This is a genomic window from Xanthomonas sp. 60, assembly GCF_011761925.1.
The window spans coordinates 57,180-243,518 of record NZ_JAASQW010000007.1 but is presented as its reverse complement, the minus strand read 5'-3'; the positions used below and the strand labels follow the sequence as shown (position 1 = coordinate 243,518).

The window sequence follows — 186,339 nt, the reverse complement described above, 5'->3', positions numbered from 1 at the left end:
GGTTGGGTGGGGGCGTTGAGCGCCATGGATGGCGCGAAGCGAGGCCCGCAGGAGCGGCTCTTGCCGTCCCCCACCCAACCCCACCGCCCGGCCCAAACCCAGTAACCGCTCATGCGTCCACCACGGAGGGGCTCAGCCGTTCGCCCAGACCACCCCGCCCGCCGCGCCGCGGCCAGCCTCAAACGAACCCGGCACCCGCATCACCTTCCGGCTCCAGCGATTTCACCAGCACCGCCGCCTGCGTGCGGCTCACGCATTCCAGCTTCTTCAGGATGGCGGTGACATGCACCTTCACCGTGTTCTCCGCCAGACCCAGCGTATGGGCGATCTGCTTGTTGAGCAGGCCATCGGCCAGGCACAGCAGCACCCTGAACTGCTGCGGGGTGAGCTGCGCCAGACGACTGGCCAGCAGCGCATCGGCATCGGAGCGTTCGGCCGCCATCGCCGGGAACCACAGCCCGCCGTCCAGCACCGCATGCACGGCCTCGCCGATGGTCTCCGGCGGCGCCGATTTGGGAATGAACCCCGCCGCGCCGAACTGCTGCGCGCGGCGGATCACCCGCGGGTGATCGTTGGAGGACAGGATCACCACCGGAATGTCCGGATGCGCGCCGCGCACGTGCAGCAGTGCCGAAAATCCATGCGCCCCGGGCATGGTGAGATCGAGCAGCACCAGGTCCACGTCGGCACTGGCCGACAGCGCCTGCTCCAATGCCTCGGCACTGGCGACCTCGCGCACCTGCAGGTGAGGCAGGCTCTGGCGCAGCGACTGCACGACGGCGGCACGCAGCAGGGGGTGGTCGTCGGCGACCAGCAGGTTCACGTCACTCATGGCAGCAAGTGTGGCACGTCACCGCGGCGCCGGGTGCCGCGCCGGCGCGGCGGGGGTCGCGGCCTTGGCCGGCTTGAGGCTGCTGACCCAGGCATCCAGGAACTGGCGCCGCTTCAGGGCATCCAGGTAGACCAGCAGACCCGGCCCCAGCTGGATCGGTCGGCGGTTGCGCCCCGGCCCCTGTGCGCCCGCCTGTCCGCCGCCGGTCGCATCGCCGATGATCGGCATCAGGCGTGCCTCGCGTGCCAGCACCTGCTGGCCACGTGCCGAGAGCAGGTAATCGAGGAAGCGGCGCGCCTGCGCCGGATGCGGGCTGGTGCGCGGAATGACGGCCGTGCGCAGCATGACCAGCGTGTAGTCCTCCGGCTCGATGATGCCCAGCGGGGCGCCATGGTCGATGCGCGCCTGCGCATACGAACCCAGGACGTTGTAGACCAGCGAAAGTTCGCCACTGCTGACTTTGTCGAGCAGCACGCCGGTGCGTTCCTCGCGGACCACCGCATTGGCCCCGAGCGCGCCCAGCAGTGCGCCGGCGATGCTGCCCCGCTGCGCGTCCTGCGTGGCCAGCAGATAGCCGACGCTGCTGCGCTGGATGTCATACGTTCCCACACGTCCGGCCAGCGGTGCGTCACTGGCCTGCAGCAGGTCGAGCAGCTGGCGGCGCGTGCGCGGCACCCGTGCAGCCGGCAGTGCGCGCGTGTTGTAGGCCATCACCACCGGCTCATAGCTGATCCCGAACGCTTCGTCGCGCCAGCGCGCCCACGCCGGTACCGCACGGGTCTGTGGCGACTGGTGTGGCAGTGCATGGCCGTCGTTGACCAGCTTGGTCTGCAGGTCCATGCCGCTGGAGATCAGCAGGTCCGGCGAGGACGGGCCGCCGCGATCACGCAGGTAACGCGCATGCAGATCCTGGGTGATGATGTCCTCGTAGATCACCTCGATACCCGGATTCAGGCGCTGGTAGTCGGCGATGACGACCGCGAAGACTTCGATATCCGTGCTGCCGTGGATGCGCAGCTGGGCGATGCGCTCGCCCTTTGCAGGAAACCGCTGCACGTCGCCGGGGTTGGCGGGGGCCGGCGCAGCAAGCAGCAGGCACAGCAGCAGGCAGATCAGACGGCCCATCAACGCGGACTCCTTGAAGTGTTCGTGGCGGCCGACGGCGTTCCGGTCCCGTCACCCTCCACGTGCGCACGCACCGGCAACCGCACGGTGGCCACCAGGCCGCCCTCGCGGCGGTTGCTCAGGTCGATCTGCCCGCCATGCGCCTCGACCACCCGGCGCACGATGGCAAGCCCGAGCCCGGCGCCGCCCGGTGCCGCGCCGGAACCCCGAGCGAAGCGCTCGAAGACCCGCTCGGCATCGCCCGGTGCGATGCCCGGACCCTGGTCGGCGATGGTCAGCAACGCATGAGCGCCCTCCACGGTGAGTGCGATCTGCAGGCCACCCGCACCGCCATGTTTCAGCGCGTTGTCGACCAGGTTCTTGATCGCCTCGCGCAGCAGCAGGGCATCACCCTGGACCCATGCCGGGGTGGCGCCCATCAACAGCTGGACGCGCGGCGGGGGACCGGCCTGGGGCAGCGCCTCATGCAGTGCCTGGCGCACGGTTCCGGCAAGATCCACCGGCACGAAGCGCGGCACATTGGACCGGTGGATCACGCTTGCATCGCTCAGCAGCTGGTTGAGCAGGCGGCTCATGTGGGTCGCGTTGCGTTCGATGGCCTGCAGGCTGCGCCGCATGTCCTCCGGATCGTCGTCATCGAGCGCCAGCTGCGCCTGGGCCCGCAGCGCGGCCAGCGGCGTACGCATCTGGTGCGCGGCCTCGGCCATGAACGCACGCAGGGTTTCATTGCTGCTGGACAGCCGCGCCATGAAACGGTTCAACGCCGCCACCATCTGGTCCATCTCGCGGGGCACGTGGGCATCCAGCGGACGCAGGTCGGACGGCTCGCGCCGCGACAGCTCGCGCTCCACGCGTACCAGTGGCCGGAACGCGCGGTGTACGCCGAGCGCCACCAGCGCCAGCGACAGCAGCGAGAGCACGCCGATCGCCAACAGCGCGCGGTTGACCACGTCCTGTGCCACCGCTTCGCGTGCACGCCGGGTCTGTCCCACCTGCACCTGCACGTCGCGCTGGGCCGTTTCAGAGGCCAGGCTGCGCGCGACCACGACGAAGCGCACGGTCTCTCCGCTGTAGGGGGCATCGAACAGCTGCGGCCGCGTGCCCGGACGCGCCGGCGCCGCCGGCAGGTCGTCATAGCCGGTGATCAGGCGCCCGCGGCTGTCGGCCACACGGTAGAAGACGCGGTCCTCCGGGGCCATCGACAGCAGATCCAGCGCGGCATAGGGCAGGTCGACCTGCCACTGGCCTTCCACCAGCGCGACCGAATCGGCGATCGACAGCGCGGAGGACACCAGCAGATGGTCGTAGGAGCGGTTGGCGGCACGCTGACCGTAATCGCGGGCAGCGAACAGCAGAGCCACGGCGAATACCGCCAGCAACGCGCCCAGGTACACCAGCAGGGTGCGCCGCAGCGACGGCGGCGACTGCCGTCCTCCTTTCATGGTGCCGGCCCGGAGGGCATCGGCCCTGCATCGGGGCCCTCTCCCTCGCTCCCCTCCAGCAGGTAGCCGGCGCCGCGCACGGTGACGATGCGCAGCGGCGCGGCCGCGAGCTTGCGGCGCAGGCGCCCTACGTAGAGTTCGATGGCGTTCGGGCCGGCTTCGTCATCGAAGCCGAACAGGCCGTTGGCGATCTCGTCCTTGGTCACCACATGCCCCAGGCGCCCGACGAGGATCTCCAGCAGGCGGAACTCGCGGTTCGGCAGATCGATGGCCTCCCCACCCAGGCTGACGCGGTGCGCGGCGGGTTCGAACTGGAAATTCCCGATCTGCACGATGCCGCTGGCCTGGCCGCGCGCGCGCCGCAGCAGCACCCGGCAGCGTGCCTCGAACTCGCGGAAATCGAAGGGCTTGCCAAGGTAGTCGTCGGCGCCCACGTCCAAGGCCTGCACGCGGTCTTCGATGCCATCACGCGCGGTCAGCATCAACACCGGCGTGTCATCGCCGCGCTCGCGCATGCCGGCCAGCACGCGCAGGCCGTCGAGCTTGGGCAGGCCGATATCCAGCACCACCAGGTCGAAGCGCTGGTAGCGCAGCACGCTGGCCGCGGCCAGACCATCGGCCTGCCAGTCCACGGCATGCCCGGTGCGGCGCATGCGGCGGATGATGGCATCGGCCAGGTCCGGATTGTCTTCGACCAGCAGCAGGCGCATCGAACGGGGGAATGGATAGCGGAGCGCAGATGCTAACGCAGGTGCCTGCTCCGGGTCGGCCCGTGAGCGGCTGGAAGCGCCCCGCCACGCCGCCTTTTACGCTGCAGCGCACAAACCCACGACAGGTGAATGACAGCTTGCTGGAACCAGACTGCGGACCTCGCATCCGATTGCACCTGGGAGGGTCCGTGGAAACGTCCGTCGCCTGTCGTCGTACCGCCGTGGCGTGTGCGCTGCTGATCACCGGCCTGCCGGCCCTGCCCGTGCTCGCCGCGCAAGCCGATGGCCCGGTCACCGCCACCCTCGGCGGGCGCCTGCACCTGGATTTCGCCGACTTCCACAACGACCGCCGGGGCACGCCGAACAAGGATGACACCGAAGTGCGACGTGCATGGGTGGACGTATCCGGCCGCTTCTTCGTGGTCGACTACAAGGCCGAAGCCGATTTTTCCGGCGACCGCGTCGAGGCCAAGGACGTGTACATCAGCCGCGGCTTCGGCGACGCCGGCAAGCTGACCGTGGGCCAGTTCAAGCAGTACTTTTCACTTGATGACCGCACCAGTTCCAACTACGGCAGCCTGCTCGAGCGCGGCAACGCCGCCAGCACGCTGGCGCCGCTGTATCGCCTGGGTGCCTCGTGGCAGGCCAACCCGGGCGACGTCACCTGGGCCGTCAGCGTCTACAGCCTGGAGAGCATCGACGCCTGGCAGGTAAAGGGTCGTGCCGCCGGCGGACGCGCCACGTGGGCGCCCTCCCCTGCGGCCGGCGACGTGCTGCATCTGGGCGTCTCGCTGGCCCGCGAACGCTATGACACGCCGGGCCGCGAGGGCGTTTCACCGCTGCGCATCCGTCCCCGGCCGGCGGGTCACCTTTCCGATGCGAGCCGCCTGACCCTCATCGACTTTTCCGCAGGCCGCGACACCGACGTCAGCAAATGGTCGCTGGAATACGCGCAGGTACGCGGCCAACTGTCCTGGCAGGGCGAGTTCAGCGGCGCCAGCTTCGACGACGGCGCGCAGCGCGGCACCGTGACGGCCGGCTATGGCCTGGTGAGCTGGTTCGTCACCGGTGAGTCGCGTGCCTACGATGCGAAGACCGGCCGCTTCGCGCGGATCAGGGACATCCGCCACAGGGCCGGCGCCTTCGAACTGGCGCTGCGGTATGACCAGATGCGCGGCGAGCAGCACCTCGACGGCCTGCCCGACCTGCGCCGCGGCACCACTGAAGCCTGGACGCTGGGCGGCAACTGGTACCTGCGCGACAACCTGCGTTTCATGCTCAACCTGATTCAGAGCCGCAACCGTGACCGCCTGGCCGACCTCACCGTCGACCGCACGCGGGCGGTGACCGGTCGTCTCGCGTTCGATTTCTGATCCCCTTCCTTCCCCGCATTCATCCGAAAGGAGTCCGCAGATGATGCTCAGCATCCTCGGCTTTGGCATGGTCATTACGTTCATGTACTTGATCATGAGCAAACGGCTTTCGCCACTGGTGGCCCTGATCACCATTCCCATCGTCTTCGCGCTGATCGGCGGCTTCGGCGCCGGGCTCGACGGGATGATGCTCGACGGCATCAAGAAGATCGCGCCGACGGGCGTGATGCTGATGTTCGCGATCCTCTACTTCGGCGTGATGATCGATGCAGGCCTGTTCGATCCGCTGGTGCGTACCATCCTGCGCGTGGTCAAGGGCGATCCACTGAAGATCGTCATGGGCACGGCCGTGCTGGCGATGCTCATCTCGCTTGATGGCGATGGCTCCACCACCTACATGATCACGGTCTCGGCAATGCTGCCGCTGTACCGGCGGCTGGGCATGAACGCCCTCAACATGACCTGCGTGACGATCCTCGCCGGCGGCGTGATGAACCTGACGCCCTGGGGCGGTCCCACCGCGCGTGCGGCCACCGCACTGCACGTGGACCCGGCCGATGTGTTCGTACCGCTGGTGCCTTCGATGATCCTGGCCTGCCTGGGCATCCTCGCGCTGGCCTGGTACCTGGGCATGAAGGAGCGCCGCCGGCTGGGCGTGGTGACGCTGCCGCAGGGCGGCTCCTGGATGGATGGCAGTGTCTCCGATGACGGTGATTCGCTGCCGACGGTGGAAGATGCCGAAGACACCAAGCGCCCGAAACTGCTGTGGGTCAACTTCGGCCTGACCGCCGCGCTGATGGTCGCCCTGGTGATGGGTGTGCTGCCGATGCCGGTGCTGTTCATGGTCGGCTTCGCCATCGCGCTGGTGATCAACTATCCCAACCTGGCCGAGCAGCGCCGCCGCGTGGTCAACCACGCGGGCAATGTGCTCTCGGTGGTCTCGCTGATCTTCGCCGCCGGCATCTTCACCGGCATCCTCAACAACACCGGCATGGTCGAAGCGATGTCGCACAGCTTCCTGGCCATCATCCCGGAGAGCTGGGGTCCCTACCTGGCGGTGATCACCGCACTGGCCTCGATGCCGTTCACCTTCTTCATGTCCAACGATGCCTTCTACTTCGGCGTCCTGCCGATTCTTTCCGAGGCCGCCGGCAACTACGGCATCACGCCGGTGGAGATGGCGCGCGCCTCGCTGGCCGGGCAGCCGGTGCATCTGCTCAGTCCGCTGGTGCCCTCCACCTACCTGCTGGTGGGGCTGGCCAAGGTGGAGTTCGCCGACCACCAGAAATTCACCCTGAAATGGGCGGTGATGATCTCCCTGCTGCTGATGTTCGGCAGCCTGCTGTTCGCACTGTACCCGGTGGCCGCCTGAGCCTTCCGCCTTCCTGACTGAACTGGAGAAGACCATGACCCTTCGCATCGCATACGTCACCAGTGGCATGGGCAGCGTCGGCACGGCGGTATGCCAGGCGCTGGCACGCTCGGGCCACACCGTGGTCGCCGGCTGCGCACCGGACTCACCGCGCAGGGCGGGCTGGCTGCGCGAGCAGCGCGCGCTGGGATTTGATTTCATCGCCTCGGAGGGCAATGCCACCGACTGGAACTCCACGGTTGCCGCGTTTGCGAAGGTGCGCTCGGAGGTCGGCCACGTGGACGTGCTGGTCAACAACGCCGGCGGCAGCCGCGATGTGCTGTTCCGGCAGATGACCTCCGACGACTGGAACGCGGTGATCGCCTCCAACCTCAACTCGCTGTTCAACATCAGCAAACAGGTGGTGGAGGGCATGGCCAGCCGGGGCTGGGGTCGCATCATCAACATCGGTTCGGTGAGCGCGCACAAAGGGCAGATCGGGCAGGTGAACTACGCGACGGCCAAGGCGGCCATGCAGGGTTTCAGCCGCGCGCTGGCAGCGGAGGTCGCCGCACGCGGCGTCACCGTCAACACCCTGTCGCCCGGCTACATCGCCAGCCAGTCGATCAGCGGCTTCCCACCGGATGTCCTGGATCGTCTCGCCGCCTCGGTGCCGGTCCGCCGCCTCGGCAGACCCGGGGAGGTGGCCGCGCTGTGCGCCTGGCTGGCGACGGATGAAGCGGCGTACGTGACCGGCGCGGATTTTTCGGTCAACGGTGGCCTTTACATGGGCTGAGAGGGCGCTGTGCTGCCGGGCACCGCTCGGCAGCATGCACCACGTCGCAGTTCGGCACACTGCCTTCGTCGCGTCAAAAAGCCGTCATTTCCAGTCCGCATAGTGGCGACCGTCCTGCACCGCGCAGGCGTTTTCCCCATGCAATGGAACGACATGCAGACCCGATACCTGACCCTTGCCGTGGCTGTCGCACTGAGTGCCGCCACGACCGTCCGCGCTGCGGACACCGCGGACACCGCCCTTGATACCGCGCTGACCGCGCAGACGCTCGACGCGGTGTCGGTCATCGGCCAGGGCGAGACCCGCCAGGTCCAGCGCATCACTGCGGTGGACAAGCAGGTGCTGCCGCCCGGCAGCAGCGGGCAGAAGATCCTCGACCGCCTGCCCGGCGTCTCGGTGCAGTCCAACGATGCCTTCGGCGCCAACGAAGAATCGCAGACCATCAGCCTGCGGGGCTTCGACAAGAGTCGCCTCGGCTACACGCTCGACGGGATCCCGCTCGGCGACAACAGCTATGGCAACTACAACGGCCTGAGCATCGCCCGTGCCCTGATCGCCGAGAACCTCGCCGGCGCTGAACTTTCGCAGGGCATCGGCTCGCTTGGCGTGGCGTCCACCAGCAACCTGGGCGGCGCCATCCAGTATTTCTCGATGGACCCCGCCACCGAAATGGGCGGGCGTGCCAGCGTGACCCTGGGCGATGACAACCAGCGCCGTGGCTACCTGCGCGTGGACACCGGCGACCTGGAGGGGTTCTCTGCGTACGTGTCCGGCGTGCACCAGGATGCCGACATGTGGGCCGCACCGTACCAGAACCAGACCACCCGGCAGTTCAACGCGAAGGCGGTGTGGAATGTCGGCGATCATCGCTTCGGTGCATTCGCCGCGACCTCCCGTGCGAGCCAGGCCAACTACGCCTATCTCTCCAAGGACATGCTGCGTCGCGGCCTGGGCTACGACTGGAACATCTATGCGCCGGACTGGGACCGCGCGCTGGCCGCCGCGTACTGCGCACCGGCCACGCGCGACCCTGCGCGCTGCGCCTTCAGCGGCGGCGTCAACAGCATCGACGATGCGTACTACCAGAGCCGTGCACTGCGCGATGACAACCTCTATGCGCTGGACGCCACCCTGCGCCTGGGCGAGGAATCGGCGCTGAAGCTGCTCGGCTACCACCATGAGAACCGGGGACAGGGCCACTGGTGGGCACCCGGCCAGCCCTCGCATCCCGGCACCGACCGCGCGCTGCCGATCTCGATCCGCAGCACCAACTACACCATCAACCGCCAGGGCATCACCGCCGCGCTGACCTGGAACGTCGGCCTCCATGAGCTGGAAGCCGGTCTGTGGTACGAGCGCAACGACCACAATGTCGAGCGGAATTTCTATTACGTCGACGGCCCGTTCCTCGACGACACCTATCTCAACCATCCCGACCGCCGTCTGTTCGACCAGGACTTCGACATCCGGACGCGGCAGTTCTACGTGCAGGACCGCATGCGTTTCCTCGATGACCGCCTGACCGTGGACGTGGGCCTGAAAAGCCCCGATACGCGCATGACCGCCAAGGCGAAGCCGGGCACGGAAGCCAGCTACGCCTCCGGTACGTTGACCGCCCGGGACTCCGTGCTGCCGCAGGCGGGCCTCGGCTTCAAGGTGACGCCGGACCAGGAACTCTTCGCCTCCTATGCGGAGAATATCGCCGCCTTCGTCGGCGGCGGCAGCGGGGGCCCGCTGCAGGTTTCGCCGGCGTCGTTCGCCGCCAGCGTGGATGACCTGGACCCGGAGAAATCGCGCACGTTCGAGGCTGGCTTCCGCAGCTTCGGCACGCACTACCAGGCATCGCTGGCGGTCTATCACGTGTTGTTCGACAACCGCCTGCTCTCGCTCAATCCGTGCACCAGCATCGAAGTCGGTACACGCCCGGAATGCATCACCCGCTTCATCAACGTGGGCTCGGTGAAAAGCCGCGGTGCGGAGCTGACGTTCATCCTCAAGCCGGTCGATGGCCTGCAGTGGTACAACGCGCTGTCCTGGAACAAGACCACCTACGAGGACGACTACACCTCCGGCGGCGCGGTGGTGCCGGTGGCGGGCCGGATCACGGTGGACACGCCGCAGCGCATGGCGTCCAGCGAGCTGAGCTGGAACCGCGATGGCTTCTTTGCCAGCCTGCGCGCGAAGTACACCGGCAAGCGCTACTACACCTACACCAACGATCAGTCGGTACCCGGCGTGACCACCTTTGATGCGGGACTGGGCTACTCGTTCGGTCCGGGACTCGGCCTGCGCGATGTGAAGGTGTCCCTCAACGCAACTAACCTGACCAACAAGCGCTATGCGGGGCAGTTGAGTTCGTTCGCGCCGACCGACCCGACGGGCACGCGTTATGCGATCCACGCCAGCGCGCCGCGCCAGCTCTTCATGACGCTCGGGGTGGATTTCTGAGCAGGGCGGTGCAGGCGGGGGCGGCGGAATCGCGTGCTGGCGGGCCGCGGCGGGTGGGTGGGGGTGTTGAGCGCCATGGAGGGCACGAAACAAGGCACGCAGGACGCAGCTTCTGCCGTCCCCCACCCAGCCCCAACGCCCGGCCCGTCGCACGGACACCATCGTGCACCAAGCACGGGGGGCGCCGCCGCTTCCCGCCAACTCACTCCGGCGCCAGCTGATCCATCCTGATCCGATTGGCGAACAACGAAAACGCCAGCATCCCCGCCAACCCATTCGCCCGGCTCACCCAATGCGGCAACCAGCGCGGTGGCCGCAGGATGCCCGCCTCGAACAACGGCGCGAACGTGATCGCATCGGTCAGGGTCATCTTCCCCGCGAACAGCCAGCGGCACACCTGCAGCCTGTCGCGCGCCAGCATATGGCGGAAGAACGTATGCACCGACACCAGCCCCCGCAGGTACACCGTGTCCTTGGTGAAGGCCATGCCACCGGTCGGCGGCACACCACGGAACACCCGTTGCGCCGACGCGAAGCTCTCCTCCGGCGTCTGCCCGGTCGAACAGAAATAGCGGAACACCTCGATGAAGTCCGCACCCTCCCGGGCCAGCGCGATGGCCTCGGTGCGCAGGCTGATGCGCTTGAGGCGTTCAATGTCGATGCTGCCGGTGATCTGCTCGGCGAACGTCGCCAGCCCTTCCTGCGTGGCCGTCACCCGCGGCGAGGACAGTGCCAGGCTGGGCAGCACCTGCTGCTCGCGGCCGTTCAACGCGGTGAGCGAATGCACCAGCGCTTCGTGATGGAACAGCTGCGCACGGTCGTACGCACTGAAGCGAGCGCTCGTGCGCAGGCGTATGCGTGTTGCGCCGGCCGCCGCCTTGGAGACCAGGGCCGGATCCAGCTGCACCTGGATGATGCGCGACTCGAAGAACGCATCCAGATCCTGCTGCAGCTGCAGCTGCAGCGCCGTGGAAGACACCGGCACCTGTTCTTCCGGTGCCAGCAGCTCGTGGTCCAGTTCAGTGGCGATCTGGATGAAATGCCGCGCCGCGTCCCGCGTGCTTGGGCCGCTACCTGGCAGCGGCTGCTCCGGCGAACCGAACAGCTGCACCGAACACGCATCCACCTGCGCCGTGCCAAGCGACTCCAGCAGCTGCGCTGCGGTGTCCCAGCTCTGCGCCGACTGCTGGACATAGCGTCCCAGCGGATGGTCGCCATCGCATTGGCGCATGATGCCGGCCAGTGCCCGGCGCTCGGCGGTGAAATCCAGCTGCGGATAATCGACATCCGGCAGCCTGGGCTGGCCGCGCGCCACGCTGGCGAGGAACGGCGCCTGCACGGCCGCAGGCCAGCTGGTCAACGCCAGCAGGCGGATACCACCGACGGCGTCCACCAACCGCGCATCAAGCGCGGCATGGTGGGCAACCTCCTGATCCAGCGTCGTGATCTGGTCCATGCCCGCACTATACCGCGCACCACCCGGCCACCCAGTACACCCCGCTGGCGGGCCCGGCCGTTCGCCGCGCTCACCGCTTGCGCGGCCGTCCCGTCGTCCGTCGCGCCGCCGTCCGCCGCTCCTGCGCCGTCTCCGCCTGCCGCACGGCCAGCTTCGCCGCCGCCGCCGCCACTTCATCCTTCAGCTTGAAGTAGTTCAGCACCCGCGTTTCCTCGATCTCCCCCTCCTCGATGGCCGCACGCACCGCACAACCGGGCTCCTGCTGGTGCAGGCAGTTGCGGAAGCGGCACTGCGCGGCCAGCGCTTCGATGTCCGCAAATCCCCCCTCGGCCAGGGTTTCCTCACCGGTGGGCTTGAGTTCGCGCATGCCCGGCGTATCGATCAGGCACGCGCCCATCGGCAGCGGCATCAGCGCACGATGCGTGGTGGTGTGGCGGCCACGCGAATCGTTCGAGCGCACCGCGTTGGTCTTCATCCGCTGCTCGCCGAGCAGCGTGTTGGTCAGCGTGGATTTGCCGGCGCCGGAAGAACCCACCAGCACCACCGTGTGCCCCGCGCCCAGCCATGGGTGCAGCGCCGCCACGCTGTCCGGGTCCAGCCCGTTCACCGCGCGCAGCGCGATGCCCTGCGCCTTGAGCTCGTCCAGCACGGCCAGCGCATCGTCGGTGTACTCGGTCTGGTCGGCCTTGGTGAGCACCACCACCGGCTCGGCGCCGCCGCCGCCCACCAGCAGCAGATAACGCTCGATCCGCCGCGGGTTGAAGTCCGCATCGAGCCCGCACACGATGAACACCGTATCCACGTTCGCCGCGATCACCTGCTGGTGGTAATGCTCACCGGCCGCACCCCGCTTGATCGAACTGCGCCGCGGCAGCAGCGCCACGATGCGCACGCCCTCGAGCAGCACCCAGTCGCCGACGGCCGGCCGCTCGTGGCTGGGGAAGCGCGGGCGCTGCCACTCCGGCAGCGATTCGGCCTTGATGGAGGCCTCGGGACCGTCGGCCACCACGTAATGCGTGCGGTGCTGTTCGATCACCCGCGCCGGACGCGCACCGGCATGGCGGGCCATCGCAGCATGCCAGTCGGCCTGTCCCGTGGCCGGGGGCGGGCCGAGCCAGGGCCAGCCGATGGTCTGCAACGCGGGGTAATCGAAGGGTTCGCTCATCGTCCGCATTCTACCGGCAGCCCGCCGCGGCAGGCAGCCAACGGGCTTGCCATGCGCTGCAGCAATTCCGCTACCATGGCCTTTCAATGCCCATCGACGGCCCACCTGCCATGTCAAGCCCCATCGCCCCGCCCCTGGCCACCCGCGAGCGCCTTTCCGAAGTGCGCTATGAAATCCGCGGAGAACTGGCACGGCGAGCGCGGGAGCTGGAGCTGCAGGGGCGTACCCTGATCAAGCTCAACATCGGAAATCCGGGCAATTTCGGCTTCCGTGCGCCTGAGCACCTGCAGCGCGCCATCGCTGATGACATGGACCGCACCGATCCGTACACGCACCAGCAGGGCCTGCCGGAAGCGCGCGAGGCCATCGCTGCCGCGTACGCCCGCCGCGACACGCCGGACGCACACGCCGACCGGGTCTTCGTCGGCAACGGCGTGAGCGAGCTCATCGACCTGTCACTGCGCGCACTTCTCAATCCCGGCGATGAAGTGCTGGTGCCCTCGCCCGACTACCCGCTGTGGTCGGCGGCCACCATCCTCAACGATGGCCGCCCCGTGTATTACCGCTGCGCGCCGGAAAACGGCTTCCAGCCCGACCCGGACGAGATCCAGGCGCTGGTCTCCTCGCGCACCCGCGCCATCGTGCTGATCAACCCGAACAACCCCAGCGGCGCCAGCTACCCGCGTGCGCTGCTGGAGCGCATCGTGGCCATCGCAGAGCGCCACAACCTGCTGTTGATGGTCGATGAGATCTACGACCAGATCCTCTACGACGGCGCGCCGTTCCAGCCCGTCGCACCGCTGGCCGGCCAGACGCCCTGCATCACCTACAGCGGCCTGAGCAAGGTGCACCGGGCCTGCGGCTGGCGCGTGGGCTGGGCGGTGCTGTCCGGCGCGGCCCAGCGGCTGGGCGAGTTCCGCGCGGCCATGGACCTGCTCAGCGCGCTGCGCCTGTGTGCGAACGTGCCCGGCCAGCTGGCCATCGACGCGGCGGTCAACGGGCCGGACACGGTCACCGCGCTGTGCACGCCCGGCGGCCGCCTGTACGAGACCCGCCGCGCGGTGATCGAGGCCTGTGCGGCCAGCGAACACCTTTCGCTGGTCGCGCCCGCCGGCGCGCTGTACGCGTTTCCTGCGGTGGTCGGCGATGCGGCCAAGGGTTTCGACGATCACAGCTTCGCGCTGGAGTTGATGAACGAAGAAGGCGTGCTGGTCGTGCCGGGGTCGAGTTTCAACGTGCCCTACCGCCACCACTTCCGCGTCACCCTGCTGCCGGAGGCCACGGTGATGGGCGATGTCTTCGCCCGCATCGACCGTGCGCTGGCGCGGCGTGCCGAAGCGAACCGCAAGGTGGTGCCGCTCACGCCGCGCCGCTCGGTGGCATGAGCGCGATGACGATCCGTTACCTGGCCCTCGGCGACTCCTACACGATCGGCGAAGGGGTGCCTGCCGAGGCCCGCTGGCCGCACCGACTGGCTGCCAGCCTGCGCGCGCAGGGCATCGCACTGGACGATCCACGGATCATCGCCACCACCGGCTGGACCACCGACGAACTGCAGGCCGCCATCGACGTCGAGCAGCCGGCGGGCCCGTTCGGGTTGGTCAGCCTGCTGATCGGGGTCAACAACCAGTACCGTGGACGCCCTGTCGAGGACTACGCCGTGCAGTTCCAGCAGCTGCTGCAGCGTGCGATCGATGTTGCCGGCGGCAACGCGGGCCACGTGCTGGTGCTTTCCATTCCGGACTGGGGCGTCACCCCGTTCGCGCAGGATCGCGATCCGGCGCGCATCGCCTTCGAACTGGATGCCTACAACAGCGCCGCCGGCACGATCTGCCGTGACCACGGCGTGCTGTTCGTGGACATCACCGCACTCTCCCGCCAGCACGGCGCCGAGCCGTCCATGCTGGCCGATGATGGCCTGCATCCTTCCGGCGCGATGTATGCGCTGTGGGCGCAGCGTGCCGTCCCGTTCGCGCAGCGCCTGCTGGCCGATCGTGCCTGAGACGGGCGTGCCACGGGGCGTCCACGCACGGCACGCTCCCCTCCTTTCGGCCGCGGAAACGCTGCACATCGCGCGCGCTTTCCTGCCCGAGCGGGCATGGGGCAACCGGCGTGACTACTACTATGGCCGCAGCAAGCTGCGCCACGATCCGCTGTTCGAAGGCGTGCTGCACTGGCTGCCCGACGATGACCGGCCCGTGCTCGATATCGGGTGCGGCCTGGGCCTGCTGGCCCACGTGCTTCGCCAGCGCCAGCGCCGCGGCAGCTACACCGGCGTGGACGTGGACGCCGGCAAGGTCCTCCGTGCCCGGCGCGCGGCCCTGCGCGGCACCCTGCCACAGGTGCGCTTCGATGCAGTGGACGCGCAGGCCGGGCTGCCCGCCCACCAGGGCCACGTCGTGCTGCTCGACGTGCTGCAGTACCTCGATCCTGCCCCACAGCGGGCCTTGCTCGAGGCAGCCAGCGCGCGCGTGGCGCCGGGCGCTCGACTGTTGCTGCGCACGCCCCTGGCCACCGGCGACCGTCGCGACCACACCACCCGCATCGCCGACCGGCTGGCCTGGCTTACCGGTTGGATGGGCACACGCCCGCGCCATTATCCGCGTGCCGCCGTGCTTGAAGACGGCCTGGCCAGCGCGGGGATGAGGGTCCACACGCCGCGGCCGCTGCACGGGCGCACGCCCTTCAACAGCTGGCTGCTGGTCGCCGAACGCCCCGCCGCGCAGGACTGACGCTACGGCGTTGCGGTCTCCGCCGGCGCCTCCGCAGGGCGGCTGGCGGCCCGCGCGGTGGGCAGGCGGGCATGCAGTCCGCGTGCCTGCAGCGCCTGCAGCACGCCCTCGATGATCACCCGCGCGTGGCCATGCGCCGCGCCTTCGTGGACCAGCACGATGGCACCGGCCTGCAGGCCGGGGAGCAGACGCTCCAGTGCGGCCTGCGGCGTGCAGTGGACCCCATCATAGCCACGCGCGCTCCAGCCCACGCGGGTCAGGCCGTGGCGACGCAGCGCGGCGGCCACGAACGGGTTGGTCATGCCGACCACCGAGCGATACCACGATGGCGACCGCCCGCTGATCGCGGTGAGCGCCTGCTGGCAGCGACCGATCTCGGCCGCCATCGCCACCGGTCCCAGGCGCCAGAACTGCGTCTGCGGGTGGGTGTGGCTGTGGTTGCCCAGGCTGTGCCCGCGACGCAGGATTTCCTGCACCAGCTGGGGGTGGGCCTGTGCGCGCTCGCCAACCACGAAGAACGTGGCGCGGGCCTGGTAGTGGTCAAGCAGGTCCAGCACGGCCAGGGTATCTGGCCCCGGGCCGTCGTCGATGGTGAGCCACACCGCGTCCGGCGAACCTTCCAGCCGGCTCAGGACCGGCGCGTAGAAACGGCTGTTGGGCAGGAACACCGGCACCAGGAACAGCGCGTGGCTGGCGACCATCGCCGGCAGCCCCCAGGCCCAGCCCGCGATCAGCCACAGGGCCGCCACGCCCAGCTGCGAGGCCAGCAGCCACGGCACCCAGCGCCAGGGATGGACAGGAATGCGATGCTCTATTTCTGCGGTGGTCATCCCCCATGATGCCATGGCGGGTAGAATCAACGGTCCGAAAACCGCGGACCGCCTACGCCCATGTCTCTTGAACCCGCCCTGCGCTCGCGCATCGAATCCATCCTCCAGTCCGACCGCGTCGTGCTGTTCATGAAGGGCCAGCCGAGCATGCCGCAGTGCGGTTTCTCGGCCAAGGCCGTCGGTGCGCTGCAGGACCTGGGCATCGAGTTCGCCCACGTCAACGTGCTCGCCGACCAGGACATCCGCGAAGGCATCAAGCAGTACGGCGACTGGCCCACCATTCCGCAGCTCTACATCGATGGCGAGCTCGTCGGTGGCAGCGACATCATCCTGCAGATGGCCTCCAGCGGTGAGCTGAGCAGCGTGCTGGGACTGGCCGCGCCGGACCGCACCGCCCCGTCCATCACCGTCACCCCGGCGGCGGTGGAAATGCTCAAGGGCGCACTGGCCGACGCTCCGGGCGCCTCCCTGCAGCTGGGCATCGATGCGCGCTTCCAGCCGAACTTCCAGCTGGCCCCCTTCGATGCCAATGCCATCGCCGCTGAATCCAACGGCCTGCGTGTGCAGTTCGATCTGGCCAGCGCGCGCCGTGCCGATGGCATCACCATCGACTGGGTGGACGACATCCGCGGCAAGGGCCTGGCCATTGACAATCCGAACGCGCCGCGACCGGTGCAGGAAATCAGCGTGCGTGATGCTGATGACCTGGTCCGTGCGGGCAACGTGCTGCTGGTGGACGTGCGTCCGCCGGAAGAACGCGCGATCGCGGCGGTCGGCGTGCCGTTCAAGGTCTTCGATGGCAACGGCCGCGCCGAGCTCGAGGCGCTGCCGAAGGACACCGCGCTGGCCTTCCTGTGCCACCACGGTGGACGCAGCGCGCAGGCCGCCGAAGCGTTCCGCGCGCTGGGGTTTGCCAAGGTGTTCAACGTGACCGGCGGCATCGATGCCTGGTCCGAGGACGTCGACGGCGCCATCCCGAAGTACTGACCGCTGCCGGGGCTCGTCCCCACAGCGTGGAACGCGGGGCGCCGCCGCCCCGCTGCCGGCCTCCCGGGCGCTACCCGGCGAAGCCGCCTTCGGCCAGGAACTCCAGCTCTTCCACCGAGGGAACCCGTCCGAGGGCTGCATTGCGGTGCGGGAAGCGGCCGAAGCGCCGGATGATGTCCCGGTGCAGCTCGGCGAACTTCAGGTATTCCTTGTCGCCGAGCACATCGAACATCGCCACCGAGCGCTCCTGGTCCATCGGATCCTCGGAGTGCTCGAACGGCAGGTAGATGAAGGCCCGCAGCTTGGGCACCAGCTGCAGGTCCAGTCCTTCCTCGATGGCCCGCATCGCGTAATGCCGCGCCAGCGGATCGGTCGCGTAGGAATGGGCGGTGCCACGGAAACAGTTGCGCGGAAACTGGTCCAGCAGCAGCAGCAGCGCCAGCGCGCCCTCCGCGGTGGAGAGCCAGTGTTCGCGTGCACGTGCCGCGGCGGCCATGTGCTCATCGAGGAAACGCGCGCGGAAACTGGCATCGAACGCCTCATCGCGGGTGAACCATTTGTCCGCGCCCGCCTCCGTCCAGAAGCCCACCACCGCTGCCGCCATGTCCATGTCCAGCTCCGTGGTCAGGTTGTGGGCACCCCGCCCGAACAGGTTCATGCCGCGGACCGCTGGCGGTACGAAGCCGTGCCGTGCCGCGGTTCACCGCGCATCATCCTGGCATTCTGCGCATCGAACCGCCGTACGTCGAGCCGTGCGTGGCACGCCGTCCATAAGCAGACGGGGCTCATGATGAGCCCCGTCTGCTGTCACCTGCGGCGGCAGGGTGCGGTCAGAACCGCACCGACCAGCGCGCGTTGACGCCGTGGTCGCGGCTCTCATCACCGAACTGGCCGTTGTAGCCCAGTTCCAGCTGCTGGCGCGCGGTCAGCCAGGCCGACAGGCCCAGCTCGGCGACCACCGCGCTGTCGGCGATCGGCGCGCCGCTGACCGCGAACGCGTTGCCGCCGGCGAAGGCCAGGTCGGCCCGCCCATCGCGGTCACCCGACGCACGGCGGTAGCCCACCCCACCGGTCAGGTGCAGCCACGCCTCCTGCTGGAACGCGGCCTTCAGGCCCTTGTCGAAGCGCACGCCGGCGGTCGCCACGGTGGTGGCGGTGTCGGCCACCGACCCGCTCAATGCCGAGGCACCGCCGCGTTCGCGCACGTCATCCACATCCACTTCGACACGGGCGACCTGCAGGTACGGCTCCAGGCCGCCCTGCACGCCACCGAAGCGGTAACCGGCTTCGATGAAGGCCTGCCGGGTGGTGGCGTCGTAGCTCGCGTTGGCGCCTTCACTGAAGCCGGCGAACGCGATCTGGCGCTCGGTATCGATGTCATGGCGCGCGTAGCCGAGGCCACCACGCAGCCCGAAGCCGCCCCACTGGTGGCCGGCGTACAGGCCAACGTGGTTGCTGTCGATGCGCGCCTTGGCCGAGCGGCCCTGCGCCTGGCGGGTATCGGTGCGTCCGTTGCCGAGCAGCAGGCCGACATTCCAGCCCCCGACGTCATGGTCGATGCCCACCAGCAGGCCGCTGGTGTTGGAATCGGTACGCGCGGTGTTGGCGTTGCCATCGAGCTTGCCGTTGCCGCCGATGGCCTGCACCCATGCGCCCGTGGCCTGCGACGTATCGTCTTCCGGCGAACGCGCACCCACGGCGCGGCTGAGCGCGGCGTCACGCACGTAGCGGCTGCTTTCCACCAGCGCCAACGGCGTGGCGGCATGCAGTTCGCCACTCAGGTTGTCCAGTGCGGCGCCCACCTGTTCCGGGAACAGCAGCGTCAGCGGGCGCGGCAGACCCTGGCCGACCGCCAGCGTGTCGGCGGCACCGGCCACGGCACGCTGGTTGGCGGTCGCTGCGGCGCTGGCCAGCAGCTGGCCACGGGTCACGTCGATGCGCGTGGTGTTGGCGCCGTAGGTCAGGCCGAACTGCAGGAACGGTGAGAACGCGCTGAAGTCGGTGCTGGCGAACGTGCCCTGCACGCCGCCCTCGGCGCGGAGGATGTTGAACTGCTCACCGAGGTAATAGGTGCCCGGCTCGGGCAGCGCGACCAGCGTACCGCCCAGTGTCGCGGTGCCGGTCACGCGCAGCAGGTCGCTGCGGCCACCCGGCTCCAGTTCGGCCAGGTAGATGCCGGTGGCGGTCTGCACGTAGTTGCCGTTGACCGTCAGCGTGCCGATGGAGTTGCCCGGGGCCAGGATGCCGGCGTTGGTCGTGCTGCCCAGCGTCCCGACGCCCTGCAGCAGGCCCTTGGCGCCGATGAAGGTGCTGCCACCCCCGTTCTGCGTACCGTTGAAGGCCACCGTGCCGCCGCTGATGTCCAGCGACGAGCCGGCCAGCACACCGCTGGCATTGACGATGGCACTGCCACCGCGCACGTCCAGATCAGTGTTCACCAGGCTGCCGTTGAGCAGCAGCTGGCCGCCCTCCACGCCGACCGCGCTGGTCAGCGTATTGGCACCGTCCAGTTCCAGGATGCCGGCACGCACGGTGGCGCCGTTGAAGCTGTTGTCGCCACTCAGGCGCAGCCAGCCCACGCCGGATTTGGTCAATGCCCCCGGACCGCCGATGTCGTTGGTCCAGTCATCCCACGCATCACCCGCCCAGACCTTGGCGCCGCCGGCGCGGGTGTTCATCACCACCTCGGTGTCCACGCGCAGCGAGCCGTAGCCTTCGATGGCCTTTTCCAGGTCGACCATGCCCCAGCCGTACACCGCGTCCACGCCCTCATCGCCCAGGTCACGCGCGGTGGTCAGCAGCACATCGCGCACCTGCGCATTGTCCAGGTACGGGAAACGCTCCATCAGAAGGCCCAGCGCACCGGTGATGTGCGGCGCGGCCATCGAGGTGCCGGTCTTGTACCCGTAGGTGTACTCGGGATTCTCGCTGTCGATGATCAGGCGCAGATAGTCGCTGGTCAGTTCGACGCGGCCATCGATCTTTCCCGAGATGATCGTGCTGGCGATGTCCGTGCCCGGCGCGGAAAGGCACCAGTTGGCCGCCGCGCCGCAGATGCTCGAACTCTCGTCGATGACATAGTCCGACTCGCCCTCCCCGGGCAGGCGCACGTTGGCCACGGCCAGCCAGTACGGCTCGATTTCCGGGTTCCAGCGCGGCAACGCCGCGGTGATGCCGGCCACGCCGCCGGCCGAGTTGCCGGCCGACCACACCTGGATCAGCGTGGAGCCCGGCTTGCCGTCGCTGCCTTCATAGATGCTGCCGTAGATGTCGTAGCCCGCGCCGATGGCGGCGTACTGCGCGTCCAGGCTGGCCACCGTGGCATGGCGGGTGGAGATGCCCCAGCTGTGGTTCATCGCGCGCACGCCCTGCGCCTCGGCCTGCGCGTACATGTCCAGCGTGGCCGGATCACCCGGATCGGTGCGGTACAGCGCGCGCGGCCGGTAGAAACCGTCCGGATCCAGGCGCCATTCGTAGTAGGTGTCGCCGAACACGCGCGCCGCGCTCAGGTCGGCGCCGAAGGCCACGCCATGGGTGCCTTCGCCATCGCGGTTGGCGCCGATGGTGCCCAGCACATGCGTGCCGTGGTCGGCGTAGCTGAAGCCGTACGGCAGGCCGGCCGCGATCAGGCGCGCGGCCAGCGACGCGGGAACGCCCGCGCCCAGGCCGTAGTACTCATACCCGGGCGTGTCGCCGCGGGTGTTCCCGCAGGCGCCGTCGCCGGCAATGATGGTGGTGTCGGTGCAGCTCGGATCATCGCCGATGTTGATGCTGGTGGTGTTGCGGCCGGCGAACTCCGGATGCGCGAGCGCGGAGCCGGAATCGAACAGTGCCAGGCGAACGCCCTTGCCGGTCAGGCCGCGTGCGTAGGCATGGTCGGCGCCCATGGCGGCCAGGCCCCAGTCGGCCTCGAACTCCTCGGTGTGCCAGCTCTGCACATCACCGACCGTGCCCATGGTGGGAAGCGCCGGGTCGGCTGACGGTGCGGTGGCCAGGCCACCGGTCGAGGCAAGCGTCGCCTGTGCGGTGGGCTGGACCCAGGCCGCGGCCTGCAGGCTGCGCAGCTGCTGGTACTGGTCCAGTGCGGCGGTAGTACCGACGGCCAGTGCAGGCATCGCGGCCGCGGTGAGCAGGGAGCCGACAATGGCCGAGGCCAGTGCGGTCGGCAGGGGGCGGCGGGAAGTAGAACGCGTCGAGCGGGTCATCGTCTGATCAGTTCCTTGATTCTGGGGACAACGGCGGAAGGCAGCCGGGGGACACCTTCCACGGGCAGGTGACGTGTGATCACCCCGGTCCGAGGGTAACCGAACTTTAATCTCCCGTTCACCCAGTGGACATCCTGGACAGTGCGCAGGACATTGCCATGGCGGGCCGGCACGTGCAGAAAGTCACTTGGCAAGGCGCCGCAGGCTCGGCTAGCGTGCCGGGGGTTGCGTCACCACCTACGGGGAAAACCGCCATGCATCTCCTTCTGCGCGCCGGCATCGGCCTGGCGCTGCTTGCGCTTGCCACCACGCCAGGCACTGCCGCCTCCCGGTTCATTCAGGATCCGTATCCGAGTACCTACCGGCCGCAGGCCAGTGAAACCCTGCTGATCCACAACGCCACCGTGCTTACCGGTACGGGCCAGCGTCTGGACGACGCCGATGTGCTGCTGCGCGACGGCAAGGTGGTGGAGGTGGGACATGGCCTGCAGGCCGGCGCGGACATACGCCGCTTGGACGCGCGCGGCCGCTGGGTCACGCCCGGACTGATCGACGTGCATTCGCATCTGGGCGTCTACCCCAGCCCGGGCGTCGGTGCGCACAGCGATGGCAACGAAATGACCGCGCCGGTGACCGCCAATGTCTGGGCCGAGCACTCGGTCTGGCCGCAGGACCCGGGCTTTGCCGAAGCGCTGCTCGGCGGCGTCACCAGCCTGCACGTGCTGCCGGGCTCGGCCAACCTGGTCGGCGGCCGCGGCGTGACCCTGAAGAACGTGCCCACCACCACCTACCAGGCCATGAAGTTCCCCGGTGCACCGTGGGGCATGAAAATGGCCTGCGGGGAGAATCCCAAGCGGGTCTACGGTGGCAAGGGCACCGCGCCGGGCACCCGCATGGGCAACGTCGCCGGGTACCGCGCCGCCTTCATCGACGCCAGCGAATACATCGCGAAGAACAGTCCGCAGCCGCCCAAGCGCAAGCGCTGGTTCAGCGGCGATGGCAACGACAGCGCCGGGGACAGCGGCGGCAAGCGCGACCTCAAGCTGGACACGCTGGCCGGTGCCATCCAGGGCGACATCCGCGTGCACATCCACTGCTACCGCGCCGACGAGATGGCCACCATGCTCGACCTGGCCGATGAATTCGGCTTCAGGATCGCGGCCTTCCATCACGGCGTTGAGGCCTACAAGCTCGCTGACCGGCTCGCCGAAGAAGGCGTGTGCGCCGCGCTCTGGGCCGACTGGTGGGGCTTCAAGATGGAAGCCTTCGACGGCATCCAGGAGAACATCGCGCTGGTCGACCGACCCGCCAACAGCTGCGCCATCGTGCACTCCGATTCGCCCGAAGGCATCCAGCGCCTCAACCAGGAGGCCGCCAAGGTGATGGCTGCCGCGCGTCGCGCGCAGATGCCGGAGATCGCCCCGGAACGCGCCATCATCTGGATGACCGGCAACGCCGCCAAGGCGCTGGGCATCGAAGCGGTGACCGGCACGCTGGAGCCCGGCAAGAATGCCGACGTGGTGGTCTGGAACGGCAATCCCTTCAGCTCCTACGCGCTGGCCGACCAGGTATTCATCGACGGCCACCGTTACTACGACCGCAGCGTGCCTTCGAGCAAGCCGGTCTCCGACTTCACGCTCGGCCAGGAGGCCCTCTGATGCCCGCGCTCCGTCATCGTGCCCTGCGCACCCGTCTGGCGCTCGGCGCGTCCCTGCTGCTGTGTGCCCTCGGCGCGCAGGCGCAGGAGGTGCTGATCCGCAACGCCACCGTGCACACCGTGGGCCCGCGCGGCACCCTGCAGAACGCGGACGTCCTGGTCCGCGGCGGGCGCATCGCGGCAGTCGGCACGGCGCTCGCCGCACCTGCCGGCACGCCTGTGGTGGACGCCAACGGACGCCCGCTGACCCCGGCGCTGTTCGGCGGCATCACCGATATCGGGATCGAGGAAGTCTCCGGCGAGTCGAGCACGGTCGACCACACGCTGAAGATCGGCGACCAGGCGCTGCGCCCCGAATTCGATGTCACCCTCGCCTACAACCCCGCCTCGATCCTGGTGCCGGTCACGCGCCTGGAAGGCATCGGTTTCACCGCCCTCGGCGCACACACCGGCGGTGGCTTCATCGCAGGCCAGGGCGGCGTGGTGCGCCTGGACGGCAGTGCCGACCCGATCGGCCCGCGCGCCCTCTACGTGCGCCTGGGTTCGGCGGCGGCGGAACTGACCGGGCAGTCGCGCGCCGCGCAGTGGATGCTGCTCCAGCAGATCGTCGACGAAGCCCGCGGCCGCGTTTCCGCCGACTCCCCGCATGCCCTGCTGACTCCGGCGGGGCGCCGCACCGTGGCCGGGTACCTGGCTGGCCGGGGCCGGATCGTGGTGGATGTGGAACGTGCCAGCGACATCCGCCAGCTGCTGCGCTGGGCTGCGCGCGAGAAGGTGCAGATCGCCATCGCCGGCGGTTCGGAGGCCTGGAAACTGGCGCCGGAACTGTCGCAGGCGAAGGTACCGGTGTTCGTCGATGCGCTGGGCAACCTGCCGGCCAGCTTCGACCAGCTCGGCGCCACGCTGGAAAATGCGGCGCGGCTGCAGCGCGCGGGCGTGGCCGTGAGCTTCGCGCAGAGCGGTGATGCTTCGCACAACGCCCGCAAGGTGCGCCAGCTGGCGGGCAATGCCGTGGCGCATGGGCTGCCGTGGGCCGACGGGCTGGCCGGGCTCACCCGCGTACCGGCGCAGGCGCTGGGCGTGGATGAGCACCTGGGCAGCATTGAACCGGGCAAGCTGGCCGACCTGGTGCTGTGGGAAGGTGACCCGCTGGATGTGGCGCACTATGCCGAACAGGTGTGGCTGGGCGGCCGTGCGATGCCCATGCGCTCGCGCCAGACCGAGCTGCGCGACCGGTACCTGCGTCGCAGCGCAACGCCCTGATCGGCGCTTCCGGGCCCCGTCCCTGCGGTCCCTCAAGGGACAGGGGGCACGTCCTGCACGCGCGTTTGCAACGAAAGTGCGATAGCTTTCACATTTTCGTACCCGCAAACACGCCTGGAGGGGGCTTGGAATGCGTATTGGAATCGTTGTGGACTCGGCCTGCGATCTGCCGCAGGACTTCATCGCCCAGCACCAGATCGTGCTGCTGCCCATCACCGTGCGGATCGGTGAGGCCATGCTGGCCGACCACCGCGACGAACAGGCCACGCTGAGTTTCCTCCACGCGCACGTGGCCGAGCACGGTGCCGGGGCGGAAACCATTCCCTTCAGCGTGCAGCAGATCCGCGATCTGTTCCTTGAGCGGCTGGTCATCGACTACGACCATGTGTTCTGCATGACCATCACCAAGACCCGCAGCCCGATCCACGACAACGCGTTGCAGGCGAGTTTCGCGATCCTCAACGATTACAAGCCGGTGCGCCAGGCAGCGGGATTCAATACCCCGTTCGCGCTGCGCGTGCTCGACACGCAGAATCTGTTCGCTGCCCAGGCGGTGACCGCGATCGAAGCCGTGCGGTTGCGCGACAGCGGCGCCAGCGTGCAGCAGATCCGCGAACGGCTGGAGGACCTGGCCGGCAACGTGCACGGTTACATGGTCACCCGGGACCTGTACTACATGCGCGCCCGTGCCCGCCACAAAGGCGACCGCAGCGTGGGGCTGCTCAGTGCCGCGCTCGGCAGCGCACTGGACATCAAGCCGGTGCTGCACGGTTACCAGGGCACCACCGGGCCGGTGGCCAAGATCAAGGGCTTCGACAATGCGGTGACCAAGCTGTTCGGCGTGGTGGGACAGCGGGTGCGTGCCGGCCTCATGACGCCCAGCGTGTGCGTCAGCTATGGCGGCGAGCTGGACGAGCTGCGCGCCCTGCCCGGCTACGCGGCGATGAAGAGCGTGTGCGCCGAGCACGGCGTGACAGTCTATGAAACGGTGATGAGCCTGACCGGCATGGTCAACGTCGGCAAGGGCGCGGTGACTGTCGGCTTTGCCGATGGACCTCACCGCTTCGACTGACCACGATGGCGCGCCGCCGCGTTGTGCGGCCACGTCCTGCACACGCCGTGCACCGGCCCACTGCAAGGCTTGCACCCCCGTACTGGAGACCACGATGACGACCTATTACATCAGCCTGCCCGACCCCGCCAAGGCCCGTGGCAATGACCCGGCCCTGGCCTTCCAGTCGCACGGCGCGAGCGGGTTCGCCGAAGAACTGCAGGCCGCGCTGGCCAGCCCGGGCCTGTTCGAGAAGTGGAAGGCCAAGCAGCCCGATCCGGACGCGGTGGAAGCGCAGTGGGGCGTGACCGATCCCGGCGCCACCGTGACCGGGGCACAGGACGATTTGCGCATCAACCTGCAGGTGACCACCTCGATCAACAGCGATGTCTTCAAGCAGCGCATGCGCCTGCTGGCCGGGCACCACTGGGAGCTGCGCGAAGTCCGCTGAGGGCTTCGGGCGCCTCGGTGGCCGAGGCGCCGGGAAGGTGCGAAAATCACCTTCCCTTTCAGGCCGGCGGTTGCCGCTGGCCGCCCCACCGAGGTTATGTGAAGACCCCCCAAGGCTTGCAGGCGCTGATCGACGACGGCGTTATCGATGAAGTGCTGCGTCCCCTGAAAAGTGGCAAGGAAGCAGCCGTCTATGTCGTCCGCAGCGGGGACGATGTCCGCTGCGCCAAGGTCTACAAGGACATGGCCCAGCGCAGTTTCCAGCAGCGCGTGCAGTACCAGGAAGGGCGCAAGGTGCGCGGCAGCCGCGAGTCACGCGCCGTCGGCAAGGCCAGCAAGTACGGCCGCAAGCAGCAGGAAACCGCCTGGAAGAACACCGAGGTCGACGCGCTGTACCAGCTGCGCGACGCGGGGGTGCGCGTGCCCGAGCCGCACGGCTATTACCACGGCGTGCTGGTGATGGAACTGGTCACCGACGCCGAGGGTGTCTCCGCCGCGCGCCTGGGCGAGGTGGATCTGGCGCCGGACCAGGCGCGCGCGTACCACCGCGCCCTGGTGCGCGAGGTGGTGCGCATGCTGTGCTGCGGACTGATCCACGGCGACCTCTCCCCGTACAACGTGCTGGTCGGCCCCGATGGCCCGGTGGTGATCGACTTCCCGCAGGTCGTCAGTGCGGCCGGCAACAACGCCGCCCGCAGCATGCTGCTGCGCGATGTGAACAATCTCACCGCCTACCTGGGGCGCTTCGCACCGGAGCTGCTCGATACCTGGTACGGCGAAGAAATGTGGGCGCTGTTCGAGTCCGGCGACCTGCAGCCGGACTCACCGCTTACCGGTACGTTCGTGCATGACCAGTCCACGATCGACCTGGACAGCGTGCGCCACGCGATCAACGATGCGCGCGAAGAGGCGCTGATCCGCCAGCAGGGCCGCGAGGCGGCCGAAGAAAACGACGATTGAGCAGCGCAGCGGGGCCCGGCCCCGCTGCGCAGGCGCGGCTCAGCCCTTCAGCGCTGCCGCATGGTGCGCGATGTGCTCACCGATGAAGCTGGCGATGAAGTAGTAGCTGTGGTCATACCCGGGCTGCAGGCGCAGCGTCAGCGGATGGCCCGCCGCTTCGCAGGCCGCCTGCAGGCGCTGCGGCTGCAACTGCGCGCCGAGGAACTCATCGGCATCACCCTGGTCCACCAGCAGCGGCAGCCGTTCGCTGGCGTTGGCCACCAGTGCGCTGGCATCCCACTGCGCCCACGCCTGGCGGTCGTCGCCGAGGTAGGCGCTGAACGCCTTCTCGCCCCACGTCACCTGGCTCGGCGCGACGATCGGCGAGAACGCCGAAACGCTGCGGTAGTGACCGGGATTGCGCAGCGCAAGCACCAGCGCACCGTGGCCACCCATCGAATGCCCACTGATGCTGCGTGCATCGGTGGCCGGCAGGTGGGCCTGGATCAGCGCGGGGAGCTCATCAACAACGTAGTCGTGCATGCGGTAATGGGTGGACCACGGCGCCTGCGTGGCATTGAGGTAGAAACCGGCCCCCTTGCCCAGGTCGTACCCTTCCGCATCGGCCACGTCATCGCCGCGGGGGCTGGTATCGGGCACGACCAGGATGATGCCGTGCTCGGCGGCGTAGCGCTGCGCGCCGGCCTTGGTGATGAAGTTCTGCTCGTTGCAGGTCAGACCGCTCAGCCAGTACAGCACGGGGAGCTTGTGCGTGGCCGCCTGCGGTGGCAGGTACACCGCCACGTTCATCGCGCAGCCCAGCACCTGCGAATGGTGCCGGTACACGTCCTGCCAGCCGCCTGCACAGGCGCGGTGTTCACTACGTTCCATGGTTGATCTCCGTTGCCGGGAAAGGGCCGGCATGCGCCGGCCACCGCCTCAGAAATGCACGACCGAGCGGATCGACTTGCCTTCGTGCATCAGCTCGAACGCCTCGTTGATCTCTTCAAGCGGCATGGTGTGGGTCACGAAGGGCGCCAGTTCGATCTCACCGGTCATCGCATCCTCGACCATGCCCGGCAGCTCGCTGCGGCCCTTGACCCCGCCAAAGGCACTGCCCTTCCAGGTGCGTCCGGTGACCAGCTGGAACGGGCGGGTGGCGATCTCCTTGCCTGCCCCGGCCACGCCGATCACCACGCTCTGCCCCCAGCCACGGTGCGCGCATTCGAGCGCCGCGCGCATCACATCGACATTGCCGATGCACTCGAAGCTGTGGTCCACGCCCCAGCCGGTCATCTCCACCACCACCTGCTGGATGGGGGCCTGGTGGTCTTTCGGGTTCACGCAGTCGGTGGCACCGAATGTGCGCGCCAGCTCGAACTTGGACGGGTTGGTGTCGATGGCGATGATGCGGCCGGCCTTGGCCTGGCGCGCGCCCTGGATGACGGCCAGACCGATGCCGCCGAGGCCGAACACCGCCACGCTGTCGCCTTCCTGCACTTTGGCGGTGTTGTGCACGGCGCCGATGCCGGTGGTCACGCCGCAGCCGAGCAGGCAGACGTGTTCCGGGTTGGCGTCCGGGTTGATCTTCGCCAGCGAAACCGCGGCCACGACCGTGTATTCGCTGAAGGTCGAGCAGCCCATGTAGTGATGGATCGGCTCACCGTTGTAGCTGAAACGCGTGGTGCCATCGGGCATCACGCCCTTGCCCTGGGTGGCGCGCACGGCCACGCACAGATTGGTCTTGCCGCTCTTGCAGAACAGGCACTCGCCGCACTCGGCGGTGTACAGCGGGATCACGTGGTCGCCCGGCTTGACGCTGGTCACGCCCTCCCCGACTTCCACCACGATGCCCGCACCCTCATGGCCGAGCACGGCCGGGAACAGGCCTTCCGGGTCGTCGCCGGACAGGGTGAAGGCGTCGGTGTGGCAGACCCCGGTGTGGGTGATCCTGACCAGCACTTCGCCCTGCCTGGGCGGGGCGACGTCGATCTCGACGATCTTCAGGGGCTGGCCGGGACCAAACGCTACGGCGGCACGTGACTTCATGGGGGAATCTCCGGAAGGACAGACTAGGACGAGGGTAGGCAGGCAGGTGTTGCGGGCCTGTTTATTTCAGATAGGAGCGGATGAGCGCGCTCATGTCGCGCACGCGCTCGGCGCGCTGTGCCTCGGAGGCGGCCGGCTGGCCGAACTCCTCGCGCAGGTGCGCCTCCATCACTTCGGACATCAGGCCGTTGACCGCCCCGCGGATGGCGGCGATCTGCTGCAGCACCGGGCCGCAGTCCGCGCCGTTTGCCAGTGCGCGGTCGAGCGCATCGCACTGACCACGGATGCGGCGCACGCGGGCCAGGACTTTCTTTTTCTCTTCGGGCGAGTGCGGCATGGCGGCGCGACCTGGGAACTATACTGGGGGACAGTATACGTGACGGCACTTGGATTGCGAATGCCCGTGCCCGCCTGCCCCCTATTCCTCGCGCAGCAGGTCCACGAACGCACGCAGCGCCGAGGGCATCTGCCGTTGGCGCGGGTAATACAGTACGAATCCGGGAAACGGCTCGGCCCAGTCCTCCAGCACGGTGACCAGCCGCCCGTCATCCAGGCAGGGGCGCGCGGCGTCCTCCAGCACATACGCCAGGCCGAGCCCATCGATCACGGCCCGCACGATGGTGGTCTGTTCGCTCAGCGTCAGCCGGCCAGGCACATCGATCTCCAGCCGTTCACCGTCGCGCTCGAACTGCCACTTGTACAGATGGCCGCTGGCGAAGCGGAACCGGATGCATTGATGCTGCATCAGCTCGCGCGGGTGGACCGGCGCCGGATGGTCGCGCAGGTAGGCGGGCGAGCCGACGATCAGCCCGCGCAGCGGCGGTCCCAGCGGCACGGCCACCATGTCTTCGGGCACGAACTCATGCAGCCGCACGCCGGCGTCGTAGCCTTCGGCGACGATGTCCACCAGCCCATCGTTCTCGGCCAGTTCCAACCGCACATCCGGGTGCGCCTGCAGGAACCGCGCAAGCCGCGGGCCGAGCTGCGTGGGCACGGCCGCCCGCGCGCAGTTGATGCGCAGCAGGCCGGACGGGGTGGCGCGGAACTGGTTCATCTCCTCCAGCGCGTCGTGCACCTGCCCGAGCGCGGGCTGCAGCCGTTCCAGCAGGCGTTGTCCAGCCTCGGTGAGGGCGACGCTGCGGGTCGTGCGGTGGAACAGCCCGACGCCCAGGCGTTCTTCCAGCGCGCGGATGGCGTAGCTCACCGCCGAGGTGGACAGCGCCAGCTCCACGGCCGCGCGCCGGAAGCTGCGGTGCCGCGCAACCGCGGCGAAGGCGGCCAGATGGGTGAGGTTGTCCGTGGCCATGATTATCCCGTCACACTTGATGACACATCCCGAAACAACGGCTTCAAGAGCCCGCACGCGCGGCGTATTGTAAAGCGCCTTTCCATAAATCAAGGATCCCCCATGTCCCTCGCCCACGCCTACGCGGTGCAGTCCAATACCGCGCCGCTGCAGCCATTCACCTTCGAGCGCCGCGCGGTCGGCCCGCATGATGTGCGCATCGAGATCCTGTACAGCGGCATCTGCCATTCGGACCTGCACCAGGCCCGCGATGACTGGGGCGGCTCGAACTACCCGATGGTGCCCGGCCACGAGATCATCGGCCGGGTCACCGAAGTCGGCGCGGAGGTCACCCGCTTCAAGGTCGGCGACCACGCCGGCGTGGGCTGCATGGTCGATTCCTGCCGCCACTGCGATGCCTGCACCCATGATCTGGAGCAGTACTGCGCCGAAGGCGCCACGTTCACCTACAACGGCACTGATCGCCACACCGGCGAGGCCACCCAGGGCGGCTACTCCGACCACATCGTGGTGGAGCAGCGCTTCGTGGTGAAGGTCGCCGACACCCTGGACCTGAAAGCGGCCGCACCGCTGCTGTGCGCCGGCATCACCACGTATTCGCCGCTGCGCCACTTCAAGGTGGGCGCCGGCCAGAAGGTGGGCGTGATCGGACTGGGCGGGCTGGGCCACATGGGCGTGAAGTTCGCCAAGGCCCTGGGTGCGCAGGTGGTGATGATCACCACCACGCCGGAGAAGGGCGCCGATGCCAAGCGCCTGGGCGCCGACGAGGTGCTGGTCTCACGCGATGCGGCACAGATGCAGGCGCACGCGGGCAGCTTCGATTTCCTGCTCAACACCATCCCGGTCGGGCATGACACCAACCCGTACATGCAGCTGCTCAAGCGCGATGCCACCATGTGCCTGGTCGGCGTGCTGACCGAACTGGATCCGCCGCTGACCGGCGTCAGCGTGATCTTCGGCCGCAAGCACCTGACCGGTTCGGCGATCGGCGGCATGGCCGAAACGCAGGAGATGATGGACTTCTGTGCCGAGCACAACATCGTCAGCGATGTTGAAGTGATCGACATCAAGGACGTCAACGACGCCTGGGAGCGCATGGCGAAGAACGATGTGCGCTACCGCTTCGTGATCGACATGGGCACGCTGAAGGCCTGACCCGGCGGGTCAGGAAGCGCCGGGCCGGGCCCGGCGCTTCCGTGCGACGTCAGTACGCGAACTCGCGGAACACGTGGTCCACATCGCCGTTCCAGCGGCCATGGAAGAGCGCCAGCTTGCGCTCGGCCGGTGTCAGGCCGGATTCCACGATCTCCTGCAGCACGTCCAGGTAATGGCTTTCGTCCATGCCGTCAGCGTTCAACATGCCACGCCGGCGCAGGCCGCCCACGGCGATCTTCACGGCCTCGCGCGCAAGATCACGCACCGTGCCGCCGCGGAACGGCAGGTTCATCGCCTGGCGCGGCACGCCATCACGCAGCGCATGGCGCTCGGCCAGGCTGAAGTCACGCACCAGGTCCCACGCCGCGTCGAGGGCCTCCTCGTCGTACAGCAGGCCGACCCAGAACGCAGGCAGCGCGCACAGGCGGCTCCACGGGCCGCCATCGGCGCCGCGCATTTCCAGGTACTTTTTCAGCCGCACTTCCGGGAAGGCGGTGGTGGTGTGGTCGGTCCAGTCCGCCAGGCTCGGCAGCTGCCCCGGCAGCACCGGCAGGCGACCGGCCATGAAATCGCGGAAGCTCTGCCCGCTGGCATCGTGGTACACGCCATCGCGGTAAGAGAAATACATCGGCACATCGAGCAGGTAATCCACGTAACGCTCGTAGCCGAAGCCTTCTTCGAACACGAAATCGAGCATGCCGGTACGGTCGGCGTCGGTGTCGGTCCAGATGTGCGAGCGGTAGCTCAGGAAGCCGTTGGGCTTGCCTTCGGTGAACGGCGAATCGGCGAACAGCGCGGTGGCGATCGGCTGCAGCGCCAGCGATACGCGGAACTTCTTCACCATGTCCGCTTCGGTGGCGTAATCCAGGTTGACCTGCACCGTGCAGGTGCGCGTCATCATGTCCAGGCCGAGCGAACCGACCTTGGGCATGTAGTTCTTCATGATCTGGTAGCGGCCCTTGGGCATCCACGGCATGTCCGCCCGCGCCCACTTGGGCTGGAACCCCATGCCGAGGAAACCCAGCGACAGCTCGCCGGCCACCTGCGCCACTTCATTGAGATGGGTACCGGTCTCCACGCAGGTCTGGTGGATGGTCTCCAGTGCCGCGCCGGAAAGCTCCAGCTGGCCTGCCGGCTCCAGCGTGACCGAGGCGCCATCGCGCAGCAGCGCGATGGTGTGGCCCTGCTCCTGCACCGGCGCCCAGCCGAAACGCTGCAGCCCCTGCAGCAGGGCCTCGATGCCCCGCTCGCCGTCGAAAGTCGGCGCACGCAGGTCATCGAGCCGGAACCCGAACTTCTCGTGCTCGGTGCCGATGCGCCAGTGCGCGCGGGGCTTTTCGCCCGAGGCGATCACCTCCACCAGTTGCGAACGATCGGTGATGGGCGTCTGCGCGACGTGGCTGGGGCTCGACAAAGGGGGAGGCTCGCTGGTGGGTGGCGGTGAAGGTGGGGCTCTGCCCCACGCATCGCAAGGGCGAACTATAGCGTGGCGGTTGCCCTCGTCACGCGCGCGTGATGGTTTTCAGCGTCCTACCGGCGGCATCTCCTTCCGGGCCTCCTTTCCCGCGCCTGCAGCCGGATACGACAACCTGCGAAACGATGACCCCACGTCCCCTTACCCACCATGCGCTGCTGGCCCACAACGCAGGAAGGCGGCCGCGGCCGCCCTCCTTCAGTCACACGGTCCGCAGGTCACAGGCCCAACCAGCCCCCGATGATCGCGCGGGCTTCGTCCACGCCCAGCCGCGCCGGACCGGAATAGACCTGCACGCTCACGGTATCGCCGTAGGCGCTCTGCAGTTCCTTGCGCACCTTCTGCAGCGCGATCATCTGCTGGCTGCGGCTGAGCTTGTCCGCCTTGGTCAGCAGCGCGTGCGCCGGCAGCCCGCGCTGCACGGCATAGGACAGCATCTGCCGGTCGTAATCCTTGAGCGGATGACGGATGTCCATCACCACCACCAGACCGCGCAGCGCCTGGCGGGTCCGGAAATATTGATCGATGAAGGCCTGCCAGTGGGCCTGCAGGTCCAGCGGCACCTTGGCGTAGCCGTAGCCGGGAAGATCGACCAGGTGGGCTTCCGGGGTGACCTGGAAAAACACCAGCTGCTGCGTGCGCCCCGGCGTCTTGGAGACACGGGCCAGCGCATTCTGGCGGGTGAGTGCATTGAGGGCGCTGGACTTGCCGGCATTGGAGCGGCCGGCGAAGGCCACTTCGGCCCCTTCATCAGGCGGCAGCTGCCGCATGTTGTGGGCCGAAAGGTGGTACTGCGCGCGTTCGATGAGAAGAGACATGCGCATAGGATCGCATGTTGCGCCGCCGCGCGCCCGGCCATTGATTGACCCGGCCGGGAAACGGTGCTGATAATCCGGTCCATCCGGCGGAGGGCCTGACCGGACCAAAACGGAGCTTCAGCATGCGCCACGCTCGCGTTCTCGCCGTTTCCGCTGTCGCCATCTCCATCGCCGCTGCGGCCTGGGCACAGACCACCGTCACCCCCCTGCCCGACAACGGACCGATCCGTACCGCGCCGCTGGAGATCGATTTCAGCCAGACCCGCTGGGGCGATGCGACCGCCGGGCAGGCCAAGGCGGCGGCCTGCGCGGCCTGCCACGGCGCCGATGGCAATGCGAGCGTGGAGATCTACCCCAGCATCGCCGGACAGAGCGAGCGCTATTCCGCGCAGCAGATGGCGCTGATCGCCAAGGGCCAGCGCACCTCCGGCGCCGCCGCGGCCATGGTGCCCTTCGTACAGGACCTTACCGCGCAGGACATGCGCGACATCGGCGCCTACTTCGCCACCCAGAAGGCCACCGCCGGCATCGCCGACGACGCCGTGGTGACCGAAGGCCCTTACAAGGACCTCAAGTTCTACGAAATCGGGCAGGCGCTCTACCGCGGCGGCGATGCGGCCCGCGGGCTGCCGGCCTGCATGGCCTGCCACGGCCCGACCGGTGCCGGCAACCCCGGACCGGCCTACCCGCACGTGGGTGGCCAGCACGCCAGCTATGTCGCCCGCCGCCTGCAGGAGTACAAAGCCGGGCAGATGCAGACCACCGACAAGGCCCACTTCCAGATCATGGCGACCATCGCCGGCAAGCTCACCGAACAGGAAATCCAGGCCCTCGGCAGCTACCTGCAGGGCCTGCATCCGCGCGCCGACGACGTCGCCGCCCAGGGCACACCCGCCACAGCATCCGCCGCGCCCTGACCGCCGGTCACCGCGCGCGGTGCCCACCGCAGGCACCGCGTGCGGTATGTTCATCTCCGCGCCGGCGCCCGCCGGCTCCCTTTCCATGGAGATGTACATCGATGAGGTTGATCCCCCGTCTTCTGCTGGCGCTGCTGGTGCTGCCGCTGGCCGCCACGGCCGCCGCGCCCACCGCCCCCGACCTGCAGGAAGGTCGCGACTACGAGCGCATCGCGCAGCCGACGCCGTTCCAGCCGCTGGCCGGAAAAATCGAAGTGGCCGAACTGTTCGGCTATACCTGCCCGCACTGCGCGCATTTCGAACCGCAGCTGGCTGCCTGGGCGAAGAAGCTGCCGGCGGACGTGCGCTTCACCCCGGTCCCGGCGGTGTTCGGCGGGCACTGGGATGCCTGGGCCCGCGCCTACTATGCGGCCGAACAGGTGGGCGTGGCCCAGCGCAGCCATGCCGCGGTGTTCCGCGCCCTGCATGAAACCGGTGAGCTGCCGATGCAGAACCCGAGCGCTGAACAGCTGAGCGCGTTCTACAAGGGCCAGGGCGCCGATCCCGCCCGCTACAGCGCCGCGCTCAAGAGCAAGGCCGTGGACGAGAAACTGCGCCATGCGCGTGCCTTCGCCGTGGCCAGCGGTGCCAGCGGCACGCCGACGATCGTGGTCAACGGTGCCTACCTGGTGAAGGGACGCAGCTTCGAGGACCAGCTGCGCATCACCGATGCGCTGATCCAGCAGATCCGCAGCAAGAAGGCTCCCTGAACCACGCAACGATGGACACACGGCACGGCCTGCGCCGCGTGGCATCATCAGCCCCTTGCCGGCGCCTGCCGCCGGCCCCCGACATCGCTGGAGAGACTCCGATGAAAACCCGTTACACCCTGGGCCTGCTGGCCCTGCTGCCGATCCTGGCGGCGTGCAAGGCCGACGACGGCAGCAGCAACGTGACCCCGGCCAGCGAGGCGGCACCGGCCGCCGCGCCGGCATCGGCGAGCCCGGAAGCGACGACCGCGCCGGCCGACGCCGCCGCACCTGCCAGCCCCGACGCCCAGGCCGCCGCAGCGGCGCCGGCGTCCAACGCGCCCGCGCCGCTGACCGGTCCGGAGCCGGTGGCGGGCAGCGACTATGTGGAAATCAGCAACGGCCAGCCGTTCCAGCCGGTGGCGGGCAAGGTCGAAGTGGCCGAGATCTTCGGCTACGTGTGCCCCGCCTGCGCGGCGTTCCAGCCCGTGCTGGCGCCGTGGAAGGCCGGCCTGCCCGGTGATGTGAACTTCGTGTACGTGCCCGCCATGTTCGGCGGCACCTGGGACAACTACGCCCGCGCGTTCTACGCCGCGCAGACCCTGGGCGTCCAGGAGAAGACCCACGAAGCGATGTATGCCGCGATCCACGCCAATGGCGAGCTGAAGGGCGAGCGCGGCACCGATTCGGTGCAGGACATCGCGGCGTGGTACGGCAAGCACGGCGTGGATGCCAAGCAGTTCGAGGCCACCATGGGCAGCTTTGCCGTCAACGCCAAGACCAATGCCGCCAAGCAGTTCGCACAGCGCAGCCAGATCAGCGGCACGCCGTCGATCATCGTCAACGGCCGCTACCTGGTGAAGGGCAAGGGCTGGCAGGACAACCTGCGCATCGCCGACCACCTGATCGCGCGCGAGCGCGCCCGCCGCGCGTCCGGCAACTGAGCAGGCAGCGCGCGCACCGTGTTGAATTCTTCCGGTTCACGGACCCTGCGCCTGCTGACGGCGAACATCCAGGCCGGCTCGAGCACCCGCCGGTACAGTGACTATGTGACCCGCAGCTGGTCACATGCGCTGCCGGCGGGGCGCAAGCGCTCCAGCCTGGATGCCATTGCCACGCTGGCCAGTGGCCACGACATCGTGGGCCTGCAGGAAGCCGATCCCGGCAGCCTGCGTTCGGGCTTCACCAACCAGACCCACTACCTGGCCCAGCAGGCCGGCTTCAGCTACTGGAGCCACCAGCCGAACCGGCGCATGGGCGGCGTGGCGTCATCGGCCAATGGGCTGTTGAGCAAGCTCGAGCCCGTGGAAGTGCAGGACCATGCCCTCCCCGGCCGTATCGGGGGGCGCGGCGTGCTGCTGGCCAAGTTCGGCGACGGCAATGAGGGCCTGGCGGTGGCGGTGGCGCACCTGTCGCTCGGGGCGGGCTCGCGGTTGTCGCAGCTGTCGTTCATCGCTGATCTGCTGTCCGATCATCCCAACGCCGTGCTGATGGGTGATTTCAACTGCCTGGCCGAACGACCGGAGATGCAGGTGCTGTACCGCAAGACCACCCTGCAACCGCCGGGCTGCATCGTGCCGACTTTCCCCAGCTGGCGTCCGGATCGGGCCATCGACCATATCCTGGTCAGCGGCAACCTGCCCCAGCGCGACGCGGCGGCCGTGCCTGCCGCCTTCTCCGACCACCTGGCCCTGGCCCTGTCGGTGGACGTGCCGGACAGCGCGCTGCGGCGGCCCTGAGCCGTCCCCGGCGGCACTGTCTCAACTGCTTGACTCGGCGGCCTGGCCGCCCTTTTTTTGCGACCACGCATTGATGGTGCGAATCGTTCGCATTACTATTAACGGCGAACCCACCTCCCCGTCACGCCCCGGGTGCTTCCCGGCCACCCGCGCGACGTCTCCTTTCTGGACACCTTGATGACCCGTTCCGTTCCGCAAGACCGCCTGACCCAGGCCCTGCTGATGGCCCTGTGCGCCACTGCCACCGTACCCGCCTTCGCCGAACAGGCGCTGCCGGCGGCGGACGCGACCACGCTCGACGGCATCGTGGTGAAAGGCGAACGCGCGGAAGGCTACTCGGTACGTCGCACCTCTGCGGGCACGCGCTTCGCCCTGGCCCCGCGCGAGATTCCGCAGTCGGTCAGCATCATCAGCCACCAGCGGATCGAAGACCAGAACCTGGACGACATCCTCGATGTGCTGGGCAACACCACCGGCGTGAGCAGCACGCAGAGCGACACCGAGCGCACCGAGTTCTACGCCCGCGGCTTCTACATCGACAGCTATCAGTTCGACAACCTGCCCACGCAGATGGTGCAGAACTGGAGCTACGGTGATTCCGGCCTGGACCTGGCCATCTACGACCGTGTCGAAGTCGTGCGCGGCGCAACAGGCCTGCTGACCGGCGCCGGCAACCCGTCGGCCTCGGTGAACCTGATCCGCAAGCATGCCGACAGCGCCGAGCTGACCGGCAGCGTGTCGTTGAACGTGGGCAGTTGGGGCCGCACCCGCAGCACGGTCGATGTGACCACGCCGCTGAACGCCAGCGGCACGGTGCGCGCCCGCGTGATCGGCAGCTACCTGGACACCGAATCGCAGATGGACCGCTACGACCAGCACAAGACCCTGGGCTATGCAGTGATCGATGCCGATCTCACGCCGGACACGCAGCTCAGCGTGGGCTATGACTATCAGCAGAAGCGCGCCAACGGCGCGACCTGGGGTGGGTTCCCGATGCTGTATTCGGACGGTTCGGCTACGCCGTTCGATTCCTCGTTCAACCCGAATCCGGGCTGGACCTACTGGGATACCACCAGCAAGCGCCTGTTCGCCACGCTGGAACATGCTTTCGCCAACGACTGGAAGGTCCGTGTCGGGGCCACGCATGACCGCAGCAACGCCGACGACAAGCTGTTCTATCCGGCCTACAACGACTGGACCAGCGGTGCGTCGCTGCTCGACCGGCAGACCGGCGAAGGGGTTTCGCCCTCGGCGGGCCTGTACAACACCGAGCGCAAGGTCAACGCGGTCGATGGTTATGTCGAAGGCCCGTTCCAGCTGTTCGGCCGCCAGCACCAGGTCATGGCCGGCCTGAGCTACAACAAGCGCGACTACGCCAACTACGGTGACTACCAGGTCGGCTGGGCGCCGATCGGCAACTACAACGCGTGGACGGGTGATTTCGCCGAGCCGGACTGGGCCGACACCCTGCCGCTGCAGAGCGCGGGCACCATCAAGCAGAAGGCCGGTTACGCCGCCACGCGCCTGTCGCTGGCCGACCCGCTGAAGCTGATCCTCGGCGCGCGCTACACCGACTGGCAGAGCGAAGGCGAAGGCGCCGACCGTTCGCACAAGGTCACCACGCCGTATGCCGGCCTGGTGTTGGACCTCAATGACACCTGGTCGACCTACGCCGCCTACACCGAGATCTTCCAGCCGCAGACCGCGCGTGACCGCAACGACAACTACCTGGATCCGGTGGACGGCAAGAGCTACGAAGTGGGCGTGAAAGGCGCCTGGTTCGACAACCGGCTCAACGCCTCGCTGGCCGTGTTCCGCATCGAGCAGGACAACGTGGCGCAGGTCACCAACGAACCCATCCCCGGCCGGCCGGGCGAGTTCGCGTCCATCGCCGCCCGTGGCACGGTCAGCCGTGGCTTCGAGTTCGAACTCAACGGTGAACTGACCCCGGGCTGGAACGCGACCTTCGGTGCCTCGCGCTATGTGGCCAAGGACATCAACGGCAGCGACATCAACAGCCGCCTGCCGCAGACCACGATCAAGCTGTTCACCAGCTACACGCCGCAGTCGCTGCAGGCGCTGACCGTCGGTGGCGGTGCCAACTGGCAGAACGGGATCTACTACCCGGTGCCGGCGTACGGTCGCATCGAGCAGGGCGGCTATGCGCTGGTCAGCGCCTTCGCCCGCTACCGCCTGGCGCCGCAGTTCGCGGTGCAGGTGAACCTGGACAACCTGCTGGACAAGAAATATCTCTCGCAGATCAATGGTTACGGGGCCTACGGCAACGAGCGCAACGGCTCGTTGACCTTCACCTACAGCTTCTGACCGCCGCAGCGGGATCAATGACAACGGAGCCGGGCATTGCCCGGCTCCGTGCGTTACAGCCCTGCGCCGTCGCCCTCAGAAGCGCAGGTCCGCCCGTGCGTACCAGAAGCGGCCGCGCGGGATGTCGTACGTGGACGCGTCATAGCCGTTCAACGAGCACGACAGGCAGATCGGCGGATCCTTGTCGAACACATTGTTCAGGCCCAGGCTCAGCTGCAGGCCCTTCATCCAGTCCACCTTGTAGCCGACCTGCATGTCATGGAAGGTCGTCGCCGAAAGCGTGTTGGTGCCTTCGGCCGGGTTGCGGCAGACCGCGAACGCGGCGACGTCGCCGCACTGCTCGGTCAGCTCGGAGATGTGCCGCACCGTCCAGGACGCATTCCAGTTGTCCAGCGACCACGACAGCGTACCGGTGCTGGTCCATTCCGGTATGGAGCTGTCGGCCACCTCCACGCCGGGCGCCTGCGGCTGCCGCTCGCCGCCTGCGCCCAGTGCCTCGTAACGCCCTACGAAGGTGTTCTGCCAGGCCAGGCGGAACTGCCCCGCGGTGGTCTGTGGCAAGGTCCAGAACAGGTCCACGTCCCAGCCGTCGGTCTTGATCGAACCCAGGTTGGTGAGCCGGTTGCTGAAGCCGCTGATGGCACCGGTGCTGGCGCGCGTGATGCCGTCGCAGTACGTCGGATCCAGCGAGTCCACGCACAGATCGAGCTGCGACTGCGCGTTGATCGCCTGGATCGGCCCGTCGATGGCGTGGCGGTAGAACGTCACATCGATATCGAAGCGCTCCGACCAGGACGCATTCGTACCGAACCAGGGGCTCCACACGAAGCCGGCGCTGAAGCTGCGCGAACGCTCCGGATCCAGCGCCGTGTTGCCGCCGGTGGTCACCGAGATCTGCGAGTTGGCCTGCTGGAAACCGGCCGGTACGCCGAGCGCGGCGCAGTTGGCGGCGCTGCCGCGCGGCGGCGTACCGCCGAGGCCGACCGAACAGGGATCGAAGATCTGCAGGTCCGCGCGCGCCGCCGAGCCGTAGAGCTCGCCGATGGACGGCGCGCGGAAGCCTTCGGCGTAGGTGGTGCGCAGCACGAAGTCGTTGGTGACCTGCCAGCGCAGGCCGTACTTGGGGGTGAACTCGCCACCGAAAGTGGAGTAATCCGAATACCGTCCGGCCAGGTTGAGGTCGAGTTTCTCGCCCAGCGCGCTGTTGGCGAACAGGGGCACGCTCAGCTCCAGGTACGCCTCGTTCACATCATACGAGCCGGACGTCGGCAGCGAGGGTACGCCGTTGTAATGGCCGATCACCGTCAGCGGGTCCGGCTGGTAGGCGCCTTCGTACTTGCGGTACTCGTAGCCGGAGGCGAACGATACCGGACCGGCCGGCAGTGAAAACAGCTCGCTGGACAGGTTGGCGGTGAACAGGCTCAGTTCGTTCTGGCTGCGATCGCGCACGACGGGCTGGATCCACTGCAGCATCTCCGGGGTGATGCTGCCGACCCCGCCGAAGATGTCCAGCGGCACGCAGCCCGGCGTGGCCGCGCACACGGCCGGGTCACCGAGCGCGGTGGCGATGTTGAAGATGTTGTAGCTGCCGTGATTGGTCTGTTCGGCCTTGTTCTTGCTGTACATGCCGTTGACGTCCCAGAACCAGCTGCGGCCGGCGGCCTGGAAGTCACCCACCAGCCCGGTGGCGACATAGGACGTGTCGACCTCCTGCTCGAACACGCGCGCCCCGCCCTCCACCGGGCGTCGTCCGATGAACTGCATGTTTCCCGACGACACCAGGTCGAAGCCGAAGGGGTTGTAGGGGTTCTGCCCTGAGATGACGATGTTGTCGGCCAGGGGATTGCCCGTGGCTCCGTCCGGACCGAAGAACAGCGGCTCCGGTCCGGCCTGGTTGGTGGATTCGCGCCGGTTGCCGAGCGCTTTGACATACCACTGGATGTTGTCGGTGATGTCGAAACGGAACTGCCCGAACACGCCCTTGCGCTCGGACGGGGTCAGCACGAGGTTGTATTCGGCGAAGTTGAAGCGGTCGGCCGTGGTGAAGCAATGATAATCATCGGTCCGGCTGCAGCCGGCGCTGCCGTCGTAGGCCGGCGAGGTCGCGCCGCTGTTGGGCACCAGATCCTGCACCGCGCCGGTGTTGGGATCCACGAAGCGGAACCGGCCCTGCGGAATGCCGCCGCTGCCGAAGGACAATCCCGTGCCGGGAATCGGAAAGCGCGACTGCTCGCGGTCACGCGCGTACACAGCATCCTGCCGTGTCCAGCTCGCGCCGAGGAACAGGCTGTAGCGGTCGCCGTGGGTGCCCCAGGCCAGGTCGACGCCGCGCTGTGCGCCGTCGCCCTTGGTGTACTGCCCGTAGTTCATCGTCACCTGCGCACCGTCGAAATCGCGCCGGGTGATGATGTTCACCACGCCGGCGATGGCATCGGAGCCATACAGCGACGAGGCGCCGTCTTCGAGCACTTCGATGCGTTCGACGATGGCCAGTGGAATGGTGTTGAGGTCGGTCGCCGCCCCCACGCCGGACGCCGAAGACTCGTTGACCCACCGGATGCCGTCGACCAGCACCAGCACGCGCTTGGCTCCCAGGTGGCGCAGATCGACCTGCGCCGAGCCCGCGCCCACACCGCTGCCATCGGGCGGGAAGCCGAAGTTGCCCGATGAATTGAACTTGGCGTTGAGCGCCGAGCCCGAGCCGGTGAGCTGTTGCAGGACCTCGCCGATCGAGGTCAGGCCGGTGCGCTCGATCTCCGTGCGGGTGAGGGTCTGGATGGGCACCTGGCCCTCGACTTCGGCGCGCTTGATCCGCGTGCCGGTGACCTCGACCCGGTCGAGCTCGGTGGCCACGCGTGGGGCTTCCTGGGCACCCGCTGCGGCAGAGACCGACAGCAGGCCTACACACAGCGAGACGGCGACCGCCAAGGGACGGTGATGCGGCTTGTTCATTCGCTTTCTCTCTCCAGATGGGCAAACGGGGGTTGAACACGCACAGGCGTCTTACTTGTAAACAAGTTGTAAAGAAGCTGCTGTGACCTGTGCCGCTTTTTTGACGCCGAGTGAACGAGCGCGTCGGATCCGCGCCCACGCACGACGCCCGCGTGCCCGATGGGCGCAAAAATAAATTCAGGCAAAGGCCGCTATCCTCATCGGATGAGCCAATACTTCCGTTCTGCACTGCACCCGTTCGCCCTGGCGACCGCCTTGTCGGTCCTGACCTTCGGCGCTGCCGCCCAATCCAGCGACGCCCAGCGCGCACTGCTGAAGACCGCCATCGCCGACGCCGAACGGGGCCAGTTCGATGCTGGACGCGCCAGCGCACTGAGCCGGGCACCGGCTTACGGCTGGCTGGAGTACGCCAACCTGCGGCGGAACATCGAAACGGTCAGCAACGCGCAGGCGCAGGATTTCCTCAGGCGCTACCAGGGCCAGGCCGTTGCCAGCACCTTCCGTACCGTCTGGTTGCCCGCGGTCGCCCGGCGGCAGGACTGGCCCACGCTGCTGGCCAACTGGGTCCCCACCGACAATGCCGGGCTGCGCTGCGCGCAGCTGACCGCACGCCAGGCCACCGGCAAGGCCGACGCACAATGGGTCGGCGAAGCGCAGGACATGTGGCGCAAGAGCGGCAAGTCGCTGCCGGACGGCTGTGACGCCGTGTTCGCGGTCCTGCAGGCGCAGGGCGGCCTGAGCGATGCGCTGCGCTGGGAACGGATCGATGCGGCCGCCGATGCGCAGCAGCCGGCCGTGATGCGCAGCGCAGCGCGTGGCCTGCCCGCGAGCGACCTGGCGCTGGCGACCAGCTACGCGGCGTTCGTCGACGCCCCAAGCGCGGCCGCCCTCAACTGGCCGCGCACCGACCGCAGCCGGCGCATCGCCACGGACGGTCTTGAAAAGCTGGCCAAGGCCGATCCGGATGCCACTGAGCGGCAGTTGCCGCAGTATGCGCAGGCACTGGGACTGACCGCCGAGCAACAGGCCCAGGTGCGTTATCAGATCGCCTTGTGGACCGTGGCGTCCTACCTGCCCGATTCCGCGCGACGCCTCAACGCGGTGCCCGACAGCGCCTACGACGAGCGACTGCACGAGTGGCGGGTGCGCGAAGCGATGTCACGCGGTGACTGGCCCGCCACGCTGGCGGCGATCAGGAAGATGTCGCCTGCCCAGCGCGGTGATTCGCGCTGGAGCTATTTCGAAGGCCGCATGCTGGAAAAAACCGGTCAGGCCGCACAGGCCAAGGCCGTGTTCGCGCAGGCCGCACGCGCGGCGACGTTCCACGGTTTCCTGGCGGCGGACCGGCTGCAGCAGCCCTACTCGCTGTGCCCGTGGAAGCCGACGGACAGCGCGCAGGCGCGCGCCGCCGTGGCCCGCGATCCGGCCATCATCCGTGCCATGGACCTGTACCGCATCGACCGTGCCGGCTGGGCGGTGGCGGAGTGGAACAGTGCACTGGCCAATTTTGATGACACCCAGCGCCGCCTGGCGGTGGAAGTCGCGCAGGAGAACGGCTGGTTCGACCGCGCCGTGTTCTCGCTCGGCAAGAAGCCCGATGAGCAGCGGCTCTATCACCTGCGTTTCCCGCTGCACCATGACGCCACCATCCGCCGTGAAGCCGCGCGCAATGCGTTGGACCCGGCATGGGTGGCGGCCGAGATCCGCGCCGAGAGCATCTTCAATCCCAATGGTCGCTCCCCTGCCAACGCCATGGGCCTGATGCAGGTGCTGCCCGCCACCGGTGCGGCGGTGGCCCGCAACATCGGCCTGGCCGGTTACGGTGGCGCCGCCAGCCTGTACGACCCGGACACCAACATCACCATCGGCACGGCCTACCTGCGGCAGCTGATGGACAAGTACAGCGGCCTGCCCTACGTGACCATCGCGGCGTACAACGCTGGGCCGACCCCGACGGCGCGCTGGCAGTCACAGCGACCGGCGTTCGATCCGGACCTTTGGATCGAGACCATCAGCTACAAGGAAACGCGCGAGTACGTGGCACGCGTTCTGGCCTTCAGCGTGATCTACGACTGGCGCCTCAACGGTGATGCCCTGCCGCTGAGCGAGCGCATGGTGGGTCGCCTGGCGGACACGCGCAAGACGTTCACCTGCGCGGCCAACGCCGGCCAGGGTGGCGATTGATCCGGCAATCCGGGACGCCGCGGCGCAGGTGGGCCGTATCATGGACCGCATGAAGATCTATCTCGTCGGCGGCGCCGTGCGTGACCGCCTGCTGCAGCGTCCCGCGGGAGACCGCGACTGGGTCGTGGTCGGCGCCACGCCGGCCGACATGGAGGCCAGGCAGTTCAAGGCCGTCGGCCGCGACTTCCCGGTGTTCCTGCACCCGGATACCGGTGAGGAATACGCCCTGGCCCGCACCGAGCGCAAATCCGGCCGCGGCTACCGTGGCTTCGTGGTGGATGCACACCCCTCGGTCACGCTGGAAGAGGACCTGCAGCGGCGCGATTTCACCATCAATGCCATCGCCTGCGATGAGCAGACCGGCACGCTGGTGGACCCTTATGGCGGCCAGCGTGACCTTGAGCAGCGCATCCTGCGTCATGTTGGACCGGCCTTCGTCGAAGATCCGCTGCGCGTACTGCGCGCCGCACGCTTCATGGCGCGCCTGGCCCCACTGGGCTTCACCGTGGCCGCGGACACCCTGGCCCTGATGCGCGAGGTGGCGGCCAGTGGCGAACTCGATGCGCTGGTGCCCGAACGCGTGTGGCAGGAGCTGCGCCGCGCGCTCGCCTCAGAGCGGCCCTCCGCGTTCCTGCGCACGCTGCACCAGGCGCACGCGCTGGGGCCGGTGCTGCCCGAACTGGACGCGTTGTACGGCGTCCCGCAGCGCGCGGAGTTCCACCCCGAAGTGGACACTGGCATCCACCAGGAAATGGTCAGCGACATGGCCGCGCGATTGGCCCCGGGTGATGACCTGGTTGGCTTTGCGGCGCTGGTGCATGACCTCGGCAAGGGCCTGACGCCGCGCGAGCAATGGCCGCGCCACATCATGCACGAGCAGCGCGGCATCGCACCGCTGCGCGCCCTGTGCGCCCGCCTGAAGGTCCCCGCCGAGCACCAGCAGCTGGCCGAAGCGGTGTGCCGGGAGCACCTCAACGTGCACCGCATCGATGAGCTGCGCGATGCCACGGTGCTCGAACTGTTCGGGCGCTGCGATGCACTGCGGCGGCCGGAGCGCATCGCGCGCATGGCCGTGTGCTGCGAGGCCGACAAGCGCGGCCGGCTGGGCTTTGAAGACAGTGACTACCCACAGGGCCAGACGCTCATGCGCCTGCATGCCGCCGCGCTGGCGGTGCAGGCGCGCGATCTGGACACCCGGCAGCTGCAGGGCCCGGCCATCGGCCAGGCCCTGGCCAAGGCACGCGTAGCGGCGATCGCCGCCGCACGCGCCCGTTGATCAGCGCGCCTGGCCGCGGGTGAACGCGTCGGCGCGCTGCTTCAGCTGCGCGACGGCATCGGGGATCATCTCCATGCCGACATCGAAGCCAGGGTTGAGCACGATGCCCACGCCGTCGGACATCGCCGTCAGCAGCCAGCGCATCTCCACCTGCAGTGCGTTCTCGAACTGCGGCAGCTGCTCGCTCCACGGCGTGGCGCGTTCGACGGCCGAGAAGATCGCGAACATCGGTTCGTTCGCTTCGCTGGTCAGCACCAGCGGGGTGATCGAATCATCCCATTCGGCGTCGGCCTCGACGGCCTTGTCCAGCAGCACGAAGACCTGGTCGGCCAGCAGACTGTCGAGGAAGGCCGGTGCCGCGAGCGTGCCGTCCTGGGCCTGCATCAGGCGCAGTTCGAGATCATTGAGAGGGGGTGATCCGGTATCGTCCTGCATCAGTGGTCCAGTGCGTGAAGAGAGCCTGCATTATCGCAGGCGGCTCCGGTGTGCCGCGTAAAAAACAGCGCTGCCGGCGCACGCGCGCGGTCTCGCGCGTGCGCCGGCGCGGGCCTTACCAGTCCAGGCGCAGGCCAACGGTCGCCTGGGTGCTGCGGCGGTCACGGTCGCGGTTCTCCAGATCGGCCGTGTAATCCACCACACCGAATGCGCTGACGTTGCGGTTGAAGCGCCCGACCACGCCGACGCCCACTTCCCAGCCACGGGTCTGCTGGAGGGACACGATGCGGTTGCTGTCGAAGTCGGTGCGGTTCTCGCCGTCGAAGGTCTTCCAGTAGTTGAGCTTGATGTAAGGCTGCCAGCCATTGTCCGCCAGCCCGTAATCGCCCGCGATGCGCACGCCCGCGCGGCCGGTCCAGGCGTTGTCGGCGTCGAAGCGGATCGCGGCGATGGCGTCGGCCGTGTCATCCAGCGACTGCCGCTGCCAGATCACCTGCAGCTGGGGCTCCAGCCACCAGGACGACTGCCCGAAACGCAGCATCGGCTTGCCCACCTCCACCGAAGCCGTGGTGCCATCGCCCCGTACATCGATGCCCAGGCCGCGGGTGGACCAGGCGCGCCCCCGGTAGCGGCTCTGCATCACCACCACGTCGATGTACCCCCCGGCACTGCCCACGCCGGTCCAGCTCAGCCCGGCGTGCTTGTCATCGAGCCGCAGCTGGCCGACATCCACGTTTTCCCAGCCCAGCGCGAGGCCGGTGATACGGCCGCTGGCACGGGTACGGCCAGCGAACAGGCCCACCTGGTTGCGCCAACCGCCGTCTGTCGTATCCGTGTACACGTCAAGGCCGGCCTGCACGCCCTGCAGGTCGCCGTCGAACCCGGTCAGTGCATCGCCCTGCCAGTGCTGTTCCTCGCTGCTGCCGATCAAGCGCGCCCACGCGGCGTGCAGGCCGCCCTCCCCGGCCAGCAGGCGCTGCTCGCCCTGGCGCTCGTGGAAGGTGCCAAGGCTGGCCTGCGAGACGGTCTGCAACAGGGACGGCACGACGGCATAGGCCGGCGTCTCCAGGCGGTAGATCGGCACCACGGCCGCCCGGGGGGCGCGCGCCTCCGGCGTCGGCGGCGCCAGCAGGCCGGGCGCGGTGGGCAGCACGGCCGGCGTGTCCGGCACCGGCGGCGGCTCGGTCAAGGTCGGTTCCGGGACCGGTTCAGGCTCGGGCGGCGCCGGTGGCGGCGCGGGCTCCGGCGCGACCGGATCCGGATCCGGGGCCTCCGGATCGAGCGGAACATCCGGCGGCGGCGGCGGCGCGGGAGGCAGGTCGACCGGTGGATCGCCCAGATCCTCCGGCGGCGGCGGCGGTTCAGGCGCCTCGGGGGGCACGGGCGCCGGCGGCGGTGCGGGCGCCGGCGTCGGCGGAACCACGGGCGTCGGGGGCGGCGGCGTCACCGGCGGCGTCACCGGGGGTGTGACTGGGGGAGTGACTGGGGGGGTGACCGGAGGGGTGACCGGGGGAGGTACCGCAGTCACCACGGTGGAGCGCAGGTACCAGTTCTCACCGGAGCCCGCACTCACGCCGCCCTTGAACAGGTAGTACTCGTAGGCGCCGACGGCGATCGGGCTGTACAGCGCGAAGGCATCCAGGTCACTGGTGGCGCCATCGGTGGCCTGCACCACCAGGATGCCGTCCACCAGGGTCGCCGCGCCTGTGCCGCCCGCGTTGCGGATGCCCAGCCCGGTGGTCCCGGTGATGCGCCCGCCTGACACCACCAGCTGATCACTGGCGGCGCTGTCATCGCCCAGCACGGTATCCAGGTAGAGCGCGCCGCCGTTGCCGGTGTAGTTGCCGCGCACCGTGAAGCGGTCACCGGCGGCGCCGTTGCTGGAAAGATCGATGCGCCCGGCATTGAACACGTCGGCCAGTCCGCCACCAAAGCCGGCAATGCCACCGCCGGTTCCGCTGGCGAACAACGCGCTGGTGCCATCGATCGTGATCGTGCCGGTACCGCTGGCCGCGTCGCCCAGCCGCAGCGTGTCGTCGAAGGTGAGCTGGGTATCGGTGGCCAGGTCGATGGTCTCCCACCCGGTGTAGCGCGCCACACCCGTGGTCTTGACGTTCTCCATCACCAGGCTGTCGTTGCCCAGGCCCCCGTCAAGCCCGGGCATGGCGCCCAGGTTGGCCTGGTTGAGATTGGCCAGACGGGCACTGTCGTCCCCTTCGCCGAGGTCGATCAGCCCGTGCACTACACCACCCCCATCCCAGCCGAAGCGATCGTTGCCGAAACTCAGGCGGACCTCGCCGCGCACCGTGCCGCCACTGATGTCCACGCTGTCGTTGCCACCACTGACGCTGATGTTGCCGCCGATGTAGCCGTCGCTGAGCACGATGCGGTCGTTGCCGAAGCCGGCCACCAGATTGCCGTCGATGGTGCCGCCGGACATGTCGAACACGTTGTTGTCCAGCTTCATGTTGACCCGGCCGATGCGGCCACCGGTCATCTCCGCATAGTCGCCGTCATCGAACGCGCCCACGATGCGGCCACCGGTCATGCGGAAATAATCGTAGTTGTCGCCCTGCAGCAGCGCCCCGACGGTGCCGCCGGTCATGAGGAAGGTATCGATCCCACTGCCCTGCTGCACGGTGCCGGTCACGCTGCCCCCGCTGACAGTGAGACTGTCCGCCCCATCACCCTGGTCAAGCGAGGCCAGCGTGCCCGCCGACAGCAGCGCCGTGTCATCGCCCAGGCCCTGGGTCACCGCACCGCCCACGGTGCCGCCCTGTACGTCGAGCTGATCGTTGCCGGCGTCCTGTGCCAGCGTGCCGGTGATCACGCTGCCTGGCCGGAGATACGCGATGTCATTGCCGCCCCCCTGCCGCACCGACCCCTCGATGCGCCCGGTCAGATCCAGCACATCATCGCCGCCGGCAAACAGTACGTTGCCGATGACGCGGCCTTCGTTGGTGAACTGCAGCGCGCCATTGCCGAGGCCGCCGACCGCCGTGCCCGGCGCCTGGATGAGGCCCGTGGCGGTATTGACCAGCGTGTTGCGGCCGGTGCTGTTGTCGAGCCAGATCGCCGCCGCGGTGCGCGCCTGGATGAGCCCGCTGTTGGTCAACACGTTGCCGGTGCCCAGCACGTTGATGGCCTCGGCCGTGGTCTGGGTGCCGGTCGCGAGGATCCGTCCCCCCGCTGCGATGTCCACCACGCCATTGCTGCGCAGCTCCAGCGTGTTGCCACCGGCGGCGAAAAGCCCGGGCGCCGAGGTCGCGGCCGCGCTGACCGTACTGCCATCACCGATCAGGATGACCGCATTGTCACGCAGCGAAATGGCATTGGCGTTGCCTGTCTGGAGCGTGCTGCCGGGCTGCAGCTCCACGCGGCGGTTGTCTTCGGCGGCGGTGTTGCCGGTACCGACGGTGGACGTCCAGGGATCGGGCACGGTGGCATCGCAGGTGGTCACGCTGCCGGAGGTCACGCAGGCGGCCTGGGCATCGAATGCCCCCAGCAGGATGGCGGAAACGGCAAGGGCGAGGCGGGACGGCGCGAGGCGAAGCATGCGGCATTCTCCTTGGGGCAGGCACTGGCGATGTCAGTCCGTGTGACCCGCCACTGAGAGACAGACGGGGCCGGGCGCGAGGTTCACGTCAACCCTAGCCGCTCAACCCTTCTGTGCACCGTGATAAACCCTGCACACCGGACTCAACTTGGTGAATCGCTTCAGATACGGACGTGGATGCCGCGGGCGTCCAGCCAGCGCACCAGGCCCCACCACAGCGCCACGAACAGCAGCGCGCAGGCCAGCGACGCCTGTGCGGGGTCGTGCAGCCACCCCGCCAGCAGGTCGTTCAACTGCGTCCACGCACCGCTGGCGATGAGCATCAAGGCCAGTACGGAGGAGCCGAGGTACGCGGTGATGGCGTTGACGCCGAAGCAGCGTCCCCAGGCCGGTGCACCGCGACGATCGATGAGCATGTGCGCAGCCAGCAGGGCCAGCGCAGCGATGCCGCCGGTGACGGCGACGAAGCTCGGCGTCCACAGGGCCTTGTTCAAGGGCAGGACAGTCGCAGCCAGCAACCCGATGGCCAGCAGCGCCGCACCCGCAAGGCCCAGCGCGGACAGCGCGCCGCGCCGCAGCAGGTCGCCCGCGCGCAGGCCCAGCAGCGTGGTGGCCACCGCGCCAAGCGTGCTGAGCAGGCCTTCCGGGTCATGGCCGCGCCCGGTCACCGCGTCGTACTGGTAGAGCCAAGGGGCGAACAGCGCGGTATCCAGGCGGCTGCCCGGATCCTGCCACGGCTGCAGGGAGCCGGCGCCCAGCAGCACCCCGGCGTGGACGGCGAGCGCAAGCCCGAGCACGGTCCACTGGGCGCGCGGGCGCAGCCATACCGCCATCAGGCCCACTGCCGCAGCGCACACCGCGATCCGCTGCAGCACGCCCCAGAGGCGGAAGTGCGGCAGCGACAGCAGCCACCACGCCAGCAGATGCAGCGCCACGCCCGCCAGGAGGATGCGCAGTGCGCGCTGCACGACGCCGCGGGCGAGCGCGGGCCGCCGTGAGTGATCCCCGGCGCGCGGGGCAACGCTGAAGGCCAGCGAGACCCCGACCAGGAACAGGAAGAAAGGAAAGATCAGATCGGTGGGCGTGAGGCCATGCCACAGGGCGTGCCGCAGGGGCGCGTACACATGGCTCCAGTCGCCGGGGTTGTTGACCAGCAGCATGGCCGCCACGGTGGTGCCGCGCAGCGCATCGATCGACGCCAAGCGCATGCCCGCCGCCGCCTTCATGCGGCTTCGTACTGCCCGGCGATCCAGGTGCCACGCACCTGCAGTGCATCGTCAAGCAGCACCAGATCGGCCTGGTAGCCCTCGGCGATGTGGCCCAGCCGGTCGTCCACGTTGAGGAACTGCGCCGGATAGGTGGAGGCCATGCGTGCCGCCTCGGCCAACGGCTGGCCCAGCAGCCGCACCGTGTTGCGCACCGCCGTCGCCATGTCCAGGGCGGACCCGGCCAGCGCTCCGGCGGCATTGCGTACCACGCCGTCCACGGCGGTGATGACCTCGCCGTACAGCGCGTAGCTCGGCGACTGTGCCCCCACCGGCGGCATCGCATCGGTCACCAGCAGCAGGCGCCCGCGCGGCTTGGCGGCCAGCGCCACGCGCAGGCTCGCCGGATGCACGTGCACCCCGTCGACGATGATGCCGACCCAGCTGTCGCGGTCCTCGAGCGCGGCACCGACCGCCCCGGGCTCGCGGCCCTGCAGCGGCGACATCGCGTTGAAGAGATGGGTGAAGCCCCGGATGCCCGCGTCGAGCCCGGCACGGGCTTCTTCGTACGTGGCGGCGGTATGGCCGGCGGCGACGATCACACCGCGTTCGACCAGCGCGCGGACGGTGTCCAGCGGCACCTGCTCCGGCGCCAGCGTGAGCAGGGTCGGGCCGTTGTCCAGCGAGGCCACCATCGCCAGCTCGGCGGCGTCGGGCAGGCGGAACTTGCTGGCATCGTGGGTGCCTTTCCTCGCCGGGGCGATGTAGGGGCCCTCGAGGTGGATGCCGAGCACGCCGGGCACGCCCTGGCGGATGGCCTCGCGCGTTGCATCGATGCCCAGGCGCATGACCGCGGCATCGTCGCTGATCAGCGTCGGCAGCATCGCGGTGGTGCCGAAGCGGCGGTGTGCGGCTGCCATGGTGCGCACGGTCGCGATGTTAGGTGCGTTGTTGAACAGCACGCCGCCGCCGCCGTTGACCTGCACGTCGATGAATCCCGGCACGAGCCAGCCGCCATCGAGGTCGATCTGCCCGGCAGCCGGACCGAGCTGCGGTGCCGCATCCGGTACCAGGTGGGTGATGCGGCCGTCCTCGATCACCAGCGCCAGGTCGTCGCGGAAGGTGTCATCCACGAGGATGCGCGCATTGCGCAGCACCTGCCGGCGTGTCGTGGGGGCTGGCATCAGACCGTCTCCGTGACCTTGTTGAGATGCGGCGGCAGATCCGGGTTGTGTCCCCGGGACAGCGCGAGCGCGTTGATCGCCCTGTAGAAGCTCTGCACCACCAGCAGCGGTGCGCAGGCCGGGTGCGGCGGCGTGACCACCGGCAGGTCGCCGCCGGCGCCGGCCAGCCACACCTGCGCACCGCGTGCGGCGAATTCGTCCGCCACCGCGCGCGTGCCGGCACCGGTATCGTCCGGCTGCGCGAAGGCGAGCACCGGGAACCCCGGTCCCACCAGCGCCATCGGCCCATGCTTGACCTCCGCCGAGCTGTAGGCTTCGGCATGCAGGCCGCAGGTTTCCTTGAACTTCAGCGCCGCCTCCTGCGCGGCGCCAAGCCCCAGCCCGCGGCCCAGCACGAACAGGTTGGTGGACATCCGCAGGCCCTCGGTAACGCCCTGCCAGTCGCACTGCCAGGCCTCGCGCAGCGCTGCCGGCAGGCGCTCCAGCGCCTCGAGCAGAGCACTGTCCTGTTTCCACACCGCCGCCAGCTGCAGCAGCGCGGACAGCGAAGCAAGGTAGCTCTTGGTCGCCGCCACGCTGCGCTCCTCGCCCGCGTGCAGGGCGATCACCGTGTCCGCCAGCGCGGCCAACGGAGAGTCTTCCACGTTCACCAGGGCCACCACGTGCGCACCACCGGCCTTGGCCGCTTCGACGTTGCGCAGCAGGTCCGGGCTCTTGCCGGACTGCGAGATGGCAATGAACAACGCGCCCTGCATGCGCAGCGGCGAGGCATACACCGAGCCCACCGAGGGCGATGCCGAAGCCACCACCACGCCGAGCTGGGTTTCCAGCAGGTACTTGCCGTACGTGGCCGCGTGATCCGAGCTGCCGCGCGCGCAGGTCACCACGAACGGCGGCGGCGCCGCGCGCAGCCGCGCGGCCAGCGCCTCCAGCACCGGGCGGTTGCGCGCGAACTGGCGGGCAACCACGTCGGCCGCTTCGGCGGCTTCGCGGAACATCAGGGTGGCGGACGGCTCGGGCAGCGGCATGGGGTGGGCTCAGGCAGGTTCTTTCAGGAGGGGGGAAGCCACCGGCGGGCGCACCGGGGCGGTGGAGCCACGCACGACCAGCTGCGGCACGAAGCCCTGGTTGTGCAGCGGTGAAGGCGCCTCGTCGTAGGCATCGTTGCGCAGCTGCGCGATCAGCAGGCGCGCGGCATGGCGCGCGATATCTTCGGTGGCCTGCTTGGCCGTGGTCAGCGGCGGCCAGGACTGGCGCGAGAACGGGCTGTCCTCGAAACCGGCGATGGACAGGTCGTAAGGCACGTTCATGCCGGCCGATTTGGCCGCGGCCAGCACGCCGGCGGCGATCTCGTCGTTGGAACCGAAGATGGCCGTGGGCGGCTCGCGCAGGGCCAGCAGCCGGCGTGCGCCGCGGAAGCCGTCGTCGAAGGTGTAGTCGCCCTGCACCACCAGGTGCTTGTCCACGCTCATGCCGTAATCCTTCAGCGCGGCTTCGTAGCCGGCATGGCGTTCGCCGGAGGACCGGTGCGAACTGCCGCCCCAGAGGAACCCGATACGCTGGTGGCCCAGCTGGATGAGGTGTTCGGTGACCTCATAGGCGGCCTCGCGGTCATCCACGAACACGCACGGGCCGTCGGCCGGATCTTCGGTGGCGGCGATGATGCGCACCAGCTTGATGCCGCGGGCGGTGAGCGCCTGCACCAGATCCTGGCGTTCGGACATCGGCGCGGTGAGCACCAGGCCGGCCAGGCGCGAGCGCTGCACCCAGTCCGCCAGCTCATCGGCCAGCAGGGGCGAGGACGCATCGCAGGGATGGATCTGGAGGCCGAAACCGGTCTCGCGGCAGGCCGCCAGCACCCCGTTCTGCACCCCGATGATGTGGTACGGATTGGGGTTGTCGTACACCAGTCCGATCACGAAGGTGGTGCCGCTGCGCAGATTGCGCGCGGACGGATCGGGTTCGTAATCGAGGTCGGCGATGGCACGCAGCACGCGTGCCCGCGTGGCCTGCATCACCGATGGCTCGTTGTTGATCACGCGCGACACCGTTTTCAGCGAAACCTTCGCCTGTTCGGCGACATCCTTGATGGTCGCTCTGCGCATGGGTGGCTCCCGCCGTTGATCCAGGGCGTCCATGATCGCCGATCAGGCTGCGTCGCGGGGCAGGCCGGCGCGGTGGCCGATGAGCGAATAGAACAGGATGTACAGGTAGCACGGCACCATGAGCAGCGCGAACACGAGCTGGAAATCGATGTGCTGCTTGAGGATGGCGAAGGCGTGCGGAATGATCGCACCACCGGCGATGCCCATCACCAGCAGCGCCGAGCCGGTTTCGGTGAAACGTCCCAGGCCGCGAATGGCGAGCGGGAAGATGGCCGGCCACATCATCGCGTTGGCGAAACCGAGCAGGGCCACGAAGGCCACCGACACATACCCGTGGGTCGCCCAGGCGCCCAGGCTCAGGACCACGCCCAGCACAGCGGAGAATGTAAGGTAGCGGGACTGCGAGACCACGCGGGGAATCAGCAGCAGGCCGGCCACGTAGCCGACCAGCATCGCGCCCAGGGTGAGCGAGGTGAACAGCTTGGTGTGGTCCAGCGGCAGGCCGAAACTGTGCCCGTAGGTCCCGATCGCATCGCCGGCCATCACCTCCACGCCCACGTAGACGAACAGGCACAGCACGCCCAGCCACAGGTGCGGGAACTGGAAGATGCTGCGGCGTTCGACCGCCCCCGCACGCGCGGGCGTGGCATTGGCCTCGGACGACTTGAGTTCCGGCAGCGGCGAGAACAGCACCGCCACCGCGAACACCAGCAGGACCGCGGCCATGGCCAGGTACGGGGCGTGGATCTTGGCGGCGAACGTATCGAGCAGCACCGCGCGCGTTGCCGGATCGGCCTGCGCCACGGTCTGTGACAGATCACCGATGCCATGCAGCACCAGCGCCCCGATGGTCACCGGGGCCAGGATGCCGGCGATCTTGTTGCAGATGCCCATCAGCGCGATGCGTCGCGCGGCCGTTTCAATGGGTCCCAGGATGCTGATGTACGGATTCACGGCGGTCTGCAGCAGCGCCAGGCCACTGCCGATGACGAACAGTCCACCAAGCGCGCCCGGATACCAGCGCTGGGTGGAGAACTCGCCGAACAGGGCCGCACCGCAGGCCATGACCACCAGGCTCAGGCTCAGCCCCTTCTTCATGCCGGTGCGCCGCAGGATCCACGAGGACGGCAGCGCGAGGAAGAAGTAGGACAGGTAGAACACCATCAGCACCAGGAACGCGCCGACCTCGTCGAGTTCGAAGGCGAGCTTGACGAAGGTGATGAGCGGACCGTTGAGCCAGGTGAGGAAGCCGATCAGGAAAAACAGCACGCCGATGATGGCGATGGACACGGTCAGGCTCGGGCGTGCGCTTGCAGCGGGAACGGCAGACATCGAGGGCTCCTGGAGCGCGCGGACCGCAGCGCCGGGCAAGGTGAACTGGGAACAACGTTGTCACATTTATTCGACGCCCCCGCGCGCTTGTCAACCGTCCCATCACGCCTGTTGCGACGCAGCAGAGGCCCTCGCCGAGCAGCGCGGGACGCCGGATCCTCTGCGCAGATGCAGCCCGCGCAAGGGATCACGCGTTACAGGGCGCACGCTCCTGAAATCGTTTACGGCGATTTCCACTCGCTGCATCGCAGCAACGAAACTGTCAATATTTCGTTGACATCGTTGTCACCCCCGGCACAGACTCCGCTCAATCGCCGGACATCACCGTCCGGCCCGCAAGCAGGAGCACGCGTGACCGCTGCCAGCCACCCCGCACCCGCCCATGTCCTCTCCACGGCCGCGCCGAGTTTCCTGGCCGCCGATGTCGGCGGCACCCATGTGCGCGTGGCCCGTGTCCGCGCCAGCGGGGACGAGGCGCACCCGGTGCAGGTGCTTGATTACCGCACGTACCGCAATGCGGACCACCCGGGCCTGGAGGCCATCCTCGCCGATTTCATCGGGACCGGTCCGCGTCCCCGCCACTGCGTGGTGGCGACCGCCGGCTACGCCCGCGAGGACGGCACCGTGATCACCGCGAACGTGCCCTGGCCGCTGTCGGCGCGCGCGCTCGAGGCCGGGCTGGCACTGCAGCACGTCTACATCGTCAACGATTTCGAAGCCGTGGCCTACGCCGCCGCGCAGGTCGATGCCAGCGGCGTCCTGCAGCTGTGCGGGCCGGCGCAGGCCCCCCGTGGCCCGACACTGGTGGTCGGCCCGGGCACCGGACTGGGCGCCGCCGTCTGGATTCCCACGCGGCACGGCGCGGTGGTGCTGGCCACCGAAGCCGGGCAGGCCTCGCTGGCCACCTCCACCGAGCTGGAGATGGCCATCGTGCGCTGCATGCTGCGCGAGCGCGGCCATGTGTCGGTGGAGCATGCACTCTCCGGCCCCGGGCTGATCAACCTGTACACCGCGCTGTGCCGCATCGAAGGGCATGCCCCGACGCTGGCCACGCCCGACGCGGTCACCGCTGCCGCCATGGCCGACGCCGACCCGCATGCACGGCGCGCACTGGACGTGTTCTGCGGCCTGCTCGGCAGCACGGTGGGCGACATGGCCCTGCTGTATGGCGCACAGGGCGGGGTCTATCTGGCCGGCGGGATCCTGCCGCAGATCGGCGAGTTCCTGCGCCGCAGCACGTTCGTCGAACGCTACCTCAACAAGGGTCCCATGAGCGAAGCCCTGCACCGGATCCCGGTCAAGGTCGTCGAGCATGGGCAGCTGGGCGTCATCGGCGCCGCCAGCTGGTACCTGGGCCGCGAGGCCCGCTGAAACACCGCCGTACCCGAATACCGCAGGTGAAGGACCCGGAGCACCCCCGTCGCCCTGACGGAGTGCCACCCCCACGCAGCAGACCGCACGCCGACAAGGCGACCATCGAGTGATGAGGAGAGACATCATGAACACCCGCAAGTCCGTACTGGCCGCCGCCATCGTCAGCTGCCTGACCTTCGCAGCGCATGCGCAGGAAACTCCGATGGACCTGGATACCGTGCAGGTCGTCGGCATCCGCGCCAGCCTGGAGAAGTCGCTGGACACCAAGCGCAACAACGTGGGCGTGTCCGAAGCGATCACCGCCGAAGACATCGGCAAGTTCCCCAGCACCAACGTCGCCGAGGCGTTCTCGCAGATTCCCGGCGTCACCCTGGATCGCCGTTTCGGCCAGGGCGAGCGGGTCAGCATCGATGGCACCGACCCCAGCCTCAACCTGTCCTTCCTCGATGGCCATCCGGTCGCGCAGGCGATCTGGCTGTACGGTGAGCAGCCCAACCGCGGTTTCGACTACACCCTGCTCTCGCCGCAGATCCTCGGCCGCGCCGAAATCATCAAGTCCTCCGAAGCGCGCCTGACCGAAGGCAGCCTGGGCGGCACCGTACTCATGCACACCCGCCAGCCGCTGGATCTGAAGCAGAACGAGGTCGCCGCCTCGATCGGCTACAGCTACAGCCAGCAGGCCAGCGAAGGCAAGCCCAACGCCTCGGCGCTGTACAGCTGGAAAAACGATGCGGAGACCTTCGGCATCGCGGTGTCCGCGCAGCATTACGAAGAAGCCGTGGACCGCCAGGGCAAGGAAGTGTTCGGCTACGTGGATGCCAGCACCTTCGGCAACGCCACCGGCCCGGGCGCGGTGGCCGGACTGGACGTGCCGAACTCGTTCAACGCCGCCTGGTTCCAGCAGGAACGCGAGCGCGACAGCGCCGTGGTCAACCTGCAGTTCAAGCCGACCGAGGAACTGGAGTTCAACCTCAGCGGCCTGTACATCAAGGAGAACTTCGACAACTACAACCAGTCGATGTACTCCTTCCTGACCTGGAATCCGGGCACCGTGGGTGCGGTGGACCAGCTCGGCGGGGTGCGCAACGGCGTGGTCACCAGCGGCCATTCCACCCCGAGCGCGACGGCCAACAGCGGTACCGTGATCTATGACAACAACGTGCGCCTGTCCGAAGTCACCACCAAGGGCCTGGACCTGCGCGGCGCCTTCCGCGGCGACCGCTGGGGCGTGAGCGGCCAGGCCGGCCAGAGCAAGTCCGAGAACAAGGACCTGGCGCAGTACTTCATCGAGCCGTTCTACAACGGCGGCTTCAGCTGGGACATGGACCGCGGCATCACCTTCGACGACCCGGCAGGCGCACGGTCGCCGGCGAACTGGGGTTCGGCCGGCGGCTGGTTCGGCAACAACGGCGTGTTCTCCACCGACAGCAAGGACACCTACGCGCAGCTGGATTTCAACGTCCAGTTCGACAGCATCTTCAACCAGCTGCAGTTCGGCGTGCGCCACGGCAAGCATGAAGAAGCGTTCCAGCTCAATGTCTACGGTGGCGTCACCCCGGGCACGCTGGCCGACGTGGGGGTGATCGGCCTGACCGACATCCAGGGCTTCTACCCGGACCATGGCCGGCACATCCAGGCCGGGCGTGACAACGTGCTCAATTGGGTGCGCAACAGCCCCATCGACTACGCCAATCCGGATCCGGCCAGCTTCCTCAACAACAGCTGGGCCCTCACCCAGACCAACAACGCCGCCTACGCACAGCTGAACTTCTCCGAAGGCTCGCTGCGCGGCAACCTTGGCGTGCGCTATGTCGATTCCAAGACCGAAGGCAGCGGCTTCGTCTACGGCGGCACCCCCACCCTGACCGACCTGGACAGCAAGTGGCAGACCCGCACCAAGAACGAGGACTTCCTGCTGCCCTCCTTCAACCTGGCCTGGGACCCGGGCAATGACTGGGTGTTCCGCCTGGCCGGCGCCAAGGTCATCGCGTGGGCGCCGTACAACCAGATGGTGAACAACACCTTCCTCAACGACACCACGCTGACCGGCTCGGGCGGCAACGCCGACCTGTCGCCGTACGAATCGTGGAACTTCAACGCCTCGGCCGAGTTCTACTACGCGCCGCAGGCGGTGGCGGCATGGTCAGTGTTCTACAAGAAGATCGACAACTACATCGATACCTCGGCCACCACCGAGCGCCAGTACAACTCCATCCGCGACACCTCGCCGGCCACGTGGGCCAACCTGGTGGGCACCAACGGCTGCAGCGCCGACGGCTACTGCGATTACAGCATCCAGCGTCCGCGCAATGCCGGCAGCGGCCACGTCAAGGGCTTCAACATCAGCATCCAGCAGCCCTTCGGCGAAAGCGGGTTCGGCCTGACCGCCAACTACACCTATGCCAACGGCGAGAACAACACCGGCGATCCGCTGCCGTACCAGTCCCGCAACGCAGTGGCGCTCAGCCCCTACTACGAGAAGGGACCGCTGAACGCACGCCTGACCTACAACTGGCGCGACAGCTACCTGGCCGGTGGCTATGTGGCCGGTGCCGCACCGGCCAGCGTGGACGACTACGCCGAACTGGGTGCCAGCATCGGCTACACGTTCAACGAGCACTGGTCGCTCAACATCGACGCGCAGAACCTGCTGGATGAAACCTACTTCCAGTACCTGGGTGACAAGGACCACCTGGCTGGCAAGTACAAGAGCGGTCGCCGTTACATGGCGACCCTGCACTTCAAGTACTGAGGCGTCATCTTCAGCCATGCCGACGGGCCCGGATTTCCGGGCCCGTCGTACGATGGCGGTCCGGTTACGTGGCCGTACCGCCAGATCGACGGGTGGAGAGCCCCCGTCCGCCAAGGAGCACGCAATGCGCATCGCCCTGCTGTTTTCCCTCCCGCTGCTGTTGTGCACGGCTGCCCCGCTGCCCGCCCGGGCCGCCGACGCACCGGCCACCGCAAGTGCCCCCGGACCCCTGCTGCGCGATGGCAGCCTGATGCTGATCCCGGCACCGGCCAGCGTGCACACCGACCGCCGCCCCGCCTACCCGCTCACCGCCTCCACGCCCCTGCGCGCGCAGGGTGACGGCGCGCGCCGCGTGGCGCAGCAGTTCGCCGACCTGCTGGCACGCAGTGGTGGACCGCAGCTGGCGCTGGCCAGCGGACGCGGCCACGATGGCATCCGCTTCGAACTCTCGCCGAAGCCTGCGATGGGCCCGGAGAGCTACCTGCTGCAGCGTGATGCGGACGGCGTCGTGGTGCGTGCTTCGGGCGAGGCGGGCCTGTTCTACGGCGCCGTCACGCTGGCCCAGCTGGCCACCGGCGGCAGCAAGGGCATGGTGCCCCCGGTAACCATTGAAGATGGCCCGCGCTTCCCATGGCGCGGCTTCATGCTCGACTCTGCACGGCACTTCCAGAGCCTGGATGAAATCAGGCAGGTCATCGATGCAATGGCCGCGCACAAACTCAACACGCTGCACTGGCACCTCACCGATGACCAGGGCTGGCGCATGGAGATCAAGCGCTACCCGAAGCTCACTGAGATCGGCAGCTGCCGCCTGCCCGCCGGCGATGGCGCCCGCGATCCGGCCACCGGTGCCGAACGCCCGTACTGCGGCTACTACACCCAGGCGCAGATCCGCGAGGTGGTGGCCTACGCCGCCGCGCGCCACATCCAGGTCATCCCGGAGATCGACGTGCCCGGCCACGCCACGGCAGCGATCGCGGCGTATCCCGAGCTGGGCGTGCTCGACACGCCGCTGCGGCCGCTGAGCGAATGGGGCGTGTTCCCCAATCTGTTCAATGTGGAGGAAAGCACGTTCGTGTTCCTGGAGAACGTGCTGGAAGAGGTCATCGACCTGTTCCCTGCAACGTACGTGCACGTGGGCGGCGATGAGGCGGTCAAGGACCAGTGGATCGCTTCGGCGCGCGTGCAGCAGCGCATGCGCGAGCTCGGTGCGAAGGATGAAATGGCGATGCAGAGCCATGTCATCAAACGCCTGGAGACCTTCCTGGAGCAGCACGACCGGCGCCTGATCGGCTGGGACGAGATCCTTGAAGGCGGTTTGCCGCCGCAGGCGACGGTGATGTCCTGGCGGGGGACCGAAGGCGGGCTCGCGGCGGCCAGCAGTGGCCACGACGTGATCATGTCACCGGTGACCCACCTCTATCTGGACTACCTGCAGACCACCTCGCCGAACGAACCGCCGGGCCGGCCGCTGCAGGTGGACCTGGCGAAGGTGTACGGCTTCGAGCCCGTGCCGCCCACCCTGCCCGAGGACAAGCGCCACCACATCCTCGGCCTGCAGGCCAACATGTTCACCGAGCACACGCGCAACTACGAGCGGCTGCAGCACAACCTGTTCCCGCGCCTGGCGGCGGTGGCGGAGACCGGCTGGAGCCTGCCGCGGAACCGGGATTTCCGCGATTTCCTGGCACGCCTCCCCGCCCAGCTGCAGCGGTACCGCGCCTGGGGACTGCAGTACGCACAGACGCCGTTCGAGGTAGGGGCGGGGTTCCAGGACCAGCGCGCGGACGGCCGCGTGGCCATCACCCTGGCCAACCCGCTCGGTTACGAGGTGCGCTACAGCCTGGACGGCCAGCCCGTCACCGCGCAGTCGCCGCGTTACCAGCAGCCGCTGCACGCCGCGCTGCCGGCCACGGTGCAGGCGGCGGCGTTCTTCCAGGGCCAGCCGCTGGCCAAGGCACCCACCGTGCTGGAATACACGGCGCAATCAGTGCTCAGCCGCACGCATGAGCAGCTCGCCACCTGCCCGGACTCGGGCAAGCTGGTGCTGCGGCTGGAGGACGACGGTCCGGCCGAGGGCGCCCGCGCGGTGTTCAACGTGGACATCTTCAACCCGTGCTGGCGCTGGCCGTCGGCGGACCTGCAGGGCATCGACCGCATCCGGGTGCGCGCCGGCAATATTCCCTACTACTTCCAGCTGGCGCACGATGAGCCGAACCGGCACTTCGAAAAACCGCGCCGCGCGCACGGCGAAATGAAGATCCGCCGCGGCGACTGCACCGGTCCGGCGATCGCGCAGGTCGCGCTGCCCCCGCGCCCGGATGCCGATGGTTTCATCACCCTCGAAGCAAAGCTGCCGCGAAACGTGGCCGGGACGACCGATCTGTGCATCAACTTCACCGGCGACACACGGCCGACCCTGTGGGTGCTGGACGAGGTGACGCTCCAGCCACACTGACGGAGCTGGCGGAAACGGGGCGCCGGCTGCCGGCCCGGCGCTCGATGCCTCAGCCGCGCAGGCGCAGCAGCAGGTTGGCTGCCGGGGTCCAGGCCAGTGAGACACCGGCGATGACGCCGACCGTGTTGGCCAGCGCATCGGCAGGGTCGGCCATCCGGGTGGCGGTCAGGGCGCCCTGCAGGACCTCCACAAGTCCCCCCATCACCACCAGGCCCAACGCGGCCAGCTGCAGCGGACGGCCGTGGCGGTACAGCTGCACCGCGCTGCCAGCGAGCACGAAGTAGGCCAGGAAATGCTCGATCTTGTCGCTGCCCGCCGGCAGCGCCAACGGCGGCGGGGGCATCAGGCACACCACGATGACGCTCAGCACGGCCACCCGCCACAGCGCGAGCCAGACCCGCGGGTAGCGCAGCGGCTTGAGCCCGCAAGGCCTCACAGACGCCCGCACAGATCGCCGAGTTCGAAGGCCGGCTCGAAATCCACACCACGCTGCAGGCCGATCACCTGGAAGCGTTCGCCCATCTCGGTGGGCAGCGTGAGTTTCTTGACCTGCTGGCGCAGCTGCACACGGCCGACATCGTCGGTGCGCTCGTCCGCCAGCGCCAACGCCTGGTCCAGGCCATTGCCGAGCAGGAAACTGGCCTGGCTGCAGTAACCGGCCAGATCGAAGCCGGCATGCAGGCCGGCTTCGGCCACCGCCGTGAAATCCACCGACGCGGTGATGTCCTGCAGCCCCGGCCAGCGGTGCACATCGTTGTGCACGTGGTGCCGGTAGAACGCGCGCACCGTGCCGTCATCGCGGTCCGGCTGGTAGTACTCGCCGCGGCTGTAGCCGTAATCCACGAACAGCATCGCCCCGCGTTCGAGGCCGCCGGCAACGGCCTGCAGCCAATACGGCAGATGGGCCAGGCTTTCACTGCGGTAGCCCTCGGCAAAGGGACGTTGCAGGTAATTCTCCAGATGCCGTACGGCGCCGCTGAGCAGCATGTCCGCCGGCTGCGTGCCGCGCACGAATGCGCCTTCGGCATCCAGCTCAACTGTCTCCTCGAACACTTCGCCCTGGGTGATCACGAACCGCGGCGTGGGCAGCGCATCGATGACCTCGTTGGCGAACACGATGCCTTCCCAGTCATCGTCGAAGGGGCGGTCCAGCCATTCCACGCGCCCGGCGAGTTCGGCCGGCAGGTGCTGCAGCAGCCGGTCGCGCTGGCGCTGGCGCAGGTCCGCCGAAGGTTCCAGGATGGCGTAGCGGGCTGGCAGCGCATCCAGCTCGGCCAGCCGCAGCAGCACCGCCTCGGCGAAGGCGCCGGTACCGCCGCCGAGCTCGAGCACGCGTGCCTGGGCGGACAGCTGCCCGAGCACCGGCGCGAGCGCATTGGCCACGGTGGTGGCGAACAGGCTGCCCATTTCGGGGGCCGTGGTGAAATCCCCGCCACCGCCGAACTTGCTTGCACCGGCGCTGTAATAGCCCCAGCCCGGTGTGTAGAGGCACAGTTCCATGAACCGCTGGAACGGGATCGCGCCGCCCTGGGCGCGGATCTCCTGGCGGAGCGCGGCGGCCAGCTGATCGCTGTGGGCCAGGGCATCGGCATCGGGCAGGGGCATGGTGGACTGCATGGCGTCTTCAAATGCGGTGACAATGACCTACAGGATAGCCGCTCAGGAGGACCGCTCAATGACCGACACCGCCCCCGTGGCCTTCGTCACCGGCAGCGCGCGGCGCATCGGTGCCGCCATCGCAACCCGCCTGCACGCGGCGGGCTACGGCGTGGTGCTGCACGCCCACCGCTCCAGCGACGCGCTGCAGGAACTGGCGTTCGCATTCGAGAGCGCCCGCCCCGGCAGCGTGCTGGCCCTGCAGGCGGACCTGCGCGACGCCGCGTCCCTGCCCGACCTGATCGAGCAGGCTGTCGGCCATTTCGGGCGACTGGACGCCCTGGTGAACAACGCCTCCAACTTCTATCCCACCCCGTTCGGGCAGATCACCGCTGAAGCGCTGGACGAGCTCTACGCGGTCAATGCGCGTGCGCCGCTGCTGCTGTCACAGGCCGCCGCACCGCACCTGCGCCGGCAGCACGGCTGCATCGTCAACCTGACCGACCTGCACGCCAGCGAACCCATGCGTGACCATGCCGCCTACACGATGGCCAAGGCCGCGCTGGCCATGGTGACCCGCTCGCTGGCGCTGGAGCTCGCACCGAAGGTCCGGGTCAACGCCGTGGCACCGGGCGCGATCCTGTGGCCGGAGCACGGCAAGGACGATTTCGCCCGGGAGGCCCTGCTCGCCCGCACCCCGCTGGGCCGCATCGGCACAGTGGAGGAGATCGCCTCGGCCGTGCACTGGCTGGTCGCCGAGGCCGGCTTCATCACCGGCCACACGCTCGGCGTGGACGGTGGCCGCACCCTGACCTAGCCCAGGCCGGCGTCCGGCAGGGCGACCCAGCCGCCGGGCCGGACGCGGCCTTACAACGCCACGATCTCGAACGTCTCCGCATGCTGCGGGTGCGCTTGCCAGAGCGCGGCCAGGCACTGCCCACTCACCGGGTCCACGAACTCTCCGGCGATGTCCGCCAGGGGCTTGATCACGAACGCGTGCTTCAGCTCTGGGCGCGGGATGCGCAGGTGGCCCGGCCCCTCGACGATCAGGTCGCCATAGAACACCACGTCGATGTCCAGCGTGCGATCGGAGAACCGCGGCCCGCTGCGGTCACGCCCATGCGCGTCCTCCAGCGCGTGCAGCCAATCCTCAAGCGCCTGCAGCGGCCAGTCCGTCTCGATCCTGACAGCACTGTTGAGAAACGCGGGGCCGTCGAAGCCGACCGCCGCGGTGCGGTACGCAGGCGATGCATGGAGCGCGCCGAACTGTTCGGCCAGGGCCTGCACGGCCGCTTTGAGATGTCGACGCGGCTGCACATTGCTGCCGAGGCTGAGGAGCACGGTGGTCATACGAGGGGGGCGTTGGGCAGGGGAGGAAGAAGGCGATGCCATCGTCACGACGGCCTCACTACACTGGGGTCCACATGATAGGACACAGCCCATGACCTATTGCGTCGCAATCGAGGTGGACGAGGGCCTGGTCTTCGCAGCCGACACGCGCACCAATGCTTCGCTCGATGACGTGCGGATCCACCGCAAGCTGCATGTATTCGAGTACCCAGGCAATGCCGTCTTCGTGCTGATGGCCGCCGGCAACCTCGCCACGACCCAGCTGCTGGTCTCGCGGCTGCACCGCGACGCGGCCGAAGACCGTTCTGCCTCGCTGCCGCGCATGCGCCACCTGTTCGAAGCCGCTGCCCATGTCGGTGAGCTGCTGGTCGACTGCCAGGTCAAGGGCCGGCCCTCCGGACGTGGACAGGAAGGCATCAATACCCAGGCCACGCTGATCCTGGGCGGGCAGATCGCCGGCGAACGGCCGGGTATCTACATGATCTATCCGCTGGGCAACGCGATTGCCGCATCGCCGGAGACCCCCTACCTGCAGATCGGCGAATCCAAGTACGGCAAGCCGATCCTGGACCGCATCGTGCGGCCGGGGACAGGCTTGGACGACGCGGCGCGCACCGCGGTGGTCTCGCTGGATTCGACCATCCGCTCCAATCTTTCGGTCGGCCTGCCGCTGGACCTGGTACTGATCCGTCGCAACGCACTGCGGGTCAGTGGGGAGCTCCGCCTGAGCGGTGACTCGCCCCTGTATGCCGACATCCACCACAACTGGGCCCGGCGCCTGGAGCAGGCCGTCGCCAGCCTGCCGCGCTTTCCATGGGAGAACGCACGCCGCGATGACGACGCAGCGGATTGAGCTGCGAAGTACCCTGGATCAGCCCAGCGCCTGCGCCACGGCGCGGAACACCGCCTCCATCTCCAGTGGCTTGCGCAGGACGTGCAGGTGCAGGGTCGGCGGCGCGAACGCGTCGGGCACCTCCACCTCCGGGTCTTCCAGCAGCAGCACGGCACCGGCGAAACCGAGCAGCGCCATCTCGTCCAGCAGGTGCCGCGCAGGCAGCAGACGGGCACCACCATCGACTACCACCAGGGCCGGCATCGCGCCCTGCTGCATCCAGCGCAGCGCGGTGGCACCGTCGGAAGCCAGGCGCAGCAGATAGCCTTGGCTGGACAGCGCATTGCCCAGCAGCGACAGGCGCGTGGCCTCGCCGTCCACCACGAAGATGGACTGACCCGCGCCGGGCGCGAGCGCGGCGAAGGCCGGCCGTGGTAGTGGCGAAGCGGCGGCAATGGGCAGATCGAGCATGAAGCGCGTGCCCCGCCCCAGCTCACTGGCCACGGTGATCTGCCCCCCGCAGCCTTCGACAATCCGCTTGCATGACATCAGGCCCAGGCCCGTGCCATCGGCCTTGGTGGTGAAGAACGGATTGAACAGCCGCGCCAGGATGTCGGCCGACATGCCCGTGCCTTCGTCGGTCACGCTCAGGCACAGGCGGTCAGCGCCTTCGTGTCCGGCCCTGGCGCGCACGTCCAGCCACAGCCGACCGCCGTGCGGCATCGCCTGCAGGCCGTTGAGGCAGAGGTTGAGCAGCACCTGCTGCATCTCGGTGTAGTTGGCCCGCACTGCCAGTGACGGGTCGTCCACGCTGAGCTCCAGCGTGACCGAAGGTGGCAGGTTGGCCCGCAGCAGCAGTTCCACTGCGTCGAACAGGTGGGGGATCGGCACGACCTCGCTGGCCGCCTGCGAACCGCGCACGAAGGACAGCATCGACTGCGCCATCTCATGCCCGCGACGTCCGCACTCGGCGATGACATCGGCGAAATGATGCAGCTTGGGATCATCGGTGCGCGCCTTGAGCAGCTCGGGCATGATCAGCAGCGGTTGCAGGATGTTGCGCAGGTCATGGCTCAGTCCCGCAGCGAGCATCGACAGGCTCTCCAGCCGCTGCGCGCGCATCAGCTCGGACTCCACGCGCGAACGGTCGCGGCGCTGGCGTGCATCGCCGATGGCCCGCATCACCGCCGTCGGCAGGCGCGCGGTCTGCTGCCGGATGATGTAATCGTCCGCGCCACGCTGCAGGGTGGCCACGGCGGCCTCTTCAGCCAGCAGGTCCGCTACGTAGATGAACGGCAACGCCGGCTGCAGCGAACGCACGATGTCCAGCACCCGGGTTCCCTGCAGGCCCGGCAGGTCCATGCTGGAGAGCACGATGTCCGGGGCGAACTCGGCCATCGCCCGGCGCAGGCCGGCTTCGCTGGCCACCTGCCGGAAGATCGCAGTCAGGCCCGCCGCCTGCAGCTGCCGGATCAGCAGGTCGGCACCGTGCGCGGCGTCCTCCACCACCAGGATACGGAACGCTCCCTGCGCCTCTGCCGTTGCAGCCCCCATGATGTCTGATCCCCGAAGCATGACCCCTCGCCCGTGCCGCCATCCGTTGGACACGCGCTCCCCTGCACGGTCCGGCACCACGTCCGGCGCTGCCGGATGCGGTTGGATGGCACTATAGCGCAGCACCCCGCAGGGTGGCGCCCGTGCGCACCCGCATGACCAGACGAAGAAAGGCGCCCACGAAGGGCGCCTTTCGGGATCGAACGACGCAGCGATTACTTGCGGGCGGTGCCGGCGACCTGCAGCTTCGAGGCGTTGACACTCTTCACGCCTTCGATCATGCCGGCCTTGGCGACGGCCTGGTCGTGCTGTTCCTTGGTGGCAACGCTGCCACTCAGCCAGACAACGCCGTTCTTGGTTTCAACGCTGATGTCGGTTCCCGGGGTGCCACCGCTGACCAGCAGATCGCCCTTCACCTTGGTGGTGATCCAGGTATCGGTGCCGGGCTGGCTCGAATCATGCTGCGCACCGTGCGCGGCGTGGGTGTCCTGCGCGGCCATGCTGCGATCCTTCTTGGCCGGGTCGTTGGCCATGGCGAACGGGGCGGCCAGCAGCATGCCCAGGCCGATGGTGGCAGTAAGCAGCGACGTGTTCTTCTTCATGGTGCGGTCCCTCGTTGTTGGTGGATGAAGTGTCCGCCATGGCCTGTCCACCACACGTGGGCAGATCGTAAGGCCCGGGTGAATCCGCCACGACCGGCATGTGCCGTTCAGTTTCCGCAGCCGCCGCCGCCGGGTACCCTTGACCTTTCCGTCGCGTGGAGCGCGCTCGTGCCCTCTCCCATCAACCTGGCTGTGATCGGCTATGGCCTCGCTGGCCGCGTGTTCCATGCCCCCTTGATCGGGCACACGCCCGGACTGGCGCTGCACAGCGTGGTGACCTCGCAACGGACCGTGGTCAATGCAGCGCTCCCCGGCGTCCGCGTGTGCGCCGCGGCAGAGGAGGTATTCGATGACCCGGCGGTGGATGCGGTGGTCACCGCCACGCCGAACGCGCTGCATGCCCCGCTTGCGCTGGCGGCGCTGCAGGCGGGCAAGCACGTGATGGTGGACAAGCCCTTCGCGCTCGATGCCCTGCAGGCCGAGGCCCTGGTCTCGGTGGCCGAGGCCAACGACCGCGTAGTGACTGTGTTCCAGAACCGCCGGTTCGACGGTGGCTTCCTGACCTTGCAGGCGCTGCTGGCCAGCGGCGTGCTTGGTGACATCGCCGAATGCCACGTGCATTTCGACCGCTTCCGCCCGCAGGTGCGCGATCGCTGGCGCGAGCAGGAGGGTCCCGGCAGCGGCCTGTGGTACGACCTGGGGCCCCATCTGCTGGACCAGATGCTCACGCTGTTCGGGTGTCCGCGTGCGATCAGCGTGGACACTGATTGCCAGCGTGACGCCGGAGGCGTGGACTGGTTCCATGCGGTGCTGCATTACCCGCGCATGCGCGCGGTGCTGCATGCCGGTTCACTGGTGGCAGCGACGATGCCCAGCTTCGCCGTGCATGGTCGGCGGGGGAGCTGGGTGAAACACGGCCGCGATGTGCAGGAGGCACAGCTCGCCGCCGGCCTCCGGCCGGGTGAGGCGGGCTGGGGCGTAGACCCACAGCCGGGCCTACTGACCCGCGTGGATACCGCAGGAGCCCTGCAGGAGGAGCCGCTGGCCAACCTGCCGGGCGACTACCGTGCGGTGTACGAGGGCTTCGCAGCGGCCATCCGCGGTGGGACGGCGCCGGTGGTGACCGTGGAACAGGCGCTGCGGCTGATGCGCCTGCTCGACGCTGGCCAGCTCAGCGCGCGCGAAGGCCGCCGCATCTCCCTGTAGCGCCGGCGCCTGGCCGGCGGCCCCGGCCGCCAAGGCCGGTCAGGCTGCCGGGCAGGCCACACGGCCGCGCTGCCACCGTGCTCAGCGCGGCTTGATCGCGTGGCCGCCAAACTCGTTGCGCATGGCGGCCAGCAGGCGGTCGCTGAAGGAGTTGGACTGGCGCGAGCGCAGCCGCTCGAGCAGCGATAGCGTGATCACTGGCGCGGGCACGTCCAGTGCGATCGCTTCGGCGACCGTCCAGCGTCCCTCGCCCGAATCGTCCACATAGGCGGCGATTCCATCCAGCGACGGATTGCGCTGCAGCGCCTGCGCGCTGAGATCCAGCAGCCATGAACGCACCACGCTGCCATGGCGCCACACCTCGGCCACCTGGCCCAGGTCCAGCTGCAGCTCCTCCTTGCGCTCCATCAAGGCGAAACCTTCCGCGTAGGCCTGCATCATTCCGTACTCGATGCCGTTGTGGATCATCTTGGTGTAGTGGCCCGCACCGCTTGGCCCCACCCGTGCCCAACCCCGGTCGGCGGCGGGCGCGAGGCTCTGGAACAGCGGCGCGAGGCGCTCGACGGTCGCCGCGTCGCCGCCGATCATCAGGCTGTAGCCTTCCTGCAGGCCCCACACGCCGCCGCTGGTGCCGCAGTCCAGGTAGGTGATGTCGTTGGCTGCCAGCGCCTGCGCGCGGCGCTGTGAATCCTGGTAATTGGAGTTGCCGCCGTCGATCACGACATCGCCCTCGGCAAGGTGCGGCACCAGGTGTGCGAGCGTCTGGTCCACCGCGTCACCGGCCGGCACCATCAACCAGACCACGCGGGGCACCGGCAACGCCTCCACGGCCGCGGCCAGCGTATCGAAGGTTTCCATGCCACCTTCCCCGGCGCGCTGGCGCGCCGCTTCACCCGGGTCGTAACCGACCACACGGTGCCCGCCCAGCCGCAGCCGCTGCGCCATGTTGGCGCCCATGCGCCCCAGCCCGATCATTGCAATATCCACGTGTTCACCTTTGGGTCGAGGACCGGGGGCGCGCAGCGCCGTCCGGCCCGGAAGAAGAAGGAGCGTGCGCCGCCGCGCAATCGCCTGTCTGTGCCTGCACCCAGCGCTCGAACAGCGTGGTCTGCAGGTTGTTCATCGCCAGCTCGATCACGTAGGGTGTGCGCGGATTGCGGTCGAGCAACCGCGCCACGTGCGCGCCGATCGGCTTGATGCCGCGCGGGTGCACGTAGATCAGGAACTGCTGGTAGAACGGATCGCCGAGCAAGGCATCCATCCGGGCCACGATGTGCCGCTCGGCGGGCGTCAGCGATGCCCGCAGCGTCACATCCCGCTCGCTCAGCAGGCGCTCGAAGAAGCGCACGCCGCGACGCGGGATCTGCCGCGACAGCGCCCACAGCGCCGCATTGCGCTGGTCGTAGCCTGCCAGCCCGCCCTGTGCATGCAGCGCATCGGCCGCCGCCGCCCCGACATCCACCACGATGAAGTTCTCGGCCTGGTTGTTGAGGTCGTCGAGGGTCTCGCGGCCGTAAGCGTGTTCGAGGAAGCCGGGCAGGCCCATGAACGCCTGGCGGCCCTGCGCGGCCGCGCGCACGCCCTTGCCATCGCCCTGCAGTTCGCCTGCATGACGTCCCAGCAGGATGCTGTCGGTCTGGTGCAGGGTGAGGAAGGTGCCGATGCTGAGCTCGCTGGCGGTGAAAGCGGTATCAAACCGTGCATCGCCGAACAGTTCGCGCTGCGTCGCCAACTGGGCCACCTGGCGCCCCACCCCGCACTCGCTGCGTACGCGGCCGGTATAGAACGCCTGCAGCGCCTGGCTGTTGCTTCCGCTGGGCCGGTAACCGCGCCCGAACGCATGGGTGCGCTGCCAGCCCTGCGCGCCGGCGCCGGCTGCGCCAAATCCGATCCAGCCCAGCTGCAGCCCGGAAAAACGATAGTCCGGATTATCCTGCAGCGCCTGTGCAGCGCGGCGCGCGGCCTGGCCCAGCTGCATCGAATACGCGCAGTGTGTTGCCGGATGCCGGAGCAACGCCTGCAGCACCGTCTCGCGCACCGGCGCGGGGCTGCCCATCGGGATCTGCACGCGCAGGTCCCCGGCCGCATGCGCCGCCGCCAGGTCCGCCCGCGTGCAGACATCCCCCCCGTGGATCTCGACCCGGGTGACAGGTCCCTCCGTGATCTGCCAGCCCAGGCGTTCAAGCACCGGTTGCAGGCACCCCTGGGCGGCGCCCGCCGCCAGTGGCCAGCCCGACAGCACCAGCAACGCGGCCCAGCGACGCATGCTCAGCGGGATCCGCTGCCTGCGGGATCGCCGGGTTGCAGTGCCGGGACATCCGGGTACACCGGGCTGGCCGGCAGGGCGGCGCCGGCCGGCAGGTACTGCTGCAGGCGCTGGAAGAAGCGGCCGTAGAAGCCACCGTCCTGCACCGTGCTGCTGGCCACTTTCACCAGCGAATCGTCATTGCTGCCGAAGGGCAGCGAGACCGAGCCCAGTGCCCCCACGCCCACGCTGGCCGAGGTCGGGCTCTTCTTGAGCGCGTAGCGGTCCTGGACGGCACTGGCGAAGACCAGCGTCTGCTCGCCCCGCGGTGCGCACGAAATGCGCAGCACCAGCTGCTCGTGCGAATCTTCCTTCGGCTGGAAGTTCTTGCTGCCCTCCACCAGGGTGTCGTCGGCACGCGCGATGGCGTACCCCTGCCCGAGCAGCGTGCGGCGCGCGGCCTCGCAGGCCTGCGCCGGCGGCCCCTCCACGGTGCGCGAATACATGTCGCCGGAGTCGAAAGACTCGCGCAGCAGCGTGCTGTCAGCCGCCCGCCCACCGCAGGCAGCGAGCGTGACCGCCGCCAGCGCGGCCGTCAGGGGGAAGCGAGGCTGCATGGAAACTCCGGGATTTCAGTCGTAGGGAGCTTACGGGCGTGCATGTAAGCGCCGGGTCGAGAACGCCATGTCCGGCGAGTGGCCGGGCCGCATCACCGCGACCCGGCCCGCTCCTCGATCAATCCGCCCAGCGACCTGCGCCGGTGGACTGCGGCAGCACCTGCGCCGACAGCGGACGGTCGTTTTCCAGCAGATTCACTGCATCGGCCAGGATCGAGGCCGACTCGCGCAGCAGCGGGTCCGGGCGCTTTTCAGCCGCCTTCTCGCGTGCCGCGTCCTTGACGATGTCGCGCTCGTTGCCGGTCAGGCCGTCATCGCTGCTGTCGTCGGCCAGCGGATCCAGCGCCAGTCCAAGCTCCTTGCGGATCGCCTGGCGCTGCTTGCGCTGCGTTTCCTGGCGGTCACGCTCGGCCAGCCGCTCGGCTTCGTTCAACGAAATGTACTTCTTCGCCTTCTCGGTGCGGAACTGCTCGACGTCCTCGTTCCACCAGACGAACTCCTTGTCCTTCAGGATGCGCGCGGCATGGCGCGTTTCCAGCTGCGGCAGCAGCGGTGCGAAGTTGCCGTACTGCGTGTGCGGGACCGCGGCGATGCGCGTCCACGGCAGTGCGTTGTCATAGGTGCTCTCGCCGTATTCGGTGGCATCCACGCTCGCCGGGAACGCCACGTCAGGCACCACGCCCTTGTGCTGGGTGCTGCTGCCGCTGACGCGGAAGAACTGCGCGATGGTCAGCTTGACCTGTCCGAAACGCTGCGTCTCGCCGCTCGGCCAGCGGTCCAGGTCGACGATGTTCTGCACCGTGCCCTTGCCGAACGTGGTCTCGCCGATCACCAGCCCACGGCCGTAATCCTGGATCGCGCCAGCGAAAATCTCCGACGCCGATGCCGAGCCGCGGTTGATCAGCACCGCCAGCGGGCCATCCCAGGCGACGTCGGCGCCACGGTCACTGTTGACCGTCACGCGGCCACCGGCCTCGCGCACCTGCACCACCGGACCCTGGTCGATGAACAGACCGGTCAATTCGATCGCTTCATCCAGCGAGCCGCCGCCGTTGTTGCGCAGGTCCAGCACCACGCCATCGAGCTTGTCGGCCTTGAAGCCGGCCAGCAGCTTGGCCACGTCGCGGGTGGCCGAGGCGTAGTCGGCCGCGTTGCGGCGGCGGCCCTCGAAGTCCTGGTAGAACGTCGGCAGCTTGATCACGCCGACCTTGCGCTCGGGTTCACCGGCGGTGGCGGGAATCGTCAGTGTTTCGCCCTTGGCGGCCTGTTCGGCAAGGCGCACCTTCTGCCGCGTCAGCACCAGCGTGTGGTGCTTGCCGTCCACGCCTTCCTCGGCCGGGATGAACTCCAGACGGACCTGGGTGTCCTTGTTGCCGCGGATCTTGGCCACCACGTCGTCGATGCGCCAGCCGATCACATCCTCGATCGCGCCGTCCCTGCCCTGGCCGACGCCCACGATGCGGTCACCCGGCTTGAGCGTGCCGTTCATGGCCGCCGGACCGCCAGCGATGACTTCGCGGATCACCACCATGTCGTCCTGGCGCTGCAGCTGGGCGCCGATGCCTTCCAGCGACAGCGACATGGCCTGGTTGAAGTTCTCCGCCGTGCGTGGCGTGAAGTAGTCGGTGTGCGGATCAACGGCACTGGTATAGGCGTTGAGGAAGAACTGGAACACGTCCTCGCCCTTCAGCTCGTTGACCGACTTCTCCAGCGTGCTGTAACGCTTGTCCAGCGTCTTGCGGATGTCGTCGGGCTTCTTGCCGGCCAGCTTCAGCCGCAGCCAGTCGTTCTTGACCGACTTGCGCCACAGCTCGTCGAGCTCGGCATCGCTGGCGGCCCAGGGCACGTCCTTGCGGTCGTACTCGAAGCGCTCATCCGTGCTGAAATCCGGCTCCTGCTTCAACAGCGTACGCGCATACCCCACGCGCTGCGCCACGCGCTGGCGGTACACCGCGAACACCTGGAATGCCGGCTCCAGCTGGCCACCGCGGATGGCCTCGGCGATGTTGGCCTCGAACGGGGCGAACTTGGCCACGTCCGCCTGGGTGAAGAACTGCTTGCCCGCATCGAGCGACTCCAGGTAACGCTTGAACACGTCCTTGGACATCGCCTCGTCGAGCGCCTTCGGGCGGTACGCGTAGCGGCTGTCGGAGAGCAGGCCGTAGACCAGCTTGGAGGTGGTGGCCTGGTCGGCGGTGGCCGCCGCAGGCAACGCCGGCGCGTCGGCCTGGGCCGACAGGGCCAGCGGCGCCGTGAGCGCCAGAGCAATCAGGAATGCGGGGGCTTTGAATTTCATGTACTTGCTCGGGACGCCTTGCCAGGGGAGAGAGTGCGTTACACCTCAGATACGAAGACAGTGCCGAAAGTTTCCGGCGTTGTCATCGCAGCGGGCGGGACAGGGCTTTCCAGCGTACTGCTGCGCCTGTAGCAGAATGTGAACCGACGGCCACCTCCCGCCTGCGACCCGGGCAGGCACTGCACGGGCCAGCGAAGCGCCCGTGGTCAGGCCACGCCCGCACCCTTGGCCTGCACATCGGCGTGGTACGACGAGCGCACCATCGGGCCAGAGGCCACGTGGCTGAAGCCCAGTGCGTAGCCGTAGTCTTCCAGTGCCTTGTAATCCTCCGGCGTCCAGTACTTCAGCACCGGATGGTGGTGCGCGGTGGGCTGCAGGTACTGGCCGATGGTGATCATGTCCACGTCGTGCGCGCGCAGGTCACGCATCGTGGCCTTGATCTGTTCGAAGTCCTCGCCCAGGCCCAGCATGATGCCGCTCTTGGTCGGCACCTGCGGATGCTGCGCCTTGAAGTTCTTCAGCAGCGTCAGCGACCACTGGTAATCGGCGCCGGGACGCACGTTGCGGTACAGGTCCGGCACCGTTTCGATGTTGTGGTTGAACACATCCGGCGGGTTCTGCGCGAGGATCTCCAGCGCACGCTCCATGCGGCCCTTGCCACGGAAATCCGGAGTCAGCACTTCGATGCGGGTGCCGGGAGACTTGGCGCGGATGGCGGTGATGCAGTCGACGAAGTGCTGGGCACCGCCGTCACGCAGGTCATCGCGGTCCACGCTGGTCACCACCACGTACTTCAGGCCCATGTCGGCCACGGTCTGGCCGAGGCTGGCCGGCTCGCCGGCATCGGGCGGCTTGGGCCGGCCGTGGGCGACATCGCAGAACGAGCAGCGGCGGGTGCAGACCTCGCCGAGGATCATGAAGGTCGCGGTGCCGTGGCTGAAGCACTCGTGGATGTTGGGGCAGCTGGCCTCCTCGCACACGGTGACCAGGCGGTTCTCGCGCAGCCGCGCCTTGAGGTTCTGCACGGCATTGCCCGAAGGAATGCGCACGCGGATCCAGGAAGGCTTGCGCAGCACCGGGGCGTCGGCGAACTGCACCGGCGAGCGGTTGATCTTGTCGCCGCCCAGCTGTTTGGCACCGGCCTGCAGCGGCGCGGCGGGAGCGGTTTCGCCCTGCAGCATCTGCAGGGGAATGGTGCGGGCAGTCTGTTCGGTCATGGGGTTCCCGGCGGCCGCACGGCCGCGTGGTGTCGAGTCAGGTCAGGCGGCGAGGTCCGGGCCATCGGTTGCGGCCTGCAGCTGCAGGCCGAACTGGCGGGCCAGGTTGTCCAGCAGGACGGGCGTGACGGCGGCCATGCCGGACGGGCCGCCCAAGTCTACCACCGTGGTCACCTGCAGCCCTTCGTAACCGCAGGGGTTGATGCGGCGGAACGGCTCCAGGTCCATCGCCACGTTGAGGGCCAGCCCGTGGAACGTGCAGCCACGGCGCACGCGGATGCCGAGCGCGGCGACCTTCGCGCCGCCCACGTAGACGCCGGGCGCTCCATCACGCCGTTCGGCGCCGATGTTCCACTCGTCCAGCGTATCGATGACCGCCTGCTCGATGCGGCAGACATAGTCACGCACCCCCACGCCAAGCCGGGGCAGCTTCAACAGCGGATAGACCACGATCTGGCCGGGGCCGTGATAGGTCACCTGGCCACCGCGGTCCACCTTCACCACCGGGATCTCTCCCGGTGCCAGCACGTGCTCGGCCTTGCCGGCCTGCCCCAGCGTGAACACCGGCTCATGCTCGACCACCCACAGCTCGTCGGCCGTGGCGTCCTCGCGCTGGTCGGTGAAGCGCTGCATGGCATGCCAGACGGGCTCGTAGGGCTGGCGCCCCAGATGGCGCACGACGGCCGGCTGCACCGGCCGGACCGGGCTGGCCGTTACAGTGTCCACTTCACTTCCGGGTGGTCGCGCAGCACCTCGTGGGCCAGATCGTACTGGGCACGGTCGCGCGCCTTGAAGGCCATCCGCACGGAAACATACTTGCCGTTGGATGAGTGTTTCCAGGAGATCTGCTCGCTGACCAGCTCGATGCCGGCGGCCCGCAGCAGGTCCGGGAGTTGCACTTCCAGCCCCGCCGTCGCCGCGCCCATGGCGCTGAGCTCGAAGGTGCCCGGGAACTGGAAGCCGTGTTCGGGGTTGTCAGACTTGATTTCCATGGGCCCATTATCGGGCCGCTGCCGCGCAAACCCAAGGGGCGCCGCCGCCGGAACACTCCGGTCCGGTAACAGGCTCGTGTCGCTTTCACACTGACGCTACCGTGACTGCGCGAGAACACGTCAAAACTCCTCCCGGACTCCCATGCATCCCACCCGCCTCGCTGCCGCCCTCGGGCTCTCCGGCCTGCTGGCCGCCCTTCCCCTGCAGGCCGCCGCGCAATGCAGCCAGAGCGCACTCGCCGACCATCCGCCACAGGTCAATATCCGCGTTGACAACGATCTGTTCGGCGGCGCCGACCAGGACCAGGGCTACACCAACGGCGCGCAGCTGACCTTCGTCTCGCCCAACCTGGCCGACTACACCGACGATCCCTGCCTGCCCCGCATGGCGCGCTGGGTCAACAACCACCTCGAAGCGCTGCGCCCGGGCGAGTTCGAGCAGCAGAACATGATCTTCAGCGTGGCGCAGGGCATCTTCACCCCGACCGATTTCACCCGCCGGGATGTCATCGAAGACGACCGGCCGTATGCCGGCGTGCTGGTGGGCACCTTCGGCTACAACGCCCGTCGTGGCAATTACCTGCAGACCACGCAGCTCACCCTCGGCGTGGTGGGCCCCTGGGCGCTGGGCAAAGAGGTGCAGAACGCGGTGCATGATGTGCTGGACGACGAGAAGTTCCAGGGTTGGGACAACCAGCTGCACAACGAACCGGTGTTCATGCTCACCCATGAGCGCATGAACCGCTGGCCCCGCGATGCGGCCGGAAACGCCGGTGGCTGGGGCTGGGATGCGATCAGCCATTACGGCGGTGCGGTCGGCAACCTGGCAACGCACCTCAACGCGGGTGGCGAGGTGCGGTTCGGCTGGAAGCTGCCGGATGATTTCGGCAGCACGCCGCTGCGGCCGGCGGGCGAGAACACCGCACCCACGCGTGGCGGGCGGGCCAGCGGCTGGAGCTGGCATCTGTTCGCGACGACGGATGCGGCGTGGGTGATCCGGGATATCACGCTGGACGGCAATACGTTCCGCAACAGCCACAGCGTGGACAAGAAGGCCTTCGTCGCCCAGGGCGGCTACGGGGTGGCGGTCATGCGCGGCCGCTGGAAATTCGCGGTGGCGCGCTACCACAGCACCAAGGAATTCGAAGGCCAGCGGCAATCGCCGATCTTCGGCAGCTTCACCATCAGCCGCAGCCTGTGACACCCGCCAACGGCTGAGCCCCTCGTGGTGGGCGCGTTGCCTGGTCGTCATCTCGCCGCGCCGGGCGGTGGGGCGGGGCGGGGGACGGCAGGAACTGCGTCCATGCGTGCCTCGTTTCGCGCCATCCATGGCGCTCAACGCCCCCGTCCCGCCCCACCGCCCGGCCCTCTGACAGGTCCGCGGCCACCACGGAAAAATAAAAAAAAAAGCAAAAGCGCAGGCGGCTGTGCGACCGCAAGCGCTTTTGCTTTTGCTCTTGCTTTTGCTTTTTTTCTTTCACGTGGCGGCGCACGTGGATTGTCGGTGGCTGGGCGGGTGGGGGCGACGGGGGTGTTGAGCGCCATGGATGGCGCGAAACAAGGCACGCAGGAGCGGCTCTTGCCGTCCCCCGCCGCTCCCACCCGCCCAGCCAACACGCCGGCGTTCTTACCGAGCGCCCACCACGAGGGGCTCAGCCGTTCGCCGCCCCGCGCCGGATCAGGATTCCCACCACATCAGGAAGCTGTGCCACATGCGCTTGAAGAAGCCGGCTTCTTCCACCGCAGCAATGGCCACCAGCGGTGCCTGCGCGACCACTTTGCCGTCCAGGGTGACCTTGAGCGTGCCGACCTGCTGGCCAGCGGTGAACGGTGCGGTCAGGGTCTTGGGCACATCGATGGTCGGCTTGAGATCGTTGTAGCGGCCACGCGGCAGGCTCACCAGCATCGGCTGTGCAACACCCAGCTGCACGGTATCGGCGGCCCCTTTCCACACTTTGTGCTCGGCCACGACCTTGCCCGGCTCATACAGGCGGTGCGTTTCAAAGAAGCGGAACCCCCAGTTCAGCAGCGCCAGGCTGTCGTCGGCACGCTGCTTCTCGGACGCACCCCCAAGCACGACCGCGATCAGGCGCTGGTCGCCGCGCTGGGCCGAGCTCATCAGGCAGTAACCGGCGGCCGCGGTGTGGCCGGTCTTGATTCCGTCCACGCTGCCATCGCGCCACAGCAGGAGGTTGCGGTTGGGCTGGGTGATGGTGCCGACCGTGAACTCCTTGATCTTGTTGTACGCGTACGTCTCCGGGTAATCGCGCACGAACGCGCGGCCCAGCAGCGCCAGGTCGCGCGCGGTGCTCTGGTGGCCCTCGGCGGTCAGGCCGTGCGCGTTGACGAAGTGCGAGTTCTTCATGCCGATCTTCGCGGCGTAGCTGTTCATCAGCGAAGCAAACGCTTCCTCGCTGCCGGCCACGTGCTCGGCCAGCGCGATGGCGGCGTCGTTGCCGGACTGCACGGCCATGCCCTTTTCCATGTCTTCCAGGCGCGCGGTCTGGTTGACCGGGAAGCCGCTGTAGCTGCCGTCGGTACCCGCCCCGCCTTCGCGCCAGGCGCGTTCGCTCATCATCACCTGGTCATCCGGCTTGACCTTGCCGTTTTTCACCTCGGCGGCGATCACGTAGCTGGTCATCACCTTGGTGATGCTCGCCGGCGCCAGCGGGGCGTCCACGTTCTCACCGGCCAGGACCTGCCCGGAGGCGTAATCCATCAGGATCCAGGCCTTGGAAACGCTGGGCACGGGCGCCGGCGGCGTGGCAACGGTGGCCGGCGCGGTGGCGGCAGCCGGAGCAGCCGGGGTGGGCAGCTCGGTCTGGGCATGGGCGAGCCCGACCACCAGGGTGGCGGCCAGCGCGGTGGCGGCGAAACGGAATTTCATGGGAAAGCAGGCTCCTGGTACGGCCGAGGACAAAAGAGAAACACGGCGGCCATTGTAGGCCGTGGCGATGCGGACGCGGCAGGCCGTCACAGGGCCTGCCGGGGGACTCATTCCTTGACGATCTGCGGTGCGCCGAAGCCGAGGCCGGCGATGCGCCCGGCCAGTTCGGTGGCGCTGGCGTGGTCGCTGGCCGGCACACGCAGCCGCCACAGGGTGCGGCCACCGGCGGCGATGTCACTGATGGTGGCGCCGACGATGCCGGCGGCATTGAGCTGGCCCTGCGCGCGGGTGGCGTTGTCACGGCTGGCGAAGCTGGCGACCTGGATCAGCACGCTGCCGAGCACCTGCTGCGACAGCGTGGGCGTGGGCGACGGCACGGCTGTCGCGGCGACCGCGCGTGCAGGCGCGCCGGCGTTGGCCGGTGCCGGTGCCGGTGCCGGCTTGCCGGTCGCCACGCTGACCTGGTTGTCACGCATCCAGCGGTCGAAATTGTCGGCCGAGCCAGGCTTGGCGCTGTCGGCCACGCGGTAACGATAGGCTTCCGGACCGGTCCGGACCGCCGCGGATGCCCGTGCCGGCGCAGCGGTTGCGGTTGCCGTTGCGGCGACAGCACTGCCACGGCCGGCTGCCCGTGTGGCGCGTGCCGGGGCCGGAGTCACGGCGGCCGCAACCGTCGTGGGCGCAGGCAGGCGCTGCACCAGTGCATCGATCGCCGACGGTGCCGTGCTGGCCACTGCAGGGGACCGCGCCGCAGGCGCGGCTGCAGGGCGGCGCGCTGGCGACGCGCTGGCCAGCAGGTTGCCATCGCCCGGCCGGTCTTCGCCCGGCTGCAGCGCACGCACTTCCACATTGCCGGTACCGCGCTGGGTGATGCCCAGGCGCACGGCGGCGGCGTAACTCAGATCGATGACACGGCCCTCGTGGAACGGACCGCGGTCGTTGACCCGTACGATCACCGACTCGCCGTTGTCCAGGTTGGTCACCCGGGCAAAGCTGGGCAGCGGCAGCGTCTTGTGCGCCGCCGTGAACTGGTACATGTCATAGACCTCGCGGTTGGAGGTCAGCCGGCCATGGAACTTGCCACCATAGTACGAGGCCGTGCCGCGCTCGGTGTAGCCGCGGGTATCGTCCATGACGGTGTAGGTCCTGCCGAGCACTTCATAGGGCGTACGGTTGCCCACCGGCGAGCGCTGCAGCGCTTCCACGCGCGGTTCCGGAATGCAGGCCACGTTGGGCACGTAATCCGGCGTGGTGTCCTTGACGCCCGGCTTGTACAGCCCGCCGGCGGTGTAGTTGCCACGCGTGGACGGATCCTCGGCGGCGGCCCGGTACGGGGAACCCTCCGGGCAGTGCGCGGGGCGTCCGCCCTTGCCCTGCACCACCGTGGCGGGCGGCTTGTTGCTGATGCTGGCTGTACCACCGGGCTTCTTCGGCGCGCTGCTGCAGGCCGCCAGTACGAGGACCAGGCCTCCGGGGATCAACCATTTCATCTTCATGCCGGCGGCAACTCCTCACCTGCGATGGCCTGCGAAAGCTGGAAGACCGCCATCGCGTACATCTTGCTGATGTTGTAGCGGGTGATGGCGTAGTAGTTCTGGAAGCCCAGCCAGTACTGCTTGCCAGTGCTGCCCTCCAGCGTGATCGGCGTGGCCGTGGCGCCCGGCTGCACGGCAGCCGCCGGCTGGTAACCGCGCGCGGCCAGGTCCTGCAGCGAATGGGTCGGTTTCCATTCGGTGGGATTGAATTCCTCACGGCCGGCGGTGAGCGTGGCCGGCACCGCAACTTGTCCACCGCGCACCCAGCCGCCCTTGGCGACGAAATAATTGGCGATGGACGAGAACACGTCGTCGAAGCTGTTGAACAGGTCGCGGCGTCCGTCGCCGTTGCCGTCCACCGCGTAGTCCAGATAGCTGGACGGCATGAACTGGCCCATGCCCATGGCCCCGGCATAGCTGCCCTTGAGCGTGGTGATGTCGAGTTTCTCGTCGCGAGAGAGGACGAACAGCTTGGCCAGCTCATCGCGGAAGAACAGCTCGCGGCGCACTTCGCGCTCCAGCTTGGCCGGATCCCCGCTGCGCGGGTAATAGAAGGCCAGCGTGTACAGCGCATCCAGCACGCGATGGTTGCCGGTGTTGCCACCGTAGCTGGTCTCCACGCCGATGATGGCAACGATCACCTCCGCCGGCACGCCCGTGCGCTGCTGCACGCGCATCAGTTCGTCGCGGTGTTCTGCGAGGAACTTCTTGCCGCCTTCGATGCGCGCCTGGCTGATGAAGATGGGCCGGTATTCGTTCCAGGGCTTCACGCGCTCGGCCGGGCGGGACATCGCGGCGATGATCGGCTGGCGAACCTGCGCCTGGTCGAGGGTGGCGCGGAGGAAGGCGGGATCAAGCTTGTAGGTTGCCGCCGTCGTGCGGATGAAGTCGGCACGCGCGGTTTCGAACGGGACCGGCGTCAGATCGACCGGCGGTGCCGTCGTTGCGGCGGCTTCAGGGACCGCTTCGGCCGGTCCGGGGCGCGCAGGCGTCGCCGGATGGGGCGGCGCCACGGCGGGCTGCGCCACCGGTGGAGGGGTCGACGGCTGGGTCGCGCAGGCGACCAGACCGAGGGTGAGCATGCAGGCCAGAGTGCGTCGGATCATCGCCGCAGGTTAGCAGGTCATGGATGAAATAAAACCCCTAACACCATGAATAGCAAAGAGTTGCTTCAGCTGGCGTATTTGTGAATTCCATGTGAGCCCGACGCTCGACACAGGGCAGGCCGGCTGCGCCCCCATCCCACGGACGCAGCCGGCCGACCCGACCTGTTCGATACGCGCCGCCCGCGTCTCCCCAGAAACGGACGGCTGAAGTACAAGCGAGGTCGCCATGCACCACGCGCCGTCTGCGCTTCCGGGAGCGCGCCGGTACGCGGCGGTCGCCATTGTGCAGACCGATTGCGTCAATTCGATTGACCACGATCAAAATGAGTTCAAAACGTGATGTTCATCACATATAAAACGGACGCCTCACACTGATCAAACGTTTTCACAACGCGAGGAAAACACCTGCTGCGCAAACCGTTGCCCCGGAAGGACGTTTTCAGAGCGTGAACTCCGTCGCCGAGGCCCGCTATCGGTAGCCGCCGTGCACCGGATTGTGGCTGCGCACGGCCATGACCAGTCCGAACCCTGCCAGCAACGAAACCGCCGACGTGCCGCCGTAACTGATCAGCGGCATCGGCACGCCCACGACCGGAAGCAGCCCGGAAATCATGCCGCCATTGACCAGCACGTAGACGAAGAAGGCCAGTCCGGTGGCGCCCGCCAGCAGGCGTGAGTAGGAATCGCGCGATTCGTTGGCGATCCACAGGCAGCGGCCGATCACCACCAGGTACAGGGCCAGCACCACCGCCACGCCCAGCCAACCGAATTCCTCGCTGAGCACGGAGAAGGCGAAGTCCGTGGTCTGTTCGGGAATGAAGTTCAGGTGGGATTGCGAGCCTTGGCCCCAGCCCTTGCCCTCCAGACCGCCGGAGCCGATCGCGATCTTGGACTGGATGATGTTCCAACCCGCGCCCAGCGCATCCATCTCCGGATCGAGGAACATCATGATCCGGTCCTTCTGGTAGGGCATCAGCAGCCAGAACCACGCCACCGGGGCCACCGCCGCCACGCCGCCCACGCCGAGCCCGACCCACCACCAGGGCAGGCCGGCCAGCAGCATCACGAACACCCCGCTGGCAGCGATCAGCACAGCCGTGCCGAAGTCCGGCTGCAGCATCACCGCCGCCGTCGGCAGGCCGATGATCAGCAGGCTGACCAGCACCGTGTTGAAACGCGGCGGCAGCGGGACGCGGTGCAGGTACCAGGCCACCATCATCGGCAGGCTGACCTTGAGCAGTTCGGCCGGTTGCAGGAAGAAGAACTTCAGATCCAGCCACTGCCGTCCGTACTTGCCCGTGCCCACCACGAACACGGCCAGCAGCGGGATCATCGAGATCGCATAGATGAGAGGCGTGGCCGAACGGATGCGCAGGATCGAGACCCGCGAGATGCCCCACATCGCCGCCAGGCCGACGGCGAAACGCGCGCCCTGGGCGAAGACCAGCCCATCGCCGCCAGCGCTTTTCAGCGTGACCAGGCCGATCACCATCAGCGCCCCGAGCGCGGCGCAGAGCATCCAGTCCAGCGTGCTGAAGAAGCGGACCAGCATGTCACCGGCCCAGCGCAGGAAATCCCTCATGGTCGTGTTTCCGGCGATGGCGCGGTCGCTGACGCCGGTGCAGCGACCGGCGCGGGCGGCACGCCGACCTGCACCGGCAGCGCCGGCAGCTGGCGCAGGGCCTGTTCACCGGCACGGCGCGCGGCGGGATCTTCGTTGTCGAACGCTGTCGCGCCGAAGGCGGTGGTGCCCCGCTCCACGTCCAGCGGCACCACCCCGTCGGGCATCTTGCCGAGCAGCCAGGCATCGAAGACCTTGCGCGCGATCGGCGCAGCCGCCGAGCCACCGTAGCCGCCGCCTTCCACGGCGATGGCCACGGCGATCACGGGGTTGTCGGCCGGCGCGAAACCCACGAACAGCGAACGGTGGCGCAAGTGCAGCGGAAGGCTGCGGGGATCGACCGCGGCCGTGCCCTTGCGGCTGATCACCTGCGCGGTGCCGGTCTTGCCCGCCATCAGGTAACCGGCCCCGGCCGCCACGCGGGCGCCGCTGCCACCGGGCTGCATGGTGGCCATCATGCCCTCGCGCACGGCCTGTACGTTGGCAGGGCTGGGGCTGATGGCACGGCTCGGCTTCTGCGGCGCCGCGACCCAATCGTGATCGAAACCGGCCCGCTCCTGCATCACCAGGTGGGGCGTGCGCAGCTCGCCGCTGGCCAGCCCGCCCACCCCACGTACCAGCTGCAACGGCGTGACCTTCCAGTCACCCTGCCCGATGCTCACGTTGACCGTATCACCCGGGTACCAGCGTTCCTTGCGCGACTTTGCCTTGTACGCCGGTGAAGGCAGGATGCCGCCGCTCTCGCCGGTGAGATCGATGCCTGTCGGGCTGCCGAAGCCATACGAGGCCATGTAGTGGTCGAAGCGGTCGATGCCCAGGTCCAGCGCGAGCCGGTAGTAGTATGTGTTGACCGACTGGGCGATGGATTTACGCAGGTCCGTCCAGCCATGCCCGCCACGGTTGGCATCGCCCCAGCCGCGGCTGGTGCCCGGCAGGTAGAACATGCCAGTGGAGAGCACGCGGTCTTCCGGCCGGCGCACGCCCGAATCCAGGCCGGCCAGTGCGATCAACGGCTTGAGCGTGGACCCGGGCGCCACGCCGCCCAGGACCAGGCGGTTGAACTGCGGGCGCGAGGGATTGCCGTTGAGCGCGCTGAAATCCGCATGCGAGATGCCGTTGACGAACAGATTGGCGTCGTAGGACGGCAGGCTGACCATGGCCAGCACCTCGCCGGTGCGCGGATCCATCGCCACCGCCGCGCCCTCCTGCGTACCGAACGCGGCGACCATGGCCCGCTGCAGGTCGGCATCGATGGACAGGCGCAGGTCGGTGCCGGACTGCGCGGCCACCCGGCCCACGGTACGGATCGCCCGCCCCTGCACGTTGGTTTCCACCTGCTCGTAGCCGACCTTGCCGCGCAGCTGCTGCTCGTAATACCGCTCCAGCCCGCTCTTGCCGATGTGGGTCAGCGCGGCGTTGCCCTCGCCCAGCATCTCCAGGTCCTTCTCATCCACGCGCCCGACGTAGCCGATGATGTGCGTGAACAGATCGCCGTAGGGATAGCGCCGGGTCAGGTAGGGCTCCAGTTCCACGCCCGGAAAACGCCAGCGATCGACCGCGAAACGGGCCATTTCTTCTTCGGTCACGCGCAGCTTCAGGGTCACGGGCAGGAAGCTGCGGCGGGCCTTGCGGGATTTCTCGAAGGTCTCGATTTCTTCCGGCGTGAGCGTGAAGATGCCGCCCAGCCCGCGCAGCGTCGCGGCCATGTCGGTCACCTTGTCGGGGGTGATGTCCAGGCGGAACGCGGGCACGTTCTCTGCCAGCAGCCGCCCGTTGCGGTCGTAGATCATCCCGCGGCCCGGCACGACCGGACGCGGCTTGATGCGGTTGGCCTCCGAGCGCGTGGCGTAGATATCGTGGTCGAGCACCTGCAGCTTGAAGTACCACGCACCGAGCCCGCCCAGGCACAGCAGCACGGCCAGGAAACCCAGCGCGGCACGGCGGCGGAACTGCTCGGCTTCGGCGTGCGGATTCTTGACCGGGCGGCGGACGTACATGTCAGCGCCCGCGCCGCCCGAAACGCAGCGCGTCGAGCAGGATGAAGATCAGCGGCCACAACGCCATGCCCAGGGCCGGTGCCCACCAGTACGCCCACGGCAGCGTCGGCTCGCCCACCGTGACGTGCACCACTGCACTGACGATGCGGTCGTTGAACAGCAGGCCGCCGATGGCCAGGATCTGCTGCGACATCGGGAAGAAGCGGATGCGCGCGCGGAACCTCTGCAGGATGAAAGCGAGGATCACCAGCCGCAGCGCCTGTTCGCCCAGCACGCCGCCGTACACCAGGTCTGCGACCACGCCGCTGGCGAAGGCGATGCCGAGCCCGACGCGCTCAGGGGCTTCGATCACCCAGTACGCCAGCACCAGCGCCAGCCAGTACGGGCGCAGCGGCTGCAGCAGTTCCGGCAGGGGCAGCAGGCCGAGCAGCAGCGCCACGACGAGGCTGGCCGGAAGGATCCAGCGTTTTTCGCGCAGGCGGCTCATCGCGGGGGCTCCGGGGTGGGCCGGGGCGCTGGCGTCGGCGGTGGGGCCTGCGCAGGCTGGGCGCCCGGTGCCGGCACGGGCGGGACAGCGTCGGGCGCGCCGGGTTGGGCGGCGGGCGCTGCGGGCAGGCGGATCGCCGCGCCCGGGCGCAGCAACAGCACATCGCGCCCGCGGTCCAGCTGCGCGGCGGGTTTCAGCACCCCGACCAGGAAGGCGTGCGTATCGTCCGGTTTCAAGGCGGAAATGGTGCCCACCGGGAAGCCGGGCGGGAAGCGCCCGCCCAGCCCGGACGTCACGATCTCATCGCCGACCATCACCCCGGCGCTGAGCGGAATGTCGCGCAGTTCCAGGGTGTCACCCCGTCCATAGACGATCAGCCGCACACCGTTGCGGGCCACGGTCACCGGCACCGCGTGGTCCGGGTCGGTCAGCAGCAGGACGGTGGAGGTGCTGCGCGTGGTGCTGATCACCTGTCCCATCAGCCCCCCTCCGTCGATCACCGCCTGGCCCACGTGCACGCCTTCGCTGCTGCCGGCCGCGAGCACCAGGCGCTGCTTCACCGGGTCCAGATCGATGTCCAGGATCGGCGCCAGCTGCACGTCCAGCCCACTGCGCTCGGCCACGTTGAGCAGCTCACGCAGCTGCGCGTTGTCCAGCGCAGCGGTCTGCAGACGGGTCAAGCGTGCATTGGCGATCAGCAGCTGGTTGCGCAGCTGCCGGTTCTCGGCCACCAGCTGGCCATGGCTGGCGGCATTGTCGCGCACCTGCCCGCCCACGCGGCCGGGCAGCCCGGCCAGGCTCCAGACCGGTTGCACCAGCACGTTGGCCTGCGCGCGCGCGCGCGCCAGCCACCCCGCCTGGTCGTCGAGGACGATCAGCGTGATGGCGAGCACCAGGTACACCACCAGCGTCAACGGGCTGGCCGCATCGCTGGATCGGGAAGTGACGGGAGGTCCTGCGTAGGGCGGCACGGTGCGACGTCAACTGGAGGGGCGGGGAAGAAACACGATCGCGCCCCGCCGCGGCCGGCCCGCATGCTGCAGGGGCCGTACGCCGGAAGGGCGCGGACCAGGCGACAGCCGGGCAGGCTTACTCGGGCGCAAAGAACTCGTTGCCGTGCATGTCCACCAGCTCCAGCGCGCGGCCACCGCCACGGGCCACGCAGGTCAGCGGATCGTCGGCCACCTGCACGTGCAGGCCGGTCTCCTCGGAGATCAGCCGATCGATGTCACGCAGCAGCGCACCGCCACCGGTGAGCACGATGCCGCGCTCGGCGACGTCGGCACACAGTTCCGGCGGGGTCTGCTCCAGCGCCAGCTTGACCGCGCTGACGATGCCCGAGAGCGGCTCGTGCAGGGCTTCGAGCACCTCGTTGGAGTTGATCTTGATCATCTTCGGCACGCCCTCGGCGAGGTTGCGCCCGGAGATTTCCATCTCGATCACTTCCGCCTGCGGGTAGGCACAGCCCAGTTCCACCTTGATGCGCTCGGCGGTCGCTTCACCGATCAGCATGCCGTGGTTGCGGCGCACGTAGTTGGTGATCGATTCGTCGAAGCGGTCGCCACCGATGCGTACGGAGGCCGAATAGACAATGCCGTTGAGCGAGATCACCGCCACTTCGGTGGTGCCGCCGCCGATGTCGATGACCATCGAGCCGCGGGCCTCGGTCACCGGCATGCCGGCACCGATCGCTGCAGCCATCGGCTCTTCGATCAGGAACACATCGCGCGCGCCGGCCTCCTCGGCCGATTCCTTGATCGCGCGGCGCTCCACCTGGGTCGAACCGGCGGGCACGCAGACCAGCACGCGCGGGCTCGGACGCAGGAAGCGCGACTTGTGCACCTTCTTGATGAAATGCTTGAGCATCGCCTCGGTGTAGGTGAAATCGGCGATGACGCCGTCCTTCATCGGGCGGATGGTGGTGATGTGGCCCGGGGTACGGCCCAGCATCTGCTTGGCCTCGGCGCCGACGGCGGCCACCGACCGGGTACCCCCGATGGCGCGGTCCTGCCGCACGGCCACCACCGACGGTTCGTTCAGCACGATCCCCTGCCCGCGTACGTAGATGAGGGTATTGGCCGTGCCCAGGTCGATGGACAGGTCATTGGAGAACATGCCACGCAGTTTTTTCAACATCGTAGGGGGGAATCCTGAGGGAGGCTGCTGCCAGCGCCGGGTTGCGCGGATTGAGCAAAATTTGATCGTGCAAGCCTAACAACCCACCCCGGTGCGGGCAAGGTCAAATCCAAGCTGAACCCGCGTATTCAGAGGCTTTCCGCCGATCCGCGCGCGGCTGGGAGGCCGCCGTTCACCTCCATGCCACGGCCAGCCTGTTAGCGCAGTCCGGAGTCGACGGCGACGGGCTGGCCCGTACCGGCCCTGGCGCAGGCCTCATTGCTGCGTGCGCTCGATCCGGGTTCTGGCCCTGAGCTTCACCAGCGGGTAACCTTTGCGCGGTCGGGCGCCCACGGGCGCCATTTGCATGCCCGTCCACGGGCCGCGCCCAACCTTACCCGTAAAGGTCTCATATCGATGTCCGCTCTGATCTGTGGTTCTCTAGCCTTCGACACCATCATGGTGTTTCCGGACCAGTTCAAGAATCACATCCTGCCGGACAAGGTGCACATCCTGAACGTCTCGTTCCTGGTGCCACGCATGCGGCGCGAGTTCGGCGGCTGCGCCGGCAACATCGCCTACAACCTGCACCTGTTGGGCGGCCATCCGATCCCGATGGGCACCGTGGGCACCGATTTCGGCCCGTACCGCGAGCATTTTGAGACGCTGGGCATCGACCTGTCCTGCGTGCGCGTGATCGAGGAGCTGTTCACCCCGCAGGCCTTCATCACCACCGACCACGACAACAACCAGATCACCGCGTTCCATCCGGGCGCGATGATGCGTTCGTTCGAGAACCACGTGCGCGGCGTGCCGGGCGTGACGCTGGGCCTGGTCGGTCCGGACGGCCGTGAAGGCATGATCCAGAACGCGCTGGAATTCCACGAAGACGGCATTCCCTTCATCTTCGATCCCGGCCAGGCCATGCCGTTGTTCAACGGCCCGGAACTGCGCGAGTTCATCGAGCAGGCCGACTACGTGGTGGTCAACGATTACGAGTCCAACCTGCTGCAGGAACGCACCGGCTGGGACGAGAAGGAAATCGTCAGCCGGGTGCAGGCCTACATCACCACGCGCGGCCCGAAGGGCGCGGTCATCCATACACCGGAAAAGAGCTACGACATCCCGCCGGCGCACGAGCGCCGCGTGGTCGATCCCACCGGCTGCGGCGATGCGTTCCGCGCCGGCCTGATCTACGGCATCCAGAAGGGCTATGACTGGCTGACCATCGGCCGCATGGGCAACCTGATGGGCGCGCTGAAGGTCGAGCATCCGGGCACGCAGAACCAGCGCTTCACCTTCGAAGAGTTCAACGAGCAGTTCAAGCAGCAGTTCGGGTACGCACTGGAGGCCTGAGGGACCGCCCACGCCCTGCACCTGCGGCCAGGCGGCGTTACCGCGCAGCGGCGGCGTGCAGGGCGCTGCAGTCGTCGAAGTGCCAGTCGGCCAGCCCCGGCCAGGCCTCCCGGGGCATGTTGACCAGGACGGCGCGCGCCCCTGCCGCTCGCCCCGCCTGCAGATCGAACGGGTGGTCGCCCACCATCACCACGGTATCCGGAGCGGCACGCCACCGGTGGATGAAGTACGCCACGCCATCCGGTGCGGGCTTGGGCACCGTTTCATCGCGCCCGATGATGTCCGCGTCCCCGAACAGATCGCCCAGGCCCACCACGTCCAGCGTGAGCTTCGCTATGGCGTGGTCATTGCGGGTCAGGATGCCCAGCCGGTCGCCACGTGCGTGCAGCGCGCGCAGGAGTGCCACCGCACCGGGCGCGGCGACCGAGCCGCGGGCCAGCGCCTGCTCGTGCTCGAACAACCACGCCCGCTTGGCCTGCTGCTGCTCCTCGGGAAGCGCGGCAAGGTGGGCGAGGATGTCCTCGTGCGGGGCGATGTCCAGCGCCCGCCGGATCGCGGCGAAATCATGCACTGCGATGGTCAGCGTGCCATCCATGTCGAAGACCCAGTGGCGCACGCCCGCGAGCGGATGTCCCTGCCTTCCGCTGCCGTCGCTCATTTCCAGGGCATCCGGCTGGCATCCAGGCCACCGGTTTCGAACTCCACCGAGCGCGTGCCACCGGCCTTCACCGGAAACTCGATCCGCAGCACTTTCGCCTGCCGGGCCAGTTTCCACAGCGCCTTGTGGTCGGTGATGAACATCGCGATGGCTTCGTCGGTGTCCGGGCGCCAGGCTGCCATCGGTTTCGGCGCGGCCCCATCCACGCTGACCTGCACCCTGCAGCCTCCGGGACAGCGGAAGTCACCGGCCTGCAGCACCAGGTACGCATGCTGCTTCCATTCCGGGTGATCGCGGAACACCAGCTGCACCATGCCCGGTCCACTGCCGTCCACGTCCACGCGCGCTTTGCCGTAGATCGAGGCCGAACGCTGCGTGCCCTTGCGGCCCACGGCCACCTGGTTGTACTGCCACAGGCCCTGCATGCGGCGCAGGTCGCGGGCATCGTCCGCTTTCTGCTTCACCTCGGCAAAGCCTGGCGCGATGCGCTGCGCCGCCGCCGTGTCCTTGTACACGTCCAGCAGCGCGCCACCATGGATCCGTGCGCGCTCCCAGTTCTGCGCGGCCACTTCGCGCGCGTACTCGGTGGCGACCTCCTCGGCCTTGGCCTCCTTCTGGGCCTGCGCGGCGGCCGCGGCCGCCTGCTGCGCCTGGCGCTCGGCCTCCGGGTCGCTGCACGCGGCCAGGGACAGCGCGCAGGCAGCGGCGAGGATCAGGTGTTTCATACAGGCTCCGCGGAGAGAATGACCCCTTACTGTAGAGCCGACCTGCGTTGGCTGCACGTCCAGCCGCCACGTGGCCGCCCGGGCGATGGCCTCCTGCGCGTCAGCGCGCGGCGTGCACCGCACGCCACCAGGGGCTGGGTGCGGAAGGCGTGCGGATGGACAGACGCTCCCCCATGCGCGGCGTGGTGAGCTCAACGCCCTGTTGCTGCGCCAACGCGGCGATGCGCTCGAAGGGCTCGGTCCACGGGTGCAGGGCCAGGTCGAAGGTGCCGTTGTGGATGGGCATCAGCACCTTGCCGCGCACGTCCAGATGCGCCTGCAGGCTCTGCTCCGGCTGCATGTGCACATCGGCCCAGTCTGCATCGTAGGCGCCGGTTTCGATCAGCGTCAGATCGAACGGGCCGAAACGTTCACCGATGCGGGCAAAGCCATCGAAGTAACCGGAATCGCCACTGAAGAACACACGACTGCTGCCGCTGTCGATCACCCACGATGCCCACAGCGTACGGTTTCCATCGGACAGTCCGCGGCCGGAAAAATGCTGGCCCGGGGTGGCGACGATTTTCAGGCCCTGCACCCGGGTCTCCTGCCACCAGTCCAGCTGCTGGATCTTTCCGGCGGGCACGCCCCACGCCTGCAGCCGGTCACCTACCCCGAGCGCAGTGACGAAGTGCGCCACGTTCGGGGCCAGCGCACGCACGGCGCTCTGGTCCAGGTGGTCGTAGTGGTCATGGGAAATGATCACGCCGGTGATCGGGGGCAGATCGTCCACGGACAGTGGCGGTTCGTGGAAACGCCTGGGCCCCATGAAGCCCACCGGTGATGCGCGCTCGGAGAACACCGGATCGGTCAGCCAGAAATGCCCGTTCAACTTGAACAGCAGCGTCGAGTGACCCAGCCGCCACAGGCTGTCATCGGGCGCCTCCAGCAGGGCCTGGCGGGTGAGCGGCAGGACGGGGATGGGGGCGGATGGCGTGGCGTCCCTGGGCTTGTTGAACATCAACCGCCAGAACACGCGCAGCGTGCCGATGACACCCAGCGATGACCTGCCGGCCGGATTGTGGAACCGGCCGTCGCGGAACTGGGGCGACAGGCCGTAGGGGTGACCGGGCGCGCTGCGCAGGTCGGCCGGCACCGGCTCGTGGCGATCAGCACCGTGGTGGGGAGGAGGAAGGCGACGCTTCATTCGGGCCAGATCTGAAAAGTACACCGGAAAGTTTACATCGGCCTCCGGAAAAGTAAACTGACAGGTGTAAAATAGCCCCATGAACCTCTCAACCGCCACCCCGCGCCTGACCGACCGCAAGCGCGCGGCGATCCTGTCGGCCGCCGTCACCGAGTTCCGCAGCGTCGGTTTCGCGGCCACCCGCATGGACCGCATCGCGGCGACCGCCGGCGTATCCAAGCGGACGGTGTACAACCACTTCGCCAGCAAGGACGAATTGTTCACCGCCATCCTGCGGCGATTGTGGGACGCCAGCCAGGCTGTCGAGACCGTGGCGTACAGCGCCTCGCAGCCGCTCCGCGAGCAGTTGCTGCGGTTCACCCGGCAGAAGATGCACCTGCTGTCCGACGCCAGCTTCATCGATCTGTCGCGGGTGGCGATCGCCGAGCTCGTGCATGCGCCGGAGCGTGCACGGGCGATGATGGACAAGCTGGCGGAGAAGGAAGAAGGACTGGCCGCCTGGATCCGTGCGGCGCAGGCCGATGGCCGGCTGAAGGCAGACGTCGCGCCCGGCGACGCGGCGCATCAACTGCAGGGCATGTTGAAAGCGTTCGCGTTCTGGCCGCAGGTGACGCTGGGCCAGGCACCGTTGGCCCCGGAGGCGCAGCAGCGGCTGATGGAAGACTGCGTGGACATGTTCCTGGCGCTGCGCGCCGCGCCGTGACGACCGGCGGTCGTCACGGCGCAGTGCGGCGGCTTTACTTTGCTTCGGCCTTGGCCAGCATGTCCTGCACCGAGCCGGTGGTGATCGGGTGGTAGCCCGGCTTGGCCTTTTCGAAGGCTGCCTTGGCGAATGCCAGCCCTTCCGGCGTCTTCACCAGCTCGGCGTAGATCGGCATGATCAGCTTGCGGCGGCCGACGCGCTCGATGAACTCGCCGGCGGCCGGAGTCGCCTCGGCGTACCCGCTGCGGATGGCCAGCGGATACCAGCGCATCGCGATCTCACCGTTCGGCGTCCCCGTGAACTTGAACGCCTTGTCCAGCGCGGCCAGCTTGTCCAGCGGCTGCGTGGCGCCCAGGCCGTCGATGAAGCGTACCCACTCCTGCGTGCTCCACTCCCCGGTCAGCTGGGCGCTCGGCAACGTGCCGGTGCCTTCCCACGCGATGCGCGCGGTGTCCACGGCACTGAAGCTGCGCGCTTTGGCGCGCGTGGCGAAGGCCGGGATGCCCGGCTCGTCCAGCCAGGCCTTCAGTTCGGCCTCGGTGACCGCGTCGGGCTTCTTCGGCAGGAGGTTCTTCTTCAGGTAATCGACGAACTGGTCGGTGTTCGCGCTCTGGAATGCGTGGTCGTTGAACCAGCCACGCAGGAACGGATCGAACGTCTCGCGGCCGAAGCGCTGTTCCAGGAATTCCAGGAACCAGGAACCCTTCACGTAGGCGACCTGGCTCAGTGCCTCATCCGGGTCGCGTTCGTTGAGCGGCGGCAGCGCCAGGGCCTGGTCGGCCGCGCTCATGTCCTTCACCTCGGCGAGCAGATCGGTCTGATCGATCTGGCGCTCCATCTCGGCCATTTCCTGGCCGTACAGCGCCTCGGTGATGCGGCCCTGCACGTACGTGGTGAAGCCTTCATTGAGCCAGATGTCCTTCCAGCTCGCATTGGTCACCAGGTTGCCCGACCAGCTGTGCGCCAGCTCGTGCGCGACCAGCGAAACCAGCGACTTGTCGCCGACGATGACCGTCGGCGTGGCGAAGGTCAGGCGCGGGTTCTCCATGCCGCCGAACGGGAACGACGGCGGCAGCACCAGCATGTCATAGCGGCCCCAGCGGTACTCGCCGTACAGCTTCTCGGCCGCACCGATCATCTTCTCGGTGTCTTCGAATTCCTTCGCCGCCCTGCTCACCATGGTCGGCTCGGCCCACACGCCGGAGCGCCCGGAGATCGGTTCGAACACCACGTCGCCGGCAGCGATGGCCAGCAGGTAGGAGGGAATCGGCTGCGGCATCTTGAAGACGTAGTCGCCATCACGCGCGGCCTTGGGGTCGTTGTCGGCGCTCATCAGCACCATCACGTCCGGGCGGCTGGTGACGTGCGCGCTGTAGGTGAAGCGCACGCTCGGCGTGTCCTGCAGCGGCACCCACGAACGGGCATGGATCGCCTGCGACTGGCTGAACATGAAGGGCAGCTTCTTGCCTTCGGTCATGCTCGGCTCCAGCCACTGCAGCCCCGACGCGGTCGGTGCGGTGTGGTAGGTCACCTCGACCTTGGCCGGCTGCTGCGGCGCCTCGATGGTCAGCTTGCTGCCGAACACCTTGTCTGCCGGGGCCAGCTGGAACTGCAGCGGGCTGCGGGCGCCGTCGTCGGCGACCGCCTCGACCTTGGCGATGGTCAGCTCACGGCTGTCCAGCACCAGCTGCTGCGCATCCTTCTGCTTCCATTCCAGCGTGTAGGTCGCGGTGCCGCCGATCTGCTTCTGGTCGAAATCCAGCTTGAGATCGAGCGCGATGTCCTTGATGACGACCTTGTCCGGCTCGGCGTAGGAGCTCTCATCGTGACTGCGGTTCACGGTGTTCACCGGGGCGGTGGGTGCCTGGTCGGCGGCCGGTGCGGCGGCGGCGGGCGCGGCCGCCTCCTGGGAGCAGCCGGCGGCAAGCGCCACGGCCAGCGGAAGGAGCATCAACGGATTGCGCATGGATCAGGACCGTTCAAGGGTAAAAGGCGATTTTACCCCTGTTGCCGCCCGCACGCTGCTTCGGCACCGGCACCGGCACCGGCCCGGCACCGCGCCCGGATCAGAGCTTGTAGCCGGAATGGATCGAGACGATGCCGCCGGTCAGGTTCTTGTAGTGGCAGCGTTCGAAGCCCGCTTCGGCCATCATGGCCTTCAGCGCGTCCTGCGGCGGGTGCTTGCGGATGCTTTCAGCCAGGTACTGGTAGCTGTCCGAATCGCGGGCGAACAGGCGGCCCAGCTTCGGCAGCACCTTGAAGGAATGGAAATCGTAGATCGGCTTGAACCAGTCCGCGGTGACTTCGGAGAACTCCAGCACCCGCGCCTGGCCGCCCACCTTGAGCACCCGGTGCATCTCGCGCAGCGCGGCGTCCTTGTCGGTCACGTTGCGCAGGCCGAAGGCGATGGTCACCAGATCGAAGCTGGCATCCGGGAACGGCAGCGCCTCGGCGTTGCACTGCACGTAGTCCAGGCCCATCACCAGGCCGCGGTTGGTCAGGCGGTCGCGGCCCACCGACAGCATGCCGGCGTTGATGTCGCCCACCACGACCGAGCCTTCGTGACCGACGCGTTCCTTGAGCAGCGCGGCGATGTCACCGGTACCGCCGGCGAGATCCAGCACGCGGTCACCCGGCTTCACCTGCGCGGTCGCCACGTAGTAGCGCTTCCACACGCGGTGGACGCCCAGGCTCATCAGGTCGTTCATCAGGTCGTAGTTGCGGGCGACCGAGGTGAACACCTGGCCGACCAGCTTCTGCTTGTCCTTGGCATCGACATCGCGGAAGCCGAAATGGGTGGTGCCAGACTTGTAGGGGGATTCGCTCATGTCCGGATTATCGCACCGCCCGGCGCCGGCGGCACCCCCTCCCGTATCATGCCCGCATCACCTTCAAGGAATGCCCCATGCTCGTCACGCCCGACTACCAGGCTCTGCTGCAGACCGCCATCGCCGAAGCCCGCCAGGGCCTGGCCGAGGGCGGCGTGCCGATCGGGGCGGCCCTCTACCACGCCGATGGCCGCCTGCTCGGCTGCGGCCACAACCGCCGCGTGCAGGAAGGCGATCCGTCCGTGCATGGTGAGACCGATGCCTTCCGCAAGGCCGGGCGCCAGCGCGGCTACAAGGACACCCTCATGGTGACCACCCTGGCCCCCTGCTGGTACTGCAGCGGACTGGTCCGGCAGTTCAACATCGGCACGGTGGTGGTCGGCGAATCACGCACGTTCCAGGGCGGCATCGACTGGCTGCGCGAGAGCGGAGTGACTGTGATCGACCTGGACAGCCAAGAGTGCGTGGACCTGCTTGGCGGCTTCATCGAACGCCATCCGGAGATCTGGGACGAAGACATCGGGGAGTGATGCCCGCCCGCATCTGAACGTTTCAGGCAGGCACTGGATGCGACGCAGGCCTACCCGCGCAGTGCTGTGGGCCCGCACACGCCGGGTTTCACAGCGATATCTGAACGGTCGTTCGACATCCTGAAGACACTGCGTGCACTGACGCGCGGTGACTATCGGGGTTCCTGTGAACAACCCGACAAGTGAGACCTTCCACCATGCGCTCAGATGTCCCCAACATCCCTCCCGTCATCGATGTCGAGGCCGAGCTCAGCCATTGGCGGCAGAAACACGCTGAGGGTGGTCTGGGCTCTGGATCATTCGGCCACTACGTGCCGTGGATCAAGTTCGCCTGCGACTCGCTGATCACCCATCCGCGCGCGACCAACGAGCAGCGCGAGGACAGCTTCCAGACCCATTACGCCCTGCAGATCATGCCGCGCCTGACCGAACTGCAGGCGCGTGAATTCGTCGAGCAGTGCTGGGAACATGTCTTCATCACCAGCTCGGTCCGCAATGCAGAACGTCCCCGCCTGATCGCCTGACACCCCGCCCGCCGGACCGCCGTGGCCAGCGCCGACGCTGCGCGCGGCGGCCGTCGCGGTCAACCCCGTTCACGCCAACCGCCCCCGAGCACCTTGTACAACATGATCCGGTTGGCCTGCTGCGAAAGCACGGTCTGCAGCCGGCTCTGCTGCGCCGCATAGGCCGTGCGGCGTGCATCCAGCAGCGTGACGAAGCTGTCCAGCCCGGCGTCATAACGTGCCTGGGACAACCGCTCGGCGTGCATCGCCGCCTCGAGCAAGGACTGCTGTGATGCCAGCTGCGCGTCCAGGCTGCTGCTCGAAGCCAGCGCATCGGACGTTTCGCGGAACCCGGCCTGGATCGCTTTTTCATACTGTGCCAAGGCGATGTCCCGGTCCGCTTCGGCGACCGCAAGACCGGCGCGCAGGCGGCCGCCCTGGAAGATCGGCAGGGTGAGGGTCGGCAGGAAACTCCACGCGCGGCTACCCCCGTCGAACAATCCGGACAGTTCGGTGGAGGCACTGCCCACGCTGCCGGTCAGGCGGATGCTTGGGAAGAACGCCGCGCGTGCCGCCCCGATGTTCGCATTCGCCGAGAGCAGCGTATGCTCGGCGGCCATGATGTCCGGGCGCTGCAGCAGGATGTCGCTGGGCAGGCCTGCCGGCGGCGGGGCCAGGGCGGGCAGCGCGGCGTCGGTGACCCCACTGGGCAGCAGCGCATCCTCGAGCGGACTGCCGGTCAGCAACGCCAGGGCATTGCGGTCACGCTCCACCTGCCCGCGCAGGCGTGCGGCGTCGGTGCGCGCGGTTTCCACCAGCGTGCGCGTCTGGGCCAGTTCCAGCGCCGAGCTGCCACCGCGTTCGAAGCGGGCCTGGGCCAGACGCAGAGACGCTTCGTGGCTGCCGACGGTCGCCTCCGCGATGCGCAGCAGCTCGCGGTCCGCACCCAGGGTCATCCACGCGGTCGCCGTCTCGGCGACCAGGCCGAGATGGGCGCTGCGGCGGTTGGCGGCCACCGAGAAATACTGCTGCAGCGCCGCCTCGCTGAGGTTGCGCACGCGCCCGAACAGATCCAGCTCGAACTCGGCCACACCTACGCCGACGCTGTACTGCGCGGTGACCGGCCGGTCCCCCCCCGCGCGTTCCATCTGGCCCTGCACGTTGAGCCCGGGCACTCGATCGGCACGCTGCACGCGGTACTGGCCGCGCGCGCGCTCGACATTGATCACGGCCACGCGCAGGTCGCGGTTGTTGTCCACCGCCTGCTCGATCACCTGCTGCAGGCGCGGGTCGGTGAAATAGTCACGCCAGCCCGGCAGGCTCCCGTCTTCGGACAGCCGGCCGTGCGCGGCGTCGGCCATCGGCCACTGCGCGGGAATGGACGGAGCGACATCGGTGCGCTCGGGCACCCGCGTCGCACAACCGGAAAGGAGCAGCGCCAGCGCGATGGCAGCGGCAAAGGGCGTGGATGTCATGGGGCGATCCTCGTTGTCGTGCGGGAGGCCGGGCACGGCCCGGCCGGCTATCTCGAAGCGGCCGGGCAGCGCCCGGCACCACCGATGGCTCATCCGGCCTTGCGCAGCCTGCGGTTGAACACGCGCTGCACCACCACGTAGAACAGCGGGATGAAGAAGATGCCCAGCGTGGTGCCGACGATCATGCCGCCCAGCACGCCGGTGCCGATCGCACGCTGCGCACCGGAGCCCGCACCGGAGGCCAGCGCCAGCGGCAGCACGCCCAGTCCGAAGGCCAGCGAGGTCATGATGATCGGCCGCAGGCGATCGCGGACCGCATGCATCGTCGCCTCGATCAGGCCCGCGCCCTTTTCCAGGTTCTCCTTGGCGAACTCCACGATCAGGATCGCGTTCTTGCTCGTCAGGCCCACCGTGGTCAGCATCGCCACCTGGAAATAGATGTCGCGCTCCATCCCGAACAGGGTGTTGGCCAGCACGGCCCCGAGAATGCCCAGCGGCGCCACCAGCAGCACCGAGGTCGGCACGCTCCAGCTCTCGTACAGCGCGGCCAGGCACAGGAACACGATCAGCAGCGACAGCGAGTACAGCAACGGGGTCTGCGAGCCCGCCTGGCGTTCCTGGTAGGACAGGGCCGTCCATTCGATTTCATACCCTGCCGGCAGGTCCTTGGCGATCCGCTCGATCTCATCCATGGCATCACCGGAGGCCACGCCCGTGGCCGGCTCACCCTGGATCTCCATCGCCGAAACGCCGTTGTAACGCTCCAGACGAGGCGAACCATAGTCCCAGCGCGTAGCGGCGAAGGCGCTGAACGGCACCATCTCCCCCTGCGCGTTCTTCACCGACCAGGCGTTGAAGTCCTCCGGGTTCATGCGGAACTCGGCATCGGCCTGCACGTAGACACGCTTGACGCGGCCGCGATCGATGAAGTCATCGATGTAACTGCTGCCCCAGGCGGCAGCCAGCGTGGCATTGACCGAGGCCATGTCCAGGCCCAGCGCATTGGCTTTCTCCACATCCACATCGATCCGCAGCTGCGGCGTATCTTCCTGGCCGTTGGGCCGGACATTGGCCAGCAACGCGCTCTGCCCTGCTGCGCCCAGCAGCTGGTCGCGTGCCTGGAGCAACGCCTCGTGCCCCTGCCCGCTGTTGTCCTTGAGGAAGAAGGTGTACCCCGAACCGATGCCCAGCTCAGGCATCGCCGGCGGCGGGAAGGCAAAGATGAAAGCGTCCTTGATCTGGCCCAGCGCACCCATCGCACGGCCGGTGATGGCGCCCACGCTCTGCTCGTCGCTGCGCTCGCTCCAGTCCTTCATCTTGACGAAGGCCATGCCCGCATTCTGGCCCATGCCGGCGAAGCTGAAGCCCTGCACCGCGAAGATCGACTCGATGGCGTCGGCCTCGTTGGTCAGGAAGTGCTCTTCCATCTTCGCCATCGCTTCCAGCGTGCGTTCCTGGGTTGCACCGACCGGGGTCTGCACCAACGCCATCAGGATGCCCTGGTCTTCGTTGGGCAGGAAGGAGCTGGGCAGGCGGATGAACAGGAAGCCCATCACCAGTGTCAACGCGGCGAAGATGCCCATGAAACGCCATGGCCGCGCGATGATGCCTTTGACGCCGCGCTGGTAGGTGGCGCTGGAGCGGTCGAAACCCCGGTTGAAGCCACCGAAGAAGCGGCCCAGCCAGCCTTTGTGCGGCACATGGTGCTCGCCCTGTTTCAAGGGCTTGAGCAGCGTGGCGCACAGCGCCGGCGTCAGCACGATCGCCACCAGCACGGACAGGCCCATCGCCGAGACGATGGTGGCCGAGAACTGCCGGTAGATCACGCCGGTGGAGCCGCTCATGAAGGCCATCGGCACGAAGACCGCCGACAGCACCAGGCCGATGCCCACCAGGGCACCGGTGATCTGGTCCATGGATTTGCGCGTGGCCTCCAGCGGCGAGAGGCCTTCTTCGGCCATGATGCGCTCGACGTTCTCCACCACCACGATCGCATCATCGACCAGCAGGCCGATCGCCAGCACCATGGCGAACATGGTCAGCATGTTGATGGAGAAGCCCAGCGCGGCGAGCACGCCGAACGTGCCCAGCAGCACCACCGGCACCGCGATGGTGGGGATGATGGTGGCGCGGAAGTTCTGCAGGAACAGGTACATCACCACGAACACCAGCACGATGGCTTCGATCAGCGTCTTCACCACGCCCTTGATCGAGACCTGCACGAAGGGCGTGGTGTCGTACGGCACGACCGCCTCCAGGCCGGCCGGGAAGTTCGGCTTGAGGTCATCCAGCGCCGCGCGCACGCCATTGGCGGTATCCAGCGCATTGGCGCCGGTGGCCAGCGTGATGGCGATACCGGTGGACGGCTTGCCGTTGTAGCGGGTGACGAAATCGTAGCTCTCCGCACCGAGCTCCACGCGGGCGACATCGCCCAGGCGCAGTTCGCTGCCGTCGGTGCCACCGCGCACCAGGATGGCGCGGAACTGCTCCGGGGTCTGCAGGCGATCCTGCGCGTTGATGGTGGCATTGAGCTGCTGCCCCTTCACCGCCGGTGCGCCGCCGAGCTGGCCGATGGCCACCTGCGCGTTCTGGGCCATGATCGCGGCGGTCACTTCGTCCACCGAGAGCTTGTAGGTGTGCAGCTTGTTCGGATCCAGCCAGATGCGCATGGCGTACTTGCCGCCGAACACCTGGATGTTGCCCACGCCCGGCACACGGCTGAGCGGGTCGACGATGTTGGAGCCGACATAGTCGGAGATGTCGTTGGCATCCATGCTGCCATCGTTGGACACAAAGCCCAGCACCTGCAGGAAGCCGCTGCTCGACTTGGCCACGTTGATGCCCTGCCGCTGCACTTCCTGCGGCAGCAGCGGCATCGCCAGCTGCAGCTTGTTCTGCACCTGCACCTGCGCGATGTCCGGGTTGGTCCCCGATTCAAAGGTCAGCGTGATGCTCGCCTGGCCGTTGGCCGAGCTGTTGGAGGAGAAGTAGATGAGGCCATCCAGGCCCTTCATGTTCTGCTCGATGATCTGCGTGACCGAGTCCTCGACCACCTTGGCCGACGCACCCGGATAGCTGGCCGAGATCTCGACCGCCGGCGGGGCAACCTCCGGATACATCGACACCGGCAGCCGGGTCACGGACAACAGGCCGGCCAGCATGATGATGATCGCGATGACCCACGCGAAGATGGGTCGATCGATGAAGAAACGTGCCATGGGGTTCTCCGCTTACTGCGCGTCGGCGCTGGCGTTGGCGTCGGCCGGGGCCGCTGCGGGGGCCGTCGCCGGGGCGCCGGTGGGCGGCGTGGCCGGAGCGGCAGCGCCCTTCTCGGTGGCCTGCACCGGCATGCCGGGACCGATCTTCTGCAGGCCCTCGACAATCACCTTGTCACCGGCCTGCAGTCCCTCCTCCACCAGCCACGCATCACCGAGGGCCTGGCTCACCTTGACCGGCCGCGGCTCCACTTTGCCGTCCTTGTTGACCACCATCGCCGTGGTCGCGCCCTTGGCATCGCGCGCGATGCCCTGCATCGGCACCTTGAGGGCATTGGCGCGCACACCGCCGCCGATCACCGCGCGCACGTACATGCCCGGCATCAGCACGCCCTCCGGATTGGCCACCTTCACCCGCAGCCCGTAGCTGCCCGTGGCGGGGTCCACGCTCACCTCGGAGAACTCCAGCGTGCCCTTCTGCGCGAAGGGGGTGCCGTCGTCCAGCAGGATGTCCACCGGCAGGCTCTGGTTGTCCTGCAGGCGGCCGGCCGCCTGTTCACGCCGCAGCTGCAGCAGTTCGGCGGCGGACTGGGTCAGGTCCACGTAGATCGGATCCAGCTGCTGCACCGTGGCCAGTGCTTCACTCTGGCCGGCACTGACCAGCGCGCCCTGGGTGACCGAGGATTTGCCGATCCGGCCACTGATCGGCGCGGTGATGCGGGCGTAGCCCAGGGTCACGTTGGCTGCTTCCAGCGCGGCCCGGGCGGCACCGACATCGGCCTCGGCCTGCTTCTGCGCCGCGACGGCGTTCTCGAGATCCTGCCGGCTGACGGCATCGACCTTGGCCAGTTCGGTGATGCGCGCGGCACTGAGCCGGGAGGCATTGGCGGTCGCCTCGGCGCGCGCCAGCTGGGCACGCGCCTGGTTGGCCTGCGCGCGGTAGCTGGCGTCATCGATCTGGTACAGCGGCTGGCCCTGGGTGACCACGCTGCCCTCGGCGAACAGGCGCTTGCCGACGATGCCGTTCACCTGCGGCCGAACTTCGGCCACCAGGAAGGCATTGGTGCGCCCGGGCAGTTCACGGGTCAGGGTCACCGTCTCGGGCTTGAGCGTCACCACCGTCACCTGCCCCGGGCCCTGCTCGGGCGGGGCGTCATCGCCGCCACCGCAGGCGGCCACGGTCGCGGCGATCGCCAGCGACAGGGCAAGGGGTCGTACTCGGGTCAGGAACATGGGGGACTCTCGATGGCGGGGGGGGCGCGCCCGGCGAAGCCGGCCCTGACAGGCGGGGCCGAAAACGACAGCGATTCGTGGAGCGGAAATATACATACATGTTTGTTTGTTTGCAAAGCGGTACACTTCCTTGACGACCCGCCCGCACTCTGAGCAATGGCACGAAAGACGAAAGAGGAAACCCAGGCCACCCGTGAAGGCATCCTCGACGCCGCCGAAGCCTGTTTCCACGAGCAGGGCGTGGCACGCACCACCCTGGAGATGATTGGCGCCCGCGCCGGCTTCACCCGCGGCGCGGTCTACTGGCATTTCAAGAACAAGACCGAAGTGCTGGTCGCTGTCATCGAACGCGTCCGGCTCCCCTTCATGCAGGACCTGGACCGTGCCGCCACCGAAAGCCGTCAGACCCCTGTGCTGGACCTGCGCTCGGTGATCCTGGGTTCACTCGACGACCTCGCCAACGACCCACGGCTGCGCAACATGATGGAGATCATGCTGCGCAGTGACAGTTCGGCGGACAGCCGGATACTGGCGGACCTGCAGCAGGAAGGATTCCGGGACGGACTCGAGCGCATGGCGCGGGCGCTGCGTCGCGCCGAACAGCTGGGCCAGCTGAAGCCGGGCGCGCATCCGGACGTGGTGGCGCGCATGCTGCATGCCACGGTGCTGGGCGTGCTGCATGGCGCCATGGTGGAACCGGAGCTGATGGACATCCGGCGCGATGGCAGGCTCGCCCTGGACATGACCCTGGCCGCTTACGTGCGCGAGGGCGTGTTCACGCCGGGCAGCGAGCCGACGCCGCTGTAGACCACGGCCCGCACCCTGCGGTGCCGCGCGATCGGATGACGCCCGCCACCAGCCGCAGGGGATTCAGTGGTAGGTGACCACGTACGCCGGCCCGGCGTCGGGCTGGGCAGGCACCTCGTGAACCACCTTCGCCGGCCGGCAGGGTGCTGTATCGGTTCCCAACCGGAACGCGGGCGTCTCGCCTGCAGCATCCGCATCCGCATCCGCATCCGCCTCTGCCTGCGGCTGCACCACGCAGGTCGGTTCCAGGATCACACCGCTGAACGTGAGCGTGCCTGCCTGCGCCTGCACCTGCGGGCAGACGGAAAGCGCGAGCGCGCCCAGCGTGATGACGAAGCTTCTGATCATGTGTCCCCCTCGGACGGAAGCGCCGCTGCGGCGGGGTGCTGCAACGACTGCCCCAGTCTCGCGCGTCGAGGGTGATCACCGCATAGGCCTTCCCAGCACCTTCAAGCAGGCGAAATCCTGCCACGATGTAGGAAGCCTGCACGTAGAAAGGCCGCCCTGCGGCGGCCCCCCGATCCAGCCAGAGCGCTCCGGCGTCAGAGAATATAGCGGCTCAGGTCCGGATCCTTGACCAGCTCACCCAGGTGACGGTCCACGTACGCCGCGTCGATCTGCAATGTCTCGCCTCCGCGGTCGGGCGCCTCGTAGCTCAGCGAATCCAGCAGGCGCTCGAGTACGGTGTGCAGCCGCCGTGCGCCGATGTTCTCCTGCCGCTCGTTGACCTGGAACGCGATCTCCGCCAACCGCTCGATGGCCTCCGGCGCAAAGGCGATGGTCACGCCCTCGGTGGCCAGCAGGGCTTCGTACTGCTTGGTTAGCGCGGCCTTGGGCTCGGTCAGGATGCGCACGAAGTCATCCTTGGTCAGCGCGCCCAGCTCCACGCGGATCGGGAAGCGGCCCTGCAGCTCCGGGATGAGATCGCTGGGCTTGGCCAGGTGGAACGCGCCGGAGGCCACGAACAGGATGTGGTCGGTCTTGACCGTGCCGTACTTGGTGGAGACATTGGAGCCTTCCACCAGCGGCAGCAGATCGCGCTGCACGCCCTCGCGGGAGACGTCGCCGCCGGATGACCCGGCATCGCCGCGCTTGGCCACCTTGTCGATCTCATCGATGAACACGATGCCGTGCTGTTCGCACGCCTCGATGGCGGCGGCGCGGACATCATCCTCGTTGACCAGCTTGCCGGCCTCTTCTTCCTGCAGCAGCGGGCGTGCCGCCTTGATGGTGAGCGTGCGCTTGTTCGATTTGCTGCCGCCGAGGTTGGCGAACATCGATTTCAGCTGCTGGCCCATCTCTTCCATGCCCGGCGGGGTCATGATGTCCATGCTGACGTTGGCCGCGATCTCCAGTTCGATCTCGCGGTCGTCCAGTTCACCATTGCGCAGCATGCGGCGGAACTTGATGCGGGTTTCACTGTCCTGGGCGGACGGCTCGTTGCGTGCGGCTTCGGCATCGAAGCCGATGCCCGCACTCCGGCGTGGCAGCAGCGCATCCAGGATGCGGTCTTCGGCACGCTCTTCGGCCTGCGTGCGCACGCGGGTCTTGGCCTGCTCGCGGTACATCTTGACCGCAGTGTCGGCAAGGTCGCGGATGATCTGTTCCACGTCCTTGCCGACATAGCCCACTTCGGTGAAGCGGGTGGCTTCAACCTTCACGAACGGGGCGTGGGCCAGGGTGGCCAGGCGGCGGGCGATCTCGGTCTTGCCCACGCCGGTCGGCCCGATCATCAGGATGTTCTTGGGCATCACTTCGTTGCGCAGGCCGTCGTCGAGCTGCATGCGGCGCCAGCGGTTGCGCAGCGCGATGGCGACCGCGCGCTTGGCATCGTGCTGGCCAACGATATGGCGGTCCAGTTCCTGCACGATCTCGCGCGGGGTCATGGAAGCGGAGTTGTTCTCGAACTTCGGGGACATGGGGATACTCACGAAGGGGGTTGGAGCGTCCGGGCCGCAGCCGCGGCCGGCGCTGCGAAGGCTGCGTGCGGGAATTACAGCTCTTCGACGACCACGTTGCGGTTGGTGTAGATGCAGATGTCGCCGGCGATGCCGATCGCTTCGCTGGCGATGGTGCGGGCATCCAGGTCGGTGTGCGCGACCAGCGCACGTGCGGCGGACAGGGCATAGGAGCCGCCCGAGCCGATGGCGATGATGCCGTCCTCGGGTTCGATCACATCGCCGGTGCCGCTGATGATCAGCGAGGTTTCCCTGTCGGCCACGGCGAGCAGGGCCTCGAGCTTCCCGAGACGGCGCTCGGTGCGCCAGTCCTTGGCCAGCTCCACGGCGGCGCGCTGCAGCTGGCCGTGTTTCTCAAGCTTGGCTTCGAACAGCTCGAACAGGGTGAACGCATCGGCGGCGGCACCGGCGAAACCGGCAAGCACCTGGCCGTCGCGGCCGAGGCGGCGCACCTTGCGCGCATTGCCCTTCATCACCGTGTGGCCGAGCGTGACCTGGCCGTCACCGGCGATCGCCACCTTGTCGCCGCGACGGATGCAGACGATGGTCGTGGCGTGGAAAACATTGGGGTTCTGACTGGGGTCCATGCGGCCTCCGCGGATGCTGTTCCGGGGAGATGGGGCCGTCGCCGGCGTCCATCAAGGCTGGCCGGTGCGCCGGCGTTCAGCGCAGGCGCCGCAGCGATGCGCGCACCTGCGTGGTGCCCGCACGGGCATCAGCCTCCGGCGTTGCCATCGACCTTGCCGGCGCGCCGTTTCGCGCGGGGATGGGCGGCGTCGTAGACCTTGGCCAGGTGCTGGAAATCCAGATGGGTGTAGATCTGCGTGGTGGCGATGTCGGCATGGCCGAGCAGTTCCTGTACCCCGCGCAGGTCACCGGACGATTCCAGGATATGGCTGGCGAAGCTGTGCCGCAGCATGTGCGGGTGCACGTGCTTGAACAGCCCCTGGCGCTGCGCCAGCTGCTTGATGCGCACCTGCACCGCGCGCTGGCTGATGGGCCCGTTGCGGCCCGGGAACACCGGCGCCGAGGGCGATCCGTCGGTCTCGCGCTGCCAGGCCTGCAGCGCTTCGCGCGCCGGGCGGCCGAACGGCACGCGCCGCTCGCGGTTGCCCTTGCCCAGCACATTGACCAGCCCGCTGGCGAAATCGAGATCGCGCCAGGTCAGCGAACACAGTTCGCTCAGGCGCAGTCCCGAGGAGTAGAACAGTTCCAGCAGCGCGCGGTCCCGGCGCCCGAGTTCGCCCTCGGTGGGCAGCTCCACCAGCTGCACCGCTTCGTCGGCATCAAGGACCTGCGGCAGCCGCCGCGGTGCGCGCGGCGCCTTGAGGCCCGCCGTGGGGTCGGTGGCCAGGCGGCCGTGCCGGAGTTGCCAGCTGTAGTAGCCGCGGCAGGCGGACAGGCGCCGCTGCAGACTGCTCGGAGAGAGGCCCCGGCGGTGTTCGTCGGCCACGAAACGGCGCATCTGTTCACCGTCCAGCGCGTCCACCGAGGTGTCCTGCGCCTGGGCCCAGTGCTGCAGTGCTTCCAGATCGCGGCGGTACGCGTCGAGGGTGTGCGGCGACATGCGCCGCTCTACGCCCAGGTACTGCAGGAACGCGGTGACGGCATCGCGCATGGGGTGCTCAGAAACGCTGCAGGGCGGTGGCGAAGGACTCGCCCATCATGCGCAGGAACAGCGTGCCCATGCCGGGATAGAAGCGGTTCGGATCATGGCTGCCGACCGCGATCAGGCCCACGCCGGGCAACGGCAGCAGCGCGGTGGTCTGCACCTCGCCGGCGCGGTCGCCGTAGAGCACGGCATTCTTCTCGGCCTGCAGGCGCCCGCAGATCGGCTCACCTTCCTTGAGGCAGTCGCGGAACGGACCCAGCAGCGGCGCGTCGGCGGCGATCACCTGCAGCCAGGGCGCCTGCTCCAGGCCCGGGACCGGCGTATGCACCACCAGCCGCACCAGGTCGCCATCGAAATCTTCCTGCAGCGCGGCGGCCATCGCACGCAGCGTATCGGCGGCCGTGCCCTGCTTGAGCAACGCCAGGGTCAGCTGGTGCGTGCGCACGGCCAGCCGCTCGTTGACCTGGGCGGTGGTGGACAGTTCGGCCAGCCGACGCGCCAGTTCGCGGTTCTTGTCACGCAGCACCTCGAGCTGATAGCTCGCCAGCGACGCGGTGGGGCCTTCATCACGCGGCACCACCAGGGTGAGTGCGAGATCGGGAAACTGTTTCAGGAAGCCCGGATGCCGCCGCAGCCACGCGGCGACGTCATGGGCGGCAAGCTTTTCCGGTTCGCTCATGTACTCCACTCCCCTTCGAAGACAAACGCGGTCGGTCCGGACATCACCACCGGTGTTCCCGGACCGGGCCATTGGACGTGCAGTTCACCGCCCGGCAGGCTGATGCGTGCCGCCGGCGCGAGGCGTCCGCGCTGCATCAGCGAGACCGCCGCCGCGCAGGCACCGCTGCCGCAGGCCAGCGTCTCACCGACGCCGCGCTCGTACACGCGCAGCCGCGCATGATCCGCTTCCACCACCTGGGCGAAGCCGACGTTGACCGATTCCGGGAACGAGGCGTGCTGCTGCAGCAACGGCCCCAGCCGCTCGACCGGCGCGGCGTCCACCAGGCCCACTTCGATCACCGCATGCGGATTGCCCATCGAAACCGCGCCGAAGCGCAGGCTCTCGCCCTGCACGGGCAACAGGTATTCATCACGGGCACGGGCGAAACCCATCAGCGGAATCTGCGCCGGTTCGAAGACCGGGACGCCCATCTCCACCGAGAAACGGCCATCACCGAGGTTGCGCACCGCATGGCTGGCCAGCGGGCTGTCGATGACGAAAGCGTCCTGCGCCACGTCGCCGTTGCGCACCAGCCAGGCCGCCACACAGCGCGCGCCGTTGCCGCACTGCTGCGAACTGGAACCGTCGCTGTTCCAGATCCGGTACGAGGCCACGGAGCCTTCGTCACGTGGCGTTTCAATGGTGATGATCTGGTCGCAGCCGACGCCGGTATGGCGATCAGCCAGCCGCGCGGCGAGCGCGGGACCGGGCGGCGTACGGCCATCGCGCAGGTCGATCATGACGAAATCGTTGCCCGCACCGTGCATCTTGCTGAAACGCAGCCCGCTGCCTTCGGCCTTACTCATTGTCACGGGCAGGCTTGTCATCCTGCAGCGGCACGGGGTCGGGCACGCTGGCGGGGTTGCCGGCATCGACATCCTGGTTGGCCGGGGGCGTTGCATCGGTCGGGGTGCCGAGGGTGCCATCGGCCGCGGGCTCGATCACCGGCTCGGCGACCTCCTCCACCGGCACCGGCTTCTGCGGCATGACCAGCGGGCCCTTGTTGCCGCAGGCGCTGAGGAACAGCAGCGCAGACGCTGCCAGCGGAATCAGGACGACATTCGTGCGGTGAGTTTTCATGCCACGAGTGTAGCGCCGTGCCCTACCCGTCGTCGCCCATCGCATCGGGTCGGGGCGCGTTCCGGATTCATGCACCGCTCACCCGGACGCCTGCTGCCGCGGGCCAGGCCAGCACATCAGGCCGGCGCACGGGGCGGCAGCGGCCGCAACCACAGCCACACGCCGACCACGGCCATGCTGCCGATGGAGAACGCCTTCACCCAGGCGATGGGGACGCACCACAGCATGATCGCCGCGCACACCGCCATGGTCAGCGTGGCCATCCACTTGGCGCGCCGGCTGACCGCCCCGTGCGCCTGCCAGTCACGGATGACCGGACCGAAGCGCCGATGCGCCAGCAGCCATGCGTGCAGGCGCTCGGAGCCATGCGAGGCAGCCCAGGCCGAGATCAGGATGAACACCGTGGTCGGCAGTCCCGGCACGAAGATGCCCACGATCCCGGTCCCCAGGCTGGCATAGGCCAGCAGCCACCATGCCCAGCGGAAGCGGCGACGGGGTACGGTGGGATCAGGGCGGTCCATGCGCGCAGCATAGGGCACCGCGCGGTTGCGCTCCATGCGCTGCGGTGAAGCCGGGGCGGCGGGCGTCGGCCTGTCCACCCCCCGCTCCGTTCCATGGCCCGCCCTTTTCAGGGCGTGCTTCCTGCAGCGTCCACGCCCAGTTGCTGGAGCACGAACGCATACGATTCGGCCAGTTCCTGGTAGCGCTGGAAGCGCCCGGATTTTCCACCATGGCCGGCTTCCATGTTGGTGCGGAACACGATCGGGTGCGTGCCGGTGTTGTGGTCACGCAGTTTGGCCACCCATTTCGCCGGTTCCCAGTACTGTACCTGCGAATCCCACAGGCCGGTGCCCACGAACATCGCCGGATAGGCCTGGCGGCTGACGTTGTCGTACGGCGAGTACTTCAGCATGTAGTCGTAGAACGGCTTCTGCTCCGGATTGCCCCACTCGTCATATTCATTGGTGGTCAGTGGAATGCTGGGGTCGAGCATCGTGGTCACCACGTCCACGAACGGCACCTGGGCCACGAGCACGCGGTAATCCTGCGGCGCCTGGTTGGCGATCGCGCCCATCAGCAGGCCACCGGCGCTGCCGCCGGAAGCCGCCACGCGGTCCTTCGCCGCCCAGCCCTGCTTGACCAGCCCGCGGGTGACATCGACGAAATCGTTGAACGTGTTCTGCTTGTGCAGCAGCTTGCCGCTCTCGTACCAGTCGCGGCCCATCTCCTGGCCGCCGCGGATGTGCGCGATGGCATACACCACGCCGCGGTCGAGCAGGCTCACCGCGGTCTGGTTGAAGTAGGGATCCATCGACATGCCGTAGCTGCCGTAGGCGTACTGGAACAGGGGCGCGGTGCCATCCTTGCTGAAGCCCTTGCGGTACACCAGCGATACCGGCACCTTGACCCCATCGCGCGCGGTCACCCAGACACGCTCGGTCGTGTATTTGGCGCTGTCATAGCCGATCACGGGCTGCTGCTTGAGCTGGCGGCGTTCGCCGGTCTGCGTGTTGAGCTCGAACACCGTGGTGGGCGTGGTCATCGAGGTGTACGCATAGCGCAGCCACGGCGTATCCGCTTCGGTGTTTTCGTCCAGCCCCATGGAGTACGCCGGCTCATCGGCCTTGACGTACTCAGTGCGGCCATCCTTGAACAGCAGGCGGATGCGCTCCAGCCCTTCTGAACGCTCGGCAATCGCCGTGAAGCCTTCGAACAGTTCGAAGCCTTCGATGTACACCGCCGGATCATGCGCGATCCAGTCCTTCCACTGCGCACGCGAGGTGGCATCGGTCGGCGCGGTGACCAGCTTGAAGTTCTTCGCACCGTCATTGGTGCGGATCACCCAGCGGCCATCGAAATGGTCGGCGTCGTACTCCACATCGCGATGGCGTGGCGCCAGCACGGTGAAGGTGGTGGGATCGCTCGCCGGCGCATAGCGCTCCTCGGAGGTCACCGTGCTGTGCAGGCCGATGGTGATGAAGCGGTCATCGCGGGTGCGCCCGATGCCCATGTAGAAGCTGTCGTCCTTTTCCTCGTAGACCACCGTATCGGCACTGGCCGGCGTGCCCAGCACGTGCTTCTTCACCCGTACCGTGAGCAGCGTTTCCGGGTCGTTCTCCACGTACAGCACGGTGCGGTTGTCATCGGCCCAGACCACGTTGCCGGAGGTGCCGGTGAGGGTGTCCGGCAGCACCTTCCCGGTGCGCACGTCCTTGAACCGCAGCGTGTACTGGCGCCGGCCGACCTCATCGTCCGCCCATGCCAGCAGGGTGTTGTCCTGGCTGACCTCCATGCCGCCGACGCTGAAATAGCCTTTGCCGGCCGCCATCTGGTTCACATCCAGCAGCACCTCTTCGGCGGCGTCCATGCTGCCCTTGCGGCGTGCGTGGATGGGGTAGTCCTGTCCGGTCTCGAAGCGGCTGTAATACCAGTAGCCGCGCTCGCGCGCCGGCACGCTGGAATCATCCTGCTTGATGCGTGCGACGATTTCCTTGTACAGCGTTTCCTGCAGGGGCTTGAGCGGCGCCAGCACCTGGTCGGTGTAGGCGTTCTCGGCCTGCAGGTAGGCCAGCATGGCCGTATCTTCGCGCGTGTCATCGCGCAGCCAGTAGTAATCGTCATTGCGCGTGGCGCCGAAGGGCGCCTTGACGATGTGCGGGCGCTTTTCGGCGTCCGGCGGAACGGGCGGGGTCGCAGCGTGGGCGGAAGTGGTCATCAGGCTCGCAAGCAGCAGGTAGAAAGTGGGTTTCACGGGTGAGGCTCCGGACGCATCAGTGCTGTGGAGAAAGGACGTCCCTTCCCTTGAGAAAGTCATCTGACCGCAGATTGTCGCCAAGGACAAGCCTGCGCGCACGCCGCGGCGTACCATGGCGGCCATGAGTACCTTGCCCCCTGCTTCGGGTTACAGCCAGCGCAGCCGCGAAATCGAGCCCTTCCACGTGATGTCCCTGCTTGCCCGCGCGCAGGCGCTGGAGCAGCAGGGCCACGATGTGATCCACCTGGAGATCGGCGAGCCGGACTTCACCACCGCTGCACCGGTGGTGCGCGCGGGCCAGCAGGCACTGGAGGCCGGGCTCACGCGTTACACGGCCGCACGTGGCCTGCCCGCGCTGCGCGAGGCCATCGCCGGCTTCTACCGCAGTCGTTACCGGCTCGAGATCGATCCGGACCGCATCCTGGTCACGCCGGGCGGTTCCGGAGCGCTGCTGCTGGCCAGCAGCCTGCTGGTCGATCCCGGCCGCCACTGGCTGCTCGCCGACCCCGGCTATCCGTGCAACCGGCATTTCCTGCGCCTGGTCGAAGGCGCCGCGCAGCTCGTGCCAGTGGACGCCAGCAGCGCTTACCAGCTCACCCCGGCGCACATCCGCAGGCACTGGAACGGCCAGAGCGTGGGTGCGCTCGTGGCCTCGCCGGCCAACCCCACCGGGACGGTGCTGTCAGCCGACGAACTTGCCAACCTCTCACAAACGCTGCGCGAACGCGGCGGCCACCTGGTGGTCGATGAGATCTATCACGGACTCACCTACGGCATGGACGCGGCCAGCGTGCTGCAGGTGGACGATTCGGCCTTCGTGCTCAACAGTTTCTCCAAGTATTTCGGCATGACCGGCTGGCGGCTGGGCTGGCTGGTGGCCCCACCGGCCGCCGTGCCGGAGCTGGAGAAACTCGCGCAGAACCTGTACATCAGCGCCTCCACCATCGCCCAGCACGCGGCGCTGGCCTGTTTCGAACCCGAAGCGATGGCGATCTTCGAGGCGCGCCGGGCCGCCTTCGCACAACGCCGCGATTACCTGCTCCCGGCCCTGCGCGCACTGGGTTTCCGTATCGATGTGGAGCCGCAGGGGGCGTTCTACCTGTATGCCGATGTCAGCGCATTCACCGATGATGCGCAGGCCTTCTGTGCCCACTTCCTCGAGACGCAGAAGGTCGCGTTCACGCCGGGCCTGGATTTCGGGCGTTACCGCGCCAGCCAGCACGTGCGGCTGGCGTACACCCAGGAGATCCCGCGCCTGCAGGAGGCCGTCCGGCGGATTGCGCGGGGACTGCAGACGCTCCCCGCGCCCGCCGCGCGATGACCGCTTGCCCTGGGTGACCGGTAACGCACCGGCCGCGCCCTGTCAGTCACGCAGCGCGCGTGAGACAACATGCGTCTGCCACAACTGGGACGCTGTCACATCGGCATTGTAGAGGTTCACCCAGTCATCGCTGATCCGTGGAGAGGTCGAATTCCGGCTGGGCATGGTGTCTCCGCGCGAGGGTCTGGAGGGATAGCTGCTCCAGGGGATATCCAGCGAGTTGAACTGGTTCACCGGCTGATCCTGCAGGACGAAGGAGCCGTCCGGGACGAGCTCGATGCGATCGTCGGCGGTGACGTACAGGCGCCAGAGCAGGTTGAATACACTGTGCAGGCGGTCCGCACGCCACTCCCAGAACTGGTTGTTGGCCAGCGCACAGTCCTGCTGCTCCACTCTGCGGGTATTGGGATTGAACGCCAGGCAGCGTCCGGTCTTCAAATTGCGGTAGCGGCGAGCCTGGTCGAATCCCCACATCATCCGGTCATTGCGGGCATCACACCCGGCCAGCCCGACGGCGTTGGCCCCGACGGCTACCATGCATTTGCCCACGCCCTCCGCTGACTGCAGCAGCACCGGTGTTTCGCGCGCCAGCTCCCAGCCTCCCAGGTCGATATCCACCTGCAGCTCACCGCTGGAGCGGGGATTGCTCTCGGCCCTTACCAGATTGGCGCGCCGGTAGCTCCAGCGGTCCTCATGCAGGGTGAACCCGCCTTCCTGGCGGAACGTCACGGTACCGTTGTAGCGGCCGGGCACATGCCAGACACTGAGGGCATCCATCGTGGCGTTGCGCATCATCGGTGTCAGCGCCTCGGGCTTGAACACCGGAAGCCGCGCGGTGGGGCGCACCAGCGCATGCTGGCCCAACCGTCCGGCAAGCGGAAGCTCCCAGCGAACGCCCGGAGATTGCGAAACGACGCGTAGCGAATAATCCTGGAAGGTGTGGCTGAGGGTTTCCGAGGTACCGATTTCATAGCTCGCGTTCAAGGAGAACGGGCTCTGCGCGGTCCACTGCAGCGCCTGCTCCGGCGTGGCGCCTCCACCAAACTCGGTACCGATGGAGCCGGCAATGGAAAACATCCGGCTGTCGGTGCGCGAATACGAGAAGTCGGTCCTGCCATCGGCCTCGGGCAGATAGGTTTCCAGAACCGGCCGGGTTCCGCCGGAGGCGGTAAGCGCATGGCCCAGGGTGTACAGCACCGGCAACCGCGACGCCCACAGGTTGGCACCGGTGACGGTGCCGTTGGTGATGCCCGCGTCTGCGGGTCGGATGCTGGTGCGCGTTCTGACCACCAGCGTCTTGGTGTCTTCCGTGCGCGAGACATTGCGTACCACGGTCACGGACATCACAGCATCCAGCTGGCCGTTCAAGCCGATCTGATTGACCACCCTGCGCAGCTGCGGCGCCAATGTACTGCTCACGTCGGTAGTAGAGGCTGCGCGCGCAACGGCGGCGGCGCGGCGCGCGCTGCGGGGGCGCGCCGCGTTCTCTGCCAGTGCCGCGATGGCCGCAGAGGCAAGGACGCTCTCGTCCATCTGGACCACGCTGGTCTCGATCTCGCCCGATGCACCGGCCGTGAGGACCACCGAGCCGGTGTGCGGGCGCACGCCGGTGACCGCCAGCAGTCCTTTCCCACGTGCCGGTGTGTCCTTGGACAGCAGGACCAGCGCGGGGCGTCCTCCGCGAACCTGCGCAAGCAGGTCCTCGCCGCTGCGTGCGTCCAGGGCCCGCTCATCCACGTAGAGCAGGACCGGCGCGCCGCCCTTGACCGGGGTTTGCCGGTGCAGAGCGACGAGCTGCAGTCCCGGCTCCCTGGACAAGTCGTGCAACAGCGCCTGCGTGTCCAGAGCATGTGCGGTGCTTGCAGTGGCCCCGGCAATTGCAAGGCACAACGCTGATCGAACAATCGGTGATTTCACGGATGATCTCCTCGGGAAAAGCCGTCTCGACGCGTGGGAATACACACCGAGCGGATGCCTCGTTGTAGATCAGCGCATGGGGCACGTCCGGAGGCGCTCGCGATACTTCGAGACGTTGCGGCAATCCGGTCATGGAGCTGTTTCGATCGCGCAAGGACGGGACGTTTCCACGTCGTGCGCTTTGGCGGTCCGTTGAAAAAAAAAACGCCACCGTGAGGTGGCGTTTGCTCGTTCCGTCAGATTTCCCGTCCCTCAACGGCCGCCAAGGCGTTCCCACAGGAAGCTGTAAGCCAGCGCCTGCATGTGCGCGGCCTGCGCGTTGTTCGCCGCACCGCCGTGTCCGCCTTCGATGTTCTCGTAGTAGGTGACGTCCTTGCCCGCGTCGATCATCTTCGCGGCCATCTTGCGGGCATGGCCCGGATGCACGCGGTCATCGCGGGTGGAGGTGGTGAACAGCACCGGCGGATAGGTCTTCGCCGGGTCGAACAGATGGTACGGCGAGAAGGTTCTGATGTACTCCCAGTCCGCCGTGTCCGGGTTGCCGTACTCGGCCATCCACGAAGCACCGGCCAGCAGGTGGCTGTACCGCTTCATGTCCAGCAGCGGCACCTGCACCACCACCGCACCGAACAGCTCGGGGTACTGGGTGAGCATGTTGCCGGTGAGCAGGCCGCCATTGCTGCCGCCCTGAACGCCCAGATGGGCAGGCGCGGTGATCTTCCGGCTGACCAGGTCCTGCGCCACCGCGGCCATGTCTTCATAGGCTTTGTGGCGGTTCTGCTTCAGCGCCGCCTGGTGCCAGCGCGGGCCATACTCGCCGCCGCCGCGGATGTTGGCCACCACGTAGACGCCCCCCTTCTCCAGCCAGGCGCGGCCCATGCCACCGGAGTAGTTCGGCGTAAGCGAGATCTCGAAGCCGCCGTAGCCGTACAACAGGGTGGGATTGCTGCCATCGCGCTTCATGTCCTTGGCATGCACCACGAAGTACGGCACGCGCGTGCCGTCCTTGCTGGTGGCGAAGTGCTGCTCGATGACCTTGCCGTCGGCGTCGAAGAAGGCCGGCATGGTCTTGAGCACCTCGGGCTGCTGCCCGATCTCGGCCAGGGCCAGCGTGGTCGGCGTCAGGTAATCGGTGACTGTCAGCCATACCGCGTCACTGTCATTGGCATCGACCGCGCCGACACCGATGGTGCCGAACGCGGGTGCGCCGGCGAACGCGGTCTTCACCCAGCCCTTGGCGCCCGGGGTCAGCACGCTCAGCCGATTCTTGACGTCATCCAGGACGTTCAGCACGACATGGTTCTTCGTCCACACCGCACCGGCCAGCGAGGTGGTTGCAGTCGGTGCGAACAGCACCTCGAACTCGCGCTTGCCGGCCAGGTAGTCGTCCAGCTTCGTCACCAGCAGCGAGCCGGCGGTGTAGGTCTTGCCGCCGATGGTCCAGGGATCACGCAGCTCCAGGGTCAGCCACTGCTTGTGCAGTCCCTTCTCGGCCGAGTTGGGGGCATCGATCTTCACCAGCGTGCCGTCGTCGCCGCGCAGGTACAGTTCGTTGTTGTAGAAGGCCAGCGTGCGGCTGACCAGGTTGCGCTCGTAGCCCGGCGTATCGTCATGCATGGCCGCGATGTACATGTCGTCGGCCTTGCCCTCGTACACCACCTCGGCCGACGCCAGCGGCGTACCGCGTTTCCACAGCTTGGCCACGCGTGGATAGCCGGAGGTGGTCATGCTGCCGTCGCCGAAATCGGTGTAGACGAACACGGTGTCGCGGTCGATCCAGCCCAGCCCCCCCTTGGATTCCGGACGGAAGAAGCCGTCCTTGATCCACGTGCGGCTGGACAGATCGAATTCGCGGGTCACGTCGGCGTCCGCGCCGCCGCGCGAAAGGGCGATCAGGCAGCGCGAATAGTCCGGACGCAGGCAGTCGGCGCCGTGCCAGACCCAGTTCTCGCCCTCGGCCTTGTTCAGTGCATCCAGATCGAGCACGGTCTCCCACTGCGGCGAGGCCTTGCGGTACTCGGCCAGCGTCGTGCGCCGCCACAGCCCACGCTCGTGCTGCTTGTCCTTCCAGAAGTTGTAGTAGTAGTCGCCGATCTTCTGCACGCCCGGAATCTTCGCATCCGAATCGAGCACTTCGCGCAGCTGGCTTTCCATCTGCGCGAAGGCCGGAGTGGCGGCAAGGCGGGCCTCGGCCTTGGCGTTCTGGGCCTTCACCCACTCGAGCGAGCGCTCACCGCCGACATCTTCCAGCCACGCGTAGCGGTCGGCCTCTTCAGCGGCCACGGCGGTCCCCACCGAGGCGGCGGTCATCATGCCGGCCAACAGGCAGGCGGAGGCGAAACGGGACATTGAAACTCCTGGCAGTCATATGCGCTGCACGCTAGCACAGCGTCCACCGCCCTCCCCTGTGTCGAAGGTCAGGCTCGATGCATCCGGCCACCCTCACGCCGCGTGCAGGCCGCTGGCGCGCCCTTGCCGGGTCTGCAGCCGCGCTGCCCGTCGCACCCGCCGCGCCTGCGGACGGCGCCGCGACACACGTGGCAGGGGAAAGCGCAGCACGGCCCACCAGGCGGCCAGCGGCATGCCCACCAGCCACAGCGGCAACCAGCCCAGCCACTCGCTGCTGCCGCGGGCAGCGGGCCACACCAGCACCAGGGCCAGACCCGCCAGGGCCGCGTGCCTGACGCAACGCAACACGGTGCGGCAGGGGCGCGGGGCGGCTTCGGACGAGCGGCGGGGGGCGTGTTCAGTACGGTTCGGACGCGTCATGGCGGGCTTCCTGCGGATCAGGTGGCCACCTTGCACCGGGCGGTTCTCATGGGCTGCGACATCCGCGGGTCATCCGCCATTGACGAATCCCTCGCGCGCATTCGACCATGCTGGCGCACGCCCACCTGGAGCCTTTCGCCTCATGCTGTCGAACCGCCCGCTTTGCGCTGTCCTGCTGACCTCCGTCCTCGTCGCCCCGGGCTGCGCGACGTTCCGCTCCGGAGAACCGGCGCCGACGGTGGCTGCGGAGGCCTCCGCGCAGGGCGCTCCGATCGACCTCAAGCGCTTCATGGGCACCTGGTACGTGATCGGTCGGGTGCCGAACGTCATCGAGCGCGGGCACGTGGCCAGCGTGAACGAGTACACCCTGCGCGATTCGCAGAAGGTGGCCATCACCTACAGCTACCGCGAAGGCTTTGGCGAGCCGCTGGAGCAGCTCACCGCGCGCGCCTCGGTGGACGAGGACAGCGGCAACCACAACTGGCGCACCTGGTTCTACCGGGTCGTGCCCACCCATTCGCGCGTGCTTGAAGTCGCGCCGGACTACTCCTGGGCACTGGTGGGCTATCCCGGCCGGGAGATGGCCTGGATCTTCTCCCGCACCGCGGACATGGAAACCACCCAGTACCGTGAACTGGCGGCACGACTGCGCGACGAATACGGCGTCAATACCGACAAGCTGAAGCGCGTGCCGCAGCATCCGGAACAGGTGGACCGGCTGGGATTTGAGGTCCCCAACAAGCGCTGAGCCCCCGGGCCGGGCCCGGCGCGCGCTTCGTGCTTCCACGCGATCCGATGTAGGACTTCCACGGCATCGGCGCGTTATGGGCGTCCGATTACATCATTGATCGACGCATATCCCCAGCATGCCGTCAGGAACCGCACAACGCGTTTCCGCTCATGCTGGAGAACTTCCGATGTACGCTCCTCTCGTTCTGGCGATCGCCGCCGCACTCTGCTGTTCCCCCGTCGAGGCGCATGCAGCGCCGGCGCGCACCGGGCGCCTGCCCTTGGACCACCTGCATCCCCTGCTCGGCGGCAGCCCGCTGGCCGTCCGCCCGCCCGCCACTGACACCAGCGCCGTCGCGTGGTTCACCGATCAGTCCCTGCTGGATGACACGCACCGTCTGGAGGCCATCGCGGCCTATCGCGGAGGACTGCCGGTGGCCATTGTCCGCGGTCCTGCAACCGCGATGCTGGACAGGGTGCTGCAGGGTGCGTTCGGGGCGGCCTCGCCTGCAGCGCTGGCGGTGTATGTCCGCACCCCCGATGGCTCACCGCACATCCATGAGGTGGCCGAACTGCCGGAAGACGACGCCGCCCGCGCACGGCTCAACGTGCAGCTGGCCAAGGGGATCGCGGACTCGCTGCAGCCAGCCTCCGCTGCGCCGCAAGGCGCAACGCCCGGTGAAGCCGAGCTGATCGCGCTGCCAAGAATCGTCTACACCGATACCCGGTATGCCTCAACCGGCAACGGTGCAGTCGTCACGGTACGCGGCGAGTTCCTGCGGAACAGTGGCCGCACTCATGACATTTTCACCGTATCCGCGAGCACGGTGCAGGGACTCAAGCCCCACCACAATGGCGTCTCCGGCGATGCGGTCATCATTCCAGGCAACTACCATTATTACCTCCGCCTGTTCACCCCGGACAACAGCGGGACGAGCCCGAAACTCAGCGAGTCCAGGCCACTCAGCTCTCCGGCGACCACCCTGAACATCTCCGAGAGCCACACCACGAAAACCTCCTATGGATTCGGGTTGTCGAGGGAAGTCAGCGCGGGCCTGCAGGGCAAGGTGCCCAGCGCGGGGGCCAAGACCAGCTTCTCGTTCGATTTCGGTCTCGAGTACAGCACGACCAATGCGCTGGCCTTCTCGGTCAACGACTACGCATTGACCAACAGTGCATCCAGTCCCCTGTCACAGACCTCGATGGTGTACTGGGACCTGCCCCTGGCCCCACACGTGGCGACCCGGGCGGACTACTTCGGAACGCGCCCTACCGTGGCCAGGGTGACGCCATCGATGCGCCAGGTTAGCGCGCAGGGGAGCGCCGTCTGGTTTGTGCCCGGCACCTACCGAGGCAACATGACGCTCACTGCCGGCGGGCGCATCGACAATCTGCAGTACGACGGCCGCCGCATCGACCCTGTCCCGGATCCGCGCCCGCAGCCCACGGCCGGGGTGACCGTGGCGGCGGATTCGCCATACCTCACGCGCGAGGTCACCGTGTTCATCCAGTCCAAGGCAGGCAATGGAGGCTGCCTGCGTGACCAGAATGGCGTGGTCAGGATCGCGCCCTGTCCGGACACCGCGTCGGCAACATGGCTGGATGATCTGCACGCCCAATGGCAGCTGGACAGCAACGGCCGCTATTACAACCGCGGCTCGAGGAAATGCATGCAGATCCTGACTTCGGGACAGGATCCCACGGGCAGCGGCGAAATCATCACGCGCCCCTGCACCACCAACCGCGACCAGCGCTGGGAGTGGCAGGCGGACCGCATCCACACGCTTCATGGCGACGGTCATCCGGAGTGGCGGCTGTTTGTCGGTGACGGTGATTTCATCGGCGTGCGCACTGCGGGAAAACCCCAGTTCCAGTCCATCCCCGCCAACCCGTTCCATCCGCTTCTGAACCCGTGGTCGAGCTATCCACGAGCGCCAACCCGCTCGGACTTCTATCCGAAACTGGAAAACCTGGGACCGAACCCACCGGTATCCGATGAGATCAAGCAGCTCGCCGCGTCGCCAGCCAACGAACGCTGGGAACTGATCGTGCTGCGCCAATCACTGCACCGCTGATCGAGTGACGGCGACCCGCCGCTGCCTGTGGTGCGGTGCACGGCAGCGGCGGATGCATCAGCGCCGCGTGTAGTGGGCGACCAGCCGGTCGCCGATCATCTGCAACGCCTGCACCAGGACCAGCAGCAGGACCACGGTGACCAGGGCCACATCCCGGTGGGCGCGCTGGTAGCCGTCGCGGAAGGCCAGGTCACCCAGTCCACCAGCGCCCACGAAGCCACCCATGGCCGTGAACCCGATCAGCGCCACGGTGGTCACGGTGGCACCCGCGATCAGGCCTGGACGGGCCTCAGGCAACAGCACCCGGCTGACCAGCTGCCATGTGGTGGCGCCCATGGCCTGGCTGGCCTCGATGACGCCGCGATCGACTTCCCGCAGTGCGGTTTCCACCAGCCGCGCATAGAACGGCGCCGCGCCGATCACCAGCGGCACGATGGCGCCCAGAACGCCCAGCGAGGTACCCATGATGAACAGCGTGACCGGGATCAGCACCACCATCAGGATGATGAAGGGGATCGAGCGCAGCAGGTTGGTCACCACGGCGAGCGTGCCGTGCAGGAGCGGGCGCCGCTTCAGCTGCGGCGCGCCCGACAGGTACAGCAGCACACCCAGCGGCAGACCGATGGCCAGCGTCAGCGGCAGCGAGCCGGCCAGCATGAGCAGGGTGTCGATGCTGGCCCAGCCGATATCGGCCCATTTGGCCGCATCAAGATGGCCGAAGAAGCCGCTGGCGGTGGCAACGATCATCGACGGAGCTCCTCGACGTGGACGCCGGCATCGGCAAAGGCGCGCTGTGCGGCGCTCTGGTCCCCGCCGACCAGCGACACCACGAGCTGCCCATAGGGCGTGTCCTTGATGCGGTCGATCCGGCCGGACAGGATGTTGTAGTCCACCCCCGTGGTCCGCGCGACGCGGCCCAGCAGCGGCTCGTAGGTGTCATCGCCAAGGAAGGTGAGGCGCACGATGGTGCCGCCGACCGAGGCGAAGTCGCTGTAGAGCACGCCCTCATCGATCTGTTCGGATTCATTGACGAAGCGGCGCGTGGTGATGTGCTGCGGGTGCAGGAAGACATCGGTCACCGGCCCGGACTCGACCAGTTCGCCGGCATCAAGGACCGCGACACGGTCACAGACACGGCGGATCACGTCCATTTCGTGGGTGATCAGCACGATCGTCAGGCCAAGCTCGCGGTTGATCTTCGACAGCAACGCCAGTACCGAGGCGGTGGTCTGCGGGTCCAGCGCGCTGGTGGCTTCGTCGCAGAGCAGGATCTGCGGACGCGTGGCCAGGGCGCGGGCGATGCCGACCCGTTGCTTCTGTCCGCCGGAAAGCTGCGCCGGGTACTTCTGCGCGTGCGCCTCCAGCCCGACGGTGTGCAGGAGCTCGTCCACCCGCGCCTGGACCTCCGCACGGGGGGTGCCGGCCAGTTCCAGCGGGAACGCGACATTGCCGGCCACCGTGCGCGAGGACAGCAGGTTGAAGTGCTGGAAGATCATGCCGATGCGCCGGCGCAGCGTACGCAGTCCGGCCGCATCCAGCGCGGTGACGTCCTCGCCATCGATCCGCAGATGGCCGCCACTGGGTTCCTCCAGCCGGTTGATCATGCGGATCAGCGTCGACTTGCCGGCACCGGAATGCCCGATGATGCCGAAGACTTCCCCGGCCTGGATGGTCAGGTCGAGCGGCTGCAGCGCGCTGACGGCGCGGCCGGCCACGGCATAGGATTTGTGCAGGCGCTGGAACTCGATCACGGGGACGGCTCACCGGAGGGGGGGCGTGGGGTCGTGCAGCCTAGCAGCGAAGACGGGCAGGCGCCTGCGCCAAGGGACACAATGATATTCCGTTTGCTTCTAAGCCGCGCCGGCCGCCTAGGGATGATCCAGCGGCAGGGGCGGCTGCTGGCGGTTGATGCGTTCGCGATGGAGCAGATACAGCCCGGAGGACACGATGATCGCCGCCCCCACCCAGGTCCAGGCATCGGGCAGCTGGCCCCAGAACGCCAGGTCCCAGCCGATCACCCACACCAGCCCGGTGTACTCCAATGGCGCGATCATGGAGGCCTCGCCCAGCTGGAACGCCTTGGTCAGCGCGATCTGGCCCAGCGCGCCGGCCAGGCCCATGCCGGCGATCAGCAGCGCATGGCTGCCACGCAGCGGCACCCAGTCCGGCCAGGCCAGGGCACCGGCGCCGATCGCCATGATCACCAGGAACCACACCACCATGGACTGCGAGGTATCGGTCCGGGTCAGCAGGCTGACGGTGATGGCCGCGATCGCATACGCCGTCGCCGCCACCAGCACCATCAGGCCCGGGATGGAGATGAAGCCGTCCACGCCGGGCCGCAGCACCACGATCACCCCCAGCAGGCCGATGCCGATCGCCACCCAGCGGCGGGGACCGACACGCTCGCCGAGCAACGGCACCGACAGCGCGGCGATGATCAGCGGCGCGACGAAATAGATGCTGTAGGCCGTCGAAAGCGGCAGATCGCGCAGGGCGAAGACGAAACATCCGATCATCACCATGCCCAGCACACCGCGCAGCAGGTGCAGTGCCCACCGACGTGGGAGCAAGGCCCGTGGCCCGGCACTGGCCAGCACCCACACCAGCACGAACGGCAGCGAGGCCGCGCCGCGCAGGAAGGTGACCTGCAGCGAGGGGTAGCTGGTGGACAACTGCTTCATGCCCGCATCCATCAGCGAGAAACAGGCCACGGCGGCGATCATCCAGAAGACCGCCCGGGAGGGGGAGCGTTGCAGGTTCATGGCGCATTATCGCGCCGCACCCTGCGGCGTTCCAACCCGGTTCGGTAGAATGCCCCCCACTGACGACAGGAGTTACCCATGCCCTCTTTCGACATTGTCTCCGAAGTGGACAAGCACGAGCTGACCAACGCGGTCGACCAGGCCAACCGCGAGCTGACCACCCGCTTTGATTTCAAGGGCGTGGAGGCGAAGTTCGAGCTCGACGGCGATGTGATCGCGCAGAGTGCTCCAAGCGATTTCCAGCTCAGGCAGATGACCGACATCCTGCGGGCGCGGCTGGCGGCACGCCAGATCGATACCAAGAGCCTGGATTTCGGCGACGTGGAAACCAACCTGGCCGGCGCGCGGCAGAAAATCACCGTCAAGCAGGGTATCGAACAGAAGATCGCCAAGAAGATCGGCGCGGCGCTGAAGGAAGCCAAGCTCAAGGTTGAAAGCCAGATCAACGGCGACAAGGTACGGGTGACCGGCAAGAAGCGCGACGACCTGCAGGAGGCCATGGCGCTGCTGCGCAAAGGCGATTTCGAGCTGCCGCTGCAGTTCGACAATTTCCGCGACTGACAAGGGGCCTGCTGCCGGCCGCGCACGTGGCCGTGCCGTGCGGCGGGCCTACAATGGCCTCCCGCCCGCCGTGTGCCCGCCATGACCCCTGATGCCCTGCCTGTCGACGGCGAGACCGTTGACGACCCCATCGCCCTCACCCGCCTGTGGCTGGAGCGCGTGGTCATCGGCCTGAACCTGTGCCCGTTCGCCAAGGCGGTCTATGTGAAGGAACAGGTCCGCTACGTGCTCAGCGATGCCACCACGCCTGAAGCACTGGTGGAGCAGCTGGCCGAGGAACTGGTGCTGCTGCGGGACACGCCGGCGGAGGACATCGACACCACGCTGCTGATCCACCCGCAGGTGCTGACCGATTTCCTGGACTACAACGACTTCCTCGACAACGCCGATGCGGCGATCGAGGCACTGGACCTGCAGGGTGTCCTGCAGGTGGCCAGTTTCCATCCCGATTACCGCTTCGAGGGCGTGGCGCCGGAGGATGCCAGCAACTACACCAACCGGGCGCCCTACCCGATCCTGCACCTGCTGCGCGAAGACAGCGTGGAACGTGCGGTGGCGGCCTTCCCGGATCCGGATGTGATCGTGGAGCGCAACATCCAGACGCTGGACCGGATCGGCGTGGCAGGCTGGTGGCGGCGCCTGCGCGGGGAGGACCTGTCGTGAGCATCGTGCCGGCGATCAGCGCCTGGCCGGGCGCGCCCCTGCAGGACCGGGTGGTACTGATCACCGGGGGCGCCAATGGCATCGGCCGTGGCATTGCCCAGGCGGTGCTGGGGGCCGGCGGCCGTGTGCTGATCGGCGACCTGGACGCCGAGGCGGGCGCGTCCTGCCTGGCCGAATGGCAACGCGGTGAGGACGCGGCCTTCCGCCGGCTGGACATCATGCGCGAGGCCAGCGTGAAAGGCTTCGTCGAGTTCGCGCTCAAGCGCTTCGGGCGGGTGGACGGGCTGGTGAACAACGCTGGCATCGCCCAGGCGCACGGCACCGCGCTGGCCCGGATGGCATGGGCCCAATGGCAGCAGCGTCTGTCCTCGCTGCACGGCGCGTTCCTGTGCAGCAAGCACGCACTGCCCGCGCTGGCACAGCGTGGCGACGGTGCGATCCTCAACATCGCCTCCACCCGCGCGCATCAGTCCGAACCGCACAGTGAAGCGTATGCGGCGGCCAAGGGTGGCCTGCTCGCCTTCACCCACGCGCTGGCCCTGAGCGAGGGACCGGGCGTGCGCGTGAACTGCATCAGCCCGGGCTGGATCAGCACCGACGCCTGGCAGGCACCGGCACGCCGCCGCCGTGCCAGGCTTTCCCGTACCGACCACGCCCAGCACCCGGCGGGCCGCGTGGGCCAGCCGGAGGACATCGGTGCACTGGCGGTGTACCTGCTCTCTCCCCTGGCCGGTTTCATCACCGGCCAGGAGTTCATCGCCGACGGCGGCATGACCCGCAAGATGCACTACGCCGACTGAGTCACCTGAGGTCAGGCCATGCCGGCGTGGCGCAGCAGGGCGTCGATGTTCGGCGCACGGCCGCGGAAGGCCTGGAAGTTCTCCGCCGCGCTGCGGCTGCCGCCCCGTGAGAGCACTTCGTCGCGGAACCGAGCGCCGGTCTCGGCGATCGCGCCCGGCGCTTCCTCGAATGCGGCATAGGCATCGGCGCTGAGGACTTCGGCCCATTTGTAGCTGTAGTACCCGGCCGCATACCCGCCTGCGAAGATGTGACTGAACTGGTGCGGGAAGCGGTTCCACGCCGGCGGGTGGTTCACGGCCACCTCGCCGCGCACCCGCTCCAGCAGCGCCAGCACGCTCTCCTGCGCCGGCGCGTACTGGCTGTGCAGCAGCATGTCGAACAGGCCGAATTCCAGCTGCCGCACCGTGGCCATGCCGCTCTGGAAATTGCGCGCGGCCAGCATCTTTTCATACAGCGCGCGCGGCAACGGCTCGCCACTGACCACATGCGCGGTCAAATGCTGCAAGTGCGTCCATTCCCAGCAGAAGTTCTCCATGAACTGGCTTGGAAGCTCCACCGCGTCCCACTCCACGCCATTGATGCCCGCCACGCCGAGCTCACCGATGCGCGTGAGCAGCTGATGCAGCCCGTGGCCCATCTCATGGAACAGCGTGGTCACTTCGTCGTGGCTGAAGGTGGCCGGGACACCGTCGGCGCCGCGGCCGAAATTGCACACCAGGTAGACCAGCGGCGTCTGCACGTGGCCATCGGCCAGCACCCGGCGGTTGCGGCAATCATCCATCCACGCGCCACCGCGCTTGCCTTCGCGGGCGTACAGGTCCAGGTAGAACTGTCCGACCAGCGCACCGTGCGCATCCACCAGGCGGAAGAAACGCACGTCCGGGTGCCACACCGGGGCAACGTCCGGTTCCACGCGCAGGCCATACAGCTGCTCGATCACCGCGAACAGGCCATCCAGCACCTTCGGCTCGGTGAAGTACTCCTTTACTTCCTGGCCGGAGTAGCTGTAGCGCGACTGCTTGAGCCGGTCGGCCACGAATGCCAGGTCCCATGCCTGCAGCGCCTCGATGCCCAGCTGCTCGCGGGCGAAGGTTTCCAGTGCCTGGCGGTCCTTCACTGCGTGCGGCCTGGCTTTGGCGGCAAGGTCGCGCAGGAAGGCCAGCACATCGGCAGGAGCGCCTGCCATCTTGGTGGCGATGGAGTAATCCGCGTACGAGGCAAAGCCCAGCAGTGCGGCCAGCTCGGCGCGCAGCGCCAGGATGCGGTCGATGTTGCCGGTGTTGTCCAGCGCCGGATCGGCCAGCTCCGAAGCACGCTGGGCACTGGCGCGGTATAGCGTTTCGCGCAGGGCGCGGTCCTCGGCATAGGTCTGCACCGGCAGGTAGCACGGCATCTGCAGCGTCAGCTTCCAGCCCTCCAGGCCGTCCCTTTCCGCCGCGGCGCGCGCGGCGCGGCACACGTCTGCGGGCACGCCCGCCAGTCGGCTCTCCTCGTCCACCACCAGCGACCAGCCGTCGGTGGCATCCAGCACGTTCTGCGAGAATTTCGCCGAGAGCGCGGACAGCTCCTCCTTGATCGCGCTGAAGCGCGCCTGCGCGGCAGTGTCCAGCTCGGCACCGCCAAGCCGGAAATCACGCAGCGCGTTGTCCAGTACCTTGCGGCGCGGCGCATCGAGCGTAGCCGCCTCGGGGCTGGCGGCGAGTGCCCGGTATTGCCGGAACAGCGCGCGATTCTGGCCCAGCGCCGCCCCGAAGCGGGTGATGCGCGGCAGGTTCGCGTTGTAGGCCTCGCGCAGCTCAGGGGTGTTGACCACGCCCTGCAGATGACCCACCTGTCCCCACGCACGCCACAGGCGCTCGGTGGCATCATCCAATGGCACGACAAAGCTGGACCACGTCACCGGCTGCACGGCCTCGGCGGCCGCCACGGCCGCCTCGGCCTGCGAAAGCAGCACGTCCAGTGCCGGTGCGATGTGTTCGGGCCGGATCTCGTCGAAGCGCGGCAGGCCGGAAAAGTCCAGCAGGGGGTTGGTGGGGGTCACGGCAATCTCCGGGAGCACGAGCAGAAGCGCTCCTGCCCATATGGCGCTGCACCGGGCCGCACACAAGGTGTGCGGTCAGTGACCGCTCAGACCGGCTCCAGGCTGCGCGCCGGCAGGTCCGGCAGGCCCTCCCCGCGCAGCGCCGCCGCCACCTGCGCGTCTGCCTGCGTGACCTCGATGCCCTGGCGCTCATACCACTGGGGATCGTAGTAACTGTGTGCGTAGCGTTCGCCGCTGTCGCACAGGATGGTGACGATGCTGCCGCTGCGCCCCGCCGCCCGCATCCAGTGCGCCGCCTGCAGTACGCCGATGAAGTTGGTGCCGGTGGAGCCCCCCACGCGACGTCCAAGGCGGCGGCTGACCTGCCGCATCGCCGCCAGTGCCAGCGCATCGGGCACCTTGACCATGGCGTCGACGCTGGTCGGGATGAAGCTTGATTCCACCCGTGGACGCCCGATCCCTTCCACGCGTGAACCGCCTTCACAGGTCAGCGTGCGCCAGCCACGGCCTTCCACGGCGGCCACGTAGCCATCGAAGAAGACCGAAATTTCCGGATCCGCGCACAGCACGCGCGTGTCATGCCGACGGTAGCTGACATACCGGCCGAGCGTGGCCGCGGTGCCGCCGGTCCCGGGGCTGCATACGATCCACTCCGGGATGGGATGCGGCTCCTCGGCCATCTGCTTGAAGATGGACTCGGCGATGTTGTTGTTGGCACGCCAGTCCGTGGCCCGCTCGGCGTAGGTGAACTGGTCCATGAAGTGCCCGCCGGTCTCCTGCGCCAGCGCCTCGGAGGCGGCGTTGAGCCCGCACGCTCGGCTGACCAGGTGGCAGCGTCCGCCATGGAACTCGATCGCGGCGATTTTCTCGGGCGAGGTGCTGGCCGGCATGACCGCGATGAACGGCAGCCCCAGCAGGCGCGCGAAGTAGGCCTCGGACACCGCCGTGGATCCGCTGGACGCTTCGATCACCGGACGTCCCTCGCGCAGCCACCCGTTGGTGAGCGCATAGAGGAACAGCGAACGCGCGAGACGGTGCTTGAGGCTGCCGGTGGGATGGCTGGATTCGTCCTTGAAATACAGGTCGATGCCCTCGAAGCCCGTCAGTTCCATGGGGATCAGGTGAGTATCGGCCGAGCGGTTGAAATCGGCTTCGATCTTGCGGATGGCGGCGGCCACCCATTCGCGCTGCGACATGGCGGAAAGTCTTGTCCGGACGAAACGGTGACCCCCATTCTATGTCCAACCGCTGCGATAGCGGCTCGGTACGGCGTCATCGACCCGGCTCCATGGCCGGTTCCCTCACGCCCGCATCCAGGCAGGCGACCACCCCCCGCAGTTCCTCGCTCATCGCACGCACCTGGCCTGCCTGCGCCGGCAGGCCCTGGAATTCCAGGTCGATCATCAGCGCGCGGACACGGTCGGCCAGGTCCGCCGCGCCGATGATGCCCAGCCCGCCGGCAAGCGCGTGCAGGTGGGTTTCCACACCATGGGCGTCCTGCTGCGTGACAGCGGCATCGAGCAGCTGCAGCTGGCGCTGGCTGTCACGGACCATCTGCCGCACCAGACCGGCGAAGGCGGCGAGCGAGCCGAACTGGGCCGTGGCCACGGCAGGCCCCTGGATGCCGTCCAGCAGGTGCCAGACGGCATCGGGGAAGGGCTCGCAGGCCAGTGCCGGCGGCGCCGTCCTGGTGCGGACACGCTCGGCCTGCAGCGCGGGCGCCACCGCTGTGGCCGGGGCGCGGGGCAGCCAGTGCGCCAAGGCCTCGTGCAGCTGTTCGAAGCTCACGGGCTTGGCAAGCACCGCATCCATGCCCACGTCCAGGCAGCGCCGGACCTGTTCGGGCATCGCACTGGCGGTCATGGCCAGGATCGGCATCGGCCTGGCGCCTGCCTCGCGCTCCCCCTCGCGGATGACTGCCGCCAGCGCGTAACCGTCCATGACCGGCATCCGGCAGTCGGTGATCAGCAGGTCATAGCGCTGCTGGCTGAGCGCGTCCAGCGCCTCGCGCCCATTGCTGACAATCCGGCAGGGCAGGCCCACCTGTTCCATCCGCCATGCCATCAACATCTGGTTGGTCCCCTGGTCTTCCGCAACCAGTACATGCAGGTCCGTGGCGGCGGCCACGGCGGCCACCGGACCGGGCAGTGCATCGCGTGTACCGGGCTCGGTCCGGGCAATTTCAAGGCACAGTCGCACTTCCACTTCCGTGCCCTGCCCTTCCTCGCTGCGCAGCGTGATGTCGCCGCCCATCTGGTCCACCAGGCGGCGGCAGATGCTCAGCCCCAGGCCGGTGCCTCCGAACCGCCGGTTGATCGCAAGGTGGGCCTGCGTGAACGGCTCGAACAGCACCGCCTGGTGCTCGGCGGCAATGCCGATGCCGGTATCACGCACCCGGAGCACGATGTCCTGCACAGCCGGACTGCCGTGTGCGGCGCTGCATGACAGCGTCATCGCCACCTCGCCGTGCTCGGTGAACTTGATCGCATTGCTGACCAGGTTGAACAGGATCTGCCGCAGACGCGTGCCATCAACCACATGCCGTGAGGCAAGCACAGGGTCCACGTGCGAAGAAAGCACCAGCTGTTTCTCGATGGCCTTGGCCTGCAGCAGCTGCTCCACGTTGCCGATGATCGCGCGCAGGTCGGTGGGCAAGGGCTCCATCTGCAGTGCACCGGCCTCCATGCGCGAGAAATCAAGGATGTCGTCCAGGATCTGGCGCAGCATCTGCGCCGACTCGTTGATGGTGTCCAAAACGTATTCCTGCTGCGGATCCAGGTCGCCATGGGAGAGGATCTCCAGCAGGCCCAGGATGCCTGCCATCGGCGTGCGTATCTCATGGCTCATGGTGGCCAGGAACTCCGAACGGCTTTCCACCGCCGCGGCCAGCGCCACGGCCTGTTCGTGCTGCTCGGTCACATCGATCCAGTAACCGATCCACAGCATGGCCCCTTCCAGGGTGCTGGCCACGCGCGTACGTGAACGCAGCCAGCGCCACTGCCCCTGGTTGTTCATCGAACGGAACTGCACGTCGATCGGGCTGCCTGTCCGGGCAGAATCTTCCATCACCTCCATCAGGGCACCCTGGTCCTCGGGATGCACGCGCGCGAACATGGCGCGCTCATCGGCCAGCGCCTGCTGCAGGCTGATGCCGAACAGTTCCTGCACATCACCGAAGATGAAGGGGAACGACATCCGCCCGTCCGGCTCGCGGCGTACCTGGAACACGACGGCAGGCAGGCTCTCGGTGACTTCCTGCAGCCGCTGTTCGGCCCGCCGCCGCATCCTCACCTCGCGGCGGATGCGCAGGTGCGAAAGGGCCAGCACGCTCACCGCCGTCAACAGGACGGCCAGCAGGGGCGCGGCCCACGGGAAAATTTCTCGCCACTGCAGCCCGTCACGGTACTCGACGGCCAGCCAGTTGTTGCGGATCGCGGCCTGGCCCGAAGGGCCCAGGCGCGCGAGCAGGCGATTGAACGTCGTCACCAGCGGTGCGTAAGGCTGGCGGACCGCCATGGCGAAGGAATCTTCGATGCCCGCCGAGGCGCTGACCTCCAGCCGCCCCGGATAGAGCCGGCGCAGCAGATCCTCCACCACCACCAGGTTGCCGATGACCGCGTCCACCTGCCCGGCATCGAGCAGCCGCAGGCCCTGGTCGACATCGGTCACCTCGACGATGCGAATCTCCAGTGCGCGGCGCTGCAGTTGCGGGCCGATGCGTTCGGCATCGGTGACGGCCACCGATTTGCGGTGCAGGTCCTGCAGGCCCAGCACCCGGCTGGACTGCCCGGTGCGCGTGACGATCACATTGGGCAGGGTGATGAAGGGTGGGCTGAACACCCAGCCCCTGGGGATGTTCTGTGCATCGATCGGAACCCCCATCACTACGTCGACCTGCCGCGCCTGCATCTGACGGCGGACCTCCTGCCAGTCACGTGCCGGCACCAGATCAAGCACCGCGCCGTTTTCCCTCAGGTGCTGGACATAGGCCCCGGCCAGGCCGTTGGCCCGCCCATTGCCATCCACGAACGACAGCGGCGCCCACTGCGGCGGCAGGCCCAGCCGCAGCGGCTGCGAAAGCACCTCGCGCTCGGCCTGGCTGAGCACCAGCCGACCTTCGCTGCCCCACTTCAGCGGAGCGAGCCAACGTCGCTCCATGGCGGTGCGCTCGGCGGGCGGGAGCGACTCCAGCGCTCTGTCCAACGCTTCGATCAAGGGCACCCGGTCATTGGGCACGGCGAAATGGCGGATGTCATCGGGCACATCGACAGGACGGACCAGGATGAAATCCACCAGCTCCGACTCCGCGATGAGGGTCTGGGCCGCCTGCGCATTGCCGACGTACGCATCGGCCTGGCCCGCCGCGACGGCGTCCAGTGCCGCCATTTCGCTGGGCAGCAGCAGCAGGCGCGCGTCCGGATAGCGTTTGGCCACCTCGGCAGCGACCTGGCCAGGCCCGCGCACGGCCAGCCGCACCCCGCGCAGGTCCGGCTGCAGCAGGCGGCTGTCGTTGCTTCGTCCGACCAGTGCCACCGGGGAGATGGATCTTGATTGACCGTACACCAGGCAGCGCGTCAGCTCGGGGATGAGCGGGATGTTCATCAGCAGGTCGACCTCCCCGGCGCACGCTGCCCGCTTTATGTCAGCCAGGTTGTCGAACCGCCGCACCACCACGCGCACGCCCAGCTGCTCGGCCGCCGCGTCCAGATAATCGCTGGACAAACCGTCCAGGTGGTCGCCGCGATGAATCTCGAACGGCGGCATGTCCATGCGGTTGATCGCAAGGGTTATCTGCGGATGCGCTTGAATCCACTCGGCCTGGGCCGGGGTCAGCGCGACCCTGGCGTGTTGCGCCATAGCCGTCACAGGCATCATGATGGCGAGTAGAACGTACGCGCAGGAACGCAGACGCAGTCGAAACCTGTCAGTTCGTTGTTGCAAGGCACGCCTCCTGCGGTGACGGAGATTCCAACAACGATGTGTCCATCCCGGAGATAAGTTCATCATGTCCTTGCGTGTGTTGATTGCCGATGATCACGATTCGGTCCTGGTCGGTGTGCAGACCATCATCGAAACCAGTGGACTCGGCCAGGTCGTAGGCGCGGCGCACGGTACCGATGAACTGATGCAGCTGCTGGCAGCGGTGCGCGCGGACGTACTGGTGACCGACCTGTCCATGCCCGGTGGCGTGCAGACCGACGGTTATGTGCTGATCGAACTCATCCGGCGCCGCTATCCGGACCTGCCCATCGTGGTGCTGAGCATGACCAGCAACCTCGCCATCATCCGCATGGTGCGCAAGACCGGCGTGCTGGGCCTGATCGACAAGACCTCCTCGCTGAAGGAACTGCCCGCTGCGATCAAGGCCGTGGTGGGTGGCCGCAGCTATGTCAGCAGCAGGCTCGAACAGCGGCTCGCCGATGCGGAAGTCGACGACGGCGGACTGGCCGGCAAGCCGGTGACCGAACGCGAGAATGAAGTACTGCGGCTGATGGCCACCGGCATGACCGTCAGCCAGATCGCCGAGCAGCTCAAGCGCAGCAACACCACCATCAGCAAGCAGAAGAATTCTGCAATGCGGCGTCTCGGGCTGAGCAACGACCAGGAACTGTACGAGTACCTGAACCGCTCCGGGTTCCGCTGACCGGGCGACGTTCAACAATACGGCCGCCATGCCGGCCCGGGCTGGACCACCGGCACGTCTTCGGCGGCCAGCGCCACGCCGAACATGCCGCCCTGTACCGCCGCACAGCCCAGTTCGGCCAGGCAGGCCTGCAGCCGCAGCGAGTCGACACCCTCGGCCACCACTTTCATGCGGGCTGCCTCGGCCATCGCCACCAGGGCCCTGATCACCGCGGCGGCGTCGGCACTGTGTTCGAGTCCACAGGTCAGGCTGCCATCGAGTTTCAACACGCCGACCGGCAACCGCCGCAGCTGCGACAGACTGATCGAACCCAGGCCCACGCCATGCAGGCCCAGGCGGACACCGGTGTCCGACAGCCGATGCAGACCCAGCACCGCCGCTTCCTGGTCGGCCATCACCTCCGACTCGCTCACCTGGAAGATCAGCCTGGCGGGTGGAAGTTGATGGCGCTCAAGCGCCTCGGTGAGCAGGCTGCGGAAATGCGCGTGGACCACCGATGACAGGGGCAGGTCCAGCGACAGCGCCCCGGGGTAAAGGCCCCGCTGCCGCCAGCATGCCAGCTGCCGACAGGCCTGTTCCAACCGCCAGGCCGCCAGCTCCTGGCCCAGCCCGGTGCGCTCGGCGAAGGCCGCAAGGTCGGTTCCCGCCAGCACCTGGCCGCCATGCTCCCACCGGCAGAGCGTCTCCAGCACCGTGACCGCGCCCGCGTCGAGATCCAGGCGCTGGTGGTACCGCGGCAGCAGTTGGCCCGTGCGCAATGCATGGCGCAGGGCCGCTGCCATGGCTCCCAGTTCACCGGCATCGGCGGCTTCGGCATCGTCGAACAGGCGGAACCCTTCCCCCGCGTCCCTGCGCGCACGTCCGAGCGCACTCCGGGCCTGCCGCACCAGATCGCAGGGCGCACGCTCGCCACGTGCATCCAGCGCAGCGCCGATGGCCATCGTGGCCGCCGCGCTCCCCGCAGCCTGCACGGGCGCGCGCAGTCTGTGCAGTACGCTGCGTCCGATGCGCGCGGCCCGTTCCGGATCGCTGCCGCGCAAGACGATCGCCAGCCGCCGATCGTCCAGGCGAAGCAGGCATTCGTCGTGCTCCAGCACGCCCTCGAGATGCGCATGGATCGCACGTTCCCACACCAGCGGCCACCCGGCCTCGCTGCCGGGCAGACAGGGCCAGGGCGCGATCTCGCACAGCATCACCGCCCGCCCGCCCTGCCCGGTCGGCCCGATCAGCCGCTCCAGCCGTGCGTAGGGCACCGTTGTCCTGTCCTGGCTGAGATCACGCTGGGTTGCCATGGCGGCTCCTGGTGGGGGTCGGGAAAACACCAGCCTGTACCGCCTGGCACCTGGCTGATCCCTGTAGTGAGGGGTATCGGGATACGACGCCCGCCGGAAGAGGCGACAACGGGCAATCTCAGAGTTCGCTGGCGGCGTCGAGCTCGAAACGCCCTTCCACCGGCGCGGCCACCACGTTCTGCCACACGCAGCCCGGGAAAATGTTGCTGGTGTCCTTGTTGAAGTTGGCGGCGTTGTACAGGTGCGGTGTGTGGGACCAGCAGCGGTAGCCCAGTTCCTTCAGCGCACGCACCTCTTCCTCCGCCCGTGAAATGCCCGAAAGCCGTGCATAGACCAGCGGGCGGCAGCGACGGAGGGTCTCCGTCGCGCCGGCCAGCAGATCCAGCAGTGCACCCGGGACGTTGCTTTTCAGGACATCCAGCCGCTCCAGCTCGAGGGCATCCAGGGTGGTGACCTGGAAGCGCTCGTCCGGCAGCGCGCCGTGCATCAGCGCGCAAGGCACTTCGTGGGCCGCGACTTCAGCGTCTTCCCGGCCCAGCCAGCGCGCGTGCGTGTAGACATTGTCCAGCCCGTTGATGGCCACGTTGGCGCACAGCAGCTGGAACGCGAGCCGGCAGGGCTCGGCGACGTGCACCTGCCCCTCCGCACCGACCGCCTGGGCCAGCCAGAGCGTGTGGGCGCCGTATTCTCCACCGACTTCGAGCACATGCTGGCCTTCCTGGATCCAGCTGCCCAGCAGGTCGATCTCCTTTTCCGCCCACTCACCGTACTGCCTGAGCGAGCGGGCGGCGGGATTGCCCGCGGCAATGGATTTCACCAGTCCATAGCGCGTCGACCAGAACGGCGTGGCGTGGTCCGGAGACATCGTGGAGGTGTTCATGGCGGTTCCTGTGTTGGGAGGGTCAGAGTGACGAAAGGATGTGCTGGCGGAGGCGTGCGTTTTCCTGCCACGCCGCGCGCTGCGCTTCGGTGGTGGCGTCCTGCGCCCAGGCGTGCGCTGCCTGTTCCCACGCCTGCATGAGCGCAGGTGACATGGCGCCCCGGTGCGCGGCTTCGGCTGCTGCGAGACAGGCCTGCTGGAACCGGCCGTGCCGCGCATACAGGACGACGATGTGGTTCCACGCCTCGGCCGGCAGGCAAGGCACGCGCTGCAGCTGTCCGCACAGCGTCTCGGTAGTGCCCGCGGGCACGTCCACGTCGGGCAGCGACTCATAGGCCAGCTGGGCGGCCAGCCGCAGCTGCAGCGCCGCGGGCAGGCAGGTGGCATCGGTACTGGCGATGAAGGCATGTTCGAGCGCCTGCTCGATCAGCGTGTAGGCGGCGTCGGCCGGTGCCAGGCCGGCGCGGGCCAGGGCAACGCCGGCGACGGCGAGCGCCACCTGTGGCTGGGGGCACTGCGCATAGGCCTCGCTGGCAAGCTGGGTCGCCTGCTGCAGCGTGGCTGCGCGTCGCCCACCGCGCTCCAGGCGTGCACGCCGCAGCAGGACTTCGACCAGCAGCGGGTGGGTGTGTTCCACGGAAAGTCCGGCCTCGCACAGCTGCCTGCAGACCTGTTCGGCTTCAGCCAGCCGTGCCAGCGCGGCCGGGCCCTGCTGCTGGTCCGCCCAGAACAGCAGCACCTCCAGCCAGGCCTGCCGGACAGGCGCGGCATCGCGCCGGGTCAACCCCGCGTGCAGTGTCCGCAGGCGCGACAGATGCAGCAGGCGCGCCGCCGTACCCTGCGCTTCAAGTCCGGACAGATGCAGGCGCAGACGCAAGGCCTCCCAGTCCGCCAGCGTGGGTATCTCGTCGTCCGCTCCAGCATCGATGCAGGTCAGCCCGATCGCTTCGCTGCGCACGTGCGCGGCATCCATCCCGTCCAGCTGGAAGCCGCCGAGGGACAGCACCTGCACCCATACCCAGCGCGCGAGATTCGAATCGGGGACCTCGGCCATTGCCTTCCACAGGCGGTCCACCACGGGCAGGGGCAGCGGCAGGGTGTCGGCGTGCAGGATCGGGGCAGCCGAGGCAACCCCGGGACGCAGCACCAGGCCCTCCCCGCCCGCGTCCCGAAGCACGGCCCGCAGGTGCGTCAATGGATCGGCAGACAGCACGGCGGCCTGCTGCGGCACCCCCTCCTGCACGGGCGGGGATGGCGCGGTGACCGCCCCCATCGCCGCCCCTGCGTGCCGCACGGTGTCCAGGCTCAGCGCCACGGGCGGCTGGTTCAGCCATTCCGTCCAGGCGGTCGCATCGACCGGCGCCAGTGCCCATTGATGGCCGGGGAAGGCGGGCGGGGTCACAGAGGGCGCAGGACGGTCCACGGGTTTCTCCAGCGGGACAGGCACAAGGGGGGCAGGTGAAGGACACGATGGCGCGTGGGTTGGCGCGGCCAGCACGGGCTCCCGGCGAGGCACCACCGCGCCACGTCGGCGCTGCGCCAGGCCACCGTTGCGCGGGTGACGACGACCGTGCAGCAAGGCACCGACCAGCGAGGCAACCACCATCGTCGTTTCGGCAAACGGCCAACCGGGCATGCCCGCCAGGACCCGCTGCGATGCAGCGTCTTCAACCGGTGCCGGGAGCCCGGCAGCGGCGTGCTGCGTGCCGGCCGTGCGCGCGGTGGTCCCGGGTGCGGCCGGCACGTCTCCGAGGCCGGCACGCTGCGCAACGGGTACGTCCCCCGGTGACGCGGCGTGGGCCGCGCAGCACGGCGCGGAGAGCGACGGCTGAGCGGCGGGGCGCACGACGGCCGGAGCAGGTCCATCTCCCGCTGCCGCAGCGGGGGTCACTGCCTGCGCTGCAGCCAACGGCTGGGCCGCATCGTCGGCAGGCGCCGTCTGCTGGGGATCCCCGCGGCGTGTCGTGCAGGCCGCCACCAGTCCGGGCCCCAGCCAGCGCGCGCCGCCCCGCCCCTTGACCTGCACAGGGCGGGGGTCGGGGGCAGCCAGGTCGCGCAGCCGGAGCGGATGGAGGTCCATGACGCCAGTATCACGGCGGGTCCCAGGCCAACTGAATCCAATAACTACGAACTTGGGCGGTCAGCCGGCACCTGCCGAGGTCCGCCACGCGCCGATCCGGCTGACGGCTTCATCCAGCAGGGCGGGGGGCTGCACCATCGCGATCCGCACATGCCCTGCCCCACCCGGGCCGAAACCGCTGCCCGGTGCTACCAGGACCCCCGTCGCATCGACCAGCGCCTGCACGAACCGCAGGTCGTCGCTGGCATAAGGGGGCGGCAGCGTGGCCCAGAGGAAGAACCCGCCGTCGGGGGCGTGCATCGGCCAGCCCGTCGCACGCATCGCGGCCGCGAAACCGTCCAGACGGCTGCAGTAGCGGGCACTGTTGATGGCTGCGATGTTCTCCAGCTGGTCCAGCATCGACGTGGCGACCTGTTGCAGCGGCAGGTAGCCACCAAAATCGGCATTGCGCTTCATCGCGCGCAAGGGCGCAAGCAGGGAGGAGGCACCGAGCGCGAACCCGATGCGCCATCCTGCGATACCGCAGGACTTGCTCAGGCTGTGCAGCTCCACCACGTGCTCCAGGGCGCCCGCGCGCAGCAACGCGCTGTCCTGCGGCATCACGCATCGCCCCGTCGCCACGATCTCGGCATAGGCACGATCCACGATGAGGGCCAGCCCATGGCGGGCCGTGAAGTCGACCAGTGCATCCAGGGTCGCCGAAGACAGTGCCACGCCCGTCGGGTTGTTCGGCGAACACACGGCCAACGCCCTGGCCCGCCGCAGCTGTCGTGCGCTGATCCGCGCGCAGTCCGGCTGGCCCTGCGCATCGCAGGGAAAGTATTCGACCGCCGCGCCCAGCTGTTCGGCGCAGCTGCGGTAGACGGTATACGAAGGCGCGGGCAGCAGCAGCACGTCCTCCCTGGCCAGCAGCGTGGACAGCAGGTGGTGGATGCCCTCCTTGGACCCCAGCAGTTCGACGACGTGCGCATCGGCATCCAGCTCCGGCATACCCGAAGCGACCGGATGTCGTCGCAGGATGTAGCGCAGGAACGCCGCCCGCAGGGCGCGCTGGATGTCAGGGCGGAACTCACCGTAGCCATGCAGCTCGGGATTGCGTACGGCCGCTGCGAGCCGCGTGGCCCACGCCGGTGCCGGGCCGATGTCCGGGTTGCCGATCGACAGATCGATCAGCGAAGGCAGGTTGGGCTCGGCGCGCAGCCGGGTCGTATAGCGCGCCACCAGCTCGGCCAGCCACGCGAAGGCATCAACGGATGGGCTTTTCATTCCCGCCTCCTGCCTGGCAGCAGAGCTGGCCCGCGCGGACCTCGCGCACGAATGCATCGCGCTGGGCGGCAATGCGGTCCAGGATACGCATCCAGTTCTCCACGCCCAGCGGACGCATCGGGTAGATCAGGAACGCGTTGTGGTGAACGGCCTGCTGGCCTGGCGCGAGAAAGCCCGGCACGATGCTGAACAGCGGGAAGTCCTCACCCCTCTGGGTGCGGTCCCAGCAGGCCTGCATGAACGCCATGGCGACAGTGCCCGGCGAGTTGCCACGGGCCATCAGATCGTCCGGAAAATCGATCGCGAACACCATCTCCCAGCCGCAGCTCGCTGCATTGAGCTGGCGGAAGCTGCCCTGTCTGAGCATGGCCTTCTCAAGCTCGTCGCGGGCCGCCTGCAGCGTCCACAGGTAGTCGGCCAGCCCGTGCCGGCCGAACTTCTTCAGACTGATCCAGGCGGCCAGTATTCCGTTGCCGGCGCGCGAATTCTCCACGGTGTACCGGTACGCGCGGAACTGACCGAAGCGGAAGTCGGCCGCGCCGTAGGCATGGTCGCCCTGCCCCAGCGCATCCATGAAGGCGGTGTCCCTGGCAACGAAGAAGCTGCTGGCATAGGGCGCCAGTCCGTTCTTGTGGAAATCCACCCCCAGCGAGTCGAACGATGCGATCCCCGCCAACCGCTCCACCACGCGCGCCACGCGGTTGCGCGCCCCCGCACGGGCCAGGCTGGCCGGGCCTGAAGGTTCGAACGGCACCGGTGCCATGCAGGTGAAGTACAGCCAGCCGATCACGCTGTCCAGATGCAGCAGGGGCCGCACCGCGCCGGGGTTCGCTGCGAGATGTGAATCAACGGCGGCAAGGACCGCGCACGTGTCGTCGCAGGCGAAGCCCACGGTCGTGCCACCGCAGCAGATGATGGCCGCCACCCGCTTGCCGCTGTCGTGCGCGTGCTGGAGAGCGGCCCGCAGCGCCAGTGGGCACATGCCGCCTGATGCATCGGCGGCCACGCGGATGCAGTTGTCAGCGCCGATGCCTGCCAGGCTCGCCACATGCTCCACGCAGTAATGCGCTCCCATGCTGCAGAGAACCTGGACATCGCGGTCGACCCCCTGCCTGCGCATCTCTGGCCAGCGCTGCCCGATCGCGTTGCGGATCGCGTAGAACAAGGTCATCTTCCCGCCGCTGCAGGAGATTCCCATGGCCTGCGGCCAGTGCACCCAGCAACCGATCACCCGTGCGACCTGTTGCTCGACCAGCAGGCCTTCGCCACCGAAGGCGTCCATCAGGCAGTTGGTGTTGTGCACCAGGGACATCATCGCCGCAGCGGTGACGTCCGGATCCGGCTGCGGCACCATGTTGAACAGGGCGTGGTCCGAGCCGGGACGGATCGCTCCGCGGAAGAAGCGCGCCACCTCCGCATCCAGCGTTTCCACTGCACAGGGTGATTCGGCAACTGTGTGTGCCAACTCGGCCTGGTAATCGAACGGGCGTGCGCGGTAACGCGGACCGAGCGATGCGCCAGGGGGCACTGCGTCCCAGGCGGCAGCCTGGACACCGCATTCCATCCGTTGCAGCCGCGGAATGACGGCCTCCATGCCGCCGGGCTCGGGCCATACCAAACGCAGGGACGGAATCAGATAGTCGGGCATGCGTGCGCTCTTTTCCTGAGGGGTGATGGACATCGCCCGGAGAGCCTGTTGAGCAGGCGCTGTCGCGCGCCAGCCCTGCGGATAATTTTTGTGGACCAATCGATGGTTTCGAGCTGGATATCCCGCGCCTGCGCATACCTGGCGCCCACAGGATGAGCCTGTTACGTCACAAGCCCACTGGCCTCCGCCTTCTTCCACCCATCCGCCCGCCCCACCGCACGCGCGATGCCTCCGGGCACGACATGGTCGTCGAGGGCTGAAAAATAGAACAATTTCGAATTACAGCGACACTCCGGACAATCGAAAATGCGTGCCAACCTGCGTCCTGATCGAACGCGTCATGCGGATGCCACGCAACGTCACTTCTGTCCATCCAGTTAGAGGGCACCCGGGGCCTGCGGGGGGACCATGACTGAAAGGTTTCAAGTTGTCGTACTGCTTATGCGGACACGCTTTGGAACAATGCGCCCTGTCGTTTCAAGGACCTCCCCATGCATCTCTCCCCTGAAAAGAAGCAGCACGTGGTGATCGTCGACGATCACGAGATCATCCAGCACGGCCTGGGCCTTCGACTCGCGCGCGAGACCGACATCGAGGTGGTGGGCTACTGCTCCAACAGTCGCCAGCTGCTCGGCATGCTCGCCTCCAGTCCCATCGATCTGGTCATCACCGATTTCGTTCTCGGTCCCAGTGACATCGATGGCGTCCACCTCATCCGCCTGATCAAGAGCCGGTCGCCGTCGACGCGGGTGCTGGTACTGACATCGCAGTACACACCGGCCACCGCCTCACTGGTGCTGCAGGCCGGCGCGCACGGGTTCCTCGGCAAGGGCCAACCGTTGGACGGCCTGGTGGAGGCGGTGCGGGTCGTCGCGCGCGGCCAGATCCACCTGTGCCGGGACATGGCCTTGCGACTGGCCGAGTTTTCCGGCGACAGCCTGCGCTACCGTCACCCCGCAGGCAGTACGCGCAACGCCGATGCTGCACCGCCGGCCAACCGCTTTGCCGGTGCCATGCTGTCCCCACGCGAGCAGGAAGTGCTGCGCTGCTGCCTCGACGGTCTGAGCGTGGCCCAGATCGCCGGCAAGTTTTCCCGCAGCAGCAATACCATCAGCACGCAGAAGCAGGCCGCCTTCCGCAAACTGGGAATCGGCAATGACAGCGAACTGTTCCGCATGCGCGAGCTGCTGCTGCGCGATTGAGCGGGAGGCGTGCACCGTGCCGCCTCCCTTGTCCGCCGTCATTACCAGTTGTGCCGCAGACCGATCTGACCGCCGACCCCATGGTAGCGGCCATCGCCATTCTGCAGTCCGAACTCGCCCCAGCCCATCGTGCGCGCACCCAGCTGCAGCTGCACGCCCAGCTTGCCTTCAAGCTGCTTTGCGCCGGAGCTGCCAGGCCACGGCGTGCCATCGAACCGCAGGGCGTCACGTGACTGGCTGTTGTTGATGAAGCCGAAGGTCAGGTAGGGCTGCACCCAGTAATGCTGCTGCAGATGCGCATCCGGGGTACCGCTGCGTCCATACAGGCGCAGTCCCACCCGGCTGGTCAGCCCGCCCGCACCATGGGCCGTCACCACCGTGCCGTTCTGTTCCACGTGCCGCTTGGCGTGGTAGTCGGCATAGGTCAGCTGCAGCTGCGGTTCCACGTACAGCGTGCGGTAGTCACCGATCTGGAATGGAACGGCGTAGCCGATCTCCACCGACGCCGACGCGCTGCGTGAACGCATGCGTTCGACGGCCAGCCCGGTGCCACGCACCTGTTGGCGGAACTCGGCCCACTGCAGCCATGTGTCGAGCTGGAAGCCGCTCTGGTCTTCGGCAGGATCGAACCAGGTCCCGTACAGCCCCGCCGCAGCACCTTCCACCTCGCCACTGGCGGTATAGCCGCTGGTGAGGGAACGGGAACGCGTCCGCGAGGTACCGTGCCCGAACATCACGCCGACCCGGCCGCTGTCGGTGCCATACAACTCGGTGCCAGTCTGCAGCACGCTCCGATGGGTGGCGATATCCAGCTGCCCCGACTGCCGGTCGTGGTAATCCTGTTGCTGGCTCACACGGCCCCACGCGCCTTTGCGCTCGAAGCCGGGATAGGGCAGGCGTCCGCCCATGCGGTCCTGCAGCCGGTGCTGGAACATGGCCATCACCGAGTTCTGGTTGGCCCAGTACACCCCGGGCTCCGGACGCAGGACCGGCACAAGGCCAGGGCCAGGATCGGGATCGGGGCCAGGACCAACGCCGGGATCGGGATCGGGCGTCACCGGATCCGGGCCCGCGCCGGGGTCAGGCGTTTCAGGGTCCGGCCCGGTGCCGGGATCCGGCGTTTCCGGGTCCGGGCCGTCCGGCAACGCGGAGCGCAGATACCAGTTGCCATCGTCGGCGGACTGCAGCGGGCCTTTGTGCAGGAAGTACTCCTGCGTGCCGGCAACCGCGCGCCCCTGCAACGAGAACACGCCGTCGGAACGGCCATCCACGGTGACCACTTCGATGCCATCGGATACCGTCCGGGCGCTGTCGCCGACGCTGTTCACCGCCAGTCGCGTGGTACCGGAGGTGTTGCCCCTGACGTGCAGCCGGTCGCTGGGCGCCCCATCACCTTCCAGGCGGGTATTGAGCAGCACCAGGCCGTCGTCGGCGTGATAATCGCCGTCGACCGTGAGGGTGCTGAACGCCGAGCCGTCTCTCTGGGCAAAGGCGATCGTGCCGCCCTGCAGCGCCAGCTCGCCCACGCGTGCATCGCCATGGAGCGTCCACAGCGCACGGTCACCCAGCCGCAGTCGATCCACCACGGAGGTGCTGCCCTGCCACTGCGCACCGGACTGCAGGGTGACATTCAGTCCCTGGGCGATGCCCTGTGCGTTGTCGCCGAAACGGATGATGTCGCCGTGCGCACGGGTCTGCCCAGCCAGCACCAGGTCGACCGCACCGGAGGCGCCTGCTTCGAGGCCGAGCAGCGGGACGCTGCCATCGCCAAGCTGCGCGCCCTGCTGGAATGACAGCTGCACCGGGCCCGTCACGCCGATGAGCGCATCACCCGCGCTCTGCAACGTGCCGCCCTCCATCACGAAGCTGCCGCCAGCCGCCTGCAACGCACGGGCACCTTCGCCCTGCGCCTGCACCGAGCTCGCCCCGATATGCAGCCGGCTGTCCTGGCCGGAGAGCAGCATTGCGTGGGCCTGGGCGCCCTGCGTGGTGATGCTCCCGTCCACCAGGTCCGCCTGTGCGCCCGAACGGACCACCACACCGGCGGCCGCGGTGCCGCGCGTTTCAATCTGCAGGCCGGCGCCGGCCACCTGTGCCGGCGTGCCCGCTTCGCGCTGGGCGACCAGGGCATGCGAACCGAGCCCCCCGGTGCTGATGCGCGTGCCTTCCAGAGCGGCAGTGCCGCCGCGGAAATCCGCGCCAGGCGAGCGATTGCCCGAGGTCGACAGCGCACCGCCCTGGATGCGAACGTCGCCGTCGGACAACGACCACACACCCGTTGCAACGTCGCCAGTCGTAACGACCTCCACGTTGTCCAGGCGCACCGACGGGTCGCCCCGGTTGGCGTTGACCCCATTGGAGCCGCGGCCATGCGTGGTGATGCGCGAGTCCACCACCTCCGCCGTGCCGCCCGACATGGCCAGCACGCCGTCGCTGTCGTCGGCGTGCGTGGTGATGACGCCGGTGCTCAGGCGCGCCTGGCTGCCCGCGCCTTCCACCGAAATGCCCTGGCCGAAGCCGCGCTTGTCGATGACCACCCGGTCGGCTTCGATCGTGCCGCCGTCACTGGCCACCAGGCCAGCGGAATAGTCGCCGCGGACATCCAGCACACCGGCACCGAGCGTGATGCGGCTGCCGGCCCCTTCGGCCCAAGCGGCATTGACGCCGTAGTTGAACGCATTGACCGCCGTGCCCATGTCCGTGGTCAGCGTGCCACCGCGCAGTGCTCTCAGCACGGAGGCGTCCGGCCCGAAACCGCTGTCATTGGTGTAGGTGCCGGGTGGCAGGGTGATCGTGGTGCCGTCGGCGACCACCTGCGCCGCGAATGCGGGCGTGCACATCGTGGCGAACAAAGACCCGTGCACGGCAACGGCGAGCAGGCGGGGGACGGTGGGGAAAGCGCGCATCGGTTGATTCCTTTGGGTGGCCACGGCAGTGGACGAGGGGTGGGCGGTCATCAGGGCAGCGCCGGCGCCTGCACGCGCGTCGTGCCCAGTCCGGCGCCCGCGCCGGCACCGGCGGGCTTCGGCCCCAGCCCGGACACCCGGTTGCCGTCCGTGCGGCCACCGGCCACCCACGGCGCGCGATGGCACACCGCCTGGTCGATCACCTCCGGGCCACGGGCCCGGCCGGCAACCCGCGGCGGCAGCTGGTAGGACACCTGGCACTGCTGATCGGCGTCATTGCCCCAGCGCACAGTCACCAGCCCGTTTTCCTCGTCGCTGCGTAACTGCAGACGGCTGCCCTGACCGACGTTGCCGACCTCGTTGCCGTGCTCGTCGTACACGCCGGCGGCGAAGGGCAGCGTCGCGCCGTCCGCCTGGCGTGCGCGGATCAGTACGGAACGTGCGGTATCGGTTTCAAAATCCAGCTTGACCACCGCGCCGTCGCGCGGCGCGGTCACGGTGGTGGTGGTCTTCAGCAGCACGTCCTCGTCCAGTCCGCGCGGATCGAGCTCCACGGTATTGAACCGGTAAGGCTGAAGGTTGGCGGCCAGCGCGAAGCCGCGCTTGTCCACCCGCGCACCGTCGCCATTGCTCAGCAGCGCGCCTTCCGCACCGGGCGCATGCACCAGGGCCATGGTCTGTCCGAGCACCGGCCCGGCAGTGATCCCGCCGGCGTGGAAGACCATCCCGCCATTGGCATCCAGCGACGTGCTGCGATAGCCGTTGCCGGTGGACACACTGCCGGCCACGGTGGCGATCCGGCCCTTGTACTGCAGGTTGCCGCCCGCCGAAGAGCCACTGCTGTTGTGGCTGGCGTTGAGACCGTAATTGAATTCGTCGTTGGCACCCGCCCTGCCGGAGACATTGACGGTGCCGCCGAGATCGCCATGGCGATCCCTGCGCACGGTGGAGTTGAGCGTGGGAGCACGCGGGGAGGGGCCCAGAGGCATCGACACGGTGAGGCTGACTTCGTTGTCCGTGCGCCCGGTCAGCAGCTGGCGCGAGCGTTGCGCGCTCAGGCTGTAACCGATGTCCTGGTACCGGTTGGAATAGCCGAGGGTGTAGCTGAGCGTGCTGTCGTTGCGGTTCCAGTAGTCCTGGCTGGACGCGCTGGCATACAGCGTGCCGCCCCGGGCACCCAGCGTCTGGTTGATGTTCGCTTCAAATCGACTGCGGAAGCGGTCCACGCTGCGCGAACCGTTCTGGCCCTGGTCCTGGGCCTTCAGCCGCAGGGCCTGGTTGATGTCCACGTACCCTTGGGTGGAGTAGCGGTAAGCGCCCAGGGTGAAGTTGGTGCCGCTGCGTGGCAGCTGCTTGGTGTAGCGCAGCTGCACGCTCTGGCCGTCGAGGTCATCACCGGCAAGGTCCAGCCTGGCCTGGGTCAGATCCAACGAGAGCGCGCCCACCGGTGTGTTGACCGCCGCACCGATCTGCGCCGCCAGGTAGTGCTCGCTCTTGAGCGCGCCGGCGTAGCCGGTGACCGCGTTGCTCAGGCCGCGCTGCACCTGCCCCTGGATGACGTAGGGCTGGTAATCATGGTTGACCGGGTCGGCACGTCCGGCGCTGACCGCGTACCGCGAATAGCCCGGCCGCAGCAACCGCGTCGAACCCGAGTAGGGGACCTCGAAACTGCGTTCGCGTCCATCCGCCTCGCGCACGACGACCTGCAGGTCACCGCCGTAACCGATGGCATACAGATCGTCGACCTCGAATGGACCCGGTGCCACGGTCAGTTCCCGCAACACCACCCCACGCTGGAGGATCCGTACCAGGGCGTTGGTCTCGGCCACGCCCCGCACCACCGGCGCAAAACCGGTCATCGACTGCGGCAGCATGCGGTCGTCGGTCGCCAGCTCGGCGCCCTGCAGCCTTACGCTCCCGAACAGGTCGCCCCGCGTGTAGAGCTGGCCCACGACCAGCTGGGACTGCAGGCTGTCGATGTCGCGCTGTGCATAGGTACTGCTGGACTGGTAGGTATGTCCCTCCTGGTCGGACCAGGTCAGCGCGCCCTGGTGGCGCAACAGCCAGCCACCCGCGTTGATGCCCGCTCGCAGGCCCACGAACGTACGCTGCGCTGCGGCCCCGTTCACGCGTGTCTCATAGAGGTTGGCGCTGTAGCCCAGCAGCCCGACGGTCTCACCGGCGTCGAGCTGCTCGACGGGTACGAAGTCACGCGGGCGCCGCGACATGAAGATCTGCGGGATCTGGACGTTCAGGGTGAGTTCGCCAGAATCGAACTGTGCCGATGCGCCTGCGATCCACCCCTCGATACCGCGGCATCCGGCCGAATCGTCCGCAGCGGCGATCTCTCCGTTGGCAAGCAGCTCTTCGTCCATCCGCGCCAGATCGACGCCAAAGCGTTCCAGCAGGGCGCGGTCGACGCACAGTGTGGACTGGCCCGCTACGTCCTCGAAGCGCACCTGCAGCGTACCGCTGGGCTGTCCATTGACCGTGGTATCGGCAGAATACGTGCCGGGAAGCACGACATTGCCATGGTTGAAACGCGACAGATCGATACGCGGGCTGCCGGGAAACACACCGGACTGGAACTCGACGCTCTGGGGCCGTTCGGACTCTTGGGCCAGCGCCGGGAGTGCGCAGCAGGCGTTGACGATGGCCGCCGCAAGCACGGTCACACGGCATCCGTGTGCGCTTGGCGCCTGCATACTGGAGGGGACACGCATGTTCTGGATCCATGGCATGGGCGCACGCGCAGGCGTCGCCCGGCCATGGAGGCCGACGGGCGACCTCCATGACGGATGATTGAAAGGAGAAACTCAGGGCAGCCGGCTTGCCGGAACGAGCGGATCACCCGCCGGCAGGCACCAGCGCGGCACTGGATTCGACGCGGTTGCCGTAATCACCGATGGTGACCATCTCCACGCGCGCGGTGCTGCTGACAGGGCCGACAGCACCCTGGAGCTCGATTTCCAGCGAGCTGCGCGGGGCGACCATGCCCTCGTTGGCCTGCGAGGCGCGCTTGCGTTCGAAGCGGGTCTGCGCATCGACCAGGCTCACCTTGGACAGGGAGACGTAGTAAGGCGTGGGGTTGTATACCTGCAGGCGGGCCGGGCGGCCAGCGGCGGCAGGCAGCAGCGACCAGCGCAGTGCGGCCGGCGCCTCGCTCGCTTCGGGGACCAGCCCCTTGGGACGGAAAAACGTCTTCAGACGGGTACGGTAGGCAAACTGCAGCTGCGCCACCAGCTCCTCCCCTTCCGCGCCCTCCCCTTTCTGCACCGGCGGCACTTCCAGAACGTTGAGCCAGAACAGGCTTTCGCGGTCCTGCGGCAGGGGCTCGCCCGTGTAGGACAGGCGCAGCGTCTGTCCCGCCCCGGGATCCATGCGGAACACCGGCGGGGTGACCACGAAAGGCACTTCCACCTTGTCCGGCGTTGATTCGACATCGCCATCATCCAGCCAGACCTGCAGCACGCTCGGCGCGTCTTCGGCCAGGTTGCTCAAGCGCACCGGCACTTCGCGCTCCTGCGCCGGATACACCACGCGGGTGCCATGGATCACGACCTTGCTGTGTGCCGCACCTGCGATGGCCAGCAACGCGGCCACCACCATCATTCGCATCGACATCATTTGACTTGTTTCCTCAGATGACGGGACGATCATCAGGTGATCGCCCCGTCGTGCACCTCAGGCGAGGGGGTGCAGCACGTGCATCATTCGTAGACGACGGTGAAGCCGACAGCCGACGTCACCAGACCGGCCGTCGCGGCACCACCGGTCGCCTTCAGGCGGGCGATCAGCGGAATGCTGGTCTGGTTGTTGGCAATCGGGTAGCCCGCCGAATCGTCGTTGCCCAGGTCGATCGCAACGCCGTCGATGTTGGCCAGTTCGACCTGCACGTTGCCGGCAGCCGTATTGTCGGTGGTGGTGTTGCGCAGGCCGCCGGTGGCGAAATCGATCGCCGGGCTGGCCGGATCGAAGCGCACGAAGGCGGTACGATCATTCTCGCAGGTGGTTTCGCCGGCCGCGCCGATACGGAAGGTGAAGGCCTTGTCACCGCCGGTCTTGCCAGCTTCATCCAGCAGCGCCACGCTGATGCCGCGCAGGTCGACGAGCTTTTCGATGTCACCATTGCCTGGGGCCTGGCCGTCGATGGTGCAGGTCACGGCGACAACGCTGCCTTCGATCTTGATCTGGCCATCGTTCTCGGCGAAGGCCGACTGCGAAGCGGCCAGGCCCAGGGCGGCGACCAGGACGGTCGAGATACCGACATTCTTCATTCTGTTACTCCATTGCATGTTTGATTTAAATCCTAAAATCACCGCATCGGATCGATGCGGCAACGCCAACCCCGCGTTTGGTGCGGCAGGCTGATTATCCGTAGATGCCTGCACGAGGTATCTGGGGCGCCCCCTAAATCACCTAACCATTTTCCGAGGCCGGATCAGCCACCGGATCAGTACATCGCCTGCCAGGTGATCACCGGGCGTATGACATCGCGCACGAGGCTGCGTGGGATGGGGCCGTAGTAACGCGAGTCGAACGAAAGGTCGTTGGTGTCGGACATCACGAGCAGTTCGTCGTCGTGCAGCGTGCGTTCGTCCACGTGCAGCGCGGGCAATGCCCGTCCCTGGAAATCACGGCGGTTGGGACGGCTGTGGTCGAGCAGCACGCCATTGACCCGCACCCCTTCTTCAACGACCGCCACCCGGTCACCGGGCCCGGCCAGCACCCGCTTGAGCAGCGGGCGCACCTGTCCCGCGCACGGGCCACGCTTGAGATAGCCCCGCGCCTGCGCCATCGCGAAGACCGCATCGTCCAGCGGCGGGCAGAACGTGATGTAACGCCCGACCTGCGGCGCCGCATCGGTCACCCAGTACACGCCGTAGGCAAGGCTGGGCGTGGTGTTGATGCGCGCGCCCAACAGGCCCAGCAACGGACCGATCGCGGCCACCACGCAGGCCGTTGCCACCAGTGCGCGACGACGCGGACGATGCCGCGTCATGGCCGCTGCCGCGCCCAGGTCAGTCATACGTCACGTTGACGGTGATGGTGCTGTTGCCCACGCCACTGCCCAGCGCATCGCGCGTGCGCATGTAGCGGGCCTGGAAATCGTAGCGGGCGCCCTCGGCAACGGCAGGCGTGGTCACCAGCTGCTCCGGCTCGATCAGCTCACCATCGCGCACCTTCAACTGCACCGCGACGCCACGTGCCGCCGTTGCGCCGGAATCGATCGCAAACAGGTTGGGATAACCGTCCGGCGTTTCGCCTGAGAACGTGAAGCGCGCCTCACTGAAGTTATCGAGATCGCAGGTTTCAGACTCCAGCGAGAAGTCCCGCCAGGGCCCCGCGCCGTCAGTGAAGTCACGCGCCGTGTGCCGGCCCAGCGTCACCGTCTGGTTCAACGAACGGGTGGTGATGGAACAGGTGGACTGACGGAAGGCAACATTGGTCATGAGCACACGCATGGCATTGATGGTGTCGACGTTCACCCGGGCCACCTGCAACGGAGCGCCCGGCGAAATCACGCCTCCGGTGAAGTCGCCAGCGATCCGGTAGAAACCAACGGTGATCACGCCGGTGTTGGCGATGTCATAGGTATCGTCCTGTTCCACTTCCGTCCGGAATGGAAAAGCGGACCTGTTCCCTTCCGGCGAGGTCCACTCGATCTTGATGCCCACACCGGCAAGCGGCGAACGATAGACGTCTGGCACTTCGGACGCAGAAAGACCCACGTACGCGCGATCAATGACCGTAAGACCGCTGCACACGGCTGCCACGATGGTGCCATCCCCAGGCATGCTCACCTCCTTGATGAGCGCGCCAACGGGAAGATTCTGCTTGACCGGAATCTCATTGACGCCATCGCCAGCGAGGCTGTAGTCCACATCTCTGCGCGGCCTGCAGTCGGCCGCCATGCTTGCAATGGGCGCGGCCAACAGGAGGCAGCAGGTTGCCGCGCGGATATCAAGTCTCATCATCTCAGTCTCGGTTGGTCATGGAGGAACGCGCGCCGACCCGACGCGCGGGGGCAGCGTCCATCACATAGGTCGGGAAGTTTTTTTCCAGCCAGGTGCTCCAGCGTGCGGCACGCCGGATGAGCTGGGCCCGGTAGCGGTGGTTGTGGACAGGGGTGCGCGAGTGGTAGTTGGCGGCGCGTGTCCACACGTCGCCGCTGTCCTGGCGCAGGTGGCCGCGCAGGCGCCACGCCGCCAGCTCATAGGGATAGCAGCCCTCGGCCGCCACGTGCGAGGCGTCGATCCCGTGCCGGGCCAGCTCCTTGAGGTATGCGGTATTGAACTGCATGGCGCCGACATCGAACGTGCCATTGCTGTTGCGCACCCATTGCCCGGGCTTGCCGCCCTCCTGCTCGGCCACGGCAAGCAGGATGTTCGCGGGGATCTGGTATTTCATCGCCGCGGTGACCGAACAGACGACGCGCTCTTCGATCTGCGGCGGAAGGTCAGCGATCATCATCGTCGCCCTGGTCAGGTGCAGGCGTGAGCGGGTGCAGGTCAGATGCACCCGCTGGCGGGCGCGGCATGCTGGCGCCCGGGGTCTGCGGTTGCGCTGCCGCGCGCCCACCGGGTCCGGCTGCCGGGGCTGCGTGACCGGCCTCCGTGCGTGACGAAGCCGCTCCGGACACGGATGCGTCGGGCGTGTCCACGCGGTCCGCCGCGGGGGGGCCGACGGCGGGCCCCGCGTCGTGCCGGGCTGCTGCCCAGGGGGTGACACCACCACGCGCCTGAGTTCCGCTTGAGGTGACCACAGCGTCGCCTGACGGCCGGTCTGCTGCGGCCTGCGCCGTCGACGGGGTGCCCGGTGCTGCGGTGGTGGGGCTCGAGGTACCGGCATCGGGCGCGAGCTGGGCGGACGCGCCAGCGGGCTGTGGATGACCCATGCCAGGGCGATGGCCCGCCGCGTCGGCCGGCGCCGCCGCCCCTGTTGATGGGGTGACCACCGGCTGCGCAGGGATCGACGCACCGCTGCGGGAAGCGTCTGTGTCGGCGGTGCGCACGCGCTCTGCGGCGGTCACATCAGTCCCCCGGCTGGGCGCAACGGCAGGGTCAGGCGGGCGCTGCGAAACGTTCGATACCGGCGCTGCAGCGGCTGTGGCTGGCATGTCGGCCGGCCTGACAGCGCCCGCCTCCGGCGCGGCGACACGGCCATCAACCACGGCCTTCTCTCCGGCCCCGACCGTCGCCGGCGCGGTCGCCTCGACCGATGGCGTGCCCAGGGGGACGGTGTGCTGTGCAGGGGCCGCCCGCTGGGTTGCGCCCGCGCCTGCCTCGAACCTGGGCGAGGCGGCGCCAGCGTCCAGCACAGGGGGCGTGCCCGCCGGATCCTTCACGATCTGCGGCTGCAACGGCGGCGTCTGGGTTGGGCTTTGGAGAGGCCCTTCAACCTGGGTGTGGGCCGGGTCCTGTACCCGCCCAGGGGCCGGACTCTCCACCCGTGCACTTCCAGCCCCGTGGGAGGTCGCGCCGCGATCGAGAACCGTCTCGCTCCGCATATCGGTCGCCTCGGCGTGCACCCGGTCGGTGAGGGACGCGCTGCGCACCCCGTCAAGCGGCATCGCGCGGTCCACCGTCGGCTCGACCGGCGCACTGGCGGCGGACTGGCGCATGGCCTCGCGTTGCGCTGCGGTGATGTCGGACTGCAGGGGCGGCACGTCCGCGTTCGGCGTGTCCATGCGCAAGGCCGTATCGGTCGAGGTGACCGTGCCGGCAAGCCGCGAGGGATCCGTGCGCGGCGTGCCGTCGGCCCCGCCATCGCCCTGCGGCCCAGCCTGCCGCGCGATGGGCTCCAGTGATGCATCAGCCGACACCGGCGCATGCATTCCGCGCGTGGCGTCGCGCAGATCCTGTCCGCTGTCCGGGACGCGCGCACCCTGCCCCGTCGCTGCCGACGGGCGCGCATCGTGTACACCCTGCGGCGCGCGTGAATCGAACACAGAGCGCTCCGCGCCCGCTGCGGTGGATGCATCGTCGGTCATGCGGCGCTCCATCGACGACGTGCCCGCTGCCAGCTGGCCGGTGGTGAGGTGCGTGGCGGCCGCGGCGCCCGATGCCACTGGCGCGTGGCCGGGTGCACCGCCCTCGTCCCGGAGCGCAGCGGTGCGTGACGGATCCCGCGTGGGCGGCGTGTCGTGCGTATCGGCGCGCTGGGCGTCACGCGCTTGCGCAGCTGCAGGCGCGGCGGCCGGGATACGGCCGGCGTGGGGTGCGGAGGATCCCGCCGCAGGGGCTGGAGCGGCATCCTGCGAGGACGCACGGGCGGGCGCAGCCGCGCGATGCAGCGGGACAGGCGCGAATGCGCTGGAGGTGGGTGCGCTGGCCGCCTCGGCTGGATAGAGAACAGGCGTCCCCATCACCGGCCCCATGCCGGCGCCCTGCGCTGCGGTGGCGTGACCCATGGCATGGTCCAGCTGCGTGCTCGCGGGGCTGGACGGCGGATGCGCGCGCCAGGCGTTGTAGAGGTCCTGCGCACCGCGGCCGGCCTGGCTGGCGCCACTGGCTACGGCCGAGCCGCCCGTGGCAAGCACGGTACTGCTGAACGTGCCGCCCTCGCCCCCTCCCATTCGTGCACCGAGCACGATCGCGGCGATCAGCTGCGGTACCCGCACCAGCAGCGCCACCAACAGGATGCTGGCCACCAGCATGATCGCCAGGTTGGGCAGCGTGACATTGTTGACCACGCTGGTGCTGTACTCGCGCAGGAAGCTCTCTCCAGTGACCGAGAGCAGCAGCATCACGAAGTAGGAGATGCCTACGGCGAGCACGTGCTTGTAATAGTTGATGGCGATCCCCGACGTCCAGCGCGCCCCCCCGAAGCCCAGCAGGAACAGGCCACCGTAGGCCAGGATCCACATCAGCATCTTGATGATCATCATGCTGACGGCGGCCAGTGCGACCAGCCCCACGATGAGGGTGCTCAATGCCATGGCGATGAGTTTGTCGGCGTCTTTCCAGCTTTCTTCCGCAGACTGCTGGGCGACCCTGATGAAAACCTGGTAAGCGCTTTCCAGCAGGCTCGCGGGGCGCAGCGCGGCGTTCTCGACCGCCCGCTCTCCCATCAGTTTCATGCTGGTCAGGATGTCGTCGATGAGACCGTTCAGTCCGCTGCCGCTCTGCAGCAGCCACCAGAACAGTCCTGTGAGCACGATGAAACGGACCAGCTCGGCGAACAGCTCGCCGAAATCGGCACGCTTGAACACCATCATGCACATGGTCCAGGTAAAGCTCAGCACCGCCAGCGACCAGAACAACCACACGGCCGTGTCATAGACCGCCGACGACCACCCCTCCAGCACGCCGTTGAAGCGTTGGAGCAGGTTATCGACGGGATAGGGGTCGACCACCTGCGCCGATGCCAGGGCGGGCACCGCCAGCAGCACGAACGCAGTCAGCAGCCAGCGCAGCGCGGGACGGAAAGGAAGAAGGCGGGACCAGCTCATGGAATGGATTCGTCTGCGTGAGTGAGTGCGGGACGCATGGAACGGCCAGCGGAGCAGGTGCTCCGCTGGCCGCTTGCATCGGTTACCAGGAACGGCTTGCGGTCTGGCTCAGCACCGGGGCTGCGCGCAGCCGCGATTCAGCCGCCGACTGACGTGCCTCCAGCGAAGCGCTTTCCTGCGCACGCAGGAGCTGCGCGTTCTGGTCGGCCAGCATCAGGGCGCGCATCTGCATCATCTCGCCGGTCTGGGCCGCAGCGATCTGGTTCGCATACACCGCCTGCATGCGCGAGCCCATGTTGCTGGTCGCCTGTGAGGCCAGCGTTTTCAGCCGCTTGGACTGGTTCTCAAAGTCGGCCGTCTGGCTGTCGACGGCTGCGGCCTGCATCGCATTGCCGTCCATGACGGTGGTCAGCCGTGTGGTGTCCTGCGCGCCGACATCCGCCAGGGCACCACGCGCCTGATCCATGTAAGCGGTCGCCTCGTCATGGGCGCCGAACTTGCCGACGCCATAGGCGACCGGGATCGGAATGACGATCGTGCCGGATTCCGCTTCACCATGGCAGACCTGGCCACTGCCCTCATCGGCCAGCATCGAGACACTGCCGTTGTCACCGCCACCTTCGCCGATGCTGCCGATGTTGCAGTAGTAGTTGTTCTCCACCAGGTAATTGGTGTTGACCTCGGAGTGATACAGATTCTTGGTGTTGTACTGCTGGTTCAGTTCGTTGTACTCGTTGTTGACCTCATCGTTGTGGATGCTCTGGTCCCAGAAGTTGATCTCCTTGCCATAGCGGTCACTGCCTTCGCCGCCCAGGGCCTCCAGGACACCATGCATCTTCACTGCGATGAGCGTGGTGGACACGGCGGTGGTGGTATTGGCGCTGTAGTTGGCGGCATCGAACACCGGCATCATGGCGTAGGCGGGTGACATCGTCGCCAGCGCCAGCGCTGCGGCGACAGACGCGGACAGGTACTTGGCTTTCATCGGGTTGGTTTCTCCAGGGTGATGCGCCGGAGGGCGCTGAAACAGGCCGCAGACGCGGCCCGCAGGCAGCCGCTGCGCATGCTTGACGCAGCCGCTGACAGGGGGAGGCGCTCAGTAGGTCAACGGCGCATACGGGCGATCGAAATCGAGATCCTTCACCACCATCACGTTGAAGCGGAACCCGGGACGGATTTCCAGCGTGGGGGCGATGCTGAGGTTCTTGCGGAACATCTGGGCCATGGCATCACCCAGGGTGCGTGCCAGTGACGAACTCATCGTCGAACTGAAGTCGGGGCGGGTCGCATCGGGGGATTGATCGCGCTGGCTGAGCTCGACGCCGGCCACGATCCCAGAGAGCAGGATGGCCTGGCCGAAAATACGGGCGTAGTGGTTGTTGACCTTGTCCTTCATGCCCGAGTACCCGGTACCGTCGACACCCGGCATGGAGTCGATATCCATCGCACGGCCATCGGGGAACACCAGCCGCTGCCAGGCGACCAGCACCCGGCGCTGCCCGTACGCCACATCGTCGCTGTACGAACCGACCAGGCGCGTACCCTGCGGAATGATGCGGTGCTGGCCAGTGGCGGTGTCATACACGTCCTGGCTGACCTGCCCGATGATCTGGCCGGGAAGGTCGGAGTTCACACCGGAAATCATCACCGCGGGGATGACGAACCCGGCCCGGAGGGTGAAGCGCGAGCGCGGCATTTCCACTTGGCTGTCCAGCTGCCAGCGGTTGGTTCTGCCAGCCGCAGCGAACTGCTGGTAGTTGTTGTCTGCTCGTGCGGGTTCATCGCCCTCTTCCGACGGCGGGGCCCACTGCCCCACGGCGTTGGGTCGCCCGGCGGGTCGACGGTCTGGGGTCGGCGACGCAGCGGGTGCAGCGTCGGCAGGCGCTGCCGATGTGCCGTTCTTGCGTGCCTCAAGTACACCCGTGCGGGCGGCCAACGCCTGCTGCAGCTGCTGCAAGCGCAGTGCACGCGCTCGTGCCAGCTGCGGGTCTTCGGCTTCGGTGGGCGGCAGCGGCGGCCCGGCCTGCTCCGGTACCCGGGCGATCGGCACGGCCAGCGCGGAGTCGTCCTCGACCGGCGGCGTGGCCATGGCAACATCGGGGGCTACCTCGACCGCACTCGTGTTGCCGATGATCTGCTCGGCCAGCGCGGTCGGTGCCGGAGCCAGCGTGTTGCTGGTGGGGCCGGCGTTGCCCGCCGCGTGCCGCTTGGAAGCGGTGACCACCACGATCACCAGCACGAAGGCCACCAGCACGCCCCCGATGATGACCAGCGGCAGATTGTTGACCCGACGGACACCCTTGCCCGGGTCCTGGACAACGTGCTCGTTCGGCGGAATGGGATGTTCGTTCATGTTCATTCTCCTTGGGCCCAGGCGCCGGCGGCGTAGACACGGCCCTCGTGGCGGAGGTAGGCGCGCGACAACGTGCGTGAGCCGGCGCGCAGGGTGAGTCGATGCAACCGGTCATCCATCCGCTCGAAGATGAAATCGAGGGTGACGCCACCCATCGCAGGTTCATCGGTCGCACGGCGAGGGCCCGTCTCCTGGACGGCATAACCCTCCCGCCGCAGGCGATCGACCAGCGCGACGCTGAAGGCATCGTTCGCCGGGCGTTTGAGTACCCAGCGCGTGGCGCCCTGCGGGTACCAGCGCGGCAGCAAGGTCGCCGCATCGTCGGCGACCTCGGCCAGCATGGCCGCGTCCGGCAGGCTTACCACCTGCGGCGGAGCGGCCTGGGGTGCATGCGGCCTGGCGGCGCAGGCCGCCACGGAGGCAGCGACCAGCACGGCGCACAGGGGAGCCCATCGCATGATCAGCCCTCCTTCTTGATGGTGATCCTGGTCTGGCCACGGCCCACGCCGGTGATCAGGATCGCGTGGTCGAGCACAGAGTCCACGATGTAGCGATCACCCTGGACGCGATAGTTCACCAGCACCTGCTCGTCGGTACCGCGCCCGGAGCCGGAATCGCGGATCGCCATCAGGGTCGGCGCCTCGGTCTGCGACATCTCGCGCGGCATCTCGATGATGGTCTTCCTGCCATCGTTGTAGACGCGCAGCGGCTTCCACGGCGCCTTGCCGGTGACGCTGTACTTGAAGTCCAGGTTGCCCAGGTACTCGCCCGTGGCCGGGATCGTGCGGGCCTGGCGCTCCTGCGCCTGCACGCGCTTGGCCGCCTCCCAGCGCGCGGCGACCTCATCGCCATAGATGAAGCCCACGCGCGGCAGGAAATCGGTGCGGTGCGAGCGAAGCCCGAGGTGATACGTGCGCCGGTTGGTGGTGACCACCAGCGAGGTTTCCAGGTCCACATCCAGCGGCTTGATGATCAGATGCTGCAGGGCGCCCGGGCCGCTGCCGGTGAGCGCAGGCTCGACCAGCCAGCGCACCGCGTCACCCAGGTGGACGGAGTTGACGATCTCGCCGGGCTGCAGCTCGACATCGCAGACCTGCATGACCGCACACACGATCGTCGGCTGGCCCGCGCCGAACAGGAAGCGGATCGCTCCATCGGGCGCCGCCACCGGCTGGGCGCGGTTGGCCGGGTTGCTCTGCCATTTGCTGGCCAGCGCGACGGCCGCCTTGGCCTGCGGTGACAGGGCGGGCGCAGGCGCCTGCATGATCTGTTCGAGCACACCGGGTTCATCGGCATGGGCATGGGCACTCGGCAACAGGGCCAGTGCAGCGACAAGAGGAAGAAGTTTCATGGCATTCGCTCAGAGCTGGGTGGACCAGGAGTAGTCCGTGACATAGATGCCGAGCGGGTTGTCACGAAGCTGCTGCTCGCTGGCATTGGAGGGGTTCTCGGCAACCTGCACGTTGACCAGGGCCCGCATGCGCGTCGGTGTTGCAGTCCGCTTGCCGGCGCGGTCGTGCACGGTCTCGGTCCAGTCGACCTGCCAGTTCTGCGGGCTCTGCTGCAGCACCGAGTCGATCTGCACGCTGACGGTCTCGGTGGCCGCACGCTTGAAGGGGTTGTTGCCGCTGGAGGCGTTGAACCAGTCGCTGGTCTTCTGGCTCGCTGCCGTGCCACTGGCCAGTACGGCATAGGCTCGGAAGATGTTCCTGCGCTGCAGGGACACATCCGCCGTGACGGTGCGCAGGTCGGTGATGAAGGTCGCCACCGTGGCGCGTACCACGCGCGGATCAGCAGGCGCAGCCTGCTCGGCCGCACTGACCGCCAGCGGCTGACCCAGCTTGTCCACCTCCACCACGTAGGGCACGAACCGCGACTGGCTGCCGATGTGGATCAGCCCGCCCACGCAGCCGACAACGATCAGCAGGGCGATCAGGCCGACCAACTGCCAGATGCGCCGGCTGGCCACCAGACTGCCGACGTGGGCATTCCACACGCGGCGGGACGCCAGGTAGGGGTTTGCGGGTTCGTCGGCGCGCAGGGCGACCGTGACGTTCTTTTTGCGTTTCATTTCCGTGTTCCGTAGTCGTGAAGGTTGAAGCCGCGCAGGCGCGCCCATTCGTAGATCCAGTCCGCACCGTGGCGCTCGCGCAGCGCGCGGATGGTGGCGATGGATTCGCGGTCACTGACGCCCACGAAGGCCAGGGCAACCGGTCCCAACGCAAGGTCGTACAACCGCCGGCCAAGCTCGGAAACGTAGTAGTAGTGGCGCTTGGGCACGGCACTGGCGAGAATCTCGATCTGCCGCGAATTCAGGCCCATGCGCTTGTAGAGCGCGGAGGCCTCCTCATCGCGTGCGTGCACGTTGGGCAGGAAGATCTTGGTCGCCGTCGATTCCAGGATCACATCGAGGATTCCGGAATTGACCGCATCGCTCAGGCTCTGCGTGGCCATCAGCACCAGGCAGTTGCTCTTGCGCAGCACCTTCAGCCACTCGCGGATCTTGGCCTGGAACGTCGGGTGGCCCAGCATCAGCCATGCCTCGTCCAGGATGATCGCGGTGGGCCGACCATCCAGAGAACGCTCGATGCGCCGGAAGAGATAGAGCAGCACCGGCAGCGCGAAGCGGTCGCCCATGTTGAACAGCTCTTCGATCTCGAACACGGTGAAGCTCGACAGGGCCAGCGAGTCGTCCTCGGCATCGAGCAGGTGCCCCATCGCGCCGTCGCCGGTGTACTGCTCCAGTGCCTCGCGCACGCCGAGGTCCTGGATGGTCAGGCAGAACTCGGACAGGGTGCGCGCACCGCTGTCGTGCATGCTGTTGAGCGCCGCACTGATCTCGTTGCGTTGCGCGGCCGTGCTCTGCAGACCGTTGAGCGCAAGCATCGTATCGATCCACTCCAGCGCCCAGGATCGGTCGGCCTTGGTTTCCAGGAACTGCAGCGGACAGAACGCCAGGCGGTCCTCGTCCACGCCGATGTTGTAGTGATCGCCGCCGCTGGCCGCCGCCAGCGCATACATGGACAGGCCCTTGTCGAAGCAGTAAAGCGACATGCCCGGGTAACGGCGCAGCTGCGCGGCCAACAGGCACAGGTGCGTGGACTTGCCGGCGCCGATCGGCCCGAAGATGAAGCTGTGCCCCACGTCGCGCACATGCAGGTTCAGCCGGAACGGCGTGGCGCCCTGGGTCACGCAGCTCATCAACGCCGGCGCGTTGGCCGGATACATCGGGCACGGCGCCTTGCTCTCGCCCGGCCAGATGGTGCTGGTCGGCAGCAGGTCGGCCAGGTTCATCGTATTGAGCAGCGGACGGCGGATGTTCTCCACGCCATGCCCCGGCAGACTGCCGAGATACGCATCCATCGTGTTGATGGTTTCGATGCGGGCGACGAAGCCCAGTCCATTGACCAGCTTCTCCACCTGCCGCGCCGAGTTCTCGAGTTTCTCGCGATCCTCGTCCATCAGCACGACCACGCTGGTGTAGTAGCCCTGGGCGACCATGCCGCTGTTGACCTCGGCGATCGCCGCCTCGGCATCAGCCACCATCATCAGCGCATCCTGGTCGATGGTGCCGCCATTGGTGTTGAACACCTGGTCGAAGAAGCCCCGTACTTTCTGCCGCCACTTCTTGCGGTAGGCCTCCAGGTGCTTCACCGACTCATGCAGGTCCATGAAGATGAAACGGTTCGACCAGCGATACTGGCATTGCAGCTCGGCCAGTGCGTCCAGCATGCCGGGGCTGGATTCCATCGGGAACCCCTCGATGGACACCACCTGCATGTACTTGCGGCCGATCCGCGGCACCACGCCGGTCCACAGTTCCTGCCCGCCAATCAGCGCATCGAGGTAGATCGGCACGTCGGGCAGACGGATCTGCTGATCGATGCCGGTGATGCAGTTGTGCAGCCAGCGCAACAGGTCATCATGCGTGGTCCGCTTGCCGCTCTCGTCGATGGTCACCACGCCCTTGAGACGGCGCAGCTGCACGGCGGAGGACAGGCGCGATTCCAGCGATACGCATTCGCGGCGGAAATGTTCCAGCAGACGCTGGGTGCTCTCCGAATCGCCGCTTGCGCGGCCTTCGTCGTCGAACATCATTTCCACGAACTTCCGCTGCGCCAAGGCGGGCGGGTACCAGGTGACGGTCAGCACGAAGTAGCCCTCGTACATCACGCCCATGCTTTCGAACAGGCGCCGGCGTTCTTCGTCGATCGCCGCCGTCACCACGTCCGGGAAACTGGATTCGCCCTCGCCGGTGTAGCCCGGGGCCTGCTGGCGCACGGCGTCGACGTGGATCATCCAGCCGTTGCCGAGGCGCGACAGCGCCTGGTTCAACCGCATTGAGGTCGCCTCGCGCTGCTGGTCGGTGCTGCTGGCCGCGTCTTCGCCGCGGTACAGCCACGACGCGCACAGCGCACCGCTTTTGCAGACCATCACGCCATCCTCGACCAGCGCGGCGTAGTTCAGCAGGTCGGCCACGCCGGCATCCTTGGCGCGGTGTTGTGCAAGGCGCTGTGCGGCCATGGCCTGGCGCGCCTGCAGGAACAGGAAGACCAGCAGGAGCGTGCCGAGTACGGCCAGCACGGAAGTGAGGGTGACGATCATGAGTATTGCCTCGCCTGGGCAGGCGTGTTGACCCGGAACGGGGTGGAGCGCGGCGCGTAATAGGCCTGGTAGCGGCGGTTGCGCAGGTAGACATGGCGAAGGCGGGGATCGGCCTTGGCCATCTGGCGCAGGATGAACAGCGCGATGCACCACGACGCCACACCCAGCACGGCCGCTGCCAGGGACTGCACGCTGAAGATGAGCACCACAGCGAACAGGCCGGCCAGCATCACCAGCTCACGGTCACCGCCCATGAACAGGTTGCTGCGGTTGCCCGCGCGGCGGATGGGGATGCGTCGCAGGGCCATGATCAGCAGAGGCCCTGGCTCATCCAGGACAGGCCCGGGGCCGCCGCGGCGATGGCGCCACTGACGCCGAACATGTTGCTGAGCAGCGCCGACGCGCTGACGATCAAGCCGATGACCAGGATCAGGAACACGATGGAACGCATGAAGCCGTTCATGTCGCCGCCGAAGATCAGCATGCCGCCGGCCGCCACCACGCCGATGACCGAGATCGCAAAGGCGATCGGACCGGTCAGCGAATCCACCAGCTGGCTCATCGCGCCTTCGAAAGGCAGTCCGTCGGTGCCGCCGCCACCACCGGCCAGCGCCAGGCCCGGCAGGGCGCACAGCATCGTCATGAGCGCGATGCGCGAGGCCAGCGTCCTGCGGGCGGATACAGCAATCGTGGTCTTCTTCATTTCAGTTCTCCTCTAGGGTTTGGATCTGGTAATGGCCGTCCGCGTAACCGTTCACGCGGAGGACCTGGTTCACACGGCGGCCGTGGCCGGTGCGCTCGATGTGCACGATCAGGTGCACGCACTCGCCGATCAGCGGCTCGATATGGGTGGGTGCGTCGGCATGCATGCTGACCAGCATGGAAAGGCGGCTCAGCGCGGCGTGGGCACTGTTGGCGTGCAGCGTTGCAGCGCCCCCCTCGTGGCCGGTGTTCCAGGCCATCAGCAGGTCCAGCGCCTCCGGACCCCGCACTTCGCCCACCAGGATCCGGTCCGGGCGCATGCGCAGCGAGGCGCGCAGCAGGCCGGTCATGCCGACCATCGGCGTGGTGTGGTACTGCACGAAGTTCTGCGCCGAACACTGGATCTCGCCGGTGTCTTCGATGATGAAGACGCGCTCCTCCGGATCACTGACCACCATCTGCTGGATGATCGCGTTGACCAGCGTGGTCTTGCCCGAACCGGTGCCGCCGACCACCAGAATATTGCGGTGATCGCGCACGGCCTGGACGATGGCCTCGCGCTGTGCAGCGGTCATGACGTTGCTGGCAACGTAATCATCCAGACCCATCACCATCAGTGCCTTCTTGCGCAGTGCAAAGGTCGGCGCGGTCACCACCGGCGGCAGCTGCGCGGCAAATCGCGAGCCATCCAATGGAAATTCGGCCTCCAGCATCGGCTGCGCACGGGTGATTTCCAGCCCGTGGAAACCGGCAACCGTCTTGATCATCGCCTCGGCCTGCGCACGGCCCATGCCACCGATGCAGCGCATCGGTTCGCCCAATCGCTCCTGCCACAGGCGGCCATCGGCGTTGAGCATGATTTCGACAGTGCGCTTGTCTTCCAGTGCGGCGAGCAGGTTGTCGCCCATGTCGCGGCGCAGCTTTCCCAGCGCACGCGCACCCATGGAGTTGCTCTCCAACTGCGTAGACGTGACGAGTTCGACAATGCCGGGCATGTGCGCGGAATCCAGGGCAAGGAAGGGGGGCCGCACGCCGGAAAAAACGGCGGCAGCGAGCGGAGTGAATGCTAGTCACCCCCCTGCCCGGGGTCTGTAGAGCGCCCCCTAATACCTCTGGCGATTTTCTTAGTCCGTTTGCGTCACGGGCCCGGCAACACGCTCAGCCCCGCCCCGGCGCGCCTCGCTCAGCCTTTGCGGACCAGCCGGAACAGTTCGGAATCGCTGCGGATCCCCAGCTTCGCGTAGGCACCACGCTTCTGCGTGCTGACGGTATGCACGCTGCGTCGCAGCTTGGTGGCGATGGCGCTCACCGAAAGACCCGTCAGGCAGCACCGGATCACATCGCGCTCGTGCGCTGTCAGCCAGGGATGCTCGAGGATGAGCAGCGGCTCATCGCTGTCGCCCGGGCGCACCGGCAGCAGCGCCACCGGCAGCAGATCGGGCAGGATCGGCAGGTCGCCCTCGGCGACGGCACGCACTGCCGACACCAGCTCCTCCCACGAGCGGGCCCTGCTGACAACGCCGCGTGCACCTGCGGCGATGGCCATTTCCGCAAGGCCCGCCCCCGCCGCATGCGTGAGGACCAGCGTCCTGGCGCGCGGATCGGCCGCCTGCAATGCCTGCAGCAGCGCAATGCCATCGAGCGACTCGCGGGCGAGTGCGTAGTTGCTGACCAGCACGTCGGTGCCGGCTGAACGATCGGGTGAAAGGTAGGTCCCAGGGTCGCCGCTGGAGGCCACAACGACGAAGCCCGGCTCGGTGGCCAGCCGCGCAGCAAGCGCGTTTCGACGCAGTGCGAGGTGATCCAGGAGGCTGACACGCAGCGGCCTTGCAGGGAGATGCGAGCCCGCGCTGTCGGGTGCATCAGTGCGCCTCGATCGGCGATCACTGCCGGTCATCGCACGTTCCTGACGGGAATGAACTGGGAATCCACATACCGTATCACGCAGCCTTGGAAGTTAACGGTCCAAATGAGCTTTAGTTCTGTCGCAGATGCCACGTCTTTCGTTGTATTAAGTCACAGCAGAAAGTGTTTGTCGCGATCACCGTCATTTCTGTGCTGTGATTCGGACCGTGGGAAGACATTCATTACCGAGACGTTCCGCATGGACCTGCAATCTTCTTCCCTGCCGCATCCGCTGCGGCAGCACGCCACCCGCATCGCCCTGCTGGACGATCACGAAACGTCGCTCGATGCACTGGTCCTGCAGCTGCGCGAACACGGCGGCGTGACCATCGCGGGCGCGTGGACGCACAGTTCCCAGCTCATGCAGGCGCTCGCCTGCGAGGTGATCGACGTGGTCCTGCTCGACTTCTCGCTTGCCGCCGACGACCTGGCGTGCTGCACGCTGATCGGCATGATCCATGGGGTGCAGCCGCAGACGCGCGTGCTGGTGCTTTCCGCATCCAGCAGCGCACTGGTGATCGCCTCTGCATTGCGCGCAGGGGCAGCGGGTTTCGTCTGCAAGACCGCCGATCTCTCCACGTTGCTGCGGGCGATCGGCCAGGTGGCCGCCGGCGGTGAGTACCTCGCTGAGGATTCGGCACCCCTACGCGCTCTGACCAGCCGCGAGCGCGAGGTGCTGCTGCACATCCTGGCCGGCGGCGCCGTCTCCGGCGTTGCCCACAGCGAGGGCCTCAGCGAGAAGACCATCAGCACGCACAAACGCTCGGCCTACAGGAAGCTTGGCCTGCACGGAGATGCCGATCTCTACCGGCTCGCGCCGATGGTGCTGGCCATGATCGACGAGGGGCCGCCGGCCTGAGCCAGGGCGGCCACCCGCCTGTCTGCCGTCAGGCCTCCAGTACTTCCAGCCGCCCGCCACGAAGGTGGTACATGGCGCCCACCAGCATGATCTCGTCCCGGCGCTCCATGCCGGCCAGCGTGCTGCTCTGCTGCCGGATCTGGCGGACGGTCATGCGCACATGCGTGCGCGCCACCTCATCGACGAAGGCGGGGTTCTTCTCATCGCGCACGCCCGTGTAGCGGGTGGCTTCGGCGGCCGGCTTCAAGCGATCGACCAGGCCGGTCAGGTGCCCCAGCTGGGCGCCCGAGATGCCGCCCTTGATGGCGCCACAGCCGGTATGCCCCATCACCATGATCACCTTCGAGCCGGCGACAGCGCAGGCGTATTCCATGCTGCCGAGAATGTCCTGGTTGACCAGATTGCCGGCCACGCGCGCGTTGAACAGCTCACCGATACCGGCATCCAGCACGATCTCGGCAGGCACGCGGGAATCGATGCAGCTCAGGATGATCGCAGCGGGATACTGGCCATCGCGCGTGTCCGCCTTCTGCGCAAGGTAATCGTGGCGCAGCAGGCGATTGCCGCTGAAGCGCGCATTGCCCTGCAGCAGGCGGTGCAGGACCTGGTCGGGGGTCAAGGCATCACGCTGGGCCTTGTCCATGGCCTCGGCGAAGGCAAGTTCGGGCAATGCGAGCCCGGCGCATGACATGCCGGCCAGCGCAGCAGCGCCGGCGCGCCCGATGCCGCGCAGCAGACCGCGTCGGGACACAGTGCAGGAAGAGGTGGGGTGATCGGAGTTGGAAGGGGACGAGGTGTCGGACATGGTATTGGCGTGGTTGGTTCTGCAGACGGCACCCTAAAGACGACGGCCGCTGCAGGTCCATGCGAGATGTTGCAATGCGCCGGCAGCCCATCCTCGAACAGGCTTCACCCACGGCTCGCTAGAATGGCCGCCCCCGGGGCGTTGTGCCCTGTCCGACCGAGGTTTTCCCCCATGACCATCGCCGCCCTGCGCGACGTCCCCGGCCTCGCCGCCGAGGCGCCGGCCGAGACCGCCGGATTCGTCTTCAACCACACCATGCTGCGGGTCAAGGATGCCGCCGCCTCACTGGATTTCTACAGCCGCGTGCTGGGGTACCAGTTGATCGACAAGCGGGAGTTCGCCGAGGCGAAGTTCAGCCTGTATTTCCTGGCCTACGTTCCCGCCGGCGCGGTTGTCCCGGAAGACGACGCCGAGCGTCGCCGCTGGATGGCCGGCATCCCGGGGGTGCTTGAGCTGACGCACAACCACGGCACCGAAAACGAAGCGGGCGCGGTCTATCACGATGGCAACAGCGACCCGCGCGGGTTTGGCCATATCTGTGTTTCGGTTCCGGATATCCAGGCCGCCTGCAAGCGCTTCGAAGACCTGGGCGTGACCTTCCAGAAGCGGCTGGACGAGGGACGCATGAAGCACCTGGCCTTCATCAAGGATCCGGATGGCTACTGGATCGAGATCATCAGCCTCTGATGGGGCGGCGCCTTGCAGGCGGGGCGCACCTGGGTGGCTGAACGGACTTTCAGGCAGCTGGCTGCACGTTTAACCGGGACCTGGCTCGCAGGGACCGCGCAATGTTGGGGCAATGTTGGACGCCAATGGTGGAGTCACGGACGCCGGCAGCGGTGTCCGCCATCGCCTGCACAGCGGCGATGACCACCTTCCCCGATGGAGCATGACGATGATCAACGCAGCGACCTTCAGCTTCCGTGGCCTGGCGATGGCCCTCGCCCTCGGCGCAGGCTTCATGACCATTGGCGACGCCGACGCGTTGTCCCGCAAGGACAAACACACCCTGATCGGCGCTGTGGTCGGTGGCGTGGCCGGTTCGGCCCTGTCCAACGGCGATGCCCGTTACACCGTGGGCGGTGCATTGGCCGGTGGTGCGATCGGCAACCTGGCCACCTCCGACCGCCGCGACGACCGTCACGGCCGTTATGACCGCTACGACCGTCGAGGCCATGACCGTCGCCACGACGGCCGGCGCTGGCAGCATCAGAACCGCCAGGCTGACTGGCGTCGTGATCGTGATCGCGACCGTCGTGACTGGAATCGCCAGCATCGCGGTGGCCGCTGGTAAGCCGCCGTCCGCGGAAGTGTCCGCCCGGGTGTCCGGGCGGACACCCGGACACCCGGACGGGGCGACTAACTCTTTGATCTGAAAGGCCTGGGCAGTTGGCACACTCCGTGCTTGATACGGAGCAGTTCCAACGCCCAGGCCTTTCGATGATCCGCGACACCTCCGCCCAGGACCAGATCGTTTCCTCCGCACCCGCCGACGGCGCCGCCGGCAGGTGGCGCCGTTACCGCTGGCCCGCGCTCGCCGCCCTGGTGGTCCTGGTGGCCATCGGCTTTGCCGTTCCGGCCTGGCTCAACGCCAGCCGCTCCTTCGACGGCACCCGCGTGCGCATCGCGGAAGTCCAGCGCGGCGACCTGGTGCGCGACATCGCCGCCGACGGTCGCGTGATCGCCGCCAACAATCCCGTGCTGTACGCCATCTCGGCAGGCATCGTGGACCTGAAGGTCGTCGCCGGCGACGTGGTGAAGAATGGGCAGGAACTGGCCGTCATCGACAGCCCGGAACTGCGCAGCAAGCTCGCCCAGGAAGAAGCCACGCTGGCCGGCCTGGAAGCCGAGGCCAGCCGTGCCACGCTCGACGCGACCCTGGCGCGCGCCAAGGCGCGCAAGGAAACCGACCAGGCCAACATCGAACGCACGGCCGCCGAGCGCGACCTGGAGCGCTACCAGCGCGGCTTCGATGGCGGCGCGGTACCGCAGATCGATCTGGCGCGCGCGCAGGACAGCCTGAAGAAGGCCGACATCAGCCTGACCAATGCCAGCACCGATGCCCGGCTGCAGGGCCAGGGCGCGGACCTCGATGCCCGCAACAAGCGCCTGCTCGCCGATCGCCAGCGCGCGGTGGTGGCCGAGGTGAAGCGGCAGGTCGATGCGCTCACCCTGCGCGCACCGTTCGACGGACAGGTGGGCCAGGTGCAGGCCACCCAGCGTACCAATGTGATCGCCAACGCGCCGATCCTCGGCGTGGTGGACCTGTCGCGCTTCGAGATCGAGATCAAGGTGCCGGAGAGCTTCGCCCGCGACCTGGCGATCGGCATGCCCGCCCAGCTCACCAGCGGCAGCGGCGAGCCGTTCCCGGGCGAGATCAGCGCCGTTTCGCCCGAAGTGGTCAACGGCGAGGTCAACGCGCGGGTGCGCTTTGCCGACAAGCAGCCCGAAGGCCTGCGCCAGAGCCAGCGCATGTCCGTGCGCGTCCTGCTCGATACCCGCAAGGACGTGCTCAAGGTCGAGCGTGGTCCCTTCGTTGAACAGAGCAATGGCCAGGTCTACGTCATGCAGGGCGACACCGCCGTGCGCCGCCCGGTGGAGCTGGGCGTGAGCAGCCTGGGCGAAGTGGAAATCAAGTCCGGCGTGCAGCCGGGCGATCGGATCGTGGTCGCCGGCAGCGATCTGTTCGGCGACGCCGAGCGCGTCTCCATCAACTGACATCACCTACCGCAAGAGGATAGAACCATGCTTGAGATGCGCTCGGTCGCCAAGGTGTTCCGCACCGAACAGGTGGAAACCCATGCTCTGCGTTCGCTGGAACTGAAGGTCAACGAAGGCGAGTTCTGCGCGGTCACCGGCCCGTCCGGTTCCGGCAAGACCACCTTCCTCAACATCGCCGGTCTGCTGGAGACCTTCACCAGCGGCACCTACCTGCTCGATGGCCAGGATGTCAGCCGGCTCGGCGACGACGCCCGCAGCCGGCTGCGCAACCAGAAGATCGGCTTCATTTTCCAGGGCTTCAACCTGATCCCGGACCTCAACCTGTTCGACAACGTGGATGTGCCGCTGCGCTACCGCGGCATGTCGGCGGCCGAGCGCCGCGAGCGCATCGAGAGGTCCCTGAGCCAGGTCGGCCTGGGCTCGCGCATGAAGCACTATCCCAATGAACTGTCCGGCGGCCAGCAGCAGCGCGCGGCGATCGCCCGCGCCCTGGCCGGCAGCCCGCGCCTGCTGCTGGCCGACGAACCGACCGGCAACCTGGACACGCAGATGGCGCGCGGCGTGATGGAGCTGCTGGAGGAGATCAACGCGGCGGGCACCACCATCGTGATGGTCACCCATGATCCCGAACTGGCCGCGCGCGCGCAGCGCAACGTGCACATCGTCGACGGCCAGGTCACCGACCTGCTGCGCGAGCCGGTCCTGGCCACGCCGCGGCGCATCGTCGCGGTCAACGAGTGAGGTCGGCCATGTTCGCCTACTACGCGCGCCTGGCGCTGCGCAGCTTCCGCCGCAACAAGGTTCTCACCGCCCTGATGGTGGTGGCCATCGCCCTGGGCATCGGCGCCTCGATGACCACCCTGACCGTGTTCCACGTGCTGTCCGGGGACCCGATCCCGGGCAAGAGCGAGCGCCTGTTCTATGTGCAGCTCGACCCGCGTCCACGTGCCGGCTACGTCCCCGAGGACGAGCCTGCCGACCAGATGACCCGCTTCGACGCCGAGGCCCTGCTGCGCGATGCGAAGGCCGAACGGCAGGCGGTGATGACCGGCGGTGGCGGCACCGTGGAACCGGAGAACAGCACCCTCAAGCCCTTCTCGCTCGATGGCCGCTGGACGTCGGCCGACTTCTTCCCGATGTTCGACGTACCCATGCTGTACGGGCAACCCTGGACACGCAGCGACGACGAAGGCCGCTCACGCGTGGTGGTCATCTCGAAAACGTTGAACGACAAGCTGTTCAACGGTGCCAACAGCGTCGGCCGCGACCTGCGTTTCAGCGGCCACACGCTGCGCATCGTCGGCGTCATGGATACGTGGCGGCCGGAGCCCAGCTTCTACGATCTCACGCTGGGCAGCTTCGGCCGCGAGGAGGATGTCTTCGTACCCTTCTCCACGGCGCTGGACCTGAAGCTGGGGCGCAACGGCAACATGAACTGCTTCGGCGAATCACCCAGCGGTGAGAGCTCCGGCGTCAACGCGCCCTGCGTGTGGCTGCAGTACTGGGCCGAGATGGACCCCTCCAAAGTCGACGACTACCGCAGCTACCTGGTCAATTATTCCAACCAGCAGCGTGCCGCCGGACGCTTCGAGCGCCCGGCCAACGTCAGGCTGCGCGACGTGATGGCCTGGCTGGACCACAACGGTGCGGTGCCCAGCGATGTGCGGCTGCAGCTGTGGCTGGCGCTCGCCTTCCTGTGCGTCTGCCTGGTCAACACGGTGGGGTTGCTGTTGGCCAAGTTCCTGCGCCGCAGCGGCGAGATCGGCGTGCGCCGGGCACTCGGCGCGAGCCGCCGGCAGATCTTCATGCAGTGCCTTGTGGAAGCCGGCGCGGTGGGGCTGGTCGGTGGCCTGCTGGGCCTGCTGCTGGCGATGCTCGGCCTGTACGCGGTCCGCCAGCAGCCGGTGGACTACGCCAAGCTGGCCCAGCTGGACGGCAGCATGCTGCTCGTCGCCCTGGGACTCACCCTGTTTGCCAGCCTCGCCGCCGGCTTCCTGCCCGCCTGGCGCGCCATGCAGGTCACCCCCGCCATCCAGCTCAAGTCGCAGTAACGGCGACCCCGAGGACATCCCATGGACATCCGCCCCATCCTCAGCACCCTGCGCCGGCACAAGACCGCCGCCGCATTGATCGTGCTGGAAATCGCCCTGACCTGCGCCATCGTCTGCAACGCGCTGTTCCTGGTCAGCCAGCGCATTGAAAAGATCAGCCTGCCTAGCGGACTGGCCGAGAAGGAACTGGTCATGGTCAACGTGGGAGGCATTGGCCGCCAGGTCGATGCAATGGCCCGCACCCGCGAAGACCTGGCCGCGCTGCGCGCCATCCCGGGGGTCACCCAGGTCACCACGGTCAATCAGCTGCCGTTCCGCCGGAATTCCAGCTCCAGCGGCCTTTCCCACACCGCCGACCAGGAAGAGTCATCGGTCAACGTGGCAATGTACGGCGTTGCCGAAAACGGCCTGGCCACGCTTGGCCTCAACCTGACCAGCGGGCGTGATTTCCAGGCGTCGGAGTACATCGCGCTGGAGGATGTCATGAGCCGCAAGACCAAGGACGTGGCGGTGCCGATCCTGCTCAACCAGGCCGCCGCGCAGCGATTGGAGCCACGCGGCACGGCACTGGGCAAGACGTACTACATGGGCGATCAGGCCATGCACGTGGTGGGTATCGTGGAGGCCTTGGCCACGCCGGTCGGCTGGGACGGCAACCGCACCATGTCCATGGTCCTGCCCGGGCGTACGGCCTTCGGCGAAGGGGTGTACCTGCTGCGTACCGCACCCGAGCGCCGCCAGGAGGTACTCAAGGCCGCGCTTGCCGCACTGGAGCGCAACGATCCCAACCGGCTGGTCCGCGAGAAACTGACCTACGAAGAGCAGCGCAACGACTACTTCAAGAACGACCGCGCGATGGTCGGCCTGCTGGTCACGGTGTGCGTCGCGCTGCTGGTGGTGACGGCCCTGGGCATCGTGGGCCTGGCCAGTTTCTGGGTGCAGCAGCGCAGCAAGCAGATTGGCATCCGCCGTGCGCTCGGCGCTACGCGCGGGCAGATCCTGCGGTATTTCCAGACCGAGAACTTCCTGCTCGCCACGGTGGGCATCGTGCTGGGCATGCTGGCGGCCTATGCCATCAACCTGGCGCTGATGAGTACCTACGAACTGCCGCGCCTGCCCCTGTTGTACCTGCCCATCGGCGCGGTGCTGCTGTGGCTGCTCGGACAGATCGCGGTCTTTGGCCCCGCCCGACGCGCGGCCGCCGTGCCACCGGCGGTGGCCACGCGCGGCAGCTGATCCGGCATGGCATCCGCCGGCCCCCGCGTCGGCGCTACCATGGCCGAATGACTCCACCTGCCGGGCCCTGCCCGGCACCAACCGATGGCGCTGCATGCCCACGATCCTGATCATCGACGACAACACCAGCGTGGGCACCGCGCTGGAGGTCCTGTTCTCGCTGCACGACATCGACACCCTGCACGCGCTCTCGCCCGAGCAGGGCCTGCAGATGCTCGAAGCGCATCCCATCGATCTGGTGATCCAGGACATGAACTTCACCGAAGACACCACCTCCGGTGAGGAAGGCGAGGCGCTGTTCGCCCGCCTCCGCGAACGCCATCCGGACCTGCCGGTGATCCTGCTCACTGCGTGGACCCACCTCAGCAGCGCCGTGGACCTGGTCAAGGCAGGTGCCGCCGATTACCTCTCCAAACCGTGGGACGACCGCAAGCTGCTGGTCACGGTGAACAATCTGCTGGAACTCTCCGAGGCCCGCAGCGAACTGGAACGCCGCCGCCAGCGCGAGCACCAGCAGCGCGACGCGCTGCAGGCCCGCTACCGGTTGTGCGGTGCGGTCTTCGCCGATCCTTCCAGCGAGCGCACCATCGCCCTGGCCTGCCAGGTCGCGCGCTCGGCGCTGCCGGTGCTCATCACCGGGCCCAATGGCGCGGGCAAGGAGAAGATCGCCGAGATCATCCAGGCCAACTCCGGAGTGCCCAAAGGACCGTTCGTGGCGCTCAACTGCGGCGCCCTGCCAGCGGAGCTGATCGAAGCAGAACTGTTCGGTGCCGAAGCCGGGGCCTACACCGGCGCCAACAAGGTTCGTGAAGGCAAGTTCGAGGCCGCCGACGGCGGCACGCTGTTCCTGGACGAGATCGGCAACCTGCCTCTGAACGGCCAGATGAAGCTGCTGCGCGTGCTGGAGACCGGACGCTTCGAGCGGCTCGGTTCCAACCGCGAACGCCAGGTCAGGGTGCGCGTGGTCAGTGCCACCAACGCCGACCTGCCGCAGATGATCCGCGACGGCACCTTCCGCGAGGACCTCTATTACCGCCTCAACACCGTTGAGCTGCGGGTGCCGCCGCTGGCCGAACGACCCGGCGACATCGCCCCGCTGGCAGCGCATTTCCTTGACGGCGGCAAGGCCCTCTCAGCCGCCGCGCTGCTGGCACTGCAACGCCATCCGTGGCCGGGCAACGTACGTGAGCTGCGCAATGTCATCCAGCGCGCGCAACTGCTGGCGCCCGGTGCACGGATCGAAGTGGCCGACCTCAACCTGCCGCGTGCAACGGCCGGTGCGCGTGCGGCGCCCGCTGGCAACGAACCGGACCGGCAACGCATCCAGAGCGCGCTGACCCAGCATCATGGCGTGATCGCGCAGGCGGCGGCCGAACTCGGCCTCAGCCGGCAGGCGCTGTACCGGCGCATGGACCGCTTCGGCATTCCGCGCGAATGATCGCGCGGTCCTTCACCGCCCGCCTGTTCCTGCGGCTGCTGCCGGTGCTGGCACTGGCTGCGGCACTGCCCTGGCTGCTGGCGTTCTGGCTGGACCACGGGTGGGTCGTGGCCGGCATTTCCGCCGTACTACTGCTGGCGTTGATGTGGTGGAGCCTGCGCCGTGCCACCGCGCCCGTGCGTTCGCTGATGCGCGCCCTTGCCGGAACGGTGAGCAGCTACCGCGATGGCGAATACAATTTCGGCGTGCACTGGTCCTCCAACGATGAGCTGGCAACGCTGGTGCAGGCCCATCGCGAGCTGGGCGACGTACTGCGCGAGCAGCGGCAGGCGCTGGTGCAGCGGGAGCTGCTGCTCGACACCATGGTGCAGAACACGCCGGTGGCCATGCTGCTGCTGGCCGCCGGCGGGGATGGGCTGCCACGCGTGGTGTTTTCCAACCTTGCCGCGCGCAGGTTGCTGCATGGCGGCGTGCGCCTGGAAGGCCAGCGCCTGGCCGCACTGCTGGAGCAGATGCCAGTACCCCTGCGCGAGGCCATCGCACGGGGCGGTGACAGCCTGTTCGCAGTGCGCGAAGAAGACAGCGACGACGGCTCCGAGGAGGATGAGCAGATCTACCACCTCTCGCGGCGCGCATTCCATCTCAACGGCCGGCCACACGACCTGCTGTTGATCCGCCTGCTCACCGCGGAACTGCGGCGGCAGGAAGTCCAGACCTGGAAGAAGGTGATCCGGGTGATCAGCCACGAGCTCAACAATTCATTGGCTCCCATTGCGTCCCTGGCGCACTCCGGCGGTGAACTGCTTCGACGCGGCCGCGTCGAGCGCCTGCCGGAGATCTTCTCGACCATTGAAGACCGTGCCCGTCACCTGGAAGGCTTCATCCGCGGCTATGCCCGCTTCGCCAAGTTGCCCCAGCCGCAGTTGCAGACCGTACACTGGGCGCCGTTCCTGTCCAGCCTGCAGCAGCAGATTCCCTTCGCGCTGGCGCCGCTGGATGAAGAACTGCACAGTCGCGTGGACATCGCCCAGCTGGGCCAGGCCCTGCTGAACCTGCTCAAGAACGCGCATGAAGCCGGCAGCGAGGCCGACCCTCCTAATGCGGATGTCCGCGTGCAGGTGACCCGGCTGCCGCAATGGCTGCGGCTGGATGTGCTCGACCATGGCCGCGGCATGAACGAGGCGGTCCTGCAGAACGCGCTGATGCCGTTCTACTCGACCAAGCGCAACGGCACCGGGCTCGGACTGGCCTTGACGCGCGAGATCGTCGAAGCGCATGGCGGGCGGATCTCACTGCAGAACCGCACCGAAGGCGGCCTCTGCGTGTCCCTGCTGCTGCCCGTGTAGCGATCGCCCCGCGGCAACCGCGCGTTACTTCTTCTGCGGACGCTGCCAGCCGGGGAGGGTCTCCTGCCGCGCGCGCGCCACCGTCAGCGTGCCCTCCGGCGCGGTGCGCGTGATCACCGAGCCTGCGCCGATCGTCGCCCCCTCGCCGATCAGTACCGGAGCCACCAGCGAGCTGTTGGAGCCCACGAACGCGTTGTCACCGATCGTGGTCTGCGACTTGTTCACCCCGTCGTAGTTGCAGGTGATGGTGCCCGCGCCGATGTTGACCTTGCTGCCGATGACCGCATCGCCCAGATAAGTCAAATGGTTGGCCTTGCTGCCCACACCCATCGTGACCTTCTTGGTTTCCACGAAGTTGCCCACGTGTACCCCATCGGCCAGCACCGTGCCCGGCCGCAGCCGTGCGAAGGGACCGACCTGCGCTGCCCCTTCAGTGACCACACCTTCCAGATCGCAGTGCGCGCGCACCTGCGTGCCCGGCCCGAGCGTCACATCCTTGAGCCGGGTGAACGGCCCGATGCTCACGCCATCGGCCAGATGCACGCGGCCCTCGAGCACCACGTTGACATCGATCTGCACATCGCGCCCCACCACCACCTCACCACGCACGTCCACCCGCGCCGGGTCGAGCACGCGCGCACCCTGCTCGCACAGAGCACGCACCGCGCGCTGCTGCCAGGCGCGCTCGAGCTGCGCGAGCTGCCACGGATCGTTGGCTCCTTCGGCATCCTGCGGATCGGACACCACGGCCATCTCGGCGGCCGTGTATTCATTGGCCGCGAAAGCGAACACATCGGTCAGGTAGTACTCGCCCTGCGCGTTGGCGTTGGAGAGCTGCGAAAGCCAGCGCCGCAGCGCGGTCGATTCGGCGGTGATGATGCCGGTATTGATGATGCGGATCCGGCGCTGTTCATCGTCGGCGTCCTTCTGTTCCACGATGCCGGCCACGCGGCCTTCGGCATCGCGGATGATGCGGCCATAGCCCGTCGGGTCGGCCATCTCGGCGGCCAGCACGGCCAGCCGACCGGGCAGCGCCAGCAGGGCGCCGAGCGTCTGTGCACGGATCAGCGGCACATCGCCGTACAGCACCAGCACGGTGGCTGCATCGGGCACGTCGGGCATCGCCTGCGCCACGGCATGGCCGGTGCCCAGCTGCTCGCGCTGTTCGGCCCAGACCAGGTCCGGCTGCGCGCTGAAGTGGGCGCGCACCGCATCGCCACCATGTCCATAAACCACATGGATGGCTTCGGGGTTGAGCTGGCGCGCGGTGGCGATCACGTGTGCCAGCATCGGCTGCCCGGCGATCGGCTGCAGTACCTTCGGCAAGGCCGATTTCATGCGTTTGCCGGCGCCGGCGGCGAGGATGATCACGTGCAGGGGAAGGGTCATCAGCGGTTCCTTGAGCGCAGGATGGCGGTGCAATGAGTGCAGCCTGATAGCATAGCCGACCCCCGCATCAAGGATGGTGAGCAGCATGGAAGGCACCAAGGGCCGTCTCGCGCAGTTCGTAGCATGGGCCGGACCGGTCCTGCTTGGGCTGGGCCTGGTGACATCGCCGGTGCTCCGGCAGATGCCGCATGGGCGTTTCGGGGAACTGGTGCTCATCGCCCTGGTGGCGCTGGGTATCGCCGCAGCGTCGCGTCGCCTGCGCGGCTGGGGCATCGCCGACGGCGTCGCTGGTTTCTTCCTGCTGGCCCTGATGCTGTTCGCCGGCGTCGCCCCCTTCTTCGCTGCCATGGTGATGGCCCTGGCCGCTGGAGCGATCGGCGGCACCCTGGCGCCCCGCCAGCCCGTGTCACTGCAGATCATCACCGGCAGCCTGCTGCTGGCCGGCACGCTGGGCTGGCTGCTGCAGCTTCCACTGCATCACCGCTGGGTCCTGCTGCCGATCCTGGTCGGCGTCATCGTCCTGCGCCGCCATGCCCTGCGTGACGTCCTGTGCCGGACCCGGGTGCAGTGGCGCGAAGCGGTCGGATCGGCGCCGAAGCTGTCCGTCTTCGCGGTGCTGGTACTGGGCCTGGCCAGCACCGGCAGCTGGATCCCCACGCTGCAGTACGACGACCTCGCCTATCACCTGCGCCTGCCGTGGCAGCTGATGGAGCAGGCCGCTTACCTGCCGGCCCCTGACCAGCAGATCTGGGCACTCGCCCCATGGGCGTCGGATGTCCTGCACGCCGTGCCGCAGGTCATTGCCGGGTCCGAAGCACGCGGGCCGGTCAACGCGCTGTGGCTGGTGCTGATCGCAACCGGCGTGTACCGCTTCGCCGCGGCATTGGGCGCCGCTGCCCCGGCGCGCTGGCTGGCAGTGGCGCTGGCCGCCAGCCTGCCTCTCACCGCCGGCCTGGCCACGAGCATGCAGACCGAGCTGCTCACCGCTGCCGGGCTGGCCTGGCTGGCCGCACTGGTCGCCGGCCCCCGCGAAGCGGGTCTGCGTTTCTGGCTGCTGGTCGCCGCATTGGCCGGGGGGCTGGCCGCGGTGAAGTTGACCGCCGGTGCGATGGCGGCCGTGCTGGTGCTGTGGGCCCTGTGCCGTCACCGCTGGCCCCCGCTGCCCGGCATCGCGCTGGTGGTGCTGGTCGCCGCGCTGGTCGGGGGCGCCAGTTACGCTCAGGCCGCGTGGTTGACCGGAAACCCCGTGCTTCCCCTGTTCAATGGCGTCTTCCAGTCACCGGTCATGGCCCCGGCCAACTTCAGCGATCCCCGCTGGCAGGCGGGCTTCGGCAGTGGTTTCGACCTGCTGTGGCGGATGACCTTCGACAGTCCGCGTTACGTGGAATCGCATCACGGCGCTGCCGGTTTCGTGCTGGTGGCATGTGCCGGCCTGTGGCTGCTCGCCCTGCTGCAGGCGCGCACGCGCGCCGCCGCGCTGGCCTGCACCGCCCTGCTCGTGCTGCCGCTGTTGCCGGTGCAGTACCTGCGCTACGCCTATCCCGGGATCGTGCTGATGTGCGCGGTGGTGGCCGCCGCGGCACCGGACCGGCGCAGCCTGCAGGTACTGCTCATCGCCACGTGCATCCTGGATGTGGGGTTCATGGCCAACGGCAACTGGATGCTTCGCAGCGGCGCGGTGAAGGACACCGTGCGCCACCTGGGCGATGCGGCGCCCCTCATGGCGCGGTTCGCGCCGGAGCGCAGCCTCATCGCCGCCATGCGGACAGCGGGTGCGACCGGAGGCAACGTACTGCTGCTTGACCGCACCGATGCGTTCGCCGCCGAACTGGGCCGTCGTGGACGCACCGTGGGCTGGTATGCGCCACGCCTGGAGGCGGCGGCCACGCGGGCGGACGCCGATCCGTCGGGCCGTACCTGGCACGCGCTCCTCCAGGCCGAGGGCATCTGTCATGTCATCGTGCGCGCAGACAGCTTGACGCCCGCGCAGGCGGCGGCGCTGCAGCAGGCCGGCGCCCTGCTGCGGCTGACGGTCGGCGGCCGCGCCTGGTGGTCGCTGCCCGCCTGCGACGCATCTGCGGGACACTGACGGCATGGTCGCTTCCCTGTCGCATCGCGTGCCTTCCGTCGGCACCCCATTCCGCGCCGCGCCCGATGCGCCGCGCATCGCCGTGGTGATTCCGTGCTATCGGGTGCGCGAGGCCGTGCTTCAGGTGGTGGCGTCCATCGGCCCTGAGGTGGGCTGGATCATCGCGGTGGACGATGCCTGCCCGCAGCAGAGCGGCGACTGGCTGGCCACGCACTGCCGGGACCCGCGCCTGCGGATCGTGCGCCATACGGTGAACCAGGGCGTAGGTGCGGCGACCCTCAGCGGTTACCGTGCCGCGCTGGACACACCGGCCGAGGTCGTGGTCAAGCTCGACGGCGACGGCCAGATGGATGCGGCCGACCTCCTGCGCCTGTGCCGTCCCCTGCTTGCCGGCCAGGCCGATTACGCCAAGGGCAATCGGTTCCACCGCTTGGCGTACGTTCGTGGCATGCCCTGGCTGCGGCTGGTCGGCAACGCGACGCTGTCATTCATGACCAAGCTTTCCAGCGGATACTGGCAGGTGGCCGACCCGACCAACGGCTATACCGGCCTGCGCGCTGAGCTGGTGCGCGAACTGGACATGGACCGGATCGCCAAGCGCTACTTCTTTGAATCCGACCTGCTCAATCATCTCAACCTGATGCGTGCGGTGGTCGTGGACGTGCCGATGCGTGCACGCTACGAGGGCGAAACGAGCAGCCTCAGTCCCTTGCGCATGATCGGCCCCTTCGCCGCAGGCCACCTGCGCAACACGCTGCGGCGCCTTGGCTATGGGTATTTTCTCCGCGGCTTTTCCGCGGCCAGCGTGGAGCTGCTGCTGGGCGCGCTGTTGCTCGTGGGCGGCGCCGGTTTCGGTGCCCTGCACTGGGTGCAGTCGCTGGCCACCGGCGCGCCCGCCACCGCCGGGACGGTGATGCTCGCCGCACTGCCAGTGATCATCGGCACGCAGATGCTGCTCTCATGGCTGAATTTCGATGTGGCCAGCGAACCGCGCCAACCCGTGCACGGCCTGTTGGCCGACCAGCAGGCGATCACGCCGGACAGCCTGAAACCCGACGATGCCGCGCGCTGACACGTATGCCGGACGCGGGGTCACCCGGTGCGCCTGACCCGGCAGGGCAGCCGCTATATCGCGGCCGGCATCGCCCAGCTGGTACTGGACTGGGCGGTCTTCGTCACGGCAACAGCGCTCGGCGCACCGGTGCCGCACGCCAACGTCGCCGGTCGTCTCGCCGGCATGCTGCTGGGCTTCTGGCTCAACGGCCGCTATACCTTCGCCGACGCGGGCCAGCAACGCCTGGGCTGGCGCCGGTTCGCGCGCTTCCTGCTGCTGTGGGCACTGCTGACCGTTGCCAGCACCCTGCTCGTGGGCGCGGCCCACGACCTGTTGGGCCTGCGCTGGGCGTGGCTGGCCAAACCCGCAGTGGAAGGCAGCCTGGCCGTGGTGTCATTCCTGCTGATGCGGTGGCTCGTGTTCCGCTGAGGATGCCCGCGCCGGCGGTGCTGGCCGGCAGAACGTGATCAAGGCGCGTACCAGTGCAACGGTCTGCACGGATGGCGTAGCCTGCGCGCCTTCTCCGGGCGTCTGGCGGGCCTGGATCGCGCGCGCCAGCGTGGCTGGACAATCCGCTGCCCGGCGGGCGGTCTCCACGCCCGGCCACGCGACAAACAGGCGTTCATCGAGGGCATCGATCCGCTGCCGGGTCTGCTCAAGCGGCGGCGCCGGCCCAGGTCGCCCGCCGAGGCGATAGCGTTGGAACGCCACGTGCTGCAGGAGCTTGTTGGCCTCCATCAGCTGCCGGTACGTTGTTTCCACATCCTCCGGATCGAGCCCGGCGGCAAGCGCCTGATCGCGCTTGCGCAGGAGGATCTGCGCCTCACGCACGGGATCTTCGATCGGCCGCTGGCCACTGAACTTGTAGGCGGCCACATCAGCTGCCGTGGCGTTGCGCTCGGCAACGGTGCCGACCCACGCCGCGAGGGAAGGATCAGCGGCGGCGGGCGTCGTCGCGCTGGCCGCGCAAGGCAGGGCCAACAGCAGGGACAGGACGGGGCGGGTAAAAGAACGCATGGCAGCTCCTGGTGAAGAGATATGGGTCACGGTGTGCGGCGAACTCAACGACGTCCTGATGGGCATGACGTTCCGCACCCTCGCCAGCATCAACGCGGATTTTCATTCTTGATCGGCCCGACGGTAACTCGCCCGGTGCCCGGTGTGCCGCCACCCACGCCTGGGCCGCCACCGTTACCTTTCCCGCCGCCCGAGCCGCCACCGCCACCGCCTGGATGGACCGTCCGATGGCGGTACTTTTTCATTCATCACCTTTTGCAGCAGCTTTCTCGAATAGTTTGCGCGCGCAGTTCGGCCGACCTTTGCTCATCAAGTGTCAACGAACGCCGCAGCGGCCCGTAGCCCTCCTCGAATCCAGCGATCGGTGCGATCTGCTGTGCGGCGAGGGCGTAGGCGAACTGAGCTACCCGGTCCTGCCCGACGATGACGCCCGCCCCGTAGGCGCTTGAAAGAAGCAGCAGGGCGTCCTGACTTCCGTAGGAAACCGCTTCTTCAAGATACCGGCGAGACGCTTCGCGCCACTTCTGCACGGCGCCCGGATCGGCCAGATAGGCCGTCGCCCCGCCCGGCAGTGAGTAGGCGGGGTTTATCGCGTAAAGCAGTTTCGCTTCAAGACTGCCCTGCGCCACTGCCCTGGAAAGCCAATCGACGTCAGTCAACGCGGCGTCACCCAACAGTGACTCGCATTCACCCAAGCGGCGGGCAGCGTCGTCATCCTCGATGGCCGGTACCTGGTCATACAGCCGTCGGCAGTCAAGCACCGCCAGGAAAATATCGTAGCTGGCGGTGCCATCACCGGCGTCGGACCGGCGTTTGAGCGAGCGCACGAAGTCACGGGCGTCGCCATCAGGTCGCAGTGGCCCTGCGCGACGTATGCTGAAGCCCGCGGACCCTGACGCCTCCACCCGCGCGGGATCCACCGCACCGCTGGCGATCAACCGCGACAGATCCGGAGAAGGAACAGATCCGGAAAGCGCGTCCGGGTTTTCATGATCCTGCGCGATGGGGGTCAGCGGCTCCGATGCAGACAATGCCCGCTTCTGAAACGCGGTCAGCATCGCTGCCCCTATCAACAGCACGACGATGGTAGCGAGGGCGGCTGAGCGCATCGTTACCATTCATACGACCAGGCGGCGGAACGGCGGCATGCGGGGCTGTGGTCGATCGAGTGGACCTTGATTGTCCCCGGCAGGAATCGAGACTGCCATGCCGGCAGTCACGTTTTGATTCGTGCAGGCCAGACACGCACGTTTTCTGCCACTGCAACGAAAAATGCCGGCACGAGGCCGGCATCTTCTGCGGGGTCCAGGTCGGTTGGGCCGACCGGCGGACACCTCAGTGCTTGAGGTTCTTCCGCAGCCGTTCCAGCGCCTGCAGCTGGGCGGTCACTTCGGCCAGCTTGCGCTGCGCCTCGGCGATCTCCATGCCTTCACCACGGTTGGCGAGCATGCGCTCGGCTTCTTCCTTGGCCTTGCGGACCGAGGCCTCGTCCAGATCGGCGGCACGGATGGCGGTGTCGGCCAGCACGGTCACCACCTGCGGCTGCACTTCCAGAATGCCACCGGAGATGACGAAATCCAGCTGCTCGCCGCTGGGCAGGGTGACCACGACCTTGCCCGGCTTGAGGCGGGTGATCAGCGGGGCATGCTTGGGCGCGATGCCCAGTTCACCCAGCTCACCGGTGGCCACGACCAGGGTCGCTTCGCCCCGGAAGATTTCCTGCTCGGCGCTGACGATGTCGCAACGGATCGTGCTCATGCAAATCTCTTCACTGTTCGCGGCAGCACGCGGCCACCGGGGAGGAGCAGCGGTGCGGGCGGATGCCCGGCACCGGTGTCAGGTCGGGCGGGATCGCTCCCGCCCGTCCGGATCAGGCCTTCTCGGCCATCTTCTTGGCCTTCTCGACCGCTTCTTCGATGCTGCCGACCATGTAGAACGCCTGCTCCGGCAGGTGGTCGTATTCGCCATCGACGATGGCCTTGAAGCCGCGGATCGTGTCCTTCAGCGACACGTACTTGCCCGGCGAGCCGGTGAAGACTTCGGCCACGTGGAAGGGCTGGCTGAAGAAGCGCTCGATCTTGCGGGCGCGGGTCACGGCCTGCTTGTCTTCTTCGGACAGCTCGTCCATGCCCAGGATCGCGATGATGTCCTTCAGCTCCTTGTACTTCTGCAGGGTCTGCTGGACGCGCTGTGCGGTGTCGTAGTGTTCGTGGCCGATGACCAGCGGATCCATCTGGCGGCTGGTGGAATCCAGCGGATCCACGGCCGGGTAGATGCCCAGCGAAGCGATCGAACGCGACAGGGTGACGGTCGAATCCAGGTGGGCGAAGGTGGTCGCCGGCGACGGGTCGGTCAAGTCATCGGCAGGCACGTAGACGGCCTGGATCGAGGTGATCGAGCCGTTCTTGGTGGAGGTGATGCGCTCCTGCAGGACGCCCATTTCCTCGGCCAGGGTCGGCTGGTAACCCACGGCCGACGGCATGCGGCCCAGCAGTGCGGACACTTCGGTACCGGCCAGCGTGTAGCGGTAGATGTTGTCCACGAACAGCAGCACGTCCTTGCCCTTGCCCGACGCGTCCTTCTCGTCGCGGAAGTACTCGGCCATGGTCAGGCCGGTCAGCGCGACGCGCAGGCGGTTGCCCGGCGGCTCGTTCATCTGGCCGTACACCATCGCGACCTTGTCCAGGACGTTGGAGTCCTTCATCTCGTGGTAGAAGTCGTTGCCCTCACGGGTACGCTCGCCCACGCCGGCGAACACGGACAGACCGCTGTGCGCCTTGGCGATGTTGTTGATCAGTTCCATCATGTTGACGGTCTTGCCGACGCCGGCGCCGCCGAACAGGCCGACCTTGCCGCCCTTGGCGAACGGGCACATCAGGTCGATGACCTTGATGCCGGTTTCCAGCAGCTCGGTGGCCGGCGACTGGTCTTCGTACGAAGGCGCAGCGCGATGGATTTCCCAGTTGTCCGAGGCCTGCACCGGACCGGCTTCGTCGATCGGGCGACCCAGCACGTCCATGATGCGGCCCAGGGTGCCGGCACCGACGGGCACGGAAATGCCGCGGTTGGTGTTGGTGGCGACCAGGTTGCGCTTGAGACCGTCGGTGGAACCGAGGGCGATGGTACGCACCACGCCGTCGCCCAGCTGCTGCTGGACTTCAAGGGTGATTTCGGTGTTTTCCACCTTCAGTGCGTCGTAAACCCTCGGCACCGACTCACGCGGGAACTCGACGTCGACGACCGCGCCGATGATCTGAACGATCTTGCCCTGACTCATTGCTGCATCCTCTAGATTTGTGCTTTGGACGTGCGCGTCAGACTGCTGCCGCGCCGCCGACGATTTCGGAGATTTCCTGCGTGATCGCTGCCTGGCGCGCCTTGTTGTAGACGAGCTGCAGCGTACCGATGAGCTTGTTGGCGTTGTCGCTGGCCGCCTTCATCGCCACCATGCGCGCGGCATGCTCGGAGGCCACGTTTTCCAGCAGGGCCTGGTACACCAGCGACTCGATGTAACGCGTCATCACGTGCTCCAGCACGGCCGCGGCATCGGGTTCGTAGATGTAGTCCCAATCGTGGTGCGCCACCTGCTGTTCGGCCGCCGGCAACGGCAGCAGCTGGTCGAAGCTGGCCTTCTGGGTCATGGTGTTGATGAAGCGGTTGTAGACCAGGTACACGCGGTCCACCTTGCCTTCGGTGAAGGCATCGAGCATCACCTTGATCACGCCGATCAGTGACTCCAGCGACGGCACATCGCCGATATGGGTCACGCTGCCGACCATGTTGACCTTGATGCGGCGGAAGAAGGTCGATGCCTTCTGGCCGATGGTCACCATGTCCACTTCGGCACCCTTCTCCTGCCACGCGCGGGCTTCACCCAGCGTGCGGCGGAACAGGTTGTTGTTGAGGCCACCGGCCAGGCCGCGATCGGAGGAGATCACGATGTAGCCCACGCGCTTGACCTGTTCGCGCTCGACCAGGAAGGCATGCTGGTAGTCGGTGCTGGCCTGGGCCAGGTGACCGATCACCTGCTTCATCGCCTGCGCGTACGGACGCGAGGTCTTCATCCGCTCCTGCGCCTTGCGGATCTTGGAGGCCGAGACCATCTCGAGCGCACGCGTCACCTTGCGGGTGTTCTGCACGCTCTTGATCTTGGTTTTGATTTCGCGTCCGCTTGCCATCTCTTGTTCCCGTAGAGCGGGGCAGTGCCCCGCTTGTCACAGTGAAGCGGGGCTGAGCCCCGCTCTACATGCGGCTTACCAGCTGCCGGTGGTCTTGAACTCGGTGATGCCCTTCTTGAAGGCCGCCTCGATATCGTTGTCCCAGCCGCCGGTGGCGTTGACCTTGTTCACCAGCTCGCCCTGCGTATTGGTGAAGTGCGCATGCAGGCCTTCTTCGAACGCCAGCAGCTTGTTGACCGGCACGTCGTCGAGGTAGCCCTCGTTGACGGCGTAGATCGACAGCGCCTGGTTGGCGATCGACATCGGCGCATACTGCTTCTGCTTCATCAGCTCGGTCACGCGCTGGCCGCGCTCGAGCTGCTTGCGGGTGGTTTCATCCAGGTCCGAGGCGAACTGCGCGAACGCGGCCAGCTCACGGTACTGCGCCAGCGAGATACGGATGCCGCCGGACAGCTTCTTGATGATCTTGGTCTGGGCCGAACCGCCCACGCGCGAAACCGAGATACCGGCGTTCACGGCGGGACGGATACCGGCGTTGAACAGGTCGGTTTCCAGGAAGATCTGGCCGTCGGTGATCGAGATCACGTTGGTCGGCACGAACGCGGACACGTCACCGGCCTGCGTTTCGATGATCGGCAGCGCGGTCAGCGAACCGGTCTTGCCGGTCACGGCGCCGTTGGTGAACTTCTCCACGTACTCTTCGGACACGCGGGCAGCGCGCTCGAGCAGGCGCGAATGCAGGTAGAACACGTCGCCCGGATAGGCTTCACGGCCCGGCGGACGCTTGAGCAGCAGCGAGATCTGGCGGTAGGCCACGGCCTGCTTGGACAGATCGTCGTACACGATCAGCGCGTCTTCGCCGCGGTCCATGAAGTACTCGCCCATGGTGCAGCCCGCGTAGGCGCTGATGTACTGCATCGCGGCCGATTCGGACGCGGTGGCGGCCACCACGACGGTGTGCGCCAGGGCGCCGTTCTCTTCCAGCTTGCGCACGATGTTGGCGACGGTCGAAGCCTTCTGGCCGATCGCCACGTACACGCACTTGATGCCCGTGCCCTTCTGGTTGATCACCGCATCGATGGCCAGCGCGGTCTTGCCGGTCTGGCGGTCACCGATGACCAGCTCGCGCTGGCCCCGGCCGATCGGGATCATCGAGTCGACCGACTTGTAGCCGGTCTGCACCGGCTGGTCGACGGACTTGCGCCAGATCACGCCCGGTGCAACGCGCTCGACCGGCGCCGACAGCTGTGCGGCGATCGGGCCCTTGCCATCGATCGGCTCACCCAGCGCGTTCACCACGCGGCCGAGCAGTTCCGGACCCACCGGGACTTCGAGGATGCGGCCGGTGGTCTTGGCCACGTCGCCCTCGCGGACATTCTGGTAGTCACCCAGGACCACGGCGCCGACCGAGTCGCGCTCCAGGTTCAGGGCCAGTGCGAAGGTGTTGTTCGGCAGTTCGATCATTTCGCCCTGCATCACGTCGGCCAGGCCGAAGATGCGCACGATGCCGTCGGACACGCTGGTCACGGTGCCTTCGTTGCGCGATTCCGCGGCCAGCTTGACCTTCTCGATGCGGTTCTTGATCAGTTCACTGATTTCGGAGGGGTTGAGCGTGGTTGCCATCGTCAAGTCCTAGTGCCGGCCCAGGTGGCCGGACGATATGTGAATTCAGTTTGCGAGCGCGGTCTGCAGGCGGGCGAGCTTGCCCTTCAGCGAACCATCGATGACCACGTCTCCCGCGTCGATCACGGCGCCGCCGATCAGCGAAGCATCGACCGCGGTGGAGACCTCCACCTCGCGTCCGAAACGCCTGCGCAGCGCGGCCTTGATCGCGTCCAGTTCACTGGCCGGGAGTTCGTTGGCCGAGGTCACCGTGGCTTTCACCACATGCTCGGCTTCGGCCCGCAGATGCTCGTACATGCCGGCGATTTCCGGCAGCAGGGGCAGGCGGTTGGCGTCGGCGAGCACGGCCAGGAAACGCGCGAACGTCTCTCCAGGCTGCGCCGGTGCCAGCAGGGCCACGGCTTCGTCGCGACCCAGCTCCGGGTTGGCGAGCAGGGCCGACACGCGCGGGTCGGCGGCGACGTGGGCGGAGAACGCGAGGGCGTCCGACCACGGCGCGAACGCGCCTTCGTCACGCGCGGTCGCGAACGCGGCGCGGGCGTAAGGGCGGGCAAGCGTGAGGGCCTGGCTCATCTCAGATCTCCGCCGCCAGCTCGTCGAGCAGCGCCTTGTGGGCGTTGGCATCGATTTCGCGCTTCAGCAGCTTCTCCGCACCGGACACGGCCAGCAGGGAGACCTGCTTGCGCAGTTCCTCGCGGGCACGGTTGGCGGAGGCGTCGATCTCAGCCTGGGCCAGTTCTTTCTGACGGTTGGCTTCGGTGATCGCTTCGTTCTTGGCGGCTTCAACGATCTGGTTGGCGCGCGCGTGGGCCTGGTCGATGATCTCGTTGGCCTTGCCGCGTGCGTCCTTCAGTGCTTCGTTGACCTTTTCCTGGGCCTGGGCGAGGTCCTTCTGGCTGCGATCGGCAGCGGCGAGGCCTTCAGCGATTTTCTGCTGACGCTCTTCGATCGCATTCATCAGCGGCGGCCAGATCTTGGTCGCGATCAGCCAGATCAGGGCAGCAAAGGCCAGAGCCTGGGCGATGAGGGTAAAACCGATTTCCATTGTATTCGCTCAGTCGGTTGTGACGGGGTGGCGGTGCCGCCGTTGCGGGCGGCACCCCCGATCCTTCATCCGCGACCGGACGCCGAAGCGCCCGATCGTTTCGCTTGTCGCTGGATCAGCCAGCAACAGCCGGCAGACGCGAGACGAACTCGCCGACCAGCGGGTTGGCGAAG

General features: G+C 67.8%; 154 protein-coding genes and 2 pseudogenes (1 of these 156 cut by a window edge). 53 read left to right on the top strand and 103 right to left on the bottom strand.

All coding sequences use genetic code 11. The features are described 5' to 3' along the window. Window positions 1-178: 178 nt before the first annotated feature. The 4 genes and pseudogenes from FHY09_RS14720 to FHY09_RS14705 form a co-directional block, all read right to left on the bottom strand. Window positions 179-832, bottom strand: coding sequence for a response regulator transcription factor (locus FHY09_RS14720; RefSeq protein ID WP_166927643.1), 654 nt, complete (start codon window positions 830-832; stop codon window positions 179-181). An 18-nt stretch (window positions 833-850) separates the two neighbouring features. Beyond that, on the bottom strand, window positions 851-1,957 hold the full coding sequence (locus tag FHY09_RS14715; protein WP_166927642.1) for an ABC transporter substrate-binding protein: 1,107 nt from the start codon (window positions 1,955-1,957) through the stop codon (window positions 851-853). Window positions 1,958-2,031: 74 nt separating this feature from the next. Continuing rightward, window positions 2,032-3,399, bottom strand: a pseudogene (locus FHY09_RS14710) (sensor histidine kinase N-terminal domain-containing protein); the annotation flags it as partial. Then, window positions 3,396-4,109 (bottom strand): response regulator transcription factor, encoded by a 714-nt coding sequence (locus FHY09_RS14705; protein ID WP_166927640.1) that lies wholly within the window; start codon window positions 4,107-4,109, stop codon window positions 3,396-3,398. The pseudogene FHY09_RS14710 and the gene FHY09_RS14705, both read right to left, overlap by 4 nt. Window positions 4,110-4,348: 239 nt before the next feature. Here FHY09_RS14705 and FHY09_RS14700 point away from each other — a divergent pair, with 239 nt between their 5' ends. The 4 genes from FHY09_RS14700 to FHY09_RS14685 all read left to right on the top strand — a co-directional run bounded on the left by FHY09_RS14700 (window position 4,349) and on the right by FHY09_RS14685 (window position 10,077). Continuing rightward, window positions 4,349-5,482 (top strand): OprO/OprP family phosphate-selective porin, encoded by a 1,134-nt coding sequence (locus tag FHY09_RS14700; protein WP_456362829.1) that lies wholly within the window; start codon window positions 4,349-4,351, stop codon window positions 5,480-5,482. A 43-nt stretch (window positions 5,483-5,525) separates the two neighbouring features. Then, entirely contained in the window at window positions 5,526-6,854 is a 1,329-nt protein-coding gene (locus FHY09_RS14695) for a CitMHS family transporter (RefSeq protein ID WP_166927659.1), read from the top strand. A 34-nt stretch (window positions 6,855-6,888) separates the two neighbouring features. Continuing rightward, entirely contained in the window at window positions 6,889-7,629 is a 741-nt protein-coding gene (gene phbB / locus FHY09_RS14690; RefSeq protein ID WP_166927639.1) for an acetoacetyl-CoA reductase, read from the top strand. A gap of 153 nt (window positions 7,630-7,782) precedes the next feature. Then, entirely contained in the window at window positions 7,783-10,077 is a 2,295-nt protein-coding gene (locus FHY09_RS14685) for a TonB-dependent receptor domain-containing protein (protein WP_166927638.1), read from the top strand. 202 nt (window positions 10,078-10,279) lie between these two features. Here FHY09_RS14685 and FHY09_RS14680 read toward each other — a convergent pair whose 3' ends face one another. Together FHY09_RS14680 and rsgA are read right to left on the bottom strand one after the other, a co-directional pair. Continuing rightward, window positions 10,280-11,533, bottom strand: a complete 1,254-nt coding sequence (locus FHY09_RS14680; RefSeq protein WP_166927637.1) for a flavohemoglobin expression-modulating QEGLA motif protein — start codon at window positions 11,531-11,533, stop codon at window positions 10,280-10,282. 70 nt (window positions 11,534-11,603) lie between these two features. Continuing rightward, complete coding sequence (gene rsgA, locus FHY09_RS14675; RefSeq protein ID WP_208407896.1) at window positions 11,604-12,698, bottom strand: ribosome small subunit-dependent GTPase A; 1,095 nt, start codon at window positions 12,696-12,698, stop codon at window positions 11,604-11,606. A 110-nt stretch (window positions 12,699-12,808) separates the two neighbouring features. On the opposite strand from rsgA, the gene FHY09_RS14670 reads away from it, so the two are divergent. The 3 genes from FHY09_RS14670 to FHY09_RS14660 are packed head-to-tail and all read left to right on the top strand — an operon-like array spanning window position 12,809 to window position 15,430. Further along, entirely contained in the window at window positions 12,809-14,083 is a 1,275-nt protein-coding gene (locus tag FHY09_RS14670; protein WP_166927635.1) for an aminotransferase class I/II-fold pyridoxal phosphate-dependent enzyme, read from the top strand. 5 nt (window positions 14,084-14,088) lie between these two features. After that, the gene (locus tag FHY09_RS14665; protein ID WP_166927634.1) at window positions 14,089-14,700 is read left to right on the top strand and encodes an SGNH/GDSL hydrolase family protein; all 612 of its coding nucleotides are present in this window, start codon (window positions 14,089-14,091) and stop codon (window positions 14,698-14,700) included. Beyond that, window positions 14,639-15,430, top strand: coding sequence for a class I SAM-dependent methyltransferase (locus FHY09_RS14660; protein ID WP_166927633.1), 792 nt, complete (start codon window positions 14,639-14,641; stop codon window positions 15,428-15,430). Before FHY09_RS14665 ends, FHY09_RS14660 begins: the two co-directional genes overlap by 62 nt. 2 nt (window positions 15,431-15,432) lie before the next feature. On the opposite strand, the gene FHY09_RS14655 is transcribed toward FHY09_RS14660, so the two are convergent. Further along, on the bottom strand, window positions 15,433-16,260 hold the full coding sequence (locus FHY09_RS14655) for a polysaccharide deacetylase family protein (protein ID WP_166927632.1): 828 nt from the start codon (window positions 16,258-16,260) through the stop codon (window positions 15,433-15,435). 60 nt (window positions 16,261-16,320) lie between these two features. On the opposite strand from FHY09_RS14655, the gene grxD reads away from it, so the two are divergent. Beyond that, on the top strand, window positions 16,321-17,247 hold the full coding sequence (grxD, locus tag FHY09_RS14650; protein ID WP_166927631.1) for a Grx4 family monothiol glutaredoxin: 927 nt from the start codon (window positions 16,321-16,323) through the stop codon (window positions 17,245-17,247). Between the two features lie 70 nt (window positions 17,248-17,317). Here the strand turns inward: grxD and FHY09_RS14645 are convergent, their stop codons facing one another. After that, complete coding sequence (locus FHY09_RS14645) at window positions 17,318-17,857, bottom strand: DUF924 family protein (RefSeq protein WP_166927658.1); 540 nt, start codon at window positions 17,855-17,857, stop codon at window positions 17,318-17,320. A 220-nt stretch (window positions 17,858-18,077) separates the two neighbouring features. After that, window positions 18,078-21,452, bottom strand: a complete 3,375-nt coding sequence (locus FHY09_RS14640; RefSeq protein WP_166927630.1) for an autotransporter domain-containing protein — start codon at window positions 21,450-21,452, stop codon at window positions 18,078-18,080. A 254-nt stretch (window positions 21,453-21,706) separates the two neighbouring features. On the opposite strand from FHY09_RS14640, the gene FHY09_RS14635 reads away from it, so the two are divergent. The 5 genes from FHY09_RS14635 to FHY09_RS14615 all read left to right on the top strand — a co-directional run bounded on the left by FHY09_RS14635 (window position 21,707) and on the right by FHY09_RS14615 (window position 26,833). Beyond that, window positions 21,707-23,110 carry an amidohydrolase gene (locus FHY09_RS14635; RefSeq protein WP_166927629.1) on the top strand — a complete coding sequence of 468 codons (1,404 nt, stop codon included), beginning with the start codon at window positions 21,707-21,709 and terminating at the stop codon, window positions 23,108-23,110. Continuing rightward, on the top strand, window positions 23,110-24,372 hold the full coding sequence (locus FHY09_RS14630) for an amidohydrolase family protein (protein ID WP_166927628.1): 1,263 nt from the start codon (window positions 23,110-23,112) through the stop codon (window positions 24,370-24,372). The genes FHY09_RS14635 and FHY09_RS14630 overlap by 1 nt, the downstream gene beginning before the upstream one ends. A gap of 130 nt (window positions 24,373-24,502) precedes the next feature. Further along, a complete protein-coding gene (locus FHY09_RS14625; RefSeq protein WP_166927627.1) occupies window positions 24,503-25,444 on the top strand; it encodes a DegV family protein in 942 nt (313 codons plus the stop codon). Between the two features lie 94 nt (window positions 25,445-25,538). Continuing rightward, entirely contained in the window at window positions 25,539-25,874 is a 336-nt protein-coding gene (locus FHY09_RS14620; RefSeq protein ID WP_166927626.1) for a hypothetical protein, read from the top strand. A 98-nt stretch (window positions 25,875-25,972) separates the two neighbouring features. Then, complete coding sequence (locus FHY09_RS14615; protein ID WP_166927625.1) at window positions 25,973-26,833, top strand: PA4780 family RIO1-like protein kinase; 861 nt, start codon at window positions 25,973-25,975, stop codon at window positions 26,831-26,833. A 39-nt stretch (window positions 26,834-26,872) separates the two neighbouring features. On the opposite strand, the gene fghA is transcribed toward FHY09_RS14615, so the two are convergent. The 4 genes from fghA to FHY09_RS14595 all read right to left on the bottom strand — a co-directional run bounded on the left by fghA (window position 26,873) and on the right by FHY09_RS14595 (window position 30,167). Further along, window positions 26,873-27,703: an S-formylglutathione hydrolase gene (gene fghA, locus FHY09_RS14610; RefSeq protein ID WP_166927624.1), complete on the bottom strand. Its 831-nt coding sequence runs from the start codon at window positions 27,701-27,703 to the stop codon at window positions 26,873-26,875. A gap of 48 nt (window positions 27,704-27,751) precedes the next feature. Then, window positions 27,752-28,861, bottom strand: coding sequence for an S-(hydroxymethyl)glutathione dehydrogenase/class III alcohol dehydrogenase (locus tag FHY09_RS14605; RefSeq protein WP_166927623.1), 1,110 nt, complete (start codon window positions 28,859-28,861; stop codon window positions 27,752-27,754). Window positions 28,862-28,922: 61 nt separating this feature from the next. Beyond that, window positions 28,923-29,198 (bottom strand): metal/formaldehyde-sensitive transcriptional repressor, encoded by a 276-nt coding sequence (locus FHY09_RS14600; protein ID WP_166927622.1) that lies wholly within the window; start codon window positions 29,196-29,198, stop codon window positions 28,923-28,925. An 81-nt stretch (window positions 29,199-29,279) separates the two neighbouring features. Further along, complete coding sequence (locus FHY09_RS14595) at window positions 29,280-30,167, bottom strand: LysR family transcriptional regulator (protein WP_166927621.1); 888 nt, start codon at window positions 30,165-30,167, stop codon at window positions 29,280-29,282. A 102-nt stretch (window positions 30,168-30,269) separates the two neighbouring features. Here FHY09_RS14595 and FHY09_RS14590 point away from each other — a divergent pair, with 102 nt between their 5' ends. Next, window positions 30,270-31,322 (top strand): NAD(P)-dependent alcohol dehydrogenase, encoded by a 1,053-nt coding sequence (locus tag FHY09_RS14590; protein ID WP_166927620.1) that lies wholly within the window; start codon window positions 30,270-30,272, stop codon window positions 31,320-31,322. 49 nt (window positions 31,323-31,371) lie between these two features. Here FHY09_RS14590 and FHY09_RS14585 read toward each other — a convergent pair whose 3' ends face one another. Beyond that, the gene (locus tag FHY09_RS14585) at window positions 31,372-32,736 is read right to left on the bottom strand and encodes a glutamate--cysteine ligase (protein ID WP_166927619.1); all 1,365 of its coding nucleotides are present in this window, start codon (window positions 32,734-32,736) and stop codon (window positions 31,372-31,374) included. A 278-nt stretch (window positions 32,737-33,014) separates the two neighbouring features. Continuing rightward, the gene (gene yihA / locus FHY09_RS14580) at window positions 33,015-33,614 is read right to left on the bottom strand and encodes a ribosome biogenesis GTP-binding protein YihA/YsxC (RefSeq protein WP_166927618.1); all 600 of its coding nucleotides are present in this window, start codon (window positions 33,612-33,614) and stop codon (window positions 33,015-33,017) included. 122 nt (window positions 33,615-33,736) lie between these two features. On the opposite strand from yihA, the gene FHY09_RS14575 reads away from it, so the two are divergent. The 5 genes from FHY09_RS14575 (at window position 33,737) to fhuE (ending at window position 39,323) form a co-directional block, all read left to right on the top strand. Continuing rightward, window positions 33,737-34,531 carry a c-type cytochrome gene (locus tag FHY09_RS14575; RefSeq protein ID WP_166927617.1) on the top strand — a complete coding sequence of 265 codons (795 nt, stop codon included), beginning with the start codon at window positions 33,737-33,739 and terminating at the stop codon, window positions 34,529-34,531. A 101-nt stretch (window positions 34,532-34,632) separates the two neighbouring features. Then, window positions 34,633-35,280 carry a thiol:disulfide interchange protein DsbA/DsbL gene (locus FHY09_RS14570; RefSeq protein ID WP_166927616.1) on the top strand — a complete coding sequence of 216 codons (648 nt, stop codon included), beginning with the start codon at window positions 34,633-34,635 and terminating at the stop codon, window positions 35,278-35,280. Window positions 35,281-35,381: 101 nt separating this feature from the next. After that, on the top strand, window positions 35,382-36,203 hold the full coding sequence (locus FHY09_RS14565; protein WP_166927615.1) for a thiol:disulfide interchange protein DsbA/DsbL: 822 nt from the start codon (window positions 35,382-35,384) through the stop codon (window positions 36,201-36,203). A gap of 51 nt (window positions 36,204-36,254) precedes the next feature. Further along, window positions 36,255-36,998, top strand: a complete 744-nt coding sequence (locus FHY09_RS14560; RefSeq protein ID WP_208407924.1) for an endonuclease/exonuclease/phosphatase family protein — start codon at window positions 36,255-36,257, stop codon at window positions 36,996-36,998. Between the two features lie 177 nt (window positions 36,999-37,175). Then, entirely contained in the window at window positions 37,176-39,323 is a 2,148-nt protein-coding gene (fhuE, locus tag FHY09_RS14555) for a ferric-rhodotorulic acid/ferric-coprogen receptor FhuE (RefSeq protein WP_166927614.1), read from the top strand. A 75-nt stretch (window positions 39,324-39,398) separates the two neighbouring features. Here fhuE and FHY09_RS14550 read toward each other — a convergent pair whose 3' ends face one another. After that, the gene (locus FHY09_RS14550; RefSeq protein WP_166927613.1) at window positions 39,399-42,275 is read right to left on the bottom strand and encodes a TonB-dependent receptor; all 2,877 of its coding nucleotides are present in this window, start codon (window positions 42,273-42,275) and stop codon (window positions 39,399-39,401) included. Between the two features lie 204 nt (window positions 42,276-42,479). Here FHY09_RS14550 and FHY09_RS14545 point away from each other — a divergent pair, with 204 nt between their 5' ends. Both FHY09_RS14545 and FHY09_RS14540 read left to right on the top strand, forming a co-directional pair. Next, window positions 42,480-44,459 carry a lytic transglycosylase domain-containing protein gene (locus FHY09_RS14545; RefSeq protein WP_166927612.1) on the top strand — a complete coding sequence of 660 codons (1,980 nt, stop codon included), beginning with the start codon at window positions 42,480-42,482 and terminating at the stop codon, window positions 44,457-44,459. 49 nt (window positions 44,460-44,508) lie between these two features. Further along, the gene (locus FHY09_RS14540) at window positions 44,509-45,735 is read left to right on the top strand and encodes a multifunctional CCA addition/repair protein (RefSeq protein WP_166927656.1); all 1,227 of its coding nucleotides are present in this window, start codon (window positions 44,509-44,511) and stop codon (window positions 45,733-45,735) included. On the opposite strand, the gene FHY09_RS14535 is transcribed toward FHY09_RS14540, so the two are convergent. The 7 genes from FHY09_RS14535 to FHY09_RS14505 form a co-directional block, all read right to left on the bottom strand. After that, window positions 45,736-46,170 carry an SseB family protein gene (locus tag FHY09_RS14535; RefSeq protein WP_166927611.1) on the bottom strand — a complete coding sequence of 145 codons (435 nt, stop codon included), beginning with the start codon at window positions 46,168-46,170 and terminating at the stop codon, window positions 45,736-45,738. A 115-nt stretch (window positions 46,171-46,285) separates the two neighbouring features. Further along, window positions 46,286-49,726: an autotransporter outer membrane beta-barrel domain-containing protein gene (locus tag FHY09_RS14530; protein WP_166927610.1), complete on the bottom strand. Its 3,441-nt coding sequence runs from the start codon at window positions 49,724-49,726 to the stop codon at window positions 46,286-46,288. A gap of 161 nt (window positions 49,727-49,887) precedes the next feature. Further along, entirely contained in the window at window positions 49,888-50,952 is a 1,065-nt protein-coding gene (locus FHY09_RS14525; RefSeq protein ID WP_166927609.1) for a heparan-alpha-glucosaminide N-acetyltransferase domain-containing protein, read from the bottom strand. Beyond that, window positions 50,949-52,115 carry an N-acetylglucosamine-6-phosphate deacetylase gene (gene nagA / locus FHY09_RS14520; protein ID WP_166927608.1) on the bottom strand — a complete coding sequence of 389 codons (1,167 nt, stop codon included), beginning with the start codon at window positions 52,113-52,115 and terminating at the stop codon, window positions 50,949-50,951. The genes FHY09_RS14525 and nagA overlap by 4 nt, the downstream gene beginning before the upstream one ends. Further along, window positions 52,115-53,143, bottom strand: a complete 1,029-nt coding sequence (locus FHY09_RS14515) for an SIS domain-containing protein (protein WP_166927607.1) — start codon at window positions 53,141-53,143, stop codon at window positions 52,115-52,117. The genes nagA and FHY09_RS14515 overlap by 1 nt, the downstream gene beginning before the upstream one ends. A 9-nt stretch (window positions 53,144-53,152) precedes the next feature. Next, entirely contained in the window at window positions 53,153-54,220 is a 1,068-nt protein-coding gene (locus FHY09_RS14510; RefSeq protein WP_166927606.1) for a LacI family DNA-binding transcriptional regulator, read from the bottom strand. Window positions 54,221-54,262: 42 nt separating this feature from the next. After that, window positions 54,263-55,552 (bottom strand): sugar MFS transporter, encoded by a 1,290-nt coding sequence (locus tag FHY09_RS14505; RefSeq protein WP_166927605.1) that lies wholly within the window; start codon window positions 55,550-55,552, stop codon window positions 54,263-54,265. Window positions 55,553-55,903: 351 nt separating this feature from the next. Here FHY09_RS14505 and FHY09_RS14500 point away from each other — a divergent pair, with 351 nt between their 5' ends. The 3 genes from FHY09_RS14500 (at window position 55,904) to FHY09_RS14490 (ending at window position 62,136) form a co-directional block, all read left to right on the top strand. Then, window positions 55,904-56,923 (top strand): glucokinase family protein, encoded by a 1,020-nt coding sequence (locus FHY09_RS14500; RefSeq protein WP_166927604.1) that lies wholly within the window; start codon window positions 55,904-55,906, stop codon window positions 56,921-56,923. A 127-nt stretch (window positions 56,924-57,050) separates the two neighbouring features. Beyond that, window positions 57,051-59,678 carry a TonB-dependent receptor gene (locus tag FHY09_RS14495; protein ID WP_166927603.1) on the top strand — a complete coding sequence of 876 codons (2,628 nt, stop codon included), beginning with the start codon at window positions 57,051-57,053 and terminating at the stop codon, window positions 59,676-59,678. A gap of 124 nt (window positions 59,679-59,802) precedes the next feature. Continuing rightward, window positions 59,803-62,136, top strand: a complete 2,334-nt coding sequence (locus FHY09_RS14490; RefSeq protein ID WP_166927602.1) for a family 20 glycosylhydrolase — start codon at window positions 59,803-59,805, stop codon at window positions 62,134-62,136. Window positions 62,137-62,185: 49 nt separating this feature from the next. On the opposite strand, the gene FHY09_RS14485 is transcribed toward FHY09_RS14490, so the two are convergent. Together FHY09_RS14485 and FHY09_RS14480 are read right to left on the bottom strand one after the other, a co-directional pair. Next, a complete protein-coding gene (locus tag FHY09_RS14485; protein WP_166927601.1) occupies window positions 62,186-62,572 on the bottom strand; it encodes a VanZ family protein in 387 nt (128 codons plus the stop codon). Continuing rightward, the gene (locus FHY09_RS14480) at window positions 62,569-63,753 is read right to left on the bottom strand and encodes a class I SAM-dependent methyltransferase (protein ID WP_166927600.1); all 1,185 of its coding nucleotides are present in this window, start codon (window positions 63,751-63,753) and stop codon (window positions 62,569-62,571) included. The genes FHY09_RS14485 and FHY09_RS14480 overlap by 4 nt, the downstream gene beginning before the upstream one ends. Window positions 63,754-63,811: 58 nt before the next feature. Between FHY09_RS14480 and FHY09_RS14475 the strand changes: the two genes are divergently transcribed. Beyond that, complete coding sequence (locus FHY09_RS14475) at window positions 63,812-64,549, top strand: pteridine reductase (RefSeq protein WP_166927599.1); 738 nt, start codon at window positions 63,812-63,814, stop codon at window positions 64,547-64,549. Between the two features lie 50 nt (window positions 64,550-64,599). On the opposite strand, the gene folK is transcribed toward FHY09_RS14475, so the two are convergent. Next, window positions 64,600-65,082, bottom strand: coding sequence for a 2-amino-4-hydroxy-6-hydroxymethyldihydropteridine diphosphokinase (folK, locus tag FHY09_RS14470; RefSeq protein WP_166927598.1), 483 nt, complete (start codon window positions 65,080-65,082; stop codon window positions 64,600-64,602). A gap of 91 nt (window positions 65,083-65,173) precedes the next feature. On the opposite strand from folK, the gene FHY09_RS14465 reads away from it, so the two are divergent. After that, window positions 65,174-65,935 carry an Ntn hydrolase family protein gene (locus FHY09_RS14465; RefSeq protein ID WP_166927597.1) on the top strand — a complete coding sequence of 254 codons (762 nt, stop codon included), beginning with the start codon at window positions 65,174-65,176 and terminating at the stop codon, window positions 65,933-65,935. An 18-nt stretch (window positions 65,936-65,953) separates the two neighbouring features. Here FHY09_RS14465 and FHY09_RS14460 read toward each other — a convergent pair whose 3' ends face one another. Beyond that, window positions 65,954-67,468: an ATP-binding protein gene (locus tag FHY09_RS14460; protein WP_166927596.1), complete on the bottom strand. Its 1,515-nt coding sequence runs from the start codon at window positions 67,466-67,468 to the stop codon at window positions 65,954-65,956. Window positions 67,469-67,683: 215 nt separating this feature from the next. After that, entirely contained in the window at window positions 67,684-68,070 is a 387-nt protein-coding gene (locus tag FHY09_RS14455) for a BON domain-containing protein (protein ID WP_166927595.1), read from the bottom strand. 168 nt (window positions 68,071-68,238) lie between these two features. Here FHY09_RS14455 and FHY09_RS14450 point away from each other — a divergent pair, with 168 nt between their 5' ends. Then, window positions 68,239-69,276, top strand: a complete 1,038-nt coding sequence (locus FHY09_RS14450) for an oxidoreductase (RefSeq protein WP_166927594.1) — start codon at window positions 68,239-68,241, stop codon at window positions 69,274-69,276. Window positions 69,277-69,357: 81 nt separating this feature from the next. On the opposite strand, the gene gnd is transcribed toward FHY09_RS14450, so the two are convergent. The 7 genes from gnd to FHY09_RS16445 form a co-directional block, all read right to left on the bottom strand. Then, entirely contained in the window at window positions 69,358-70,263 is a 906-nt protein-coding gene (gnd, locus tag FHY09_RS14445) for a phosphogluconate dehydrogenase (NAD(+)-dependent, decarboxylating) (protein ID WP_166927593.1), read from the bottom strand. 4 nt (window positions 70,264-70,267) lie between these two features. Beyond that, window positions 70,268-71,542: a hypothetical protein gene (locus FHY09_RS14440; RefSeq protein ID WP_456362826.1), complete on the bottom strand. Its 1,275-nt coding sequence runs from the start codon at window positions 71,540-71,542 to the stop codon at window positions 70,268-70,270. Between the two features lie 2 nt (window positions 71,543-71,544). Further along, entirely contained in the window at window positions 71,545-72,138 is a 594-nt protein-coding gene (locus tag FHY09_RS14435; protein ID WP_166927592.1) for a DUF2242 domain-containing protein, read from the bottom strand. 118 nt (window positions 72,139-72,256) lie between these two features. After that, the gene (locus FHY09_RS14430) at window positions 72,257-74,434 is read right to left on the bottom strand and encodes a carboxy terminal-processing peptidase (RefSeq protein WP_166927591.1); all 2,178 of its coding nucleotides are present in this window, start codon (window positions 74,432-74,434) and stop codon (window positions 72,257-72,259) included. A gap of 206 nt (window positions 74,435-74,640) precedes the next feature. After that, the gene (gene lipA, locus FHY09_RS14425) at window positions 74,641-75,651 is read right to left on the bottom strand and encodes a lipoyl synthase (RefSeq protein ID WP_166927590.1); all 1,011 of its coding nucleotides are present in this window, start codon (window positions 75,649-75,651) and stop codon (window positions 74,641-74,643) included. A 42-nt stretch (window positions 75,652-75,693) separates the two neighbouring features. Next, a complete protein-coding gene (gene lipB, locus FHY09_RS14420; RefSeq protein WP_166927589.1) occupies window positions 75,694-76,377 on the bottom strand; it encodes a lipoyl(octanoyl) transferase LipB in 684 nt (227 codons plus the stop codon). Continuing rightward, the gene (locus FHY09_RS16445; RefSeq protein ID WP_166927588.1) at window positions 76,365-76,643 is read right to left on the bottom strand and encodes a DUF493 family protein; all 279 of its coding nucleotides are present in this window, start codon (window positions 76,641-76,643) and stop codon (window positions 76,365-76,367) included. Before FHY09_RS16445 ends, lipB begins: the two co-directional genes overlap by 13 nt. 142 nt (window positions 76,644-76,785) lie before the next feature. Between FHY09_RS16445 and FHY09_RS14410 the strand changes: the two genes are divergently transcribed. Further along, on the top strand, window positions 76,786-77,844 hold the full coding sequence (locus tag FHY09_RS14410) for a lipid A deacylase LpxR family protein (protein ID WP_166927587.1): 1,059 nt from the start codon (window positions 76,786-76,788) through the stop codon (window positions 77,842-77,844). A 477-nt stretch (window positions 77,845-78,321) separates the two neighbouring features. Here FHY09_RS14410 and FHY09_RS14405 read toward each other — a convergent pair whose 3' ends face one another. The 8 genes from FHY09_RS14405 to FHY09_RS14370 form a co-directional block, all read right to left on the bottom strand. After that, window positions 78,322-79,530: a D-alanyl-D-alanine carboxypeptidase family protein gene (locus FHY09_RS14405; RefSeq protein ID WP_166927586.1), complete on the bottom strand. Its 1,209-nt coding sequence runs from the start codon at window positions 79,528-79,530 to the stop codon at window positions 78,322-78,324. A 107-nt stretch (window positions 79,531-79,637) separates the two neighbouring features. Further along, window positions 79,638-81,026 (bottom strand): septal ring lytic transglycosylase RlpA family protein, encoded by a 1,389-nt coding sequence (locus FHY09_RS14400; protein ID WP_166927585.1) that lies wholly within the window; start codon window positions 81,024-81,026, stop codon window positions 79,638-79,640. Then, entirely contained in the window at window positions 81,023-82,171 is a 1,149-nt protein-coding gene (gene mltB, locus FHY09_RS14395) for a lytic murein transglycosylase B (protein ID WP_166927584.1), read from the bottom strand. The genes FHY09_RS14400 and mltB overlap by 4 nt, the downstream gene beginning before the upstream one ends. A gap of 469 nt (window positions 82,172-82,640) precedes the next feature. Further along, complete coding sequence (gene rodA / locus FHY09_RS14390) at window positions 82,641-83,753, bottom strand: rod shape-determining protein RodA (RefSeq protein ID WP_166927583.1); 1,113 nt, start codon at window positions 83,751-83,753, stop codon at window positions 82,641-82,643. After that, window positions 83,750-85,789, bottom strand: coding sequence for a penicillin-binding protein 2 (gene mrdA, locus FHY09_RS14385; protein ID WP_166927582.1), 2,040 nt, complete (start codon window positions 85,787-85,789; stop codon window positions 83,750-83,752). The genes rodA and mrdA overlap by 4 nt, the downstream gene beginning before the upstream one ends. Window position 85,790: 1 nt before the next feature. Continuing rightward, the gene (gene mreD / locus FHY09_RS14380; protein ID WP_166927581.1) at window positions 85,791-86,276 is read right to left on the bottom strand and encodes a rod shape-determining protein MreD; all 486 of its coding nucleotides are present in this window, start codon (window positions 86,274-86,276) and stop codon (window positions 85,791-85,793) included. Continuing rightward, window positions 86,273-87,247, bottom strand: coding sequence for a rod shape-determining protein MreC (mreC, locus tag FHY09_RS14375; protein ID WP_166927580.1), 975 nt, complete (start codon window positions 87,245-87,247; stop codon window positions 86,273-86,275). The genes mreD and mreC overlap by 4 nt, the downstream gene beginning before the upstream one ends. A 118-nt stretch (window positions 87,248-87,365) precedes the next feature. After that, the gene (locus FHY09_RS14370; protein WP_166927579.1) at window positions 87,366-88,412 is read right to left on the bottom strand and encodes a rod shape-determining protein; all 1,047 of its coding nucleotides are present in this window, start codon (window positions 88,410-88,412) and stop codon (window positions 87,366-87,368) included. A gap of 396 nt (window positions 88,413-88,808) precedes the next feature. Between FHY09_RS14370 and FHY09_RS14365 the strand changes: the two genes are divergently transcribed. After that, window positions 88,809-89,747 carry a carbohydrate kinase family protein gene (locus FHY09_RS14365; RefSeq protein WP_166927578.1) on the top strand — a complete coding sequence of 313 codons (939 nt, stop codon included), beginning with the start codon at window positions 88,809-88,811 and terminating at the stop codon, window positions 89,745-89,747. A 37-nt stretch (window positions 89,748-89,784) separates the two neighbouring features. On the opposite strand, the gene FHY09_RS14360 is transcribed toward FHY09_RS14365, so the two are convergent. The 3 genes from FHY09_RS14360 to FHY09_RS14350 form a co-directional block, all read right to left on the bottom strand. Beyond that, window positions 89,785-90,405, bottom strand: a complete 621-nt coding sequence (locus FHY09_RS14360) for an HAD-IA family hydrolase (protein WP_166927577.1) — start codon at window positions 90,403-90,405, stop codon at window positions 89,785-89,787. Beyond that, complete coding sequence (locus FHY09_RS14355) at window positions 90,402-91,130, bottom strand: hypothetical protein (RefSeq protein WP_166927576.1); 729 nt, start codon at window positions 91,128-91,130, stop codon at window positions 90,402-90,404. The genes FHY09_RS14360 and FHY09_RS14355 overlap by 4 nt, the downstream gene beginning before the upstream one ends. Window positions 91,131-91,230: 100 nt before the next feature. Next, on the bottom strand, window positions 91,231-92,316 hold the full coding sequence (locus FHY09_RS14350; protein ID WP_166927575.1) for an MBL fold metallo-hydrolase: 1,086 nt from the start codon (window positions 92,314-92,316) through the stop codon (window positions 91,231-91,233). Between the two features lie 79 nt (window positions 92,317-92,395). On the opposite strand from FHY09_RS14350, the gene FHY09_RS14345 reads away from it, so the two are divergent. Then, window positions 92,396-93,019 carry a TetR/AcrR family transcriptional regulator gene (locus tag FHY09_RS14345; RefSeq protein WP_166927574.1) on the top strand — a complete coding sequence of 208 codons (624 nt, stop codon included), beginning with the start codon at window positions 92,396-92,398 and terminating at the stop codon, window positions 93,017-93,019. Window positions 93,020-93,053: 34 nt separating this feature from the next. Here FHY09_RS14345 and FHY09_RS14340 read toward each other — a convergent pair whose 3' ends face one another. Beyond that, window positions 93,054-94,985, bottom strand: a complete 1,932-nt coding sequence (locus FHY09_RS14340; RefSeq protein WP_166927573.1) for a M1 family metallopeptidase — start codon at window positions 94,983-94,985, stop codon at window positions 93,054-93,056. A gap of 100 nt (window positions 94,986-95,085) precedes the next feature. Further along, complete coding sequence (ubiE, locus tag FHY09_RS14335) at window positions 95,086-95,847, bottom strand: bifunctional demethylmenaquinone methyltransferase/2-methoxy-6-polyprenyl-1,4-benzoquinol methylase UbiE (protein WP_166927572.1); 762 nt, start codon at window positions 95,845-95,847, stop codon at window positions 95,086-95,088. A gap of 77 nt (window positions 95,848-95,924) precedes the next feature. Between ubiE and FHY09_RS14330 the strand changes: the two genes are divergently transcribed. Both FHY09_RS14330 and FHY09_RS14325 read left to right on the top strand, forming a co-directional pair. Further along, on the top strand, window positions 95,925-96,377 hold the full coding sequence (locus tag FHY09_RS14330) for a nucleoside deaminase (protein WP_166927571.1): 453 nt from the start codon (window positions 95,925-95,927) through the stop codon (window positions 96,375-96,377). 197 nt (window positions 96,378-96,574) lie between these two features. Further along, window positions 96,575-96,901 carry a hypothetical protein gene (locus FHY09_RS14325; protein WP_166927570.1) on the top strand — a complete coding sequence of 109 codons (327 nt, stop codon included), beginning with the start codon at window positions 96,575-96,577 and terminating at the stop codon, window positions 96,899-96,901. A 59-nt stretch (window positions 96,902-96,960) separates the two neighbouring features. Here FHY09_RS14325 and FHY09_RS14320 read toward each other — a convergent pair whose 3' ends face one another. The 3 genes from FHY09_RS14320 to smeD all read right to left on the bottom strand — a co-directional run bounded on the left by FHY09_RS14320 (window position 96,961) and on the right by smeD (window position 102,803). Then, window positions 96,961-98,355, bottom strand: a complete 1,395-nt coding sequence (locus tag FHY09_RS14320) for an efflux transporter outer membrane subunit (RefSeq protein WP_166927569.1) — start codon at window positions 98,353-98,355, stop codon at window positions 96,961-96,963. 89 nt (window positions 98,356-98,444) lie between these two features. Then, window positions 98,445-101,573 (bottom strand): multidrug efflux RND transporter permease subunit SmeE, encoded by a 3,129-nt coding sequence (gene smeE / locus FHY09_RS14315; protein WP_166927568.1) that lies wholly within the window; start codon window positions 101,571-101,573, stop codon window positions 98,445-98,447. Between the two features lie 12 nt (window positions 101,574-101,585). Further along, window positions 101,586-102,803 (bottom strand): multidrug efflux RND transporter periplasmic adaptor subunit SmeD, encoded by a 1,218-nt coding sequence (smeD, locus tag FHY09_RS14310; RefSeq protein WP_166927567.1) that lies wholly within the window; start codon window positions 102,801-102,803, stop codon window positions 101,586-101,588. A gap of 156 nt (window positions 102,804-102,959) precedes the next feature. On the opposite strand from smeD, the gene FHY09_RS14305 reads away from it, so the two are divergent. Next, entirely contained in the window at window positions 102,960-103,610 is a 651-nt protein-coding gene (locus tag FHY09_RS14305) for a TetR family transcriptional regulator (protein ID WP_166927566.1), read from the top strand. A 63-nt stretch (window positions 103,611-103,673) separates the two neighbouring features. Here the strand turns inward: FHY09_RS14305 and FHY09_RS14300 are convergent, their stop codons facing one another. From FHY09_RS14300 to FHY09_RS14260, 9 genes are all read right to left on the bottom strand, one after another. Then, complete coding sequence (locus tag FHY09_RS14300; protein ID WP_166927565.1) at window positions 103,674-103,958, bottom strand: hypothetical protein; 285 nt, start codon at window positions 103,956-103,958, stop codon at window positions 103,674-103,676. A gap of 194 nt (window positions 103,959-104,152) precedes the next feature. Next, entirely contained in the window at window positions 104,153-105,529 is a 1,377-nt protein-coding gene (gene hslU / locus FHY09_RS14295) for an ATP-dependent protease ATPase subunit HslU (protein ID WP_456362825.1), read from the bottom strand. A gap of 74 nt (window positions 105,530-105,603) precedes the next feature. After that, on the bottom strand, window positions 105,604-106,155 hold the full coding sequence (gene hslV / locus FHY09_RS14290) for an ATP-dependent protease subunit HslV (protein WP_166927564.1): 552 nt from the start codon (window positions 106,153-106,155) through the stop codon (window positions 105,604-105,606). A 128-nt stretch (window positions 106,156-106,283) separates the two neighbouring features. Continuing rightward, window positions 106,284-107,186, bottom strand: coding sequence for a tyrosine recombinase XerC (gene xerC, locus FHY09_RS14285; protein WP_166927563.1), 903 nt, complete (start codon window positions 107,184-107,186; stop codon window positions 106,284-106,286). Between the two features lie 7 nt (window positions 107,187-107,193). Beyond that, complete coding sequence (locus FHY09_RS14280) at window positions 107,194-107,859, bottom strand: DUF484 family protein (RefSeq protein ID WP_166927562.1); 666 nt, start codon at window positions 107,857-107,859, stop codon at window positions 107,194-107,196. Beyond that, entirely contained in the window at window positions 107,856-108,707 is an 852-nt protein-coding gene (gene dapF, locus FHY09_RS14275) for a diaminopimelate epimerase (RefSeq protein ID WP_166927654.1), read from the bottom strand. Before dapF ends, FHY09_RS14280 begins: the two co-directional genes overlap by 4 nt. Then, window positions 108,700-108,981: an LPS translocon maturation chaperone LptM gene (gene lptM, locus FHY09_RS14270; RefSeq protein WP_166927561.1), complete on the bottom strand. Its 282-nt coding sequence runs from the start codon at window positions 108,979-108,981 to the stop codon at window positions 108,700-108,702. The genes dapF and lptM overlap by 8 nt, the downstream gene beginning before the upstream one ends. 116 nt (window positions 108,982-109,097) lie before the next feature. Beyond that, window positions 109,098-109,502, bottom strand: a complete 405-nt coding sequence (locus tag FHY09_RS14265; protein WP_166927653.1) for a YbaN family protein — start codon at window positions 109,500-109,502, stop codon at window positions 109,098-109,100. A 107-nt stretch (window positions 109,503-109,609) separates the two neighbouring features. Then, window positions 109,610-111,733 carry a S9 family peptidase gene (locus FHY09_RS14260; RefSeq protein WP_166927560.1) on the bottom strand — a complete coding sequence of 708 codons (2,124 nt, stop codon included), beginning with the start codon at window positions 111,731-111,733 and terminating at the stop codon, window positions 109,610-109,612. A gap of 124 nt (window positions 111,734-111,857) precedes the next feature. Between FHY09_RS14260 and FHY09_RS14255 the strand changes: the two genes are divergently transcribed. Next, window positions 111,858-113,057 (top strand): pyridoxal phosphate-dependent aminotransferase, encoded by a 1,200-nt coding sequence (locus FHY09_RS14255; protein WP_208407886.1) that lies wholly within the window; start codon window positions 111,858-111,860, stop codon window positions 113,055-113,057. A 42-nt stretch (window positions 113,058-113,099) separates the two neighbouring features. Here FHY09_RS14255 and FHY09_RS14250 read toward each other — a convergent pair whose 3' ends face one another. The 3 genes from FHY09_RS14250 to FHY09_RS14240 form a co-directional block, all read right to left on the bottom strand. After that, on the bottom strand, window positions 113,100-114,884 hold the full coding sequence (locus FHY09_RS14250; protein ID WP_166927558.1) for an RICIN domain-containing protein: 1,785 nt from the start codon (window positions 114,882-114,884) through the stop codon (window positions 113,100-113,102). A 342-nt stretch (window positions 114,885-115,226) separates the two neighbouring features. After that, the gene (locus tag FHY09_RS14245; RefSeq protein ID WP_166927557.1) at window positions 115,227-117,323 is read right to left on the bottom strand and encodes a prolyl oligopeptidase family serine peptidase; all 2,097 of its coding nucleotides are present in this window, start codon (window positions 117,321-117,323) and stop codon (window positions 115,227-115,229) included. Window positions 117,324-117,416: 93 nt separating this feature from the next. Beyond that, window positions 117,417-117,743, bottom strand: coding sequence for a hypothetical protein (locus tag FHY09_RS14240; protein WP_456362824.1), 327 nt, complete (start codon window positions 117,741-117,743; stop codon window positions 117,417-117,419). Window positions 117,744-117,885: 142 nt separating this feature from the next. On the opposite strand from FHY09_RS14240, the gene FHY09_RS14235 reads away from it, so the two are divergent. Then, window positions 117,886-118,491, top strand: coding sequence for a lipocalin family protein (locus FHY09_RS14235; protein WP_166927556.1), 606 nt, complete (start codon window positions 117,886-117,888; stop codon window positions 118,489-118,491). Window positions 118,492-118,660: 169 nt separating this feature from the next. Next, window positions 118,661-120,547: an RICIN domain-containing protein gene (locus tag FHY09_RS14230; protein WP_166927555.1), complete on the top strand. Its 1,887-nt coding sequence runs from the start codon at window positions 118,661-118,663 to the stop codon at window positions 120,545-120,547. A 57-nt stretch (window positions 120,548-120,604) separates the two neighbouring features. On the opposite strand, the gene FHY09_RS14225 is transcribed toward FHY09_RS14230, so the two are convergent. The 3 genes from FHY09_RS14225 to FHY09_RS14215 form a co-directional block, all read right to left on the bottom strand. After that, a complete protein-coding gene (locus FHY09_RS14225) occupies window positions 120,605-121,294 on the bottom strand; it encodes a methionine ABC transporter permease (protein WP_166927554.1) in 690 nt (229 codons plus the stop codon). Further along, complete coding sequence (locus tag FHY09_RS14220) at window positions 121,291-122,298, bottom strand: methionine ABC transporter ATP-binding protein (RefSeq protein WP_166927553.1); 1,008 nt, start codon at window positions 122,296-122,298, stop codon at window positions 121,291-121,293. Before FHY09_RS14220 ends, FHY09_RS14225 begins: the two co-directional genes overlap by 4 nt. Window positions 122,299-122,415: 117 nt before the next feature. After that, the gene (locus FHY09_RS14215; RefSeq protein ID WP_166927552.1) at window positions 122,416-123,312 is read right to left on the bottom strand and encodes a DMT family transporter; all 897 of its coding nucleotides are present in this window, start codon (window positions 123,310-123,312) and stop codon (window positions 122,416-122,418) included. Window positions 123,313-123,390: 78 nt separating this feature from the next. Here FHY09_RS14215 and FHY09_RS14210 point away from each other — a divergent pair, with 78 nt between their 5' ends. The 3 genes from FHY09_RS14210 (at window position 123,391) to FHY09_RS14200 (ending at window position 125,336) form a co-directional block, all read left to right on the top strand. Then, entirely contained in the window at window positions 123,391-123,873 is a 483-nt protein-coding gene (locus tag FHY09_RS14210) for a YajQ family cyclic di-GMP-binding protein (RefSeq protein ID WP_166927551.1), read from the top strand. An 81-nt stretch (window positions 123,874-123,954) separates the two neighbouring features. Then, window positions 123,955-124,536, top strand: coding sequence for a DUF1415 domain-containing protein (locus FHY09_RS14205; RefSeq protein ID WP_166927550.1), 582 nt, complete (start codon window positions 123,955-123,957; stop codon window positions 124,534-124,536). After that, window positions 124,533-125,336, top strand: a complete 804-nt coding sequence (locus FHY09_RS14200; protein WP_166927549.1) for an SDR family oxidoreductase — start codon at window positions 124,533-124,535, stop codon at window positions 125,334-125,336. Before FHY09_RS14205 ends, FHY09_RS14200 begins: the two co-directional genes overlap by 4 nt. Window positions 125,337-125,347: 11 nt before the next feature. Here FHY09_RS14200 and FHY09_RS14195 read toward each other — a convergent pair whose 3' ends face one another. The 3 genes from FHY09_RS14195 to FHY09_RS14185 form a co-directional block, all read right to left on the bottom strand. Further along, window positions 125,348-127,378, bottom strand: a complete 2,031-nt coding sequence (locus FHY09_RS14195) for a M3 family metallopeptidase (RefSeq protein ID WP_166927548.1) — start codon at window positions 127,376-127,378, stop codon at window positions 125,348-125,350. Window positions 127,379-127,464: 86 nt separating this feature from the next. Then, the gene (locus tag FHY09_RS14190) at window positions 127,465-128,574 is read right to left on the bottom strand and encodes a PLP-dependent cysteine synthase family protein (RefSeq protein WP_166927547.1); all 1,110 of its coding nucleotides are present in this window, start codon (window positions 128,572-128,574) and stop codon (window positions 127,465-127,467) included. A 76-nt stretch (window positions 128,575-128,650) separates the two neighbouring features. Beyond that, window positions 128,651-132,235 (bottom strand): ATP-binding protein, encoded by a 3,585-nt coding sequence (locus FHY09_RS14185; protein WP_166927546.1) that lies wholly within the window; start codon window positions 132,233-132,235, stop codon window positions 128,651-128,653. Window positions 132,236-132,383: 148 nt separating this feature from the next. Between FHY09_RS14185 and FHY09_RS14180 the strand changes: the two genes are divergently transcribed. Next, a complete protein-coding gene (locus FHY09_RS14180) occupies window positions 132,384-133,022 on the top strand; it encodes a response regulator transcription factor (protein WP_166927545.1) in 639 nt (212 codons plus the stop codon). Between the two features lie 11 nt (window positions 133,023-133,033). On the opposite strand, the gene FHY09_RS14175 is transcribed toward FHY09_RS14180, so the two are convergent. The 5 genes from FHY09_RS14175 to FHY09_RS14155 form a co-directional block, all read right to left on the bottom strand. Next, window positions 133,034-134,314 carry an EAL domain-containing protein gene (locus FHY09_RS14175; protein WP_166927544.1) on the bottom strand — a complete coding sequence of 427 codons (1,281 nt, stop codon included), beginning with the start codon at window positions 134,312-134,314 and terminating at the stop codon, window positions 133,034-133,036. 118 nt (window positions 134,315-134,432) lie between these two features. Continuing rightward, window positions 134,433-135,194: an FkbM family methyltransferase gene (locus tag FHY09_RS14170; RefSeq protein WP_166927543.1), complete on the bottom strand. Its 762-nt coding sequence runs from the start codon at window positions 135,192-135,194 to the stop codon at window positions 134,433-134,435. Window positions 135,195-135,216: 22 nt separating this feature from the next. Then, window positions 135,217-136,617 (bottom strand): hypothetical protein, encoded by a 1,401-nt coding sequence (locus FHY09_RS14165; protein WP_166927542.1) that lies wholly within the window; start codon window positions 136,615-136,617, stop codon window positions 135,217-135,219. 717 nt (window positions 136,618-137,334) lie between these two features. Continuing rightward, entirely contained in the window at window positions 137,335-138,540 is a 1,206-nt protein-coding gene (locus tag FHY09_RS14160) for a pyridoxal phosphate-dependent aminotransferase (RefSeq protein ID WP_166927541.1), read from the bottom strand. After that, complete coding sequence (locus tag FHY09_RS14155; RefSeq protein WP_166927540.1) at window positions 138,521-140,221, bottom strand: PLP-dependent aminotransferase family protein; 1,701 nt, start codon at window positions 140,219-140,221, stop codon at window positions 138,521-138,523. The genes FHY09_RS14160 and FHY09_RS14155 overlap by 20 nt, the downstream gene beginning before the upstream one ends. 458 nt (window positions 140,222-140,679) lie before the next feature. Here FHY09_RS14155 and FHY09_RS14150 point away from each other — a divergent pair, with 458 nt between their 5' ends. Next, complete coding sequence (locus FHY09_RS14150) at window positions 140,680-141,390, top strand: response regulator transcription factor (RefSeq protein WP_208407884.1); 711 nt, start codon at window positions 140,680-140,682, stop codon at window positions 141,388-141,390. A gap of 41 nt (window positions 141,391-141,431) precedes the next feature. Here the strand turns inward: FHY09_RS14150 and FHY09_RS14145 are convergent, their stop codons facing one another. The 18 genes and pseudogenes from FHY09_RS14145 to FHY09_RS14060 all read right to left on the bottom strand — a co-directional run bounded on the left by FHY09_RS14145 (window position 141,432) and on the right by FHY09_RS14060 (window position 163,307). Beyond that, window positions 141,432-144,296 (bottom strand): autotransporter outer membrane beta-barrel domain-containing protein, encoded by a 2,865-nt coding sequence (locus FHY09_RS14145; RefSeq protein ID WP_166927539.1) that lies wholly within the window; start codon window positions 144,294-144,296, stop codon window positions 141,432-141,434. A gap of 50 nt (window positions 144,297-144,346) precedes the next feature. Beyond that, window positions 144,347-146,971, bottom strand: coding sequence for a fimbria/pilus outer membrane usher protein (locus tag FHY09_RS14140; RefSeq protein ID WP_166927538.1), 2,625 nt, complete (start codon window positions 146,969-146,971; stop codon window positions 144,347-144,349). A gap of 172 nt (window positions 146,972-147,143) precedes the next feature. Beyond that, the gene (locus FHY09_RS14135; protein WP_166927537.1) at window positions 147,144-147,923 is read right to left on the bottom strand and encodes a fimbria/pilus periplasmic chaperone; all 780 of its coding nucleotides are present in this window, start codon (window positions 147,921-147,923) and stop codon (window positions 147,144-147,146) included. Between the two features lie 83 nt (window positions 147,924-148,006). Continuing rightward, window positions 148,007-148,573, bottom strand: a complete 567-nt coding sequence (locus tag FHY09_RS14130) for a fimbrial protein (protein WP_166927536.1) — start codon at window positions 148,571-148,573, stop codon at window positions 148,007-148,009. A gap of 176 nt (window positions 148,574-148,749) precedes the next feature. Next, window positions 148,750-149,325, bottom strand: coding sequence for a conjugative transfer signal peptidase TraF (gene traF, locus FHY09_RS14125; protein ID WP_166927535.1), 576 nt, complete (start codon window positions 149,323-149,325; stop codon window positions 148,750-148,752). Further along, window positions 149,318-150,211: a fimbrial protein gene (locus FHY09_RS14120; RefSeq protein ID WP_166927534.1), complete on the bottom strand. Its 894-nt coding sequence runs from the start codon at window positions 150,209-150,211 to the stop codon at window positions 149,318-149,320. The genes traF and FHY09_RS14120 overlap by 8 nt, the downstream gene beginning before the upstream one ends. A 127-nt stretch (window positions 150,212-150,338) precedes the next feature. Continuing rightward, window positions 150,339-150,770 (bottom strand): annotated as a pseudogene (locus FHY09_RS14115) (transglycosylase SLT domain-containing protein); the annotation flags it as partial. After that, a complete protein-coding gene (gene trbL / locus FHY09_RS14110; RefSeq protein ID WP_166927532.1) occupies window positions 150,757-153,750 on the bottom strand; it encodes a P-type conjugative transfer protein TrbL in 2,994 nt (997 codons plus the stop codon). The pseudogene FHY09_RS14115 and the gene trbL, both read right to left, overlap by 14 nt. A gap of 82 nt (window positions 153,751-153,832) precedes the next feature. Then, window positions 153,833-154,735, bottom strand: coding sequence for a hypothetical protein (locus FHY09_RS14105; RefSeq protein ID WP_166927531.1), 903 nt, complete (start codon window positions 154,733-154,735; stop codon window positions 153,833-153,835). A gap of 111 nt (window positions 154,736-154,846) precedes the next feature. Beyond that, window positions 154,847-156,103 (bottom strand): TrbI/VirB10 family protein, encoded by a 1,257-nt coding sequence (locus FHY09_RS14100; protein WP_166927530.1) that lies wholly within the window; start codon window positions 156,101-156,103, stop codon window positions 154,847-154,849. Window positions 156,104-156,105: 2 nt separating this feature from the next. Further along, a complete protein-coding gene (locus FHY09_RS14095) occupies window positions 156,106-156,561 on the bottom strand; it encodes a hypothetical protein (protein ID WP_166927529.1) in 456 nt (151 codons plus the stop codon). A 2-nt stretch (window positions 156,562-156,563) separates the two neighbouring features. Beyond that, on the bottom strand, window positions 156,564-157,454 hold the full coding sequence (gene trbG, locus FHY09_RS14090) for a P-type conjugative transfer protein TrbG (RefSeq protein WP_166927528.1): 891 nt from the start codon (window positions 157,452-157,454) through the stop codon (window positions 156,564-156,566). A 9-nt stretch (window positions 157,455-157,463) separates the two neighbouring features. Then, window positions 157,464-158,174, bottom strand: coding sequence for a VirB8/TrbF family protein (locus FHY09_RS14085; RefSeq protein WP_166927527.1), 711 nt, complete (start codon window positions 158,172-158,174; stop codon window positions 157,464-157,466). Then, on the bottom strand, window positions 158,171-160,708 hold the full coding sequence (locus FHY09_RS14080; RefSeq protein WP_166927526.1) for a VirB4 family type IV secretion/conjugal transfer ATPase: 2,538 nt from the start codon (window positions 160,706-160,708) through the stop codon (window positions 158,171-158,173). The genes FHY09_RS14085 and FHY09_RS14080 overlap by 4 nt, the downstream gene beginning before the upstream one ends. Further along, complete coding sequence (locus FHY09_RS14075; RefSeq protein ID WP_166927525.1) at window positions 160,705-161,016, bottom strand: conjugal transfer protein TrbD; 312 nt, start codon at window positions 161,014-161,016, stop codon at window positions 160,705-160,707. Before FHY09_RS14075 ends, FHY09_RS14080 begins: the two co-directional genes overlap by 4 nt. A 2-nt stretch (window positions 161,017-161,018) precedes the next feature. Next, a complete protein-coding gene (locus FHY09_RS14070) occupies window positions 161,019-161,411 on the bottom strand; it encodes a TrbC/VirB2 family protein (protein WP_166927524.1) in 393 nt (130 codons plus the stop codon). 1 nt (window position 161,412) lies between these two features. Beyond that, window positions 161,413-162,405 (bottom strand): P-type conjugative transfer ATPase TrbB, encoded by a 993-nt coding sequence (trbB, locus tag FHY09_RS14065; RefSeq protein ID WP_166927523.1) that lies wholly within the window; start codon window positions 162,403-162,405, stop codon window positions 161,413-161,415. Between the two features lie 188 nt (window positions 162,406-162,593). Then, a complete protein-coding gene (locus FHY09_RS14060; RefSeq protein ID WP_166927522.1) occupies window positions 162,594-163,307 on the bottom strand; it encodes a response regulator transcription factor in 714 nt (237 codons plus the stop codon). A 207-nt stretch (window positions 163,308-163,514) separates the two neighbouring features. Between FHY09_RS14060 and FHY09_RS14055 the strand changes: the two genes are divergently transcribed. Continuing rightward, the gene (locus tag FHY09_RS14055) at window positions 163,515-164,174 is read left to right on the top strand and encodes a response regulator transcription factor (protein WP_166927521.1); all 660 of its coding nucleotides are present in this window, start codon (window positions 163,515-163,517) and stop codon (window positions 164,172-164,174) included. A 28-nt stretch (window positions 164,175-164,202) separates the two neighbouring features. Here the strand turns inward: FHY09_RS14055 and FHY09_RS14050 are convergent, their stop codons facing one another. Beyond that, entirely contained in the window at window positions 164,203-164,979 is a 777-nt protein-coding gene (locus FHY09_RS14050; protein ID WP_166927520.1) for a carbonic anhydrase family protein, read from the bottom strand. 171 nt (window positions 164,980-165,150) lie between these two features. On the opposite strand from FHY09_RS14050, the gene gloA reads away from it, so the two are divergent. The 8 genes from gloA to FHY09_RS14010 all read left to right on the top strand — a co-directional run bounded on the left by gloA (window position 165,151) and on the right by FHY09_RS14010 (window position 173,771). Further along, complete coding sequence (gloA, locus tag FHY09_RS14045) at window positions 165,151-165,666, top strand: lactoylglutathione lyase (RefSeq protein WP_166927519.1); 516 nt, start codon at window positions 165,151-165,153, stop codon at window positions 165,664-165,666. Window positions 165,667-165,778: 112 nt separating this feature from the next. Next, window positions 165,779-166,273 (top strand): glycine zipper 2TM domain-containing protein, encoded by a 495-nt coding sequence (locus FHY09_RS14040; protein ID WP_456362823.1) that lies wholly within the window; start codon window positions 165,779-165,781, stop codon window positions 166,271-166,273. A 146-nt stretch (window positions 166,274-166,419) separates the two neighbouring features. Continuing rightward, a complete protein-coding gene (locus FHY09_RS14035; protein WP_166927518.1) occupies window positions 166,420-167,697 on the top strand; it encodes an efflux RND transporter periplasmic adaptor subunit in 1,278 nt (425 codons plus the stop codon). A 27-nt stretch (window positions 167,698-167,724) separates the two neighbouring features. Further along, entirely contained in the window at window positions 167,725-168,441 is a 717-nt protein-coding gene (locus tag FHY09_RS14030; RefSeq protein WP_166927517.1) for an ABC transporter ATP-binding protein, read from the top strand. Between the two features lie 8 nt (window positions 168,442-168,449). After that, window positions 168,450-169,751, top strand: a complete 1,302-nt coding sequence (locus FHY09_RS14025; RefSeq protein ID WP_166927516.1) for an ABC transporter permease — start codon at window positions 168,450-168,452, stop codon at window positions 169,749-169,751. 21 nt (window positions 169,752-169,772) lie between these two features. Beyond that, window positions 169,773-170,987 (top strand): FtsX-like permease family protein, encoded by a 1,215-nt coding sequence (locus FHY09_RS14020; protein WP_166927515.1) that lies wholly within the window; start codon window positions 169,773-169,775, stop codon window positions 170,985-170,987. Between the two features lie 94 nt (window positions 170,988-171,081). Then, window positions 171,082-172,425 (top strand): sigma-54-dependent transcriptional regulator, encoded by a 1,344-nt coding sequence (locus FHY09_RS14015; RefSeq protein ID WP_166927514.1) that lies wholly within the window; start codon window positions 171,082-171,084, stop codon window positions 172,423-172,425. Further along, entirely contained in the window at window positions 172,422-173,771 is a 1,350-nt protein-coding gene (locus FHY09_RS14010) for an ATP-binding protein (RefSeq protein WP_166927513.1), read from the top strand. Before FHY09_RS14015 ends, FHY09_RS14010 begins: the two co-directional genes overlap by 4 nt. Window positions 173,772-173,795: 24 nt before the next feature. Here FHY09_RS14010 and glmU read toward each other — a convergent pair whose 3' ends face one another. After that, on the bottom strand, window positions 173,796-175,160 hold the full coding sequence (glmU, locus tag FHY09_RS14005) for a bifunctional UDP-N-acetylglucosamine diphosphorylase/glucosamine-1-phosphate N-acetyltransferase GlmU (protein WP_166927512.1): 1,365 nt from the start codon (window positions 175,158-175,160) through the stop codon (window positions 173,796-173,798). A gap of 85 nt (window positions 175,161-175,245) precedes the next feature. Here glmU and FHY09_RS14000 point away from each other — a divergent pair, with 85 nt between their 5' ends. Genes FHY09_RS14000 through FHY09_RS13990 form a run of 3 tightly spaced genes read left to right on the top strand, consistent with a single transcriptional unit; the run spans window position 175,246 to window position 178,732 of the window. Then, window positions 175,246-177,249 carry a hypothetical protein gene (locus tag FHY09_RS14000; protein ID WP_166927511.1) on the top strand — a complete coding sequence of 668 codons (2,004 nt, stop codon included), beginning with the start codon at window positions 175,246-175,248 and terminating at the stop codon, window positions 177,247-177,249. Between the two features lie 4 nt (window positions 177,250-177,253). Further along, window positions 177,254-178,321: a glycosyltransferase family 2 protein gene (locus tag FHY09_RS13995; protein WP_166927510.1), complete on the top strand. Its 1,068-nt coding sequence runs from the start codon at window positions 177,254-177,256 to the stop codon at window positions 178,319-178,321. A gap of 27 nt (window positions 178,322-178,348) precedes the next feature. Continuing rightward, window positions 178,349-178,732, top strand: a complete 384-nt coding sequence (locus tag FHY09_RS13990; protein ID WP_166927509.1) for a GtrA family protein — start codon at window positions 178,349-178,351, stop codon at window positions 178,730-178,732. Here the strand turns inward: FHY09_RS13990 and aroQ are convergent. The 9 genes from aroQ to atpE all read right to left on the bottom strand — a co-directional run. Then, window positions 178,697-179,410, bottom strand: coding sequence for a gamma subclass chorismate mutase AroQ (gene aroQ, locus FHY09_RS13985; protein ID WP_166927508.1), 714 nt, complete (start codon window positions 179,408-179,410; stop codon window positions 178,697-178,699). The two genes, FHY09_RS13990 and aroQ, sit on opposite strands and share 36 nt — an antisense overlap. 158 nt (window positions 179,411-179,568) lie before the next feature. Further along, window positions 179,569-180,429 carry a hypothetical protein gene (locus tag FHY09_RS13980; protein WP_166927507.1) on the bottom strand — a complete coding sequence of 287 codons (861 nt, stop codon included), beginning with the start codon at window positions 180,427-180,429 and terminating at the stop codon, window positions 179,569-179,571. 226 nt (window positions 180,430-180,655) lie between these two features. Next, window positions 180,656-181,078: a F0F1 ATP synthase subunit epsilon gene (locus tag FHY09_RS13975; RefSeq protein WP_166927506.1), complete on the bottom strand. Its 423-nt coding sequence runs from the start codon at window positions 181,076-181,078 to the stop codon at window positions 180,656-180,658. 112 nt (window positions 181,079-181,190) lie between these two features. After that, the gene (gene atpD, locus FHY09_RS13970; RefSeq protein WP_166927505.1) at window positions 181,191-182,597 is read right to left on the bottom strand and encodes a F0F1 ATP synthase subunit beta; all 1,407 of its coding nucleotides are present in this window, start codon (window positions 182,595-182,597) and stop codon (window positions 181,191-181,193) included. Window positions 182,598-182,634: 37 nt separating this feature from the next. Continuing rightward, complete coding sequence (gene atpG / locus FHY09_RS13965) at window positions 182,635-183,498, bottom strand: F0F1 ATP synthase subunit gamma (protein WP_166927504.1); 864 nt, start codon at window positions 183,496-183,498, stop codon at window positions 182,635-182,637. 75 nt (window positions 183,499-183,573) lie between these two features. Beyond that, window positions 183,574-185,121 (bottom strand): F0F1 ATP synthase subunit alpha, encoded by a 1,548-nt coding sequence (atpA, locus tag FHY09_RS13960; protein ID WP_166927503.1) that lies wholly within the window; start codon window positions 185,119-185,121, stop codon window positions 183,574-183,576. A 45-nt stretch (window positions 185,122-185,166) separates the two neighbouring features. Continuing rightward, window positions 185,167-185,694 carry a F0F1 ATP synthase subunit delta gene (locus FHY09_RS13955; RefSeq protein ID WP_166927502.1) on the bottom strand — a complete coding sequence of 176 codons (528 nt, stop codon included), beginning with the start codon at window positions 185,692-185,694 and terminating at the stop codon, window positions 185,167-185,169. Between the two features lies 1 nt (window position 185,695). Continuing rightward, entirely contained in the window at window positions 185,696-186,166 is a 471-nt protein-coding gene (locus FHY09_RS13950; RefSeq protein WP_166927501.1) for a F0F1 ATP synthase subunit B, read from the bottom strand. Window positions 186,167-186,281: 115 nt separating this feature from the next. Further along, window positions 186,282-186,339, bottom strand: the 3' end of a protein-coding gene (atpE, locus tag FHY09_RS13945) for a F0F1 ATP synthase subunit C (protein ID WP_166927500.1). It continues 245 nt past the right edge of the window; only the last 58 of its 303 coding nucleotides appear in the window; its start codon lies beyond the right edge, outside the window; it ends in the stop codon at window positions 186,282-186,284.

Bases quoted from the DNA above. Each gene is read 5' to 3' on its own strand.
- trbG (WP_166927528.1), bottom strand. From the start codon at position 157,454: ATGAAACTTCTTCCTCTTGTCGCTGCACTGGCCCTGTTGCCGAGTGCC.
- FHY09_RS14300 (WP_166927565.1), bottom strand. From the start codon at position 103,958: ATGATCAGAAGCTTCGTCATCACGCTGGGCGCGCTCGCGCTTTCCGTC.
- rsgA (WP_208407896.1), bottom strand. From the start codon at position 12,698: ATGAGCGAACCCTTCGATTACCCCGCGTTGCAGACCATCGGCTGGCCC.
- FHY09_RS14000 (WP_166927511.1), top strand. From the start codon at position 175,246: ATGGAAGGCACCAAGGGCCGTCTCGCGCAGTTCGTAGCATGGGCCGGA.
- FHY09_RS14355 (WP_166927576.1), bottom strand. From the start codon at position 91,130: ATGAAACACCTGATCCTCGCCGCTGCCTGCGCGCTGTCCCTGGCCGCG.
- FHY09_RS14180 (WP_166927545.1), top strand. From the start codon at position 132,384: ATGTCCTTGCGTGTGTTGATTGCCGATGATCACGATTCGGTCCTGGTC.
- FHY09_RS14645 (WP_166927658.1), bottom strand. From the start codon at position 17,857: ATGGACATGGCGGCAGCGGTGGTGGGCTTCTGGACGGAGGCGGGCGCG.
- xerC (WP_166927563.1), bottom strand. From the start codon at position 107,186: ATGCGCGATGCCGTCACCGCGTTCCTGCAGTACCTGGGCGTAGAGCGG.
- hslV (WP_166927564.1), bottom strand. From the start codon at position 106,155: ATGGACCCCAGTCAGAACCCCAATGTTTTCCACGCCACGACCATCGTC.
- FHY09_RS14670 (WP_166927635.1), top strand. From the start codon at position 12,809: ATGTCAAGCCCCATCGCCCCGCCCCTGGCCACCCGCGAGCGCCTTTCC.
- FHY09_RS14020 (WP_166927515.1), top strand. From the start codon at position 169,773: ATGGACATCCGCCCCATCCTCAGCACCCTGCGCCGGCACAAGACCGCC.
- FHY09_RS14540 (WP_166927656.1), top strand. From the start codon at position 44,509: ATGAAGATCTATCTCGTCGGCGGCGCCGTGCGTGACCGCCTGCTGCAG.
- FHY09_RS14455 (WP_166927595.1), bottom strand. From the start codon at position 68,070: ATGAAGAAGAACACGTCGCTGCTTACTGCCACCATCGGCCTGGGCATG.
- FHY09_RS14360 (WP_166927577.1), bottom strand. From the start codon at position 90,405: ATGAGCGACGGCAGCGGAAGGCAGGGACATCCGCTCGCGGGCGTGCGC.
- FHY09_RS14635 (WP_166927629.1), top strand. From the start codon at position 21,707: ATGCATCTCCTTCTGCGCGCCGGCATCGGCCTGGCGCTGCTTGCGCTT.
- gloA (WP_166927519.1), top strand. From the start codon at position 165,151: ATGACCATCGCCGCCCTGCGCGACGTCCCCGGCCTCGCCGCCGAGGCG.
- FHY09_RS14060 (WP_166927522.1), bottom strand. From the start codon at position 163,307: ATGACCGGCAGTGATCGCCGATCGAGGCGCACTGATGCACCCGACAGC.
- FHY09_RS14305 (WP_166927566.1), top strand. From the start codon at position 102,960: ATGGCACGAAAGACGAAAGAGGAAACCCAGGCCACCCGTGAAGGCATC.
- FHY09_RS14130 (WP_166927536.1), bottom strand. From the start codon at position 148,573: ATGAAGAATGTCGGTATCTCGACCGTCCTGGTCGCCGCCCTGGGCCTG.
- grxD (WP_166927631.1), top strand. From the start codon at position 16,321: ATGTCTCTTGAACCCGCCCTGCGCTCGCGCATCGAATCCATCCTCCAG.
- FHY09_RS14400 (WP_166927585.1), bottom strand. From the start codon at position 81,026: ATGAAGATGAAATGGTTGATCCCCGGAGGCCTGGTCCTCGTACTGGCG.
- FHY09_RS14255 (WP_208407886.1), top strand. From the start codon at position 111,858: ATGAGTACCTTGCCCCCTGCTTCGGGTTACAGCCAGCGCAGCCGCGAA.
- FHY09_RS14030 (WP_166927517.1), top strand. From the start codon at position 167,725: ATGCTTGAGATGCGCTCGGTCGCCAAGGTGTTCCGCACCGAACAGGTG.
- FHY09_RS14175 (WP_166927544.1), bottom strand. From the start codon at position 134,314: ATGGCAACCCAGCGTGATCTCAGCCAGGACAGGACAACGGTGCCCTAC.
- FHY09_RS14080 (WP_166927526.1), bottom strand. From the start codon at position 160,708: ATGATCGTCACCCTCACTTCCGTGCTGGCCGTACTCGGCACGCTCCTG.
- FHY09_RS14565 (WP_166927615.1), top strand. From the start codon at position 35,382: ATGAAAACCCGTTACACCCTGGGCCTGCTGGCCCTGCTGCCGATCCTG.
- FHY09_RS14055 (WP_166927521.1), top strand. From the start codon at position 163,515: ATGGACCTGCAATCTTCTTCCCTGCCGCATCCGCTGCGGCAGCACGCC.
- FHY09_RS14340 (WP_166927573.1), bottom strand. From the start codon at position 94,985: ATGCGCAATCCGTTGATGCTCCTTCCGCTGGCCGTGGCGCTTGCCGCC.
- glmU (WP_166927512.1), bottom strand. From the start codon at position 175,160: ATGACCCTTCCCCTGCACGTGATCATCCTCGCCGCCGGCGCCGGCAAA.
- FHY09_RS14680 (WP_166927637.1), bottom strand. From the start codon at position 11,533: ATGGACCAGATCACGACGCTGGATCAGGAGGTTGCCCACCATGCCGCG.
- FHY09_RS14160 (WP_166927541.1), bottom strand. From the start codon at position 138,540: ATGAAAAGCCCATCCGTTGATGCCTTCGCGTGGCTGGCCGAGCTGGTG.
- FHY09_RS14705 (WP_166927640.1), bottom strand. From the start codon at position 4,109: ATGCGCCTGCTGCTGGTCGAAGACAATCCGGACCTGGCCGATGCCATC.
- FHY09_RS14440 (WP_456362826.1), bottom strand. From the start codon at position 71,542: ATGCGTCGCTGGGCCGCGTTGCTGGTGCTGTCGGGCTGGCCACTGGCG.
- FHY09_RS14490 (WP_166927602.1), top strand. From the start codon at position 59,803: ATGCGCATCGCCCTGCTGTTTTCCCTCCCGCTGCTGTTGTGCACGGCT.
- nagA (WP_166927608.1), bottom strand. From the start codon at position 52,115: ATGCCAGCCCCCACGACACGCCGGCAGGTGCTGCGCAATGCGCGCATC.
- FHY09_RS14625 (WP_166927627.1), top strand. From the start codon at position 24,503: ATGCGTATTGGAATCGTTGTGGACTCGGCCTGCGATCTGCCGCAGGAC.
- FHY09_RS14265 (WP_166927653.1), bottom strand. From the start codon at position 109,502: ATGGACCGCCCTGATCCCACCGTACCCCGTCGCCGCTTCCGCTGGGCA.
- FHY09_RS14350 (WP_166927575.1), bottom strand. From the start codon at position 92,316: ATGAAGCGTCGCCTTCCTCCTCCCCACCACGGTGCTGATCGCCACGAG.
- FHY09_RS14550 (WP_166927613.1), bottom strand. From the start codon at position 42,275: ATGAACAAGCCGCATCACCGTCCCTTGGCGGTCGCCGTCTCGCTGTGT.
- FHY09_RS14150 (WP_208407884.1), top strand. From the start codon at position 140,680: ATGCATCTCTCCCCTGAAAAGAAGCAGCACGTGGTGATCGTCGACGAT.
- FHY09_RS14695 (WP_166927659.1), top strand. From the start codon at position 5,526: ATGCTCAGCATCCTCGGCTTTGGCATGGTCATTACGTTCATGTACTTG.
- FHY09_RS14215 (WP_166927552.1), bottom strand. From the start codon at position 123,312: ATGAACCTGCAACGCTCCCCCTCCCGGGCGGTCTTCTGGATGATCGCC.
- FHY09_RS14040 (WP_456362823.1), top strand. From the start codon at position 165,779: ATGTTGGACGCCAATGGTGGAGTCACGGACGCCGGCAGCGGTGTCCGC.
- FHY09_RS14630 (WP_166927628.1), top strand. From the start codon at position 23,110: ATGCCCGCGCTCCGTCATCGTGCCCTGCGCACCCGTCTGGCGCTCGGC.
- FHY09_RS14075 (WP_166927525.1), bottom strand. From the start codon at position 161,016: ATGGCCCTGCGACGCATCCCCATCCGCCGCGCGGGCAACCGCAGCAAC.
- smeE (WP_166927568.1), bottom strand. From the start codon at position 101,573: ATGGCACGTTTCTTCATCGATCGACCCATCTTCGCGTGGGTCATCGCG.
- FHY09_RS14530 (WP_166927610.1), bottom strand. From the start codon at position 49,726: ATGCTTCGCCTCGCGCCGTCCCGCCTCGCCCTTGCCGTTTCCGCCATC.
- FHY09_RS14715 (WP_166927642.1), bottom strand. From the start codon at position 1,957: ATGGGCCGTCTGATCTGCCTGCTGCTGTGCCTGCTGCTTGCTGCGCCG.
- FHY09_RS14660 (WP_166927633.1), top strand. From the start codon at position 14,639: ATGCGCTGTGGGCGCAGCGTGCCGTCCCGTTCGCGCAGCGCCTGCTGG.
- atpG (WP_166927504.1), bottom strand. From the start codon at position 183,498: ATGGCAAGCGGACGCGAAATCAAAACCAAGATCAAGAGCGTGCAGAAC.
- FHY09_RS14410 (WP_166927587.1), top strand. From the start codon at position 76,786: ATGCATCCCACCCGCCTCGCTGCCGCCCTCGGGCTCTCCGGCCTGCTG.
- FHY09_RS14025 (WP_166927516.1), top strand. From the start codon at position 168,450: ATGTTCGCCTACTACGCGCGCCTGGCGCTGCGCAGCTTCCGCCGCAAC.
- atpD (WP_166927505.1), bottom strand. From the start codon at position 182,597: ATGAGTCAGGGCAAGATCGTTCAGATCATCGGCGCGGTCGTCGACGTC.
- FHY09_RS13980 (WP_166927507.1), bottom strand. From the start codon at position 180,429: ATGCGCTCAGCCGCCCTCGCTACCATCGTCGTGCTGTTGATAGGGGCA.
- FHY09_RS14665 (WP_166927634.1), top strand. From the start codon at position 14,089: ATGACGATCCGTTACCTGGCCCTCGGCGACTCCTACACGATCGGCGAA.
- FHY09_RS14070 (WP_166927524.1), bottom strand. From the start codon at position 161,411: ATGAAGAAGACCACGATTGCTGTATCCGCCCGCAGGACGCTGGCCTCG.
- FHY09_RS14505 (WP_166927605.1), bottom strand. From the start codon at position 55,552: ATGTCTGCCGTTCCCGCTGCAAGCGCACGCCCGAGCCTGACCGTGTCC.
- FHY09_RS14085 (WP_166927527.1), bottom strand. From the start codon at position 158,174: ATGAAACGCAAAAAGAACGTCACGGTCGCCCTGCGCGCCGACGAACCC.
- FHY09_RS14525 (WP_166927609.1), bottom strand. From the start codon at position 50,952: ATGAAGGCGGCGGCGGGCATGCGCTTGGCGTCGATCGATGCGCTGCGC.
- mreD (WP_166927581.1), bottom strand. From the start codon at position 86,276: ATGAGCCGCCTGCGCGAAAAACGCTGGATCCTTCCGGCCAGCCTCGTC.
- FHY09_RS14330 (WP_166927571.1), top strand. From the start codon at position 95,925: ATGCTCGTCACGCCCGACTACCAGGCTCTGCTGCAGACCGCCATCGCC.
- fghA (WP_166927624.1), bottom strand. From the start codon at position 27,703: ATGGAACGTAGTGAACACCGCGCCTGTGCAGGCGGCTGGCAGGACGTG.
- FHY09_RS14095 (WP_166927529.1), bottom strand. From the start codon at position 156,561: ATGCGATGGGCTCCCCTGTGCGCCGTGCTGGTCGCTGCCTCCGTGGCG.
- FHY09_RS14435 (WP_166927592.1), bottom strand. From the start codon at position 72,138: ATGCAGCCTCGCTTCCCCCTGACGGCCGCGCTGGCGGCGGTCACGCTC.
- phbB (WP_166927639.1), top strand. From the start codon at position 6,889: ATGACCCTTCGCATCGCATACGTCACCAGTGGCATGGGCAGCGTCGGC.
- fhuE (WP_166927614.1), top strand. From the start codon at position 37,176: ATGACCCGTTCCGTTCCGCAAGACCGCCTGACCCAGGCCCTGCTGATG.
- aroQ (WP_166927508.1), bottom strand. From the start codon at position 179,410: ATGCTGGCGAGGGTGCGGAACGTCATGCCCATCAGGACGTCGTTGAGT.
- FHY09_RS14570 (WP_166927616.1), top strand. From the start codon at position 34,633: ATGAGGTTGATCCCCCGTCTTCTGCTGGCGCTGCTGGTGCTGCCGCTG.
- FHY09_RS14190 (WP_166927547.1), bottom strand. From the start codon at position 128,574: ATGTCGCAGCGCGAATGGGTGGCCGCCGCCATCCGCAAGATCGAAGCC.
- lipA (WP_166927590.1), bottom strand. From the start codon at position 75,651: ATGACCGAACAGACTGCCCGCACCATTCCCCTGCAGATGCTGCAGGGC.
- FHY09_RS14600 (WP_166927622.1), bottom strand. From the start codon at position 29,198: ATGCCGCACTCGCCCGAAGAGAAAAAGAAAGTCCTGGCCCGCGTGCGC.
- ubiE (WP_166927572.1), bottom strand. From the start codon at position 95,847: ATGAGCGAATCCCCCTACAAGTCTGGCACCACCCATTTCGGCTTCCGC.
- FHY09_RS14155 (WP_166927540.1), bottom strand. From the start codon at position 140,221: ATGTCCATCACCCCTCAGGAAAAGAGCGCACGCATGCCCGACTATCTG.
- FHY09_RS14230 (WP_166927555.1), top strand. From the start codon at position 118,661: ATGTACGCTCCTCTCGTTCTGGCGATCGCCGCCGCACTCTGCTGTTCC.
- FHY09_RS14120 (WP_166927534.1), bottom strand. From the start codon at position 150,211: ATGGCGGCCGACTGCAGGCCGCGCAGAGATGTGGACTACAGCCTCGCT.
- FHY09_RS14050 (WP_166927520.1), bottom strand. From the start codon at position 164,979: ATGTCCGACACCTCGTCCCCTTCCAACTCCGATCACCCCACCTCTTCC.
- FHY09_RS14135 (WP_166927537.1), bottom strand. From the start codon at position 147,923: ATGATGTCGATGCGAATGATGGTGGTGGCCGCGTTGCTGGCCATCGCA.
- FHY09_RS14235 (WP_166927556.1), top strand. From the start codon at position 117,886: ATGCTGTCGAACCGCCCGCTTTGCGCTGTCCTGCTGACCTCCGTCCTC.
- FHY09_RS13995 (WP_166927510.1), top strand. From the start codon at position 177,254: ATGGTCGCTTCCCTGTCGCATCGCGTGCCTTCCGTCGGCACCCCATTC.
- FHY09_RS14240 (WP_456362824.1), bottom strand. From the start codon at position 117,743: ATGACGCGTCCGAACCGTACTGAACACGCCCCCCGCCGCTCGTCCGAA.
- FHY09_RS14170 (WP_166927543.1), bottom strand. From the start codon at position 135,194: ATGAACACCTCCACGATGTCTCCGGACCACGCCACGCCGTTCTGGTCG.
- folK (WP_166927598.1), bottom strand. From the start codon at position 65,082: ATGACCACCGTGCTCCTCAGCCTCGGCAGCAATGTGCAGCCGCGTCGA.
- FHY09_RS14590 (WP_166927620.1), top strand. From the start codon at position 30,270: ATGTCCCTCGCCCACGCCTACGCGGTGCAGTCCAATACCGCGCCGCTG.
- FHY09_RS14465 (WP_166927597.1), top strand. From the start codon at position 65,174: ATGACCTATTGCGTCGCAATCGAGGTGGACGAGGGCCTGGTCTTCGCA.
- mrdA (WP_166927582.1), bottom strand. From the start codon at position 85,789: ATGTACGTCCGCCGCCCGGTCAAGAATCCGCACGCCGAAGCCGAGCAG.
- trbB (WP_166927523.1), bottom strand. From the start codon at position 162,405: ATGCCCGGCATTGTCGAACTCGTCACGTCTACGCAGTTGGAGAGCAAC.
- FHY09_RS13950 (WP_166927501.1), bottom strand. From the start codon at position 186,166: ATGGAAATCGGTTTTACCCTCATCGCCCAGGCTCTGGCCTTTGCTGCC.
- FHY09_RS14510 (WP_166927606.1), bottom strand. From the start codon at position 54,220: ATGCGCAGAGCGACCATCAAGGATGTCGCCGAACAGGCGAAGGTTTCG.
- FHY09_RS14495 (WP_166927603.1), top strand. From the start codon at position 57,051: ATGAACACCCGCAAGTCCGTACTGGCCGCCGCCATCGTCAGCTGCCTG.
- traF (WP_166927535.1), bottom strand. From the start codon at position 149,325: ATGACTGACCTGGGCGCGGCAGCGGCCATGACGCGGCATCGTCCGCGT.
- FHY09_RS13955 (WP_166927502.1), bottom strand. From the start codon at position 185,694: ATGAGCCAGGCCCTCACGCTTGCCCGCCCTTACGCCCGCGCCGCGTTC.
- FHY09_RS16445 (WP_166927588.1), bottom strand. From the start codon at position 76,643: ATGGAAATCAAGTCTGACAACCCCGAACACGGCTTCCAGTTCCCGGGC.
- FHY09_RS14605 (WP_166927623.1), bottom strand. From the start codon at position 28,861: ATGAAGTCACGTGCCGCCGTAGCGTTTGGTCCCGGCCAGCCCCTGAAG.
- rodA (WP_166927583.1), bottom strand. From the start codon at position 83,753: ATGAGGGATTTCCTGCGCTGGGCCGGTGACATGCTGGTCCGCTTCTTC.
- FHY09_RS14475 (WP_166927599.1), top strand. From the start codon at position 63,812: ATGACCGACACCGCCCCCGTGGCCTTCGTCACCGGCAGCGCGCGGCGC.
- FHY09_RS14225 (WP_166927554.1), bottom strand. From the start codon at position 121,294: ATGATCGTTGCCACCGCCAGCGGCTTCTTCGGCCATCTTGATGCGGCC.
- FHY09_RS14515 (WP_166927607.1), bottom strand. From the start codon at position 53,143: ATGCCGCTGCCCGAGCCGTCCGCCACCCTGATGTTCCGCGAAGCCGCC.
- FHY09_RS14545 (WP_166927612.1), top strand. From the start codon at position 42,480: ATGAGCCAATACTTCCGTTCTGCACTGCACCCGTTCGCCCTGGCGACC.
- FHY09_RS14145 (WP_166927539.1), bottom strand. From the start codon at position 144,296: ATGCGCGCTTTCCCCACCGTCCCCCGCCTGCTCGCCGTTGCCGTGCAC.
- atpA (WP_166927503.1), bottom strand. From the start codon at position 185,121: ATGGCAACCACGCTCAACCCCTCCGAAATCAGTGAACTGATCAAGAAC.
- FHY09_RS14210 (WP_166927551.1), top strand. From the start codon at position 123,391: ATGCCCTCTTTCGACATTGTCTCCGAAGTGGACAAGCACGAGCTGACC.
- FHY09_RS14245 (WP_166927557.1), bottom strand. From the start codon at position 117,323: ATGTCCCGTTTCGCCTCCGCCTGCCTGTTGGCCGGCATGATGACCGCC.
- FHY09_RS14405 (WP_166927586.1), bottom strand. From the start codon at position 79,530: ATGAAATTCCGTTTCGCCGCCACCGCGCTGGCCGCCACCCTGGTGGTC.
- FHY09_RS14280 (WP_166927562.1), bottom strand. From the start codon at position 107,859: ATGAGCGAACCGGAAAAGCTTGCCGCCCATGACGTCGCCGCGTGGCTG.
- smeD (WP_166927567.1), bottom strand. From the start codon at position 102,803: ATGTTCCTGACCCGAGTACGACCCCTTGCCCTGTCGCTGGCGATCGCC.
- FHY09_RS14100 (WP_166927530.1), bottom strand. From the start codon at position 156,103: ATGAACGAACATCCCATTCCGCCGAACGAGCACGTTGTCCAGGACCCG.
- FHY09_RS14365 (WP_166927578.1), top strand. From the start codon at position 88,809: ATGTCCGCTCTGATCTGTGGTTCTCTAGCCTTCGACACCATCATGGTG.
- trbL (WP_166927532.1), bottom strand. From the start codon at position 153,750: ATGAGCTGGTCCCGCCTTCTTCCTTTCCGTCCCGCGCTGCGCTGGCTG.
- FHY09_RS14535 (WP_166927611.1), bottom strand. From the start codon at position 46,170: ATGCAGGACGATACCGGATCACCCCCTCTCAATGATCTCGAACTGCGC.
- FHY09_RS14720 (WP_166927643.1), bottom strand. From the start codon at position 832: ATGAGTGACGTGAACCTGCTGGTCGCCGACGACCACCCCCTGCTGCGT.
- yihA (WP_166927618.1), bottom strand. From the start codon at position 33,614: ATGTCTCTTCTCATCGAACGCGCGCAGTACCACCTTTCGGCCCACAAC.
- FHY09_RS14655 (WP_166927632.1), bottom strand. From the start codon at position 16,260: ATGACCACCGCAGAAATAGAGCATCGCATTCCTGTCCATCCCTGGCGC.
- hslU (WP_456362825.1), bottom strand. From the start codon at position 105,529: ATGTCCCCGAAGTTCGAGAACAACTCCGCTTCCATGACCCCGCGCGAG.
- mltB (WP_166927584.1), bottom strand. From the start codon at position 82,171: ATGATCCGACGCACTCTGGCCTGCATGCTCACCCTCGGTCTGGTCGCC.
- FHY09_RS14575 (WP_166927617.1), top strand. From the start codon at position 33,737: ATGCGCCACGCTCGCGTTCTCGCCGTTTCCGCTGTCGCCATCTCCATC.
- FHY09_RS14620 (WP_166927626.1), top strand. From the start codon at position 25,539: ATGACGACCTATTACATCAGCCTGCCCGACCCCGCCAAGGCCCGTGGC.
- FHY09_RS14460 (WP_166927596.1), bottom strand. From the start codon at position 67,468: ATGGGGGCTGCAACGGCAGAGGCGCAGGGAGCGTTCCGTATCCTGGTG.
- FHY09_RS14325 (WP_166927570.1), top strand. From the start codon at position 96,575: ATGCGCTCAGATGTCCCCAACATCCCTCCCGTCATCGATGTCGAGGCC.
- FHY09_RS14185 (WP_166927546.1), bottom strand. From the start codon at position 132,235: ATGGCGCAACACGCCAGGGTCGCGCTGACCCCGGCCCAGGCCGAGTGG.
- FHY09_RS14205 (WP_166927550.1), top strand. From the start codon at position 123,955: ATGACCCCTGATGCCCTGCCTGTCGACGGCGAGACCGTTGACGACCCC.
- FHY09_RS14010 (WP_166927513.1), top strand. From the start codon at position 172,422: ATGATCGCGCGGTCCTTCACCGCCCGCCTGTTCCTGCGGCTGCTGCCG.
- FHY09_RS14015 (WP_166927514.1), top strand. From the start codon at position 171,082: ATGCCCACGATCCTGATCATCGACGACAACACCAGCGTGGGCACCGCG.
- FHY09_RS14480 (WP_166927600.1), bottom strand. From the start codon at position 63,753: ATGCAGTCCACCATGCCCCTGCCCGATGCCGATGCCCTGGCCCACAGC.
- FHY09_RS14685 (WP_166927638.1), top strand. From the start codon at position 7,783: ATGCAGACCCGATACCTGACCCTTGCCGTGGCTGTCGCACTGAGTGCC.
- FHY09_RS14370 (WP_166927579.1), bottom strand. From the start codon at position 88,412: ATGTTGAAAAAACTGCGTGGCATGTTCTCCAATGACCTGTCCATCGAC.
- FHY09_RS14640 (WP_166927630.1), bottom strand. From the start codon at position 21,452: ATGACCCGCTCGACGCGTTCTACTTCCCGCCGCCCCCTGCCGACCGCA.
- FHY09_RS14105 (WP_166927531.1), bottom strand. From the start codon at position 154,735: ATGAAAGCCAAGTACCTGTCCGCGTCTGTCGCCGCAGCGCTGGCGCTG.
- FHY09_RS14035 (WP_166927518.1), top strand. From the start codon at position 166,420: ATGATCCGCGACACCTCCGCCCAGGACCAGATCGTTTCCTCCGCACCC.
- FHY09_RS14320 (WP_166927569.1), bottom strand. From the start codon at position 98,355: ATGACATCCACGCCCTTTGCCGCTGCCATCGCGCTGGCGCTGCTCCTT.
- FHY09_RS13975 (WP_166927506.1), bottom strand. From the start codon at position 181,078: ATGAGCACGATCCGTTGCGACATCGTCAGCGCCGAGCAGGAAATCTTC.
- FHY09_RS14430 (WP_166927591.1), bottom strand. From the start codon at position 74,434: ATGAAATTCAAAGCCCCCGCATTCCTGATTGCTCTGGCGCTCACGGCG.
- dapF (WP_166927654.1), bottom strand. From the start codon at position 108,707: ATGAGTAAGGCCGAAGGCAGCGGGCTGCGTTTCAGCAAGATGCACGGT.
- FHY09_RS14595 (WP_166927621.1), bottom strand. From the start codon at position 30,167: ATGGCCACGGACAACCTCACCCATCTGGCCGCCTTCGCCGCGGTTGCG.
- lptM (WP_166927561.1), bottom strand. From the start codon at position 108,981: ATGAAAACTCACCGCACGAATGTCGTCCTGATTCCGCTGGCAGCGTCT.
- FHY09_RS14345 (WP_166927574.1), top strand. From the start codon at position 92,396: ATGAACCTCTCAACCGCCACCCCGCGCCTGACCGACCGCAAGCGCGCG.